Genomic DNA, 230,686 nt, shown 5'->3' on the forward strand with positions numbered 1-230,686 from the left:
TTCCTCCTCGTCCTGCTCGGCCTGCTGATCGCGCCGCCACTGGGCCGGTTGCACCTGCGCTTCAACCGGGCGCTGCTCGCCCCCACCCGCAACGCCCGACTCACCCTGCGCGTGGAACACCTCACCGAGACCAGGTCGGACGCGGTGGAGTCGCAGGCCGCCGAACTGCGCAGGATCGAGCGGGACCTGCACGACGGGGCGCAGGCCCGCCTCGTGTCGCTCGGCATGAAACTCGGCCTCGCCGACACCCAACTGGAGAGCAACCCCGCCCTGGTGCGCCAACTCCTCGCCGACGCCATGGAGTCCAGCAGTCAGGCACTGACCGAACTGCGCGACCTGGTGCGCGGCATCCACCCCCCGGTACTCGCCGAGCGCGGACTCGACGGGGCGGTCCGGGCGCTCGCCATGGCCCTGGCCATCCCCGTCGACGTCCACATCGACCTGCCCCGGCGCCCCCAGGCACCCATCGAGTCCGCGGCCTACTTCGTGATCGCGGAAGCCCTCGCCAACGTCACCAAGCACAGCGGCGCGAACTGCGCCAGCATCCGGCTCTGGCACGCCGACGGCACCCTCCGCGCCCAGGTCGGTGACAACGGACGCGGCGGCGCCCGGGCCGAGGGCGGCAGCGGCCTGCGGGGGCTCCAGCGCCGTCTGGCCGCCTTCGACGGAAGAATCGACATCAGCAGCCCGGTGGGCGGGCCGACCCTAGTGACGATGGAGCTCCCGTGCGCGTGGTGATCGCCGAAGACCTGGCACTCCTGCGGGAGGGGCTCGTCCAACTCCTCACCGCACACGACTTCGAGGTCGTCGAGGCGGTGGACAACGGGCCCGCGATGCTGCGCTCCCTGCTCGCCCACCGGCCCGACGTGGCCATCGTCGACGTGCGACTGCCCCCCACCTTCACGGACGAGGGACTCCAGGCCGCAGTCCAGGCCCGCGCCCAGGTGCCGGGACTGCCCATCCTGGTGCTGTCCCAACACGTCGAGCAGATGTACGCCCGCGAGCTGCTCTCCGACCAGAACGGCGGCGTCGGCTACCTGCTCAAGGACCGGGTCTTCGACGTGCGCCGCTTCGTCGACATGGTCAGGCAGGTGGCCTCCGGCGGGACCGTGATGGACCCCAAGGTCGTCTCCGAGCTGATGACCAGGCACGACACCGTGAACAGCCCGGTGCACAGCCTCACCGAACGGGAACGCGAAGCCCTCGGACTGATGGCCGAGGGCCGTTCCAACGCCGCGATCGCCGCCCGGATGTTCGTCTCCGAGAAGGCGGTCAGCAAGCACACCAACAACATCTTCGCGAAGCTGGGCCTCACCGCCTCGGGGGACGACAACCGCAGGGTCCTGGCGGTGCTCGCCTATCTGAACGCCGAGACCCGGCACCCGCCGGCGAAGTAGGAGCGGAGCACTCCATGAGCCATGCCTTAGCGTCCCACCAGCAGCACACCAGAGCCGGCCGGAAACAGTGGACGGGACTCGCCGTCCTCACCGTCGTGGTCCTGCTGGTCTCGCTCGACATGCAGGTCCTGTCCTACGCGCTGCCCTTCATCAGCGCCGAGTTGGAACCGAGCAGCGCGCAACTCCTCTGGATCGTCAACATCTACCCCTTCGTCCTCGCCGGGCTGCTGCTGACGATGGGGGCGCTCGGCGACCGGATCGGCCGCAAACGCCTGCTCATGGGCGGCGCCGTCGTCTTCGGCGCCGCCTCCCTGATGGCGAGCTTCGCCTCCAGCCCCACGATGCTGATCGCGGCCCGCGCCCTGCTCGGCCTCGGCGGCGCCACACTGATGCCCTCCACCCTCTCCCTCATCCGCACCATGTTCCGCGACGACGGACAGCGCAGGATCGCCATCGCCGTGTGGACCGGCGCGTTCGCCGCCGGCGCCCTGCTCGGCCCGCTCCTCGGCGGCGTGCTCCTCGAACACTTCCGGTGGGGCTCGGTCTTCCTGGTCAACCTGCCCGTCATCGCGCTGCTCCTGGTCCTCGGGTCACTGCTGCTGCCGGAGTCCAGAGCGACCGACCCCGCCCGGTTCGACCTGTTCAGCGCCGCCCTCTCCCTGGCCGCGGTCCTGCCCGCCGTCTACGGCATCCAACGGATCGCCGAGGACGGCGTCAGCCCCGCACCGATCGCCTCGCTGGTCGCGGGCCTCACCGTCGGCTGGTACTTCCTCCGGCGACAACGCACCCTCAGCGAACCCCTCCTCGACGTCCGGCTCTTCCACGACCGCGCGTTCAGCGCCGCCGTCGCGACCAGCGTGCTGGCTGTCTTCTCCCTGGTCGGCTCGGGCCTCTTCACCGCCCAGTACCTCCAGATGGTCCTCGGATTCGGCCCCTTGCAGGCCGGGCTGTGGGCACTGCCCGCCGCGGGCGCCGCCCTGCTGAGTTCCGGGCTCGCCCCCGTGCTGGTGCGGTTCGTACGCCCCGGAACGGTGGTCTCCTGCGGCCTGGTGGTCGCCGCCCTCGGATACCTGGTGCTCGCCCGGATGCACGTCGAGTCCGGAGTCGCGACGCTCGTGACCGGGACCGTCGTCATGGCGGCCGGCATCACCCTCGTCATGACCGTCACCTCCGACCTGGTGATCGCCACCGCCCCGCCGGACCGTGCCGGTTCCGTCTCCGGACTCTCCCAGACCGCCACCGAGTTCGGCGGTGCCTTCGGCGTCGCCATCCTCGGCAGCGTCGGCACCGCCGTGTACCGCGCCGACCTGACCGACCGGGTGCCGCAAGGACTGCCGCCGTCCGCGGTGCGGTCCGCGAAGGACACCCTCGGCGGCGCGGTGGAGGCGGCCGACCGGCTGCCCGGAGCCACCGGCGCCGAACTCCTCACCGTCGCGCGGGAGGCGTTCGCCGCCGGCCTGCGTGCCGCCTCCTGGACCGCGGCCGGCCTGCTGCTCCTCATGGCCGCGGTCTCGCTGGTCCTGCTGCGGCACGCCCGGGGAGCCGACGCGGACGCCGCCGGACCCGAGCCCGACCCGCCGGCCGATCGCTGCGGGTCCGCCACCGAGCCCGCCGGCACGGCTGCCGCGGCGGACGTGGACGAGGACACCCCGACGGTACCGGGACCGGCCTGAGCCCACCTCCGCGCCGCAGAACGCCGGAACCGGCCGCCGCCACGAGGCGAGCGGCCGGTTCCGGCGTTCTGCGGGTGCCGGGCCGGCGGCGTCAGTCGGCGTCCAACTCGCCGTCAAGGATGTCGAACAGCTCGTCGGCGGAGACCGACTCCAGCTCCGCCCGGTCGTCCTCGACGGTGCGCACGCCGGCCGACCCGGCCAGCTCGCCCCACTGCGCCGTCAAGGCCCGCAGCCGGGCGGCGACCCGGGTGTGCGCCGCCTCGTCGGGCGCCGTCCTCCGCATCGTCGCCTCCAGACCCGCGAGTTCGGCCTCCAGAGCGTCCAGCGGCGAGACCTCGACCTCGTCCCCGACCAGTTCGTCCCGCAGGTGACGGGCCGCGGCGAGCGGGGTCGGGTGGTCGTAGATCAGCGTGGACGGCAACCGCAAGCCGCTCGCCCCGCCCAACCTGTTGCGCAGTTCGAGCGCGGTCAGGGAGTCGAAACCCAGCTCCACGAACCCGCGCCCCGGATCCACGTCCTGGGCCCGGGCATGGCCCAACACCGCCGCCGTGTGATCGCGCACCAGGCCCAGCAGGGTGCGCACCTGCTCCTCGGACGTCCTACCCGCCAACGACCCCACGAGTTCGGCGCTCCGGTCCCCGCCGTCCGCACCCCCGTCGACTCCCTCCGCCGCGGCCCTGCGGACGGGTTGGCCGAGCAGCGAGCGCAGCATCGCCGGCACCCCGTCGCCGCCCGCCCCGGTCCCGGCCCGGGCGACATCGAGCGCCATGGGGAGGACCACCGCACGGCCCCGGCCGCCCCCGGCGAGTGCCGCGTCGAACCGGGCCAGGCCCTCGTCCTCCCGCAGCGCCCGCATCCCGGAGCGGCCCATCCGCCGCGCATCGACCTCGGAGAGCTGGTCACCCATCCCGGTGCCCGCGTTCCACAGGCCCCAGGCCAGCGAGAGCCCGGCCGCGCCCCGGGCCCGCCGGTGCTGGGCGAGGGCGTCCAGGAAGGCGTTGGCCGCCGCGTAGTTGGACTGCCCGGCGGCACCGAGGGTGCCTGCCGCCGACGAGAACACCACGAACGCGGCCAGCTCCGCGTCCGCCGTCAACCGGTGCAGGTTCAGCACCGCGTCGACCTTGGGACGGAACACGGTCTCGAACCGCTCGGGCGTCTGCGAGGCCAAGGTCGCGTCGTCGAGCACCCCCGCGGCGTGGACGACGGCGGTGAGCGGGTGCGCGGGGGAGATCCTGCCGAGGGCGTCCTTCAGTTCGCCCTCGTCGGCCGTGTCGCAGGCCACGACCTCGACGTCGGCACCCGACTCGGCGAGCTGCGAGACGAGTTCGTCGATCCCCTCGGCCGCCGGACCGCGCCGGCTGAGCAGCAGCAGATGCCGTATGCCGTGCTCCGTGACGAGGTGACGTGCGAGTACCCGGCCGAGGCCGCCGGTCCCACCGGTGACCACCACGGTCCCCTCGGGATCGAGCCCCACCCACCCGGACCCCGGGCCGGTGTCGTCGGCGCCGTCGTCGGCGGTCGTGACCCGCACGAGCCGCGGGGCCAGCGCGGTGCCCTCCCGAAGGGCGACCTCGGGTTCCCCACCGGTCACCGCCGCGGCGGAGGCCAGCGACCGCCAGGACTCCGGAGCACCGTCCACGTCGACCAGCGCCACCCGGCCGGGGTGCTCCTCGCGCACGGACCGCACGAGCCCCCACACGGCGGAGCCCGCGAGGTCGAGCACGTCCTCGACCCCGGCGTCGGGGAGGGCGGCGGAAACGGCCCGTCGGGTGACGACCACGACGCGCGTACGGGCGAACCGCCGGTCCGCGAGCCAGCGCTGGAGGAGCGACAACACCCGTCCGGTCGCCGTCCGCACCGCCGAAGCCGTCCCCGCGGACACGGGGCCCCGGGCGCTGCCCGCCGGCGCCTCCTCGGCACCCCGGTCGTCGTGCAGCACGACGACCTCCGGTATGTCGGACGGTAGTTGGGACTCGATGTCCAGCACCCAGGAGTCCACCGTGGTGTGCGCGCCGGAAGGCCGCACGGTGAGGACCTCCCCGGCCGCCGGGCCCACCGGAGCGAGCGGCACGGGCGTCCAGTCGACACCGAACAGCGGTCGCGGCCCGGCCTCGGGGTGCGGAAGCTGGTCGGCGGTGACGGCGCGCAGCACGAGCGACTCGACGGACACCACGGTCTCGCCCCGTGTGTCAGCGGCGAGGACGGACAGCGTGTTGTCGCCGGTACGGGTGAGCCGCACCCGAAGCCGTGTCGCCCCGGTCGCGTGCAGGGTCACGCCCCGCCACGCGAAGGGCAACAGCATGTCCCCTCGGTCGCTGTCGCTTCCGAAGTCCCCGAGGTCCGAGGCGTGGAGTGCGGCGTCGAGGAGGGCGGGGTGGATGGTGAAGGTGTGGGTGTGGGGGTGGGCTTCGGGTGGGAGGGTGATTTCGGCGTAGGTGTGGTGGTTGTCGTGCCAGGCGGTGGTGAGTCCTTGGAAGGTGGGGCCGTAGTGGTAGCCGTGTTGGGCGAGGGCTTGGTAGGTGTGGTGGAGGGGGATGGGTGTGGTGTGGGGTGGGGGCCAGGTGGTGAGGGTGTTGTCTTGGGCGGTGTCTTGGCTGGTGTCTTGGGCGGTGTCTTGGGTGGTGTTTGTGGTGTTTTGGGTGGTGTGGGTGGTGGTGGGGTGGGGGGTGAGGGTGCCTTGGGCGTGTTGGGTCCAGGGTTGGGGGTGGTGGGGGTTGTGGGGTCGGGTGTGGATGGTGAGGGTGCGGCGTTGTTGGTGGTCGGGGGTGTTGAGGGTGATGTGGAGGTCGAGGGTGTGGTGGGGTGGGAGGGTGAGGGGTGTTTGGAGGGTGAGTTCTTCGAGGTGGGGTGTGTGGGTGTGGTGTCCTGCGTGGAGGGCGAGTTCGAGGAGTGCGGTGCCGGGGAGGATGGTGGTGTTGTTGATTTGGTGGTGGGTGAGCCAGGGGTGGGTGTGGGGGTTGAGGGTTCCGGTGAGGGTGATTTCTTGGGTTTGGGGTCGGTGGATGATGGCGGTGAGGAAGGGGTGGTTGGTGGGGGTGAGGCCGGCGGTGGTGATGTCGGTGTGCGGGGTGGTGGCGTTGAGCCAGTAGTGCTGGTGTTGGAAGGGGTAGGTGGGGAGGTTTACGGGTCGGGTGTGGGGGGTGTGGGTGGTCCAGGTGATGGGGTGGCCGTGGGTCCAGAGGTGGGCGAGGGTGGTGAGGGTGTGGTGGGGTTCGGGTTTGTTGCGGTGGAGGAGGGCGTGGGCGTGGGTGTTGTCGGGGAGGAGTGGGGTGGTGAGGGCGGTGAGGGTGGTGTCGGGTCCGATTTCGAGGTAGCGGGTGACGCCGTCTTCGGTGAGGGTGTGGATGGCGTCGGTGAAGTGGACGGTTTCGTGGATGTGGGTGACCCAGTACTCCGGGCTGGCCAGTTCGGCGGGGTCGGCGTGGGTGCCGGTGACGGTGGACACGAAGGGGAGGGTGGGTTCGCTGTAGTCCAGGGTGCGGGCGAGTTGAGCGAACTCGTCGAGGACGGGGTTCATGAGAGGTGAGTGGAAGGCGTGGGACACCTTCAGGTAGGTCGCCTTACGGCCCCGGGCCTTGAGCGCGTCGACGACGGCGCCCACGGTGGCGGTGGTGCCGGAGACGACGAGGGAGTTCGGTCCGTTGATCGCGGCGATGGCCGCGTCCGTGGCCTCGCCGAGGAGGGCGCGGACTTCGTCTTCGGTGGCTTGGACGGCGGCCATGGTGCCGCCTTCGGGCAGGGCTTGCATCAGCCTGCCACGGGCCGCGACCAGCGCTGCTGCATCGGCGAGGGAGAACACCCCGGCCACGTGCGCGGCAGCGATCTCACCGATCGAATGCCCCGCCACCACATCCGGCCGCACCCCCCAGGACTCCACCAACCGGAACAACGCCACCTCAACGGCGAACAACGCCGGCTGCGCGAACTCCGTACGATCCAGCAAGGCAGCCTCCTCCGAACCCTCCGCCGCGAACATCACCTCGCGCAGCGGCTTCGGTAGCAACGCGTCGAGATGCCCGCACACCTCGTCCAACGCCCGCGCGAACACCGGGAACGCCTCCGCCAACCCACGTCCCATGCCCAGCCGTTGTGCTCCCTGGCCGGTGAAGAGGAACGCGAGGCGGCCTTCGCTGGTGGTGCGGTGGAACGTGTGGGGGGTGGTCCGGCCGACCGCGAGGGCGCGGAGACCTTCGAGGACGTCGTCAGGACGGGTCCCGGTGACCACGGCACGATGCTCGAACCCGGCCCGGGTCGTCGCCAAAGCCACCGCCACCTCCCCCAACCCCGGAGCATCCTCCGCCTCCAACACACCCACCAGCCCCAGCGCCTGGGCCCGCAACGCCTCGACCGACCGCGCACTCAACACCAGAGGCAACCACCCCGCCACCCCCACCGACGACGACCCAACCCCGCCACCGTCCCCAACCCCGTCTCCAGCCACCGGCTCCTCGGGAGCCTCCTCCAGGATCACGTGCGCGTTCGTCCCGCTGATGCCGAACGACGACACACCAGCCCGCCGAGGCCCCACGGCCTCCCAAGACCTGGACTCGGTCAACAACTCGACCCGCCCCGCCGACCAGTCCACCTTCGACGAGGGCTCGTCCACGTGCAGCGTCCTGGGCAGAACCCCGTGACGCATCGCCATCACCATCTTGATCACCCCCGCCACACCCGCCGCAGCCTGGGTGTGACCCAGATTCGACTTGACGGAACCGAGCCAGAGGGGATCGTCCCCCACACGATCCTGGCCGTAGGTCGCGAGGAGCGCCTGGGCCTCGATGGGGTCGCCGAGGACGGTGCCGGTGCCGTGGGCTTCGACGGCTTGGATGTCGGTGGGGGTGAGTCCTGAGGTGGTGAGTGCTTGGCGGATGACGCGTTGTTGGGAGGGGCCGTTGGGGGCGGTGAGGCCGTTGCTGGCGCCGTCCTGGTTCACCGCGGAGCCGCGTATCACTGCGAGCACCCGGTGTCCGTTGCGCCGGGCGTCCGACAACCGCTCCACCACCAGCACACCCACCCCCTCGGAGAGGCTGGTGCCGTCCGCCGCGCTCGCGAACGCCTTCGCCCTGCCGTCGTGGGAGAGGTTGTTGGCCCGGCTGAAGTCGATGAACGTCTCCGGCGTGAACATCACTGACACGCCGCCTGCGAGCGCCAGTTGGCACTCGCCGCCGCGCAGCGCCTGAACGGCCAAGTGGAGCGCGACCAGAGAGGAGGAGCAGGCGGTGTCCACGCTCACGGCGGGGCCTTCGAGGCCGAGGGTGTAGGAGACGCGGCCGGAGGCGATGCTGCCGAGGCTGCCGTTGCCGAGGTAGGTGTCGACGCCTTCGGGGAGGGGGGAGTTGCCGAGGCGGGAGGCGTAGTCGTGGTACATGATGCCGGTGAAGACGCCGGTGCGGCTGCCGCGCAGGGTGTGGGGGTCGATGCCTGCGCGTTCGAGTGCTTCCCAGGAGGTTTCCAGGAGGAGGCGTTGTTGGGGGTCGGTGGCGATGGCCTCGCGGGGGGAGATCCCGAAGAACTCGGCGTCGAACTCCGCCGCGTCGTGCAGGAAGCCACCCTCGGCGGTGTGGCTGGTGTTCGGCCGGCCCCCGGCGCCGTCGCAGATCTCCGCGATGTCCCAGCCGCGGTCCTCGGGGAACGCCGTGATCCCGTCGCGTCCCTCGACCAGCAGTTCCCACAGCCCCTCCGGGCTGGTGATGCCGCTGGGGAAGCGGCAGCCCATGCCGACGATCGCGATGGGCTCGTCGGCACTCGGGCCGGCCGGACCGGCCGGGGCGGTGTCCGCCGGTTCGTCTCCGCCGCCGAGTTCGGAGCCCAGGAACTGTGCCAGGGCGATCGGTGTCGGGTGGTCGAAGACCAGGGTGACCGGCAACCTGATGCCGACGGCCGTGCCCAGGCGGTTGCGCAGCGCCACGGAGGCGAGCGAGTCGAAGCCCAGGTCCTTGAAGGCGCGGTCCGGGGCGACCGCCGCCATCGCCTCGTGCCCGAGGATGCCGGCGACATGGGTGCGTACCAGGTCGACCAGGAAGCGGTGGCGTTCGGACCCCGGCATCCGGGCCAGTCGACGGGCGAGCGTGTCGGCGCCGTCGGCGGCGGCGGACGCCACCGCGCGGCGTGTCCTGGGTCGCACCAGGGCGCTGAGCAGGGGCGGCAGGGCGTCCTGGCGTCGGCGCAGCGCGTCGAGGTCGAGCCGGATCGGCAGCAGCACCGGGGCGCTGCCCGAGATCGCGCGGTCGAAGAGTGCCGCGCCCTCCCCGGCGGAAAGGGCCCGGACGCCAGAGCGTGCCATCCGCTCGACGTCCGAGTCGGTCAGATGGGTGGTCATGGCGGACTTCCGTGCCCACAGGCCCCAGGCGAGGGAGTGGGCGGGGAGGCCGTTCGCCGTGCGGTGGTGGGCGAGGGCGTCGAGGAAGGCGTTGGCGGCGGCGTAGTTGGCCTGTCCCGCTCCGTCCAGGGTGGCGGCGGCGCTGGAGTAGAGGATGAAGTGGGTGAGGTCGAGGTGGGTGGTGGCGTGGTGGAGGTGCCAGGCGGCGTCTGCTTTGGGGGTGAGGGTGGTGTGGAGGTGGGTGGGTGTTTGGTTGGTGAGGGTGGCGTCGTGGAGGGTACCTGCGGTGTGGATGATGCCTTTGAGGTGGGGGAGGTTGTTGATGAGTTGGGTGACGTGGGTGGGGTTGCCCATGTCGCAGGTGTGGAGGGTGATGTGGGCGCCGAGTTGGGTGAGGTGTTGGGTGAGTTGGGTGGCGTTGGGTGCGTGGGGTCCTTGGCGGCTGGCGAGGGCGAGGTGTTTGATGCCGTGTTGGGTGATGAGGTGTTCGGCGATGAGGGTGGCGAGTCCGCCGGTGCCGCCGGTGATGAGGAGGGTGTCCTGGGGGTCCCACGACTCGAACCCCGTCATCGGTGCGGGTTCCGGTGCCCAGCGGACGAGCCGGGGCACGTGCGCGAGGCCGTCGCGCAGCGCGAGTTCGGGTTCCCCGCTCGTCAGCGCCAGTGCGGCCAGCCGGCCGGCGGACTCGGGGGTGCCGTCCGTGTCGACGAGCACGAAGCAGTCCGGCAGCTCGGCCTGCGCCGAGCGCACCAGCCCCCACACCGACGCTCCGACCAGGTCCACCGGCATGCCGTCGGGGCCCGCGGCGCCCCGGGTGACCACGGCGAGCCGGGACGCCGCGGGGCGTTCCCCGGACGACCACTCCTGGAGCGCGGCCAGCACGGTGCCGAGCACCTCCCGCAGCAGTTGCGGCACCCGCTCGGCGTCCGTGACGTCGACCGGCGGAACCGGAAGCACCAGCAGCTCCGGGGCGGTGGCGTCGTCCGCCGGCTCGCCCGCGGGCAGCAGCGCGGTACGGGCGGCGGGGTCGGCGGCGCCGTGGCCGGGCAGCGGGGCCCAGGGCGTGTGGGCTGCCGGGGCGGCGGCGTCGGGCTTCGGCTGCCACTCGACGCGGAACAGCGAGTCGCGGTGCGGTGCGGGCTCGGCCGACAGTTCGTCGACCGCCACCGGGCGTAGGACCAGCGCGTCGACGGAGGCCACCGGTGCGCCCGCCGGGTCGGACAGGCTCAGGCTCACCGCGTCGTCCCCGGCGGGTGCGACCCGGACCCGTAGCGCCGCGGCGCCCACGGCCCGCAGGCTGACCCCGCTCCAGCTGAAGGGCAGCCGGATCAGTTCGGCGGCTCCGGGAGCGCCGGCGGTGTAGAAGGGGCCGAGGCCCGCCGCGTGCAGGGCCGCGTCGAGCAGCGCGGGGTGCAGACCGTACGCCGCGGCTTCGGCGCGGACGTCCTCGTCCAGGGCCACCTCGGCGAACACCTCGTCACCGCGCTGCCAGGCGGCGGTCAGGCCCTGGAAGACCGGGCCGTAGCCGTAGCCCTCGTCCGCCAGCCGCTCGTAGAGGTCGGTCACGTCGAGGGGCGTCGCGCCTTCCGGCGGCCAGGGGGACGGGGCGCTCTCCACGGGATCGGGGAGGGTCGACTCGGGAACCAGATGGCCGGTGGCGTGTCCGGTCCACCCGTTCCCGTCGTCCTCCTCCGGTTCTGCGTCGGCCGGGCGCGAGTGGATCGTCACCGGGCGGCGGCCGTCCCCGTCGGGCACGCCCACGAACACCTGGAGTTGCACGGCGCCCTTCGGCGGCAGTGACAGCGGCGCCGTCAGGGTGAGTTCGTCAACGCGTCCACAGCCGACCTGGTCACCGGCCCGGATGGCGAGTTCCACCAGCGCCGTCCCCGGCAGCAGCACCGCGCCGCCGGCCGTGTGGTCGGCCAACCACGGATGCGTGTCCAGTCCGATGCGGCCCGTCAACAGGGTGCCGTCGGCGTCGGCGAGACCGATCGCTGCGCTCAGTAGGGGGTGGTCGACGCCGTCGAGCCCGGCGGAGGCCACGTCGGAGCCGCCCGCGTCGGGGCGCGGCCAGTACGAGCGACGCTGGAACGGATAGGTGGGCAGGTCCACCCACGACGGATCGTCGGGGGCGAACGTCGTCTGCCAGTCCACGTCGACACCACGTGTCCACGCCTCCCCGAGCGAGAGGTGGAAGCGGCCCATTCCCCCCTCGTGCCTGCGCAGCGAGCCGATCGCGGAGACGGGGCGCCCGGCGGCCTCACCGGTCTCCTGGATGCCCACGGCCAACAGCGGGTGCGGGCTCGCCTCCACGAAGACGGTGTGCCCCTCCGTCAGCAGCGCCCGGGTGGTCTCCTCGAAGCGCACCGTCTGCCGGAGGTTGCGGTACCAGTACGCGGCGTCCAGTCCGCTGGTGTCGATGACGGAGGCGGTCACCGTCGAGTAGAACGGGATGTGCGAGGCACGCGGGGTGATGTCGGCCAGGAGGGCGAGCAACTCGTCCTCGATGGCCTCCACGTGGGCGGAGTGCGAGGCGTAGTCCACCGGTATCCTCCGGGCCCACACGTCGTCCGCCTGGAGCTCCGCGAGCAGTTCGTCGAGCGCGTCGGAGTCGCCGGAGACGGCCACCGAGCCGGAGCCGTTGATCGCCGCCACGGACAGCCGTCCGCCCCAACGGCGCAGCCGCTCCTCGACCCGCTCGGCGGGCGAGGACACCGACATCATGCCGCCGGGCCCCGTCAGGCGCCGCGCGATGGCCTGGCTGCGGAGGGTGACCACCCGGGCCGCGTCCTCCAGGGAGAGGGCGCCCGCGACGCAGGCCGCGGCGATCTCGCCCTGGGAGTGGCCGACGACCGCGGCGGGCCGCACCCCGTGCGACTGCCACAGCTCGGCCAGCGACACCATGACGGCGAACAGCACGGGCTGCACCACGTCGACGCGCTCCAGGGTGGGCGCGTCGGGATCGCCGCGCAGCACGGCCAGCAGATCCCAGTCGGTGAACGCGCCCAGCGCCCGCGCGCACTCCTGGAGGCGCTCGGCGAACACGGGGGCGGAGTCCAGGAGTTCCAGCGCCATTCCGGCCCACTGGGACCCCTGTCCGGGGAAGACGAAGGCCACCTTGGCCCGGGTCGCGGCCGTGCCGCCGACCAGGGTGTCGGGCGGGTCGCCGGCCGCGGTGGCCCGCAGCCCCGCGAGCAGGCCGTCGCGGTCGTCCGCGACCAGGACGGCACGGTGCTCCCACGCGGCACGGGTGGTGGCCAGGGAGTGGCCGAGGTCGGCGAGGCGGAGGCCGAGGTCGCCCGCGATCCGCTCGGCGAGCCGTCCCGCCTGGGCACGCAGCGCCGCCTCGCTCTTCGCCGTGAGGAGGAACGGGCGCGCCGTCGCCGTCTCGGGCTCGGTGGGCGCGGGCGCGCCGCCCCCCGGTGCCTGCTCGATGATCACGTGCGCGTTGGTACCGCTGAGCCCGAAGGACGAGACCGCGGCACGACGCGGACGGTCGCGCCGCCACGGCAGCGGTTCGGTGAGCAGCCGCACCGCGCCGTCTTCCCAGTCGATCTTGGTGGAGGGCGCGTCCACGTGCAGGGTCCTCGGCAGCACCCCGTGCCGTAGCGCCATCACCGACTTGATCACTCCGGCGACGCCGGCGGCGGCTTGGGTGTGGCCGATGTTCGACTTGACGGAGCCGAGCCAGAGGGGATCGTCCGCGGGGCGGTCGCGGCCGTAGGTGGCGAGGAGTGCCTGGGCCTCGATGGGGTCGCCGAGGACGGTGCCGGTGCCGTGTGCCTCCACCACGTCCACGTCTGCGGCGACCAGACCGGCGTCGGCGAGGGCCTGGCGGATCACCCGCTGCTGGGACGGGCCGTTGGGGGCGGTGAGGCCGTTGCTCGCGCCGTCCTGGTTCAGGGCCGAGCCCCGCACCACCGCGAGGACGTGGCGGCCGTTGCGCCGCGCGTCCGACAGCCTCTCCAGGACCAGCATGCCGACGCCCTCGCCCCACCCCGTACCGGCGGCGGCGTCGGCGAAGGACCGGCAGCGTCCGTCGAGCGCCAGCCCGCGCTGCCGGCTGAACTCCACGAACGTGCGGGCGGTGGACATCACGGTGACGCCGCCCGCGAGGGCGAGCCCGCACTCGCCCTTGCGCAGCGCCTGCACCGCCAGGTGGAGCGCCACCAGCGAGGAGGAGCACGCCGTGTCGACCGACAGCGAGGGTCCTTCGAGACCGAGGGTGTAGGAGACGCGGCCCGAGACGATGCTGCCGTCGGTCCCGGTGACCATGAAGCCCTCGGCGCCCTCCGGCACCGTGCCCACCCGCACCGGGTAGTCGGTGGCCATCACTCCCGCGTAGACCCCGGTCCTGGTGCCCGCGAGGGACCGCGGGTCGATGCCGGCCCGCTCGAACGCCTCCCAGGAGACCTCCAGGAGCAGCCGCTGCTGGGGGTCGGTGGCGGTGGCCTCGTGCGGGCTCATCCCGAAGAACGCCGCGTCGAACTCCGGCGCCCGGTGCAGGAACCCGCCCTGCCCGGTGTAGCTGGTGTGTGGACGGAAACCCTCCGGGTCGACCACCCCGTCGAGGTCCCAACCCCGGTTGTCGGGGAAGTCGGTGATGGCGTCGGTGCCCGAGTCGACGAGCGACCACAGGTCCTCCGGGGACTCCACGTCCCCCGGGAAACGGCAGCTCATGCCCACGATCGCCACGGGTTCGGCGGCGGCGGCCGTGGCCTCGTCATAGCGTCGGCGCAGCCGCTCGTTCTCCAGTAGCGATGTGCGCAGCGCATCGGCGATCTTCTGCACGGTCGTGCCGTTTGTGTCCACGGTCGTCACTCGCATTCCTGCTCGCTCTTATGACTGGAGTCGCCTTACGACGGGGCGGGGGCCCGGGGCCGGGCCCCCGCCGGGGTCACTCAGGCCGTTCTGCGTCACTGCGCTCGAACGCCTCGCGCACGAGGTCGTCGATGTCCATCGCCAGGATCGCGCCGCTCTGGTCGGCCCCGTGGCCGTGCCCCGCGACGGCGTCCGGACCGTCCGCCGCTGCGGGGGCGTCCGGGCCGCGGTCCTCGCCCGGTGCCGCGCCGCCCGCCGCGGGCCCGGCCGGAGCCAGGGCGAGCAGCGCGTCGAGCAACCCCGCTTCCCTGACCCGGTCCAAGGGGACGGAGGCGATGATCCGTCGGAGCGCGGCCTCGTCCGCCTCCGGCACGCCCCCGGCCCCGACGCTCGCGGTGATCTCCTCGATCGCGGGCCGCACCTCCTCCAACAGGTACTTCGCCAGGGCCTGGGGGGTCGGATAGTCGAAGATCAGGGTGGCGGACAGCCGCTGCCCAGTCGTCTTCTTCAGCCGGTTGCGCAGTTCCACCGCGGTCAGCGAGTCGAACCCGGAGTCCTGGAACGTCTTCCCCGGGTCGAGCGCGGAGGCGTCGGCGTGCCCGAGCACCGCGGCCACCTCGACGCAGATGACGTCCTCCAGCAGCCGCAGCTGCTCCTCCTCGCCCAGCGGCGCCAACCGTTGTTCGAGGGTCGCCGGGTCGACGGTGACGCCGTTCGGCGCCCCGGTGTGCGCGGTGGGCCTGGACGGGGTGGGCGGGGCCGTGAGCGGAAGGCCGTCGGTCAGGGGCGGAACGGGACGCCGAGGATTGATCCTGACGGGGAGGAGCACGGGACGGGCGGTGGCCAGGGCGGCGTCGAACAGCGCGAGGTTCTGTGCGGCGGTCAGGGGCAGCAGGTGCCCGTTGTTCAGCCGCTCCAGGTCGCTCCTGGTGAGGGCGGCGGCCATGCCCCGGCCGGTGTTCCACAGGCCCCAGGCGAGGGAGTGGGCGGGTTGGCCGTTGGTGGTGCGGTGGTGGGCGAGGGCGTCGAGGAAGGCGTTGGCGGCGGCGTAGTTGGCTTGGCCTGCGTTGTCGAGGGTGGAGGTGGCGCTGGAGTAGAGGATGAAGTGGGTGAGGTCGAGGTGGGTGGTGGCGTGGTGGAGGTGCCAGGCGGCGTCTGCTTTGGGGGTGAGGGTGGTGTGGAGGTGGGTGGGTGTTTGGTTGGTGAGGGTGGCGTCGTGGAGGGTGCCTGCGGTGTGGATGATGCCTTTGAGGTGGGGGAGGTTGTTGATGAGTTGGGTGACGTGGGTGGGGTTGCCCATGTCGCAGGTGTGGAGGGTGATGTGGGCGCCGAGTTGGGTGAGGTGTTGGGTGAGTTGGGTGGCGTTGGGTGCGTGGGGTCCTTGGCGGCTGGCGAGGGCGAGGTGTTTGATGCCGTGTTGGGTGATGAGGTGTTCGGCGATGAGGGTGGCGAGTCCGCCGGTGCCGCCGGTGATGAGGAGGGTGTCCTGGGGGTCCCACGACTCGAACCCCGTCACCCGGTTCTCGGGTACGGCGACCTCCGCCAGCCGCGCCGCGTACACGCCGTCCGACGTGACGGACACCCGCGGCTCACCACTGGCGACCGCCGCGGCGAGGTGCCGGAGCGAATCCGGCGCACCGTCCCAGTCCGCCAACACGAAGCAGCCGGGGTTCTCCTCCTGGGCCGCCCGGACCAGCCCCCCGACCGCCGCGTCGACCAGTCCGGCGGGGCCGCCGTCGCCGCGGGTCAGCACGACGAGCCGGGACGACGAGAGTCGTTCCTCGGCCAGCCACCGCTGGAGCGTGTCCAACACCTCGCCCAGGGCCGCGCGCAGCAGCCCGGGCAGCGTCTCCCGTCCGTCCGGGTCCGCCGCGTCGAACGCGGGAACCGGGCACGGCAGCACCACCACCGGCGGAACGGCGTCCCCGAGCGCGGCCAGGTCGCGGCAGGTCCTCAGGCCCGTCCAGGACCAGGTGTCCGCCTCCGGGCCGAGCACCACCCAGTCGCCGGGGACCTCCTCCGCGGTCACCGGCGTCGGGGCCGGCACCCACTCCACGTGGTAGAGCGATAGGGAACCGCCGCGCGCCGCCGTGATCTGCTCGGCCGACACCGGACGCGTCGCCATCGAACGCACGCTCGCCACCGGGGTGCCCGCCGGATCGGCCAGATCGAGCGAGACCGTCTCCGTGTCGCCGCCGACCGCCGAGAGCCTGACCCGCAAGGCGGTCGCCCCCGAGGCGTACAGCACGACGTCGCTCCACGCGAACGGCAGGTGCGTACCGCGCCCGGACTCTCCGGAACCGCCGCCCAACAGCTCGCTCGCGTGCAGGGCGGCGTCCAACAGCACCGGGTGGAGGCCGAAGCCGCCGGCGGTGCCGTGCGCCTCCTCGGGCAGGTGCACCTCGGCGAAGACCTCCTCGCCACGACGCCAGGCGGCGCGCAGGCCCCGGAAGGCCGGGCCGTAGTCGAGCCCACCGGTGGCCAGTTCCCCGTAGAGCCCGCGCACGTCGACGGAGGTCGCGCCCTCCGGCGGCCACACCGTGAGGTCGACCCCGGCGGTGGCCACTCCCGCGTCGGGGGCGAGGAAGCCACTGGCGTGCCTGGTCCAGGCGTCCGGCGGGGAGTCCAGGTCCCGCGAGTGCACGCCGACCGTACGCCGCCCCGCCGCATCCGGCTCGCCCACGGTCACCCGCAGGTCACGGGCGCCGTTCTCGGGGAGCACGAAGGGCGCTTCGAGGGTGAGTTCCTCCAGCAGTCCGCAGTTCACGTGGTCGCCCGCCCGCAAGGCGAGTTCGACGAGTGCGGCCCCCGGCAGGATCGCAGCCCCCATGACCACGTGGTCCGCCAGCCAGGCATGGGTGCGAAGGCCGACCCGCCCCGTCAGCACCACACCGCTCGACTCCGGCAGGGTGACCGCCGCACCGAGGAGCGGGTGCTCCGCCGCGATCAGGCCGGCGGTGGTGATGTCGGTGTGCGGGGTGGTGGCGTTGAGCCAGTAGTGCTGGTGTTGGAAGGGGTAGGTGGGGAGGTCTACGGGCCGGGTGTGGGCGTCGGGGGTGAGGGCGGTCCAGGTGATGGGGTGGCCGTGGGTCCAGAGGTGGGCAAGCGCGGTGAGGGCTTGTTGTGCTTCGGGTGTGGTGTGGCGGAGGAGGGGGATGCACCGGACGCCCTGGGCATCGGGGAGGGCATCGGCGGTGATGGCGGTGAGGACGGCGTCGGGTCCGACTTCCAGGAACCGGGTCACGCCGTCTCGGGCCAGGGTGTGGACGGCGTTGGTGAAGTGGACGGTTTCGTGGATGTGGGTGACCCAGTACTCCGGGCTGGCCAGTTCGGCGGGGTCGGCGTGCGTCCCGGTGACGGTGGAGACGAAGGGGAGGGTGGGTTGGTTGTAGTGGAGGGTGTGGGCGAGTTGGGTGAACTCGTCGAGGACGGGGTTCATGAGGGGTGAGTGGAAGGCGTGGGAGACCTTCAGGTAGGTCGCTTTACGGCCCTGGGCCTTGAGCGTGTCGACGACGGCGCCGATGGTGGTGGTGGTGCCGGAGACGACGAGGGAGTGGGGTCCGTTGATCGCGGCGATGGCCGCGTCCGTGGCCTCGCCGAGGAGGGCGCGGGCTTCGTCTTCGGTGGCTTGGAGGGCGGCCATGGTGCCGCCTTCGGGGAGGGCTTGCATCAGCCTGCCGCGGGCGGCGACCAGGGCTGCTGCGTCTGCGAGGGAGAACACGCCGGCCACGTGCGCGGCAGCGATCTCACCGATCGAATGCCCCGCCACCACGTCCGGCCGCACTCCCCAGGACTCCACCAGGCGGAACAGGGCCACCTCGATGGCGAACAACGCCGGCTGAGCGAACTCCGTACGATCCAGGAGCGCGGCCTCGTCCGAACCCTCCGCCGCGAACATCACCTCCCGCAACGGCCTCGACAACAACGGATCCACCACCCCACACACCTCGTCCAACGCGTCTGCGAACACCGGGAACGCCTCCGCCAACCCACGCCCCATGCCGGGTCGTTGTGCGCCTTGGCCGGTGAAGAGGAACGCGAGGCGGCCTTCGCTGGTGGTGTCGTGGATGGGGTGTTGGTTGGTGGTGATGGCTTTGAGGCCGGTGATGGTGTCGTGGTGGTGGGTGGTGATGATGGCCGCGCGGTGGTCGAGTTGGGCGCGTTGGGTGGTGAGTGCCGCGGCGAGGTCGTGGTGGTGGGGAGCGTTCTCTGATTCCAGGAGGTCCAGCAGGGCTTGTGCCTGTGCGGTGAGTGCCTGGGGGGAACGGGCGCTGAGGAGGAGGGGAACCGGCGCGGTCGAGGTGGGCCGGGGCACGTCCCCAGTCACTGGCTCCTCGGGAGCCTCCTCCAGGATCACGTGCGCGTTCGTCCCGCTGATGCCGAACGACGACACACCGGCCCGCCGAGGCCCCACGGCCTCCCAAGACCTGGACTCGGTCAACAACTCGACCCGTCCCGCCGACCAGTCGACCTTCGACGAGGGCTCGTCGACGTGCAGCGTCCTGGGCAGGACCCCGTGACGCATCGCCATCACCATCTTGATGACGCCTGCCACGCCGGCGGCGGCTTGGGTGTGGCCGATGTTGGATTTGATGGAGCCGAGCCAGAGGGGATCGTCTCCCACACGATCCTGGCCGTAGGTGGCGAGGAGTGCTTGGGCTTCGATGGGGTCGCCGAGGACGGTGCCGGTGCCGTGGGCTTCGACGGCTTGGATGTCGGTGGGGGTGAGTCCTGAGGTGGTGAGTGCTTGGCGGATGACGCGTTGTTGGGAGGGGCCGTTGGGGGCTGTGAGGCCGTTGCTGGCACCGTCCTGGTTCACCGCGGAGCCGCGTATCACTGCGAGCACCCGGTGTCCGTTGCGCCGGGCGTCCGACAACCGCTCCACCACCAGCACACCCACCCCCTCGCCCCAACCCGTACCGTCCGCCGCCTCCGCGAAGGAGCGGATGCGCCCGTCACTTGCGAGCCCGCGCTGCCGGCTGAAGTCGATGAAGGTGTCCGGCGTGGACATCACCGTCGCGCCGCCCGCGAGCGCCAGTTGGCACTCGCCGCCGCGCAGCGCCTGGATCGCCCAGTGCAGCGCCACCAGCGAGGAGGAGCACGCGGTGTCCACCGTGACCGCCGGGCCCTCCAGGCCGAGGGTGTAGGAGACGCGGCCGGAGGCGATGCTGCCGAGGCTGCCGTTGCCGAGGTAGGTGTCGACGCCTTCGGGGAGGGGGGAGTTGCCGAGGCGGGAGGCGTAGTCGTGGTACATGATGCCGGTGAAGACGCCGGTGCGGCTGCCGCGCAGGGTGTGGGGGTCGATGCCTGCGCGTTCGAGTGCTTCCCAGGAGGTTTCCAGGAGGAGGCGTTGTTGGGGGTCGGTGGCGATGGCCTCGCGGGGGGAGATCCCGAAGAACTCGGCGTCGAACTCCGCCGCGTCGTGCAGGAAGCCACCCTCGATCGCGTAGGTCTTCCCGGGCTTGCCCGGCTCGGGGTCGAAGATCTCCTCGACGTTCCAGCCGCGGTCGGTGGGGAACGCCGAGACGCCGTCCCGTCCGTTGGCCAACAACTCCCACAACTGTTCCGGGGTGTTGACGCCTCCGGGGAAGCGGCAGCTCATGCCGACGATCGCGATGGGCTCGTCGGGGACGCTGTCGGGCGCCACCACGGGGGCGGGTGCCGGGGCCGCGTCGCCGAAGAGCGTGTCGTCGAGGTGGTCGGCGAGTGCCTGGGGCGTCGGATAGTCGAAGACGAGCGTGGCCGGCAGCCGCAGCTCCGTCACCTGGTTCAGCCGGTTGCGCAACTCCACCGCCGACAGCGAGTCGAAACCGATCTCGGTGAACGCCCGTGCGGGGTCCACGGAGCTCGGGCCGTCGTGGTGCAGCACCCCGGCGATGTGCGTGCGGACCAGGTCCAACACCGCCCGTCCACGTTCCGCCGGGTCCAGTCCGCCCAGACGGGTCACCGCCTGCGGACCCGAGGGCGTCCGTGTCCCGATGTGCGCGGTGGGCCTGATCGGGGCGGCGGCCCGCAGGTTCGCGGTGAGCGGCTGGGCGGGGTGGCGGGGGTTGATCCCGACCGGGAGGAGCGCGGGGCGGCGCGAGGCGAGCGCCGCGTCGAACCGGGACAGGTTCTGCGCGGTGGTCAGATGGCGGAGCGGACCGCTGTCGAGACGGGCGAGGTCACCCGGGGTGAGTCGGGCGCCCATGCCCCGGTCCGTGTTCCACAGGCCCCAGGCGAGGGAGTGGGCGGGGAGGCCGTTCGCCGTGCGGTGGTGGGCGAGGGCGTCGAGGAAGGCGTTGGCGGCGGCGTAGTTGGCCTGTCCCGCTCCGTCCAGGGTGGCGGCGGCGCTGGAGTAGAGCACGAAGTGGGTGAGGTCCAGGCCGGCCGTCGCCTGGTGCAGGTACCAGGCGGCGTCGGCCTTGGGGGCGAGCACGGTGTCGAGGTGGGCGGTGGTCTGGTTGGCTAGCACGGCGTCCTCGACGACACCCGCCGTGTGGATGACGCCCCTGAGCTGAGGCAGCCCGCCCACCAACTCGGTGACCTGGGTCGGGTCGCTCACGTCGCAGGCGTGGACGGTGACGCGGGCACCCAGGTCGGTGAGGTGTCGGACGAGCCCGTCCGCATGGGGCGCGCTCGGGCCCCCACGGCTGGCGAGGGCGAGGCTCCGCACGCCGTGGTGGGTGACCAGGTGTTCCGCGGCGAGGGCGGCGAGTCCACCGGTGCCACCGGTGATGAGGAGGGTGTCCTCCGCTCCCCAGGCCCCGAAACCGGTCGTCGGAAAGCCGTCGGCGGGGTCGTCACCGGCGGTCACGCGTGCCAGCCGGGAGACCCGGAACGTGCCGCTCCGCAAAGCGAGTTCGGGCTCGACTGTCGAGAGCGCCGCCGTCAGAGCGGACGGTGCGCACGGCACGCCGTCCCAGTCCAGCAGAGTGAAGCGGTCGGGGTGTTCGGCCTGCGCCGAGCGCACCAGTCCCCACACCGCGGCACCCACCAGGTCGACGGACTCTCCGGAACCGTCCGGGTGATCGACCGCGCCCCGGGTGACCACCACGAGCCGGGACGAGGCGAACCGGTCCTCGACCAGCCACTGCTGGAGCACCTCCAGCACCCCGCCGGTGACCTCCCGGACCCGGCTCGGCACGTCGACGCCCCCGGTCCCCGGACGGCAGGTCAGCACGACGGTCTCCGGCACGGGTCCCGGGGCCTCGGCGAGGGCCCTCAGATCCGCGTGGACCACGGCGCCGGTCCACTCCTCCCACGGGCCGGCGTCGCATCCCAGCACTGCGCACTCACCGGCCGCCGAAGTCGTGCGGCCCGCGTCGACGGGAAGGGCGTCCCACTCCACCGCGTAGAGACGGGAGTCCTCGCCGGTTCCCGCCGCGGCGATCCTCGCGGCCGACACCGGACGCATGACCAACCGGTCTACCTCGGCCACGGGTTGACCCGCCGGGTCGCTCAGGAGCAGCCGTAGGCTGTCCTCCCCCGACCTGCTGATGCGCACGCGCAGGGTGGTCGCACCGGTCGCGTGGAGGGAGACACCGCTCCAGACGAACGGCAGTACGGTCCGTTCGTCCCGGGGGCCGACCTCGCCGAGGTCCGTGGCGTGCAGGGCCGCGTCGAGGAGCGCCGGGTGGAGTGCGAAGGCGACTGCCTCCTCGTGTGCCGGCGCGGGCAGTGACACCTCGGCGAAGACCTCGTGGCCCTGTCGCCACGCGGCCTTGAGCCCCTGGAAGACGGGCCCGTAGTCGTATCCCCGGGCGGCGAGTTCGGCGTAGGTGTCGTCGAGGGGGAGGGGCGTGGCGCCCGGAGGCGGCCAGGAGGTCGAGGCGAAGTCGGCGTTCGGTGCCGGGACCTCGGGCGCGAGCGTGCCCGTGGCGTGCAGGGTCCATTCGCCGTCGTCGGTGATGTCGCCGTGCGGTCGGGAGTGGATGGTGACCGAGCGGTCGGCGCGCGAGGTCTGGACCCTGAGGTCGGTGAACGCGTCGGGGCGCAGTGCGAGCGGGGCGTGGAGGGTGAGTTCCGCCAGGTGGGGGGCTCCGGTGTGGTGCCCGGCGTGCAGGGCCAGTTCCACGAAGGCGGTGCCGGGGAGCAGGGGAGTGCCCGTGATCGTGTGGTCGTCCAGCCAGGGGTGACTCCGGGTGCTGATGCGGCCGGTCAGGATGGTGGCGTCGCTCCCGGGAGCGTTGACCAGCGCGCCCAGCAGGGGGTGGTCGGCGGAGAGCTGCCCCAGCGCCGAGACGTCGGCGTCCTCGGCCCCCGCCAACCAGTACCGCTGTCGTTGGAAGGGGTAGGTGGGGAGGTTTACGGGTCGGGTGTGGGTGTGGGGGGTGTGGGTGGTCCAGGTGATGGGGTGGCCGTGGGTCCAGAGGTGGGCGAGGGTGGTGAGGGTGTGGTGGGGTTCGGGTTTGTTGCGGTGGAGGAGGGCGTGGGCGTGGGTGTTGTCGGGGAGGAGTGGGGTGGTGAGGGCGGTGAGGGTGGTGTCGGGTCCGATTTCGAGGTAGCGGGTGACGCCGTCTTCGGTGAGGGTGTGGATGGCGTTGGTGAAGTGGACGGTTTCGTGGATGTGGGTGACCCAGTACTCCGGGCTGGCCAGCACCGCAGGATCGGCGTGCGTCCCGGTGACGGTGGAGACGAAGGGGAGGGTGGGTTGGTTGTAGTCCAGGGTGCGGGCGAGTTGGGTGAACTCGTCGAGGACGGGGTTCATGAGGGGTGAGTGGAAGGCGTGGGAGACCTTCAGGTAGGTCGCCTTACGGCCCTGGGCCTTGAGCGTGTCGACGACGGCGCCGATCGCCGTGGTGGTGCCGGAGACGACCACGGAGTTTGGTCCGTTGATCGCGGCGATGGACGCATCATCGGCCTCGCTGAGGAGAGCCCGCACCTCGTCTTCGGTGGCCTGGACGGCGGCCATGGTCCCGCCTTCGGGCAGGGCTTGCATCAGCCTGCCGCGGGCGGCGACCAGTGCTGCTGCGTCGGCGAGGGAGAACACGCCGGCCACGTGCGCGGCAGCGATCTCACCGATCGAATGCCCCGCCACGACATCGGGACGCACTCCCCAGGACTCCACCAGGCGGAACAGGGCCACCTCGATGGCGAACAACGCCGGCTGAGCGAACTCCGTACGGTCCAGGAGCGAGGCTTCGTCGGACCCCTCCGCGGCGAACATCACCTCCCGCAAGGGGGGATCGAGCTGGAGGTCGAGGTGCCCGCACACCTCGTCCAGCGCCTCCGCGAACACCGGGAACGCCTCCGCCAACCCACGCCCCATGCCCAGCCGCTGCGCACCCTGCCCCGTGAACAGGAACGCGAGCCGGCCGCCGGACACCCGGCCCCGGACGTTGCCCGGCGCCTCGACTCCTTCGGCCAGGGCCCGCAGTCCCGCAAGGGCCTCCTCGCGCCCGACCGCCGGCACCACCGCGCGGTGGTCGAGCTCGGCCCGGGTGGTCGCGAGTGCCACGGCCACGTCCGCGAGGTCGGGGGCGTCGTCGGGCTCCAGGAGCTCCAACACGCCGCGCGCCTGCGCCTTCAGGGCCTCCTCGGTACGGGCGCTGAGCACCAGCGGCGGCGCGGTGGACCCGGCGTCCGGGCGTTGCGGGGCCTCTTCGCGGACGGGGGGCGGCTCCTCGATGATGACGTGGGCGTTCGTCCCGCTGATGCCGAAGGCGGAGACTCCCGCCCGACGCGGCCTGCCGTCCGGGGTGTCCCACGGCCTGGCTTCGGTGAGCAGTTCCACCCGTCCCGCCGACCAATCGACGTGCGGGCTCGGGGCGTTCACATGCAGGGTCCTGGGTAGCGTCCCGTGCCGCATGGCGAGCACCATCTTGATCACGCTGGCCGCGCCCCCGGCGGCCTGGGTGTGTCCCAGGTTGGACTTGGCCGAGCCGAGCCACAGCGGTCGGTCCTCGGGACGGTCCTGGCCGTAGGTGGCGAGGATGGCCTGTGCCTCGATCGGGTCACCGAGCTTGGTGCCGGTGCCGTGCGCGTCGACGGCGTCGACGTCGGCCGGGCGCAGTCCCGCGTCGGCGAGGGCCTGGAGGATCAGCCGCTGTTGGGAGGGGCCGTTGGGGGCGGTGAGGCCGTTGCTGGCACCGTCCTGGTTCACCGCGCTGCCGCGCACCACCGCGAGCACCGGGTGCCCGTTGCGCCGGGCGTCCGAGAGCCGTTCCATGACGAAGACACCGGCGCCCTCGGCGAAGCCGGTGCCGTCCGCGGCCTCGGAGAACGCCTTGCACCGGCCGTCCGGGGCGAGGCCGCGCTGCCTGCTGAACGCCGTGAACATGCCGGGGCTGCCCATCACGGCCACCCCGCCGACCAGGGCGAGCGTGCACTCGTCGTCGCGCAGCGCCCGCACCGCCAGGTGCAGGGAGACGATCGAGCCCGAGCAGGCGGTGTCCACCGTCACCGCCGGGCCTTCCAGGCCCAGGGCGTACGAGACGCGGCCGGACACCACGCTCGGCGCGTTGCCGGTCATCAGGTAGCCGTCGAGGCCGACCGGGGCCTGGTGGACGCGGGTGCCGTACTCGTGCACCTCGGCGCCGAAGAACACCGCGGTGCGGCTGCCGCGCAGCGAGGCCGGGTTGATGCCCGCGCGCTCCAGCGCTTCCCAGGAGGTCTCCAGGATCAGCCGCTGCTGCGGGTCCATCGCCAGCGCCTCACGCGGGCTGATCTTGAAGAAGTCGGCGTCGAACTCGGTCGCGCCGGCCAGGAATCCGCCCTTGTCGACGTACGACTTGCCCGGCCGGTCGGGATCGGGGTCGAACATGCCGGGGATGTCCCAGCCGCGGTCGGTGGGGAAGTCGCCGAGGACTTCCCGGCCCTCGGCCATCACCTCCCAGAACGACTCGGGCGAGTCGATGCCGCCGGGGTAGTGGCAACCGATGCCCACGATGGCGATCGGCTCGTCGTCGTCGCGGACCGTCCGCGGAACGGTGATCGCGACCGGCTCGGGTGCGATGCCGAGGGCCCGGCCGCGCACGAAGCGGCTCAACTCGACCGGGGTGGGGTGGTCGTAGACCACGGTGATCGGCAGGGCGACGCCGGTGGCGGCGACGAGACGGGCGTGCAGGTCCACCGACGACATCGAGTCGAAGCCCAGTTCGAGGAACGGGCTGGCGGTGTCGATCGAGTCCGCGGTGTCGGGACGGGCCCGACGCAGGGCCGCGACGGTCTGCTCGTGCACGATCTCCAGGACCGCGCGCTCCTGTTCGACGGGGGTCAGCCCGGTGAGCCGCTCGGCCAGGACGGACCCTGAGGTCCCGGACGTCCTCGGCTCGCCACCGGACTCGGAAGGAACGTTCTCGGACTCGGTCATTCGGTGCACTCCAAAGGGAATTCCGGGCGAGGAACACGGCAGCAACGGTCGGACGGGGACCCGGCGGTCCCGCGGGCGGAGTCAGGACGGCGGGGGCTCCCCGGACAGCGGCGGCCGGTCGTGGCCGCGCTGGACGTAGGAGAGGGCTTCGAGCAGCTCGGACGAGGTGACGGGGCGGACGCCGGGGCTGCTCGCGGAGCCCGCGATGGGCAGCGAACCGGTGTCGGCCCAGCGCAGCCAGCCGTCCCCGTCGATGTAGCTGCGGCAGCGGCCCGCGTTGTCCGGGTGCAGGCAGTAGGGGATGTCCAGGTAGCCGCGCTTGAACGCGAGCAGCAGTGCGCGGCCCAGGTCGGGGTGGCTGTTCAGTACCGCGTCGACGAGCGCGTGCGCCTCGGCGTACGTCTGCGAGTCCCGGGCCGCCCCGTCGGCCGGGGAGGTCACGGTGGACGCGGGGGTGCCGGCGCGGGCCACCCGGTCGGCGTGTTCGAGCGCCTGGACGTTCTCCGCGATCGTGGGGATGCGGCGGGACTCCACGACGGTCTTCACGATCAGCCGTTCGGAGCCGGTGTCCACCGCCAGTTCAGCGGCCTGCCCGAGCAGCCGGAGGCAGCCCTCGGCAGTGGTGGGGTAGACGCCCATGTATGCGTAGATCACCACGTGCCAGTCGGCGTCCGGCAACAACTCCGCGCACAGTCTGCGCAGCGCGAACACCGCCTCGCGGTCCTGTGCGCCGTTGGTCTGCTGTGCGTAGCTGACGGAGATGTCGTCGATGCCGAGGCGGTGGAAGAACAGCGCTTCGAGGACGCTGACGGCGACCAGCATGCTGGGCGGGCACAGTTGGCCCAGCATGCAGCCGCCGAAGGTCTCCAGATGCGGTCGGACGCCACCCGCCCGGGATTCCGCGAGCAGGGCGGTGCTCCGTTCCCAGGCGCGCATCGACTCGTCGAGGGGCGTGCGTCCGTAGGGCAGGCAGTACGACACCGGGCCGCCCTCGGAGGCGCTCAGCCCGGCCCGCAGCAGGGCGACGAAGATGTCGAACGGCGCCGCGGAGCCGTGCCGCACCTGGACGGGGAAGTCGTCCGCGTGGATGCCGTGCAGCAGCGATCGGGTGGTGTCCACGTCATGGTTGACGAGGGGGAAGCCGTTGATGCCGATGCCCTCCCGCAACGCCGTCTCCACTGCGGCGAGGTCCCCCACCCGGGTGTAGCTGTCCAGCGTGAGCGTGCCCACGGTGGTGGCCTCCGCGTCCCGGGTGGCGAGCAGGCCCGCGCGCATCGTCCCGGTGTCGCCGAAGCCCATGCGGGGCTGTACGACGAGACGCCCGGCCCGCCGTGCCCGGCGCACGAACGCGCCGAAGTCCCCCACCGGCGGACCGGCTCCGCCGGCGGGCGCGGTGGCGACGGGCGGCCGGACCGCCCCGGCCCGGTCGCCCGGACCGGGACGGACGGCCGGTGGGGCCGCCCCGTCCGACCCTGTGGTGAAACGATCACTCACGACAGTTCTCTCCGGGGTGCGCGCTCGATGAAGCGCCGGAAGGCGGCGATCTCCTGCGCGCCGTCCTCGAAGACGCTGTCGAAGCCCGCGGCGATCAGCTCCGCCGCGTGCCCGCCGTCCTCGCCGCCCGTGATGCCGAGCTTTCCGCCGATCACCGTCGGCAGGGTCGTGAGCCGGTCCTCTGCGCGCAGCTTGCCGATGAGGCGCAGACCGTCCTGGTAGCCGTGCCCGTTGACGCTGCTGAGCACGAGCATGGTGGGCGGACGCTCCAGGCACTCCCGGATCAGCAGGTCGTCGGGTACGCACGGGCCCAGGTTGACCACGTCGTAACCGTGCTCCTCGATGAGCAGTTGCAGGAAGACCAGGTTCCAGGTGTGCGAGTCGGACGCCAGAGAGCTCACCAGGACGGTCTTCCCGCGGCGCGCGGTCCGGGCGGCGTCCCGGACGCCCGGGGCGCCCGCCTCCCGGTCCGCTCGCGCCAGCCCCCGTGCGGAAGGTGTCATGCCGGCCCTCCACCGACCGGCTGCCGGTCGCCGGAGGGAGCCACCTCGACCCTGCGGTGTTCGATCCGGGTCGCCGACACCACCGCGCCCCCGCGCACCAGTACCTCGGCGGGTGCCGGACGCCCCAGGAACATCAGCAGGCTCGCGGTGGGTCCGTACGCGCCCGCGTTGGGGATCGTGAGGAGGTCGCCGACGCGCACGTCCGGCAGGTCCACCTGCCGTCCCAGCACGTCGCCCGGGGTGCACAGCGGTCCCACCAGGCTGGCGCTCAGACCCGTGCCGTCCGCGATCCGCGCGGCCTGCTCCGGCCCCTCCGGCTGCACCGCGACCGGCAGCAGCCGGCCCAGCCCCGACATGCCGCCGAAGGTGTTGATCCCGGCGTCCAGGATGACGAACGTACGGCCGCGGCTCTCCTTGACGTTGACGACCCGGGTCAGCAGCGACCCGCTGTCGCCCACCAGATAGCGGCCGGACTCGCACGCGAAGCGCACCGAGCCCTCCCGCCACCGCGGGAACGTCTCGTCGAGCGCCTCCTCCAGCCGCTCGCGCAGCTTCTCGTAGACCGGCCGTTCACCGGGCACCGCGTAGGGTGCCGCGAACCCGCCGCCGATGTCCACGAACCGCAGCGGCAGCCCGTGCTCGCGCTCCAGGCGCGCCGCCACCGACAGGGTGTTGCGGAACTCCTCGACCAGACTGTCCTCGTCCGAGGCGTTGCTCAGCGGAAAGAAGTGCGCGCCCACCAGCCGGGTGCCCGCCACCGCCCGCAACCGGGGCAGCACCTCGCCCAGGGTCTCCGCGTCGATGCCGAACTGCGAGGGCCGGCCCGTCATCCTGATGCTGGTGGCGGCGCTGGCCGAGGCGCTGTTGATCCGCAACAGGCAGTCGGCCTCGGTGCCCCGCGCCACCGCCGCCGCGCCCACGTGCTCCAGATCGGTCGGGGACTCCACGGAGAACAGGCCCACCCCGGCGGCGAGGGCCTCGTGCAGTTCGCCGTCGGTCTTGCCGGGCCCCGTGTACAGGATGCCGGCCGGATCGAAACCGGCCTCCAGGGCCGCCGCCAGCTCGCCCAGCGAGCTGATCTCGGCGCGGCACGTGCGCCCGTCGCCTTCGGCGAGCACCCGCAGGACCTCCGGGTGCGGGTTGGCCTTGACGGCGCTGAAGAGGCTGAACGGTTCGGGCAGCGCGTCCAGCAGGTCCTGTCGCGCCGCCGCGACCCGGTCCAGGTCGTACACGTACAGCGGGGTCCCGTACCGCTCGGCCAGTTCGGTGTACCGGGTCACTTCTCGCTCCCGTCGAGCAACTCGGCGAGCTGCTTCTTCTCGCTCTTGCCGTGCAGGGTCAGGGGGAACTCGGCGAGCACGCGGCAGACGGCGGGGACCTTCTGCGGTTCGAGGCGGGCCGCCAACTCCCGCAGCACCACGGCCGGGGCCAGCTCCGACTCCACGAACAACGCCAGATCGTGCTTCTCGGTGGGCGGCAGCGCCGCGGCCTGCCGCACCCCGGGAACGTCCATCGCGGCCGACTCGATCTCGATGGTGCTCATCCGGATGCCCTTGCGCTTGAACATGTCGTCGCGCCGGCCCTGGAAGTACAGGTAGCCGTCCTCGTCGAGGCGGCCGTAGTCACCGGTGTGCAGTCGGTGCTCGCCAAAGGGCCCGTGGCGGCGGAAGGTGCGGGCGCTGACCTCGGGGTTGCGCCAGTAGCCGGGCATCACGTGCGGTCCGACCACGACGATCTCCCCGGACTCTCCCACGGGCACCGGCTCCCCGTCCTCGCCCAGGACCAGCACCCGGGTGCCGGGCAGCGGCAGGCCCACCGAGTCGGGCCGCTCCCGGTCCTCCTCCGGCGGCATGATGCTGACCCGCTTGCACTCGGTCTGACCGAACTGCCGCACCACGCGGACCCCGGGGAAGGCCGCGCGCAGCGTGTCGATCGTCGACTGGGGCAGGGCGGCGCCGGTGTTGGTGAACATCCGCACCCGCGGCGCGGGCCCCTCCAGACGCCGGGTCAACGTGGCGATCATGGTGGCGAGCGAGGGCACGATGGGGACGATCGTCGCCCCGCTGTCCCGGACGGCGCTCAGCAGCCACAGGTCCGACTCGCCGTCAGCCAACCTGATCTCGCTCCGGCCCACCGCGCACATCAGGACCTTGTACAGCCCGTAGTCCCAGGACATCGGGAAGCGGCAGAACACCACGTCGTCGGAGCGGTAGCCGAGCACCTCGACCATGGCGCGGGTGGCGAAGGTGATCTGCGCGTGCGGGCAGACCACCGCCTTCGGCGCCGCGGTGCTGCCGGAGGTGTAGACGAGGACCGCGGGCGCGTCGGGCCTCACGTCGACGGCCGCATCGGGACGCGGGCCCCGCGCGGCGATCTTCTCCACCTCGCTCCACATCCCGCCGAACGGATGCACCGGCACCTCAGCGATGCCGTCGAACGCCCCCTGCCGCCCCTCGGCGCAGACGACGAGCGCCGGCTCCGCGTTCTCCAGTACCGAACGCAGGTGGAACGGCTTCATGTTCGGGTTGAGCGGCACGAACACGACACCGCGTCGGGACGCCCCGTAGAACAGGGCGGTGAGTTCCCGGTTGGTCGGTAGCTGCACGACCAACCGGTCACCCGGACCGAGGCCCCGCGCCGCGAGCCAGTCGGCGAAGGCGCGGCTGTACTCGTCCAGGCGGGTGTAGCTCCATCGTCCGTCGGCGTCGCTGACCGCCGCCGAGGAGGGCGCGGACGCCACCGCCTCGTCCAGCAGGTGGTGGACCAGGCCGCCGTGAATGTGGCCGGGCACGGGGTCCCCGTGCACCGCGCCGGAGGTGCTGTCCAACGCTCGTCTCCTGTCGAATCGTCGAGGTGCGGATGTCGCCGGAGCCGCCGGCGACGCCGGCGGTCTTCGGCGCTGCTCCTACGGGCGGGCACCCAGCCGCTCGGCGGCGCGCGCCCGCAACGCGCCGCGGTCGGTCTTCCGGTTGGAGTTGAGCGGGAACGCCTCCACGTGCCAGTAGTGGCGTGGCGTCATCCCCGTCGGCAGGATCCGGTGGAGCTGCCGGGCGAAGGTCGCGGTGGACACCTCGCGCCCGGTGTAGAACACGACGAGTTCGGTGCCGGCCGCGCCGACCACGTCCACGGTGACCGCCTCCGTCACGCCCTCGCAGCCGCGCAGCGCGTGGTCGACCTCCGACAGCTCGACCCGCCAACCGGCGATCTGCACCTGGGAGTCGAGCCGCCCCAGATAGGCGAGCCCGCCGCCGTCGTCGATCCGGCGGACCCGGTCACCGGTGCGGTACCAGGTGCGGTCCCCGTACGTCAGGAAGCGGCCCGCGTCGTCCGCGGCGTCCAGATAGCCGCGCGTCATCTGGGGCCCCGTCACGCACAGTTCGCCCTCGTCCGCCGAGGGACGGCCGTCCGCGTCGAGCAGGAGGTGTTCGTGTCCCCCGTTGACCCGACCGATCGGCACCACGCCGTTCACCGCGATCCGCTCCGAGCGGTCCCCCGCCCAGCGGTGCGCGGCGATCGTGATGGTCAGCTCGGTGGGGCCGTACAGGTTCTCCAGCTCCCCGTTCGGGGCGGCCGTCCGCCAGTCCCGCGCGTCCCGACAGGTCAGCGCCTCACCGGCGAAGAAGCTCCAGCGCAGCCGGGACAGCGCACCCGGCCCCAGCCCGCCGAGGCGGCGTACCAGCGGGATCGCGCTGGGCGTGGAGAACCACACCGTCATCCGGTGCTCCGCCACGAACGCAGGCAACTCCCGGTACGCGCCCGGCGGCACCCACAGCGCGGTCGCTCCGGCACCCCAGGCGCAGAACAGGTCGAACAGGGCGCAGTCGAAGTTGAGGTCGAAGGTCTGCGAGAAGACGTCGTCCGGGGTGAAGTCGTACCGCTCGTCCTGGAGGCGGAAGTAGTGCGCCGCGCTGCCGTGGCTGATCGGCACTCCCTTGGGCCGCCCCGTGGAGCCCGAGGTGAACAGCACGTACGCGGTGTCCGCGGCCCGCACCGGGCGCGGGGCGACGAGGGCCTCCGCCGCCGCGGGCACGATCCGTTCGAGGCCCGGAAGCGCGCCGGGCGGGCAGCCGGGCGCCAGGACGGGGATCGGTGCGCCGGGACCGTCCGGGTCGAGCCACCGCTCGCCGTCCGGGCCCGGCGCCGTCAACTCGGGCAGCTGGGCCCATCCCGCAGCGTCGGCGACCACCGCGGACACCCCCGCCGAGCGGAGCATGCGCCGGGTGCGTGCCGGGGGGAACCCCGGTTGCAGCGGTACCACCGCGGCGCCCGCGTACAGGCCGGCGAGGATGCCGACGTACGCGTCGGTCCCCTTCTCCGCCAGCACGGCCACGGTGCCGGGCGGCTTGCGCACCGCCCGGAGCAGCGCACCGGCCCAGACGAGCGCCCGCTCGTGCGCCTGCTCGTAGGTGATCGACCGCGTGCCGACCCGTACCGCCTCGTTCCGCGGCGCGAGGTCGACTCCGCGCAGAAAGCGCTCGTGCAGCGCCAACTCCCCGGCTGGGGCCACCGCTCCTCCTCCGATGCTCACGCTCGTCGCTCCCGACCCGGCGAGACGCGGACTCAGCCGACCCGCTCCGCGACGAGCCCGGACAGCACCTTCCACAGCAGGGAGGGCGTCTGGAACGTCTCCTTGCCGAGCGCGTCGTCGTAGAAGCGCACGTCGTACTCGGTCTCCAGGGCCGCCAGCAACTCGACCGTGCCGAGCGAGTCGAGCCCCAGGTCACGCAAGGTGGCGTCCTCGGTGAGGGGCTCGTCGGCGCCGATGAACGGCAGGAATCCGCGCAGCAGAACCTCGAACTTGTCGTCCCACATGGTGATGTTCCCTTCGGGAGAATGAGCAGGGGATGAGGTGTCAGGAGCCGGGGGAGCGGGGACGGTCCGCCCCCGCTCGGCGTCGATCAGACGCGGGCGGGCCGCGGCCTCGGCTGGAGCGCGAAGCGCGGGGTGACCGACACGACCTCGAAGTTGTCCGTCGTGCGCCGCACCCGGCCGAAGAGGGTGTCCTGGCCCGCCACGCACACGGTGCCGACCCCGGCGCCGCGCAGCGCGTCGACGACCGCGGGCCACCGCATCGGACGCACACAGCTGTCCAGCAGCATGGTGCGCACCCCCTCTCCGGTGGTGATCAGCGAACCGTCCTGGTCCGCGACCAGCGGGAGGCGCGGCGCGGCGTAGTCGAGCGGCCCGAACACCTCCTCCTCGGCGCGCTCGCGCAACCGTCCGAAGAGGGAGCAGTGCATGGGGGGCCGCATCGAGTACAGCGACAGTCCGCCCAGGGAGCGGATCCGGGGCTCCAGCCAGGCGAGGTTCCGCTCGCGCAGCGTCAGCATGTGGAAGTCGTCGTCGATGTAGCAGGAGACCTCGTACTCCTCCCCGCGCTCGTCGAGCTCCGCGAACACCTCGCGCAGCTTCTCCTCGGGCACCCGGACGAACGAGTGGGTGACCAGGTCCTGGAACTCGGTACGGAAGTAGTCGTCCAACAGCCGCGCGAACCGCGCCGTCGCCAGGACCGCCTCGGGAAGGGCCAGTGCGCCGCAGTACGCCGCCGCGGGCTTCTCGCCGAAGCTGGGCCCGGCGCACAAGGTCGCCTCGACCCCCAGCGCGTGTTCCGCCCACTGCGCCAGCGCCAGGGAGTTCAGCATGAAGGCGACCTGGGCGTACTCGCTGTAGTCGCCCCCGGTCTGCCGGTAGCGGTCGACGAGCGAGTACCCCAGCACCCGGTCGGCCTCGGCGACCAGCCTCCGCGCGAAGGGGTTGATGACCATGAACCTGCCGACTTCGGAGAAGGGGGTCGGCCCCATTCCGGGGAAGATCATCGCTGTACCGGTCCGGGCATCGGTGGTCATGGCTCGGTCCCTTCGAGACAGGGGGGCGTACGAGTGGTGACGGGGGCGGTCAGTGCACGAGGGGCGGCGTACGCCTGCCGGTGCGTGCTTCCGGTCCCGCGCAGAGCGGCGGGCCGGACGTGAAGGGTGCCTACTCCTCCGGGGCGAGCAGGACGCCGGTGGCGGACTCGTGCACCGTGATCGCGGACACCGGACAGGTCTCCGCGGCGTCGATCGTCGCCTCGTCCGGCTCGACGTTCGAGGCCCGCGGCCAGGACTTCCCCGCCCTCAACTCGAAGAGGGCCGGTGCGTAGTTGGCGCACACCGAGGCGCCGATGCAGACCGTCCTGTCGACGGCGACGGTCCAGTCGGTCACCACACCACCCGCAGGCTCTTCGGGCCGCGCACCAGCATCCCCTGCTTCCACACGACCCCGTCCGGGCCGTCAACGAAGTCCAGGTTCGGGAAGCGTTCGACGAGCACGCTCAGCACGCTCTGGAGCTCCATGCGGGCCAGCTGCGCCCCCAGACAGTGGTGCGGGCCGTGACCGAAGCCGATGTGCGGGTTGTGAGCACGGGTCAGGTCCAGCGCGTCCGGATTCTCGAAGACGTCGGCGTCCCGGTTGGCGGAGGCCACCGCACCCAGCACCGGCTCGCCCTTCCGCACCGTGACGTCCCCGAACTGCACGTCCTCCAGGGCGTACCTGGCGAACATCGCCGAGTAGTTCAGCGGAATCCAGCGCACCAGCTCCTCCACCGCCTGTGGAACCAACTGCGGGTTCTCGCACAGCAGTTCCCACTGGTCGCGGTGGGTCAGCAGGGCGTAGAGGAAGTTGGGGATCTGCGAGGCGGTGGTCTCGGTGCCGGTGATGAGCAGCCCGCCGGTCACGTTCATGACCAGCTCCTGCTCGCTGAGCCGGTCGCCGTCCTCGTCGCGGGTCTTCACCAGCGCACCGAGGAGGTCGTCGGTGGGCGCGCGCCGGCGCTCCGCGATCAACGAACCTATGTAGGCGAACAACTCCTTGGCGTTGCTCTCGATCTCCTCGTACGGCAGCGCCGTGGTGGACACCATCGCCTCTGACCAGCCGCGCAGCTTCGCACGGTCCGCCTCCGGCACGCCCAGCATCTCCGAGATCACGGTCACCGGCACGGTGATCGCGAAGTCGTCCACCATCTCGAACGGACCGCCCCGCTCGGCCATGGTGTCGGCCAGGCCCTCCACGATCCGCCGGGTGTCGGAGCGCATCAGCTCCACCCGGCGGGCCGTGAACGCCTTGGCGACCAGCTTCCGCAACCGGGCGTGGTCCGGCGCGTCCATCCCGACGAGGCCGTCGTCCAGGTTCTCGGTGGAGTGCGTGCGCGGCTGGTCCCGGGTCCTGGCCATGGCCCGACTGAAACGCGGGTCGGCCAGCACCGTGCGCACGTCGTGGTAGCGCGTGGCCAACCAGGCGGGTTCACCGATCGGGAGCTGCACGCGGCTCATCGGCTCCTCCGCACGCAGTGCGGCGTACATCGGGTCGAGTTCGAGTCGGTTCGGTTCGCTGAACGGATATGCGCGAACCTCATGGGCAGCGGTCATCCGCGCGCCCCTTCCTTCAGATCAACGAGTTCTCTGGATTTCGACGTTCCGTATTTCCTGGAGGAACTCGCTCAGCACCGCGAGGAAGCGTTCCGGTTCTTCCAGGTGCGGCATGTGGCTTGAATCCTCGAAAACTTCCCAACGAACATCCGCGATTCCGTCGAAATACGGTTGCACGGTGGTCGGGGTGGCCTCGTCATGACGCCCGCTCAGAAGTAGCGTCGGAACGTCGACGTCAGGTATCGCGTCTTCGACGGACCAGTCCTTCAGGCTTCCGACGACATGGAATTCGTTGGGCCCGTTCATCGTGTGGTAGACGGTCGGGTCGTCGTTGATCTCCATGAACGTGGCCAGGTAGTCCCGCGGCCACGGAAGGACGCGGCACACGTGCCGGTCGTAGAAGACCCGCATAGCCGCGAAGTACTCCGGGGTGTCCGTGGTGCCCGCGGCCTCGTGCCGGGACAGCGTCGCCTGCACGTCCGACGGCAACCGCGCCTTCAGGACCTTCATCTCGCTGAGCCACAACGGCATCGACGCCGGCGCGTTGGCGATCACCAGGGCCCGCAGCCCCGCTGGCCGGTCCCCGGCGTGGGACGCGGCCAGCATCCCGCCCCAGGAGTGCCCGAACAGGACGTAGTCGTCACGGATGCCCAGGTGGCCGAGCAGGTTGTCCAGCTCGTCCCGGAAGAGTTCCACGGTCCAGAAGTCCGTCCCCCGGTCCGGGAGCCTGGTCGAGCCGCCGTTGCCCAACTGGTCGTAGTGGACGACCGGCCAGCCGGCGTCCGCGAGCGCCGTCATGCTCAGCAGGTAGTCGTGCGTGCTGCCGGGGCCCCCGTGCAGGACGACCACCGGCGGCAGCCCGCAGCGCAGGTCGCCGGTCACGCGGTACCAGGTTCCGTAATCGCCGAAAGGGGCAGTTCCCTTGACGGACGGTCTCGACGCCATGTTCCCCCACCCCGGATGATTGTTTCGCAGTCTCAACGTAGGGAACGCCGGAGCGGAACCGGTAGTCGGGAAGACCCCTAGCAGCCCCTACGAGCCCTTAGGGGACGTAGTTCCACACCCCACCACTGAGCGTGGTTCGTCATGAGCGGAGAACGCCCCGGTACCCCCTCGCCCATCCGGTAGGGGCCTGTGTAGGGGCCGCTGACCGACGGCGTTCGTAGGGGTGACTAGGGGGAGCGACGGGTGGTAGGCGAATTGAGGGACCCGTAGCGTTCGGATGGACAATCCGAACGGGTTCAGGGGGTTCCTGGGTGGAAAGCGAGAAGAGGCTTCTCGACTACCTCAAGCGGGCGACGGCTGACCTTCGGGAAGCGCGTCGCCAGTTGCGTGAGGTCGAGCGCAGGGGCCGGGAACCCATCGCGATCGTCGGCATGAGCTGCCGCTACCCCGGCGGTGTCGACTCGCCCCGCGAACTGTGGCGACTGTTGGCGGCGGAACGGGACGGCATCGGTGAATTCCCCGCCGAACGAGGGTGGGACATCGAGCAGTTGTACGACCCGGACCCCGACCGGCCGGGAAAGACCTATGCCCGAGAAGGCGGATTCCTCCGCGACGCCACCGGGTTCGACGCCGAGTTCTTCGGCATCGGCCCCCGCGAGGCCCTTGCCATGGACCCGCAACAGCGCCAGCTCCTGGAGGCGTCCTGGGAGGCGCTGGAGGGCGCGGGCATCGACCCGCACACCCTGCGCGGCAGCCGCACCGGCGTCTTCGCCGGAGTGATGTACCACGACTACGCCTCCCGCTTGACCACCATCCCGGACGAGGTGGACGGCTACATCGGCAACGGCAACTCCGGCAGCGTCGTCTCCGGCCGCGTCTCCTACGTCCTCGGCCTCGAAGGTCCGGCGGTCACGGTGGACACCGCGTGCTCCTCGTCGCTGGTGGCGCTGCACTGGGCGATCCAGGCGCTACGGGGCGGCGAATGCACCCTCGCTCTCGCGGGCGGCGTCACCGTCATGTCCACGCCGGACACCTTCACCGAGTTCAGCAGGCAGCGCGGGCTCGCCGCGGACGGCCGGTGCAAGGCGTTCGCGGAGGCGGCGGACGGTACGGGTTGGGGCGAGGGGGTGGGTGTGCTGGTGGTGGAGCGGTTGTCGGACGCCCGGCGCAACGGACACCGGGTGCTCGCGGTGGTGCGCGGCTCCGCGGTGAACCAGGACGGCGCCAGCAGCAGTCTCACCGCCCCCAACGGCCCCTCCCAACAGCGCGTCATCCGCGCTGCGTTGACGGACGCCGGTCTTCGGCCCGCCGATGTGGACGTGGTGGAGGCGCACGGCACCGGCACCGTCCTCGGCGACCCCATCGAAGCCCAGGCGCTCCTCGCGACCTACGGCCAGGATCGTGTGGGAGACGATCCCCTCTGGCTCGGTTCCGTCAAGTCGAATCTGGGTCACACCCAGGCTGCGGCGGGCGTGGCGGGGGTGATCAAGATGGTGATGGCGATGCGTCACGGGGTCCTGCCCAGGACGCTGCACGTGGACGAGCCCTCGTCGAAGGTGGACTGGTCGGCGGGGCGGGTCGAGTTGTTGACGCGGGCGCGGGTTTGGCGGAGTGAGCAGCCTCGGCGGGCTGGTGTGTCGTCGTTCGGTATCAGCGGGACGAATGCGCACGTGATCCTGGAGGAGGCTCCCGAGGAGCCGGTGGCGGGGGACGGGGTTGGGGTCGGGGTTGGGTTGTCGTCGGTGGGGGTGGTGGGGTGGTTGCCTCTGGTGTTGAGTGCGCGGTCGGTCGAGGCGTTGCGGGCCCAGGCGCTGGGGCTGGTGGGTGTGTTGGAGGCGGAGGATGCTCCGGGGTTGGGGGAGGTGGCGGTGGCTTTGGCGACGACCCGGGCCGGGTTCGAGCATCGTGCCGTGGTCACCGGGACCCGTCCTGACGACGTCCTCGAAGGTCTCCGCGCCCTCGCGGTCGGCCGGACCACCCCCCACACGTTCCACCGCACCACCAGCGAAGGCCGCCTCGCGTTCCTCTTCACCGGCCAGGGAGCACAACGGCTGGGCATGGGACACGAACTCGCCCAGACCTTCCCGGTGTTCGCAGACGCGTTGGACGAGGTGTGCGGGGTGGTGGATCCGTTGTTGTCGAGGCCGTTGCGGGAGGTGATGTTCGCCGCCGAGGGGTCCGACGAAGCCGCGCTCCTGGACCGTACGGAGTTCGCGCAGCCGGCGTTGTTCGCCATCGAAGTGGCCCTGTTCCGCCTAGTGGAATCCTGGGGAGTGCGGCCGGACGTGGTGGCGGGGCATTCGATCGGTGAGATCGCTGCCGCGCACGTGGCCGGCGTGTTCTCCCTCGCCGACGCAGCAGCCCTGGTCGCGGCCCGCGGCCGGCTGATGCAAGCCCTCCCCGAAGGCGGCACCATGGCCGCCCTCCAAGCCACCGAAGACGAAGTCCGCGCCCTCCTCGGCGAAGCCACGGACGCGGCCATCGCCGCGATCAACGGACCCCACTCCCTCGTCGTCTCCGGCACCACCACCACCATCGGCGCCGTCGTCGACACGCTCAAGGCACAGGGCCGTAAAGCGACCTACCTGAAGGTCTCCCACGCCTTCCACTCACCCCTCATGAACCCCGTCCTCGACGAGTTCACCCAACTCGCCCGCACCCTGGACTACAGCGAACCCACCCTCCCCTTCGTCTCCACCGTCACCGGCACCCACGCCGACCCCGCCGAACTGGCCAGCCCGGAGTACTGGGTCACCCACATCCACGAAACCGTCCACTTCACCGACGCCATCCACACCCTCACCGAAGACGGCGTCACCCGCTACCTCGAAATCGGACCCGACACCACCCTCACCGCCCTCACCACCCCACTCCTCCCCGACAACACCCACGCCCACGCCCTCCTCCACCGCAACAAACCCGAACCCCACCACACCCTCACCACCCTCGCCCACCTCTGGACCCACGGCCACCCCATCACCTGGACCCCCCACACCCCCCACACCCACACCCGACCCGTAGACCTCCCCACCTACCCCTTCCAACACCAGCACTACTGGCTCAACGCCACCACCCCGCACACCGACATCACCACCGCCGGCCTCACCCCCACCAACCACCCCTTCCTCACCGCCATCATCCACCGACCCCAAACCCAAGAAATCACCCTCACCGGAACCCTCAACCCCCACACCCACCCCTGGCTCACCCACCACCAAATCAACAACACCACCATCCTCCCCGGCACCGCACTCCTCGAACTCGCCCTCCACGCAGGACACCACACCCACACACCCCACCTCGAAGAACTCACCCTCCAAACACCCCTCACCCTCCCACCCCACCACACCCTCGACCTCCACATCACCCTCAACACCCCCGACCACCAACAACGCCGCACCCTCACCATCCACACCCGACCCCACAACCCCCACCACCCCCAACCCTGGACCCAACACGCCCAAGGCACCCTCACCCCCCACCCCACCACCACCCACACCACCCAAAACACCACAAACACCACAAACACCACCCAAGACACCAGCCAAGACACCGCCCAAGACAACACCCTCACCACCTGGCCCCCACCCCACACCACACCCATCCCCCTCCACCACACCTACCAAGCCCTCGCCCAACACGGCTACCACTACGGCCCCACCTTCCAAGGACTCACCACCGCCTGGCACGACAACCACCACACCTACGCCGAAATCACCCTCCCACCCGAAGCCCACCCCCACACCCACACCTTCACCATCCACCCCGCCCTCCTCGACGCCGCACTCCACGCCAACCTCTTCCACGAGAGGGACAGCCAGGCGGACGCCTCGGGCCCGCGGCTGCCCTTCGCCTGGAGCGGGGTGACCGTGCACGCGACGGGTGCGACGGCGCTGCGGGTACGGGTGACCTCGCACGGGAGTGACGAGGCGTCGGTGCTCGCCACGGACGCGACCGGAGCTCCGGTCATCTCCATCCGTTCGCTGGCCGCGCGTGCGGTCAGCGCCGAGCAGTTGGCGGCGGCGGACCGCTCCGGCGACGAGGCCGGCGCGCTGCTGCGACCCGTGTGGAACGAGCGTGCCGAAGGGGCCGCGGCCGGGTCCCCGGCGGGTGACTGGGCGGTGGTCGGAGTCGCCGCCGACGAGTCGATCGCCGCGGCGTTCGGCTCCGACGTGCCGGTCTTCGCCGACTTCGACTCGCTCCGGGCCGCCCCGGGTCCCGCGCCGGAGACCGTGGTCCTCGTCTGCGCCGCCGACCCGGCGGACGACCGGGAGGGCGGCGGGACCCTAGGCCGGATGCGCACCGCCACCACGCGCGTGCTGGAAGCCGTGCAGGGCTGGTTGGCGGACCCGGGGTTCGCGGACTCCCGCCTCGTCGTCCTCACCAAGGGGGTCACCGGTCCCGAGCCCGTGCGCGGTGCCGGCGTGGACCTGGTCCACGCCCCGCTCGCGGGTCTGGTGCGCTCGGCGCAGGCCGAACGGCCCGAGGCCCGGCTCCTCCTCCTGGACTGGGACGGCTCCGCCTCGTCGTACGAGCGACTGGCCGGGGCCGCCACCGCCGAGGGCACCGAACTCGCACTGCGTGAGGGCGGTCTGTGGGAGCCCCGGCTCGTCAGGGAACAGCGGGGTGCCGCCGGCTCGGCGTCCGCAACGGGCCTGGACCCGGAGGGCACCGTGCTCATCACGGGAGGCACGGGTGGCCTGGGTGCCGCCGTCGCCCGGCACCTGGTCGATCGCCACGGTGTCCGCCGTCTGTTGCTGGTGAGCCGTAGGGGTGGGAACGCGCCGGGGGCGGAGGAGCTCCGTGCCGAACTCGGCGCGTCGGGTGCGGAAGCCCGTGTCGTCGCCTGTGACGTGGCGGACCGCGCGGCGCTGGAGAAGTTGCTGGGTGAGGTGCCGGCCGCGCATCCGCTCACCGCGGTCGTCCACACGGCCGGTGTCGCCGACAACGGTCTGATCGAGACGCAGACCGCGCAGAGCCTCGACGCGGTCCTGCGTCCCAAGGCCGACGCCGCCTGGCACCTGCACGAACTGACGCAGCATCAGGAACTCGCGGCGTTCGTGTTGTTCTCCTCGACCGCCGGGCTCTTCGTGGGCGCGGGACAGGCCAACTACGCTGCTTCCAACGTCTTCCTCGACGCCCTCGCACGGCACCGGGTGGCCGAGGGGCTACCGGGTCTCTCGCTGGCCTGGGGCCTGTGGTCCGAGACCTCGGGCATGGGCGGCGAGCTGGTCGAGGCCGATCTGGAGCGGATGCGACGCATGGGCCTGCGCCCGCTCGACACCGGTGCGGCGCTCGACCTGTTGGACGCCTCGCTGGCGCTGGACGGTCCGGTCCTGGTGCCGGTCGGCGTGGAGACCTCGGTGATCGGTTCGCCTGACGGGGGGTCGGTGCCCGCGCTGCTGCGGACGCTGGTGCGCACGCCGATGCGGCGGGCCTCCTCCGCGGTGGCCCAGGCCCCCGCTGCGGCCGAGGCGCTCTCCGAGCGGTTGTCCGTGCTGGACGACGCCGATCGCAATCTGCACCTCCTCGATCTGGTGCGGGAGAACGCGGCTGCGGTGCTCGGTCATTACAGCGGTGAACTCCTCGATCCGGAAAGGCCGTTCAAGGACGTCGGATTCGACTCGCTGGCCGCGGTGGACCTGCGCAACCTGCTCAACGTGGCCACCGGCCTCAGGTTGCCCGCCACCTTGGTCTTCGACTTCCCCACCCCGGCCTCACTCGCCGCCCACCTGGCCGGCGAACTGGTTCCCACGCTCTCCTCGGGACAGTCGCTGGGCGCGGAGATCGACCGCTTGGAGTCGGCGTTGCTGGCCTCGCCGCTGAGTGACGGCGGGCCCGAGGACGGCTACACCGAGGTGACCGGCAGGCTGGAGACCCTGTTGCGCACGTGGCGGGACCGACACGGCTCGGTGCTCGGGACCGGAGTCCGTACCGACTTCGAGTCGGCCACCGACGACGAACTGTTCGCCGCGCTCGACGGTGAGGTCGGACTGCCGTAGCGGAACGCGGGCGGTGGCGGAACCGACCGCCACCTGCCCCGTCCCTCCCCGCCCCGCGGCCCCGCGCCCGTTCCCGGACGCTCGCCCTCCGGCGCGCCCCCATGGCCCCCTCCTGACCGCCCGCCCGCATCCTCTCCGGCTCCGACTGACCCCAGATTGGTTCAGACACCGATGGCGAATGACCAGAAACTGCGTGAGTACCTGCGGCGCGCGACGGCGGAGCTGCACGAGACCCGCCGTCGGCTGCGCGAGGTCGAGGACGGTAGGCACGAGCCGATCGCCATCGTCGCGATGGGCTGCCGGTACCCGGGCGGGGTGACCTCTCCCGAGGACCTGTGGCGCGTCGTGGACGAGGGGGTCGACGTCGTCGGGCAGTTCCCCACCGACCGGGGCTGGGACATGGACGTCCTCTACGACCCGGAGCCCGGACGTCCGGGGCGCAGCTACGTCCGTGAGGGCGGATTCCTCCACGACGCGGGCGACTTCGATCCGGTGTTCTTCGGGCTGAGCCCCAGGGAGGCTCCGGAGACCGACCCTCAGCAGCGGCTGCTCCTCGAAACCACCTGGGAGACCTTCGAACGCGCGGGCATCGACCCGGGCTCGCTCAAGGGCAGCCGGACCGGGGTGTTCGCCGGGCTGATGTACCACGACTACGCCGGCGGCAGCGCCGCCGGCAGCCTGGTGTCGGGGCGGATCGCCTACACCTTCGGCTTCGAGGGACCGGCGGTGACGGTGGACACGGCGTGCTCCTCCTCGCTGGTGGCGCTGCACCTCGCCGCCCAGGCCCTGCGGGGCGGCGAGTGCTCGCTGGCGCTCGCGGGCGGCGTCACCGTGATGGCGGGCCCCGGCATGTTCGTCGAGTTCAGCGAGCAGCGCGGGCTCGCCGCGGACGGCCGCTGCAAGTCCTTCGCCGGGGCCGCGGACGGAGCGGGCTGGTCGGAGGGCGTGGGCGTGCTGTTGCTGGAGCGGCTGTCGGACGCCCGGCGCAACGGGCACCCGGTGCTCGCGGTGATACGGGGCAGTGCGGTGAACCAGGACGGTGCCAGCAACGGCCTCACCGCCCCCAACGGCCCCTCCCAACAACGCGTCATCCGCCAGGCGTTGCGGGACGCCCAGCTCACGGCCAGGGACGTGGACGTGGTGGAGGCGCACGGCACCGGCACCGTCCTCGGCGACCCCATCGAGGCCCAGGCGCTCCTCGCCACCTACGGCCGCGACCGCCCCGCGGACGATCCCCTCTGGCTCGGCTCCGTCAAGTCGAACATGGGGCACGCACAGGCTGCCGCCGGAGTCGGCGGTGTCATCAAGATGGTCGAGGCCATCAGGCACCGCAGGCTCCCGCGCACCCTGCACGTGGACGAGCCGACGCCACAGGTCGACTGGAGCGCGGGCAACGTCCGGTTGCTGACCGAAGCGGTCGCCTGGGAGAGCGACGCGCCCCGCAGGGCCGGCGTCTCCGCCTTCGGGCTGAGCGGCACCAACGCGCACGTCATCATCGAGGAGGCGGCCGCGGGGGAGGCGCCCTCCGACCCCCCGCCCGTTGCCGAGCCGGGCCCGTTGCCCCACCTGCTCTCCGCCCGCGACGAACGGTCGCTGCGTGCCGCCGCGGCCCGACTGCGCACCCGGCTCACCGCCGACCCGGACGTCTCCACGGCCGACGTCGCCTTCTCCCTGGCCACCACGCGGGCCTCCTTCGACCGGCGGGCCGCCGTCGTCGCGGACGACCGGGAGGGGCTGCTGCGCCGCCTCGACGCGCTGGCCGCAGGCGAGGAGGACGCCGGGGTCGTCCGGGGCACGCCCCGGGGGCCCGGGGGACGCACGGCCTTCATGTTCACCGGCCAGGGTGCCCAGCGACTGGGCATGGGACGGGAACTGTACGCGTCCCAACCCGCGTTCGCCGCCGCGTTCGACGCCGTCACCGCCGAACTCGATCCCAGACTCGACACCCCCGTCCGCGAGGTGATGTGGGCGGCCGACTCCGAGCACAACACGGCCGAGCTGCACCTCACCGGCCGTGCCCAGGCAGCGCTGTTCGCCGTCGAGGTCGCCCTCTTCCGCGTGTTGGAAGGCTGGGGCGTCCACCCCGACCTGCTGATCGGCCACTCCGTCGGGGAGATCGCCGCAGCCCACGTCGCCGGGGTGTTCACCCTGGCCGACGCCTGCACCCTGGTGGCCGCCCGCGGACGGCTCATGCAGGAACTGCCCGCCGGCGGCGCCATGGTGGCCGTCGAGGCGACCGAGGAGGCCGTCCTCCCGCTCCTGGACGAACGGGTCGGTGTGGCCGCCGTCAACGGGCCCTCGGCCGTGGTCCTCTCCGGCGACGCGGACACGGTCCTCGACATCGCCGACCGGTTGCGCGAGCGGGGCGCCAGGACCTCCCGGCTGCACGTCAGCCACGCCTTCCACTCCCCGAGCATGGAACCGATGCTCGGAGACTTCCGCAAGGTCGTCGAGGCGATCCCGATGAACGTCCCCCGGCTGCCGATCGTCTCCAACCTCACCGGGAAGCTCGCCGGAGAGCACGAACTGACGACCGTCGACTACTGGGTGCGGCACGTACGGGAGACGGTCCGTTTCGCCGACGGCGTCGCCACCCTCCTGGAGAACGGCGTCCGCACCTTCGTCGAACTCGGCCCCGGCGCCCACCTCACGACCCTCGCCCGACAGTGCGCAGCCCCCGACGAGGGCCTCGTCTTCGTCCCCCTGCTGCGTGCCGACCGCCCGGAGCGGGAGACCTTGTTCACCTCCCTCGCCGAACTCCACGCACACGGCGAACGGATCGCCTGGCCGCGGGTCGCCGAAGGCTGGGGCGGTCGTCGGGTGGACCTCCCCACCTACCCCTTCCAGCGGCAGCGCTACTGGTGGGAGGGGGACTCCGCCGCCTCCGCCACCGCAGGCGGCGGGGGACCGGGCGGCGCGGGCGACGCCGCGTTCTGGGACGCTGTGGCACACGCCGACACCGGTGTCCTCGCCGACGCGTTGCGCGCCGAGGGCGCTCGACGCGACTCGCTGGACGCCGTGCTCCCCCTGCTCGCGGCCTGGCGCAGCCGGCGCGTGGCCGAATCCACCGCCGACGCCTGGAGCTACCGCGTCGACTGGCAGCACCTCGGCGAGCCCGCCGCCGACCCGGCCGCCGCCGGCACCTGGCTCGTCGTCACCCCCGACGAACCCGCCGCCGACCGTTGGGCCACCGCGCTCGGCGAGGCCCTGGGCTCCCTCGGCGCGACGGCGCGCACGGTCACCGTGGACGCCGACGAACTGGCCCGCCTCGACGCGGTCGGGGACCCGACCGGCACCGACGCCGCCCGGCGTGCGCTCGGTGACCGGCTGCGCGCCGCGCACGACGACGGCGAGCCGGCGCGCGCCGTGCTCTCCCTGCTCGCCCTCACCACCGGTGCGCACGGCCTCGCCGCCACCGTCTCCCTGGCCCGGGCACTGGGCGACACCGACATCGACACCCCCCTGTGGTGCCTGACCAGCGGTGCCGTCGCGGTCAGCGGCGCCGAAGAACTGCCCCACCCGGAGCAGGCCCAGGTGTGGGGCCTCGGCCGGGTCATCGCGCTGGAACACCCGCAGCGCTGGGGCGGCCTGGTCGACCTGCCGCCCACGCCCGACGAGCGCTCCACGAGGCGCCTGGTCTCCACCGTCGCCGCGGGCACCGGGGCCGAGCCCGAGGACCAGGTGGCGGTGCGCCCCGCCGGCGTCTTCGGACGCCGCCTCGTCCACGTCCCCGCCGACACCACCCTCGCCGGCGCCGGCGCCGGCTGGAACCCGCACGGCACCGCCCTGGTCACCGGCGGCACCGGCGCCCTCGGCGCGCACGTCGCCCGCTGGCTCGCCCGGCGCGGCGCCGAACACCTCGTCCTCACCAGCCGCCGCGGCCCCGCGGCCCCCGGCGCCGAGGAACTGACCGCCGAACTCACCGCACTCGGCGCCCGGGTCACCATCGCCGCCTGCGACGTCGCCGACCGCGCCCAGCTCGCGACGCTCCTCGACAGCCTGCCCGCACAGCACCCGCTCACCGCCGTCATCCACACGGCGGGCGTCCTGGACGACTGCGTGCTGGATTCCCTCACCCCCGACCGGCTCGACGGCGTCCGCCGACCGAAGGCGGAGGCCGCCCGCCACCTGCACGAACTCACCGCGGACCGGGACCTGACCGCCTTCGTCACCTTCTCCTCCGTCGCCGGCCTGCTCGGCAGCGCGGGGCAGGGCGGCTACGCCGCCGCCAACGCCTACCTCGACGCCCTCGCCCAGCACCGCAGGGCCCTCGGCCTCGCCGCCACCTCGGTGGCTTGGGGCCCCTGGGACGGCGGCGGCATGGCGGGCGAGGAGGCGTCCCAGGAACGCTCCTGGTGGCGCGGCCTCGCCCCGATGGACCCCGAGGCGTGCCTCACCGCGCTCCAACGGGCCCTGGACGGCCCGTCGTCCTGCGTCGGGGTGCTCGACGCCGACTGGCCGAGCCTCGCGGCGGGCTTCACGGCGACCCGGCCGAGCGCGCTCATCGGAAGCCTCCCCGAGGTCCGCGCCCTCGCCGCCACGGGTGCCGGTGCCGACCCGGCCGGTCCCGCCGAAGCCGCCCCCGACCTGGTCGTCAGGCTCGCGGCGCTGCCCGAGGGCGAGCAACGACGCGAGGTGCTCGACCTGGTGCGCCGACAGGTCGCACTGGTCCTGGCCTACGACGACTCCGCCGCGGTGCAGTCGAGCCGCGCCTTCAACGAACTCGGGTTCGACTCGCTCACCTCGGTCGAGTTCCGCAACCGCCTGGGCACCGTGACCGGACTGAAGCTCCCGGCCACCCTGCTCTTCGACTACGCCAACCCGGAAGTGCTGGCCGACCACCTGCACGGCGCGTTGTGCCCGAGCGGGGCGGCCGTGACCGTGCCCGTACTGGCCGAGCTGGAACGCATCGAGTCCGTGGCCGCGGCCCTCTCCCCGGAGGAGATCGAACGCAGCCGCATCAGCCACCGGCTCCGGGCCCTGGTCGCAGACCTCGACGCCCGGGCCGCCGACGGCGCCGGACCGGGTGACCCCGGGTCCACGGCAGGCCCCACGGTCGTCGAGCGCCTCGACACCGCGACGGCCGAGGACGTCTTCGACTTCCTCGACAAGGAACTCGGGCTCTCCTGAGCCGTAGTCCAGCACCCAGCCCACACCACTCTCTTCCCGAACCTCCCGCGCAGGCTGCTCCCGGGAGATGACCGACGGCGAGGCCCCGATGGCGAACGTGAACGAAGCGAAGCTCCTCGACTACCTGAAGCGGACCACCGCGGACCTGCATGCCACGAAGCAGCAGCTCCGGGAGATGGAGGAGGCGGGCCAAGAGCCCATCGCCATCGTCGCGATGAGCTGCCGGCTCCCCGGCGGCGTACGGAGCCCCGAGGACCTGTGGCGGATGCTGGCCTCGGGCGGTGACGCCATCGGGGACTTCCCCGAGGACCGGGGCTGGGAGACCGAGAACGCCGCCGGCGGCTCCGGCGAGACCGACTACGCCCACAAGGGCGGATTCCTCTACGACGCGGGCCACTTCGACCCGGCCTTCTTCGGCATCTCGCCCCGTGAGGCGCTCGCCATGGACCCCCAGCAGCGCCTCCTGCTGGAGACCGCCTGGGAAGCCTTCGAGCGCGGTGGCATCGCACCGGACTCGCTGCGCGGAGGCCGCGTCGGCGTCTTCGCCGGCACCAACGGGCAGACCTACTTCGAACTGAAGCTCCCCGAGGAAGCCGAGGCGTACCTGTCCACGGGCAGCAATGCGGCCGTGCTCTCCGGTCGCGTCTCCTACACCCTGGGCCTCGAAGGCCCCGCGGTGACGGTGGACACCGCGTGCTCCTCGTCGTTGGTGGCGCTCCACCTCGCCATCCAGTCCCTGCGCAAGGGCGAGTGCGCCCTCGCGCTCGCCGGCGGCGCGACCGTGATGGCCACCCCCGACCCCTACATCGCCTTCAGCAAGCAGCGCGGGCTCGCCGCGGACGGCCGGTGCAAGGCGTTCGCGGAGGCGGCGGACGGCACCGGATGGTCCGAAGGCGTCGGCCTGCTGCTGGTGGAGCGGTTGTCGGACGCCCGGCGCAACGGGCACCCGGTGCTCGCGGTGGTGCGCGGCTCCGCGGTGAACCAGGACGGCGCCAGCAACGGCCTCACCGCCCCCAACGGCCCCTCCCAACAACGCGTCATCTGGGACGCCCTGGCCAGCGCGCGGCTCTCCGCGGACCAGGTCGACGCGGTCGAGGCGCACGGCACTGGCACCGTCCTCGGCGACCCCATCGAGGCCCAGGCGCTCCTCGCCACCTACGGTCGCGACCGGGCCGCCGACAAGCCCCTGTGGCTCGGCTCCGTCAAGTCGAACCTGGGCCACACCCAGGCCGCGGCGGGGGTGGCGGGCATCATCAAGATGGTCATGGCCATGCGCCACGGAACCCTGCCCAGGACCCTCCACGTCGACGAACCGTCCACCAAGGTCGACTGGACCTCCGGCCACGTCCGGCTGCTGACCGAAGCCGTCGAATGGGACGGCGCCGCACCGCGCCGGGCAGGCGTGTCCTCCTTCGGCATCAGCGGCACCAACGCCCACGTCATCCTCGAACAGGCCCCCGAGGAGGAGCGCGCCCCGGAGGAGGCCGTCGAGCAACCGGGGCGCTCCCTCCCCGCGCTCTGCCCCGTGTCCGCCGCGAGCCCGGCAGCGCTGCGCGCACAGGCCGCGCAACTGGTGGAACTGCTGGAAGGCGCGGACGCTCCGCCTCTCAGCGACATCGCAGCGGCGCTCGCCACCACGCGCGCCCAATTGGAGCGGCGCGCCGTGGTCGTGGGCACCGGACGCGATGACCTGCTCGCGGGACTGCGGGCGGTTGCCGATGGGGAGAAGGCCCCCCACGTCGTGGAGGCCGCGGTGACGGACGGCCGCCTCGCGTTCCTGTTCACGGGGCAGGGTGCGCAGCGGCTGGGCATGGGGCGTGGGTTGGCGGAGGCGTTCCCGGTGTTCGCGGGGGCGTTGGACGAGGTGTGTGGGGTGGTGGATCCGTTGTTGTCGAGGCCGTTGCGGGAGGTGATGTTCGCGGCGGAGGGTTCGGAGGAGGCTGTCCTGCTGGATCGTACGGAGTTCGCGCAGCCGGCGTTGTTCGCCATCGAGGTGGCGTTGTTCCGCCTGGTGGAGTCCTGGGGGGTGCGGCCGGATGTGGTGGCGGGGCATTCGATCGGTGAGATCGCTGCCGCGCACGTGGTCGGGGTGTTCTCCCTGGCCGACGCAGCAGCGCTGGTCGCGGCCCGTGGCAGGCTGATGCAAGCCCTGCCCGAAGGCGGCACCATGGCCGCCGTCCAAGCCACCGAAGACGAGGTGCGGACCCTCCTCGGCGAGGCCACGGACGCGGCCATCGCCGCGATTAACGGGCCGAACTCTGTCGTGGTCTCCGGCGCCACCGCCACCGTGGGCACCATCGTGGACGCGTTCAAGGCCCGGGGTCGTAAGGCGACCTACCTGAAGGTGTCCCACGCCTTCCACTCACCCCTCATGAACCCCATCCTCGACGAGTTCACCCAACTCGCCCACACCCTGGACTACAACGAACCCACCCTCCCCTTCGTGTCCACCGTCACCGGGACGCACGCTGATCCCGCCGAACTGGCCAGCCCGGAGTACTGGGTCACCCACATCCACGAAACCGTCCACTTCACTGACGCCGTCCACACCCTCATCGAAGACGGTGTCACCCGCTACCTGGAAATCGGACCCGACACCACCCTCACCGCCCTCACCACCCCACTCCTCCCCGACAACACCCACGCCCACGCCCTCCTCCACCGCAACAAACCCGAACCCCACCACACCCTCACCACCCTCGCCCACCTCTGGACCCACGGCCACCCCATCACCTGGACCGCACTCACCCCCCACACCCACACCCGGCCCGTAGACCTCCCCACCTACCCCTTCCAACACCAGCACTACTGGGTCAAGAACGTCGCGGAGACCGGCAACATCGCGTCGGCCGGACTGGACTCCGCCGACCACCCGTTGCTGGGCGCCGCGATGATGCTCGCGGACTCGGACGGCGCGCTGTTCACCGGACGCCTCTCCGCGGCCAGCCACACCTGGCTCGCCGATCGGGTGGCAGCCGGGACCGTGGTGTTCCCCGAGACCGCTTTCGTGGAGTTGGCCGTCCGTGCGGGTGACCAGGTCGGGTGCGGGGTGGTGGAGGAGCTGACGCTTGAGGCGCCGTTGGCGCTGCCCGAGCGCGGCGGCGTACAGGTGCAGGTCACTGTGGGGGCGCCGGCGGGCCGCGCGGGAACCCGTCCGGTGCGGGTCTACTCGCGTGCCGAGGACAGTGTGGGGGACGCCCCCTGGACGCTGCACGCCCTCGGTGAGCTCGGTACCGGCGGGCGCGCCGTGGCGGACGAGTCCGACCTCGGAGCCTGGCCTCCTGCCGGGGCGATCCCCGTGTCGGTCGAGGACCTGCACGAACGGTACGCGGAGACGGGGCTGACGTACGGCACCGTCTTCCAGGGGCTCCGCGCCGTCTGGCGCCTCGATGACGAGCTGTTCGCCGAGGTCGCCCTGCCCGAGCAGGCGGCGAAGGACGCCGAGCGGTTCGGCTTGCACCCTGCGGCGTTGGACGCCGCGGTCCGAAGCCTGGCGCTGCTCGACTCCGCGGCGGAGGCCGGGCGCCCCGCGCGTCCGCGGTTGAACGCCGAGTGGCGCGGGGTCACCCTGCACGCCACCGGTGCGTCCTCGTTGAGGGTGCGGCTCTCACCGCTCGGCGGTGACAGCTTCACCGTGCACGTCGCCGATGCCATGGGCGAGCCCGTCGCCTCGGTGGAGTCGCTGACCGTGCGTCCCACCACGGCCGCCGAACTCGCCGGCGGCAGCGGCCTGAGCTACCCGGAGTCGTTGTATCGGGTGGAGTGGGTGGTGGCGGGTGGTTCTGGTGTGGGTTCTGTGGGTTCTGTTGATGTGGTGGATTTTGATGATGTGGTGTCGGGTGTGGTGGTGGGTGTGCCTGGGGTGGTGGTGTTGCGGGCGTTTGGTGGTGGTGTGGGTGGTGTGGTTGAGGGTGTTTCGGGGTTGTTGGAGCGGGTGTTGTTGGGGGTTCAGTGGTGGTTGGGGGAGGAGCGGTTTGGTGGTTCGAGGTTGGTGGTGTTGACGTGTGGTGGGGTGTCGGTTGGTGGGGTTGGTGTGGGTGATTTGGGTGGGGCGTCGGTGGGGGGTTTGGTGAGGTCGGCGGAGGCGGAGCATCCGGGGCGGTTTGTGTTGGTGGATGTTGAGGTGGGTGTGGAGGGTTTGTCGTCTGGGGTGTTGGGGCGGGTGTTGGGTGTGGGTGAGTCGCAGGTGGTGGTGCGTGGTGGTGAGGTGTTGGTGCCGCGTTTGGTGCGGGCGGGTGTGTCTGTGGCGGCTGGGGTTGAGGCTGCGGTTGGCACTGGCACTGGCACTGGTGCTGGTGCTGGTGCTGGTGCTGGTGCTGGTGCTGGTGTCGGTGGTGTGGGTGGGGGGACGGTGTTGGTGACGGGTGGTACGGGTGGTTTGGGTGTGGTGTTGGCGCGGCATTTGGTGTCGGTGTGTGGGGTGCGGCGGTTGGTGTTGGTGAGTCGGGGTGGTGGTGTGGGTGTGGAGGGTTTGGTGGAGTCGTTGGTGGGGTTGGGGGCGGTGTCGGTGGAGGTGGTGGCGTGTGATGTGGCGGATCGGGGGGCGTTGGCTGGGGTGTTGGCGGGGATTCCTGAGGAGTTTCCGTTGGTGGGTGTGGTGCATGCGGCGGGTGTGTTGGATGACGGGTTGGTGGGGTCGTTGTCGGTGGAGCGGTTGGGTGGGGTGTTGCGGCCGAAGGTGTTGGGTGGGTGGAATTTGCATGAGTTGACGTGTGGGTTGGGGTTGGAGTTTTTTGTGGTGTTTTCTTCTGCTGCTGGTGTGTTGGGTGTGCCGGGTCAGGGGGCGTATGCGGCGGGGAATGCGTTTTTGGATGGGTTGGTGGAGTGGCGGGTTGCGGGTGGGTTGTCGGGTGTGTCGTTGGCGTGGGGTGTGTGGGGGGATGAGGGTGTGGGGGGTATGGGTGGTGGGTTGTCGGAGGGTGATCGGTTGAGGATGGCGCGGGGTGGGGTGTTGCCGTTGTCGGTGGGGGAGGGTTTGCGGTTGTTTGATGTGGGGGTGCGTGCGGGGTCGGCGTTGGTGCCGGTGCGGTTGGACCTCGACGCACTACGCGCACAGGGCACACAGCTCTCACCCCTCTTCCACCACCTCACCGGCCGCCCGGCCCGTCGTCGGGCCGCTTCTCGTACGACGGTCGCCGCCGCGAGTTCCCTCGGCGAACGGCTCGCGGTGCTCCCCGCGTCCGAGCGTCACGAAGTCGTCCTCGACCTGGTGCGGGGACAGGTGGCAGCGGTGCTCGGGCACGCGACCTCCGAGGCCATCGCCCCGGACCGGGCCTTCGGCGACCTCGGCTTCGACTCCCTCACCGCGGTCGAACTCCGCAACGGGCTGAACGAGACGACGGGCCTGCGGTTGCCGGCCACCCTCGTCTTCGACTACCCGACCGCCGGCGACCTCGCCGACTTCCTGCTGGCCGAGGTCTCCGGGGAGATGTCTGCGGCCGTCGTCCTCCCGTCCACCGGCCTCGTCGCCGACGACCCGATCGTCATCGTCGGCATGTCCTGCCGCTTCCCCGGAGGCGTCGAGTCCCCGGAAGACCTGTGGCGACTGGTCGCGGACGGGGACGAGGCCATCACCGACCTGCCCGGCAACCGCGGCTGGAACCTCGACCGGCTCTACGACCCCACCGGGACCCGCCCGGACACCACCTACGTCGACAAGGGCGGGTTCCTCCACGACGCGCCCGACTTCGATGCCGACTTCTTCGGCATCAGCCCCAACGAAGCACTGATCACCGACCCCCAGCAGCGCCTGCTCCTGGAGACCTCCTGGGAGGCGTTCGAGCGCGCGGGCATCGACCCGGCCACCCTCAAGGGCAGCGCCACCGGCGTCTTCGCCGGGGTCGTCTATCACGACTACTCGGGCAGCAGCAGTTCCGGCAGCATCGTCTCCGGCCGGGTCGCCTACACCTACGGTCTCGAAGGCCCGGCGGTCACCGTGGACACCGCCTGCTCTTCGTCCCTGGTCGCGCTGCACCTCGCCGTGCAGGCCCTCCGCAGCGGCGAGTGCGACCTCGCGCTCGCGGGCGGTGTGACCATCATGGCCTCGCCCGCCGCCTTCGTGGAGTTCAGCCGTCAGCGCGGACTGTCCCGTGACGGTCGTTGCAAGGCGTTCGCCGCCGGCGCGGACGGTACGGGTTGGGGCGAGGGGGTGGGCGTGCTGGTGGTGGAGCGGCTCTCGGACGCCCGGCGCAACGGGCACCGGGTGCTCGCGGTGGTGCGGGGCTCCGCGGTGAACCAGGACGGTGCCAGCAACGGCCTCACCGCCCCCAACGGCCCCGCCCAACAGCGGGTGATCCGCCAGGCACTCGCCAACTCCCGACTGGCCCCCGCCGACATCGACGTCGTGGAGGCACACGGCACCGGCACCGTCCTCGGCGACCCCATCGAGGCCCAGGCACTCCTCGCCACCTACGGCCAGGACCGCCCCGACGACGCGCCCCTCTGGCTCGGCTCCGTCAAGTCCAACATCGGCCACACCCAGGGCGCGGCGGGGGTGGCGGGCATCATCAAGATGGTCATGGCCATGCGCCACGGGACCCTGCCCCGGACCCTCCACGTCGACGAACCGTCCACGCACATCGACTGGGCCTCGGGTGCCGTGCGACTGCTGACCGAAGAGGTCCCCTGGGAGGCCGGCAGACCGCGCCGGGCAGGCGTCTCCTCCTTCGGCATCAGCGGGACCAACGCCCACGTCATCATCGAGCAGGCGGCCCCCGACCACGGGCACGAGCGGATCGCCTCCTCGGACGAGGCGCCCGCGTCCGGCGCGTTGGTGCCCTGGGTCGTCTCCGGCCGGGGCGAGGACGGACTGCGGGCCCAGGCCGCACGCCTCGCCGCGTACGTCGCTGACCACGGCGAGCTGAGCCCGACCGACGTCGGCTGGTCCCTGACCACCAGGCGTGGCGCGCTGGAGCGGCGGGCCACCGTGCTCGGTGCCGACACCGCCGAACTGCTGGCCGGCCTCAGGTCCCTCGCCGACGGCACCCTCGCCGACGCCGTCCGCACCAGCGGCAGGACCGCGTTCCTGTTCACCGGTCAGGGCGCCCAGCGTCCGCGCATGGGACGGGAGCTGTACGAAACCTATCCCGCCTACCGTCGGGCCTGGGACGAGATCCGTGAGCAACTCGACACCCTGCTCGAACGCTCCCTCGACGACGTCCTGTTCGCCGAGGAGGGCTCGGAGGAAGCCGCGCTCCTCGACCGGACCGAGTACGCCCAGCCCGGCCTGTTCGCGATCGAGGTGAGCCTGTACCGACTGCTGGAATCGTGGGGGACCCTGCCCGACGTCGTCATGGGCCACTCGATCGGTGAGATCGCCGCCGCGCACGTCGCAGGCGTCCTCTCGCTGGCGGACGCCTGCGCCCTGGTCGCAGCGCGCGGCAGGCTCATGCAGGCGCTCCCCGAGGGCGGTGCCATGGTCGCCGTCCGGGCGAGCGAGGACGAGGTGTCGCCCCTCCTCGCCGAGGAACCGGACGTCGACCTCGCGGCCGTCAACGGCCCCGGGGCCGTGGTCCTCTCGGGCTCCGAAGCGGCGGTGACCCGGATCGCCGATCGCCTCGCTGCCGAGGGGCGCAAGACGTCCCGCCTCAAGGTGTCGCACGCATTCCACTCGGGGCTGATGGAGCCCATGCTGGACGACTTCCGGCGGGTGCTCGAAGGACTGTCGTTCGGTGAACCGAGGCTGGCCGTCATCTCCACCGTGACCGGGGAGAGCGCGACCGACGAGGACCTGCGCACCGTGGAGTACTGGCTGCGACACGTCAGCGCGGCAGTGCGCTTCGGCGACGGCGTGCGCACCGCGGTGGAACGCGGTGTGACCCGGTTCCTGGAAGTCGGCCCGGACGGCGTGCTGACGGGGCTCGCGCAGACCTGCCTGGAGGAGACCGAGGGCGCCGAGCGGCCCGAACGCCTGGCCCGCTTCCTGTGCGTGCCCCTGTTGCGCAAGGGCCGCCCGGAGGCTCGGAGCCTGCTGACGGGACTCGGCCGACACCACGCCTCGGGCGGCGAGGTCGCCTGGCCCGCCGTGTTCGAGGGCACCGGGGCCCGACCCGTCGAGTTGCCCACCTACGCCTTCCAGCGCCGGAGCTTCTGGGAACAGGAGCCGGACGGCCAGGGCGACCCGGAGTCCATCGGCCTCGGTGCCGTCGACCACCCGCTCCTCGGCGCGGCCGTCGCGCTCGCCGACTCGCGCGGCCACGTCTTCACCGGACGTCTCTCCGCGCAGACCCAGTCCTGGCTCGCCGACCACGTCGTCGGCGGTGCGATCTTCTTCCCCGGCACCGGTTTCGTGGAGTTGGCCGTCCGTGCCGGTGACCAGGTCGGGTGCGGGGTGGTGGAGGAGCTGACGCTTGAGGCGCCGTTGGTGCTGCCCGAGCGCGGCGGCGTACAGGTGCAGATCGTGGTGGGCGCCCCCGAGGCCGACTCCCGGCGCCGTTCGGTGCGGGTGTACTCGCGCAGCGAGGACGCCGCCGGTGAGGAGTCCTGGACACGGCACGGCTCGGGCACCCTGGTCGCCGCGGCGCGCGGGGCTTCGGCCGCCTTCGACCTCGGAGTCTGGCCCCCTGCGGGGGCGGAACCCGTCACCGTCGAGGGCGTCTACGAGCGGTACGCGGAGGGCGGCCTGTCGTACGGCCCCGTGTTCCGGGGGCTCCGCGGTGCCTGGCGACGGGGCGAGGAGGTGTTCGCCGAGGTCGCCCTGCCCGACGGGGTCGCGGTCGACGGGTTCGGCGTGCATCCGGCGGTGCTGGACGCGGCGCTGCACGCCGTGGGCCTGACCGGGGCCGGGGAACGGGCGGCCCTGCCGTTCGCCTGGTCGGGGGTGGAACTCTTCGCCACGGGCGCCACCGCCCTACGGGTGCGGGTGCGCCCGCTGGCCTCCGGCGCGGGTACCGCCGTGTCGCTCGACGTGGCGGACGCCGCCGGGCGGGCCGTCGTCTCCGTGGACCGGCTCGATGTGCGTCCGATCTCCGAGGAACAGCTCACCCTGGCCCGCACCGAGTACCCGGAGTCGTTGTATCGGGTGGAGTGGGTGGTGGCGGGTGGTTCTGGTGTGGGTGGTGTGGGTTCTGTGGGTGTTGTTGATGTGGTGGATTTTGATGATGTGGTGTCGGGTGTGGTGGTGGGTGTGCCTGGGGTGGTGGTGTTGCGGGCGTTTGGTGGTGGTGTGGGTGGTGTGGTTGAGGGTGTTTCGGGGTTGTTGGAGCGGGTGTTGTTGGGGGTTCAGTGGTGGTTGGGGGAGGAGCGGTTTGGTGGTTCGAGGTTGGTGGTGTTGACGTGTGGTGGGGTGTCGGTTGGTGGGGTTGGTGTGGGTGATTTGGGTGGGGCGTCGGTGGGGGGTTTGGTGAGGTCGGCGGAGGCGGAGCATCCGGGGCGGTTTGTGTTGGTGGATGTTGAGGTGGGTGTGGAGGGTTTGTCGTCTGGGGTGTTGGGGCGGGTGTTGGGTGTGGGTGAGTCGCAGGTGGTGGTGCGTGGTGGTGAGGTGTTGGTGCCGCGTTTGGTGCGGGCGGGTGTGTCTGTGGCGGCTGGGGTTGAGGCTGCGGTTGGCACTGGTGCTGGTGCTGGTGCTGGTGCTGGTGCTGGTGCTGGTGCTGGTGTTGGTGTCGGTGGTGTGGGTGGGGGGACGGTGTTGGTGACGGGTGGTACGGGTGGTTTGGGTGTGGTGTTGGCGCGGCATTTGGTGTCGGTGTGTGGGGTGCGGCGGTTGGTGTTGGTGAGTCGGGGTGGTGGTGTGGGTGTGGAGGGTTTGGTGGAGTCGTTGGTGGGGTTGGGGGCGGTGTCGGTGGAGGTGGTGGCGTGTGATGTGGCGGATCGGGGGGCGTTGGCTGGGGTGTTGGCGGGGATTCCTGAGGAGTTTCCGTTGGTGGGTGTGGTGCATGCGGCGGGTGTGTTGGATGACGGGTTGGTGGGGTCGTTGTCGGTGGAGCGGTTGGGTGGGGTGTTGCGGCCGAAGGTGTTGGGTGGGTGGAATTTGCATGAGTTGACGTGTGGGTTGGGGTTGGAGTTTTTTGTGGTGTTTTCTTCTGCTGCTGGTGTGTTGGGTGTGCCGGGTCAGGGGGCGTATGCGGCGGGGAATGCGTTTTTGGATGGGTTGGTGGAGTGGCGGGTTGCGGGTGGGTTGTCGGGTGTGTCGTTGGCGTGGGGTGTGTGGGGGGATGAGGGTGTGGGGGGTATGGGTGGTGGGTTGTCGGAGGGTGATCGGTTGAGGATGGCGCGGGGTGGGGTGTTGCCGTTGTCGGTGGGGGAGGGTTTGCGGTTGTTTGATGTGGGGGTGCGTGCGGGGTCGGCGTTGGTGCCGGTGCGGTTGGACCTCGACGCACTACGCGCACAGGGCACACAACTGCCCCCGCTCTTCCACCACCTCGTTCCCGCCGCGCGCCGTACCGCCGCAGTCGGTGACGGAACCACCGCCGACTCCCTGCACCGCAAGCTCTCCGCCCTCTCCCCGGCGGAGCGCGAGCGGACGCTGCTGAACGTGGTGCGGGGCGGAATCGCCGAGGTGCTGGGCCACGCCAACCCCGCGTCCATCGCCCCCGACCGCGCCTTCAGCGACCTCGGCTTCGACTCCCTCACCGCGGTCGAACTCCGCAACGGGCTGAACGAGACGACGGGCCTGCGGTTGCCGGCCACCCTCGTCTTCGACTACCCGACCGCCGGCGACCTCGCCGACTTCCTCCTCGACGAACTGCTCGGCACCCTCGACACCGCCACCGCCGAGGTGGTGAGGAACGAGGGGCCGGCGAGCGACGACCCGATCGTCATCGTCGGCATGTCCTGCCGCTACCCCGGAGGCATCACGTCCCCGGAGGACCTGTGGGGCCTGGTCTCCGACGGCAGGGACGCGGTCTCCGCGTTCCCCGAGGACCGCGGCTGGGACACCCGTGCGATCTACGACCCGAAGGGTGAGCGTCCGGACACCACCTACGTCGACAAGGGCGGGTTCCTCCACGACGCCGCCGACTTCGACGCCGACTTCTTCCGCATCAGCCCGAACGAGGCGCTGAGCACCGACCCCCAGCAGCGTCTGTTGCTGGAAGCGTCCTGGGAGGCGTTCGAGCGCGCGGGCATCGACCCGGCCACCCTCAAGGGCAGCGCTACCGGCGTCTTCGCGGGGCTGATGTACCACGACTATCCGACGAGCCACAGCGCGGGCAGCATCGTCTCCGGTCGCATCGCCTACACCTACGGTCTGGAAGGCCCGGCGGTCACCGTGGACACCGCCTGCTCCTCGTCCCTGGTCGCGCTGCACCTCGCGGGGCAGGCACTACGTAGCGGAGAGTGCACGCTCGCCCTGGTCGGCGGCGTGACGGTGATGTCCACGCCCGCCACCTTCCTGGAGTTCAGCAGGCAGCGGGGGCTCGCGGCGGACGGCCGCTGCAAGTCCTTCGCGGAGGCGGCGGACGGCACCGGTTGGTCCGAGGGGGTGGGTGTGCTGGTGGTGGAGCGGTTGTCGGACGCCCGGCGCAACGGTCACCGGGTGCTCGCGGTGGTGCGGGGCTCCGCGGTGAACCAGGACGGTGCCAGCAACGGCCTCACCGCCCCCAACGGCCCCTCCCAACAGCGCGTCATCCGGGCGGCGTTGGCGGACGCCCGTCTGTCGACCGACGAGATCGACGCCGTGGAGGCGCACGGCACCGGTACGGTCCTCGGCGACCCCATCGAGGCCCAGGCGGTCCTGGCCACCTACGGCCGCGACCGCGCCGCGGGGCAGCCGCTCTGGCTCGGCTCCATCAAGTCGAACCTGGGTCACACCCAGGCCGCGGCGGGGGTGGCGGGGATCATCAAGATGGTGATGGCGATGCGTCACGGGGTCCTGCCCAGGACGCTGCACGTGGACGAGCCCTCGTCGAAGGTGGACTGGTCTGCGGGACGGGTCGAGTTGTTGACCGAGTCCAGGTCTTGGGAGGCCGTGGGGCCTCGGCGGGCTGGTGTGTCGTCGTTCGGCATCAGCGGGACGAACGCGCACGTGATCCTGGAGGAGGCTCCCGAGGAGCCGGTGGTCGAGGACGTGCCCCGGCCCACCTCGACCGCGCCGGTTCCCCTCCTCCTCAGCGCCCGTTCCCCCCAGGCACTCACCGCACAGGCACAAGCCCTGCTGGACCTCCTGGAATCAGAGAACGCTCCCCACCACCACGACCTCGCCGCGGCACTCACCACCCAACGCGCCCAACTCGACCACCGCGCGGCCATCATCACCGCCCACCACCACGACACCATCACCGGCCTCAAAGCCATCACCACCAACCAACACCCCATCCACGACACCACCAGCGAAGGCCGCCTCGCGTTCCTCTTCACCGGCCAAGGCGCACAACGACCCGGCATGGGACACGAACTCGCCCAGACCTTCCCGGTGTTCGCAGACGCGTTGGACGAGGTGTGCGGGGTGGTGGATCCGTTGTTGTCGAGGCCGTTGCGGGAGGTGATGTTCGCCGCCGAGGGGTCCGACGAAGCCGCGCTCCTGGACCGTACGGAGTTCGCTCAGCCGGCGTTGTTCGCCATCGAGGTGGCCCTGTTCCGCCTGGTGGAGTCCTGGGGAGTGCGGCCGGACGTGGTGGCGGGGCATTCGATCGGTGAGATCGCTGCCGCGCACGTGGCCGGCGTGTTCTCCCTCGCCGACGCAGCAGCCCTGGTCGCCGCCCGCGGCAGGCTGATGCAAGCCCTCCCCGAAGGCGGCACCATGGCCGCCCTCCAAGCCACCGAAGACGAAGTCCGCGCCCTCCTCGGCGAAGCCACGGACGCGGCCATCGCCGCGATCAACGGACCCCACTCCCTCGTCGTCTCCGGCACCACCACCACCATCGGCGCCGTCGTCGACACGCTCAAGGCACAGGGCCGTAAAGCGACCTACCTGAAGGTCTCCCACGCCTTCCACTCACCCCTCATGAACCCCGTCCTCGACGAGTTCACCCAACTCGCCCGCACCCTGGACTACAGCGAACCCACCCTCCCCTTCGTCTCCACCGTCACCGGCACCCACGCCGACCCCGCCGAACTGGCCAGCCCGGAGCACTGGGTCACCCACATCCACGAAACCGTCCACTTCACCGACGCCATCCACACCCTCACCGAAGACGGCGTCACCCGCTACCTCGAAATCGGACCCGACACCACCCTCACCGCCCTCACCACCCCACTCCTCCCCGACAACACCCACGCCCACGCCCTCCTCCACCGCAACAAACCCGAACCCCACCACACCCTCACCACCCTCGCCCACCTCTGGACCCACGGCCACCCCATCACCTGGACCACCCACACCCCCCACACCCACACCCGACCCGTAAACCTCCCCACCTACCCCTTCCAACGACAGCGGTACTGGATCGACGGCTACTCCCCGTTCGGTGCGGCCGCGGGCGGTGGTGATCATCCGTTGCTCGGGGCGGCCGTGGTGCTCGCCGAGGCGGACGGTCTGCTCCTCAGCGGTCGGCTCTCCACTCGGGCCCAGCCCTGGTTGGTCGACCACGCGGTCGGCGACACGGTGCTGTTCCCCGGCACCGGCTTCGTGGAAATGGCCCTGGCTGCCGGCGACCGGGCAGGGTGCCCGGTGCTCACGGAGATGACGCTGGAAGTGCCGCTCGTGCTTCCGGAGCGGGGTGCCGTCCACACCCAGCTCGTGGTGCAGGCGCCGGACGGTTCGGGCCGCCGCGCCTTCAGCATCCACTCGCGCGGGGAGGGAGCCGTGGACGAGGCGCCGTGGGTGCGGCACGCGTCGGGCACGCTCGCGGCAACGGCGTCCGCCGGCGGCGGTACGGAGTTCGCGGTCTGGCCTCCGGCCGGTGCGGTGCCCGTGCCGGTCGAGGGGGTGTACGAGCGGTTCGCGGACGGCGGTCTGTCGTACGGACCTGCGTTCCGCGGTCTGTGGAGCGCGTGGCGGCTCGATGACGACGTGTTCGCCGAGGTCGCCCTGCCGGACGGGGTGCCGGTGGACGGGTTCGGTGTGCACCCTGCGGTGCTGGACGCGGCACTGCACGCCATCGGGCTGACCGCCGCGGGGGAACGGGCCGGGCTGCCGTTCGCCTGGTCGGGGGTCGAGCTGTTCGCCACCGGCGCCACGGTGCTGCGGGTGCGGGTGCGTCCGCTGGGCGCCGGGGCGGTGTCGCTCGCGGCGACGGACGCCGCAGGCCAGATGGTGGCATCGGTGGAGCGCCTGGACGTGCGGCCGATGTCCGAAGAACAACTGGCGGGAGCACGGACCGAGTTCATCGACTCGCTGTACCGCGTGGACTGGGTCGGGCTACCCACTGCCCCGGTCCGGGCCGACAGCGGGAAGTGGGCGGTCGTCGGCACCGCTGCCGCCGCGTGGTCGGAGGCACTGGCCACGGTGGTGGGGAGCGCCACGGTGGTGCCGGAGATCGGGGACGCGGGAGACGCCGGCATCGTCGTGCTGCCGGTCGTGGCCGACGCCGCCGCGCCCGGGGGCGCCGACACGGTCGCGTCCGTGCACGGGTTGACGCACCGGACGCTCGCCGACCTCCAGACCTGGCTGACGGACGACCGGTTCGCCGAGTCCACGCTGGTGGTGGTGACCCGGGGCGCGGTTCCCACCGTCGACGGGGAGGTCGCCGACCTCGCGGGCGCCACGGTGAGCGGACTGGTGCGCTCCGCGCAGATGGAGAACCCTGGCCGGATCGTGCTGATCGACCTGGACGGCGCGGACGCCTCGCTCACCGCGCTGCCCGGGGCGGTCGGCTCGGGGGAACCCCAGCTGTCCGTGCGTGAGGGCAGGCTGACGGTGCCGAGGCTGGCGCGGGTCCGCGCCGTCGTCCCGGCGGTCGGCCCGGCGAAGGCGTGGGACGCCGACGGCACCGTCCTCGTGACCGGCGCCACCGGTGCCCTGGGTGCCCTGGTCGCGCGGCACCTGGTCGTCGAGCACGGGGTCGGCCGCTTGCTGCTGACCAGCCGGCGGGGACAGGACGCGCCGGGTGCCGCCGCGCTGGGCGCGGAGTTGACCGAGTGCGGCGTGCACGTCACGTTCGCCGCCTGCGACACGGCGGACCGGCCCCGGCTGGCCGAGCTGCTGGCCACCGTTCCCGCCGAGCACCCGCTCACCGCGGTCGTGCACGTCGCGGGGGCGCTCGACGACGGCGTGATCGACTCGCTGACCCCGGAGCGCGTGGACAGGGTCCTCAGGCCCAAGGTCGACGCCGCCTGGCACCTGCACGAGCTGACGCGTGACCTCGACCTGTCGGCCTTCGTGCTCTTCTCCTCCATAGCCGGTGCGCTCGGGGTTCCCGGACAGGGCAACTACGCGGCTGCCAACTCCTTCCTCGACGCCCTGGCCCAGCACCGACGCTTCCGAGGTCTGCCGGCGACCTCCCTGGCCTGGGGCCTGTGGGCGGACGACGGGGGCATGGCCGGCGGGTTGAGCGGCGCCGACACCCAGCGCATGGCGCGCTCCGGCGCGGGCGCGCTCACCGCGGAGCAGGGCCTTGCGCTCCTCGACGCGGCCGTCCTCGGTACGGAGCGCAGCGGCGCCCCCGACGACGCGCTCCTCGTTCCGGTCGCGTTGGACGTACGGGCCATGGCGCAGGGCGGTGAAGGCGAACTGCCGGCCCTCTTCCGCGGCCTGGTCCGGCCGGCGCCCGGGCGCCGCGTCACCCAGGCCGCCACGGGGGCGCCCGCCGCTGCCCACGACCTGCGCGCCCGGCTCGCCGGAGCACCCGCCGAGGAACAGCGCGAACTGCTGGTCGAGGTGGTGCGCGAGCAGGTCGTGGCGGTGCTCGGCCACGTCGGAGCCGAGGCCGTCGACGTCGACCGGTCCTTCAACGAGCTGGGCTTCGACTCGCTGACCGCCGTGGAGTTCCGCAACGGCCTGGGCACGGCCACCGGCCTGCGCCTGCCGGCCGCGCTCATCTTCGACCACCCGAGCGCCAGGGCCGTGGCAGGACACCTGTGGGAGGAACTCGGGCTCGGGGACCGAGGCGCTGAAGCGGGCGGTTCGACCGAGGCCCTGGTCCGCAGTGCCCTCGCGGCCATTCCGCTCTCCCGACTGCGGGAGGCGGGCCTGATGGAGAGCCTGCTCGAACTCGCGGGGATCGAGTCCGCCGCTGAGGACGGCGGAAGCACGGAACCCGGCGACGCCACCACCGCCTCTATCGACGCCATGGACGCCGACGCCCTGATCAGCATGGCCCTCGCGGACGCCGGAGCCGACGACGCGGCAGACGACCACGGATATGACGGCCGGGACGAGTTCGACGTCAACGACACGACGTGGGAGAAGTGACACCGCGATGACCGAGACCACCAGTGGTTCAGGCCGGGCCGCTCGGCCCCCCGCGCCCGCCGGCGCGAAACTCGTCGACGCGCTTCGGGCATCGGTCAAGGAAACCGAGCGGCTGCGCGAACAGAACCGGAAGTTGACCGCCGCCGCACGGGAGCCCCTCGCCGTCGTCGGGATGGCGTGCCGCTACCCCGGCGGGGTCCGCTCGCCCGAGGACCTGTGGCGGTTGGTCTCCGAAGGGGGCGATGCCGTCACCGGGTTCCCCACCGACCGGGGTTGGGACCTCGACGCCCTCTACCACCCCGACCCCGAGCACGACGGCACCTCGTACTCCCGTCGTGGTGGGTTCCTCCACGACGCGGGGGACTTCGACCCCGTCTTCTTCGGAGTGGCGCCACGGGAGGCCGGGGCGATCGACCCCCAGCAACGGCTGCTGCTGGAGGTCGCCTGGGAGGCGTTGGAGCATGCCCGGCTGGTCCCGGGGGCGCTACGCGGCAGCCCCACCGGTGTCTTCGCCGGAGTGATGTACCACGACTACGTCAACAGCTACGGCAGCGGGAGCGTGGTCCCCGGGCGGGTCGCGTACACCTTCGGCTTCGAAGGACCTGCGGTCGCGGTGGACACGGCGTGCTCCTCCTCGCTGGTGGCGCTCCACCTGGCCGCCCAGGCCCTGCGGGGCGGCGAGTGCTCGCTCGCACTCGTCGCGGGCGTCACCGTGATGTCCACGCCGGGAACGTTCCTCGACTTCAGCAGGCAGCGGGGGCTCGCCACGGACGGTCGGTGCAAGTCCTTCGCGGAGGCGGCGGACGGCACCGGATTCGCCGAGGGGGTGGGTGTGCTGGTGGTGGAGCGGTTGTCGGACGCCCGGCGCAACGGTCACCGGGTGCTCGCGGTGGTGCGGGGCTCCGCGGTGAACCAGGACGGTGCCAGCAACGGCCTCACCGCCCCCAACGGCCCCGCCCAACAACGCGTCATCCGGGCCGCGTTGGCGAACGCCCGGCTCTCGGCCGACCAGGTGGACGTGGTGGAGGCGCACGGCACCGGCACCGTCCTCGGCGACCCCATCGAGGCCCAGGCACTCCTCGCCACCTACGGCCGCGACCGCCCCGCGGACGATCCCCTCTGGCTCGGCTCCGTCAAGTCGAACATCGGCCACACCCAAGCCGCGGCGGGGGTGGCGGGGGTCATCAAGATGGTCATGGCGATGCGCCGGGGGGTGCTCCCCAAGACGCTGCACGTGGACCGACCTTCCTCGAAGGTGGACTGGTCGGCGGGGCGGGTCCAGCTGTTGGAGGAACCCAGGCCCTGGGACGCCACCAGGCCGCGCCGTGCCGCGGTCTCCTCCTTCGGCATCAGCGGCACCAACGCGCATGTCATCCTCGAACAGGCCCCGGGAGCCGTGGGCGCCCAGAACCAGGGCCCCGCGCGGGGGGCGGCCCCCGCACCGGTGCTCTGGCCGATCTCCGGCGCTGACCCCCAAGCCCTGCGCGACCAGGCATCCGCCCTGCTCCGCCTCCTGGAAGACCCCGAAGCCCCGTCGCCCGTCGACATCGGCCACTCCCTCGCGACCACCCGCGCCCACCTGGTCCACCGGGCCGCCGTCGTCGCCCTCGACGCCGCCGACCTCACCACCGCCCTCACCGCCCTCGTCGAGGACGCCCCCGCTCCCCATCTCGCCCGCGCCACCGCCCACCCGAGCGGAAGGACCGCGTTCCTGTTCACGGGGCAGGGTGCGCAGCGGCTGGGCATGGGGCGTGGGTTGGTGGAGGCGTTCCCGGTGTTCGCAGACGCGTTGGACGAGGTGTGCGGGCACCTCGACGCATCGCTACCGAAGCCGCTGCGGGAGGTGATGTTCGCCGCGGAGGGTTCGGAGGAGGCCGCCCTGCTGGATCGTACGGAGTTCGCGCAGCCGGCGTTGTTCGCGATCGAGGTGGCGTTGTTCCGCCTGGTGGAGTCCTGGGGAGTGCGGCCGGACGTGGTGGCGGGGCATTCGATCGGTGAGATCGCTGCCGCGCACGTGGCCGGCGTGTTCTCCCTGGCCGACGCAGCCGCTCTGGTCGCGGCCCGCGGCAGGCTGATGCAAGCCCTGCCCGAAGGCGGCACCATGGCCGCCCTCCAAGCCACCGAAGACGAAGTCCGCGCCCTCCTCGGCGAGGCCACGGACGCGGCCATCGCCGCGATCAACGGACCGAACTCCCTCGTCGTCTCCGGCACCACCGCCACCGTGGGCACCATCGTCGACACGCTCAAGGCCCAGGGCCGTAAGGCGACCTACCTGAAGGTGTCCCACGCCTTCCACTCACCTCTCATGAACCCCGTCCTCGACGAGTTCGCTCAACTCGCCCGCACCCTGGACTACAGCGAACCCACCCTCCCCTTCGTGTCCACCGTGACCGGCACCCACGCCGACCCCGCCGAACTGGCCAGCCCGGAGTACTGGGTCACCCATATCCACCAAACCGTCCACTTCACCGACGCCGTCCACACCCTCGCGGCGCGGGGCGTCACCCGGTACGTCGAGTTCGGGCCCGACGCGGTGCTCTCCGCACTCGTCCGGCCGGCCCTGGGCCCCGAGGGCGCCGAACGGATCACCGTGGTGCCCCTGATGCGCGGACGGCGGGACGAATCCACCGCCCTCCTCACCGGAGTGGGGCTGCTGTACGCGGCCGGTGCGGGGGTGGACTGGTCGGCCCTGTACGGGGGCGCCGCCCGCGCGGTCGACCTGCCGACGTATCCCTTCCAGCACCGTCGCTACTGGATCACGTCGCCCGCGCTCTTCGGCGGGGTCATGGCGGACGGGACGGAGCCGGCGGGAGCCGACGGGAGTCAGGACGACGGGGCGGGCGACGGGCTCCGCGCCCGGCTCCACGAACTCGGCCAGCCGGAGCGGGAGAAGCTGCTGACCGAGGTCGTGCTGGAGCACACGGCCGTGGTGCTCGGCCGTGACTCCGCCGGTGAGCTCGATCCGGAACGCGATTTCCTCGACGTGGGTGTGGACTCGCTCTCCGCGACGGAACTGCGCGGGCACCTCCGGCGTGCCACCGGTCTCGAACTCCCCGCCTCCGCCGTCTTCGACCTCGGTACGCCGGCCCGTCTAGCCGCGTACCTGGTCACCGCCCCGCCGGCCGGTGGCGACGCCGACCGGGTCTCCGCCACCCCGGCCGTCGTCGAGTCGAGCGGTACGCCGGAGACGGTCAGCGAACTGTTCCGTGCCGCCGTGCGCGACGGCAGGATGGTTGAGGGAACGGCCCTGCTGGGGGCCGTGGCGGAGCTGCGCCCCTCCTTCGGGTCCGCCGTCCGGCTCGGAGACCGCTGCCCACCGGTGCGCCTGGCCACGGGCCCCGCGGGACCCCTGCTGATCTGCTTCCCGTCGCCGATGGCGCTCGCCGGTGCCCAGCAGTACGCCCGGCTGGCGGCCGGCTTCCGGGACGTGCGGGAGGTCCACGTCGTCACCCCGCCCGGCTTCGTGGACGGGGAACCGCTGCCGGATTCCGTGGACGCGGTCGTCGACCACTTCGCCCGGAGCGTGCGGGAGTTGGCGGGTGACCGGTCGTTCGCACTGGTCGGGTACTCCTCCGGCGGTCAGTTCGCGCACGCGACCGCCACCCGTCTGGAACGCGAGGGGTCGACACCCGCCGGGATCGTGCTGCTCGACACGTACCTTCCCCTCGACGGGAGCGACGGGCCGTCCACCGGCGCCACCGACGGGCTGTGGGCGAGCATGCTCGACGGAATGATGGCGCGGGAGAAACACTTCGGGACGTTCTCCACGACCAGGTTGTCGGCCATGGGCCGGTACAGCGCCCTGATGAGGCGGTGCGTGCCGGAAGAGGTCGCGGCGCCGGTCCTGTTCATCAGGCCGGCGGAGTCCTTCCTCGACGGGCTCGCCGGTGGTGACGGGCGAGGGGGCCCCGGTGACCCCGCGGCCGGCACCGGAGTCGACGACGGAGGTTGGCGTTCCTCCTGGCCGGCTCCGCACACCCTGCGCGAGGTCCCCGGCAACCACTTCACGCTGTTGGAGGAGTCGGCCCGGTCCACCGCCGAGGCCGTCGAGACGTGGATGCGCTCCCTCGGGGTGAACAACACGCCCTGACCGGAAGCCCCGCGCCCCTGCGGGAAAGGTCGTCCGAAATGCAGGCCCCGGTGTCGCATACTCGCGCACCGGGGCCTCGCGCATGCCCGCCGGAATTCGGTCACATGGTCCAATGGGTGTGGCGTGAAATCGGCAATGCGAACCCTTAGGGGGCACAGGGGCTTTGTCATGTCGATGGCGATCGTTTACAGTGGGCGGGATCGGTTGGGGGAACGTCTCCCGTTTCATGGCAGTCTTGCATTTGTCCGTTCAATATGGGTCGCATCGCCGATCGCTTGGTTCTTCAGCGTGATGAATGTGCACGGAATAATTTGGCGGATTCGATTCGGTCGGAACCTTCAGTGGGGTCGGTCGGGTCGGACGGCCGTACTCGTACAGCGCCTTGCGCGTGATGTGCCCGGCGCCCGGACACAGGATGCGATCCCTCTTGCGTGAGCTGTCGGCCTTCCAGAAAAGCCGTGAACCGGCGTCCGTCCGTCAGCACTCGCGGACGTCGGCGCCCCGGAGGGGTCGGGCGGCATCGTCCCTCCTCCTCGCTGACGAGCGCCCCGCGACGCGCTACCGCATCGTCGTCCTCAACGCACCGGCCGAGTCGCAGACCCGCTCGGTGCTGCCGATCGTGCGGGAACTGCGACGCCGCGGCCATCGGATGACCTACGTCACCACCCGGGAGTTCGCCCCGTCCGCCGCCGCCACCGGCGTCGACGTCCTCGTTCACGACTCCTGTCCCACCCTCGGGGTGGACGCGAACCCCGAGGACTGCGGCCCGGCCGACGCCCGGTCGGTCGCGGACGCCCTCGACTGGGCCGAGGAGGTCGATGCCGCCTTCCGTGACGACGACCCGCCCGACCTGGTGCTCTACGAGACGTCGGTGCACGCCACCGCCCGATTCCTGACCTGCCGTTGGAGCAGGCCCGCGGTCCAGATACTGCCGTCGTTCGCGCAACGGGCCCAGGATGCCGCCGAGCCCGGGGCCTCCCCGGAGTCCACGGATGTCGACGACGGCTCCTGCGCCAGCAGACTGCCCGGCCACATCAGGGAGCGCCTCTACCGTTTCCTCACTCCGGGAGGAATGGCGGGCGGGGCGCCGAGCAACTTCTACACGAAACCCGAGCCCCTTTCGATTGCTTTGCTGCCCAGGGAATTCCAGACGGACGGGGAGCTCTTTGACGGCAGCGTCGCGTTCGTCGGAACCTGTACGCCCGAGTGCGGGGTGATCGACCAGTGGATTCCGCCGTCCACCGACCTTCCCGTGGTGTTCCTCGCACTCGACCCCGAACTCATCGAGGGGGGACGTGAATCCCTCCGGGCCTGTGTGTCCGCCCTTGCCGAGAAGTCGCTCCATGTGGTGGTGCTCACACCGAACGGCGCATCGGAAAGCCTTTTCGCGGCCGACGGCCCGCCCCTCAACGTCGAACTCCACGACCACGTGCCGTGGGCCACGGTGTTGCGTCGGGCGGCCGTGTTCGTCTGCCACTCGGACCTGCACAGCGTGATGGAGTCCCTCTACTTCAACACCGCACTGGTCGCCGTGCCGACGTCGCACCGGCAGCGTGCGGTGGCGGACCGGGTCGTCGAGTTGGACCTGGGCGCGAGGGTGTCCCCGGACCGCGCCGCACTCGGCACGCTCGCCGACGTGGTCACCGCCCTGGTGGCCGATCCCGGGATCGCCCGGTCCGTGCGGGAGGGACAGCGCTGGGCGCGCAACGCGGGAGGTGCGTTGCGCGCCGCTGACGAGATCGAGCGCTTCCTGGAGTGGAGCTACGAGCCGTAGGCCCCGTCGGGGCGGGCGCCGGGGGTCAGGCGGACTCGGCTCCGGCCGGGACGATGTTGAGTCGCAGCGCCAGGTCGCCCCTCCGGCTGACGTTCAACTTGCGGTAGACCCGTGTCAGGTGTTGCTCCACGGTGCTGGTCGTGATGTAGAGCTTGCGCCCTATCGCCCGGTTGGTCGCCCCCACGGCGGCGAGTTCGGCGACCCGTCGCTCCGCGTCCGTCAGCAGTTCGGCGCCGTCCGGTCCCTCCTCGACCGGAACCGGTTCGGGTTCCGGCGGATGCACCGGGCCCGGCACCGCTGAGGGCTGTTCCCACTCCGTGGCCACACGGCACGACCGCAGCATCCCGGCGGCCCGGTCGGCCATCGTCCGGGCCTGCGCCGGATCACCCGACTCCCGGTAGGCGTCGGCGAGGTCGGCCATCGTCCGGGCCAACTCGAACCTTCCGACGTCCGGATGGAGCAGCCGGACCGCCTGGTGGAGGAGGGCCGGGCGGTCCGACGGGTCCGAGGCCGCGGCCAGGACGCGCAACGAGGCGCCCCGCGCACGGGGAAGGTTGTTGCCGGGATGTCTCAACTGCTCCTCCACGAGGAGCCGGGCTCTGCCGCCGTGACCGAGCGCCAACAGCGCCTCGGCCGCGCCCCCGCGCCACGGGACGAGCGACGGCAGGTCGATGCCCCACTCCTCCATCAGGCGCCCGCAGCTCTCGAAGTCGGCCAGGGCCGCGCCGGGCCTGTTCCGCGACAGGTGGAACTGCCCGCGTGCGTGGAGGTAGTGCAGTCCGTACCGCGAGTCGAAGAGCACGTCCGGCACGGGCAGCCGCACGTACTGCGCCGCCTGCTCGTACTGCCCCAGGTGGGTGTGGGCCAGGATCAGGGTCGCCAGCGGACTGCCGAGCGCCACGCCCCAGCCGGTGGGGGAGAGGTGGGCCAGGGCCGCCTCCCCGTGCCGGACGGCCGTCGTCATGTCTCCCTGGCGCAGTGCGGCCTCCGCGCGCACCGCCGCGAACACGGCCTGCCAGCACGTGGCACCGTGCTGCGCCGCGACCTTCAGCAACTCCTCCGACCAGGCGGCCGCCTTGTCGGGGTGGTCCGCGCAGAGCAGCGCGAGCAGCGCCGCGTGCAGGGACTCGAAGGTGCCGTCACCCAGCCCGACGCTGTGCAGGACGCCTTCGGTGATCGTCAGCGTGTCGTCGTCGGGGCCCTGGGCGAGGAGCCTGGCCAACTCGTTGATCGACTTCCGCCCGGACGAGCGCACCGGTCTGACGCAGGCCCGCGACCCCAGGACCGGCGTCCCGCCCGCCCGCTGCCTGCCCTCGACCCACGTCCCGGGCACCGGGGCGGCTTCCGCGGCGGCGACCAGCGAGGGGTGCGTGTACCCGACCCAGCGGTTGAAGGTCGACAGCTCCTCCGAGGGGAAGCCGTGGCTTCTGGCCTCGTCCTCCTCCCACAGGGTCAGCGACTCGCGTGCCTCGGCGTACCGTCCGTGCCACAGCAGACTGCGGATCAGCAGGGCGGAGTCCTGTCCCGACAGGTGCCCGCGCCGCATCGCGTCCTTGAGCCACGGGGTGTGCCGCATCGCGCGCAGCGGGGAGGTCCGCCAGTCGAGGCGCATGCGGTCCGCGATGAGCGCGCCGAGCTGACGACCGTCCGTGCCGTACGTCAGGGCCAGCTTGAGGTACTCGCCCGCCGTCTCGGCCCGGCCCGCCGCCAACTCGGTGCGGGCCGCCTCCCTCAGGACGTTGATCATCCAGCCTTCGGGCGCCCTGTTCGCGGCGACGAGCTGCTCGGCGACCACCACGGGCGGTGAGCCCTCGTTCTGGAGCACGGTGGCGACCCGCAGGTGGAGTTCGTGCCGACGGTCCGGGGGAACCTGCTCCAGGACCGCGGTGCGGGCGGCGGGGTGGCGGAACCTGCCGGAACGCAGCACACCCGTGGCGGTGAGCGTGGCGATGGCGTGCTCGACGGTGGCGGTGTTCCTCCCGAGGATGTGGGCGATGGACGCCGGGGACGTGCCCTCGGCCTCCATCGCGGCCACCGTGCAGGCGACTTCGAGGACCGCGGGGCCGGCCAGGAACAGGCAGCCGGTCAACGCGTTGCGGAACGCCTCGTCGGGGACGGCCGGTTCGCTCCGGTGGAAGCCGGTGAGGGTGCGGTGGGCCGCCTCGTGGTCGTCCAGCAGCGCGGAGAGGAAGAGCGGACTGCCCCCCGACGCCTCGTGGTACGCATCGGTGAGCTCCATCGCCCTGGCCGGGCCGAGCCTGGCCCTGATCATGGCGTGCGTGCTCACCCGGGTGAACATCTCCAGGCGGATCTTGTGGCAGTTCGGCTGCCGGAACAACTCGGCGTGGAAGACCGGGTGGGGCGAGCGGATCGTGGGCGCCTCGGCGAGCAGGAGGAGCGTCCGCGACGCCTTCGTCCTGCGTTGCAGGAACAACAGCATCTGGAGGGACGGGCCGTCCGCGAACTGGAGGTCGTCGATGCTCATGACGACGGGCCCGCGCCTGCCCAGTTCCAGCAGGATGGACCGGAGTCCGTGGGCCACCGCGATGCTCGGTTGGTTCGCCAGGATCGGGTCACGAACCCGACTCGTGGACAGTTCCTCCGTCAGCAACTCGCCGACCCGGTGCCTGAACTCCCGCGGTAGCGCCTCGCTCCGGAAGAGCTGATCCATCACACCCAACGGAATTGAGCGTTCCGCCGGAGAGGCCACCGCGGTGAGCACCGTCGCGTGGTGTTCCTCCGCCCGTTTGCAGAACGTCTGCATCAATCGGGTCTTTCCGCTGCCGGTGGGTCCGGTCATCAGTGCAATACTGCTTCGTCCTTCCGCAGCGTCCTTCAACAGATCGGCTAAGATGCTCAGTTCGTGCTCACGATCGACGAGCTGAACCGATGGCCGTGTTTCCATACCGTCCCCCGTGTACGTATACATACGCGCCGGCCACCGTGAAGATAGCAAAGGAGAGGCCGAGGTTGCCTTGAGCACATGACTAAGGCTTCGCCAAGACGGTTGATGGCTGATTCACGATCATGCGAGCCCCTCCCTCGGCCGCGCTGGCCCCCTCGACCGACCGGACGACTCCCCCTCGGGCGCGGTCGACGTCCCCCGGTGCCCGGCGCGGGCGGGCCTCCCGCGCGGGGAGGTCGAGGAGGTGGAGGGGAAGGGGCGGTCCCCCGGCCCGAGCGAGGCGTAAAGGTGCCTGCCCGGCGGTCTTTCGGCAGCAGACGTGCGGGAGATGCTCCCGGCGGCGAAGCCTTTCGCTTTCGCTCTGTTGAGGACCGGAGGGGATCGTTGTGTGGCTCTGGATGTCGACTGATGAGGTGCCGGCAGCCGACCGGGTGGACTGGTACCACGACGTGGTGTCCCGCACGGTGGCTCCCCACCGCTTGCTGGTGGCGGACCGGGCGACGTTCCGTGCGCGGGCCGGGGTGCTGGGGCTCGGGCGGATCGAACTGTCGAAGCACGTCCACGCGGACCACCGGGCCTGGCGCACCCGGCGGATGATCCGCCAGAGCGATCCGGAGCACTACGTCCTGGCGCTGATCACGCACGGGGCGAAGGGGTTCTCCCAAGCCCGCAACGACACCAGGGTCGAGGCGGGGGACATGGTCTTCTTCGACACCTCGCACCCCTACACCGCCGGCAACCCCGGCACCGATCCGGTGATGTCGCTGCTGCACATACCGCGCGACCTGATCAGACTGCCCGCCGACCGGCTCGACGCCGCGCTCGGCAGCCGCATCTGCGCCCGTCGGGGGATCGGCGCGGTCCTGCGGCGGTTCCTCGCCTCGCTGGAGGCCCTCGACTCCGAGTGCACCCCGCAGGAGCTGGCGTTGCTGGAGAGGCCGCTGCTCGACCTCGCCTCCGGGCTCCTCGCCCAACAGCTCGACGCCTTCGAGGCGCTTCCCGCGCGGACCCGCAACCAGGTGCTGCTGGAGCGGATCGACTCCTTCATCGACCGCCACCTCCCCCACTCCGACCTCACCCCCCGGGCCATCGCCGCCCATCACCACATCTCGCTCCGCATGCTCCACCACCTCTTCCGGGACTGCGGCGAGACCGTGGCCGCCTCGATACGCCGGCGGCGCCTGGAGCGCGCCCACGCCGATCTGGCCGACCCCGCCCAGGACCACCGCTCCGTCCGCGCGGTCGCCGAACGCTGGGGCTTCACGAGCCCCGCCGTCTTCAGTCGGACCTTCCGTGACGTCTACGGGCTGTCGCCCCGCGAACTCCGCACGTCCCGCTCCGGTCGGGTCGCACGCAACGTCAAGGAGCCCAGCACCCCACGTCAACTCGCGGGACTTTCGGGGCTCTAGCGTGTGATCACGGGGTTCGGGAGCGCTCCCGCCCCTCCGGGTTTCCCCCTCTCCTTCCTTTCGGCCGTGTCGTCAAACGATCGGAGCTTTGACGTGCCCATGCCCTCAATGCGTTCCCTGTCCTCCTTGCGTTCGGTGCTCGCAGCCGCCACGCTGGGCGGCCTCCTCCTCGGAGGTCTCGCCCCGGCCCACGCCGCACCCGACCGGGGGCCCGCCGCCGCGGCGGCCACCGCCACCGCGTCGAGCGTCGGCGGGGCGATCAGCCGCACCGAGATACTCCAGCGCGCCCAGTACTGGGTGGACCAGCGGGTCCCGTACAGCCAGACCGCCTACCACCGCGACCCGCAGGGCCGCACCTACCGGACGGACTGCTCGGGCCTGGTGTCCATGGCCTGGCACCTGCCCACCAGCGCGGTCACCTCGACGCTTCCCAACTACTCCTCCAAGTTGGCCGGTCTGGACAGCCTCCAGCCCGGCGACGCGCTGAACGACGTCAGCTCCCACGTGATGCTCTTCGTCGGCTGGACCGACAGCACCCGCACCAGCGCCAAGATCATCGAGCACGCCAGGCCCGACACCGTCGCCCGCCCCATGACGTACTCGCGGAGCTACCTCGTCCAGAAGGGCTTCGAGCCCTACCGCTACAACAAGGTCACCGACAGTCCGGTGACCGTGCCGGACAAGGGGATGACGCACGTCACCGGAGTCGGCGACCTGACCGGCGACGGCATCAGCGACGTCATCGCGGTCCAGACGTCCAACGGCGACCTCTACCGCTACTCCGGACCGAACTACACCGGCGGCACCGCCCGCACGAAGATCGGCCACGGGTGGGACTCGATCAGCGACATCGTGGGGACGGGCGATCTGACCGGTGACGGTGTCGCGGACATCATCGCGGTGGACGCCTCCAGCGGTGATCTGTATCGGTATGCGGGTCCGGGTTATGCGGGTGGTGGTCGGGTGAAGATCGGGGTGAATTGGGACGCGATGACGAATGTGACGCCGGTGGGGGATCTGACGGGTGACGGTCAGCCGGATGTGATCGCGGTGGAGAAGGCGACGGGTGATCTGTACCGGTACGCGGGTCCGAACTTCGCGGGGGGTGCGGCGCGGACGAAGATCGGCAACGGCTGGAACATGTACTCCACGGTCGTGGGGACGGGTGACCTGACCGGCGACGGGGTCGCCGACCTCGTGGCCGTCCACGCCACCAACGGGAACCTGTACCGGTACTCGGGTCCGAACTACAACGGTGGCACCCGGGTCCAGATCGGCAACGGTTGGCAGACCATGACCAACCTGACCGGCGTCGGCGACATCACCGGCGACAACGTCCCCGACCTCCTCGCCGTCAACGCCGCCTCCCAGAAGCTGTACCGCTACTCGGGGCCGGGCTTCGCCGGCAGCAGCGCGGTGCAGATCGGCGTCAAGTGGTAGCACGCCCGATGTCGGCGGCGCCGAGCAGGCGCCGCCGACGCGAGTGCCCCGCCCCTCACCCGTCTTCGAACCGAGGTGCCCGCATGTCCGCACGCCCGCGCACGAAGTCCCTCCTGTCATCGCTGGTCGCCGCCCCGCTCGCCGCCCTGCTGCTGCCCCTGACGTCCGCCCATCCCGCCGCGGCGGCGTCCGTCGCCACCTGGGACAAGGTCGCGCAGTGCGAGTCCGGCGGGAACTGGAGCATCAACACCGGCAACGGCTACTACGGAGGACTCCAGTTCTCCAAGTCCACCTGGAACGCCTTCGGAGGGAACCAGTACTCCGCCTACGCACACCAGGCGACCAAGGAGCAGCAGATCCGCATCGCCGAGAAGGTCCTCGCCACCCAGGGCGAGGGCGCCTGGCCCACGTGCGGCCCCCGGGCAGGGCTCGGCAGCGACGACGCCGACCCGTACCCCGCCGAACCCCCGCGGCCGCAGTCCAAGATGGCGCACCTCACGCCGGTCGGGGACCTGACCGGCGACGGCCGGCCCGACATCGTCGCCGTGGAGAAGGCCACCGGCGACCTCTTCCGCTACGCGGGACCGAGCTTCACCGGCGGTGCCGCGCGCCAGAAGCTGGGCTACGGCTGGAACGGCATGAGCGACATCGTGGGGACGGGCGATCTGACCGGTGACGGTGTCGCGGACATCATCGCGGTGGACGCCTCCAGCGGTGATCTGTATCGGTATGCGGGTCCGGGTTATGCGGGTGGTGGTCGGGTGAAGATCGGGGTGAATTGGGACGCGATGACGAATGTGACGCCGGTGGGGGATCTGACGGGTGACGGTCAGCCGGATGTGATCGCGGTGGAGAAGGCGACGGGTGATCTGTACCGGTACGCGGGTCCGAACTTCGCGGGGGGTGCGGCGCGGACGAAGATCGGCAACGGCTGGAACATGTACTCCACGGTCGTGGGGACGGGTGACCTGACCGGCGACGGCGTCGCGGACCTCGTGGCCGTGCACACCCTCAACGGGAACCTGTACCGGTACTCGGGTCCGAACTACAACGGTGGCACCCGGGTCCAGATCGGCAACGGTTGGCAGACCATGACCAACCTGACCGGCGTCGGCGACATCACCGGCGACAACGTCCCCGACCTCCTCGCCGTCGACCCGACGACCGACCGCCTCTACCGCTACTCGGGGCCCGGCTTCACGGGAGGCAGCCGCGTCCAGATCGGCGTGAACTGGTAGTTCCTGTCCGTCCCTTGACCTCTCCGGAGCAGCCATGAGACGCATCGCCTCCCGCTGGGCGGGGCTGGTTCCCCTCGCCCTCGCCGGTTCCCTCCTCCTCGCCCCCGCCGCCCGGGCGGACAGCGTGGCCGGCCCCGACGCCCCACCGGTCCGCTTCGTCAGCTACAACATCTGCGGCAACATGTGCACCGATGCCAAGGGCTACGACAACCAGCGCCGCATCGACACCGTGGTCGCCGAGGCATCGGGCGCCACCTGGAACGCCGACCAGCTCCACCTCCAGGAAGTGTGCCGGCCCCAGTACGACGCGATCCGCACCCGGCTCCAGTCCAAGGGGTTCCACGGACTCTTCACCACGACCCTCTCGGGACGTGCGAACGTGTGCGGTGGCGCCGACTACGGCGTGGCGATCCTCGTCAAGGGGAGCATCACCGAGACCCGCGAACTCGACCTGACCGTCGGCGGCGAGACGGAGCCGATCAAGGTTCCCTGCGTCAAGTCCTACACCCAGAGCCGGGCCAACTGGGCCTGCTCGGTCCACCTCTACTGGAGCGACGCCGTCCTGCGCGAGCGGGAGGCAGCCCTGCTCGCCGCCCAGGCCCGGCAGTGGATCGACGCCGGAACGCCCGTCGTCCTCGGCGGTGACTTCAACGGTTCGCCACGCTCCAAGATGGCCTCCTCCTTCTACGAGCCCGGCATCAACGACGGCGGGCAGGGCGACTTCGTCGAAGCCGACGAGACCGACCGCGACCACTTCGTCGCCGACCCCTGCCGCACCGACGGCCGTGCCCGCTGCCGCAGCGGCGAACCGACCCTGAACTCCACCAAGATCGACTACCTGTTCCTCTCCGCCCGCCACTTCAAGGGAGCCAAGGCGGAAGTCCTGCCGCAGGACCCCCGGGTCTCCGACCACCGACTGGTCCGGGGCGCCGCGCACTGGTCGGACTGCGGGCCGGCCACCGACGGCGGAGCGGTCCTCCGCCGGGACGCCACCGGAGCACTGTTCCGCTACGAGGGCCGCGCGGACGGCTCGATCGCGGGCGCCTGCAAGACCGGCACGGGCTGGAGCAGCATGCGGACCGTGACCCAGGACGGCACCTCCCTGCTCGCCGTCGACGCCGGCGGAGTCCTCTGGCGCTACCCGGCCGATCCGGTCACCGGCACCTACTCGGGCTCCACCCGGGTGCGGGTGGGCGACGGTTGGCAGCCCGCGGACGTCCTGCTGGCCCCGGGTGACTTCACCGGTGACCGCAGGGCCGATCTGGTCGGTCGGGACGCGGTGGGTGACCTGTGGTTGTACCGGGGTGACGGTCAGGGTGGCTACGGTCCCCGGACCAAGATCGGCCACGGCTGGGACGCCTACACCGCCCTCCTCGCCCCGGGTGACTTCACCGGTGACCGCAGGGCCGATCTGGTCGGTCGGGACGCGGCGGGTGACCTGTGGTTGTACCGGGGTGACGGTCAGGGTGGCTACGGTCCCCGGACCAAGATCGGCCACGGCTGGCAGACCTACACCGCCCTCCTCGCCCCGGGTGATCTGAACCGCGACGGCAGGGCCGATCTCGTCGGTCGGGACGCGGCGGGTGATCTGTGGTCGTACCGGGGTGACGGTCGGGGCGGGTACGCTCCCCGGACCAAGATCGGCAACGGCTATCCCGCCGGGGAACTGCTCTTCTGACGGAACGGCGCGCCTTAGTCCCGGGCCGGCGACACGGCGCGGGACGAAGGCGCGCCCGGGGCCCGCAGGGGGGAACGCGCCGCCCTCACGGGCCCGGGCGCGCCCTCACCGTCCGAGCGCGTGAGCCTGACGGCCCCGTGGGGGAGGAGGCCCGACCGTACGCCCGGACCTCACCGGTAGTACACGGCCGTCCGCTTGCCGTCGACCTCGTGGATCTGGACCGGGGTGTCGAAGACCTCGGTGAGCACCTCGGCGCGCATCATCGCGTCGACGGTGTCGGAGGCGGCGATGCGGCCGTCGCGCAGGGCGATGATCCGGTCGGAGTAGGTGGCGGCGAAGTTGATGTCGTGCACGATCAGGACGACCGTCTTGCCGAGTTCGTCGGCGGCCCGGCGCAACTGGCCCATCATCCGCACGGAGTGCTTCATGTCCAGGTTGTTGAGGGGCTCGTCCAGCAGCACGTAACGGGTGTCCTGGGCCAGCACCATGGCGACGTAGGCGCGCTGGCGCTGGCCGCCGGAGAGCTGGTCCAGGTAGCGGTGCTGGAGGTCGCCGAGGTGGAGGAAGTCGAGCGCCTCCTCGACCTTCGCCACGCACTCGGGGGTGAGCCGGCCGCGGCTGTGCGGGAAGCGGCCGAAGGAGACCAGTTCGCGCACCGTCACCCGGGCGGTGAAGTGGTTCTCCTGCCGCAGGATGGACAGGGTGCGGGCCACCTCGGGCGACTTGGCCCGGTGGATGTCGAGGCCGTCCACGGTGACCGTGCCCGAGGTGGGCTCGGTGAGCCGGCCGATGATGGTCAGCAGGGTGGACTTCCCGGCGCCGTTGGGGCCGACCAGAGAGGTCACGCCGCCCGCGGGGATCTGCCCGGAGACGGGGCCGAGCACGGTGTCGTCGCCGTAGCTCTTGCGGATGTCGGTGAACTCGATCACAGGGTGCCCTTCCTGAGCAGGTGGACGAGGAAGATCGCCCCGCCGAGGAACTCGATGACGACGGTGAGCATGCCGGAGGCGTAGAAGACGTGCTCCATCACGAACTGGCCGCCGGCCAGGGTGATCAGCCCGATGAGGAAGGCCATCGGCAGCACGACCACGTGCCGGTGGGTGCCGGCGAACTGGTAGGCGAGCATCGCGGTGACGAACCCGAAGAAGGTCATGGGGCCGGCGAGCGCGGTCGACATGGCGATGAGCACCGAGATCAGCAGCAGCATCACCATCAGCTCGCGCTTGTGGGCGATGCCCAGGTTGGTGGCGGCGTCCCGGCCCAGCAGCAGGGTGTCCAGCCGGTAGCGGCGCTGCCAGATCACCACGCCGACGACCAGGCAGACCGCGCCGGCCAGCGGCAGGTGCTCCGCCTCGGCGGCGCTGAGCCGTCCGAACAGCCGCGCCGACAGCACGTCGTACTCGGCGGGGGAGAGCAGCCGTTGCAGGAAGTCCGACAGGCTGCGGAAGGCGAGCCCGAGCACCACGCCGACCAGCAGCAGCACGTGGAGGCTGCCGCGGCGCCCGGAGAACAGCCAGCCGAACAGCACCATGGTGAAGCCGACCATCAGCAGGGTCTGGGTGATCAGCTTGGGCGTGCCGTCGGTGGCGGCGAGCACGCTGCCGCCGAAGACGGAGACCAACAGCGTCTGCATCAGGATGTAGACGGAGTCGAAGCCCATGATCGACGGGGTGAGCAGTCGGTTGTGGGTGATGGTCTGGAACACCACCGTCGCCATGGCCTGGGCGAACGCGATCACGACCATGGTGCCGAACATGGTCAGCCGCCGCTCGAAGGCGAACTCGAAGGAGCCTTCGATGAACAGGAAGAGGAAGGCGCCGATGCAGACGGCGGCGATGGCGGCGGCCACCGCGAGCCGGCCGGCCACGGGCAGTCCGCGGCGGCCGCCCTTCGGGCGTCCGGCGGGTGCGGCGTCCGGCGCCGGGGGAGCGGTCGTCACTCGGGTCTCAGACATGGGCCTTCCCTCGCTGGCGCAGGATCATCGCGACGAACACCAGCGCACCGACCGCACCCAGGACCACCGTCGCCGGGATCTCCAGCGGGAAGACGACGAGCCGGCCGACCAGGTCGCAGGCGATCATCAGGGCGATGCTGCTGAGCACCACCCAGGGCAGGTTCTTGCGGACGTCGTCGCCGCGCGCCATGGAGACCAGGTTGGGCACGATCAGCCCGAGGAAGGGGATGAAGCCGACCACGACGGTGGTCACGCCGGTGGCCAGGGCGACCATGGTGAGTCCGACGAAGAGGATGCGCCGGTAGGGCAGTCCGAGGCTGACGGCGGTGTCGCGGCCGAGTCCGGCGATGGTGAAGCGGTCGGCGGCGAGGTACAGGCCGACGACGATGGCCCCCACCACCCACAACGGTTCGTAGGTGCCGCGCACCACGGAGCTGAACCCGCCCGAGCGCCAGGTGGCGAGCATCTGCAACAGGTTGGTGGAGGAGGCGATGTACAGGGTCACCGCACTGACCAGCGCGCCCAGCATGATGCCCACGATCGGCACGATGACCTGCGACTTGAGCGCGATCCGGCCGAGCACGAACAGGAAGACCAGCGCGCCGACGAAGGCGAAGGCGCTGGCGGCGCCCATCTTCACCAACGGCGGTGCGGCCGGGGCGAGGAGGGTGAGCAGCAGCACGCCGAGGGACGCCCACTCGCTGGTGCCGGTGGTGGTCGGTTCGACGAACCGGTTCTGCACCAGCATCTGCATGATCACGCCGGAGACCGCCATCGCGGCGGCGGCGAGGACCAGGGCGAGCGTGCGGGGCACCCGGGAGATCAGGAACATCCGCCGGGCCTCGGGATCGGTGAACAGCGCGTGCAGGTCGATGTCGTACCCGCCGACGAACAGCGAGACGGTGACCAGGACGAGCACGCCGAGGGCGGCGAGCGGCAGGGCGAGTCGGCGCATGGGGCTTCCGGGGCGAAGGAGGACGACGCGGACCCCGCCACCGGCGGGGCCGCGTCGACGGTCAGGTGGTCAGCCGGCCGCGGTGAACGCGGTCGCCACCTGGTTGAAGGCGTCGGTGTACGCCTGGGCGCCCTCGGTGACGTAGAAGTCGCTGGCGAGGTAGATGACCTGGTCCTGCTTGCGGAAGGTGGTCTTGTCCCACGCCTCCATGCCGTCCACGATCTTCTTCGCGGCGACGGCCTCGGAGCCGTCCTCGGTGCCCACGGCGGCGTCCCGGTCCAGCATGATCACCCAGTCCGGGTTCAGCTTGGCGACGGTCTCTGGGGCGAGGCCCGAGTCGTTGTGCACGGAGGTGCTGTCCTCGCCCTCGGCGCTGAGCACGTTCTTCAGGTTCAGCGGCTGGGAGAGCCGGCCGATGCGGCTGGCACCGTTGTCGATCTTGCCGGCGCTGGCGACGGCGAGGAAGACGCTCTCGCCCTTGGTGGCCGCGGCGGCGTCCTTCTCGGCCTTGTCGAGGGCGCCGACGATCTCCTTGGCCTTGGCCTCCTGGTCGAAGATCTTGCCGAGCTCCTGGGTCTGCGTCTTCAGCGCGTTGACGTATCCGTCCTTGGCCTCGTCGGAGGGGGAGACGTCCACCGTCGTGGCGATCTTGGCCAGCTTGTCGTGGTGGTCGCTGAAGCGGTAGCCGCCGATGATCACGTCCGGCTCGGCGGCGTTGAGGGCCTCGAACTTGGGCTCGCGGTGGGTGCCGACGTCCTTGATGGAGGAGTCGTTCTGCCAGTCCTCGAAGCCCTCCTTGGGCAGCAGCGCCTTGGGTACCGCGACGGGCTTCACGCCGAACGCCTTGAGCGTCGCGAAGGAGGTGTTGTCGAGCGCGGCGACCTTGGCGGGCTTCACGGGGACGTCGAGGTCGCCCTTGGCGGTGGCGACGGTGACGGTCGCCTCGCTCTTGGCCTTGCCCGAGTCCTTCTTCTCTTCGGATTCTCCGCAGGCGCTCAGCACCAACCCCGCGCACAGGACCGAACTGGTCACGAGGGTGGTCTTACGGAAACGGCTGATGGAACGCACGGCGGGTGACTCCTGGGACGGGCGGAACAGCCGGCCATGCATGGCCATGCGGCTGCGTGAACGTGTAACCATGCTTAGCCTAACCTAAGTATTGGCTGATAATCACCGCCGGGTGGCGATATGTGTCTCCACCCTGATGAAGGTGCGGGACCGGCCGGTGGGTGGTTCCGGCCGGGGGCGGTGTCAGGAGGTGTGGATGGTGATCGCCCCTCCCGGACAGAGGAGGGCGGCCTCGCGGGCCTGCGCGTGGTGGCGCGGGTGCGGGGCGGGGGCAGCAGGACGACGACGCCGTCCGTGCCGCGCTGGTCGAACAGCTCCGGGGCGACCAGCACGCACTGGCCGCCGCCAGCCCGCCGCACGAACCGTGTCGCGGCCACTGCTCGTGCCGTGCGGTCCGAGCGGCCCACGGCCAGCACCCCGCCCTCGGTGGGGCGCGGCAGCGTGGGGGGCGCCCATGCCGGCGGGGGTGACGACGGCCGGGCTGACGTACGCCGCGCAGGCGGTGACCCTGCCGTGACGGTCGGTGGCTCCCAACTCGGCCCGGGCCCAACGACCTTGGTGGTGAGCGGCGTTTTCCCCCCGCCCGCCCATGGTAGTAGTTGCTTGTACCCGGACCGAAGGAGAAGGCGTGGGGCTGGACGCGACCGGCGGAATGCTGCCCGAGGAGTTCTTCACCCCCGGAAGCTCCTCCTTCATCCGATTCCTGACGGCCCACCGGCCGGACCTCCTGATCACCGAATCCCTGCCACCGGAGGTACGGGTCGCCGAGGACGGAATTCCCCACGGCACCACCGTTCTCGCGCTCACCTACCGGGACGGCGTGCTGATAGCCGGTGACCGGCGGGCCACGATGGGAAACCTCATCGCCCAGCGCGACCTGGAGAAGGTGCATCCCACCGACGACCACACCGTGGTCGCCTTCGCGGGAACCGTCGGGCTCGCCGTGGACATGGTGAAGCTCTATCAGGTGGAGCTGACGCATTTCGAGAAGGTGGAGGGCACCTCCATGACGCTCAATGCGAAGGCGAACCGGCTGGCCGGCATGGTCCGGCAGAACCTCGGCCAGGCGATGCAGGGAATGGTCGTGGTGCCGATGCTCGTCGGCTACGACACCGACGCACCCGACGGTCCCCGGGGCCGGATCTTCAGTTTCGACGTCACCGGGGGCCCGTACGAGAAGCGGGACTTCCACGCCGAGGGCTCCGGCTCCCCTTTCGCCCGGGGCGCGCTGAAGAAGCTCTTCCGAGCGGACATGCCCCGCCGTGAGGCCGCGCTCGCGGCCCTGCATGCGCTCTACGACGCGGCGGACGACGACTCGGCCACCGGCGGTCCCGACCTGGGCCGTCGCATCTTTCCCACCGTCTCCGTCATCACCGGGGACGGGTACGAACGGCTCTCCGAGGCGGAGACCGAGGAACTGAGCCGGGAGATGGTCGAGCAGCGCCACCGCCGGCCGGACGGACCGACCGCCGCGCCGTAGCGCGCGGAGCACCGGTGCCCGCGGGGCGGGCGCCGCCGACCTCGTCAAGGTCGCCCTCGCCCTGCGCGACGGAGTCCTCCCGGCCACGCTGCACCACAACGAACCCGCCCCCGGGGGGGGGCGCCTCCCTCCTGCTGCTGGGCGCGGACTCCGCCGAAGAACTCGCCGTCCGGGCCGCCGCCGTGCGCGCCGAGGTGGAGGCGGGCGCGGAGACGGAACTACCGGCCGGGGAGCCCTCCGGGGCACTGCCGCTCGTCCCGCTTCCGCTGCGACGGGACCTCGCGAAGTTCGACCTGGAGATCACGATGGCCGACGTCTCGGACGCCGTGGTCGGCCAGGCCCAGTACAGGCCGTCCTCGGCGGAAAGGGAGACTGCGACGACCTTGCTGGAGCGCTTCCGCTCCTCGCTCCTGCTGGTTCGGCCCGGGCGCCGCTCCCGGCGGCCCGTGCCGTGGACGTCACCGCGTTCCCCTCACGGCCGCCACACGTCCGAACCGGACGCCGCGCGGGTCGCACGAGGGCCGGCAGGTCGTCTCCGGGGTGCCGTCAGACGCGGACCCGGGAGCCCGACGCCCCCGTTCCGGCGGCGCTGACGCCCCCGGGGGTGCCCTCGTCGACGAGGGAGCGGACCCGCTCCCCGGCCTCCGCGACGCGCCGGACGGCGGCGGACCGTGCGGGGACCGCAGCGTCCTCCTCCCGGTCCGGGAGGGCCGCCCGGGCTCCGGGGGCCGTTCGCTCCGCAGCCGGTGCGGGGGCGGCGGGGGGACCGTCCGCGGTCAGCGGGGCGTGCCAGTATCCGACGGGGAGCCCCGTGGCGAGCGTCAGCACACCGGTCACCGCCAGGCGCCGCCACCGTCGGAAGCGGCGGGGCGGGCCGGGGCGCCGTAGGGACGGGGGGCAGGGAACGAAGGGCAACGAAGCCTCTCTCTCCATCCGGGTCCGGCGGGGTGGGACGCTCCCCTCGGCACGGGCGGCCCGCGGGTCCACGTCGAGTCGAGTCCACCACCGGCCCCGCCGCCCCACCAGGCAGGATGACCGGCACGATTGCGGTGCGCGATACTTCTGCCGGACCACCACGCCCGAGCCGGGCACACAGCGGGGGGAGTTCGGGGACATGAGCCGCCCGACCACCGGGGACTTCGGGCAGCGCCTGCGCGAACTGAGGGCGCGCGCCGGCCTCAGCCAGGAACGGCTCGCCCACCAGGCGGGGCTGAGCGTGCGCGCCCTCGCCGACCTGGAACGCGGCCGCACCACGGGGCCGCAGCGTCGGACCGTCGAACTGGTCACCCGCGCACTGGGGTTGGGCGCCGACGAGGCCGCCGACCTGGAAGCCGCCGCTGCCGCCGGACGACCCCGCTCCGCCCCCGGGCCCGCCACGCCCGGGCCGCTGCTCTCCCTGCCCAGGGACACCCACGACTTCACCGCCCGCGGCCACCACCTGACGGATCTGCGGGCCCTGGCCACCGCCGCCGACCCCGCGTATCCGCCCGTCGCCGTCGTCGCGGGCCAACCCGGCCTCGGCAAGACCGCGTTCGCCACCCGCGCGGCGCACCTCCTCGCTCCCCTCTTCCCCGACGGGCGGCTCTGGCTCGACCTGCGCGGCATGGACGCGGAACCCGTCCGCCCGGGCGACGCCCTGGCCCGGCTGCTGCGCGCCCTCGGGGTCGCCGACCGTTCCCAGCCCCGCGAACCGGAGGAACGGGCCGAGCTGTTCCGCTCGCTCGCCGCGGGCCGGCGCCTGCTCGTGGTCCTGGACAACGCCGTCGACGAGCAACAGGTGCGCCCCCTGCTCCCCGGTTCCGGAACCTGCTTCACCGTCGTCACCAGCCGCAACTGCCTCAGCGGCCTCGAAGGGGTGCACCGCGTCGACCTGCCGCTGCTGCGCCGGGAGGAGGCGGTGGAACTCCTGACCCGCATCCTCGGCCCCGAGCGCGTCGAACGGGAGGCGCAGGCCGCCCGGGACCTCGCCGACCTGTGCGGGCACCTGCCGCTGGCCCTCCGCATCGCCGGCCAGCGGCTGGCCGCCCGGCCCCACGAGTCCCTCACCAAGCTCGCCGACCGACTCCGTCGTCAGGAACGCAGACTCGACACCCTCCGCGCCGGCGACCTGCAAGTCCGGGCCGTCTTCGCCCTCTCCTACCACCAACTCGACCCGGTCGCCCGCCTGCTGCTGCGGCGCTGCGCGCTCGCCGCCGGCCCCGACGTCAGCCCCGCGACCGCCGCCCTCCTCGCCGGAGTCCCGCTCGACGACGCGGAACTCCACCTGGAGGCGCTCGCCGACCGCGGACTGCTCCAGACCGCGCCCACGGTCGAGCGGTACCGTTTCCACGACCTCCTGAAGCTGTTCGCCGCCGAACGGACCGCGGCCGAGGACGACCCGGCCACCCGGGACGCCGCGCTGGACCGGACCGCCCGTTGGACGCTGGCCCGGGCCACCGCCGCGGCCCTCCACTTCGACGCCGAACGGCACGCCACCGGAGACCCCGACCCCGCCACCGCCCCGGTCGGCCGCGAGGAGGCCCGCGCGTGGCTGGAAGCGGAACGGGCCCAGTGGCTCGCCGCCCTGCAACGCGCCCGCACCACCGGCGACCACCGGCAGGTCCTCGACGCCGCCGAGGCCATGCACTGGTTCTCCGACCTGACCAAGCACTGGCACCAGTGGGTCGAGGTCTTCGGCCGTGCCGTCGACGCGGCCCGCGCCCTGGAGAGCCGCCAGGAGGAGGCGACCCACCTCAACTACCTCGCCTGGGCCCACAACACCTGCGCCCACGACGCCCGTGCCGCCCTCGACACCGCCCGCTCCGCGCTCGCCGTGGCCCGTGAGTGCGACGACCTCTACCAGACGGGCTGGGCCCTCGTGTACGGCGCCTCCGCCCTGCGCCGCATGGACCGCAACGGCGAGGCCGTGACCTGGCTCCGCGAATCCGTCGACTGCCTCCGCCGCGACCCCTCGTCCCGGGGCCGCCTCGCCGAACTGACGGCCCTCAACGCCCTCGGCATCACCCTGCGCGAACGCGGCCGGGCCGACCAGGCCCTGGACATCCACCGGCGCGGCGTGGACATCTGCACCCGGGGCATCCCGGGACAGGACCCGCACCTCCTCGCCCTCTACCGGGGCGTCACCCTCCAGCACGTCGGCAACGACTACGCCGCCCTCGACCGCTGGCCCGAGGCCGAAGCCCCGCTGCGCCAGTGCCTGGCCATCTTCGAGGAAGCGGACATGCCGGCCTGGAGCGGGCCCGCCGGGCTCGACCTCGGGCGGGTGCTGCGCCGCCTCGACCGCGGCGAGGAGGCCCGGGCCGTGCTGACCTCCGCCCTGGACATCCTCAGCGCGCACCACCACCCCCGGCAGGCCGAAGCCGCCGCCGAGTTGGACGCCTTCGACAGCACCCCCCGCTGACTCCCGTCCCGTCCGTGCGGATCCCGTCCACCGTTGCCGGGTCACTGTGGCGAAGTGCGCTTTTGCCGGCGCGTGGTGACGGGGAGCCTTGGCGGGGGAATGCGGTACGGGTGGCCGGCGGCATAGCCTCGGGCCGTGTGTGACGCGCCCCGGGGACACATGTCGCGCCGCACGCACGGCAGCCCCACCCGTCCCGAACGGAAGGACTTCCATGAGCACGGGCACCCTGCTCGCCATCAGCGATCTGCACGTCGTCTACCAGGAGAACCGCGAACTGACCGAGGCGCTACGACCACGGTCCGACGAGGACTGGCTGATCGTCGCCGGCGACATCGGCGAGAAGTACGCCGACATCGCCTGGACGATCGAGCTGCTGAGCCGCCGGTTCGCCAAGGTCATCTGGGCCCCGGGGAACCACGAACTGTGGACGCACCCGTCCGACCCGGTCCAGCTCCGCGGCCAGGCCCGCTACGACCGCCTGGTGGACCTGTGCCGGGAACACGGCGTGCTCACCCCCGAGTGCACCTACCCGGTGTGGCACGGCGAGACCGGGCCCGTCACCATCGCCCCCCTGTTCCTGCTGTACGACTACTCGTTCCTCGCCCCCGGGGCCACCACCCCCGAGGAGTCGCTGCGCATCGCCCACGAGACCGGCGTGGTCTGCTCCGACGAGGTGTTCCTCCACCCCGACCCCCACCCGGACCGGGCCAGTTGGTGCCGGGCCCGGGTGGAGCTGACCCGGGGCCGTCTGGAGGCCGTGCCGGCCGACCACTCGACCGTGCTGGTCAACCACTACCCGCTGGTGCGCGACCCCACCCGGGTGCTGCACTACCCCGAGTTCGCCCAGTGGTGCGGCACCACCCTGACCGCCGACTGGCACCGGCGGTACCGTGCGGTGGAGATGGTCTACGGGCACCTGCACATCCCCCGGGTGACCTGGCACGACGGGGTGCGGTTCACCGAGGTCTCGGTCGGCTACCCGCGCGAGTGGCGCGGCCGGGCCCAACCCCCCGGCCTGCGCCAGATCCTCCCCGCCCCCGCCCGTGCGGAGGCCAGCCGGTGATCGGGGAACTGCTGCCGCCGTCCGTCGCCACCGCCTGGCGGACCGACGACACCGAGCCGGTCACCCTGTTCCCCGAGGAGGAGGCCTTCATCGCCCGGGCGGTCGACAAGCGCAGACGGGAGTTCTCCACCGTACGGCTGTGCGCCCGGGACGCCCTGTCCCGGCTCGGCCTGCCCAAAACGCCCCTGGTGCCGGGCCGGCGCGGTGCGCCGGCCTGGCCCGAAGGCGTGGTCGGGACCATGACCCACTGCGCCGGGTACCGGGCCGCCGCCCTGGCCCGGGCCACCGAGGTGGTGTCCCTCGGAGCGGACGCCGAACCCGTCGGTCCGCTCCCCGACGGGGTGCTCGACGTGGTGTCGCTGCCCGAGGAGCGCCACCACCTCGCCGCACTCGACGCGTCCCACCCCGATGTGCCCTGGGACCGGGTGCTGTTCAGCGCCAAGGAGAGCGTGTTCAAGACCTGGTACCCGCTGACCCGCAAGGAACTCGACTTCACCGAGGCCGAGGTGCGGTTCGCGCCGGAGTCGGGTGCCTTCACCGCCCGTCTGCTCGTTGCGGGCCCCGTGGTGGGGGAGCGGCGACTGGAGGAGTTCACGGGCCGCTGGCTGGTGCGCGGGGGACTGGTGCTCACCGGGATCGTCGTGCTGCCGGACGGGGCGTGACGCCGTGGGGCGGGCCGCGCACGCGACCCGCCCCGCCTCCCCGGCCCCGCCGCCGCACGGCTTCCGCGGGCGCGGGCGTCGGACTCACCCGTCCGGGGCCGCCGGGTCGGGGGTGACGGGCGGCGGCGTCCAACGGTCCAGCCGCCGGGCGGCGGAGGTGACCCCGTACTCGCCCTTCAACTGCTCCGGGATGGCGTACTGCATCACCCGCCCGCGGGTCAGCGAACTCAGCTCGAAGACCGTGGTGTGGTGACCGAGGCGGTCCAGTGCCCAGGTGGCCAGGGGGGAGCGGTCCTCCAGCGTCTCCAGGACGCCCAGCAGAGCGGGCGCGGACCGCACCGCCGTGTCCCACACCGGCGAACGCGGCACCTCCAGCCAGTCCGCCACGGTCTCCCCGACCAGGAAGCGGACCATCGCCGGGACGACCGGGTCGAACAGGGTGCCGGGCACCACCTCCTCGTACAGGTCGATGAGTTGACGGGTGAGCTTCGCCCCCTCCGGTGACGGACCCATGTGACGACTCATGTAGAGGTCGGAGAAGAGCCGCGCCCGGTGCAGGTCCCCCGGCATGTGCGCCAGGTCGATCCCCAGCATCGCCCCGACCACCCGCCAGGCGTAGAAGTAGGCGTCCGCGCCCTCGTTGGACAGGTGGACACCGAGCCGGTGGAGCGCGTCCAGCACCTGGATGGAGAACATCATCTGCCCGCCGATCATGTCCTCCTGGCAGATCGGCACCCCCGCCCGGGCCACGTCCCAGCGGTCACCCCGACTCAGGTGGTACCGGATCGACGCGTGCAGCAGACGGACCTTCTGCGCGGCCGGAATGAAGCGGCTCCCCGCTTCGAAGGCGTCCGGCTGCATCAGGTAGACGGTGAACTGGCCGGTCTCCGCCATCCGCCGCGAGGGATACTCCAGGGAGTGCGTCGCGCTCAGCAGCTTGGCCACGCGCGGCACCGCGTAGCAGCTCGGCATCGCCGCGAAGGACAACGCCGTCGACACGTGGACGTTGTTGTCGATGAAGAACAGCCGGGCCCGCTCCATCTCCCCCCAGTCGACCCAGGACGGCGGCATCGCCGTCGCCTCCAGGTAGTCCCGGGCCACTGCGGGCAGACCGTCCGGAAGGTCCTGCCCCGCGGTGGTGAACCAGCGCATCAACGTGTTGAAGGCGCCCGTCTCGCCGCGGGCGAACAACTCCTCGACCGTGGCGTCCGCCAGTTCGTCCCCCACCGACCGCAACGCGTCCAGCGAGGCTTCGGTGTACGCGGGGGCGGCGTCCGCCGCGGCCCCCCGGTCTTCACGGGCGCTGTCCATGTGTCGTCTCCCCGGACGGTCGGCGGCCCGGACGGGCCGGATGCGGTGCGCGGTGACGCGCGGTCGTGGCGGGTCGGCACCCCTCAGGACGCCCGGGCCAGGCAGTGGCCCGCCAACGCGTCCAGGGCCTCGGCGCAGTGCGGCGCCAGCAACCCGGTGCGCCGGGCGGCGGCCACCGCCTCGGCCGCCGTCGCGGCCCGCGCCGAGATCAACGCCTCGACCCCGCGCCGCGCCCCGGTCCGCTCGGCGATCTCGCGGTACCGGGCCAACTCGTCCGGCCCCAGGGCCCCGCCACCGGCCAGCAGGACCCCGAGCTCCCGTCGTTCCGCGTCCGTCGCCCCGCGCCGCATCAACGTCGACAGCACCGTCGGCTTCGCCCCGCGCAGGTCGTCGAGGTTGGACTTCCCGGTGGTCCCGGGGCACCCGAAGACGCCCAGCAGGTCGTCCCGCAACTGGAACGCCTCGCCCAGCGGCAGCCCGTAGCGGCTGAACGCCGACACCAGCTCCGGCGGCGCCCCGCCGAGCACGCCCCCGAGGTGCAGCGGGTGCTCCACGGTGTACTTCGCGGTCTTGTAGCGCACGATCTGCAAGGACCGCGCGCAGTCGTCCCCGTCTCCGGCGCGGACCGGGTCGCCGTCCGCGCCGGTGCGCAACACCTCCAGGCACTCCCCGGCCACCAACTCGCGGGCCAGCGTCGCCCACAGGGGGCGGGCCCGCGCCAGATAGGCGCCCGGCAGTCCGCACGCGCCGAACAGCTGGGCGGACCAGGCGATCAGCAGATCGCCCGCCAGGAGCGCCAGCGCCCGTCCGGCGGCGGCCCGGCCGGTGCGCCGGGCACGGACCCCGGCGCGCGGGGCCAGGGCCCGGTGCGCAGTGGGCAGCCCGTGCCGCACCGCACTGCGGTCGATCAGGTCGTCGTGGACGACGGCCGCCGCGTGCACCAACTCCACGGCGGCGGCGGCCCGTACGATTCCGTCGCCGTCCGGTCGCCCGGCCGCCCGCCAACCCCAGTAGTAGAACGCGGCCCGCAGCCGTTTGCCCCGGCCCACGATCGCCCGGAGCTGCTCCCCGAGGGGTTCGAGTTCCGGGTCCACCGCCACCAGCAGGGCCGTCTCGTGCCGGGCGAACTCCTCCAGGGCGGCGTCGACCCGGACCTTGAGCGCCCCCAGGTCGGACGTCGGGGAAACCGGTCCGTGGCGTCCGGCCGCCGCCGGGTCGGTCGCGGTGGTGGCGCCCGCCGTCACCGGGGCCGCCGTTCGGATCCGTCCGCCGTCCGCCCGGCGCCGTCACCGGCCGGGCCCCGGTCGAGCCGCCCCTCGCGCTCCAGTCGGGTGCGGGCCCGTTGGGCCAGGAGCTCCAGGTGCGGGGGAGCGGACACCGCGCGCACCGGATCGAAGCCGCTGGTGCGACCCCGTGCCACCAGGTCCCGCCGCAGGTCCTGTGCCAAGGCCCCCAGATCGGAGCGGGTCAACAACGACCTGACCTGCCGTACGGTCTCCTCGGCCCGTTCCAGTACCAGGTCCACCGCGCCGGCCACCAACAGGACCGCCTCGTCGGCCCGGCGCGCTCGCCGGTCGGCCGCGTCCGACCCGCCCGCACCCGTTGTGGCCCTGCCGTCCTGCGTCATCGCTCAACACCCTCGCGTCTACGGGTCCGCACGCCGTTGCCGCCCCGCCGTGCCCTCCGGTTCCGGGATGCCCACCGGTGGGACGGTCACGCCGGAAGTCCTCCGATCGCGTGACGGTGCGAGGGACGTCCGCTGGTGGAGCGCGTCCTCTGCTAAGGGGAGTCGCCCCCCTCGTCCCCGCGCAGGGCGGCCAGCCGCTCCCGCACCGCGTCGGCCTCCGGGTCCCACAGCTCCTCGAACATCGTGGCGGCCCGCTCCCAGACCTCCTCGGCCCTGGTGGAACGCCCGGTGACCACCAGGGTGTCGCCCAGCCTCACCAGGGTCTCGGCCTCGTGGTAGCGGTCGGCCGAGGACCGGAACAGGTCGACGGCCTCCTCGTAGCAGGCGACGGCCCGGTCGTAGCGGGCCAGGTGGTGGTGGGCGAATCCCAGACTGTCCAGGGTGGCGGCCTGACCGTTGCGGTCACCGGCCTGCCGCTGCCGGTCCAGCGCGCGGGTGCAGTGGTCGATCGCGGCCCGGTAGTCGCCCTGCGCCGCGTGCAGCCACCCCATCGCGTTGAGGGTGCGGGCCTCGCCGTCCCGGTTGCCGCTGAGCCCGTACAGGCGCAGTGCCTCGCGTCCGTGGGCCAGGGCCTCCGACAACCGGCCGCCCATGTAGCAGAGTTCGACGTAGTTGTGCAGCGTCTGGGCCCGCCCGGTGGTCTCGCCCAACCGCTCGTACAGTTCCAGGGCCCGCCGCAGCGACTGCTCGGCGGTGTCGAGGGAACCGAGCCGGGCGTCGGCCCGGGCGAGCAGCCGACGGGCCATGGCCTCGCCCACCCGGTCCTCGGACCGCTCGGCGGCGGCCAGCGCCGTCTGCTGGACCGTGCGCTGGTCCTGCCACAGCCCGAGCGGAGCCAGGTAGGCGGTGAGCGCCCAGGCGAGCTGCCAGCTGTACGTCTCGAAGCCGCACGCCGCGGCCTGCGTCACCGTCCGCAGCAGCACCCGGCGCTCGGCCGCGAACCACGCGAGGGCGGTGTCGGCGTCCCGGGCGCGGTCGCCGTCGTTCGACGGCAGCGCGGGAACGGGCACGACGGCCGGCCACTGCGGCTGCACCAGCACGGCCGCGGCGTGCGCACGGTGCAGACAGTGGTCGTAGAACCGTTCCCGGGCCCGGAGCACCTCGGGGGGTGGTTCCTCGGCCCGGACCAGGGCCGCCGCGTAGGTGCGCAGCAGGTCGTGGAAGAGGTAGCGGCCGGGGAGGTGCTCGGTGAGCAGGTGCAGCCGGGTCAGCTCCCGCAGGAGGGGTCTGACGGAGCGCGTCGGGGCGCCGGCCAGCGCGGCTGCCGCGGCCAGGGTCAGATCGGGTCCCGGGTGCAGCCCGAGCAGCCGGAACAGCCGGGCCGCCGCTTCGGAGAGTGCCAGATAGGACCAGGCCAGCACCCGCTGCGCGTCACTGTCCTCCAGCACGTCCAACAGGGCGTCGGTGGGGCGGAGTTCCGCGGCGAAGGCGTGCAGGGGGAACGAGGGGTGGTCGGCCACCCGGGCGGCCACGACGGCGAGCGCGAGGGGCAGCCGCCCGGTCAGGGCCACGATGTCCGCGGCGGCGTCCGGTTCGGCCGCCACCCGCGGGCCCAGCCGGCGGGCCAGCATGAGGGCCGACTCCTCGGTGCTCAGCACTTCGAGGGTCAGTGCGCGCGCCCCCTCGGAGGCCACCAGCCCCTGGAGCCGGTTGCGGCTGGTGACGACCACCACGCTCTCCCCGGCGCCGGGCAGCAGCGGCCGCACGTGGGCGGAGTCCCGGGCGTTGTCCAGCACCACCAGCATCCGGCGGGAGGCCAGGAGGCTGCGGTACAGGCCCGCCCTGGCCTGCGTTCCGGACGGCACCCGGGCCTGCGGCACGCCCAGGGCCTGGACGAAGCCCTGGAGGGCGTCGGCGGCGGACACCGCTCCGCTCTCGTCGAACCCCCGGAGGTCCACGTGGAGTTGCCCGTCCGGGAACCGGTCGGCGACCCGATGGGCCCAGTGCAGGGCGAGGGTCGTCTTGCCGACGCCGGCCATCCCCGAGACGGCGGTGATCACGACGCCCGGGGCCTGGCCGTCGACGCGGTCCAGTCCGGCGTCGAGTGCGGCCAGGGCGTCCTTGCGGCCGACGAAGTCGGCTGTGGAGAGCGGGAGTTGTCGGGGCCTGGGCGGCTGCGGCGGGGAGTCCCCGCCGGCCGTGGTCGCCCGCTGCCGCAGGACGTCCTCGTGGACCCGGGCGAGTTCGGGTCCGGGCTCCAGGCCGGTCTCCCGGACCAGTGCGTCGCGCACCGTGCGGTACGCCTCCAGTGCTCCCCGCACGTCGCCCACCCGGTGCAGGCCGAGCACCAGATGGGCCCAGGCCCGTTGCCGCAGCGGATGGAGCGCCACCAGCCTGCGCATCCGCAGCACCGCCTGGGAGGGGTCCCCCTCCGCGAGGAGCGCCTGGGCGTGCTCCTCCTCGGTGTGGCACCGGCTCTCCTCCAGGCCCCTGGCCCAGGCGGCCAGGACGTCCGGCAGCACGAGTCCTTCCAGGACCCGGCCGCGCCACATCGCGAGCGCCCGGGCCAACTCCTCGCGGGCCAGCGCGGAATCGCCGGCGGCCAGGGCGCGCCGGCCGCGGTGGGCGGCCTCGTCGAAGCGTTCCACGTCCGTGCCCCCCGGGGGGACCCGGAGCAGATAGCCGCCCCGGGTGGTCGGCATCCCCTCCCAGGGCCCGTCCCCGCCCAGGGCGCCGCGCAACCCCCCTGCGTAGGTGCGCAGGTTGGCGGCGGCGGACGCCGGCGGGTCCTCGCCCCACAGCGCGGTCACCAGGACGCCGGTCGGCACCGTCTCCGAGGGGCGGCTGAGCAGGGTGGCCAGCAGCAGGCGCTGTTTGATCGAGCCGAGGGCGAGGCGTCGTCCGTCGAGGGTGACCTCCAGGGGTCCGAGGAGAGCGAAGTGCACCGTCACCACCAAGTCGCGAGAGCGGGGCCACGACAGGGGCCGTACGACGCCGAGTTGTGCCCTTGTCGTGCGCGCATTGTGCGCAGGTCAGCCTAACCTTCCGGCTGTTGTGGACAACCTCTCGGCAAGGAGTATGTGATGCGCAAGTCCCGAATGGCCGTGCAGGCGGCGGTGACCGCGGTGGGCCTCGTCGGTTCGCTGGCGGTTTCGGCGTCGCCCGCGGCGGCGGCCACCACCGCCCCGTCCTGCATCAGTCGGATGGTCACCGCGACCACCGACGGCTTCGACGTCCTGCTCACCAACAGGTGCTCCGGCACCCGTTCGGTGAAGGTGGTGGTCTCCCTGGCCCCCGACAGCCCCTGTTACCGGCTGGCGCGCGGTGCGAACACGCTGTACGTCTACTCCGGGATCTTCGGGAACTACGAGCGCACGGTCAACTGCTGACGTCCGGCCGGCCCCTCGGTCGCCGGGGTGCCTGACGGCTCCGAGGGCTCGCTCCCGGGACGGACCGTGACGCGCGCCACGGTCCGCCCCGGGAACCGCGGGGCCCGTCCGCGCGACCGCTGTCAGCGGCACGGCGGGCGGGGAGAGGCGGTCGGGACGTGGGCGCAGGCGGTACGGGACGGACGGCGGACGGCGGCGGGCGGGCGGTGACGGCGCTGCTGACCGCGGCGATGGCGCTGTCCATGCTGCAACTGTTCCTGTTGGGCGCGCTGGGGCCCCGGCTGGTCGAGGAACTCGACCTGTCCGTGGCGGTGTTGGGGTTCACCACGACACTGGGCTTCGGGGTGGCCGCGCTGCTGTCGCCGACGAGCGGTCGGCTGGTGGACCGGATCGGGCCGCGCCGGGCGTTGGTGGCCTCCGCGCTGGTCACCGCCGTCGCCCTGGCGCTGATCGCGATGGCACCGGGGGCGGGGCTGCTGCTGGGTGCCGTGGCGCTCGGCGGGCTGCCGCAGGCCCTGGCCAACCCGGCCACCAACAAGGCCGTCCTCGCGCTCGTCGCTCCCGCCCGGCGGGCGGGCGTCACCGGGGTCAAGCAGTCGGGCGTTCAACTCGGCGCGTTCGCAGCCGGGTTGCCCTTGGCCGTGCTGGCCTCGTCGGTGGGGTGGCGGGGCGCGGTGTGGACGGCCGCGGCGGTGGCCGTCCTGGTGGCCGGCTGGGCCGCCCGGACCCTCCCGTCCGACCCTCCGCCGCCCGCTGCTGCCGGGGGTCCGGGGCGCCCGCGCGGACACGTGGCGCACCTCGCGGTCTTCTCCGTCTTCCTGGGGTGCGGGATCGCCTCGGTCAACACCTACGTGACGCTCTTCGGCGACCACCGCCTGCACCTGGGGCCGACGGCCGCCGCGACGCTGGTCGCCGTCCTCGGGGCGGCGGGGATCGCGGGGCGGGTGGGTTGGTCGAGGGCCGCGCGGCCCGGGCGGGCGCCCTGGCTGCCGGGGGGCCTGGCGGTGGGGGCGGTCGCCGCGGCCCTGTTGCTCGTGGCGTCGGTGCGGGTCGAGTGGCTGGTGTGGCCGGCCGTGGTCGCGGTGGGGGTGTTCGCCGTCTCCGGCAATGCGGTGTCCATGGTGCTGGTGGTGCAGCGGGCGGTGCCGGGGCGGGCCGGACAGGACTCGGCGTGGGTGGCCGCGGGGTTCTTCGCCGGCTTCGCGCTCGGCCCGCCGCTCGTGGGCGCGCTGGCCGAACGGGGCCGTTACGGGGCCGGTTGGGCGGTGGTGGCGGTCGAGTTCGCGGTGGCCGCCGCGGTGGCGTACGCCTGGGCGGTGCGCGACCGGCGCACCGCGCGGACGTCCGGGTGAGCGCCGCGGCGCGGGCCGACCGGGCCCTGACGGCGGTCCTGGAGCGGGTGGCCGGCACCCGGGCGGAGGTGGGCGAGCGGTTCCCGCTGTACGCCGACCCGGAGACCGGGCGGTGGACGACGACCCGCCGCGGCTCGTGGACCGGGGGCTTCTGGGCCGGGCTGCTGTGGCTGCGGGCCCGGTGGACGGGGGCTGCCGAGGACCGGGCGGCGGCCTCGGCCGCCGTGCACCGGCTCGCCCCCTGGGTGTCCGCCGACACGGCGACCCGTGGTCTCGTCCTCTGGTACGGCACCGCCCTCGCCGGGGCGGACCCGGGGGCGGCGGCGCTGCGCGAACGGGCGGCGCGGGCCTGCCTGGAGGCGTGGGACCCGGTGCTCGGGACCGTGCCCTGGGGCGCGGCCCTGGGCGGGGAGCGGGCACTGGCGAGGGTCGACGGGGTCCCCGGCACGGTGCCCCTGCTGGCTGCGGCGGGCCCGGCCGGCAGCCGGGCGGCGGGGGCGCATCTCCACCGTCACCTCGACCTCTGTCTCGGCGATGCGGGGGCACCCCTGGTGCCGGCCTGGCGGCACACCGCCGCCGGATGGCGCCCGGAGGGCGCACCGGCGCCGGGCTGGAGCCGGGGCCGGGCCTGGCTGTTGCTGGCGGTCGCCGATGCCCTCGCCCGTCCGGAGGTCGAGCGGTGGCGGCCCGAGGTGCTGGCCTCGGCGGCGGACCGGTTGACGGCCGGGCCCGGGCCGCTCGTGCCGCCGGCGGACGAGGGGCGGCCCGCGGGCCCGCTGGACACCTCCGCCGCGGCGATCACCGCGGTGGCGCTGCTCAAGCTCGCCCGGCGGCCGGGGCCCGGTGCGCGGCGGCACGAGCGGCGGGCCGGCGCCGTCCTGGACCGGTTGGTGTCCGCGCACCTGAGCGGGGCGGCCGACGGCCGGCCGGCCGGGATGCTGCTGGACGGCTGCTACGACCTGGAGCGAGGTACTGCGATGCGGCACGAACTGGTGTGGGGCGACTTCTTCCTGGCGCTCGGGTTGGCGGTCCGGGCGGGACTGGTCGACCCCGGGGAGGCGTAGCCCCTATTTCGTCACCTTGACGAGAATGATCGGAACCCTTTAGTGTCGAGGAGACGAAAAGGGGTCCCCATGGCCGACATCACCAGGCGCCTCGGCTGGCGCCACCTGCGCTCCGCTCCCACCACGCACATCCGTCACCACCGGAGCGGGCGCCTGGTCCACGACGGACCCGGACTCGGCTTCTGGTACCGGCCGCTCACCGCGGCGCTCTCCGAGATCCCCGTCGACGACCGGGAGGAGTCCATGGCCTTCCACGCCCGCACCGCCGACTTCCAGGACGTCACCGTGCAGGCGACCGTCACCTACCGGATCGGCGACCCCGCCCTCGCCGCCGAACGGCTCGACTTCTCCATCGACCCCGACACCGGCGTCTGGCGCGGCTCGCCCCTGGAACAACTCTCCACCCTGCTCTCCGAAACGGCCCAACAGCACGCGCTCGCCGTGCTGGCCCGCACCCCCCTCGCCGACGCCCTCACGGACGGTGTGGCCGCGGTGCGGGACCGGGTGACCGCCGGCCTGGGCGGCGAACCCCGGCTCGCCGCCACCGGACTGCACGTGGTCGGAGTGCGGGTGGTCGCCGTCCGCCCCGAACCCGAGGTCGAACGCGCCCTGCGCACCCCCACCCGTGAACGCGTCCAGCAGGAAGCCGACCGGGCCACCTACGAACGCCGCGCGGTCGCCGTCGAACGCGAACGCGCCATCGCCGAGAACGAGTTGGCCAGCAAGATCGAACTCGCCCGACAGGAGGAACGCCTGGTCGAACAGCGCGGCGCCAACGCCCGCCGGGAGGCCGAGGAACGGGCCGCCGCCGACGCGATCCGCGCCGAGGCCGAGGCCGCCCGCACCGTCCGACTGGCCAAGGCGCAGGCCGAGGCGGCCCGGGAGGCCGGCGAGGCCCGGGCCCGGGCGGAGGCCGCCTGGCTCAAGGTGCACGCCGAGACGGACCCCACGACCCTGCACGCCCTCACCGCGGCCCGACTCGCCGAGAACCTGCCGCGCATCGACCACCTGACCGTCTCCCCGGACGTGCTCACCGGCCTGCTGGAACGCCTGGGCCGCCCGCCCGCCGACCCGCGCCCCGCACCCGCCCCGGGCGGCGCGGAATGAGCCTGGCCCCACGGGCCGTCCTGGTCCACCGCACCACCGAGTACGAGGAACTGCTCGCCCGGCACGGCACCCCCGGACAGGCGGCCTTCTTCCTCACCTCGCGCGGCCGCGACCTCGAACCGGTCGCCGCCCGCCACGCCCGGGCCCGCCGCACCCTCGCCGCGGTCGAGGCGGCCGTCCCCCTCCACTGGCGCCGGGCCCGGGTCGAACGCGGCGACCTCGACCGGTTCCTCTTCGGCCCGGAGGACGTCGTGGTGGTGGTCGGCGCGGACGGACTCGTCGCCAACACCGCCAAGTACCTCGGCGGACAGCCCGTGGTGGGGGTGGACCCCGAACCGGGACGCGGACTCGGCGTCCTGGTGCGCCACCGCCCCGCCGACACGGCGAAGCTGCTCGCCGCGGCCGTCCGTCCCGGCGCCGCCTTCGACGAACTGACCATGGTGGAGGCGGTCGCCGACGACACCCAGCGCATCCGCGCCCTCAACGAGGTCTACCTGGGCGCCCCGGGCCACCAGACCGCCCGCTACCGACTGGCCACCGGCACCCGCCCCGAGCGCCCCGCGCACGAGGAGGCCCAGGCGTCCTCCGGGGTCCTCGTGGGCACCGGCACCGGAGCCACCGGCTGGCTGCGCTCCCTGTGGCGGGAACGCTCCGGCCCGCCCGCCCTGCCCGCCCCCGCCGACCCCCGACTCCTCTGGTTCGTCCGCGAGGCGTGGCCCTCGCCCACCACCGGCACCACCCTCGTCCAGGGCGCCCTCACCACCGGAGAACACCTGCACCTGATGGTCGAGTCGGACCGGCTCGTCGCCTTCGGCGACGGGGTCGAGAGCGACGCCCTCGAACTGACCTGGGGCCAGACGGTCCGGGTGGGCCTGGCGGACCTGCGGTTGCGGCTCCTCGTCTAACCCCGGCTGCCGGGGACCGCCGGCGCCCCCTCGTACCCGCGCAGCACCCGGCGCGCCACCGAGGTGACGTGCAGCTCGTCGGGGCCGTCGAGCACCCGGGCCGCCCGCCCGGTGCGCAGCAACGCGGGCAGGGCCGTGTCCGGCCCCAACCCGGCCGCTCCGTACACCTGCACCGCCGCATCGGCCACCCGGTGCAGGGTCCGCGCCGCCGCCACCTTCGCCAAGCCGACCTCGGTGCGCGCGTCCCGGCCCGCCTCGACCAGCGCCACCGCCTCGTACACCAACGGCCTGGTGGTCCGCAGCGCCAACAGCGACTCGAACACGTGCTGCTGGACGAGTTGGTGATCGGCCAGCCGGCCCCGGGAACCCGTGCGGGACACCGCCCGCCGGCACAACAGGTCGAAGGCGCGTCGGGCCTGCCCCAGCCAGCGCAGACAGCGCAGGGTCCGCCCGAGCTGGAGCCGCTCCCCGGCAACCTCCAGACCCCGCCCCGGCTCCCCGACCAGATGGTCGGCCGGCACCACGACCCCGTCCAGCGCGATCTCGCCCTGACCCGCGGCGCCCAGCACCCCCAGCTCCCGCACCACCCGGAAGCCGGGCGAGCCGGTGGGCACCAGCAGCAGCGACAGCCCGTCCCGGTCGCCGGGAGCCCCGTGGGTGCGGGCGAGCACCGTCACCAGGTCCGCGCCCACCACCCCGGACACGAACCACTTGCGCCCGCTCACCCGCCACCCCCCGTCCGCCTGCCGCACCGCACGGGTCGCGGTGCCGTACGGATCGGTGCCCGGCACGTCCGGCTCCGTCATCGCGTACGCGGCGTGCACCTCCCCGGCCACCAGAGGCCCCAGGTACCGTTCGCGGACCGCGCGCGGAGCGTGCCGGCCCAGCATCCGCACGTCCAGCAGGGTGGCGGAACCCAGGGCCGCCGGACCGTGGTCACTGGCGCCCTCCGCCTCCGCCAGCTCCGCGTACGCGCCGAACGACAGCCCGCCGCCCCCCAGTTCCGCCGGCAACGGCAAGGCCCACAGCCCCGCCTCCCGCGCCGCGCCGCGCAGCCGGGCCAACGCCTCGGCCGCGGCCGGACCGCCGGCGTCCAGCAGCGGCTCCTGCGGCACCACCCGCCCGCGCACGAAGCGCTCGACCTCCCCCCGCAACCGCTCCGCCCCCGACTCCTCCGGATCGCCCGTGCGTGTCATCTCTCTCCTCCGCCCCCGGGAACTCGGGGGAACACCCGTCCGACTGCCTCTCGGTGGAACGGGTCGGGCGCGAGCCCCTTCCGGTTCCCCGCGGGCGACGTTTCCCACGGCGTCCCCGCGCGACCGACCACGGTCCCGGCCCCGGCCGGGTCCGGAGAGGAGTTCCCGATGACGCCACGCGTCGCCACCCCGGCGACCCGCCCCCTGGACGCGCTCCGCTTCACGACCGGTGGGCCCCCGCAGCTCACCGCCCTCGTCACCGACCACCTGCGCCTGCTCGGCGCCCGCCCCGAGCCCGTCCCCGCGCCCCCCGGGGCCGAGGGCCGCGTGCACCTCTCGGGCGACGGAGTAACGCCCGTGGACGCCCGCATCCGGTGGGCGCCGCCGGGCGGCGAACTCGTCGACGAGGCCACCGTGCAGGCCGCCACCGGAGTGATGGCCGTGCACGGCCGTCGCCACGGCACCCCGCGCGGCCTCGCCGTCGACTGGGTGTCCACCACCACCGGCGTCCTCACCGTGCAGGGGCTGCTGGCGGCGCTCCTCGCCCGGGCCCGGGGCGGCACCGTCGAACGGGTCACCACCCGCGCCGACCACGCCGCACTGCTCACCGTCTCCCAGTACCTCGCCGCCGCCGGCGCCACCGAGGCGGAAGCCGTCGAACCGGCGCCCGGCGGCCCCCCGTTCACCTCCGCGGACGGCGTCCTCTTCGAACTGGAGACCCTCGACCCCGGCGACTGGGCCGCGTTCTGGCGGGCCCTGGACGCCCCCGCCGACGCGATCCGCACCGGCTGGCTCCCCTTCCAGTTCCGCTACGCCACCGGCTGCGCCCCCTTCCCGCCCGCCCTCCACCGCACGACCCGGGCCCACGGCTTCGCCGCCGTCCGGCGGGCCGCCGCCACCACCGGCGTCGACGTGTGCCGGCTGCACACCCTCGCCGAACGCGCCGCGGAGCACGACGGCGCCGCCCCCTGGGCCCTCACCCCGCTGGACGCCGGACGGCCGCACCCCCTCGCCCGGCCCGCCCCCGCCGCGGCACCGGAGCGGCCACTGGCCGGGCTGACCGTGCTGGAGGCCGGCCGCCGCATCCAGGCCCCGCTGGCCGCACACCTGTTGGGCCTGCTGGGCGCGGACGTCGTCCGCATCGAGCCACCGGGCGGCGACCCGCTGCGCGGCATGCCCCCCACCTGCGCGGGCACCTCGGCCCGCTGGCTCGCCCTCAACCGCGGCAAGCGGGCCGTCCGGATCGACATCAAGGACCCCGCCGACCGGGCGCGGCTGTGCGAACTGGCCGCCGGGGCCGATGTGTTCCTCCACAACTGGGCCCCAGGCAAGGCCGCCCAGCTGGGCCTGGACGCGCCCGACCTCGCCCGGGTCAACCCGGCCCTGGTGTACGCCTACACCGGCGGCTGGGCGGACCGCCTCGCCGACGCCCCGATGGGCACCGACTTCATGGTCCAGGCCCGCACCGGGGTCGGCGAGGCGGCCCGCCCCGCGGACGAACCCCCGGCGCCCAGCCTGCTGACCCTGCTGGACGTCCTCGGGGGACTCCTCGGCGCCGAAGCCGTCCTCGCCGGCCTCCTGCTGCGGGAACGCTCCGGGCACGGGGTGCGCGTGGACTCCTCCCTCCTCGGCGCCGCCGACACCCTGACCGCCCCCGCCCTGCGCCGGGTCGCCGCCGGCGAGGCCCCCCGGAGCCCCGCGGGCTTCCGCCGTCCCCTGCGCACCGCGGACGGCTGGGTGGCCCCCGCCGACGCGGGCGCCGCCGCCGCGGCCCGCCACGACCTGGGCCGGCTCACCACCGAGGCGGCCCTGGCCCGCCTGCACGCCCACGGCCTGGGCGCGACCCGGGTCACCACCGACCTCACCGACCCGGCCCACGACCCCCGCCTGCCCGGCGCGATCAGCCGGGACGCCCACGGCGCCCCCACCGTCGTCGCACCCTGGAGCTTCGCATGAGCCTCGACCTGACCGACCTGCTGCCCGCCGCCCTCCGCCGCTCCTGGGCAGCCGACGGCTCCACCCCCGACCTCGACCTGTACGGCCTCTACCGGGCCCGGACGATCGCCGACCCCCACCGCACGGCCGTCATCGACGCCAAGGGGCCGCTCTGCTACACCGCACTGGACCGCAGGGCCCGCGCGCTGGCCGCCGGACTCAGACACCTCGGCATCGCACCGGGCGAGGTGGTCGGCGTCCAACTCCCCGCCCGGCGCAGCGCGGTCGTCGTCGACCTGGCGCTGGCCGCGCTCGGCGCGGTGGCCCTGCCCTTCCCGGTGGGCCGGGGCGGCCGTGAGGCCGAGTCCCTGTTGCGGCGCTCCCGCGCCGTCGCCGTCATCGCGACGACCCAGCACCGGGGCGCCCGGCACGCCGAGGAACTGCGGGACCTCGCGCCCCGGCTGCCGGAGTTGCGCCAGGTCATCGCCGAGGGCGTGCGGACGCCACCCGAGGGCACGCTGGCGCTGTCGCAGCTGATGCGCACCGACGCCACCGACTTCGTCCCCCACCGCTCCGACCCGGACGCCGCGGCCCGCATCCTGGTCTCCTCCGGGTCCGAGGCCGAACCCAAGATGGTCGCCTACTCCGCCAACGCCCTCGCCGGCGGGCGCGGCAACTTCCTCGCCTCCCTCATCCCGGACGGCACCCCGCCGCGCTGCCTCTTCCTGGTCCCGCTGGCCTCCGCCTTCGGCTCCAACGCCACCGCCGTCACCCTGGCCCGGCACGGCGGCACCCTGGTCCTGCTGGACCACTTCACCCCCGCCGCGGCCCTCGCGGCGATCCGGGACCACCGGCCGACCCACGTGTTCGGCGTGCCCACCGCGGTACGGATGATGCTCGACCACCTCGCCGGCGAACTGGCCGGGACGGGCGGGGACGGGCACCGGCTGCCGCCGCCCACGGCGCTGGTCCTCGGCGGCGCCCCCCTGGACGGGGCCACCGCCACCGCCGCGGCCGAGGCGTTCGGCTGTCCGGTCGTCAACCTGTACGGTTCCGCGGACGGCGTCAACTGCCACACCGGTCTGGAGCACCGCACCCCGCCCACCGCCGCCACCGGGGTGGTCGCGGGCCGTCCCGACCCGCGGGTGGCCGACATCCGGATCGTCGACCCGCAGACCCACGAGCCGCTGCCCGCTGGCCGGACCGGGGAGATCGTGGCCCGCGGACCGATGACCCCGCTCCGCTACGTCGGAGCGCCCGAACTCGACGCCCGCTACCGCACCGCCGAGGGCTGGGTGCGCACCGGTGACCTCGGCTTCCTGGACGAGGAGGGCCTGCTGCACCTCGTCGGGCGGCTCAAGGACGTCGTCATCCGAGGTGGCGCCAACATCAGCCCCGCCGAGGTGGAACGCGAGCTGCGCGGCCACCCGCAGGTGCGCGACCTGGTGTGCGTGGGCGTCCCCGACCCCCTGATGGGGGAGCGGCTCGCGGTGTGCGTGGTCCCCGCGCCCGGCCCGGCGCCCACCCTCGACTCGCTCGGCCGGCACCTCGCCGGGCGGGGCGTCGACCGGCCCAAGCACCCCGAGCGGCTGCTGCTGGTCGACGAACTGCCCCTGACCCCGGCCGGGAAGGTCGACCGCGCGGCCCTGCGCGCCCTCCTGGCGTCCGGCACGTCGGCGGAGGAGCAGCCGGACCCGGTGTCCGCCTGACGGCACCGCCCCCGGTCGCGGAGGGTGCGGCCGGGGGCGGGACGGGGCGGGGTCAGGAGGCGGTCATGGCCTTGCTCAGGGCGGTCGCGGCGTCCTCGTACACCGCCAGCAGGTCGAGGTCCCGGTCGGGGTAGTTGACGACGTCCACCTGCCGGGCGTCCGTGCCGGGCAGCACCTCGCCGGTGGTCATGTGCGCGTTGTCGAGGACGAGGGCCGGCTCGTGGGCCGACAGTCGGGAGAGCTGCTCGGGCGTCACCGCCTCGGGCCCGAAGGCGCCGACGGTACGGGCTCCCGCGAGCTTCGCCGCCCAGGTGGTGAACACCTGGCTGACCACCTCCGGCCGCTTCCCGTCCGGCCAGTCGGCCTTGAGCTCCTTCTCCAGCCGCGCGTAGTGGGCGTCGAACCGCTTCCGCCAGTCGGCGGCGGCGTCCTCGGTGCCGAAGAGCGCGGCCAGCCGCTTCACCTCGGCCCGCACCTTCGCGGCGTCGTTGTCCAGGCCGACCTCGACCAGCTCGGCCTGCGACCCGGCCGCGTCCTTGATCTGCTCCGCGTACGGCTCGAAGGGCGCGTACAGCACGAAGTCCGCCGCCGCCACGGTCGTCAGGTCGGAGGGCTTGGGCTCGTAGTCGGGTGCGTGCCCCGTCGACGGGGGGACGAGCACCTTGACGTCCTTGGCCCCCGCAGCCCGGGCGAAGGCGCCCTCCCAGGTGGTGGTGGCCACCACCGTCACCGTTCCCGGATCGCCCTCGCCCGCGGTCTCCTCCCGGCCGCATCCGCCGAGCGCGAGGGCGGCCGTGCTCAGTGCGAGGAGTGCGGTGAGCGCGCGACGGGCCCGCCGGGGGCGGGGGACTGCGGGGACTGCGGGGGGACGGACGCCGATGCGCGCCATGAGCGGGTGCTCCGTTCGGGGAGGAGGTGGACGGCGAGGACGACGGCCCCCGCGGTCAGGACGAGGACCGGGCCGGGCGGCCAGTCCAGCCGGAGGGCCACGAGGAACCCCGTGGCGTTGACGGCGACGCCGATGCCCACCGCCCAGCACACGATGGAGCGCAGCGAGGTGCCCAGCCGACGGGCGGCCAGCGCGGGCAGCAGGGTCAGCGCGTCGACCAGCAGGGCGCCGGTGAGCGTGATCGCCCCGGCGACGGACACCGCTACCAGCATCAGCAGCGCCAGGGTCAGCGCCCCCACGGGGACGCCGGAGCACTGCGCCAGCTCGCGGTCGTGCAGCAGCAGCGCCAGGTCGCGCCGGCGCCACCAGAACAGGGCGGGCACCACCACCGCGAGCGCCCCCAGCACGACCAGGTCGACCGTGCCCACCGAGAGGATCGAACCCCACAACAGGGCGAAGGCGCCCGAGGCGTTGACCCCGGAGACTGCGAGCAGCAGCAGGGCCGCCGCGATCGCCAGGCTCATCAGCAGCCCCATCGCACCGGACAGCCCGCTCGGGGTGCGGGCGAGCGGTGCGACCCCGGCCCCGGACAGGGCGCAGGCGACCAGGGCGCAGCCCATCGGGTCCAGTCCGGTGGCGAGGCCCACGGCGATGCCCAGCAGGGCGACGTGCATCATCGCGAACCGCACCGGCATGATGTCGAGCCCGACGATGACCACGCCGATCACCGGCAGGCCCACCGCGGCCAACAGCAGGGCGAATCCGGCCCGTTGCACGGGAACGAGTTGGAGCAGGGCGCCCACGTCGGCCGCGAGGTTCACCGCACCTCCCGCAGCTGTCCGGCCGCCATCTCCAGCACCCGGTCGCAGCGGGCCGCGAGGGAGCGGTCGTGGGTGACCACGACCAGGGTCACCGGCAGGGTGGTGAGCACCTCGGCGGCGTCCTCCTGACCGGCGAAGTCGAGGGCGGCGGTGGGCTCGTCGGCGAGCAGCACCCGGGCGCCCGCCGCGACGCATCCGATGGCGCGGGCCAGGTACATCCGCTGCAACTGGCCGCCGGACAGGGTGTGCAGGGGCCGTCCGGTCAGCGATCCGACCCCGAGCCGGCGGGCGCCCTCCGCGGCCTCGGAGGGCGCCTCGCTGCTCGCGAGGAGTTCCTCGCCGAGCAGGGGGAAGCGGCCGGCGGCGGGCTTCTGCGGGATCCAGGCACAACTGCGGCGTCGCCAGGCCCAGTCGGAGGCGGTCCGCGCGTCCCGGCCGCCCACGGTGACGCTGCCGGTCATCTGACGGTGCAGTCCGAGCACGGCCCGCAGCAGGGTCGTCTTGCCCGATCCGTTGGTTCCGGTCAGGGCGACCCGTTCGCCCGCCCCGATCTCCAGATCGACGTCCGTCACCACGGCCACGCGCCCGTGGCGGCACGTCACCTTCCGCATCCGCAGTTCGAGTCCCCGCACCGACCGTCCTTCCGCTCGCCCCCGGTCCGGGCGGCCGGGGCGCAGACCGCATCTCCAGGGGAAGTGGTCGGGCGGCGGGCCGGGTTGGTTCCCGGGTCCTTCGCGGCGGCTCCGGTGCGTTCCCGGGAGGGGCCGGCCGACGGCGTGCTCAGTGGCCGGTGTGCGGGGCGGGGTGTCCGGGCGGGTGCTCCGCTCCGGGGTCGGTGCCCTCGACGGGGGAGGGGCCGTCGGTGCCGGTGCGGGCGGGGTGGACCGAGGGGCCCACCGGGTCCACGGCGGAGCCGATCGCCCGGCCGGCGGAGAACACCGCACCGAGCAGCAGCAGGAAGGCCAGGACCGTGCGGTACGGGGCCCGGCGCGGGGCGTCCGAGGGACGGGGCTCTGGCATCGCCGCTCCTGGAGGGGGAAGAGGGGAAGGGAAAGAAGTGCAGCCGCGTCGAGCGGAAGGCGGTGGCGCGGGGCGGCCCGTCCATGGTGGCACCGCCGCGGTGGTGGTGAGGGGGGCCGTCCGTCCCCCGTCGATGTGAGGAATGTCGCCCACCGGGCAGGGGAACCCACCGGAGCCGTCCCGCGACCTGATGGTGGGAGCCGTTGCGGTCGAACCGTCCGCCCCGCTCGGTACCGGCCCCCCCCGGGCGGTGGTGACGCGGCGTGCACCCGTCGGTGGACCGCCCCGTGAAGTTCCCTCATGGGGCACACTCTTCCGGCCGACTTGTCCAAACGTTTTCGGCCATCAGTGGTCTGTACCCCTGACGTCGCCGGAGCGTTCGGATGTCGGACGACTTCCCATGAGGGGAATGTGTCCCTCCGGTTCTTTCCGGGCGAACTGGCCGAATGGTGTCGCTCTCCGCCGCGGGCGCCCCGAATCCTTCGCGGATTCTTCACCACGGCGATCATCCCGATGGCGGTCCCGGGTGCCGGCGAGGTGTGCCGGAAGGTGGCCGGACATGGCAGCCCGTCCGCATATGACGCTCTGTCATGTTGCGTCGAACGCTTCGGATATGGAGAAATGGAGCGGCTCTCTTGCTTGGCGGAAAGGGGTGTTGGAGGCACGTGTGAGTCGACGCCTGTGCGCGTTGCTGACGCCCCGTCATATCCCTTTAGGGAGGGGCGAATCACCCGGTGCGACAGTGACCGGTCCGGCACGGAAAGTGGTGTGCAGGACGTGCTGGCACTTGCGTACGGGATGTGCCTCGCTGATACAGTGTGTGATCTTCACAGTGGGCTGACGGTGCATCAGAAGCACCAAGGGGGAGTCAGCCGAACGGGCCCCGTCCCGGAGAAACGTTCTCCGGCCCGGACGGCGCACCCCGTGACCTCGGGTCACGGCTGCGCCCCGGCTGGAGGAAAGCGACCGTTTCCACCGGAATGCCACTCGAAGAGAGTCTCATGACGTCATTTGTGCAGGACCCTTTCTTCTGGGTCCTGATCGCCGTGGTAGTGGCCGCCTCGGGCGGAGTGCTGCGCGCACGGCAAACCAACATCGGTCTGCGCAGACGCAACGCGAACCTCGCCGCGGAGAACGAGGCGCTGCTCCACCAGCGCAACGAACTCGGCGCGGCGCACAGCGGCCTGCGCAACCAACACATCAACGAACTCGCGGAGGTCCGCAAGGACGCGGAGGAGGAGACCAAAGCGGTGCTGAAGGCGGCGATGCGCACCCTTCAGAGCCTCGCCGACGAGCAGCAGATCGTCATCGACAAGGTCCAGAAGAAGTACGGCGACGACGGGTCGATGCTCGCCGACCTCATGGCCATCGACCACACCAACAACCAGTTCGGCCGCCGGGCCCAGGGCATCGCCGTCCTGTGCGGCGGTTGGCTAGGACGGCGCGAGACGGTCGCCTCCGTCTACGACGTCGCCCGCAGCGCCCAGGGCCGCATCCGCCAGTTCGACCGCGTCCAGATCCACGCCCAGGCCAACTTCTCCGTGGTCAGCAAGGTGGTCGAACCAGTGGCGGTGGTCCTCGCCGAACTGCTCGCCAACGCCACCAACTACTCCGCCCCCGGCACCCCCGTCGAGATCAACATCCAGGCCGTGCCCAAGGGCGTGTGCCTCATCGTCGACGACGCCGGCCTCGGCATGGGGCAGGAGGAGAAGGACCGGGCGTCCGCCCTGCTCTCCCCGCGGGAACCCATCCACATCTCCGGCCTCGGCAACCCGCCCCAGTTCGGCTTCGCGGTCTCCGGCATGCTGGCCGCCCGCTACGGGTTCAAGGTCTCCGTCGACTCCGTCTCCCCCTACGGGGGCGTCCGGGCCGTGATCCTGCTCCCGGACGAACTCCTCACCAGCGACGTGCCGGCCACCGTCACGGACGCCGACCTCACCGGCCAGAGCAGCGTTCCCGTCATCCGCCAACACCGGTCGACGGGTGAGGGCAGGGCCGCACAGCCCACCCCGCTCTTCGCCGCCGTTCCCAGCGCCGAACCCGGTTCCACCGTCCGCGGCACCACCGCGGGCGGCCTGCCCAAGCGCCGCCGCCAACGCCCCGTCGCCGTGGTGCCGGAACCGGTCGAAGCCCCCGAACCGCCGCGGAGCCAGGAAGAGACGGCCTCCCTGCTGGGCGCGTTCCAGCGCGGCACCCGATCCGGACGCGACATGACGACCACGGAAGGACCCGACCACCAGTGAACCCCGATCTGTCGTGGGTGCTCAACGACGTGCTCCAGGTGCGCGGGGCACGGCACGCGATCCTCGTCTCGGCCGACGGCCTCCTGCTGGAGCACTCCAGCGCCATCGGACGCGACGACGCCGAGACCGTCGCCGCCGCCATGAGTTCGATGCAATCGCTGAGCCGGGCCGTCGCGCCGTTCATCGGCAGCCGCACCACCGGCCGCTGGCGTCAGACGCTGCTGGAGTACGAGGACGGCTGGATCTTCCTCATCGCCGCCGGCAGCGGTGCCTACCTCGCCGCCGCGACCTCCTCCGACGTGGACATGGAGGCCATGTCCTTCCGGATGCAGCAGCAGGTCGGCGCCCTCGGCAAGGCCATGACCTCGCCGCCGCGCCAGAACGCCGGCAGCGACATATGACCGCGCCCGGCGAAGAACAGTCGGTCACCAGCGGGTTCGTCCGCTCCTACGTGATCACCGGCGGGCGCAACCTGCCCGCCGCGGACCACCTGTCCCTGGTGACCCTCGTGACGATCGCCCCCGACCGCATGCCCCCCGCCCGCCCAAGCCCCGAGGTCAGCGCCATCTGGGGCCTGTGCGCGGGCGGTTACCTCTCGGTGGCCGAGGTCGCCGGACGACTCGCCCTCCCCGTCGGCGTGGTCAGGCTACTGCTGACCGACCTGTCGGAGCAGGGACACTTAATCTGCCGCGCGGCACCCCCCGCCGCCAAGCTCGTCGACCGGAAGATCCTCGAAGAGGTGCTGCATGGGCTCCAACGCCGGTTCGGCTGACACCGTCTACCTACCGGAAGCGGTCCTCACGACCGCGAAGATCCTCGTCGTCGGCCACTTCGCCGTGGGCAAGACGACCTTCATCGGCACCCTGTCGGAGATCACTCCGCTGCGGACCGAGGAGAAGATGACACAGGCGTCGACGCACGTCGACGACCTGCGCGGGGTCACGGGCAAGGAGACCACCACCGTCGCCCTGGACTTCGGGCGACTCACCCTGAGCGACGAACTCGTGCTGTACCTCTTCGGCACGCCCGGCCAACAGCGGTTCATGCAGCTGTGGGAGGACATGGCCAGGGGCGCGCTCGGAGCACTGCTCCTGGTCGACCCCCAACGGCTCAACGAGTCGTTCCCCGTCATCGACCTGATCGAGAAGTACGGCCTCGAGTACGCCATCGCGGTCAACAGCTTCGAACAGGCAGACCAGCACGCCGAGGAGGAACTGCGCGAAGCGCTGGACCTCCTGCCGCACACCCCGGTCGTGTTCTGTGACGCACGCGACCAGACGTCGTCGGCCCAGGCGCTGATCACGCTCGTCAAGCACCTGCTCGCGCGCGTGAACTGACCCACCCCCTCAGTCACCCACCTCCCGGGGCCCCACCGGGCCCCGGGATCATCCCGAGGACTTACGCATGGACGCACAGACCGGGTCCGCCCCGCTCCCTCCCCCCGGGTGCCCGATGCACCAGCAGTCGCCGACCCAGCTGTACGGCCCCGACTTCGCCGCCGACCCCTACGCGACCTACGACCGACTCCGCGCCCACGGTCCCACGGCCCCCGTCGAACTGGCCCCCGGCGTCGAGGCCACCCTGGTCACCCAGCACGAAGCGGCCCTGCGCGTGCTCCAGAACCCGGCGCTCTTCGTCCGCGACTCCCGACGGTGGAAGGCCCTCAACGAGGGACGCGTGTCCTTCGACAGCCCCGTGCTGCCGATGATGTACTACCGCCCCAACTGCCTCTTCTCCGACGGCGCCGAACACCTGCGCTTCCGCAAGGCCGTCACCGACAGCCTCGGCAAGGTCAACACCAGCCGGCTCGCCCGGGACGCCGAACAGATCGCCGACTACCTCATCGACCAGTTCGGCGAACGCGGCAGCGCCGACCTGCTCAAGGACTACGCCAAGCTGCTGCCGATGCTGCTGTTCAACCAGATGTTCGGCTGCCCCGCCGACATCGGCGACCGCGTCACCCGCGGCGTCGCCGGCATCTTCGACGGCCACGGCGACGCCGCGCGGGCCAACGAGGAACTCACCACCGCCCTCCTGGAACTGGTCGCCCACAAGCGCCGCCACCCCGGCGAGGACGTCACCACCTGGCTCGTCCAACACTCCGCCGGGCTCAGCGACGAGGAACTCAAGGACCAACTCGTCGTCATCATGTCCGCCGGCATCGAACCCCAGAGCAGCCTCGTCTGCAGCGCGCTCCTGCTCCTCCTCGACGGCCGGACCCACGGCCGCGGCGCGGGCATGCTCGTCGAGGACGCCCTGGACAACGTCCTGTGGAACAGTCCGCCCGTCGCCAACTTCGCCATCCACTACCCGGTGCAGGACATCCGCCTCGACGACGTGACCCTGCCCGCCAACAGCCCCGTCGCCATCAGCTTCGCCGCCGCCAACACCGACCCCCAGCTCACCGACGCGCGGCTCACCCTCAGCAAGGGCGCCCACCTCGCCTACGGCGCCGGCCCCCACAGCTGCCCGGCCAAGTCCATGTCCCGGGTGATCGCCCTCACCGCCATCGAGCGCCTCCTCAACGCCCTGCCCGACCTGACCCTCGCCCTGCCGGAGGAGAAGCTGGAGTGGCGCCCCGGCCCCTTCCACCGGTCGGTCACCTCGCTGCCCGTGCACTTCAGCCCGGTGGCCCCCCGCCGGCTCCCGCCCCGCCCCCCGACCGCCCCGCAGGCCCGCTCCGCCGACCCCGTCCCGTCCACCCCGTCGACGCGCACGGATGCCCACCGCAAGCAGAAGGGCTGGTGGAGCTCCTTCCTGGACGTCTTCCGGGTGTAGGCACCGGCCCGGGCAGGACCCGACACCGCCCCGCCCGGCACACCGGTACCCCCACCCCGGCCGGGGCCTCCCCGAGACCCCGGCCGCACGGAACGCGGTGTCAGCGGCGACCGGTAGATTCCTCACCGTGCCCACTCCACCCGCCGCCGGACCGGCCGGCTCCCGCGAGACCCCCGTCGAGGAGGTCCCGCCCGCGAACCGGCCGTCGCCCGCCCACCTCGTCCGCGCGTTCCACGAGGCGTGCGGGCTCGACGCCCGCGACACCCCCCACGAGGTCCCGCCCGCACTCGCCGCCCACCGCCAGGACCTCCTGGCGGAAGAGGTCGACGAAGTCGCGGAAGTCGCCGTCTCGGGCCCCCTCGACCGGTTCGCCCACGAACTCGCCGACGTGGTCTACGTCGCCTACGGGACGGCCCTCGTCCACGGCATCGACCTGGACCGGGTGATCGCCGAGATCCACCGGGCCAACATGAGCAAGATCGGACCCGATGGAGTCCCCCGGGTCCGCGCGGACGGCAAGGTGCTCAAGGGCGACCACTACCGGGCGCCCGACGTGGCGGCCGTCCTCCGCTCCCAGGGCTGGCGCGGCCAGTCCCCGACCCCCGACTGACCGACCGTCCGACATCGGGTTTCCGCCGTTCCCGCCCGGACCGCCCGTGTCGGTGTTGGGCCGATCGGGTGACTTGGCGTAAGAATGGTCCGGTGGGGAAGAACAGTACGAACCAGGACGGGGTGGGCCGTTGAACAGCCACGACGTCACCGACGAACAGTGGGCGGGACTGGCCCAGGTGGTCCCGCTGCGGGGCCGCGACGAATGGCCCTCGTGGACCGGCCACCCGGCCGAACCACTACCCGACGACGAACCCCGGCGCCGCTTCGTGGTGTTGCGCGTCAACGTGTTCTCCGACGCCCGCGACGTCGCCGAGACCCTCATGTCCGGCATCCCCGTCCTCCTGGACCTCACCGGCGCCGAGTCCGACACCGCCAAACGCGTGCTGGACTTCAGCAGCGGAGTCGTCTTCGGCCTGGGCAGCGGCATGCACCGCGTCGACCGGAACGTCTTCCTGCTCGCCCCGGCCGGCACGGAGATCCAAGGACTCGTCGCCGGCGCCACTTTTCCCTAGGCCCCTTCTTCCGGGTCCGGCCGGCCCGGGGAGCGGGAACCGGTGCCGCGGATCGCAAGGCGGCGGAGGAAACCCACGCGGTGCAGCACCTCCCCGCGGAGCGCGGGGAGACACCCGAGCCCGGCGGGGTCCCGACCGAGGGCCCGGACCGCCTCCGCCGCCCGTCCGTCCCGTGGTGCCGGTGGCCCACCCCCACGGGACGGGCCGCCGGCACCACGGACTCCCGACCGCCGCGGAGCCCGCCCCGTTCCCCCGATCGTGGGAAGGCCGCCCGGGCGGAACGGTTCGGCGCGCAGCACGGTCCCTAGCGTCCTGCTCCATGACAGTGCTCACCCCGGGCCTGACCCGACCCGGCGCCCCGACCGTCCGGCCGGCCCTCACCGAACTCCGGCTCACCGCACGCACCTTCCACCTCGGAACCACCCTCGAACCGGGCCCGCTCACCCTGCTCACCGGCCCCAGCGGCAGCGGTCGCACCAGCATCCTGCGCGCCTACGAGGCACTGGCCCGCCTCGCAGCCGGCGCCACCCTGGAGGAAGCCCTCCCCGACCCCGCCGCCTGGACACCCGAACGGTCCGCCCCCGACCCCGAAGGCCGCCGCGGCTTCCGCATCGGCTGCACCACCACCGGCCCCACCGGCCCGATCCACCTCGACCTCGCCGTCCAGACCCACCCCGAACTCCGCATCGTCGGCGAACGACTGACCACCGACGACGGCACCGAACTCTTCACGAGCGCGCTGCGCGACCCCACCCGGTCCACCGTCCAGGCGGCCTGGCACACCGCCGGCCTGGCCCCCGTCACCCGCGCCCCCCTCCCCGGCGACCGCCTCGGCACCGCCCTGCTCCCCCTGCGCGTCGCCGGCAAGACCGCCGGCCAGCGCCAGGTACTGGCGGGTGCCGAACAGGTCGTCGTCGCGCTCCGCTCCGTCTTCGCCTGCGACCCCCGTCCCGAACGGATGCGTGCCCCGACCGCGACCGGCACCCCCCACGACACCGGACGCCTCCTACCCCACTGCGGCAACCTCGCCAGCGTGCTGCGCCGCACCCGCACCGAATGCTCCAGGCGCCACGCCCGCCTGGTGGCCGCCGTCCGAGCCGGCTGCACCGGCCCCGTCGTCGACCTGCGCACCGAGGACCTCCCGGACGGCAGGACCCACGCGGTCCTCGACCGCGGTGACGGGCACCACACCCCGCTGCCCCGGTTGGGCGACGGCGAACTGCGCTACCTCGCCCTGGCCCTCGTCCTGCTCACCGGGCCCGGCGTGCTCGACGTCGACCCCGTCACCGAGATCCCCTCCGCCTACCAGTGCCTCACCGTCCTCGCCGACGACCTCGACCGCTCGATGGACGCGCGACAGGTGCGCGAACTCGCCCGACTCGCGGCCGAGATGTGCGAACGCGGACACGTCCGACTGCTGGGATCGGTCCGCGACACCGCACCGGTGCGCGAGGGCGTGACCGGCGAAGCCCTCACGGTGGTAGACCTTGACCGATGAGCCCCTCGAACGCCCCGGCCCCGCCCGGCACCCCGCAACCACCCCGCCGACCGACCGAGGAAACGGACCCCGCGCCGACCGTCGCCCAACTGCGGGACCGACTGGTCGAATTCGCCAGGGTCCGTGACTGGGGGCGCTACCACAACCCGAAGAACCTGGCCATGGCGCTGAGCGTGGAAGCGTCCGAACTGGTCGAGATCTTCCAGTGGCTGACGCCCGAGGAGTCCGCCCGGATCACCGCCGACCCCGAGCGGGCCCAACACGTCCGCGAGGAGGTCGCGGACGTCCTCGCCTATCTGCTCCAGTTCTGCGCGACCCTCGACATCGATCCGCTGACCGCACTGGCCGACAAGATCGACCGCAACGAGAAGAGGTTCCCCCCGCCGGACACCCCCGCCACCGCCGGCCGATGACCGCGAACGGCCCCGGGAGGGCGCTCCGGGCGATCACCCCGCCCGGAGCGCCCTCCCGGGGCTCCCACCCGGACCGCCCTCCGGGCCGGCGGAGCCCGCGGGCGACACCCCCGCCCCCTGACGTGCGGCGCGACCGCTTCGAGCGGGAGGCGTGCCGTATGTCCCACGAACGACCGGATCCCCTGATCAGTCACTCTCCGGAGTGGCGCTCTTTTCCACAACCGTCTTGTTCCCCACAGATTTCCGGCATCCACTAGCTTTCCGTCTCGCGACAACTCACTCTGGGTAATGAAACAGCAGGGTGTGGTCGGACGCTCACTCCCGGCGTCCACGGAGACGGGGGTACGGATGGACGCGGTAAGGCTCATCGGAATCAACAGGAAGCTGCTGGCAGCCAGCGACGACCCGCGCGGGGTCATGGCCGAGTCCTGGCAGGCCCAGGCCCTCGCCCAGGTGATGGGGAGCCGACTCGCCGTCACCGGCCCGATGGAACTACGGGGCGAGGCGCTGCGGCTGAGCGAACTCGGCGGCCGGGGCAGCGGGGCGCTCCACTACCCGGCCCTGGGCGCCGACGGCATACGGGCCGCCCGACTCACGGGCATCAGCGACCCGCACGCAGCCCTGCTCGACCTGGGCAGCCTGCTGGGCGAGGTCGGCATCGCCCTGGTCGGCATCGCCAGCACCGCCGAGGACCAGGGGGCCTACTGGCAGTGCATGGAAGCCATCGACGCGATCGACGAGTGCCGGGACCGCGTGGTGGAGATGCTCCGTCGCCTCCTCGCACTCTCCCACCCCCTCCCGGAAGGCGAACCGTGAGCGATCCGTGACACACCAGCCCCGTGGCAGGGCCGTTGGTCGAGCCGTCGAGCCGTCGAGCCGTCGAGCCGTCGAGCCGTCGAGCCGTCGAGCCGTCGAGCCTCGCGGCAGTGGGGGAGGGGGAGGGGAGGGGGAGGGGCCCCACCAGAGACGAACCGCCCCCTAGCCAACCGGCCGCCCCCCGGCGCCGGTTCTCTCCCGGAGGGCGGCTGCCAGGCGGTCCCGGGCCTCGGTCTGGGTCGCGATCCGTTCGTTGAGGACCGTCAGTCGTTCCTGCGTGACCCGCAGGCCGTCCTCGGAGGGCGGCCCCGCGCTGACGTCGCCGTCCAGGCAGGGCAGGAAGGCCCGCACGTCGTCGAGGGTGAGTCCGGAGGCCAGGAGGAAGCGGATGTTGCGGACCCGCACCACTGCCTGTTCGTCGTAGGTGCGGTAGCCGTTGGGGGCGCGTTCGGAGGAGAGCAGTCCGGCCTGCTCGTAGTGTCGCAGCGCACGGGCGGTCGTTCCGGTGGCCGAGGCCAGTTCGCCTATCCGCACCCGCTCCACCCCCGGGGCCGTTTCTATCACGCCACGACCGCGCCTCCGTCGACGGGGAGCACGACTCCGGTGATGAACGAGGCGGCTGGTGCGGCGAGTCGGGTGATGGCCCAGGCCACTTCCTCGGGCCGGCCGATGCGGCCCGGCGGGGTGTGCGCCAGTTGCCACTTCCGCACCTCGGCGGTCTGCGCCGGCGGTCGACGGAGACGGTCACCGGCGCGTTCGGGAACCGTCCGGGTCGCGCCGCGCGGCAGCGGTCCGCCCGCTCAGGAGGCGCCGGACGCCACCTGCGGCATGACGGCGGAGGCGATCAGCTCCAGGTGGTCGAGGTCGTCCAGGTCCAGCATCTGGAGGTACACGCGCTGGGAGCCCACGGCGGCGTACCGGCCCAGCTTCTCGACCACCTCCGCGGGCGATCCCGCGAGACCGTTCTCCTTCAGTTCGTCCACCTCGCGGCCGATGGTCGCCGCCCGGCGGGCCACCTCCTGGTCGGTGCGGCCGACGCAGGCCACGAGCGCGTTGGAGTACACGAGGTCGGACGGGTGCCGTCCGCGTTCCTCGGCCGCCGCCCGCACCCGGCCGAACTGGCGCTCGGTGTCGGCGATCGAGGCGAAGGGGATGTTGAACTCGTCGGCGTACCGTGCGGCCAGGGCGGGGGTGCGCTTGGCGCCGTGGCCGCCGATCAGGATGGGCAGCGGGGACTGGGCGGGCTTGGGCAGCGCGGGCGAGTCCTTGAGTTGGTAGTGCGTCCCCTCGAAGCTGAAGCGCTCGCCGACGGGGGTCCTCCACAGCCCGGTCACGACGGCGAGCTGTTCCTCCAGTCGGCCGAACTTCTCCTTGGGGAACGGGATGCCGTACGCGGTGTGCTCCTCCTCGTACCAGCCGGACCCGAGGCCCAGTTCGATCCGGCCGCCGGACATCCGGTCGACCTGGGCGACCTGGATCGCGAGGACGCCCGGCAGCCGGAACGTGCCCGCCGTCATCAGGGTGCCGAGCCTGATCCGGCTGGTGTCGCGGGCGAGCCCGGCGAGGGTGATCCAGGCGTCGGTGGGTCCCGGCAGCCCGTCCACGGAGCCCATGTGGAGGTAGTGGTCGGAGCGGAAGAACGCGCCGTAGCCCAGGTCCTCGGCGGCCCGGGCGATCCGGAGGAGGGTGTCGTAGGTGGCGCCCTGCTGGGGTTCGGTGAAGATGCGGAGATCCATGCGTCCCATCATGCCCGGTACGCCGCGGGCCGCCGTGGTGCACCCGCTGCGGGGGCACGGCCGGTCGCGGCGGCGACGTGGGTCGGGTGCCGGGGCGGGTGCGGAGCGCCCTGCTCCGCACCCGCCCCGGCGGACGGTCGGTCCGGTCCGCGGGTCACAGCCGTGGGTCGACCGGCTCCGACTCCAGGGCCAGCACCGCGAACACCGTCTCGTGCACCCGCCACAGCGGCTCCCCCTCGGCCAGCCGCTCCAGGGACTCCAGTCCGAGGGCGTACTCGCGCAGGGCCAGTGACCGCTTGTGCCCCAGGTGCCGCGAGCGCAGGCGCTCCAGGTGGTCGGGGCGCGCGTACTCGGGTCCGTAGACGATCCGCAGGTACTCCCGGCCCCGGCACTTGATGCCGGGCTGCACCAGTCGGTTCCGCCCGTCCCGGGCCAGGGCCTGGAGCGGCTTGACGACCATGCCCTCGCCGCCCGCCCCGGTCAGCTCCTGCCACCACCGGACGCCGGCCTCGACGGACTCCTCGTCGCCGGTGTCGACGACGAGCCGCCCGGTCGGGATGAGCAGCGCGGTCGGGTCGTGGGCCACGAGCCGGTCGATCAGGGCCAACTGTTCGTCGTGGGGGAGCCCGGCCAGGGACCTGCCCCGGGCGGCCAGCACCTGGAAGGGGGCCAGCCGCACGCCGTCCAGTCCCTCGGTGGTCCAGCAGTAGCGGCGGTACGCCTCGGTGAAGGCGGCGGTGTCGACGGCGCGTTCCCGTTGCCGTGCCAGCAGCCCGTCGACGGGTACGCCGCGTGCCGCGGCCCGCGTCAGGGCCGTGACCGCTGCGGGCAGCGCACTGCCCGCAGCGGCGCCCACGGCCGCGTACTGGCTGCGCAGCAGGCCGCCCGCCTTCAGTGACCAGGGCATCAGCTCCGCGTCCAGGAGCAGCCAGTCGGTGTCGAGTTCCTCCCACAGCCCGGCCGCACGGACCGCGGTCCGCACCCGGTCCAGGATCTCTTCGGTGACCGCGGAGTCGTCGAAGAACGGGCGCCCGGTGCGGGTGTACAGGGAACCGGTGGGGCCGTCGACGCCGAACCGTTCCCGGGCCGCGTGTGCGTCCCGGCACACCAGGACGACGGCCCGCGAGCCCATGTGCTTCTCCTCGCACAGGACCCGGGCGACCCCGTCCGCGGCGTACTGGGCGAACGCCTCCGCCGGGTGCTCCAGGTGGCCGTCCCGGCGCGAGGTCGCGGTGGGCGCCATCGTCGGCGGCAGGTAGGGCACCAGCCGCGGGTCGATCGCGAAGCGGCTCATCACCTCCAGGGCGGCGGCCGCGTTCTCCTCGCGGACCGCCACCCGGCCGCCGTGCCGGGTCTCCACGGTGCGCCGGCCGTGGACGTCCGCCAGGTCCGGGGGGCGCTCGTCGGTGCGGCCCGGCTCTTCGCTCAGCAGCGGGCGCACCGGCTCGTACCAGACGCGTTCGGCGGGCACGTCGACGAGTTCGCGTTCGGGGTAGCGCAGTGCGGTCAGCTTGCCGCCGAACACGCAACCGGTGTCCAGGCAGAGGGTGTTGTTGATCCAGCGGGCTTCGGGGACCGGGGTGTGGCCGTAGACGACGGCGGCCCTGCCGCGGTAGTCGTCCGCCCAGGGGTAGCGCACCGGCAGCCCGAACTCGTCGGTCTCGCCGGTGGTGTCGCCGTACAGGGCGTGCGAGCGGACCCGGCCGGAGGTGCGGCCGTGGTACTTCTCCGGCAGACCCGCGTGGGAGACGACGAGCTTGCCGCCGTCCAGCACGTAGTGGCTGACCAGCCCGTCCACGAAGGCGGCGACCTCGGCGCGGAACTCCTCGCTCTGGGCTTCCAGTTGGGCCACGGTCTCGGCGAGTCCGTGGGTGATCTGGACCTTGCGTCCCTTCAGCCAGCGGCCGAGCTTGTTCTCGTGGTTGCCGGGCACGCAGAGGGCGTCGCCGGACGCGACCATGTCCATGACCCGGCGCAGTACGGCCGGGCTGTCCGGTCCGCGGTCGACGAGGTCGCCCACGAAGACGGCGGTCCGGCCTTCGGGGTGGCTGCCGTCGACGTAGCCGAGCTCTTCCAGCAGGGTTTCCAGTTCGCGGTGGCAGCCGTGGACGTCGCCGATGAGGTCGAACGGGCCGCTGAGGTGGCTGAGGTCGTTGTACCGCTTCTCGGTGACGATCCGCGCCGAGTCGATCGCCTCCACTCCGCGCAGCAGGTGGACCTTGCGGAAGCCCTCGCGTTCCAGTCCGCGCAGCGAACGGCGCAGTTCCCGCTGGTGGCGGCTGATGACCCGGGGGTGCATGTCGGCGCGGTCCGCCCGGGTGGCGTTGCGCCGGGCGCACTCGGCCTCGGGCACGTCCAGCACGATGGCGATGGGGAGCACGTCGTGTTCGCGGGCCAGTCGGACGAGCTGGGCCCGCGCCCCGGACTGGACGTTCGTCGCGTCGACGACGGTGCGCCGGCCGGCGGCGAGGCGCTTGCCGGCGATGTAGTGCAGGAGGTCGAAGGCGTCACCGGAGGCCGACTGGTCGTTCTCGTCGTCGGCGACCAGTCCCCGGCAGAAGTCGCTGGAGACGATCTCGGTGGGGCGGAAGTGCCGGCGGGCGAAGGTCGACTTCCCGGAGCCGGTGGCGCCGATCAGGACGACCAGCGACAGGTCGGTGACGCCCAGGTCTCGTGTGCCGCCGGAGGCGGTGGGTTCGGTGGTGCTCATGCCGCGGTGTCCTCCTTCGGGTCGTGGTCGCGGTGGGCGGACGGGGCGTTGCCGGGTTCCCGGTGGAACAGGGCGAGTTGGGTGGGCGCGCCCACCTCGGGGTCCTGCGGGCCCACCGGGCGCAGTTCGACCGCGTACCCGTACCGTGCGGCCACCCGTTCGGCCCAGGCGCGGAACTCGTCCCGCCGCCATTCGAAGCGGTGGTCGCCGTGGCGGGGCTGCCCGGCGGGCAGCCACTCCCAGCGCACGTTGTACTCCACGTTCGGGGTGGTCACGATGACCGTCGCGGGTCGGGCGGCACCGAACACGGAGTACTCCAGGGCGGGTAGCCGGGCCGCGTCCACGTGCTCGACGACTTCGCAGAGCACGGCCGCGTCGTAGCCCGCGAGACGGCGGTCGGTGTACATCAGGGAGCCCTGGAGGAGCGTGACCCGGGCGGCCTGTCGTTCGCCCATCCGGTCCAGGCGCAGCCGACGGGCCGCGATGGCGAGCGCCCGGGCCGACACGTCGACCCCGACGACCTCGGTGAACCGGGCGTGGCCCAGGAGGTCCTTCACCAACTGGCCCTGGCCGCAGCCCAGGTCGAGGATCCGGGCCGCGCCGCTCTCGTCCAGTGCGGTGAGGATCGCCGTGCGGCGGGCCACCGCGAGGGGGACCGGCTTCTCTTCGGTGTCGGCCGCCTCGTCGACGGCGTTGTCGAAGGTCTCGACGTCGGTGTCGTCGCTCTGGGCGAGTCGTTCCAGGGCGAGTCGTTCGAGCGCGGTGCGGGCCAGTGCCCACCGGCGGTTGAGGAAGCGTCCGGTGATGAGCTTCTGCTCCGGGTGGGTGGCGAGCCATCCCTCGCCGGCCCGCAGCAACTTGTCCACCTCGTCCTCGGAGACCCAGTAGTGCTTGGCGGCGTCGAGCACCGGCATCAGCACGTACAGCTGGCGCAGGGCCTCGCCGAGGGTGTGGGCCTCGCTCTCCAGGGCGAGCCGGACGTAGCGCGAGGCGCCCCACGCGGGGAACCGTTCGTCCAGGGGGACCGGGGTGGCCGTGACCGTCCAGCCGAGTGGCTCGAACATCCGGTGCACCAGCTCGGGGCCGCCCCGCGCGGACAGGGAGGGGACCTCGATCCGTAGCGGCAGCGGCTGGGCGGCCCGCTCGGGCAGGGCAGTGCACCGCCCCTTCAGCGCACTGGAGAACACCCGGCCGAGGGCGACGGCCAGCAGCGAGGAGGCCGCGTACGGGCGGTCGTTCACGTACTGGGCGAGGGAGGCGTCGGGCGTCTTGCGGTCCTTGCCCTTGGACGCGCGGACCAGGCCCACCGGGTCGACCTCCAGGAGCAGCGCGGCGGTGCACCGTTGCTCGGTCGCTTCCGGGTAGAAGACGTGCGCCGTGCCGTGGGTCGACGAGGCGCGGAACGTCTGGCTGCGGTCGGGGTGCTTGTGCAGCAGGTACCCCAGGTCCGTGGCGGGACGCCCGGGGCTGCCGATCGTGGTGATGGTGAGGAACACCCTTTCGAGTATGGCGGTGGTCCGGGTCGGCGGGCGAGCGGGTTTCCCGCGGCGCCCGGAGCCGGGGGCGTTCCGCGGGTCAGGGCCGCTACCCGTGCGGGCGCACCACAGGAAGATCACCTGAGTGCCCCAGCGGTACCGGTGCTGACCTGCGGTGTTGTCGTCCGCCACCCGGGGCGGTCGGGCGGGTGCCGGTGGCTCCGCCGGGCCAGTGGGGATGCGTCCCGATTCGACGGGCCGTCAGATGAGGGGGCGACGGCACCGGCTCTCGTCAGCGCGCGGGCAAGGTTCCGCGTGCGGCCGGTGCCTGACGGAGGATCACATGAACGCTCGACGCATGCTCGCCTCGGCCGGGGCGGCCGCGGCGACGGTAGCCCTCGCGGCACCGCTGGCCCTCGCGGCCGGCGCCCCGGCCGGCGGCGCGCCGGAACCACGGCCCGGTGCCCATACCCTGTCGTTCTCGCCCGACCCGGTGCGGGCCGGACACACCACCACCGCGCGCACCTTCTCCTGCGGGAACAGCACCAGCGCCACGGTCAACGCCGAGTCCCTGGGGGTGCGGCACGTCCGGCTCACCCGCGACGGCCGCACCGGCGGCGACGACCGGGGCACCCAGTTCGGCCGGGACGAGCTGAGCGGCCGCATCGACGTGCCGCAGCACGCCCGCCCCGGCCGGCACGAGGTCCACGGCACCTGCGACAACGGGGCCCACCTGGCCGGGGTGCTGGAGGTGGTGCCCGCCGGCGGTGCGCACGGCGGGTTCGGCGGCGACCGTGACGACGCCCTCGCCACGGCGGCGGGCGGCGTCCTGATCGCGGGGGCCGCGGTCGGCGGCGCCTTCCTGTTCCGGGCCCGGCGCCGCGCCCTCTGACGAAGGACCGCACCGGGGAATCCGGCCGGGGCCGCCCACCGCCCCGGCCGGCCCGGTGGCACACACCACGGAGGCCCGGGAGCCCGGGCGGTCGGAAGGAGACCCGGCATGGACGCGTACCGACACCCCGGGGGAGCGGCGGCCCGGCACTCCGTCGAGGGTGCGGCCCTCCTGGCCGCGCTCGACGCGCACCGCAGGGCCGTGCGCACCGAACGGGCCCGGCGGTACCGGGTCGGCTGGTCGTCGCTGGCGCTCGCCGTCCTCGTCGGGGTCCGGCTGGTGCAGGGCGACCCGGTGCCCGGGCCGCCGCAACCCTCGCCCGCCGCGGCGGTCCGCCCGGCGCCGGCCGCCTCCGGACCCGCGGCCTCCACCGGCCCCGCACCGCTCGCCGTCGCCCGCCCGGACGCCGTCCGGATTCCCGCGATCGGCGTGGACGCCCCGCTCCGGGCCGTGGGCTACGACCCCCGGGGGCAGCTGGACGCCCCGCCGCCCACCGAACCGGGCACGGCCGGCTGGTTCAGCGCCGGGCCCAGCCCGGGCGAGCGCGGCGCCGCGGTGCTCACCGGCCACGTCGACACCCGCACCGGGCCCGCGGTCTTCTACTCGCTGGGCTCGCTCGTCCACGGCGACACCGTCGAGGTCACCCGCGGCGACGGGCGCACCGCGGTGTTCACCGTCGACGGGGTGGAGGTGCTGCCCCGCGAGGGCTTCCCCGCGGAACGGGTCTACGGCGACACCGGCCGCCCCGAGCTGCGCCTGCTCACCTGCGGCGGCATCTTCGAGGAGGCGACCGGCTACGACGCGAACGTGGTCGTCTTCGCCCACCTCACCGGCGTGCGCTGACCGCCGCCGGGCTCCCCGCCGGACGCCCGCCGGCCCCGTCCGCCCGCCGGCCGGAGCGTGCCGCCGGGGCCCCGCGTGCCGGGCGTCGTGTCGGGGCGGGATTCGGGGAAGGTAGAAGCCATGGGATTCCACGTCGACTCCGAGACCGGACGGTTGCGCCGCGTCATACTGCACCGGCCCGACCTGGAGCTGAAGCGGCTCACCCCCCGCAACAAGGACGCCCTGCTCTTCGACGACGTGCTGTGGGTGCGCCGGGCCCGTCAGGAGCACGACGGCTTCGCGGACGTCCTGCGCGACCGGGGCGTGGTCGTGCACCTCTTCGGCGAACTGCTCGCCGAGGTGCTGGAGGTGCCCGAGGCCCGGGCGCTCGTCCTGGACCGGGTCTTCGACGAGAAGGAGTACGGTCCGCTGGCCACCGGACACCTGCGGGCCGCGTTCGCCGCGCTGCCCGCGCCGCAGCTCTGCGAGGCGCTGGTGGGCGGCATGACCAAACGCGAGTTCCTGGACGGCCACCCGGAGCCGACCTCGGTCCGCTTCCACGCCATGGAACTGGACGGCTTCCTGCTCGATCCGCTGCCCAACCACCTGTTCACCCGCGACACCTCCGCCTGGATCTACGACGGGGTCTCCATCAACGCGATGCGCTGGCCGGCCCGGCGCCGCGAGACGGTGCACTTCGAGGCGATCTACCGCCACCATCCGCTGTTCGCGGCCGGGCCCGCGGGCCCGTTCCACCTCTGGTCCGAGGGACAGGCCGACTACCCGTCCACCATCGAGGGCGGCGACGTCCTGGTCATCGGCAACGGGGCGGTCCTCATCGGGATGAGCGAGCGCACCACGCCCCAGGCGGTGGAGATGCTGGCGCACAAGTTGTTCGCGGCGGGTTCGGCCCGCACCATCGTGGCCCTCGACATGCCCAAGCGGCGGGCGTTCATGCACCTCGACACGGTGATGACGATGGTCGACGGGGACACCTTCACCCAGTACGCGGGGCTCGGCATGCTGCGCTCGTACACCATCGAGCCCGGGACGGACGGCAGCGAACTGAAGGTCACCGACCACCCGCCGGAGCAGATGCACCGGGCGATCGCGGCGGCCCTCGGGTTGAGCGAGATCCGGGTGCTCACCGCCACCCAGGACGTGCGGGCCGCCGAGCGGGAGCAGTGGGACGACGGGTGCAACGTCCTCGCGGTGGAACCGGGCGTGGTCGTCGCCTACGAGCGCAACGCCACCACCAACACCCATCTGCGCCGGCAGGGCATCGAGGTGATCGAGATCCCGGGCAGCGAGCTGGGCCGGGGCCGGGGCGGCCCCCGGTGCATGAGCTGCCCGCTGGAGCGTGCGGCGGTGTCCGGGGGCTGACGGGGCGGGCCGGTGGGGCCGGCGTGACCGGATCGACCCCCTTGCATATAAATGCTGGTAGTCGTATATAGTTCCAGTTCCTGTTCCTGCCCGACGCCTCGCCCTGGGAGCCCCGCATGGTGACTGTCCCGACCGGTTTCACCGGCCGCCACTTCCTGAAGGAACTGGACTTCACCGCCGACGAGTTCACGGCCCTGATCACCCTGGCCGCCGAGTTGAAGGCGGCCAAGAAGGCCGGCACCGAGACACCGCTGCTGCGGGGCCGGAACATCGCGCTCATCTTCGAGAAGACCTCCACCCGCACCCGGTGCGCCTTCGAGGTCGCCGCCGCCGACCAGGGAGCCAGCACCACCTACCTGGACCCGTCCGGTTCGCAGATGGGGCACAAGGAGTCCGTCAAGGACACCGCCCGGGTGCTCGGCCGGATGTACGACGGGATCGAGTACCGCGGCGACAGCCAGTCCGCCGTGGAGGAGCTCGCCGCCCACGCCGGGGTCCCGGTCTACAACGGACTGACCGACGACTGGCACCCCACCCAGATGCTCGCGGACGCGCTGACCGTCACCGAGCACTGCACCAAGCCGCTGGACCGGGTCGCCTTCGCCTACCTCGGCGACGCCCGGTTCAACATGGGCAACTCCTACCTGATCACCGGTGCCCTGCTCGGCATGGACGTCCGGATCGTCGCGCCCGAGGCGTACTGGCCCGCCCCGGAGGTCGTGGCGCGCGCCCGCGCGCTCGCCGAGGGCAGCGGGGCGCGGCTCACCCTGACCGCGGACGTCGCCGAGGGCGTGCGCGGCGCGGACTTCGTCGCCACCGACGTCTGGGTGTCCATGGGGGAGCCCAAGGAGGTCTGGGGCGAGCGGATCGCCGCCCTCGGCCCGTACGCCGTCACCATGGACGTGCTCCGCGCCACCGGCAACCCCGACGTGCGGTTCCTGCACTGCCTGCCGGCCTTCCACGACCTGGGCACCAAGGTCGGCCGGGAGCTGTACGAGACGTACGGTCGGGACTCGCTGGAGGTCACCGACGAGGTCTTCGAGTCCCCGTACTCCGTCGTCTTCGACGAGGCGGAGAACCGGCTGCACACCATCAAGGCGGTCCTCGTCGCCACCCTCGCGGGGCCTTCCGCCGGCTGACGCGCCGGCTCCCCGCCGCCCCGGGGCGGCGGGGACCCGGTCCGGCGCGGCGGTCAGGAAACGGGCAGGCCGAGGTCCGCGGTCACCGCGCTGACCCGGGTGAAGACCGAGTCCGGGTGGTCGCCGTCGCAGTACTTGTTGCCGGTCGAGGTGATGCCGATCACCTTGCCCCCGGCGACCAGCGGGCCGCCCGAGTCGCCCCGGCAGATGCTGTCCTTCGTGCCGGCCGGCGGAGCCCCGCAGACCGTCCCGGCCCGGGTGTGGGTCGCGTCGGTGAACGGCTCGCAGGTGCGCAGGGCGGCGATGGTGAGGGTGGCCTCCTTCAGCCGGGTCGCCGGGGTGTCCCGGGCGGTCAGCCCCCACCCCACGGCCTTCGCGGTCTTGCCCAGGGCGTACTTGGCGTTGTCCCGGGGGCCCGCGACGGGCAGCGGCGCGTAGGGCATCCGGGCGGACAGCGTCAGCACCGCCGCGTCGTTGCGGAGGAAGCCGTCGTACCGCGAGTGCAGCCGGACGTCGGTCACCGAGCGCACCGTGCCGTTGGTGGCTGCCAGGGTCGTGCGCCCGCCGACGACCTTCAACTTCAGCGCCGCGTCCGCTTCGCGGACGCAGTGCGCGGCGGTGAGCACCTTGGTGGGCGCCACCAGGGTGCCCCCGCAGACGTGCTCGCCGCCCGCGGTCCGCAACTGCATCATGTACGGGTGCGCGCCGGTGGTGGTGTTCTTCCCGCCGTGGATGGCGACGGCGGGCGAGGCCACCGCCGTGAGCGTGGCCACGGCGAGTGCGGACGCGACGAGCGCACCGCCGGTGCGCTGGGCGAAGCTGGACATGTGATCCCCTTCGGGCAGGGACCGCGGGGCTGGCCCCCGCGGTCCGTACCCAGCAGGACGTCATGATCCACAGGCGCGTTCCCCCGACCGTGCCGCGGTTGCGCAGGGGCTGACGGCCCGACGGCCGGTGCGGGCGCCCGCGGGAGGGCCTCAGCGGGCGTGCCGGGGCCCGGGCACCGCGGAGAGGGTGAACCACACGGCCTTGCCGGACTCGGTGGTGCGGTGTCCGCAGGCCGAGCTGAGCGCGCGGATCAGCAGCAGCCCGCGCCCGTCCTCCCGCCAGGGGTCCGGGGGGTCGAGGGCGGGACGGGTCAGGCCGCCCGGCGGGCAGGGGTCCGGATCGTGCACCTCCACCTGGCACCCGCCCGGCAGCAGGGCGACGACCAGTTGGATGGGCTCGTCCCCGGCGGTGTGCTCGACGGCGTTCGCCACCAGCTCCGCGGTCAACAGCTCCGCGGTGTCGCAGTCGGCGGTGTCCCGGACCTCGGCGGCGTCGGTGAGCGCGGTCCGGACGAGGGCACGGGCCACCGGCACCGCCGCGGTGGAGTGCGGCAGCGCGATGCGCCAGGAGGCGGAGGCGGATGACTCGTGCAAGGCGATCCGTTCGGGGCAGCGCAGATGGTCCGGCCGTCAACTTCCTGCATGGTACGGGGTCGCCTTCGCCCGCCGAACGGCGGGCGCGGTCGACGCCGCGCGGACCCGCCGGCGGGGGACGGACGGGCCGGAACGGGGCGGGGGAGGAAACGCGCCCCGTGCTCCGTCGGGGGCGTCGGCACGGGGCGGGCCGTGCGGGGCGGGCCGTGCGGCGGCGGGGCCGTCGCACGCGGAGGGCCCGGCTTCCGCCCCGCTCGGCTGCGGGACGGAAGCGGCGTGCTGGACGGGGGTGCGGCGACGTCGTCGGCCCGGTACGGCGTCGCCCGGTGGTGCGGGGGTGAGGCTTCGGGGGGCGGGCCGGTCAGTGCGGTCTGAGCGCGGGGGTCAGCAGACCTGTTCGGGCGGCGAGGACGCCGGCCTGGAAGCGGGACCGGGCGCCCAACTCGTTCATGAGCGTCGCGACGTGCCGCCGGTAGGTGCGCACGGACATTCCGGTGGCCTTGGCCGCCGCGTCGTCCGTGAACCCCTTGCTCATCAGGTCGAGGACCCGCACGAGGTTCCGGTGACGCGCCGCGTCGGCGGTGGTGTCCAGGAAGGCGGGGTGCGACTCCACCGGTTGCTCACCGACCGTCATGAGGTGGTGGAAGGCGTTCGCGACGGTGGAGTCGTGGATGACGATGCCGCCCGGCGTCCGCGGGTTCTCCGCGGTGCTGTGCCGGAACACGGTCATCTCGGTGTCGATCACGGCGATGCTGTAGTGCGAACCGCCGGCGATGATGGCCTGGGGGCGCATGGCCTTCAACTGCTGGAAGATTCTGTTGTCCTCCAGGTCTTCTTGACGGCATATCAGTTTCATCTGTACGCCGTGGTCGACGAGTTCGGTGACGGCCCGTCTGATGATGCGCAGACGTTTGGCCGTGCTTTCGTCGGAGGCCGAGGGCATGATGTCCCCCAGGCACCAGGTGACGCTCTCTTCCGCGGTGAGGACGAGTCGAGCCATCCACCGAATCGAGACCTCCGGGTCGGTCGCGTCCACCGACCCCGTGATGCGCCGGGTGCCGGGCGCCGGGATGTGCGGAACGGAATCCTGGCGCATCAGGTGTTCGACGACATTGTTTCCCCAAGGTGAGTTTCGAGTTGCGAATGCGTTGACCGACTCTTTGTGATCCTGTAGCAACTTGTCATTCCCCCGCTCTTCGCGCCGCGACCTCCGTGCGTTTTCGGACCCCGTGCCCGTATTCGCCCTGCCCCGTCGAAAAGGCGTTTCAGAGGTGCGGATCGGATGAGCTCTCAGATGCCGCTAATTGGCTTCGGATAGCGTGTGGAAGAAGTGCTTGCTGATGATTTTGAACCACTTGTGAGCGTAGCACGCAGGAAGAATGTCCCACCGTGGCCAGGGTGTGGTTGCAGCTTCAAGGAACTGTGCGTGATTGCCCTTGTGTTGATGTGGCGGTGCGTGATCGCAATTCCCCGGAAGCTTCCCGACCTGCGGGCGGAGCGACGCTTTCCGCTACCCTGAGCCGGGGCGCGGGCAGGTTGTTGTCGCCGGGGGCCGCGGCTCTTGCCGAAGGGGGTGGACCGATAGTGGCCTGACAGGTAGTTGTCAGAATTCATGCGAATCTTGAACGTCGCCTACCGCTCCGCTGACACTTGCTGCCAAGTAACGGCTTGTTCGGGTGATGTGAGGCCCGTTGTTGTCACTCTCGGGTGATCGGCCTCCCCGGACGACGTCGACGCCGCTGCGGGAGCGCGCCCAGGGCGCCCCCATCTGAGGAACGGAACTCGTGAGCGCAAGAGAACGGACCACCGACCGGCCGGCTGATCCGGCCCCCGCCTCCCCGACCCCACGGCAGTGGCTGGCCCTCTCCGTGCTGGTCCTCGCCCAACTCGCGGTGTGGCTCGACAACACCATCCTCAACGTCGCGCTCAAGACCCTGGCCGACCCGGACGAGGGCCTCGGAGCGACCCCCAACGAGCTCCAGTGGAGCATCAGTTCCTACACCCTCGTCTTCGCCGTGCTGCTCTTCACCGGCGGCGTGCTGGCCGACCGCTACGGGCAGCGCCGCATCCTGCTGGTCGGACTGGGCGTCTTCGGCGTCTGCTCCGCCTGGGCCGCCTGGGCGGGCTCGCCGGGCGAACTGATCCTCGCCCGGGCCGTCATGGGCGTCGGCAGCGCGCTGATCATGCCCGCGACGCTCTCGCTGATCGCCGAGGTGTTCGACCCCCGACACCGCGCCAAGGCGATCGCGATCTGGTCCGGGTGCAGCGGGTTGGCCATCGCGGCCGGTCCCCTGCTCAGCGGTGCCCTGCTGGAACACTTCTGGTGGGGGTCGGTCTTCCTGGTCAACGTGCCCCTGGTGCTGGTCTCGGTGGTCGGCGGGTACCTCCTGCTGCCCGTCGCCCGTTCGCTCACCCGGCGGCGCTTCGACCCGGTGGGCGTCCTGCTGTCCACGGTGGGCGTGCTGGCCGTCGTCTACGGGATCATCGAGGGCGGCCACCGCAACGCGTGGGTGGCCTGGGACGTCCTCGGACTCATCGCCCTGGGCCTGCTGCTCCTGGCCGCCTTCGTGGTGGTGGAGCTGCGCATCCCCCACCCGAGCTTCGACATCCGGCTGTTCCGCAACCGGAGGTTCACCGGGGCGAGCGTGGCGGTCATGCTCACCTTCTTCGGGCTGACCGGCTCCCAGTACTACGCCACCTTCTACCTCCAGGGGCCGCGCGGCCAGACCCCGTTCGAGGCGGGCATGACCCTCGCTCCGGTGGCGCTCGGCGTCCTGCTCGGCGCGCCCGTCTCGGCGGTCCTGGTCAAGCGTTGGGGGGCCCGCCTGGTGGTCGCCGGGGGCATGTTGATCGCCGCCGCGACCTTCTTCGGCTACGTCCTCTTCGACAACGACACCCCGTTGCCCTGGTTCTGGCTGCTGCTGGTGGTCCAGGGGCTCGGGCTGGGCGCCAGCGTCGCCCCCACCACCGAGGTGATCATCGCGGCGCTCCCCGCGGACCGCACCGGCGTGGGCTCCGCGGTCAACAACTCGATGCGCCAGATCGGCGGCGTGCTCGGGGTGGCGGTGCTGGGGACCGTGCTCGTCAGCGTCTACCGGGACGAGATGACGCCCACCCTCTCCGGACTGCCCAAGCGGGTGGTCGAGCAGGCGGAGAACTCCCCGGAGGGCGCGCGGTACGTGGCCGACCAGGAGGGCCTGCCCCACCTGGTCCAGGCAGCCGACGACAGCTTCCTCCAGGCCATGCACATCACCACGGTGATCGGCGGTGCGATGGCGGTGGCCGGGGCGGTGATCATCCTGATCACCTTCGTCGGCAACCTCTCCCGGACCCCCGCCCCCGAAGGCGAGGAGGCCGCCCCGGGCCCGGCGGACCGGACCGCGCCCCCCGCCGCGGACGCCCGAGAAGCCCGCTGACCCCGCACCCCGCGCCGTACGCCCCCGGACCGCACCAGCGGCCGGGGGCGTACGCATGTCGCGGGTCAACCAGTCATGAGGCACGTCGTGGTGACGGACGGTCGGGCAGAGGGAGCGGACATGCCGCTGCCGCCCGCCGTCCCGCCCGGTGCCGGTGCGGGGGAGCGCGGACGGACGGCCTGGCGAGGGGCCGCCCTGCGCGTTCCCGTGGCACCAAACGGTCGGCGGTTGCGCCGTGGACTGGCAGCTTCTGCTGCGTTTCCATCGCTCACGGCCGTTCGTGAACCGGGTGCGGCAGCTAGAGGTCATCCGCCTTGATGGGATTCCCGCCCGGTCCTAGCGTGGGGCGCGCTGGAAGGGAATTCCGGGAAGCGAAGGCGGGAAACTATGAGCACTGTGGTGGACGAGCGTCAGGCGAAGATCCGCGACATTGTCTGCGACATCCTCGAACTGGAACCGGAAGAGGTGACCCAGGAAAGCCTCTTCAAGGAGGACCACAACGCGGACTCGCTGCGTGCGATCGAAATCCTGGCCTCCTTGGAGAAGGCATTCAACATCGTCATCGACCAGTCCGAACTGGGTCGCATGGTGAATCTGAACGGAGTCTACGAGGTCGTTTCCGAAGCCGCCGGCTGGTAGTCGGAGAATCGGGGAGACCATGCTCCAGGAATCGGCCCGCAGGGTCGTCATCACCGGGCTCGGAACGGTGTCGAGCATCGGTATCGGAACTCAGGAGTTCCTGACCGGCCTGCGTGCCGGACGTAGTGCGGCGCGACCCATCACGGCCTTCGACACCACCGGGTTCGCGTACTCCATCGGCTGCGAGATCGAGGACTTCGACTCCGGCCGGTGGATACGTCGGCTCGACCCCGAGAGCCTGGGGCGGGCCAGCCAGTTCTCCGTCTCGGCGGCCCGGATGGCCGTTGCCGACGCGGGGCTGGACGAGGCCGAACTCCGCCGGCACCGCTGCCTGACCTCGATCGGCACCACCGACGGGGAATCCCGCGACCTCGACCAACTCGTCGAGTCCGAGGTCAGGCACGGCCCCGAGGCGATGGACGCCGGGGTGGCCCGACGCGTGCCGGCGGGCCGGCTGTCCGGCGCGGTCGCACAGGAGTTGGGGCTCTCCCGGGTGGAGGCCGTCACCCTGCCGACCGCGTGCGCCGCCGGCAACTACGCCATCGGCTACGGCTACGACGCGATCCGCAGCGGGGACGTCACCTACGCCCTGTGCGGCGGCGCGGACTCGCTCTGCCGGAAGACCTTCACCGGGTTCTACCGGCTGGGCACCATCGCCCCGGAGCGCTGCCAGCCGTTCGACCTGAACCGCAAGGGCATCCTCACCGGCGAGGGCGCCGGCGTCCTGCTGATGGAGAGCCTGGAGTCCGCCCTGGCGCGCGGTGCCCGGATCTACGCCGAGGTGCTCGGCTACGGCCTGAACTGCGACGCCCACCACCCGGTGGCGCCCAACCAGGACAGCGTCGCCCGGTGCATGCAACTCGCCCTGGACGACGCCGGGGTCAAGTCGTCCGAGGTCGACTTCATCTCCGCGCACGGCACCGGCACCCGGGCCAACGACGTGACCGAGGCCGCCGCCATCCGCCAGGTCTTCGGGCCGCGTCCGCCGCGCACCGTCTCGATCAAGTCGATGATCGGGCACAGCATGGGCGCCGCCAGCGCCCTGGCCTCCATCGCCTGTGCGCTCTCCCTCACCGAGGGGTTCATCCCGCCGACCATCAACCACGTGGAGACGGACCCGGAGTGCGCCGTGGACTGCGTGCCCAACCAGGCGGTCGAGGCCGACCTCCGGGTGGTGCAGAACAACGGACTCGCCTTCGGCGGCAACAACTCCGTCGTGATCTACGGCAGGTACGAGGGCACGTGATGCGGCTCCGCCTGACGTGCCCGGGAGGGGCGTGATGAGCGTGTTGGTGACCGGAGCCGGTGCGAAGGCCAGCATCGGCGACGACGTGAACGAGGTCTTCGAGTCCCTGTGCGCGGGCCGGAGCGGGCTGGCCGAACTCCGCGGCTTCGACGCCGCGCAGTACCGCACCCGGCACGCCTACGAGATCGACGACCGGCCCCCGGGCCGCCCGGACCGGCCCTACCGGGCGACCGACTGGCTGCTCGCGGCGGTCGCCGAGGCCACCCGTCAGGCGGGCCTCGGCGAAGACCTCCACGACGTGCCGGTACTCGTCGGCACCGGACTGCGGGAACTGCGCTCGGCGGAGCTGGCCTGGCGCGACGGCGCCGGGTTCGACGTCGACCGGCTGCACTTCGGCACGGCACTGCGCGAGCGGTTCGGCGCGGTGCAGAGCCACACCTTCTCCAACGCCTGTTCCGCCTCGCTGCACGCCCTCGCCCTGGGCGCGGACCTGATCGAGGCCGGCGAGAGCGACACGGTGGTGGTGGCCGGCGTCGACACCCTGACCGAGAGCATGTACGGACTGCTGGACCGGGTGCACATGGACCCGCCGCAGCGCGTCCAGCCCTTCGACCGGGCGCGCAAGGGCGTGCTGATGGGGGAGGGCGCGGTCGCGGTGGTGCTCCGCCGCGAGGACGGCCCGGTGGCTGGCGCCCTCGGCCGACTCCGGTCGGTCGGCATGAACTGCGACGCGCACCACGTCACCGCCCCCGACCCGACCGGCATCACCGCGGCCGTCCGGGAGGCCCACGACCGGGCCGGGGTGAAGCCCTCCGACATCGACCTGGTGATGCTGCACGGCACCGGCACCCTGCTGAACGACGAGGCGGAGGCCGCGGCCGTCGCGACGGTCTACGGCGAGGACGTCACCGGCCCGCTGATGACCGCGCTGAAGTCCATGACCGGGCACACCTCCGGCGGCTCCGGGCTGCTCAGCCTGGTCGTGGCCCTCCGGGCCATGGCCACCGGACGCGTCCCGGCGACCCTCGGCCTGGACGAACCGGTCCGGGAGGCCGCCCGGTTCCGCTTCGTCCGCGACCGCGAACGCCGGGCACCGGACCTGACGCTCGCCCAGGTGGACGCCTTCGGGTTCGGCGGGGTCAACACGGTGGCCGTCGTCGAACGCATCCAGAAGGGCGGGAACCGAGCATGAGCATCCTCCGCGTGGGCATCACCGGGATCGGCTCGGCCCTGCCGGGCGTGGACACCCCCGCCGACCTGTTGCGGGCCACCGCCGACGGCGGCCCCGTCGTCCCGGCCGACCGCATCGGACGCAAGGGGCTGCGCTACAAGGACCGCGCCACCCAACTCGCCCTGGTCGCCGTCCGCGACGCGCTGCGGGACTCCCGGCTGGTTCCCGCGGACGGCGAAGGGTGCGCGTGGGGCGCCTCCACCGCCGTGGTCGCCAGCTCCAACTTCGGCAACCTCGACACCGTCTGCCGCACGGCCGCGGAGATCGCGACCGACTCGGTGGAGGGCATCAGCCCGATGGGGCTGCCCAACGCCTCCAGCAACGTGGTGGCCTCCTCGATCGCCATCCGGTTCGGGCTCCGCGGCCCCAATCTGATGGTGTGCAACGGCGCCACCAGCGGGCTGGACGCCCTCGGGTGGGCGGTCCGGCTGATCCGGGCCGGTCGCGCCGAACGCGCGGTGGTCGTCGGGGTCGAGACGCACAACGAGGTCACCGAGGCGTTGACCGGCCACCCGGCCACGACCGCGCTGGACGGCGCGGTGGCCCTGGTGCTGGAGGGCGTGCCCGCGGCGCACCGGCGCGGGGTGCCCCCCGTCGCCGAGGTGGGCGACCAGGCCCGCCGGGGCTCGGTGGACGCCTGCGTCGCCGCGCTGCTGGGGGCGCCAGGCCCGGTGCCGGGCGCGTGGCTCACCTCCGAGGGCCTGGACCCCGACCGGCCGGTGCCCGGGACCGAGGGGATGCCCCGGCACGCGCTGGACGCCGTCCTGGGCCACGCCTCCGGCGCCCTGGGCGTCGCCCAGGGCGCCGCGGCGGTCGGCCTGCTGACCGGGGCCGGGCCCGGCGCCGTCCTGCTCACCAACGGCGACGACGGCTGCGACGCGGTCGCGGGGCTGGTGCTGCGCCGGGCGGGGGAGGCCGGCTGATGAACGGTGTCCGGGGGCTCGCCGTCCAGCCCGAGACCCCCGTCCTGGTCTCCCGGGTCCGGGCGGGGGCGGGCGGCGACGGCCCGCGCCTGTTGCTGCTGCACGGGTTGGCTGCCGGCTCCGACACCTGGGACCGGCTGCTGCCCCTGCTCGACCCGGAGTGCGAGGTGTGGACGGCGGAACTGCCCTGGCGGGGCTCCGGGACGCCCGAGTGGTGGCGCACCCCGCCCGCCCGCTGGGTCCGGGAGGCCGTCGACGCGGTGCCCGGCGGCCCCACCGTCCTCGTCGCCCACTCCTTCGGCGCCGGGGCGGCGCTGAGCTGGCTCGACACCGCCGTCACCGGTGCGCCGGAAGCCGGCACCGGACGGTGGGCGCCCGGTCCGACCGGTCCCGGCGCGCTGCGCGGCGTCGTGCTCGCCGCGCCGTTCTACCGGGCCCGGGCCGCCGACTTCGACTGGGCGGCGCTCTCCTACCACCTCAACCGCTTCGAGGCGATCCTCGAAGAAGGCGTCCGGGTCCGCTCCGCGGGGCGACTCGCCGCCGACATCCGGCAACGGATGGCCGTCAAAGTCAGGGACCGGGTCGGCTGCCACGGGTGGATGCGGTTCTTCGACACCTACCTGTCCACGCCCGACCTGCGGACCCCGGCGATGCACCTGCCGTTCCTCCTGGTCAGCGGCAGCGAGGACATCGCGGCCCGGACGGACGACGCCCGCGCACTGACCGCCAGGCTGCCCGACGCCGCCCTCCACGTCCTGGACGGCGTCGGCCACTTCTCCATGGTCGAACGGCCCGGGACCTTCGCGTCCCTCGTCAACGGACTCGTCCGCGACCTCCACGACCTCACGGCCCGGAAACGGCCGGGCCCCGTTCCCTCACCTGGAGCACCCTGATGACCGAAACGCTCGACCCCACCGTGGCCGCCGCCACCAAGGCCCTGCTGAACGCCACCACCACCGTGTCCGTTCGGCCCCGCTACGAGGGCTCCAACATCTGCACCTGGATCGGCTTCAAGCACGTCAACTACCTGGTCGAGGAAGCCGTCCTGGACCACTTCCGCAGTGCCGGGCTGTCCTCCCGCTCGCTGTACGAGGAGTTCGGACTCGGACTCGACGTCGTCGACCTGGACACCCGCATCCTGCACGCCTTCCACCTGGACGACACCGCAGAGGCGCAGGTCGCCCCCGACACCGGGGACGGGGCCGCCACCCTCGGCTTCCGGGTGACGCTCACCATCGAGCGGGACGGCGCCCCGGTCAAGGCCGTCACCTCCAAGGTCAGGGTCTCGCTGCGGCCCGACGGCTACCTCCAGAGCGCCGAGCAGCCGCCCGCCGAACTCGCCCCCTTCGTGGTGGAGCGGCTGGGCGCCCACCTCGGCGGAACCGCCGCGGAGACCACCGCCCACGGGACCGCCGTCGAGCCCGCCGACACCACCGCGCTCGGCCGGGGCCGGGGCACCGGGGGGAGCACCGACCCGGTGCTGGACCTGCTGACCCGGGACGCCAACGCCTTCGGCTGGAAGTGGCGCATCCCCTACCCCTACTGCCACTTCACGGAGCGCCTCCAGATGTCCGGCTACCTGCGGCAGATGGAGGAGGTCGTCGACCTCTTCCTCGCCGACCGGGGCATCTCCATCCGCACCCTCCTGGACGACCGCCGCTGGATCCCGGTCGTTCCGCACTCCCGCATCCAGATCCTCGACGAGGCGCTGATGGAGGAGGACCTCTACACCGTCTACACGGTGGAGGACGTCTTCAAGGACCTCACCTACACCTCCCGGATGGACTGCTACGTCGTCCGGGACGGCGCCCTGGTGCAGACCGCCACCGGGCGGATCACCCACGGCTACGCGGTGATCGAGAACCGCCGCGACTGGTCCCTGGTCAACTTCGACGACCACGTCGTCCGCACCCTGAAGGGCGAGGCCGGCCCCGACGCGTCCGCCTGAGGCCGCCCGGGCGTCCGCCACCCACGCACTCCTCGGAGAGACCCATGGACGACGTACTCATCACCGGACTCGGTGTCCTCAGCTGCCTCGGCAGGGGAGTCGACGCCTTCCGGGACGGCATGGCCCGGGCCACCAGCGCGCCCCGACCCACGACGGACCCCGCCGCCCGCATGGCCGTCCCGCTGATGTACTCGGTGCCCGCCGACGACCTGCCCCCCGACCCCGGCACGCTGGACGGGCAGCAGCTGGGCGCCGGCTCGCGGTACGCCCTGGACGTCACCCGGCAGGCCCTGGCCGACGCCGGACTGACCGGCGACGGCTCCGCGACCCTGGACGCCGATCCCCGCCGGGTGGCCGTGGTCATCGGCACGGGCATGGGCGACGCCGGGCTCCACGAGGAGTGGCGGCTCGGGGCCCGCCCCCGGCACGACGCCTGGAGCCCGACCTTCTCGGTGGCCGCCGCCGTGGGCCGACTGGTCGGCGCGGAAGGCCCCAACACCAGCGTCAGCAACGCCTGCGCGGCCAGCGGCTTCGCGGTGTCGTTGGCCGCCGACCTCATCCGCTCCGGAGAGGCCGACGTGGTGGTGGCCGGCGGCGCCGAAGCCTACTCCCGGGTCGCCCTCGGCTGCTTCAACCGGCTGGGCGCGGTCGACCCGCTGCGCTGCCGCCCGTTCGACGCGGACCGGGCCGGCACCGTGTTCGGGGAAGGCGCCGCCGCGCTGGTGCTGGAGTCCGCGGCCCACGCCCGCCGCCGCTCTCCGCGACGGGCGTACGCCCGGCTGGCCGGGGCGGGATGGAGCTGCGACGCGCACCACACCACCGCCATCGAACCGGAGGGCACCCAGATCACCCGTGCCATGCGGCGCGCCGTGGCGGAGGCCGGCATCGAGGTCGGGGACCTCGGCTGCGTGGTGCCGCACGGCACCGGCACCCTGATCAACGACACGGTGGAGAGCCGAGCCCTGGCGGGACTGCTCGGCCCGCTCGCCGAGGAACGTCCGCTGTACAGCCTCAAGTCGCTGATCGGCCACACCGGCGGCGCCGCGGGAGCACTCGCCGCGCTCTCGGCGGCCCTCATCGTGCACCACCGGGAGGTGCCCCCGAACGTCGCCCGGGAGCACCCCGACCCCGAGTGCGGGGTGCTGCTCCCGGAGCGCACCGGCCCGCTGGAGGGCGGGTCGGTCCTGGTCAACGCCTACGCCTTCGGCGGCAACAACGTCTCCCTCGTCCTCCAGGAGGTGGCCGCGTGACCGGCTTCGACGCCACCGAGGTGGCGGTGACCGGCATCGGGGTGGTGACCCCGCGCGGCGGCGACGCCCGGGCCGCCGACGCGCCCCGCCCGAGCACCCCGGGCGACTGGTTCGACCACCGGGTCGAACTCGGTCGCCGCGGCTACAAGTACCTCCCCCCGGCGGCGCAGTACTACCTGGCCGCCGCCAACCGCGCGCTCGCGGCGGCCGGCGGCCCGGCTCTCCCACCGGAGGACCGCGGTGCCGCGGTCGGGACGAACAGCGCCGCCGAGGCGCTGCACACCGCGATGGACGAGACGATCGTCGGGGCCGGCGCGTCCGACCTCAGCCCGGCCACCGCGCCGTACTTCTCGATCAACCTGTTCGGCAGCCGGATGGCCATGGAGCACCGGCTCCAGGGTTTCAACCTGACCCTCACCACCCCGCGCGTCGCCGGTCTGGAGGCCGTCCAGACCGGGCTGCGCTCGGTACGGCTGGGCCGGGCCTCCTGGCTGCTGGCCGGCGCCACCGAAGAGGCCCTCGACCCCCGCGACCCGGGTGCCGACCGCTCCGAGGTCGGCGCGGTCGCCCTGGTGCTGGAGCGGACCGACCTGCTCCGGGCCCGGGGCGGCACGGCCCTGGGACACCTGGCCGTGCGCTCCTGCTACGTACCGCCCGACGCGGCCCCGGACGAGGCCCGGGCCCGGATCGGTCGGCTGCTCGACGACCGCCCCGCCGGGGTCGAGGGACCGGAACCCGGCTCCGTCACCGCGGTGCTGGACGGCTCGACCCTGGCCACGGCGGTGCACCGGGTCCTCGGCCCGGACGTCCGGCACGCCCCCGCCGGCTCCGGCGCCCTGGAGCCGCTGCTCCAGTCGGTGGGCACGCTCCACCGGCGACCGGACCGCCCCGGGGCGGTGGTCACGGCGTCCGCCCAGGGCAACGTGGCGGTCTGCTGGGTCCTCCCGGCCCGCGAGGACCTCACGGCGGCCGACCGGCCGACGCACGCCGGACCGACGGCCGCGGGCCCGGCCGGGTGAACCCGGTACCCGGCACGCCGGGCGAACGAGCGGCGGCGACGCCGTCCACGGCACCACGACACACGAGGAGTAGGGCAATGGCAACACCGCTCGCAGGATCCTGGGCGCTGGTGCTCGGCGTCTCCAGCGGCATGGGGCTCGCCGTGGCACGGCAGCTGGCCCACGAGGGCGTGCACGTGCTGGGGGTGCACTTCGACACCGCCAGCGGCCGGGAGAAGGCCGAGGCGGCCGCCGAGGAACTGCGTTCCCTGGGCGTCCGGGTGCACTTCCACAACGCCAACGCGGCCCGCGCCGCCACCCGTGCCGAACTGGTCCCCCTGTTCCGGGAACTGACCGGTGACCGGGGCATCCGCATCCTGGTCCACTCGCTGGCCTTCGGCACCCTGGTCCCCTTCATCGCCCGGGACGGCCGGCCCGGGCTGTCGGAACGGCAGATGACGATGACCCTCGACGTGATGGCGCACTCCCTCGTGTACTGGACCCAGGACCTCCACGCGGCCGGGCTGCTGCGCACCGGCGCCAAGGTCTACGCCATGACCAGCGCCGGCAACGCCAAGGTCACCACCACCTACGGCGCCGTGTCCGCGGCGAAGTGCGCCCTGGAGGCCCACGTCCGGCAACTGGCCGTCGAGTTGGCGCCCGGCGGGGTCGCCGTCAACGCCCTCCGGGCCGGGGTGACCGTCACCCCCTCGCTGGAACGCATCCCGGAGAGCGCCGAACTGGTCGAGCGCGCGACCCGCACCAACCCGCACGGGCGGCTCACCCGACCCGAGGACGTCGCCGAGGCGGTGGCCCTGCTCTCCCGCTCCGAGACCTCGTGGATCACCGGCAACGTCATCGGTGTCGACGGCGGGGAGGTCCTGACCGCCTGATGGAGAACGAACGGACCAAGGACACCGGCCGGAGGGGCCGCCCGCCCGGGACCGCCCGGCGGGCACTGACGGTGCCGTGGCGACTGCTACGGGCGGTCGGGCTCGGCGCCCGCCACGCACACCGGCTCTACCACCCCGAGAGCAGCAAGGTGGGACGCACCCCGGAGCACAAGAAGCTGCCGATGCGCCGGATGCAGGTGACCACCCGGATGGACCGGGTCACCCTGGAGGCGTGGGTGGTGCCCGGCACCGGCCCCCACACCGTGGTGGTCTGCCACGGCGTGGAACGGTCCAAGTCCAGCACCCTCGGCCACATCGCCCTCCTCCACTCGGCGGGCTACCACGTCGTCGCCTACGACATGCGCAACCACGGGGAGAGCACCGGCGACCGACGGCTGGGCCGGATGGCCCGGCGCTACACCAGCGACCTGCGCGACGTGCTCCGCCAGGTGGCCGACGACCCCGAACTGGGCCGGGGGAAGCTCGCCGTGCTGGGCTTCTCCTTCTCCGCCTGGCCCTCCCTGCGCGTGCTCACCGAGCCCGGCGCCCCGCCGGTGTGCGCCGTGGTCGCGGACAGCGGACCGCTGTACGACATCGGCGCCGGGCTGGCCAACTTCGCCACGCTGCGCCGGGCCGGCCTGCCCGCATGGGCGCGCGGCGGGCCCGCGTTCGCCTGCTACCGGCACGCCTTCCGCCTGGTGGCCCTGCGGATGCTGGCGCTCCGCCGCTGGCCCCCCGACCTCACCGGCGTGCCCACCCGGCTGATGTTCGTCGCCGGCGCGGCGGACCCGCTGGTCACCGAGGACCAGGTGCGCCGGGTCGCCGGCGCCCTGCCCGGGGCACGGCTGTGGGTCGCGCCGACCGCGATGCACATGAACGCCATCCGCTTCGACCGGCAGGAGTACGAGACGCAGGTGTTGACCTTCCTGTCCGATTCCTTCGCCGCACCGGACCGGCATCCGACCCCCGGCCCCGAGGAGGCCCGCAGCCGTGCCTGAACACCTCCTGATCGAGAGCGAGGGCCCCGCCTACGGGCCCGGCGCCGTCCGGTTCGTGACCGACGCCGCGCACCTGGCCCGCGCCGGCGACAGCACGTCCCTGCTCCTGGTGGACAACGCCGTGTTCGCCGCGGTCGCCGGAGCCTGCGCGGAGATCGCCGACTTCACCGGCGTGGGCGGGGAACTGCTCGTCGACGCGTACGCGGTCCACCAGCGCGCCCTGGCGCAGAAGGACCTGGTTCCCGAGGCGCGACTGGTGGAGATGGACGAGGTGGCCACCCGGCTGCTGGCCCCCGAGACCCGGGTGGTGTGGCACTGATGGCCTCGAAGATCGCCCGCAGCGACGTCCTGCTGGCCGTGTTCGGCGGCCCGCACCGGACGGAGCTGATGACCACCGGGTTCCGGATGACGCACGCCCTGCTCGGACGCGGCGCCACCGTGCAGATCTGGACCTGCGGGGACGCCACCGGGCTCACCCGCCTCGGCCTCGGCGACAGCAAACCCCGCAACGTCGTGGACTGGACCCGCGACTACCCCTCGACCACCGCCCTGGCCCGCGGGCTGCTCGCCGAGCACCCCGATCGACTGCGCTGGTACGTCTGCCGGTTCTGTTCCGACGAGCGGGGCATGACCGAGCAGATCCCCGAGGTGCGCAGGCGTCCCCCGTTCACCTTCTGGGAGCACGCCGTGGCGGCCGACAAGACCCTGACCCTGGGGGTGTGCTGACATGACGACCGCCACCCACCCCGCCCTGGTCATGATCGACCGCGCCTACCGCGGCTCGGTGGAGACCCAGTTCGCCGACGTCCTCTACTTCATCCGCGAACTCAACCGTCAGGTCGGCGGCCTGCACCTGGCGCTGCGCGGTGACGCCGTGACCTACGGGCTCGCGGCGCCCGACCACACGCCGTCGATACGGCTGGGCAGCCGCGAACTGGACACCCTGCCCGATCCGCGCCGCTCGATGCGCACCCTGCTGGAAGAGGGCACCGAGGTCTGGGTCGAGCAGGCCGACCTGACCCGGGCGGCCGGTCCGGACGCCGCGGACCGGCTGCTGCCCGGGGTGCGGCTCGCGGGGCCGGGCGAACTGGCGCGCAGCTGGTCCTCGTACACCCGGGTGTGGTTCATGTGACGCCGCCCGCCACGACCGAAGGAGCACAGACGATGACCACCCTTGCCGAGCGCGGACCGTTGATCTCCGCGTGGGCCGCCGTCTCGCCGTGGGGGCCGGACGCCACCGGGTTCCGCGCCGGGTCGCACGGGGCGCTCGACACCGAGGCGCCGGTCGACACCGACCGCTGGACCGTGCCGCAACGCACGGCCTGCCTGGTCCCGGACTTCGACACCCGGCGGAGCCTGGGCCGCAAGGGCACCCGCTCCATGGACCGGGCCACCGGGCTCGCCGTGACGGCGCTCGGCCAACTGGTCGGCGGCCAGGACCGGTTGCCAGGCATCGGACCGGACACCGGGCTGGCCCTGGGCACCAGCACCGGCAGCGCCCAGAGCATCATGGACTTCACCCGTGACTCGCTGGTGGGGGCGAAGCCGTTCTTCGTCGACCCCGCCCGCTTCCCCAACACCGTGATGAACTGCGCGGCCGGACAGTCCGCGATCTGGCACGGTCTGAAGGGGCCCAACACCACCATCGCCGGCGGTCGGGCCACCGGGCTGCTCGCCCTCCAGTACGCCCTGCGGCTGCACCGGGCCGAGCGGGCCTCCACCGTGCTGTGCGGCGCGGTCGAGGAGTACTCCACCGCCCGCGCCTGGTTGGACTGGCACGCCCGGGGCGGAGCCCCGGGCGACGCGCCGCTGGGCGAGGGCGCCGCGGTGTGGCTGGTGGAGAGCGCGGACACGGCCCGGGAGCACGGCCGGAACGGACTGGCCGCGGTCGAGGGGCTGGAGTTCGGGTTCGCCGCCGGCCCCGAGGACATCCGGACCGTGCTGGCCGAGTGCCTGCGGACCCTGCGGGAGCGCGGCGGCACCGGACCCGAGGACCTGTGGGCGGTCGCGACCTCCCAGGTGCCCGGACCCGAGGGCGAGGCCGAACGGGCGGCCCTGCACGAGGTGTGGGCGGACGCGACCCCCCGCACGCTCCCCTGCGCCGAACTGATCGGCGACACCTACGCGGCCTCGGCCGCGTTCCAGGTCACCACCGTGCTCGCCGAAGCCGAGCGGGACCCCTCCTCGGCGGGCCGCACCGCCCTGGTCACCTCCGTCGAGCAGGACGGCGTGGTCGCCGCCGGGCTCTTCCGGCTGCTGGGCGGTGCCGAGCGGTGACCGGCGCACCACCGACGGCACTGTTGTTCCCCGGACAGGGGGCCCAGCGCGCGGGGATGGGCGAGCCGTGGCGGGACGTCGACGCCTGGCGCCTCACCGCGGAGGTCTCCGCGCACACCGGGACCGATGTCGAGGAGTTGCTGCTCAAGGCCGACGACGCGACCCTGCGCGAGACCGACCTGGCGCAACTCGCGGTCTTCACCCTCTCCGTGGTGGTCCTGCACCACGTGCGGAGCCGGGAGGACCTCCCGGAGGTCGTCGCCCACGCCGGGCACAGCCTGGGGGAGTACGTGGCCCTGTACGCGGCGGGCGCGCTGACCCTGCCGGACGCCGCCCGGCTGGTCGCCGCCCGCGGCCGGGCCATGCGGGAGGCCGCCCGCCGCGACCCGGGCACCATGGCCGTCCTGGTGCGGGCCGACGCCGAGACCGCCCGCACGATGGTGGACACGGCCCGGGCGGCCGGGCACCGGGTGTGGGTGGCGAACCTCAACGCCCCCGGCCAGATCGTGGTGTCCGGCAGCCACGAGGGCGTCGAGCACGTCGCGTCCCTCGCCGGTGACCACGACGCCAAGGCGATCCGGGTGGCTGTGGGCGGCGCCTTCCACACCCCGCTGATGGCATCGGCGGGCGAGGAACTGTCCCGGGCCCTGCTGGCGGTGCCCTTCGCCGCCTCCCACGAGCCGGTGGTCGCCAACGTCGACGCCCGGGTCTACCGGGGCGGGGAGGCGGACTGGCCGGACCTGGAGGTGCGCCAACTCACCGGCCCCGTGCTGTGGGAACGCGGAGTGCGCACGCTCCACGACGCCTTGGGGTGCGTGCGTTTCCTGGAGTTGGGGCCGGGACGGACCCTGGCCGGAATGGTCCGGCGGACGCTGCCCGACGCGACGGTCGTCACCGTCAACACGCCCGTGGACCACCTCCGTTAGACCGAAGGACCCCGTTCCCGGCCCGCCGACCAGGCAGGCCGGACCGAACGGCCGGCACAGACGCAGATGCAGATGCAGTGCGGACGAGAAGAGAGGCACACCGATGTCCGAGAACACCCCGGTACTGGACCTTGAGGACCTGCGGCGGACCGTCGCCGACATCCTCGACGTGGAGGAGGAGGAACTCACCGACGACGCCCACTTCGTGGAGACGCTCGGCGTCGACTCGCTGATGGCGCTGGAGGTCATGGTCGTCCTGGAGAAGAAGTACGACGTCAAGCTCGGCGAGGACGAGCTCAAGGAGGTCACCACCCTCCAGCGGGCCTACGACCTGCTCGGCGGGAAGCTCGGGGTCGGCTGATGGCCGCCTGCACCCCCGTCGAGGGCGTCCCCGAGCCGCTGGACGCCTCCCCGGACGCCACCGTGGTCACGGTGGCGTCCGGGGAACGGGTCTTCGCCGGCCACTACCCCGGGTTCCCGATCTTCCCGGGCGTCTGCATCGTCGAGCACGTCCACCGCAGCGCGCTCGCCGCGCTGCCGGACCGGGCGGAGGGCGCCCCGGGAGCCTGGCGGCTGACCGTGGTGGAGAGCACCCGGTTCCTCTCCCCGGTCTTCCCCGGGGACACGATGACCATCCGACTGACCTGGTCCCGGAACGGGGACGCACGACGTTGCAAGGCCGTCGTCGCCTCGCAGCGCGGCACCGCCGCGCAGGTCAGACTGCGGTACGAGGCGGGGGCCGCCGTCCCGGCCGTCCCGACCGCGGGGACGGCCGGTTCCGATCCCGACACCGCGATGGGGACCGCCGCCATCAAGGAGGTGCTCCCGCACCGGTACCCGATGCTGCTGGTCGACCGGGTGCTGAGCCGGGCGGACGGCGCGCACCTGGTCGCGCAGAAGGCCGTGACCTGCAACGAGCCCTGGTACCAGGAGTTGCCCCCGGCGGCCACCGAGGACGACCACGCCTATCCGGAGGTCCTGCTGGTCGAGTCCTGGTGCCAGTCCGCCGGCATCCTGATCGCCGCCGAGCGCCCGAACCCGGACGTGCTCAGCGGCCAGGTGATGCTCTTCGGGAGCATCTCCGACATCCGGTTCGCCCGCCGCGTCCGTCCGGGCGAGGTGATGGAGCACCGGGTGCGGCTGTCCCGCGCCCTCTCCGACACCGTGGTCTTCGAGGGCGAGTGCGTGGTGGACGGCCGGGTGGTGGCCACCATCGGACGGGTCGTCATGGCGATGCGCCCGGCCTCCGAACTGACCGAACAGGCGCCCGTGCGCGCCGAAGAGAGCAGGTAGGGATCACATGTCCGACAGTTCGTCCCGCACCGCACTGATCACCGGCGGCTCCCGCGGCCTGGGCCGGGCCACCGCGCTGCGGCTCGCCGACGACGGCTACGACGTGGCCTTCTGCTACACCGCGAACGCGGAGGCCGCACGCGCCCTGGAGAAGGAGATCGCCGAACGCGGAGTACGAGTGCTGGCCCTCCGGGCCGACGTTTCCGACCCCGCTTCGGCCAAGTCCCTGGTCACCGCGGCCCAGGAGGAGTTCGGCGCGCTGGACGTGCTGGTCACCTCCGCCGGCATCGTCCGGGACAACCCGTTGCTGATGATGAAGGACGACGACTGGAACCGCGTCATCGACGTCAACCTCAACGGGACCTACTACGTGTGCCGTTATGCGATCTTCGAGATGATGAAGCGCAAGTCGGGGTGCATCGTCAACGTGTCCTCGGTGGCCGGCGTCCACGGAAACCCGACGCAGAGCAACTACTCGGCGTCCAAGGCCGGCATCATCGGCTTCACCAAGGCCGTGGCCAAGGAGGTCGGCCCCTACGGCATCCGCGCCAACGTGGTCGCCCCCGGATTCATCGAGACCGACATGACCGCGGGCCTCACCGCAAAGGTGCGCGAACAGGCCGTGGGGCAGATCCCGCTGCGGCGCCTCGGGCGCCCCGAGGAGGTCGCCGAGCTGATCTCGTACCTCACCCGCGCCACCTACGTGACCGGCTCGGTGTTCCAGATCGACGGCGGCATCGTCCTGTGAGCGGCGCGGCGGGCGGGCACCGACGGCGCGGGGCGAAGGCGCCGCGGTTCTACTTCTCGCTGCGCAGCCCGTACTCCTGGCTCGCCCACCACGACCTGCTGCGACACCATCCGGACGTGGCGGAACGGGTGGAGTGGCGCCCGTTCTGGGAACCGGACGAGCGGTCGCGGACCCTGCTGGCGGAGGCCGGGGGGGACTTCCCCTACGTGGCCATGTCCCGGGCCAAGCACCTCTACATCCTCCAGGACGTGCGTCGACTGGTGCGGGAACGCGGTCTGGAGTCGACCTGGCCCGTCGACCGCGACCCGCACTGGGAGGTTCCGCACCTCGCCTACCTGGCGGCGGCGGCCCTCGGACGGGGGCCGGAATTCATCCAACTCGCCTACCGCAAGAGGTGGATGGAAGGTCTCGACATCTGCGACTCGGATACGATCTCCGCTATGGCAAAGGAGTTGGGGGTGCCCGAGGGTCCGCTGGTGGCAGCGGTCGACGACCCCGGGGCGCGGCGCAACGGGGTGGCGGCACTCCTCGACGTGCACCGGGACGGCGTCTTCGGGGTCCCGTTCCTCGTCCACGGCTTCGACAAGTTCTGGGGGGTGGACCGACTGGAGGCGTTCGCCGCCTCGGTCCGCGGGAGCACGGCAACGGCACCCGCAGCACAGGACGTCGGGCGACCGGCCACGAGCCCGGGCGGGGACCAGGGGCACGCCGGCGGCTGCGGGTGACCGCTCCCCGGCCGCGCGCCCCGCGAACGGCGGGGCGCCCGGGCGGGCCGGGTCGCGCACCCGGCCCCCGAGGACGTCGTCCGAGCGTCGCACCCCCCGCGTAGCAGCGAGGAAGTCCACGTGGGTGAAGGAGAGAAACATGCCACGAGCCGTCGGTGAGAGCACGACCCGCTTCTCGCCCGTGACCCATGCCCTGTCGGCGCTCGCATCGCCGCTGGCACCGGTGTGCGGACTGGCGCTGGCCTATGCGCTCTTCCACCCGCCGCGGCGCAGACACCACAAACAGCCGGTGGACGTGGGACTGCCCGAACCCGAGGAACTGCGGGTCCCGGTCGGCGGCGGCAAGCACGTCCACGCCTGGCTCTGCCTCCAGGACCCCGAACGCGTCGTCGTGATCGGACACGGCATGGGGCTGAGCAAGTCGGCCACCCTCGGCCACGCCAAGTTCCTCCACGACGCCGGGTACACCGTCTGCCTCTTCGACCACCGCAACCACGGGAGCAGCAGCCAGGACCGCTCGGTCACCGGACTCAGCGACCGCTTCACCACCGATGTGCTGGCGACCGTGCGGCTGCTGCGCTCCCGGGAGGAACACCGGTCGGCGAAGGTGGCCGTGTACGGGTTCTCCTTCTCCACCTTCCCGATGTTCTACGCGCTGCGGGACCCCGACGTCGAGGTCGACGCGGTGATCTGCGACAGCGGTCCCGGCGAGGAACTCGGCCCGCTCTTCGCCAACTTCCTCGACGCCGGGGTCCTCCCGGTCCCCGCCCCGCTCCGCGCCAGGCCCGCCCGCTACCCGCTGGAGGCCACCCTGTGCCGCGCGGGCAAGGCCATGCTGCGCTCCCACTGGCCCCCGCCGGCCGCCGGCCGCTACGCCACCACTCCGCTGCTGTTCATCGCGGGCGAGGAGGACCGCATCCTGCCGGCCTCCTCGGTGGACGCCCTGGCCAGCCGCTACTCGCACGCCGAGGCGCACATCCTGCCCGGGGTCGGACACCTCCTCGGACTCAAGGAAGCCAGGGAACGGTACGTCGACACGGTGCTGGAGTTCCTCCGGCACGCCCTCAAGTGACGTGGTGGTGCACATGACGGGCATCCCCCGGGTCTGGGGCGCGCACGAGGCGGAGGTCCGCGCGTCCTACCCCTGCGACACCCTGTTGGTGGCGCCGCGGGAGCACTGGGTCCGCGCGGTGACCGTCCGGGCCGACCCCGCGACCGTCTTCCGGTGGCTGTGCCAGCTCAAGGTGGCCCCCTACAGCTACGACCTGCTGGACAACCTGGGCCGGCGCAGCCCGCGCCGACTCACCCCGGGCGCGGAGCGCCTGGAGGTCGGGCAACGCGTGATGACGATCTTCCGGCTGGTCGAGTTCGAGCCGGACCGGCACCTCACCGTGCTCCTCGACAAGGAGCGCGCCCTGAGGCTGTTCGGCGGCTTCGCCCTGACCTACCGGGTCACCGAGGAGTCCCCCGGGGTGACCCGGCTGGTGGCCAAGCTCGTGGTGGGCGACGACGACGGAGTGCTGCGCCGACTCCGCCGACCGCTGATGGCCTGGGGCGACCTGCTGATGATGCAGCGTCAACTCCACGTGCTGCGCAAGCTCGCCGAAGGGCGTTGAGGACGCCGGCCCGGACGACCGCGGCGGCGGACGGGTCGGAAGGTACGTCGGGGTCGCGGTCCGATCGACGGTCTGACCGGTCGTCGGCTCCGCTCGGGAGGGGAACGGGATGAACACGGCGGGACGGAAGCCATGGAGCGTCGGCAGCGTGGTGGCCCTGGCCGCGGGTCTGGTCTGCGCGGGCGTGCTCGGTTCGGGAATGCTCACCCTGCTGGAGCTGGCGGACGACGACGACTGCGAGGGGACCGGGAAGCGGCTGGAACGGATCGCGGGCCTCGACGTCCTCCACTCCCCGCCGGCCGGCGCCCGCCCCGCGAAGGGCTTCGAGGAGGCGGACACGGGCTGTCTCGACGACAGCGGCGACGAGTACCTGGGGTCCTTGCGCGCCTACGACTCGGAGCTCGACGAGGCGGCCGTGCTGAAGCACTACCGCGCGGTGGCGGAGGGCGGGGGCTGGAAGGAGCGGGAGGTGACGTACGGGACGGCCGAGTCCCCCGAGGACGTGGACGCCGTCAAGGCGTGCTTCACCAAGGACATGCCCGGTGGAGCGGCCAGGTTGAGCCTCCGGCACGACCCCTCCCGCACCTTCGAGGTGAACGTGGAGTCCGACCTGGACGGCAACGGGCTCGACTGCTGATCCGCCGCCCCCCACCCGACGGGTGCCTCGGCCGCGTGCGACGTCCTCCTCGAACGGCAGCCGCTAGCCTCGTCCTCTGATCGTCACTGGACGAACGTCCGAGGTGGAGGAAGAGGCATGACGGCAAAGGCACTTGAGGGGAAAGTCGCACTCGTCACCGGGGGCAGCCGAGGCATCGGCCGGGCCATCGCCGAACGCCTCGGCCGGGACGGCGCCGTCGTCGCGGTCGGCTACGCCCGGCAGGAGGGCGCGGCCGACGAGGTCGTCGCGCGGATCGAGGAGCGGGGCGGCACCGCCTTCGCCCTGCCCGCCCCGCTGGGCCGGCGCGGGGACGCCGCGGCACTCTGGGCCGCCTTCGACGAGCGGGTGAGCGCCCATGCGCCCGGCGGTGGGGTCGACGTCATCGTCAACAACGCCGGGATCGGCACCAGTTCGGACCTCGCCTCACTGACCGAGGACGAGTTCGACGAGGTCTTCGCGGTCAACGTCAGGGCTCCCTTCTTCATCGTGAAGGAGGGTCTCGGCCGTCTCCGCGACGGGGGGCGCGTGATCAACATATCCAGCGGCGTCGTCCGGATGGCCACGCCCGAGATCATGGCCTACGCCGCCACCAAGGGCGCGTTGGACAACTTCACCCTCGCCCTCGCCAAGGAGTTGGGGCCGCGGGGCATCACGGTGAACTCGGTCGCCCCGGGGGTCATCGACACGGACATCAACGCGAGTTGGCTGCGGGACCCCGAGGCGGCGAAGTGGGCGGCCGGCATCTCCGCACTGGGCCGGATCGGCCAGCCGGAGGACGTGGCCGGGGTGGTGGCCTTCCTCGCCTCCGACGACGCGCGCTGGGTGACCGGCCGGGTGGTCGACGTCACGGGGGGCTCCGCGCTGTAGACCGCCCGCCGCACGGACGACGCCGTGCGCAGACGGGCATGGCCTCCGCGCCGTGCCCGACCCCCTTCTCCGGAGGTCGGGCACGGCGCGGAGGCAGCCGGGGATCAGATGTCGCGGAAGAGACCAGGGAACGCGGTGACCTGCCGCGATGAGTGACTTGTGGTCGATGACCTGCACGAATGACTTTTCGGCTGTTTCACGCTCGTGCAGCTTGATGAGGCCGAAAGTCCCAGAAAAGTCCCAGGGAATCCCACTGCTGACGGGTGTCTTTCCGCTCTGTACGGGCGTATGGGCCGTCGAACGGTCAGCCAGCCCCGGACGTCCTACGGCGAGAGGCCAGTCGCGCGGGACCGGCGGGTGAAGGCTCATAAGCTGATCGAACGGCTCGTCGCCGAGGGCCGCGTTCGGATCACCGCCCCTGATGACGACGAGGTCGCGGAGTGGCGGTGCGTCGTCAACTATGCGAAACGGCACGGCCTGGGACCAGCGGGCAAGCGCATTGAAAAGGTTCCGTAGGATGGGCCGGGGCTGCTCCTGCGGAATGGCCTGCATCTCAACGCGCGGAGTCAACGGCCGAGGGAGGGCGGGGATCCAGTTCCCGTTCCCTCACGGCTGGGGAACCTCCGTCCGATCGTGACCGCGCTCAAAGACGACGAGAGCCGACTCTTCCTTTGTCCGCGCGAAGGCGGGGTGGACGTTGCTGTCGACGGCTTCGCATATATCGTCAACGGCAGATGGCAGTTCCCGGAGTCCACAGATCCGGAGCGTTCCGTGCAGGAGCCTCCCACGTCCCGTAGGGCTCGTCCCTCTTCTACAGCAACTCCCAGGGCCGCAAGGTTCTCGGACTTCGTCGCCGACACGGTCTCCTTCCACGAGCACACTGAAGGCGGCCACCTTCCCGTCTGGGTTGCCCTGCTGGTGCTACCCGGACCGCCGCGTGCGGTGGGTTTCAAGCCCGGTGAGTTGGAGGCCCGGTGTGTCGTAGGGCATCAACGAGCTCTGTTCGACCAACGGCACGATGACTGACCACAGTCCCTCGGCGGCGGGGGAGGGGTTACCGATGTGGCGTTCGGTCACGGCTGCTGCGGCCCCGCCAGCAGGTCGGCCAGTTGAATGGATGGATGGTCGGCGGAAGAGCCGCGAAGCATGGTGTGCACGGGGGCGCCCCTCTCGCGGGTCAGGAGAGTCATGCCTATCGGGCTGGTGGTGTACTGCAGCACTGTGCGAAAGACGTCGTCGGTAAATACGCGCTGTTCATCGGTGAGGACGCTGACGAGCCCGAGGCTGTGTCCCCATCGGCGGGCTGTCTGAGTCACCGCAGGGATGAGCATCTCCAGCGACGGGAACGGGGAGTCCTCCTGGTGGAGGGCGGCCGCGTACGGCCGGGTGGAGCGCACCTGGGCCAGCACCTCAGTTACGGGCCGCCGTGTCGAGGCACCCCATGCCTGTTCGACCACTGCGAAGAACGCCTCCAACGCGGCTTCCTCCCGTCCCAGGGCGCGCTGGGAAGCCAGGGCCACGAACGAGGACATCAGCGCATCGAACAGCGCCCCCGGAAGGGCACGCGGTCCCTGGAGCGCCAATGTCCGAGCCATGGCGCGCGCCTTGCCCTCCGCGTACAGGTTCCACCCTTCGGCGTGCGCCTTCTCCTCCAGCAGCAGATCGATCGCCTTCGCTGCCACGGCGTACTCCTTGTCGACCACGTAGACCGAGCAGCGTTCGTGCAGTGCACCGGCCGGGCCCCACAGATCCTTCAGCAGGGACCACCGCTCCTCGCGGTCCTTGAACAGGCGGAACTTCAGCTCCCCGGCCTGCTGGATCCGGGCCTGCTTACGCAGGGTGTTGATCAGTGGGGCCGCCTCGGCGTCGTCGATGGCGACGGACGCGAGGACAAGGAAACGGCGCTGCCGGCCGACGAGCTGCTCCCCATCCCATCCAGACTCGTCGCACGCAATCCAGCGCCCCTCGCCGGCGTCGTCCGAGGTCGGCTCATTCTGGTTGAGCTGTGCGTACTTCTCTCCGGTCAAGGCCATGACGCCATTGTCCATGCGGCAATGCGGTTACCGGACTGAAGAGCGCATGGGCCGCTCTTGCCCTGACCTCAGGAGACCGGCCTCGCTGATCACAGTTGATGATCTTCCCCGTCCGCTCAGCTGTCCCGGCATCGCTGAGCAGATCTGTCGCCCACCGCTTCCCAGCGTGACGGTGCTGGTCTCGGACAACAACGTGGCCGCACATACTTGATACGTGCCGGCCCGCATACTGAAGAGCGGGGCGGTTGCGAGCAGCAACTGCTTCTTCTCCGCTGCTTTGGTGTGGCGGGCACGGCGGCTGACGGGGGCGCTGGGGTGCGGGGTAGGGCGCCGATGCGTGGCGGGAAGCGTGCGGCTATGTCGTCCACGGCCACGGCGAGCGCGTTGGCCTCGGCGAGCGGCCTGGACGCGCTCCGGTAGGGAAGCGTTCTGGACTGTCTCGTCTGACCGGAGCCCCGGCCCCCTGTAGGGGCGGGGCTCTTCTCGTATGCTCCGGCACATGCGACGCACCTTCATACCGCTCGCCCTCGCTGCTCTCGCGCTCGCCGGCTGCACCACCGAGAAAGACAAGTCCGCGAGGTACTGGGACGGCTATCGGTTCGGCGAGCGGACGGCGACGGACTACACGAAGCGCGTCATCGACACCAACTTCACGTACTGCACGACCGGTGGGGAGGTGGCCGCCCGGCAGGACATGTGCACCCGCCCAGGCGGCCCCGACACTCGATACCCCGTCTCCGTGGGGCAGCGGGAGTGCGCAGACGCGCTGCCCGAGGGCTTAGAAGGGGATGAGCGTAAAGCCTGGAGCAAGGGCTGCACCACTGGCATGTCCCTCAGTGTGCCCGATGTCGTGACGTACGGGGCCGACCCTGGGAAGTGACCCTCAGGGCAGCCGGGTTTGCTGGCGGCGGCTGACGGACGGCTGCGGCAAGGCTTCTCCAGCAGGCTCCGTTCCCCAGGCGCTCTGGAGCCGGTCGCCCATTTCCTCCTTCAGCTCTTCCAGCCGCGCGTACAGCGCCTGCTCTTGCTTGGACAAGTTCCCGGTCTTCATCTTCGCCAACAGCTCGTCTGAGGCTTCCGACAGGACACGCAGACAGGTCTGGGCGGCATCGTCGAAACCGAGTTCGTACTCCTGGCGGTAGGCGGCGCGCGCGCTCTCCTTGACCGCGTCCCTTGCCATCAGGCCGAGCTCGCGCCGCATCCGCTTGCCTATCGACATGTTGTCTGTCGACATGCTGTCCCTTCCTCTGCTCTCGAATCCCATACCGAGCCCTTTGAAGGTACTGCCCGGCTGAGCCAGTTCGCGATCACACCCCCTTGCGCCTGGGCGCTGTGCCGCTCCTCCGCCGAGGTCGGTTTTCGGTGCCGACCCCGCCCCCTCGCGGCTGACGCAGAGATCGCGAACAGCAGCCTCTGAGACCCCTTCTGTTTGTGACGCACCGCTCCGCGTCGTGCGGTCTACAACCTGCGCCTCGCGCTCCGTTGCCGCCGCCGGGGGGAGTTGCCCTCGCGGTGTTGGCGCATACCGGTTTGCCGGATCTTCCCCGGGCTGGGAGCACGAAGAGCGTAGGATTCGGGAATTATTGATCAAGGGCTGTGCCGCCCGGGGGCTCCTTCCGGAGAAGAGGGTGTGCGGCCTCTGTCGGCGGGGGACTGTGTGTACTTGGCGCATCTGCAGGTCGAGAACTTCCGGGTCTTCGGACCCGCAGCGCAGGGCGAGGGCGAGCGGAATGATGCGCTCAGCCTGTCGTTCACGGCCGGGACGAATGTGCTCGTGGGGGAGAACGACAGCGGGAAGACGGCGATCATCGACGCGATCCGGCTGTGCCTGCAGTCCGCGGCATCGGATTACTACCGGGTCTCCCAGGACGACTTCCACCTCGGGAAGGACGGGAGGACGGAGACCTTCACCATCGGGTGCGCCTTCACTGACCTGTCGACCGAGGAGCAGGCTGTCTTCCTGGAACTGCTCACCCACGACCGCGACGGCACTGCCTGGTTGTGGGTCACGTTCAAGGCTCAGCGGATGGATCCGCTGCGCAACCGGGTCTCGGTCACCACCCGGACCGGGCCGGACGGCAACGGCCCCGCCCTGGACGGCGCTGCTCGCGAACTCCTGCGCGCCACCTATCTGCGCCCCCTTCGCGATGCGGAGGCGGAACTGCGCTCGGGCCGCGGGTCACGGCTGTCCCAGATCCTGGCCGGCTATCCGGCGATGAAGGACCAGGACGTCGACGACTTCGACCCGACCGGTGATGAACCCCCGTCGACCCTGCGGGGTATCCTGCGGCGGGCTGAGTGCGATATCCGCGACAACAAGGCTGTCGCGGAGGTGAGTGAGGACATCAACTCGGCCTACCTGCAGCGGTTCGCGATCGGTGACGACGTCCTGCGCGCCAAGATCAGCGTTGCCACAGACGCGACGCTGGTCCGTGCGCTGGAGCGACTGGAACTGAACCTCTTCACAGCATCCGACGACTGGACACGACGCGGACTCGGTTACAACAACGCCCTGTTCATGGCCGCGGAGCTCCTCCTGCTGGGCAAGAACGAACTGGCTCCCCTGCTGCTGATCGAGGAACCCGAGGCGCACCTCCATCCTCAGCTACAGACCCGGATCATGGACCTGATACGGGACAAGGCGCAGAAGCCGCAGGATGGTGACAGGGCACCTGTGCAGGTCATCCTCACCACCCACAGCCCCAACCTCGCCTCCTCGACGCCGGTCGAGTGCCTGACCTTGGTCGCCCGGGGACGTACGTTTCCGCTGCGGCGCGGTAGGACGCGCTTGACCGAGGAGGACTACGCGTTCCTGACCCGTTTCCTGGACGTCACCAAGGCGAACATGTTTTTCGCCCGGGGGCTGGCGATGGTCGAGGGAGACGCCGAGGCGATCTTCCTGCCCGCGCTCGCGGACGCCCTGGGCATGCCCTTCAACAAACACGGGATCAGCGTGGTCAACGTCGGCCACGTCGGCCTGTTCCGCTACAGCCGGGTCTTCCAGCGCGACGGTGAGCAGATCCCGGTCCGCGTGGCCTGTATCCGCGACCGTGATCTCGTGCCCGCCGGCACTCCCGAGGATATGAGGGGCAAGCTCGCGCGCTGGACGGATATGACGGAGGAGGAGATCTCCGCGTACGTCACGAAGCTCACCACCGGCGACGACGGGCCGGTGAAGACGTTCGTGTCCGACTGGTGGACGCTGGAGTACGACCTCGCGGTCACGTCCTGGACCATGGCCAGGCTGATGTACCGAGCGGTCAAGTTGGCATCCGTCGCAGCACGGTCCTGGCCGGACGCCGACAAGACGGAGAAAGCCATCGCACGGGCCGACCGGGTTGTCGACACGTGGATAGGGCAGGGCCTCTCCCTGGAAGAGGCCGCCCTGAAGATCTATCGGCCCCTCAAGCTGGACAACGTCAGCAAGCCGATCACCGCACAGTTCGCCGCCCAGCTGCTCGCCTCGACGCCGCTGGTTCGCAACGACGTCCCGCCCTACCTGCTCGATGCCTTCACGTACCTGTGCGGCGAGGAGGCCCCGTGAACCGCACCTACCTGCCCGATGCCTTCGCCACGGACAAGGTGGAGGCCATGGTGAAGCTCCTGGGGCTGGACCCGCTCGATGCCGAGCAGTGGGACTTCCTGCAGAGCGAGAGCACGCAGGACCTCCAGGCCGCCCCGGGGTCGGGCAAGACGACCTTGATCGGGCTCAAGCTCGCCCTGATGGCCGACGCTTGGACCTCCCCGACACGCGGGGTGTGCGTGCTGTCGCACACCAACACGGCCAAGAACGAGATTGCCGACCGGGTGGGCCTTCTCGCCGCAGGACGCAGCCTGCTGCGCTATCCGCACTTCATCGGCACCATCCAGTCCTTCGTGCATACCTTCCTCGCGCTGCCGGCCGTGCGGGACAGAAAAGTGGAGGTCCGGTCCATCGACGACGCGGCCTTCGAGACCGCAGCCCTCCGGCTCCTGCAGCGCCCCGAATACTCCACCCTACGCAACTATGTGGAACGCCAGCACCAGGGCACTGGCATCGTCACCGGGGCGACGTTCACCTACCGGGACGGCGAACTCGCGGTCACCGGAGCGGCCAGAGATGTGCCCTTCGGCGCTCAGTCATCTAGCGGCAAACAACTGGACCACCTCAAACGGACTCTGGCACGCCGGGGCGTCTTCCGCTTCCAGGACATGTACGCCATCGGCCAGGAGTATCTTGCCCGGCATCCGGGTATCGCTGCCGCGGTCACCACGCGCTTCCCGTTCATTCTCCTCGACGAAACGCAGGACACCAGCGCCACCCAGCACGAACTGCTGGACCTCGTGTTCGCTTCCTCATCCACCGTCGTGCAGCGGGTGGGTGATACCAACCAGGGCATCTATAACGACGCGGCCTCCACAGGAGGGCCCGCCTCCCTGTTCCCGTTGCCCGGGGCCCCGGAGCTGCCGGCCAGCCGGCGCTTCGGGCCGCAGATCGCGGCCGTGGCCAGCCGCCTGGCCGTCCGGCGGCCCCAGCAGGTCCGCGGAGTCGGCCCCGACGGCCAGGTGGCGGTTCTGCTGTTCGACGAGACCACGGTGTCCGACGTCGTACCGACCTTCGAGCGCATGGCCGCTGTGACCGTCCCCGAGGACGTCCTGGTGCGGCGTCCACCGCGTGTACTGGGTGCGCGACAGAACCCGAAAACGTCGCCCGTCTACCCGCAGTCGATCTCCTGCTACCTGCCCGGATACACCCCGACCAGCACCCCGACGGCTCACCGCACCCTGATCGGCGCGGCCCGCGCGGCAAGCGCCCGGTGGAAAACGGGCCCGGACAGCCACGAAGCAGCCACCGAGTTGTGGAACGCCGTGCGCGCGTCCGTCTCGTCGCCGACCGGCGACGGGCTCCCGGCCCTCGGCCGCCTGGAGAGGTCGATGGCGACGACCGGAGGCAGGGTGCGGATCCTGCTGCGTGAACTCCTCCTCAACGCACACGAGTTCGACGCGGCGAGCTGGGGAGAGGCCACCGAGCAGCTGGCCATCCAGCTGAAGCTTCTCGACGGCTGCCAACTACGCCAGGCTGTAATGGAATACATCCCCGCTGCTGCGGTAGGCGCGGCTCCCGGGCCCGCTCCCGCGGCCGTCCCCGCAGTACCGGCGGCGCGCGCCGTACCCGGGACCATCCAGAGCGCGAAGGGCGAGACCCATGCAGCGACACTGATCCTGGAGTGCCTGGAGAAGACAGGCAAGAAGTTCGACGTGACCGAGGCGCTGCGCATGATCGCCGAAAGGAGCGACCCGCTGCGGGAGCTGAAGAGCGTCCAGGCCGCCGTGCAGCTCGTCTTCGTCGGTGCGACACGCCCAACCCACCTTCTGGTGCTCGCCGCCCACCGCGACCGCAGCAAAAACTACGCGGACGCACTGACCGGCGCTGGCTGGGACATCCGGGACCTCACCGAGCACTGACGGCACCCGCCCCGCCGTCCTTCCCGGTGCGTGGATATCGTCTCTGCCGCTTCACGCCGGTTCGGGGCGTGAGGGAATGGTTCGTGAACGGCTGCGAATGTCCGCCCGGAGGCGGCCGGCTTGGAGGCTGGACGAGCGGCCTGCGAATGATCACGGGGGAGGAATTGCGTACGGACGGCTGCCTCCGAGGGAGAGCGCGTCATGCACGACGAGGACGGCAAACGGCTCGCTGCCGGAAGAGACCCAAGAGAAGTCGAAGAGCTGGGGCCTGAGTTCGGAGAGTTCGCGGGTGGCTGCCTGTTCATCTCTCACATCAACAACGTCTCAGGTGGGAAGGGAAATGGCCTCGTTGAATGGGGCGGAGGGGCCTGGCACGCGATCTCCGAGGATGCAAGCGCGAGTCGGGTGAACGGCAGGAGGAGCGGTTCAGAACCCATCGGATGTCCGACGTCAGGTAGTCGCCGGAGGTGTGATCGGGTCTTCCCCGTCCGAGGACGACACCTCTACCTCGGGCGCATGGGCACTGGCGCATGGGCACTGCTGCCCCTCCGCCGTTGCGGGGAGGGCACAGGTTCGCGGATGGCAGGGCGCAGCTGGTCGCTTCGCTCGCAACCAGTGACGCCGTTCGCAGCGGCGAAGCCGCATAATCTTATAAAGATGGACCCTTGTTTGAGGTAGGATCTCCACCAGTCAACTGCCGTGTATCGGAGGTCCTCTTGCCGCTCTCCCTGTCGATGTCCCCCTTGGAGCCCGACGACGTTCAGGCTCAGCTTGGCGGAATGGGGACAAGGTTGGAGTACCTGCACGATGTTCTGCGCGCGGGCGAGGCGGCGCGGCGAACCGCAGTCCCCAACGACCCGACGGGAACTGGCGGGCGGAGGGCCTACGAGGCCCACGTCCGCACCATTCGGGAGCTGCATATCGAGCGCGAGGGGTGGGCGCGGCTCGTGCACGGCCGCTTGGAACTGGTCTGCAACGCTGATCGGTCGATGGCGATGGGCGTCATGGCCGGTGACGCGGCCACCGGTCAGGCGAGCCTGTTCCCGAAGAACGGGCGCCGTAGGGGCGCTGCCACCGGACAGGTCACTCAAGCCAACGAGGGCGAGGGGGCGGCACACGTCCAGACCGCTCTGTTCGTGGCGGGCGCAGGGCCCAAGGGCGTGTCGCTCAGCGAGGAGGAAGCAGCCGCGCTGAAGACGTGGTTTCTTCTGTCGTACCGCACGAAGGTCGGGGACGCGGTACGCGTCGACTGCGAGCTGTCGCGGCCTAAGAGGTTTGTGGACGGATTCGTGGTCGAATGGGGAAGCCGGATTCCGCTTCCAGCGCTCACGATGGACGGAATCGAACCTTTGAACGATGATGGACCTGGGGAGATCGACATCCCTGTCGATTTTCACTGAGTCCGATGGTGGGGGCGTCGGAGTCCGCCGCCCCCACCAGGCACCAACGATAGCTGAGGCAGCCCCCACATGGTGACCCCGTCCCGCATCGCACTGGCACGCAAGCGCAGAGGGATGACCCTCGCCCAGTTGTCGGACCGGTCTAGCATCTCGCTGCAAAGCCTGTCGAACTACGAAACGGGGCGAACCGTTCCGCGCTCCACCACCCTGAACAAGCTGGCTAGCGCCCTGGACTTCCCCGTAGCCTTCTTCCAAGGGCCGCCACTGGAGGAACTCCCCGCCGATGGTATCTCGTGGCGGGCACGCAGCAAGACCTCACCACGAGTGCTGGATGCCGCTCGAGCCGCAGGAACGCTCGGTGCGACGCTTTACGCCTGGATCGCTGAGAGCTTCCGACTTCCAATGGTGGACGTGCCATCCCTGGGCAGGCCGGATCCGGAAACGGCCGCCGCGATGGTCCGCACCCGCTGGGAACTTGGGGAAGCGCCGGCACCCAATATGGTGCACCTCCTGGAAGCCCATGGAGTGCGCGTGTTCTCCCTGGACCCCGATCACGCCGAGGTCGACGCGTTCGCCGTCTGGCGTGAAGGCGTGCCCTTCGTATTCCTCAACACCCTGAAATCGGCCGAACGAGGCCGCTTCGACGCCGCTCACGAACTCGGGCACCTCGTGATGCATGGGAGCGAGCACGCCTGCTCGGGTCCCGAAGCCGAACGCCAGGCGAACGCCTTCGCATCCGCGTTCCTCATGCCCAGGGCAAGCGTCCTGGGCCACATGCCGTCGGGCGCCCACGTCGACCAGATCATCCGCGGCAAGCGGATCTGGAAGGTCTCCGCTATGGCCCTGACGTACCGCCTGCACGATTTGGGCCTGCTCACGGACTGGCAGTACAGGTCCACTTGCGCGGAACTGAGCCGCTTGGGATACCGTTCCGCCGAACCCGAGGGCATGGGGGAGCGGGAAACATCGCAGGTGCTGACCAAGGTGTTCGCGGCGCTGCGCACAAAGGGTGTGAAGCCTTCTGCCGTAGCCGCGGAATTGGGGCTGACTAGCGAGGAGATGAACAGGCTTCTGTTCGGCCTCACGCTCACAACCGTTGTCGGCGGTGGACAGCAAACCGCACCCACTACCACGCGACACCTGTCCGCAGTCAGCTCACCTCCTTCTGTAGCCGCTAGTTTGCCGTCAAATCCCGCACGCGCGTTCGCTAGGCCCTGAGCTCGCCGCTTGAATGGGGCAGCTCTCTGCTTAGGTTGGGGCTTGGAAGCACCGAGGCCCCATCTTGTCCGGTGCTGATTGCGTTCCCTGTGCCGTCTGCTCTACCTCCGTAAGTTCAGCGAGGGGCGTCTGTTATGTTCCGGTCGAATCTCTCGGCCACCTGGAGTTGTAACTCTTCGCGGAAACGCTGCCGTTCGGCTGTCGGGCCGCCTCCTTGTGCATACCGCATGCTCCGGTGATACCGCACGGGCAACCAGCCGTCAGCCCCTACGGCTCCATGAGTTCAATCTCATTAACAACGAAGAGCTTGTATCACGATCTTGTTGAAGTGTGCTGATTGGCCGTGACCGGTGTGACGATTTGGCCGTTCGTGCCGGTGTGAGTACTCGGCCGTAGATCATGGACGACGACTTGTGGGCGCTGATCGAGCAGCTCCTGCCGCCCTGGCCGGAACGGCCTCCAGGGCCTCGGCCAGTGCCGGGCCGGCTCTGTCTGTAGGGCATCCCGTTCGTCCTCTACAACGACGTAGCCTGGCAACTCCTGCCCCTGGAGCTGGGCTTCGGCTCGGGGCAGACGTGCCGGCGCCGACTGGACCGGTGACAGAAGAGAGGAGTCTTCGACCGGCTGCACCGGATCCTGCTCGGCTGAACGCAGCCGGCGAACTCGACTCGTCGCGGGCATGCGTGGACGGCTCCCACATCCGCGCGAAAAAGGAGACCCGACACCGGTCTGTCGCTGGTCGACCGGCGCAAGACCGGCAGCAAGCACCACTTGATCTGCGACGGCCACGGCACCCCACTCAAGGTCACCACCGCGGCGAACGTCAACGACGTCACCCAAACCCTCGCTCTGGTCGACGGCATCCCACCCGTCGCGGGCCGCCCCGGCCGTCCTTGCCGCCGACCAGACGCCCTGCTCGGCGACAAGTGTTACGACTCCAACCCGAACCGGAACGCGTTGCACGAGCGCCGGATCCTGCCTGTCATCTCGCGCAAGGGATTACCTAACATCAAGAGCAGCGGCAAGCTCCGCTACGTTGTGGAGCAGACCTCTGCCCTGCTCCGCAACTTCAAACGCATCGCCGCCCAATGGCAACGACGCACCGGACTCCACGACGCCTTCGTCTCCCTCGCCTGCAGCCTCATCCGCTACCGACGCCTCGAGAAGACCCACTCATAATCAGGCTACGAGCGTTAAGCTGATCAAATGGCGGATAACCTGCTCATCCATGGTGGCAACGAGAACGCACTTCGTACACTGAAGGCCACCGGCCAGTATCGAGGCAGGGTCAAGGCGGCATATATGCGACCGCCGTGGGATGCACAGTGGGGGTTCGAGAACGACGAGGCTCCTGGCCGTGCTACCTGGCTCGGCATGATGCAGGTACATCTGCGTCTGGTGCGCGACCTGCTTTCTCCTGACGGCTCTGTGTGGGTACACGTGGACGATCAACAGTTCGCTGACTGCCGCGTGCTCATGGACAAGGTCTACGGCCGATCGAACTTCCTATCTACAGTCGTCGTTCAGAAGCCTCCAAGGAATCATTCCCCACACTTCAGGGGCAGTCACGACTACCTACTTGTCTTCGCTAATAATGCCTCGGCGTGGCGGCCGAACCCTCTCCCTCGTACAGTCGAATCAGAGTCGAGGTTCCAAAACCCTGACAACGATCCCCGCGGGCCGTGGAGAACGGTTGACCTGTCCTACCCCGGGTCGCGTGAGGAGTTGCGCTACGAAGTGGTAGGTCCGTCCGGAACCGCTGTACAACCACCTGACCGCCGGTCTTGGCGTCTCACGCAGCAGGAATTCCAAAAACTTGATCTCGATGCGCGTATCGCATGGTCGGCCGCCGGTCGCCCAAAGCTGAAGCTCCATCTATCGGAGGCGCCGGACAGGCCGCCCAACACGCTATGGAGTTCGGCTGATGTGGGGACAAGCTCTCAAGCGCGCCAGCACCTAATCGGACTGCTCGATGAAGTGCACCGGTCGACTCCGTCGCCGGAACAACTACTGAAGCGTATCCTCACGATCGCGACCAGACCCGGTGACCTGGTATTCGACTATTTCGGCGACTCAGGAACGGCCGCTGCAGTCGCGCACAAAACGAACCGCTGCTGGCTCGCTATTGACGGCGAGTTGAACGTTGTGCGTGACCGTCTGGACAAAGTAATCAGCGGTAGCGATCCAGGCGGAATCACACACGAGGTGAACTGGACGGGTGGTGGGCACTATGACGTAATGACGGCGACGGGATCCCATGGAGAATCCGGACCCCTTGAGTTGCAGGCCGATGAGGATGTGCGGATCCAGGTTGTCACGTACCGCAAGGACGGAAACATCGCTCCCGCATTGGACTCGACCGAGAAGTACCACCGATCCGCTCAGCTAGAGGTCATCAGGCAACGCCGCGAACTACTGCAGAAGCTTCGCGAGGCCGTCAGTGAAAGAAGTACGCTGGAATCTGTAGTTCAACGGCTAATCGAATCCAATCACTGGATCTTCGGGGGCGAATACACAGGAATCTCGACGCGACGTGACCTGTTCCCTCGTGACCAGCACGACATTCTTCTCGTGCGAGCTGACCAAAGCGTTCATGTCGTGGAACTCAAGAGGCCCGGAGTCCCGCTCGTCAGAAGATACCGCGGTAGTTTGATCATGTCGAACGAGGTGCACGAGGCGGTGAGTCAATGCAAGAACTACATTCAGAAAATGGATGACTCGGGAGCAACCCTACAAACGATTTACCGCACCGAAGATTCCCTTGAATACGATTTTCTTCGTGCGCGGGGAACTGTTGTGATCGGGAATCCCGATCTCGTGGAGGTGCCTGGCGTCACTCGGCAGATGGTCACTCATGCCATCCGTTCTTACAATGCGGACCAGGGCCGGGTGCAAGTTTTGACCTACATGAATCTGATCGAAAGAGCGGAAGAGGCACTCCGCTTCGACGAGAATGACCTCGAAAATCCTGGTATCGGGGGCGAACTTTGACGAGTACGCTTTAATCCAGGCGGACAACTCTATTAGCTCGTAGCCTGATTATGAGTGGGTCTTCTCGAGGCGTCGGTAGCGGATGAGGCTGCAGGCGAGGGAGACGAAGGCGTCGTGGAGTCCGGTGCGTCGTTGCCATTGGGCGGCGATGCGTTTGAAGTTGCGGAGCAGGGCAGAGGTCTGCTCCACAACGTAGCGGAGCTTGCCGCTGCTCTTGATGTTAGGTAATCCCTTGCGCGAGATGACAGGCAGGATCCGGCGCTCGTGCAACGCGTTCCGGTTCGGGTTGGAGTCGTAACACTTGTCGCCGAGCAGGGCGTCTGGTCGGCGGCAAGGACGGCCGGGGCGGCCCGCGACGGGTGGGATGCCGTCGACCAGAGCGAGGGTTTGGGTGACGTCGTTGACGTTCGCCGCGGTGGTGACCTTGAGTGGGGTGCCGTGGCCGTCGCAGATCAAGTGGTGCTTGCTGCCGGTCTGGCGCCGGTCGACCAGCGACAGACCGGTGTCGGGTCTCCTTTTTCGCGCGGATGTGGGAGCCGTCCACGCATGCCCGCGACGAGTCGAGTTCGCCGGCTGCGTTCAGCCGAGCAGGATCCGGTGCAGCCGGTCGAAGACTCCTCTCTTCTGTCACCGGTCCAGTCGGCGCCGGCACGTCTGCCCCGAGCCGAAGCCCAGCTCCAGGGGCAGGAGTTGCCAGGCTACGTCGTTGTAGAGGACGAACGGGATGCCCTACAGACAGAGCCGGCCCGGCACTGGCCGAGGCCCTGGAGGCCGTTCCGGCCAGGGCGGCAGGAGCTGCTCGATCAGCGCCCACAAGTCGTCGTCCATGATCCACGGCCGAGTACTCACACCGGCACGAACGGCCAAATCGTCACACCGGTCACGGCCAATCAGCACACTTCAACAAGATCGTGAGAGGCCGTATCTCAACCGAACGTGATCGGTTGATTTCTGCTGGTCAGGCATGGTCTAGCTCGGGGTGAGGGAGGCATGTCGCGTCTTGTGTTCGCTTCATGGGCGAGGGGTGCGCGGTGGCGTCGGTGCTGGGAATGCTGGAGGAGCGGGAGGCGGCTGCCCGGGTGCGGGTGGAGGGGCTGCGGGAGGAAGTCGCGCGGTTGGCTGAGGTGTTGGAGGCCGCGGAGATCGAGCTGGACCGGCGGGTGATCGCGCGGGAGGAGCTGGTCGAGGCCCTGGCCGTGTCCGCCGCCGAGACGACTGCCGTGACCGAGGCGAAGCAGGAAGCGGTGTCCTCACCGGTGCCGGGGTCGGTGGTGCCGCCCTGGCGGGACGGGTTGTCGGTGGCCGTGCTCGCGCCCGACTACCGGCGGATTCTGGGCGTGCTGGAGGAGCGGCGGTCCGCGGGCAAGGGACCGGTGAAGGCCAAGGAGATCGCGGCGGAGCTGGGCCTTGGGGCGGCGCCGGGGAAGGTCGAGGGGGTGCGGTCGAAGGCCAGGCGCCTGGCGGAACGTGGGTGGCTCCTCTTGGAGGCGTCGGGGATGTTCAGTGCCGGCCGGCGGCCTGTGGCCGTGCCAGACGCCGGCTCATCCGCGTGATCATCGACCACCGGATCACGGCCTCACTGCTGGCCGGCAACGTCTCGTAGTCCCGGGCCAGTCGACGGGAGTTCATCAACCACGCGAACGTGCGTTCTGCCACCCAGCGTCTGGGCAGCACCACGAACCCCGTCATGTCGTCGGTGCGCTTGACGATCTCCAGGGTCAGGGCGAGTTTGTCCCGGCACCAGTCGACCAGGCCTCCGGTGTAGCCGCCGTCGGCCCAGACGAGGGTGATGTCGCGGTGCAGGCGGCGCAGGCGGGTCAGCAGTCCTGCCGCGGCGTCCCGGTCTCCGATGTTCGCGGCGGTGACCGCGACGACCAGGAGCATGCCGAGGGTGTCGGTCACGATGTGGCGCTTGCGGCCCGGCACCTTCTTTCCGCCGTCGTAGCCGCGTGAGGCGGCCGGTACTGTCGCGGCGGCCCGCACCGACTGGGCGTCGATGATCCCTGCCGTGGGCTCGGCCTCGCGGCCTTCGCGTTCACGGACCTTCCCGCGCAGCCGGTCGTGGAACTCGGTGATCAGCCCGTGCTCGCGCCAGCGGCGGAAGAAGGCGTAGACCCGGCCCCAGGCGGGGAAGTCCGCGGGCATCGCCCGCCAGGAGATCCCGCCCGCGACCAGGTAGCGGATTGCGTCCAGCAGCTGGCGGTGGCAGTAACCCTCGGGGCGTCCACCCCGCCCGTTCAGCCAGGCCGGGACCGGCAGCAACGGCCGCACGGCCGCCCACTCCGCGTCCGTCATGTCCGACGGATACCGCCGCACCCGGTCGGGATGGTCCGCCGCGTTGCCGTACACGTGCGCGAGGCAATCACACGATGGTGCGGCCGAGTTGAACTGGACGGGCTCGGACACGTAGAACAAGGACACCAGGGCCTCCCGGTACTGCTCGATCAGATTCGCATCCCCGAGCTACCGAGAGGCCCTGTCTTCATGCGCGTACAACGGGAAGATCACCCGGGTGGGAAGCCTGTTCGAACCGCGCGTTCCATGATCGGTTGAGATACGGCTTCTGATACAAGCTTGAAGGAGTGAGTGCTTAGAAGACACCTGCTCTGTTCCGGTGCTTCCGCTCGTTCAGGGCTGACTACTCGACTTGCTGGCCTCTGTGATTCCGGCGCCAGCATGGTGGTTCGCCGATGGCAGACACATTGACCCGGGAAAGGACTGGAACCGTGCGGTGAAGCAAGCGAACCTAGATCAGCTCGCGGAAGAGTGCGCGAGAGCGGCGCAAGATAGCACGGGATCGCCGGTTACCCAAACCGGCGATTCTTCGGAGTATTGATGGTGTTCGGTCGCCGTGCGATTCGCCTGGGATGGCCGGACTGCCGTGTCTATCCATGCCTCACCCTCAAGGAGTTCTTCCATGACCGCAGTCGTCAATGAACAAACGTCTTATCTGTCCGATCGCCAGTGCTTCGCGATCCTGGACCGGGCCAGCGAAGATCCGCAGAACGGCCTCGCCCTGCGAGCCTTCCTGGCTTCCATCGCTCTCGCGGCTCTGCGCCCGGAGGAGGCCCGGGTGCTGCGCGTGCGAGACGTGGAACTCGTGGACGACGGCACCGGTTGGCTCATGGTCCACCCTCAGGCACAACAGCGCCTCGAGAAGGACCCGGACAGCGCCGGTACCGTACGGCGTGTTCCCGTCTGCCGCGCGTTGGCGGCGATCCTGCAGGAGGAGACCACCCGGCGCGATCTCCGCCCTGATGACGCGATATTTGTCCTCGACAACGGACGACCGCTGACCGCCCAGGTCTACCGAAAGACCTGGCAGCAGGCGCGAGCAGCAGCCCTGCAAGCACATGAACTGAACTCGCCGCCCGGTAGGCATGTCTCGGCTCTCCGTGACGCGCGCATCGCGGCGTGGCTGAAGAACGGCGACCAGACGGCGGGTCACATCCTTGCGGTGGCCGAATGCGCCGGAATGAGCGCTCCTCGCCTCGCCGAACGCTTCGCGAACTGCCTTCGCAAGCCGACCCGGGACGAAATCCCTTGGGACCGACTCGAAGCCGCCTTGGCCCTTCCTGAGCCGAGCCAGCCGACTTCGACCGCACGGCGTCCGTAGCGGCACACCGGGTCTCGGCTTGTCCGCGATTCTTCCCTGCCTCACGACAGGCAACGGCTGGGCGAACCAATGGTTTCCGCCCAGCCGGGCTCGCCTCTCCCGTCCCTCACAGAGAACCCCAGATGCCTGCACGACCCTTGCCTGCTCCCACTGCTTCCCCCACGGCGGTACGCGCGGCCTTCCTGACCGTGAAGGACGCCGCCGATTACCTGGGCCTCTCACCCCACACCCTCTACGTCTGGCGCCACCGCCGTCAGGGACCGCCGAGCTTCCGCATGGGCCCCCGCGGTCGCGTCATGTACCGAGTGGAAGCCCTCGACGCCTGGGTCCGCGAACAGGAGCAGGCCGACTCCCGCTCCAACCCCGCCCTCAACCCGCTCAGCGTCCGGCCGCAGGAGCGTCCCGCCCGCTTTACCACCGCCTGACACGGCCTCCTGCGACGCAGAACGCCGTCAGCCTCATCACAAAGGAGTTCCACCTGGCCGGCTACATAGAAGACCGATGGCTGAAGAAGCGCCCGAACCCGAGAACCGGCAAACGCGACCGCACCGCCATGTACGGCAAGTGCACCCGCTACCGAGTCAAGGGCATCCCCGGCGTCAAGGACCGTTCCTTCGACGCACTTCAGGACGCCAAGACCTGGCTCGCCCAGGCCCAGACAGATGCACGCCGAGGCGAGTTCGTCGATCCCCGCGACGGAGCAATCTCCCTCAAGGACTACATCGCGACCCACTGGTGGCCAACCCAGAGCGGTGACCCGTCCACGATCGAGCGGATTGAGCAGAGGGTGCGCCGCCACATCGTGCCCCACCTGGGTGCTCAGCCGCTCAACGCCATCGGCACGGAAGCCCTGCGGCACTGGAAGAAGCGGCTTGAGAAGGACCTCGGTCCTACCTCGATCCGTCTGGTCTGGGCGACGCTCTCCAGCGTCCTCCAGGCTGCGGTCGAGGACCGTCGCCTGGGACGCAACCCATGCCGGTCCAGCACGGTCGGGCCTCCGCCCGCGGCCCCTGGCAGGGTTGAGGCGTGGCCGCCCGAACGGGTCCTGGCGGTACGGGAGGCCCTACCGGACCGGTACCGGATCCTCCTCGTGATCGGAGCAGGTCTCGGACTCCGCCAAGGGGAAGCGCTCGGACTCTCAGCGGACGACATCGACTTCGAGAAGCAAGTCGTCCACGTCCGGCGGCAGATCAAGATGGTGCGAGCGAAACTGTGCTTCGCGCATCCGAAGGGCCGCAAGGTCCGGGACGTGCCGCTGCCGGCCAGCGTGGCCCGGGCCATCCGGCAGCACATGGAGCAGTTCGCGCCGGTGCCGGTCACGCTGCCCTGGGACGACCCGACTCCGGCCGAGACGCCGGTGGAGGCCAAGCACCGACGGCCCAGGACCTACAGCCTCCTCGTGACGGGACGCGAGCGGAAGGCCATCAACCGGAACTACTTCAACTCCTACGTGTGGAAGCCCGCTCTGGCCACGGCAGGTGTGATCGCCGCGCTGGACGAGGGCAGCGCAGACGGTGCCCGTGTGTGGGAACCGTCCCGGGAGCACGGCTTCCACGCCCTGCGCCACTTCTTCGCCTCCGAGGAACTGGAGGCCGGCGAATCGGTCGTCTCCCTGGCACGCTGGCTGGGGCACTCCGACCCCGGGTTCACGCTGCGGAAGTACTCCCACTTCCTGCCCCGCGCCGGCGCACGAGGCAGCGCCGCCATCGACGCGATCTTCGCGTAGCCGCGACCGGCCCGCTGGGCCCGTGGAGTGTGGCTCGTAGCCCGCCGCAGGCCCAAAGTCCCAGAGAAGTCCCAGACATGCCGCCGCACCCCTCCCTGGCCCGCTAAATGGCAGATCAGATGGGGTGCGGCGGCATCGTCGTGTCAAATGTCGCGGAAGGTCTCGATCTGCGCGCCGACCGAGTTCAGCCGCTCCGCCAACTCCTCGTAGCCGCGGTTGATGACGTACACGTTCCGCAGCACGGACGTGCCCTCCGCGGCCATCATCGCCAGGAGGACCACGACCGCCGGGCGCAGCGCGGGCGGGCACATCATCTCGGCGGCGCGCCAACGGGTCGGGCCCTCCACCAGGACCCGGTGCGGGTCGAGGAGTTGCAGCCGGCCGCCGAGGCGGTTGAGGTCGGTGAGGTAGATCGCCCGGTTGTCGTAGACCCAGTCGTGGATCAGCGTCTGGCCCTGCGCGGTCGCCGCGATGGCCGCGAAGAAGGGGACGTTGTCGATGTTCAGGCCCGGGAACGGCATCGGGTGGATCTTGTCGATGGGCGCCTCCAGCTTGGAGGGGCGCACCGTGAGGTCGACCAGCCGGGTGCGGGCGTTGTCGGCGACGTACTCGGCCGAGCGGTCGTGGTCGAGGCCCATCTCCTCCAGGACCGCCAGCTCGATCTCCAGGAACTCGATGGGCACCCGGCGGATCGTCAGCTCGGACTCGGTGACCACGGCGGCGGCCAGCAGACTCATCGCCTCGACCGGGTCCTCGGAGGGGGAGTAGTCCACGTCGACGTCGATGGTGGGCACGCCGTGCACGGTCAGCGTCGTGGTGCCGATGCCGTCGACCCGGACGCCCAGCGCCTCCAGGAAGAAGCACAGGTCCTGCACCATGTAGTTGGACGAGGCGTTGCGGATGACCGTGGTGCCGTCGTGCCGGGCGGCGGCGAGCAGGGCGTTCTCGGTCACCGTGTCGCCCCGCTCGGTCAGCACGATGGGGCGGTCCAGGGTCACCCCGCGCTCGACCTCGGCGTGGTAGAGGCCCTCGGTCGCGGTGATGTCCAGCCCGAACCGGCGCAGGGCGATCATGTGCGGCTCGATGGTGCGGGTGCCGAGGTCGCAGCCGCCCGCGTAGGGCAGCTTGAAGTGGTCCACGCGGTGCAGCAGCGGACCGAGGAACATGATGATGGACCGGGTGCGGCGGGCCGCCTCCGCGTCGATCGCCGCCATGTCGAGTTCGGCGGGCGGCACGATCTCCAGGTCGACGCCGTCGTTGATCCAACGGGTGCGCACCCCGATGGAGTTGAGGACCTCCAGCAGACGGAAGACCTCCTCGATGCGGGCGACCCGGCGCAATACGGTGCGCCCCTTGTTGAGCAGGGTCGCGCAGAGCAGCGCCACACAGGCGTTCTTGCTCGTCTTGACGTCGATGGAGCCGGACAGGCGGCGCCCGCCCACCACCCGCAGGTGCATGGGGCCGGCGTAGCCGAGGGACACGATCTCGCTGTCGAGGGCCTCGCCGATGCGCGCGATCATCTCAAGGCTGATGTTCTGGTTTCCGCGCTCAATACGGTTGACGGCGCTCTGGCTGGTTCCGAGCGCCTCGGCCAGCTGACTCTGGGTCCAGCCGCGATGCTGCCGTGCGTCACGGATGAGCTTGCCGATGCGTACGAGGTAGTCGTCTGCCATGTGCCGCAGGCTATCTCAGATATGAGATGAAGTTACCCTCGGGGTGCGCCATTGGAGTTGGCGGGTGACCCGGCCGGGTGACGGGGCCACCCGAGCGGCCCGGCGTCCCGGGGTCGGTGCGGAGCCGCGGCCAGGGACCGGACACCGCTTCGATGTTCGCCCCGCCCCCGCGCCGCCGGCAACCGCACCCGGGCCCGTTCGGGTGGGCGGCCGGTTCGGGCGGTACCGACGGGCGCGGTCCGCCGCGCGTTCCCATGGGTGCGCGGCGGACGGCTCCGCGGGGGTCGTCGCTGCGGCCCGCCGGGCGGGTGCGTCGCCCCGCGGCGGCTGACCGGCCGTCCGGGGCCGTCCGCCGGTCGTTCAGCCGGCGAGGACCTCCGCCACCGCGAGGCGGGCGGCGCGGTTGGTGCGCGGGGCGAGCGGCGCGAGTCGGGCGACGGTGTGCTCCAGCCAGCCCGGGTTGCCGAGCCAGGCGGCGTGTCCGGCCTCGACGGTCTGCCGGAGCAGTTCGCCGACGAGCAGCACCTCGCTCACCGGGTAGTCGCGGTCGTGGTGGCTGAACCGCCCCACCCAGTTCTCGTCGGGCTGGCGCAGCGTCGCCCGCAGGCAGGAGTCCTGCGGGGCGGCCTCGGGGCCGGGGTGGCCGGTCGGTGCCGGGGAGCCCGGCCACCGGGTCGAGGTGACCAGGGTGTCGAGGTTCAGGAACCGGTCCCACGCAACCAACTGCTCGGGGGCTCCGGCCGCGCGGTGGGCCACCCCCTCGGCGCGGAACTCCAGGAAGGCCCCGCCCGCCCGGGCGACGTCCCCGACGACCCAGCCCGCCCCGTTTTCCCCCGGATGTCCGACGCGCTCCAGCGGCCCCAGACGCGCTTGCATGATCCCCCCTGGTGTTGGTGCTTGGCAGGACTTTATCCGGCTGTGGGACCCCCGGACGCCACACCGGCCTCCGGTCGTCGACGAAGGGTCCGCCGGGTGGGGGCGCGGCCCCGCCCGGAACCCCCGCCCCGGGGCCCCGGGGGCCGTCTGACCAGCGCCGTCGACCGCCTCCTCGGTGCGCTCGGCCGGTTTCGGCCAGGGTGGAGGGGGCGGGTCCGGGGCGCTTCCGGCCATGCCACGGGGTGGTGCGGCGCGCGCTGCCGTGCCGCGGGGGGCCGCGCCGTGGTGCGCGGGCGGCGGAACGGGTGCATCGGAGCGCGGAGGGGAGACCGGGCGGCCCCTGGGCATGACCGAAAGGCCGCGATGTACTAGGGTTATCTCGACATCGAGATATCTGCCTAGGCGTACCGCAGCCGCCACCTCGGTAAGGTGAACCTAACTTAGCCTTACCTTAGCGGATCGGCGAGAGCCCGTGGCGGCAGGATTGCGATTGCGGTAGTACGCGCAATGAAGAAGGAGACTGTCGTGTCGGCGAACAGCTTCGACGCCCGCGCCACGCTGAGCGTGGGTGACGAGTCGTACGAGATCTTCAGGCTGGACAAGGTCGAGGGCTCCGCCCGTCTTCCCTACAGCCTCAAGGTGCTGCTGGAGAACCTGCTCCGCACCGAGGACGGCGCCAACATCACGGCCGACCACATCCGTGCGCTCGGCAACTGGGACTCGCAGGCGCAGCCCAGCCAGGAGATCCAGTTCACGCCGGCCCGCGTGATCATGCAGGACTTCACCGGCGTGCCCTGCGTGGTGGACCTCGCCACCATGCGCGAGGCCGTGAAGGAGCTGGGCGGCGACCCGGCGAAGATCAACCCGCTCGCCCCGGCCGAGCTGGTCATCGACCACTCCGTCATCGCGGACCGCTTCGGCACCAACGACGCGTTCGCCCAGAACGTGGAGCTGGAGTACGGCCGCAACCGCGAGCGCTACCAGTTCCTGCGCTGGGGCCAGACCGCCTTCGACGAGTTCAAGGTCGTCCCGCCCGGCACCGGCATCGTCCATCAGGTGAACATCGAGCACCTGGCCCGCACCGTCATGGTGCGGAACGGGCAGGCGTACCCCGACACCCTGGTCGGCACCGACTCGCACACCACCATGGTCAACGGCCTCGGCGTGCTGGGCTGGGGCGTCGGCGGCATCGAGGCCGAGGCCGCGATGCTGGGCCAGCCGGTCTCCATGCTCATCCCGCGCGTCGTCGGCTTCAAGCTGACCGGTGAACTGACCCCCGGCACCACCGCCACCGACCTGGTGCTCACCATCACCGAGATGCTCCGCAAGCACGGGGTGGTCGGCAAGTTCGTCGAGTTCTACGGTGAGGGCGTCGCCGCCACCTCGCTCGCCAACCGCGCCACCATCGGCAACATGTCGCCCGAGTTCGGCTCCACCGCCGCGATCTTCCCGATCGACGGCGAGACCCTGAACTACCTGCGTCTGACCGGCCGCAGCGACCAGCAGGTCGCCCTGGTCGAGGCGTACGCCAAGGAGCAGGGCCTCTGGCTGGACCCGGCCGCCGAGCCCGACTTCTCCGAGAAGCTGGAGCTGGACCTCTCCACGGTCGTCCCCTCCATCGCCGGCCCCAAGCGTCCGCAGGACCGCATCGTCCTCGCCAACGCCGCCGAGCAGTTCGCGCTGGACGTCCGCAACTACGTCTCCGACGACGAGGAGGCGGGCAAGGAGTCCTTCCCCGCGTCCGACGCCCCGGCCTCCGCCAACGGCGTGCCGAGCCGCCCGACCCAGGTCACGGCCCCCGACGGCACCACCTACGAGATCGACCACGGCGCCGTCACCGTCGCCGCGATCACCTCCTGCACCAACACCTCGAACCCGTACGTCATGGTCGCCGCCGCGCTGGTGGCCAAGAAGGCGGTCGAGAAGGGCCTCACCCGCAAGCCGTGGGTGAAGACCACCCTCGCCCCGGGCTCCAAGGTCGTCACCGACTACTTCGACAAGGCCGGGCTCACCCCCTACCTCGACAAGGTCGGCTTCAACCTGGTCGGCTACGGCTGCACCACCTGCATCGGCAACTCCGGCCCGCTGCCGGACGAGGTCTCCAAGGCCGTCAACGAGCACGACCTGGCCGTCACCTCGGTGCTCTCCGGCAACCGCAACTTCGAGGGCCGGATCAACCCGGACGTCAAGATGAACTACCTGGCGTCCCCGCCGCTGGTCGTGGCCTACGCCATCGCCGGCTCCATGAAGGTCGACATCACCAAGGACGCCCTGGGCATCGACCAGGACGGCAAGCCGGTCTACCTCCAGGACATCTGGCCCACCGAGGCCGAGGTGAACGACGTCGTCGCCAACTCCATCGGCGAGGACATGTTCAACAAGTCCTACAGCGACGTCTTCGCGGGCGACGCCCAGTGGCAGGCGCTGCCGATCCCGACCGGCAAGACCTTCGAGTGGGACGCCGAGTCCACCTACGTCCGCAAGCCCCCGTACTTCGAGGGCATGACGATGGAGACCGTCCCGGTCACCGACATCGCCGGCGCCCGGGTGCTGGCCAAGCTCGGCGACTCGGTCACCACCGACCACATCTCCCCGGCCGGCGCCATCAAGGCCGACACCCCGGCCGGCAAGTACCTCACGGAGCACGGCGTGCAGCGCCGCGACTTCAACAGCTACGGCTCGCGCCGCGGCAACCACGAGGTCATGATCCGCGGCACCTTCGCCAACATCCGCCTGCGCAACCAGATCGCGCCGGGCACCGAGGGCGGCTACACCCGCGACTTCACCCGGGCCGACGCCCCGGTGTCGTTCATCTACGACGCCTCCCGCAACTACATCGACCAGGGCATCCCGCTGGTCGTCCTCGCGGGCAAGGAGTACGGTTCCGGCTCGTCCCGCGACTGGGCCGCCAAGGGCACCGCGCTGCTCGGCGTCAAGGCCGTCATCGCCGAGTCCTACGAGCGCATCCACCGCTCGAACCTCATCGGCATGGGCGTGCTGCCGCTCCAGTTCCCCGAGGGCGGCACGGCCGAGTCGCTGGGCCTCACCGGCGAGGAGACCTTCTCCTTCACCGGCGTCACCGAGCTGAACGAGGGCACCACCCCGCGTACCGTCAAGGTCACCACCGACACGGGCGTGGAGTTCGACGCGGTCGTCCGCATCGACACCCCGGGCGAGGCCGACTACTACCGCAACGGCGGCATCATGCAGTACGTACTCCGCCAGCTCGTCGGTTCCTGACCTGATGTGAACGAGCGCTCCGCCCCCGCTCCTCGCGGGGAGCGGGGCGCTCGCGCTCGACGGGACGGACGACGCGCCTGCGCGTCCTTCGACGAGGAAGAGCCCCGCACCTGGTACCGGGTGCGGGGTCTTTCCGTCCCGGGGCTGCGCGGCCTGGCCACCGGATGCGCAGGAGGCCGGGGGTGTGGGCGGCGCCGTTCTGGTGGAGCGCCGGGACCGGGTGGAGGTTGCGGCTCTGTCCAGGGTGTCGGTCGGGGTCGTGGACAACTGGTGGGCGAGGTGGCAGGCGGTGGCCGGGCGGCGCCGCGGTCGCGTCCGCGGGGCCGACGTGTGGGTGAGCATCAGGTGTCGTTGGGAGGCTGAGCAGGCCGTCCTTGACCGCCCCCCGTCCGATCCGGGGCTTGACGGGCTGTCGAACAGGATCCGGAAGTGTTCGCGTCTGACGGCAGGAGGCGTGGCCGGCGGGGCGAGGACCAGGGCGAAGGCGGAGAACGGTGAGTCGAAGACGGCGATCGCGTCCGTCTGTCCGCTGTGTGGACAGATCCTGTTGCAGGATTCGGATGTGTGATTCTCTGTCGGTATGACCTCGTTCGTGACCCGCCGCCATGTCGACCACGGGCGCGTGACCACGATGGTTTGTCCCGCCGTGAGCTGACGGTTCGCTCCGGCCCCGACGCGACCGGTCGCCTTGCCGTTCCACCCCGTCCGCATGCCGGAGCGCCCCAGCCCGCGTGCACGCACCGGCGCGCGCCCTTTGCACCAGGGAGAATCATGAGCCAGCCCGTCGACTCCGTCACCGCGGGGCGCACCTCCGACGAGGGCCCCGCTGTGGCTGCCGCCCCCGCCTGGTCCTTCGAGACCCAGCAAGTCCACGCCGGAGCCGTTCCGGACCCCGCCACCGGTGCGCGTGCGGTGCCCGTCTACCAGACCAGCTCCTTCGTGTTCCGCGACACGCAACACGCCGCCGACCTGTTCTCCCTCGCGGAGCCGGGCAACATCTACACCCGCATCCACAACCCCACCACGGATGTGCTGGAGCAGCGCATAGCCGCTCTGGAAGGCGGTGTCGCAGCGGTGGCGGTGGCCTCCGGGCAGGCCGCGGAGACCCTGGCCGTTCTCACCCTCGCGGGGGCGGGCGACCACATCGTCTCCAGCACCTCGCTGTACGGGGGCACCTACAACCTCTTCCGGCACACCCTGCGCCGCTTCGGCATCGAGGTCTCCTTCGTGGACGACCCGGACGACGTCGACGCCTGGCGCGCCGCGGTCCGTCCCCGCACCAAGGCGTTCTTCGCCGAGACCCTGGGCAACCCGCGCGGCAACGTCCTCGACGTCCGTGCCGTCGCCGACGTCGCCCACGAGGCGGGCGTCCCGCTGATCGTCGACAACACGGTGCCCACCCCGTACCTGGTGCGGCCCGTGCAGCACGGCGCCGACATCGTCGTGCACTCCGCCACCAAGTTCCTCGGCGGACACGGCACCACCATCGGCGGCGTCGTCGTCGACGGCGGAACCTTCGACTTCGGTGCCAACGCCGAGCGCTTCCCCGACTTCAACGAGCCCGACCCCAGCTACCACGGCCTGCGGTACTGGCCCGCGCTCGGCCCGAGCGCCTTCGCGATCAAGCTGCGCGTCCAACTGCTGCGCGACATCGGTCCCGCCCTGTCCCCGCACTCGGCCTTCCTGCTGCTCCAGGGCGTGGAGACGTTGTCGCTCCGGATGGAGCGCCACTCCGCCAACGCGCAGGCCCTCGCCGAGTGGCTGGAGGGCCGCGACGAGGTCGCCGCCGTCCACTATCCGGGACTGCCGTCCAACCGCTGGTACGAGGCCGGTCAGCGCTATCTGCCCCAGGGTGCCGGAGCGGTGCTCACCTTCGAGCTGAAGGACGGCGTCGAGGCGGGCAAGCGCTTCGTGGACGGTGTCGAACTGTTCAGCCACCTGGCCAACATCGGCGATGTGCGCAGCCTGATCATCCACCCGGCTTCCACCACCCACAGCCAGCTCGACGAGGAGCAGCTCGCCGCCACCGGCACCACGCCCGGACTGGTGCGGCTCTCCGTCGGCATCGAGAACCTGGCCGACCTCAAGGCGGACCTGGAGGCCGGCTTCCGTGCGGTGAAGGGCGCGCCCTGAACACCGTGACCACCTCCGAGATCCCCCTTCCGCAGGCCACCGGAGCCTGGCGGGAGGGGGATCCTCCCGGGCAGCGCCGTTGGCACGCCCTCCCGGAACCGCTGGCCCTGGAGTCGGGCGGGCGGCTCCCCGGCGTGCGGATCGCCTACGAGACCTGGGGCCGCCCGGCTCCGGACGGCTCCAACGCCGTCCTGGTGCTCCACGCACTCACCGGCGACAGTCACGTCTCCGGTCCCGCCGGCCCCGGCCATCCCCAGCCCGGCTGGTGGGCCGGGCTGGTCGGTCCCTCCCTCGCGTTGGACACCGACCGCTGGTTCGTCGTCGCGCCGAACGTGCTCGGCGGTTGCCAGGGCACCACCGGCCCGGCCTCCGTGCGCCCCGACGGCCGTTCCTGGGGGAGCGCGTTCCCCCGGCTCACCCAACGTGACCAGGTCGCCGCCGAGGCGCAGCTCGCCGACGCCCTCGGCGTCGACCGCTGGGCCATGGTGGTCGGCGGGTCGATGGGCGGGATGCGTGCCCTGGAATGGGCGGTGTCGTATCCGGAGCGCGTGGGGCGCCTGTTGTTGCTCGCCACCACGGCTGCGGCGAGTGCCGAGCAGATCGCCTGGGCCGGCGTCCAACTGCACGCCATCCGCGCGGACCCCCAGTGGCGCGGTGGCGACTACCACGACGCGGGCCCGGGGCGCGGCCCGCACGCGGGACTGGGCGTCGCCCGCCGCCTCGCCCACGTCACCTACCGCAGCGAAGCGGAGTTGCAGGACCGGTTCGGTCGTGCGTTCCAGGGCGATGAGGACCCCGGACGAGGGGGGCGCTACCAGGTCGAGTCCTATCTGGACCACCACGCCGCCAAACTCGTCCGCCGCTTCGACGCGGGGAGCTACGTCACCCTGACCGAGGCCATGAACGGTCACGACATCGGCCGGGGCCGCGGCGGAACGGCCGCCGCCCTGCGGCGGGTCACCGCCCGGACACTGGTCGCCGGGGTCGATTCCGACCGGCTGTACCCGCTGTACCAACAGGGGGAACTGGCGGACGGCATCCCCGGCGCCGACCGCCTCCGGGTGATCGAATCGCCCTACGGCCACGACGGGTTCCTCGTCGAGACGGACCAGGTCGCCTCGCTGGTGCGGGGCTTGCTGGAGGCATCCGGGTAACGCCCCCACGCGGAAGACGTGTCCACGCCCACGAGCGCGTGCTCCCTCGCGGGTGATCTCCTGCCCGCCCACCGCGCGCGATGAGCGGCCCCGCCGCGGGCGGGTTCCTCCCGGCCCGCCCCGCGCACGACGTCGCAGGCGGGGGCGCCAACCGCCGCGGGATCTCAGTCGGTCGCCAGGGCGTCGGACGGCAGGCCGAGTTCCGTCTCCGCCACGGTGCGGGCCAGGTGCGCGATCGGGTCGGTGCGGGCGCCGGCGCTGGTGTTGATGTAGACGCTGGTCCCGTCGATCGCGACGAGGATGCGCACGGCCGACGCCCATGGGTCCGCACAGCGGAAGAGCTGCGCCGCCGTCCCCGCTGCTATGAGCTGTTCGATGCGGCGGCACCAGAGCAGTTCCTGTTCGATGACGTGGTCGCGGAGTGACGGACGGTAGCGCGAGAGGTGCCGCGCATTCATCCAGAGCTTGCTGACGTTGTCGAATTCGGTGCCGGCGATCAGGGCGAAGAAGCGCCGCAGCGCGCTCAGCGGGGTCCCGTGCTCGGGGCCCTCGGGGGCCTGGGGGAGGAGGGCGTCCAGTTCGGCTCTGGCCGCGCTGGTGAACGCCTCCGCCACCAGGATGTCGGCGGCGGGGAAGTAGTGGCTGACCAGCCCGGGCTGGACCCCGAGTTCGTCGGCGATCCGCCGCAGGGTGATGCACTCCAGCCCCTCGGCGAGGCCGACCAGCGCGGCGGCGCGGACGATCTCCTGTCGCCGCTCGGTGGGTGTCTTGCGAGTTCGGGTGCCGGAATCCCTTGACGTCATGGAGCGAATGCTATTGAGTGAGTGACCAATCAGCAATTGGCCAGGTGACCAATAGCGAAGTGGCTGCCCAGACCGCAGCCCGGCACGGCCCGTCCCCGGCACCCGGGGCGTGACCGTCCGCCCCTCGAACCGGGACCCGGACGCACCGTGTCGGCCCTCGATCTCGCGACGCGGGGACACCCCGCGCGCAGACCGGCGCACAGCACCTGTACAGGAGACCAACGTGCACGACACCCGCACCGATGCCGGCGAACTCGCCGAGTACGGATACCAGCAAGAGCTGAAACGCACCCTGTCCGCATGGGCCGTGTTCGCGATCGGATTCGCGACGATCTCGCCCGTCGTCGGGGTCTACGCCGTCGTCCAGCTCGGGTTCGTCTTCGCGGGCCCCGCGTGGATCTGGGCGGTCGTCGTGGCCTTCCTCGGCCAGTTGCTGGTCGCACTGGTCTACGCCGAGCTGTCCTCCCAGTTCCCGATCACGGGCGGGGTCTACCAGTGGGTGCGCAGGTTGGGCGGGCCCCGGCTCGGCTGGCTGGTCGGCTGGATCTACCTGGCCTCCGCCGTGGCCTCCCTGACCACCGTGGCCTACCTGGGGGCCGGCTGGCTGCACATGCTCTTCGCCGACGGCACCCTGTCGGCCGCCACCCATGTGCTCCTGGGCGTGGTGTTCGTCGCGGTGGCCCTCGGGATCAACCTGCTCGGCGTCAACCCGGTGAAGCACTTCCTCAACGCCGGCATCATCGCCGAGGGTGTCGCCTCGATCGCCGTGAGCGTGTTCCTGCTGCTCTTCGTGCACAACAACGGCTTCGGCATCCTCTTCGAGACGCTCGGGGCGGAGTCGGTCTCCGGCGGCTCGGCCATGGCGGGCTTCCTGACCGCCCTGGCAGTCGCGGGCTGGGCGTTCCTCGGTTTCGACGCGACCACCCAGGTGGCCGAGGAGACCGAACAGCCGCGACGCAGCGTCCCCAGGGCGTTGCTGCGCGCCTACCTCTTCGTCGCCCTCACGGTCCTGCTGACCGGCCTCGCCGTGACGCTCGCGCTGCGCAAGCCCGAGGACGCGGTCTCCGGCGCCCTCGCGGACCCGGTCTTCACCGCCGTCACCGAGGGGCTCGGCGGGTGGAGCGAGAAGCCCTTCATCCTGCTGGTCCTGATCGCGTTCATTGCCTGCGCCATCTCGATCCAGACCTACATCGGCCGTGCGGTCTTCTCCTTCGCCCGCGACCGTCAGTTGCCCTTCTCCGCGAAGCTCGCCACCGTGGGACCACGCCAGATCCCCTACGTCTCGCTGATCGCCACGGCCGTACTCGCCAGCCTCGGACTCCTCCTCGGGCTGAACGGCAACGCTGCCGCGACGCTGATCGCCTTCGGCTCCGGCGGCTTCTACTTCATCTTCCTCAGCGTCGCGGTCGTGGCGCTCGTCGCCCGGCTGACCGGGCGCTGGAACCCCGGCGCCGGCCGGTTCAGGCTGGGACGGGTCGGCTTGGCCGTCAACGTGCTCGCCGTCGTGTGGCTGCTCTTCGAAGCCGTCAACATCGCCTGGCCCCGGGTCGAGCTCGCCCCGGCGGACGGTAGCTGGGTCCAGGTCTGGGCCGTGATCCTGGTCTTCTCCGTCCTCTTCGCCGCCGGGCTGCTCTACGTCCTGATCGCCAAGCCCCACACCAAGCTCCCCGCCGCCGCGGCCTCCCCGTCCACCACCCCGACCCCGGAAGAAGTGCAGGCGTCCTGATGTCATCGAAGAACTCCCCCGCCATCGTCTTCGATCCCGCCGAGGGACTGGGCCGACGTGAGGTGTCCGTCCGGTCCGCCGGGCCGGGCGAGGTCGAGATCGAGGTACGCGCGGCCGGCGTGTGCCACTCCGACCTGCACGTGGTCACGGGCGACTGGCCGAGCGACCGCCCGCTCGTCCTCGGTCACGAGGCAGCCGGGGTGGTGACCGCGGTCGGGCCCGGCGTCACCGCCCTGGAGGCCGGTGACCACGTCGTCCTCTCCTGGTTCGCGCCGTGCCGCCGCTGCCGCAGGTGCGTCGCCGGGCAGGCATGGCTGTGCACCGGCACCAAGGCCGTGTCCAACACCCACCCCGACGGCACGACCCCGTTCGCGGACGAGCGGGGCGAGCCGGTGTGGCCCTACCTCGGGCTGGGCGCCTTCACCCGGCGGATGGTCGTGCCGGAGGTCGCCGCGGTGAAGGTCCCCGACGAGCTCCCCTTCGGCATCGGCGCGCTCCTCGGCTGCTCCGTCACGACCGGCGTCGGCGCCGTGGTGAACACCGCGGGCGTCCGGGCCGGCGAGTCCGCCGTGGTCATCGGCACGGGCGGCGTCGGGCTCTCCGTCGTGATGGGCCTGCGTCTGGTCGGAGCCGACCCCGTCATCGCCGTCGACCTCTCGGCCGAGCGGCTCGCCACGGCTCGCCGGTTCGGCGCCACCCATACCCTCGACGGTGCCGGGACCGATGTGGCGGCCTGGTGCCAGCAGGAGTTCGGCGGGGTCGACTACGCCTTCGAGGCGATCGGCAACCCCCGGGTCATCGGCACGCTCCCGGCGATGCTCACCTCGGGCGGCGCCGCGGTGCTGGTGGGCATGGCGGCGACCGGTGCGACGGCGTCGTTCAACCCCTTCGACCTCGCTGACCAGGGCAAGAGTATCCTCGGTTGCAACTACGGCTCCAGCATCGGTGAGATCGACATCCCGAAACTGGCCCGTCTCTACCTGGCAGGCCGGTTGCCCTTGGACGACCTGGTCGGCCGCACCCGGCCGCTGCACGAAGCGGCGGAGGCCTTCGACGACCTCCGGTCGAACACCGGCGTCCGAACGATCCTCGAACCGTGACGTCCCCACGCCCGACGCGGCCCGGCACCCGCACTCACCGGGGCGACGGAGGCCGCGCCCGTCTTCCCCACCAGCTCCAGGAGGCATGATGTACGCCGTCACCGACCCGACCACCGGCGAGGTCACCGCTACCTACCCGACCGCCACGGACGCCGAGGTGGCGGCGGCCGTGGACGCCGCCCACGCGGCCACCGCCTGGGGGCGCACCGGCTCCGTGGCCGAGCGCGCGGCACTGGTGCGACGCCTCGGCGACCTGCACGCCGAGCACCGGGGCGAGCTGGCCGCGAGCATCGTCCGGGAGATGGGCAAACCGCTCGCGGAGGCGGAGGGCGAGATCGACTTCTGCACCGAGATCTACCACTACTACGCCGACCACGCCGAGGAGTTCCTCGCCGACGAACCGCTGGACGTCCTTTCCGGTCCCGGGACCGCCGTGCTCCGGCGCAGCCCGGTGGGCGTGCTCCTCGGCATCATGCCGTGGAACTTCCCGGCCTACCAGGTCGCCCGCTTCGCAGCCCCGAACCTGGCGCTCGGCAACACCATCGTGCTCAAGCACGCGCCGCAGTGCCCGGCCACCGCGGCGCTGCTGGAGGCGCTGTTCACCGAGGCCGGTTTCCCGACCGGGGCCTACGTCAACGTGTACGCCACCAACGAACAGATCGCCGAGGTCATCGCCGACCCCCGCGTCCAGGGGGTCTCCCTCACCGGGTCGGAACGGGCCGGCGCGGCCGTCGCGGAGATCGCCGGGCGGCACCTCAAGAAGGTCGTCCTCGAACTCGGCGGCTCCGACCCCTTCGTCGTCCTGTCCACCGACGACCTCGACGCCGTCGTCGAGTCCGCCGTCGCCGCCCGCCTCGACAACACCGGGCAGGCGTGCAACGCCGCCAAGCGGTTCGTGGTCCTCGACCACCTCCACGACGCCTTCGTCGAGCGGTTCACCGCCAGGCTGCTCGCCAGTGAGACCGGTGCGCCGCTGTCCTCGGCCGCCGCGGCCGAGAACCTGGGGCGACAGGTCGACGCGGCGGTGGCCCAGGGAGCCACCCTGCACAGCGCCGGGCAGCGGCACGGCGCCCACTTCCCTGCCGGAGTCCTGACCGGCCTCACCACCGAACACCCCGCGGCCCGGGAGGAACTGTTCGGGCCCGTGGCGATGGTCTTCGCCGCCGTCGACGAAGAGGACGCCGTGCGGATCGCCAACGACACCCCCTACGGCCTGGGCTCGTACCTCTTCACCACCGACCCGACGCAGGCCGCACGGGTCGCCGACCGGATCGAGGCCGGCATGGTCTTCGTCAACGGCGTCGGCGCCGAGGGGGCCGAACTGCCCTTCGGCGGCGTCAAGCGCTCCGGGTTCGGGCGGGAACTCGGGCGGCCCGGGATCGACGAGTTCGTCAACAAGAAGCTCATCCGGACCGTGGCCTGACGGCCCGCAGTCGGCGCGCCCCCGGGCGGCGCCGGGGCGAGGCGCGGTCCCGCACGGGCTGCACCGCCGCCGAGCCGCTCTACCTCGAACTCCTCATCCCGTGAAAGGAGTTGATGGGCCGTCATGAAGGTCACCTGACGGGCGGGCGCCTGCTGGGCACGGCAGGCGTCGACGTCACCCTCCCGCCGCCAGCGGCACCCCGCCGGTCATGCCCCGCGGCCGGCTCAGCCGAGCACCTCGACCTCGGCCAGGGTCACCGGCCCGTCGAACACCAGCCGGTAGCGGGGGTGCGTCGTCCCGGCCGCGGACCGGGGCACCGAGAAGGCCCTCAGCTGCCGGTCCCAGCGGAACTCCTCGCCGGCCCGGCGGTCCAGGGCCCGCCACCCGCCCTCCACCGCGCCTTCGAGGACCCAGCCGGTGGGCGCCCGGGTCCGGTCCGCCGAGGTCAGGGTGTACTGCACCGGCCGGCCGTCCCGGCCGGCCGCCACCTCCACCGAGGTGACCTCCGCCGAGGTGGCGGACGTGTCGTCCACCAGCGGTCCGTCTCCCGTGAGCAGGTCCGTGCGGGGCGCGGGCGGCCGGTCGTCCCCCGTGACGGACGAGGGGGCGGCCCCCTCCCCGGTGCCCCAGGAGGACGGCTCCGGGCCCATCGTGAACTCCACCTCCCCGCCCCCGGCCAGCAGCGCGTGCGGCAGTGCCGTGGAGTGCCAGGGCCGGCCGTTCACGGTCAGGCCCTGCACGTACACGTTCCGGGCGTTGTTGGCCGGCGCCCGCACCACCAGCGTGCGGCCGTTGTCCATGCGCACGGTTGCCCGGGTGAACAGCGGCGAGCCCACCGCGTACTCACCGCTGCCCGGGGCCAGCGGGTAGAACCCCAGGGCGGAGAACAGGTACCAGGCCGACTGCTCGCCGTTGTCCTCGTCCCCGTGGTAGCCCTGCCCGATCGACGACCCCGTGTAGAGCCGGGCCAGCACCTCGCGCACCGTCCGCTGGGTCTTCCACGGCTGCCCGGCCGCGTCGTACAGGTACGCCATGTGGTGCGCGACCTGGTTGGAGTGCCCGTACTGGCCCATCCGCACGTCCCGCGCCTCGGTCATCTCGTGGATGACCCGGCCGTAGGAGCCGGGGAAGCGGGCCGTCTCCGGCTCCGTGAAGTAGGCGTCCAGCCTGGCGGCGAGCGCCTTCCGGCCGCCGTGCAGGTTGGCCAGCCCCCGGGTGTCGTGCGGCACGGAGAAGGCGTACCCCCAGCCGTTGGTCTCCGTGTAGTCGTGGCCCCACACCCGCGGGTCGTACCGTTCCGGCGGGAGCCGCCAGCCGCCCTGCTCGTCCCGGCCCTGGAAGAAGCCGGTCCGGGCGTCGAAGAGGTGGACGTAGCCGCGGGCGCGGTCGAGGAAGTAGGCGGCCTCCTCCCGGTAGCGCTCCCTCCCGGTGCGCCGGTGCAGGTCCTCGGCCATCCGTGCGATCCCGTGGTCGTTGAGGTACCCCTCCATCGCCCAGGACAGGCCCTCCCGGGTCGCGGTGCTGGTGTAGCCGAGGAACGGGGAGGTGGCCAGGCCCTTGCGGCCGACGCCCGGCGCGGTCGGCACCACGGTGGCGTTCTTCAGCGCGGCCTCGTACGCCCGTTCCGCGTCGAACCGCACCCCCTTGAGGTGGGCGTCCGCGAAGGCCACGTCCGAGGAGGTGCCCGTCATCAGGTCCGCGTACCCCGGCGCGGACCAGCGCGAGGTCCACCCCCCGTCCCGGTACTGCTGCACGAACCCCTCGACCAACTCCCCGGCGTGGCGCGGGGTGAGGAAGGCGTAGGCGGGCCAGGCGGTCCGGTAGGTGTCCCAGAAGCCGTTGTTGACGTAGGGCTTTCCGGCCAGCACCCGGGCGCCGGTGCGGGTCGGGGTGTCGGGTCCGGCCCGGGGGGAGAAGGGGGAGGCGTAGGCGTGCGCGTCGCCGACCTCCTCGAAGCCCGCGTTGGGGTAGAGGTACAGCCGGTACAGGTGGGAGTACAGGGTGGTCAGTTGCTCCGGACTCGCCCCCTCCACCGCCACCCGCCCCAGCAGGGCGTCCCACCGGCGCTGTGCGGCCTCCCGCACGCTCTCGAAGGAGGCGCCCGCCGGGATCTCCCGGCGCAGGTTCTCCCGGGCCTGGTCCACCGAGATCAGCGAGGTCGCCAGGCGGAGCGTGACGGTGCGCTCCGGGCCCGCGTCGAGGCGCACGTATCCCGCGACCTCGCCGCCGGTGTCGCTCGCCAGCGGCCCGGCCGCGCGCACCGGCCGGTCGAACACCCCGTACACGAACATCCGGGTCGCCCCGGTCGAGGACCCCGAACGCACGTCGGAGTAGCCGGTGACGGTGGACCGTTCGGCGTCCAGGGTGAGGCCGCCGCGGTCCGTGACGTTGTCGAACAGCACGCTGGCGTCGTCGCCCGGGTAGGTGAAGCGCATCATCGCCGCGCGGTCGGTCGGGGTCATCTCGGCCCGCAGCCCGTTCTCGAAGGTGACCGCGTAGTGGTGCGGGCGGGCCGTCTCGTTGCGGTGCCGGAAGGCCAGGGCCCGGGCCGTCCGGCCCGCGTCCGGGGTGCCCGCCGCGGTCGAGGGCATCAGCTGGAAGGTCTGCCGGTCGCCGATCCAGGGGGACGGCTCGTGGCTCGCCGCGAACGCCTGGAGCCGCGGCAGGTTGGCCGCGTCGTTGCGCCGTGAGTACTCGTACAGCCAGCTCAGCGAGGACGCGTCGGTGACCGGGGTCCAGAGGGTGAAGCCGTGCGGCACCGCGGTCGCCGGGAAGGTGTTGCCGCGGGAGTAGGCCCGACTGGACTGGGTCCCCCGCACGGTGGACACGTGCTCGGACGGTCGGGCGTCCGGTGGGACGGCGGCGGCGGGAGCCGTGCGCAGCACCAGGTCGTCCACCCAGCCCTCGAACGGCCCGGTGCCCCGCGGCGCTTCGTAGGCGAGGAGGATCCGGTCCACCGTCCGGCCGCGTGCCACCTCACCGATCCGGGCGACCACGTCGTTCCACTGGTTGACGTACAGCACCTTCGCCGCGCCCTGCCCCTGCGCGTCCAGCGGGAAGCCGTACCGGTCCCGCACCCCGGTCCGGCTGAGGTACGTCCCGTCGGTGAAGGCGAGGTCCACCGCGACGCCGGTGGCGCGGTAGTCGAGCGGGGTCCCGGGCATCGCGGGGAAGATCCGGTACGCGAGTTCGGTGTCGGGGCCGACCGGCACGTCCACGTCGAACACCCGCAGGGCGGCGCGGCCCCGGCCGTCGGCTCGGTGGTCGCCCGTGTAGCGCAGCGCGCGGACGCCGGTGAACCCGGCGTCCTGGCGGGCCGCGGGGGCGTGGGACGGCCCCGGGTGGATCTCCGCGGCCAGGGTGGCGCCGGAGGTCAACTGCCCTTCGTGCGCCGGCTCGTCCGGCGCGGGTTCCCCCGGCTCGAAGGAGGTGGCGAACGCGGTGGGCACGGCGTCCGGGGCCGCGGTCGCCGGCTCCGGTGCGGCACCGCCCGCGAGGACCAGCACCCACGCCAGGGCGGCGACGGCCAGGACGGTTCGACGAGGGCCAGGCCGGAGGGAATGCCGCATTCCCCGCTCCTCCCAAAGAGGCGGACAACGTTGTCCATTGCTGGATGCAAGGAACAGTACTGCGGCAAACGGCCCGTACCGGTGCGCGTGTTGTCCGTGGTGTGGCGGGGCGGAAGCGCTCGATCCCGGTGGGTGGGAGGGTATTTCATAAGGTCATCGGATGTGCGGAGGTGAATTCATCCCATGTCGGGCACATGGGTGATGGGTGTGCGTACCGCCTGGATATCCGGGAGGTCTCAACTCGGGAAAGACTGCCACTCAAACTCGCATTCGATCTTGCCCGGGTGTCCTCAAATGGACTATACCTGTGCGCGTCCGCAGCGGTTTCGAGCCGCGGACCGACCGGGGGGGACGGGGACGGCGGGGCAGTGGCGTCTGGGGGATGCCGGTTTCGCCTATTTCCACCGATCCCGTGGTTTTGTGTTCGACCCCAGCTTCATCACACCGCGGTGCCGGGGAGGGTCCGGTTCACCGCCTGAGTCCTGGAGAAGGCGAGGACTTGAGCATGGGATCTTCCGTCCAGAACGAGCAGATCGGTCTCGGCCGCCGCGATCTGATCAAGCGGTCCGCCGCACTCGGCGTGATCGCCGTCCCGACCATGAGTTTCCTCTCCGCGTGTGCGAGCGGTGACGGCGGGGGCGGTGACAGCAAGGTCGAGAAGGGCGAGAAGACGGCGGAGAACCCGCTGGCCGTCAACGAGACGGCGCAGCTGGAATTCGTCCTCTTCGATGGTGGTTTCGGCAAGGAGTACGCCGAGGACGCCAACAAGCTCTACGAGAAGAAGTACCCCAAGGCGCCGAAGGTCAAGTTCCTCCCGACGCAGAAGATCCAGTCCACGCTCCAGCCCCGGTTCAACCAGGGCAACCCGCCGGACCTCATCGACAACTCCGGCGCCGAGCAGATGGACATGGGCGTCCTCGCCGGCAAGAACCAGCTCCTCGACCTGACCCCGCTGCTGGACGCCCCCTCGATCGACGACCCGAACAAGAAGGTCCGCGACACCCTGCGCCCCGGCATCGTCGAGATGGGGCAGTTCGACGGCAAGGAGGTCTGGATCCTCTACTACACGTACACCGTGTACGGGGTCTGGTACTCGCAGAAGGCCCTGGACTCCCTGGAGGTCGAGTACCCGCAGACCTGGGACCAGATGCTGGAGGTCTGCAAGAAGGCCAAGAGCAAGGGCATCGCGCCCTGGACGTACGCGGGCAAGCACCCGTACTACCTGCCCTTCTCGCTCTACCCGATGATCGGCAAGCGCGGCGGCGCCGACGTCCTCGACGCGATCGACAACCTGGAGCCCAACGCCTGGAAGCACCCGGCGGTCAAGGAGTGCTTCGAGCTGTACTACGAGCTCTTCCGCAAGGGCTACATCCTCAAGGGCACGCCCGGCATGGACCACATCCAGTCGCAGACCGCCTGGACCCAGGGCAAGGCCCTCTTCATCCCGAACGGTTCCTGGGTGGAGAACGAGGCGGCGAAGACCATGCCGGCCGACTTCAACCTGACCGTCTCCGCCCCGACCGGCATCGACAGCTCCGACAAGCTGCCGTTCGGCACCATGTGGGCCTCCGGCGGCGAACCCTTCATCGTCCCCAAGCTGGCGAAGAACGCCGAGGGCGGCATGGAGTTGCTCCGCATCATGCTGAGCGAGGAGTCCTCCAGGAACTTCACCAGCAAGGTGAAGTCCCTGAGCGCGTTCAACGGCGGCACCGACGGCATCGACCTGAGCCCCGGTCTGAAGTCCGGCGTGGCGGCACTGGAACTGGCCGGCAAGAACGTCCTCAACCCGCGTCTCCAGGACTGGTACGTGCAGCTCCAGAAGGAGAAGATCGGCGGCGGCGGTCTCGGCGAGATGATGGCCGGACGGCTCACCCCGACCGAGGCGATCAAGAAGATCCAGGGCTTCGCCGACGAGGCGGCCAAGGACGACTCGATCAAGCACTACAAGCACCAGTAAGCCATGGGTCACCAGCGGCGGCACCCGCTACAAGATCGGGGTCGGTAGCAATGCAACACGGTAAGTACCGGTTCATCGTGGGATTCCTCGTGATCCCCATGACGTTGTACGCACTCTTCGTCATCTGGCCGTTCATCCAGTCCATCTACTACTCGTTCACGGACTGGACCGGTCTGAGTCCGGACTTCAAGATGGTCGGCTTCGACAACTACACCAGGATGTTCGACGACGATATCTTCTGGAAATCGTTGCAGCACAGTCTGTTGTTCGCGTTGTTGCTGCCGCTGGTGACGCTCAGCATGGCGCTGTTCTTCGCCTTTATGATCAATGTGGGCGGGCGGCGCCGAAAGGGCGGCCCGGTGGTCAGCGGTGTACGCGGGTCGGGTTTCTACAAGATCGTGTACTTCTTCCCGCAGGTCCTCTCCATCGCGATCGTGGCCCTGCTGTTCCAATTCGCCTACAACCCCGAGAGCGGCGCGATCAATTCCCTCCTCAGGGGCATCGGGTACGACCCGGAACAACCCGTCGTGTGGCTGGGCGATCCGGACCTCGCGCTGTGGTGCGTGATGGCGGTCCTCGTCTGGTCCACGGTCGGCTTCTTCGTGGTCCTCTTCTCCGCCGGCATGGCGTCGATTCCCTCGGAGCTGTACGAGGCGGCCCTGCTCGACGGGGCCAGTCGCTTCACCACCTTCTTCCGGGTCACCCTCCCCCTGCTGTGGGACACGGTCCAGTCCGGCTGGGTCTACATCGGCATCCTGGCGCTGGGCGCCGAGTCCTTCGCCGTCGTCCAGATCATGACGATCGGCCCCGGCGGGCCCGACTACTCCACCACCGTCATGGTGCTGTACGTGTACCAGAAGGCGTTCCGTGACGGTCAGGCCGCCTACGCAACCACCATCGGTGTCGCCCTGCTCGTCGTGACGCTGGCCTTCGCCGCCATCGTGATGAAGCTGGGCCGGCGCGAGCGGCTGGAGTTCTGATGAAGACCACCGAGACCCCCACCACCGCCGTCCCCGCGCCCCGGTCCGGCCGGCCGAGCGCACCGCGCCCCGCTCCGCGGGAGAAGACCGAGGGACAGGTCCTCAACGTCTTCTCGCACGGCATCCTGATCGTCTGGGCGATCCTGGTCGTCATGCCGCTCCTGTGGGCGGTCATGACCTCCTTCAAGGACGACAAGTCCATCTTCAACTCGCCCTGGTCGCTTCCGGACAAGCTGCACTGGGAGAACTGGTCGCGGGCCTGGACCGAGGCCAACATGGCCGATTACTTCCTCAACACCATCCTCGTGGTGGGCGGGTCGTTGATCGGCACTCTGGTCCTCGGCTCGATGACGGCCTACGTCCTGGCGCGCTTCGAGTTCCCGGGCAACCGCTTCCTGTACTACCTGTTCGTCGGCGGCATGAGCTTCCCCGTGATGCTCGCCCTGGTGCCCCTGTTCTACGTCGTGAACAACATGGGGCTGCTGAACACCGTCCACGGCCTGATCCTGGTGTACATCGCCTATTCGCTGCCGTTCACGGTGTTCTTCCTGACCGCGTTCTTCCGCACCCTGCCGGGTTCGGTCGCGGAGGCCGCGTTCGTCGACGGCGCCTCGCACACCAGGACGTTCTTCCAGATCATGCTGCCGATGGCCAAGCCCGGTCTGATCAGCGTCGGCATCTTCAACTTCCTGGGGCAGTGGAACCAGTACATGCTGCCCACGGTGCTCAACACCGAGCCCGACAAGCGGGTGCTCACCCAGGGCCTGGTGCAACTCGCGGTCAGCCAGGGGTACAAGGGCGACTGGTCCGGCCTCTTCGCCGGCCTGGTGATGGCGATGCTGCCGGTGCTCGCCGCCTACGTCGTCTTCCAGCGGCAGGTGGTCGCCGGACTCACCGCGGGCGCGCTCAAGTAGCACCCGTCCGCCGTCCGCACGGGCGGGGGGCCCGGGGTTCTCCCCGGGCCCCCCGCCCGTTCCGGCGTCCGGCTACGGGGCGGCCGAACCCGCCGGGCCGCAGGTCGCGAGCTGCGCCTCCCAGGCGAGCCGGGCGGCCAGCGTGCGGTTGGGGGTGCCCAAGCGGTCCAGGATGGTCTGCACGTGGTCCTTGACCGTCGCGGTGCCCACGGCGAGGGCGTCGGCGATCTCGGGGTTGGTCAGACCCTCGCTCATCAGCGTCAGCACCTCCTGCTGTCGGGGCGTCAGCTTCTCGCGGACCTCCTGGAGCGCGCGGTTGCCGTGCTCCCGGGCCCCGCCGCGCAGGTACCCGGTGACGACCGTCCGGGCCAACTGCGCGGGCAGCGACCAGCCGCCGGCGGCGACGGTGCGCACGGCGTGCGCGAGCGTGGCGGCCCCGCCGTCGCGGTCGGCGATGCCGAGCGCCCCGGCCTCCAGCAGCCCGTGCAGCGAGATCCGCTCCTGCGCGGGGATCAGCAGCAGGACGGGCGGCGTGCCCATCCGGCGCAGCCGCCCCAGTGCACCGAGCAACTGTTCGTGCCCGCGCACCGTGCCCAGCAGGACGACCTGCGGGCGGGCGTGGCGCAATTGCGCCGCCGCCTCATGGAGCTTTCCCGAGACGGCGACCTGGATGTCCGTTTCCTTGTTTAAAACGGCTTCGATGCCTGCTCGGTACACTTCGCTGTCGTCAAACAGCCCGATGTCGATCACGGCCCCCCCGGGTCTCATGAGCGCATGTGCCCTACGTAAGAATGTGGTCACGTATACGTCTACACCACTGGTGGGCCGTTACGCCCCATCCGATGGGGGGTAACTCCGCCCGTCGTCCCTCCGAACGGCGGATGACGTGGGGCGTGTTTGCGCCACACCCCCCGTCCGGCCCCGTCGCACGGCCCCGGCCCCCGCCTCCGGTCGGCCTCGTCCCGGGGGGCCGGCGGCCGCGGTCGGCCACGACGGACTTGACCCGGCCCGCCCGGTCGACGGAGCTTTGGTGTGCACCACCTGCACCCACGACGGGCCCAGGGGGCGATCCGAACCGGGCGGACCTTCCGCCCGTCGCACCGAAGGGAGGGCCCGTGGCACAGACTCCGGGATCGCAGTCCTCGCTGCACCGGGCCAACCGCGAGCGCGTGATACGGGCCGTGCGCAGGGCCGGCTCGCTCACCCAGGCGGAGATCGCCCGCACCACCGGACTGTCGGCGGCGACCGTCTCCAACATCGTCCGCGAACTCAGGGAACGGGGCACCGTCCAGGTGACCCCCACCTCCGCGGGCGGTCGGCGGGCCCGTAGCGTCTCGCTCAGCGGCGACGCCGGCATCGTCGTCGGCATCGGGATCGGCCGCACCCGGCTCCGGGTCGCCCTCGGCAACCAGGCCCACCAGGTGCTCGACGAGGAGAGCGAGCCGCTGCCCCCGGCCGGCTCCGCCGCCCGCGCCCTGGACCGGGCGCGGGACCTGGTCGACCGGCTCCTGGAACGCACCGGGGTGGACCGCGCCAAGGTCGGCGGGGCGGGACTGGGGGTGCCCGCCCCCGTGGAGAGCGCCCCCGGCGCCCGGGGGAGCGCCGCCCCGCCCGGCTCGGCCGGGGCGCGGACCGCGGAGGAACTGGGCGAACGCCTCGGACTCCCGGTCCGCCTCGACAACGACGCCAACCTCGGCGCCCTCGGCGAGCTCGTCTGGGGCGGCGGACGCGGGGTGCGCGACCTCGCCTACGTCAAGGTCGCCGACGGGGTGGGCGCCGGCCTGGTGATCGACGGCCGGCTCCACCGCGGGCCGGGCGGCACCGCCGGGGAGCTGGGTCACCTCACCCTCGACGAGTCCGGACCGGTCTGCCGCTGCGGCAACCGCGGCTGCCTGGAGACCTTCACCGCCGACCGCTACGTCCTCCCGCTGCTGCACGCCAGCCACGGGGGCGACCTCACCATGGCGGAGGTGGTGCGCCTGGCCCGGGCCGGCGACCCGGGCTGCCGTCGGGTGGTCACGGACGTCGGACGGTACGTCGGTCGCGGCGTCGCCGGCCTGTGCAACCTGCTCAACCCCAGCCGGATCGTCCTCGGCGGCGATCTCGCCGAGGCCGGGGAACTGCTGGTCGGCCCGGTGCGGGAGGCCGTGGAACGGTACGCCCTGCCGTGCGTCGCCGCCCAGCTCACCGTGGTCCCCAGCGCCCTCGGCGACCGGGCCGAAGTGCTCGGCGCCCTAGCCCTCGCCCTCGACGCCCTGGGCGACGCGACCCTCGCGGACGCGTCCGTTCCGGTGAACCGCTAGCCCCGCGCCGCGGGCACCGGGCGCGCACCCGGCACCCCGGTCCACCCCGCCGGTTTACTGCTCACGTCACACCGACCGGGGGACGCGGGGCGGCCCCGTGCCCGGACCGGCGGTCCCGGAGGTGCCCTCGTGAGCGTGCCTACCCGCCGCACCGCGGTGGCCCTCGCCGTCACGGCCCTGGCCGGCCCGCTCGCCGGCTGCGGCGAGGCCCGGCAGGTCGCCGCCCGGGCCCAGCGCCGGCCCGCCCGCGGCGACGCCCTGCGGATCGGCCTGCTGCTGCCCGAGAACCAGACGGCCCGGTACGAGCGCTTCGACCGCCCCCTCATCGAGCGCCGCGTCGCCGACCTCACCGGGGGCCGGGCCCGGGTCGTCTACGCCAACGCGAAGCAGGACGCGGCGCTCCAGAACCAGCAGATCGAGACCATGCTCACCCACCGGGTGCACGTGCTGGTCCTCGACGCCGTCGACGCCCGGGCGGTCGCCGGCGCGGTCCGCCGGGCCAAGGACGCCGGAGTCCCCGTCCTCGCCTACGACCGGCTCGCCGAGGGGCCCGTCGCCGCCTACACCTCCTTCGACAACGAGGAGGTGGGCCGGGTGCAGGGCGAGGCCCTGCTGCGGGCCCTCGGCGACCGGGCCCGCACCGGTCGGATCGTCATGCTGAACGGCTCCGTCACCGACCCCAACGCCGCCGTCTACAAGCGCGGCGCCCACCGCGCCCTCGACGGCAGGGTCAGCATCGGCCGCGAGTTCGACGTCCAGGAGTGGAAGCCGGAGCACGCCCACTCCCACATGCGCAGCGCGCTCACCGCCCTCGGCAAGGACCGCGTCGTCGGCGTCTACTGCGCCAACGACGGCATGGCCGGCGGCGTCGTCCAGGCGCTCAAGGGCGCCGGGGTGTCCCCGCTGCCCCCGGTCACCGGCCAGGACGCCGAACTCGCCGCGGTCCAGCGCATCGTGGCCGGCGAGCAGTACATGAGCGTCTACAAGCCCTACGCCCGCGCGGCCCGGGCCGCCGCCGACCTGGCGGTCGCGCTGGCCCGGGGCGAGCCGGTCACCGCACCGGCCGCCGTCGACAGCGCCACCGCGCGCGGGGTGCCCGCCGTCCTGGTCCCCGTCGTCGCCCTCACCCGCGACCGCCTCGCGGACACCGTCCTGAAGGACGGCCTCCACTCCCGCGACGAGGTCTGCACCGCCCGGTACGCGGCCGCCTGCGACCGGCTCGACCTGCCCGGCTGACCCGGCCGCGGCGAAGGAGGTGGTTCCCGTGTCCCCTGCGCCGGTGCTGGCGCTGCGCGCGGTCGGCAAGCGGTTCGGCGCCCTGCGGGCCCTGGTCGACGTCGACCTGGAGGTGCACGCCGGCGAAGTGGTCGCCCTGGTCGGCGACAACGGCGCCGGGAAGTCCACCCTGGTCAAGGTGATCGCCGGGGTCCACCGGGTGGACGGCGGCACCCTCCTGTGGGACGGCCGACCGGTCCGTCCCGGCGGCCCGCACGAGACCCGCGAGCTGGGCATCGCCACCGTCTACCAGGACCTCGCGCTCTGCGACAACCTCGATGTCGTCGGCAACCTGTTCCTCGGTCGGGAGCCGCGCCGGCGCGGGGCCCGCCCGGTGCTCGACGAGGTGGGCATGGAACGCGCGGCCCGGGACCTGCTGGCCTCGCTCTCCGTCCGGCTGCCGAACCTGCGGTCACCGGTCGCCGCCCTCTCCGGCGGTCAGCGCCAGACCGTCGCCATCGCCCGGGCCCTGCTCGGCGAGCCCCGCCTGGTCCTGCTGGACGAACCCACCGCCGCGCTCGGCGTGGAACAGACCGCCCAGGTCCTCGACCTGATCGAGCGGCTCCGCGCCCGGGGACTCGCGGTCGTGCTGGTCAGCCACGACATGGCCGGGGTGCGGGCGGTCGCCGACCGGGTGGTGGTGCTCCGCCTCGGCCGCACCAACGGCGTCTTCCCCGCCACCGCTCCCCAGGAGGAGATCATCGCCGCGCTCACCGGTGCCACCGACAACGCCGTCACCCGGCGTGCCGCCCGCGACCGCGGGGCGGTGCGATGAGCGCCGAAGCCCCCGAGCCCGGCCCCGTCGTCCCGGGCACCGGCCTCGCCGAACGCCCCGCCCCACCGGCCGGCCCCGCGGACCCGCTCCCGCCGGAGCCGGCGCGCGGGCCCGCCGGGTGGCTCGCCGCGCTGCGCGGGCGGCTGGGCTCCGGGGAACTCGGCTCGCTGCCCGTGGTCGTCGGCCTGCTCCTCATCGCCGCCGTCTTCCAGTCCCTGAACCCCGCGTTCCTGTCCGCCGAGAACCTCTCCCACATCGCCGTCGACATCGCCGGCCCCGGGCTGATCGCCGTCGGAGTGGTCTTCGTGCTGCTGCTGGGCGAGATCGACCTGTCGGTCGGTTCGGTCAGCGGGCTCGCCGGCGCCGCCTTCGCCGTCCTGAACGTCACCCACGGGGTGCCCGAGGCCCCGGCGCTGGTCCTGGCCGTCCTCACCGGCACCGCCGCCGGCCTGGTCCACGGCTTCTTCTTCGCCAGGATCGGGGTGCCCGCGTTCGTGGTCACCATGGCCGGGCTGCTGGCCTGGAACGGCCTGATGCTCCAACTGCTCGGCACCAGCGGCACGATCAACCTGGACGACACCGGCCCCCTCGCCCAGCTCACCCGGTACCACTTCACGGACGTCGCCGCCGCCTACGGCCTGGCCGCCGTCGTCGCCGCCGGATACCTCCTGGTGTCCCTGCTCGGGCTGCGGGCCCGCCGGGCCGCGGGACTGCCGCACGGTTCGCCCGCCGCCGCGGCGGCGCGCACGGCCGTCCTCGCGGTGGTCGGCTACGCCGTGGCCCATGTGCTCAACCAGTACCTGGGACTGCCGTTGGCACTGGTGATCCTGCTCGGTGTGGTGGTTCTCACGGACCTGCTCCTGCGGCGGACCGTCTTCGGCCGCCGGGTCCTCGCCCTCGGCGGCAGCGTGGAGGCGGCCCGCCGGGCCGGTGTCGACGTCGCCGGGGTCCGGATCGCGGTGTTCGCCGTCGCGGGCACCCTGGCCGCCCTGGGCGGGCTGCTGATCGCCTCCGAGATCGCCGCGGCGAACCAGGGCGCCGGCTCCGGCGACCTGCTGATGACCTGCATCGCCGCCGCCGTGATCGGTGGCACCAGTCTGTTCGGCGGCCGGGGCCGCACCTGGTCCGCCCTGCTCGGGGTACTGGTGATCGTCTCGATCCAGAAGGGCCTCCAGTTGGAGTCCCTCGCCGAACCCGTCAAGTACATGATCACCGGCGGGGTGCTCCTCGCGGCCGTGGTGATCGACTCGGCCTCCCGCCGCACCCGCCGCGCGGCCGGCAGAGGATAGCCGATCGGCCGCCGCGGACGGGGGTCTCCCGGCGAACCGGGAGGCCCTTCGGTGGTCATCCGGCGCAAGAACATTAGACTCGACGGACCCGGCGAATAGGTCGAAGAGCTCTCAAGCAAGGAGGCACGGGTGCCGCTGCTGACCCGCATCACGGGACCGCGCGATCTGGACCGGCTCAGCCCGCAGGAGCTGACTGAGCTGGCCGGAGAGATCCGGACCTTCCTGGTGGACGCCGTGTCGAAGACCGGCGGCCACCTCGGCCCCAACCTCGGCGTGGTCGAACTGACCATCGCCCTGCACCGCGTCTTCGACTCCCCGAAGGACCGCGTCCTGTTCGACACCGGCCACCAGAGCTACGTGCACAAGCTCCTCACCGGCCGGCACGACTTCTCCGGGCTCCGCACCAAGGGCGGCCTGTCCGGCTACCCCTCCCGTGCCGAGTCCGAGCACGACGTCATCGAGAACAGCCACGCCTCCACCGTGCTCGGCTGGGCGGACGGCCTCGCCAAGGCCAACCAGGTGCTGGGCAAGGACGACCACACCGTGGCCGTCATCGGGGACGGCGCCCTCACCGGAGGGATGGCCTGGGAGGCGCTGAACAACATCGCCGCGGCCAAGGACCGTCCGCTGGTCATCGTGGTGAACGACAACGAGCGCTCCTACGACCCCACCATCGGCGGCCTCGCCGACCACCTGGCGACCCTGCGCACCACGGACGGCTACGAGCGCTTCCTCGCCCGCGGCAAGGAACTCCTGGAGCGCACCCCGGTCGTCGGCCGCCCGCTGTACGGCACCCTGCACGGCGCCAAGAAGGGCCTCAAGGACTTCATCGCCCCGCAGGGCATGTTCGAGGACCTGGGCCTGAAGTACCTCGGTCCCATCGACGGCCACGACATCGAGGCCCTGGAGTCCGCGCTGTCCCGCGCGAAACGGTTCGCCGGCCCCGTGATCGTGCACTGCCTCACCGAGAAGGGCCGCGGCTACCAGCCCGCCGAGCAGGACGAGGCCGACCGCTTCCACGGCATCGGCCCCATCCACCCCGACACCGGGCTGCCCATCGCCGAGGGCGGCATGGACTGGACGTCCGTCTTCGGCGAGGAGATGGTCAAGCTCGGCCACGAACGCCCCGACATCGTCGCCATCACCGCCGCGATGCTCCAGCCGGTCGGTCTGAAGGGCTTCGCGGACGCCTTCCCCGACCGGGTGTACGACGTCGGCATCGCCGAGCAGCACGCCGCGGTCTCCGCCGCCGGCCTCGCCACCGGCGGGCTGCACCCCGTCTTCGCGGTGTACGCGACCTTCCTCAACCGGGCCTTCGACCAGCTCCTGATGGACGTCGCCCTCCACAAGTGCGGCGTCACCTTCGTCCTCGACCGGGCCGGCGTCACCGGCTCGGACGGCGCCTCCCACAACGGGATGTGGGACATGTCGATCCTCCAGTGCGTCCCGGACGTGCGGATCGCCGCGCCCCGCGACGCCGACCAGGTCCGGCTCCAGCTCCGCGAGGCCGTCGAGGTGACCGACGCCCCGACCGTGGTCCGCTACTCCAAGGGCGCCGTCGGCCCGGCCGTCCCCGCCCTGCGCACCGTCGGCGGCATGGACGTGCTGCGCGAGCCTGGCAGCGACCGCCCGGACGTGCTGCTGGTCTCGGTGGGCGCGCTCGCCCCGATGTGCCTGGAGATCGCCGGCCTCCTCGACAAGCAGGGGATCTCCACCACCGTGGTCGACCCCCGCTGGGTCAAGCCCGTCGACGGGGCCATGGCCCCGCTCGCAGCCCGGCACCGGGTGGTCGTCACGGTGGAGGACAACTCGCGCGCCGGCGGCGTCGGCTCGGCCGTCGCCCAGCACCTGCGGGACGCGGGCGTCGACCTCCCGCTGCGCGACTTCGGCATCCCGCCGCGCTTCCTCGACCACGCCTCCCGCAAGGAGGTGATGGCCGAGATCGGGCTGACCGCGCCGGACATCGCCCGTCAGGTCACCGGCCTCGTCGCGCGGCTCGACGGCCGCTACGACGAGAACCCGGCCGCGCCCGTCGCGGAGCCCGCCCGCGACTGAGCACCGCGGGGTCCCGTCCCGGAGCGGCACCGCTCCGGGACGGGACCCGTCGCACCCGGCGGGCACCCGCACGGGTGATCGCCCGCGCGCCGCGGCCACCGCACCGACCGCCTCTCGATACATGTCGGAGACGACACAGATCGAGAGGCACGCCGATGCGCAGCACCCTCTTCCGGACCAAGGACGTCGAACAGTCCATCCGTGACACCGAGGCGCCGGAGCACGCACTGCGGAAGTCGCTCTCCGCCCTGGACCTCACCGTGTTCGGCGTCGGCGTGGTCATCGGCACCGGCATCTTCGTCCTCACCGGGAAGATCGCCAAGGAGACCGCGGGCCCCGCGGTGGCGCTCAGCTTCGTGGTCGCGGGCGCCGTCTGCGCCCTGGCCGCGCTGTGCTACGCCGAGTTCGCGTCCACCCTCCCGGTCGCCGGATCGGCGTACACCTTCTCCTACGCGTCGCTGGGGGAGTTCCCGGCCTGGATCATCGGCTGGGACCTGATCCTGGAACTGGCGCTGGGGTGCGCCGTGGTCGCGGTCGGCTGGTCCGGGTACATCCGCTCGCTCCTGGACACCGCGGGCCTGCACCTGCCGCGCGGGCTGTCCGGCACCCACGAGGGGGCGTTCGGCTTCGACCTGCTGGCCTGCCTCCTGGTCCTGGTGCTCACCGGGGTCCTGGTCGCCGGCATCAAGCTGTCGTCCCGGGTCACCAACGCGATCGTCGCCGTGAAGGTCTCCGTCGTCCTGCTGGTCATCGTGGTCGGCGCCTTCTTCGTCACCGGAGCCAACTACGACCCCTTCGTCCCGCCCGCCGAGCCGACGACGGGAAGCTCCGACCTCACCGCACCGCTGGTCCAGCTGATCTTCGGCTACACCCCGTCGAACTTCGGCGTGCTGGGCATCTTCACCGCCGCGGCCGTGGTCTTCTTCGCCTTCATCGGCTTCGACATCGTCGCCACCGCGGCCGAGGAGACCCGCAACCCCCAACGGGACCTGCCCCGCGGCGTCCTGGGCTCCCTGGTGATCTGCACCCTGCTGTACGTCGCCGTGTCGGTGGTGGTCACCGGGATGCAGAAGTACACCGACCTCACCGTGGACGCGCCCCTCGCCGACGCCTTCAAGGCAGTCGGACACCCCTTCTGGGCGGGGCTGATCAGCTTCGGCGCGGCGGTCGGCCTGACCTCGGTCTGCATGATCCTGCTGCTGGGCCAGACCCGGGTCTTCTTCGCGATGAGCCGGGACGGCCTGCTCCCGCGGACCTTCTCCCGGGTGCACCCCCGGTTCGGCACCCCGTACCGCTCCACGGTGCTGCTCGGCGGGGTGGTGGCGGTCGTCGCGGGGTTCACCTCCATCGACGAGCTCGCCGAACTCGTCAACATCGGCACGCTGTTCGCCTTCGTCGTGGTCGCCGCGGGCGTCGTGCTCCTCCGCCGTCAACGACCCGACCTGCACCGGGCGTTCCGCACCCCGCTGGTGCCCTACCTCCCCGCCCTGTCGGTCCTGGCCTCCCTGTGGTTGATGCTCAACCTGCCCGCGGAGACCTGGCTCAGGTTCGGCCTGTGGATGGTCGTCGGCACCGTCCTCTACTTCCTCTACGGTCGCCGGCACAGCCGCCTCGGCCAGGAACCGACCGGCCGGTCCTAAGCGGTGCCGCCCTTCCGGTTCCCCCGGCCGAACTGACCCGCCACCAACAGGACGGGCAGGGCGAGGTACAGCTTCACGTTCCCCCCCTCGGCGGAGCCGGGTCCACCCCGACCCCGGTGCGATCATGGCAGCCCGCTCCCGGCGCGTCCAACGTCCCGGGAGGAGGTGGCCGAACACGTGACCGGAAGGAGTGCCACGCACATGACGAGGCTGGTGATCGTCGACGGTGCGAACGTCGTCGGCTCGGTGCCGGACGGCTGGTGGAAGGACCGGCGGGGCGCCGCCGAGCGGCTGCGCGACCGGCTGGCCGCCCTCGCCGACGAGGGCACCCCGGCGCTGCCCGGGCCCTGGGACGTGGTGCTGGTGGTGGAGGGCGCCGCCCGCGGGACCGTTGCCGTCCCCGGGGTCCGGGTCGAGGAGGCTCCGGGCAGCGGTGACGACCGGATCGTGGAGTTGGCCGCCGCGGCGGCGGGGGAGTGCACGGTGGTGACCGCCGACCGGGCGCTCCGGGAACGGGTGGCCGCCGAGGGGGCCGGCACGGTCGGCCCGCGCACCGTGTACGGCTGAGCCGGGTGGTGCGGCGCCCGCCGCACCACCCGCCCGGGGGCGTCAGACCGGGACGCTCGCCAGGCCCGGGGCCAGGAAGCGGCGGCCGTTGACCCGCTCGCTGATGCCCTCGCGGTCCAGGTAGGGAGTGATGCCGCCCAGGTGGAAGGGCCAGCCCGCGCCGGTGATCAGGCACAGGTCGACGTCCTGCGCCTCGGCGACGACGCCCTCGTCCAGCAGCAGCCCGATCTCCTCGGCGACCGCGTCGAGCACCCGGGCCCGGGCCTGCTCCTCGGTGAGCACCGTGTCGCCCTGCACCAGCAGCGCCGCCACCTCGGGGTCCAGTTCCGGGCGGCCGGAGTCGTACGCGTAGAAGCCCCGCTTGCCGGCCCGCACCACCGCGGCCAGGTTGGGGGAGACCCGGAAGCGGTCCGGGAACGCCCGGTGGAGCGTCTCGGAGACGTGCAGCCCGATCGCCGGTCCCACCAGTTCCAGCAGCACCAGCGGCGACATCGGCAGGCCCAGCGGCTGCACGGCCCGCTCCGCCACCTCGACCGGGGTGCCCTCGTCGATGACGTTCTGCACCTCGCCCATGAAGCGGGTCAGGATGCGGTTCACCACGAACGCCGGCGCGTCCTTCACCAGCACCGCGGTCTTCTTCAGCTGCTTGGCCACCGCGAAGGCGGTCGCCAGTGCGGCGTCGTCGGTCCGCTCGCCGCGCACGACCTCCAGCAGCGGCAGCACCGCGACCGGGTTGAAGAAGTGGAAGCCGACGACCCGCTCCGGGTGCTTCAGCTCGGCGGCCATCTCGGTGACCGACAGCGAAGAGGTGTTCGTCGCCAGGATCGCGTGCGCCGGGACCACCGCCTCCACCTCGGCGAACACCCGCTGCTTGACCTCGATCTCCTCGAACACCGCCTCGATCACGAAGTCCGTGTCGGCGAAGCCCTCCGCCTTGTCGAGGACCCCGGTGACCAGGCCCTTCAGCCGGTTCGCCCGGTCCTGGTCGATCCGCCCCTTCCCCAACAGCTTCTCGATCTCGGCGTGCACGTAGCCCACGCCCTTGTCGACCCGCTCCTGGTCGACGTCGGTGAGCACCACCGGCACTTCGAGCCGGCGCACGAACAGCAGCGCGAGCTGCGAGGCCATCAGCCCCGCCCCCACCACACCGACCTTGGTGACCGGCCGGGCGAGGCCCTTGTCCGGGGCGCCCACCGGCCGCTTGGCACGCCGCTGCACCAGGTCGAAGGCGTAGAGCCCGGCCCGCAGCTCCCCGCCCATGACCAGGTCGGCGAGTGCGGTGTCCTCGGCGTCGAACACGGCCTGGAGGTCCCCGGACCGGGCGGCGGCGATCAGGTCCAGTGCCCGGTAGGCGGCCGGGGCGGCGCCGTGCACCTTGGCGTCGGCGAGGGCCCGGCCCCGGGCCACGGCCCGGTCCCACGCCTCGCCGCGGTCCACCTCGGCCCGCTGCACGGTCCGTTCGCCGCGGAGCACCTCGGCGGTCCAGACGAGCGACCGCTCCAGGAAGTCGGCGCCGTCGAACAGCGCGTCGGCGATGCCCAGCTCGAAGACCTGGGCGCCCTTCAACTGCCGGTTCTGGTTGAGCGCGTTCTCGATGATCACCGTCACCGCGCGGTCCGCGCCGACCAGGTTCGGCAGCAGGGCGCAGCCGCCCCAACCGGGGACCAGCCCGAGGAACACCTCGGGCAGCGAGAAGGCGGGCACCGCCCGGGAGACGGTCCGGTAGGTGCAGTGCAGCCCGACCTCGACGCCGCCGCCCATCGCCGCGCCGTTGTAGTACGCGAACGTCGGCACGCCCAGGTCGGCGAGCCGCTTGAACACCTCGTGGCCGCCCGTGCCGACGGCGAGCGCGTCCTGGTGCCGCCCCAGCAGCCCGACGCCCTTCAGATCGGCGCCGACCGCGAAGACGAACGGCTTGCCGGTGAGGCCGGCGCCGACGATCGTGCCGGCCGCGGCCTCCTCCTGCACCCGGTCGAGGGCGGCGTCCAGGTTCGCCAGGGACCGCGGGCCGAAGGTGGTCGGCTTGGTGTGGTCGAGGCCGTTGTCCAGGGTGATCAGCGCGAACCGTCCGGCACCCTTCGGCAGCTCCAGATGGCGTACGTGCGCCTCGGTGACGACCTCGCCGGGGTACAACTCGGCGGCGCTCGCCAGGAGTTCGGCAGTGGTGCTCACTTGGTGCCTCCGTCGAAGTGGGGGTTCTCCCAGATGACCGTGGCGCCCATGCCGAGGCCGACGCACATGGTGGTGATGCCGTAGCGCACTTCGGGCCGCTCCTCGAAGCGGCGCGCCAGCTGGGTCATCAGGCGCACCCCGGAGGAGGCCAGCGGGTGGCCGTAGGCGATGGCGCCGCCGTACGGGTTGACCCGGGGGTCGTCGTCGGCGATGCCGTAGTGGTCGAGGAAGGCGAGCACCTGCACGGCGAACGCCTCGTTGATCTCGAACAGCCCGATGTCGGAGATCGACAGTCCGGCCTTGGCGAGGGCCTTGTGGGTCGCGGGCACCGGCCCGTACCCCATCAACTCGGGCTCCACGCCCGCGAACGCGTACGACACCAGCCGCATCCGCACCGGCAGCCCCTGCTCCCGGGCGAATTCCTCGGCGGCGATCAGCGAGGCGGTCGCCCCGTCGTTCAGCCCGGCGGCGTTGCCGGCGGTGACCCGGCCGTGCGGCCGGAACGGGGTCCGGAGCCCGGCGAGCATCTCCAGGGTGGTGCCCGGGCGCATCGGCTCGTCCTGCGTCGCGAGCCCCCAGCCGGTCTCCCCGGCGGCGGGGTCGGTGCGGCGGACCGAGATCGGCACCAGGTCCTGCTGGACGGTGCCGTCGGCGTACGCCTTGGCCGCCTTCTCCTGGGACCGCACCGCGTACGCGTCGGCCCGCTCCCGGGTGAGGTGCGGGAAGCGGTCGTGCAGGTTCTCCGCGGTCATGCCCATGAACAGGGCGGACTCGTCCACCAGCTTCTCGCTGACGAACCGCGGGTGCAGGTCGGCGCCCTCGCCCATGGGATGGCGGCCCATGTGCTCCACGCCGCCGGCGACGACGACGTCGTAGGCCCCGAAGGCGATGGACCCGGCGGTCGTGGTGACGGCGGTCAGCGCGCCCGCGCACATCCGGTCGATCGAGTACCCGGGCACGGTCCGGGGCAGCCCGGCGAGGATGCCCGCGGTGCGCCCCAGGGTCAGCCCCTGGTCGCCGATCTGGGTGGTGGCGGCGATCGCCACCTCGTCGATCCGTGCCGGGTCCAGGCCGGGGTTGCGGCGCAGCAGTTCCCGGATCGACTTCACCACGAGGTCGTCGGCCCGGGTCTCGTGGTAGATGCCCTTCGGGCCCGCCTTGCCGAACGGGGTGCGGACGCCGTCGACGAAGACGACGTCCCTGACGGTACGAGGCACGGTGGCTCTCCTCCAGACGCGAACGGGCACGACGCGGCCCACCCCGCCGAAGGCACCGGTGCACCGCGGTACCACTCATGCTACTTGCGAGTAACCAGCCTGCCCAGTCCCCTACGCCCACTCGGGTGCGGCTCCGCCCCGGAACGCGACGGAGGGGGGAGCCCGCCCGGGCTCCCCCCTCCGTGTCCGTCACTCCTCGGCGGCCGTGTGCAGCGCCGTCACCAGCAGCGGCGTCACCTGTTCGACCTGCCAGGCGCGGGCCCCGTGGGCGGTCAGCGCCGCGCCCACCGACTCCGCGGTCACCACCGCAGGCGGCTCCCAGCACACCCGCCGCACCGTGTCGGGTGCGATCAGGTTCTCCGCGGGCATGGCCAGCTCCTCGGCGAGCCGGGACACCGCGGCCCGCGCCGCGGAGAGCCGGGCCGCCGCCACGGGGTCCTTGTCGGCCCAGGCCCGGGGCGGCGGCGGGCCCGTCACCGTCTGCCCGGGCTGCGGCAGCTCCGCCTCGGGCAGTGCCCGGGCGCGGTCGATGGCCTCCTGCCACTGCTCCAGCCGGCCCCGTCCGGTCCGCCCGCCGAAGCCGGGCAGCGCGCCCAGCGCCCGGGCGTTCGCGGGCAGCGCCAGCGCGGCCTCCACGATGGCGGCGTCACCCAGCACCTTGCCGGGCGAGACGTCCCGGCGGCGCGCGATCCGGTCCCGGGTCTCCCACAGCTCCCGGACCACGGCCATCTGCCGGCGGCGCCGGATCTTGTGCATCCCGGAGGTCCGGCGCCACGGGTCCTTGCGCGGGGGCGGGGGCGGCGCGGCGGCGATCGCCGCGAACTCCTGCCGGGCCCAGTCGAGCTTGCCCTGCCGCTCCAGCTCCTTCTCCAGGGCGTCCCGCAGGTCGACCAGGAGTTCCACGTCGAGCGCCGCGTACCGCAGCCAGGGATCGGGCAGCGGGCGGGTGGACCAGTCGACGGCCGAGTGCCCCTTCTCCAGCACGTACCCGAGGACGTTCTCGACCATCGCTCCGAGCCCCACCCGGGGGAAGCCGGCGAGCCGTCCGGCCAGCTCGGTGTCGAACAGCGAGGTCGGCAGCATGCCTATCTCGCGCAGACAGGGCAGGTCCTGGGTCGCCGCGTGCAGCACCCACTCGGTGTCTTCGAGGGCCCGTCCGAGCGAGGAGAGGTCGGGGCAGGCGACGGGGTCGATCAGTGCCGTTCCGGCGCCCTGGCGGCGCAGCTGGACGAGGTAGGCGCGCTGTCCGTAGCGGTAGCCGGAGGCGCGTTCGGCGTCCACCGCCACGGGGCCGCTGCCCCCGGCGAAGGCGGACACCACCTCGGCCAGGGCGTCCGCGTCGGCGACGACCGGGGGGATGCCCTCGCGGGGCTCCAGCAGGGCGACCGGGTCGCGCTCCGGAGTGACGCCGGTGACGTCGTCGTCCGGAGGGGCGCCCCCGGTGGTTCGCAGTGAGATGGCTGCTGCGGTCTCTTGGGCGTCTGTCACCTGTCAAGGGTACTTGCGAAAACACCGCGTCCGCCGACGGAACGTTCCGTCGACGGACGCGGGGGTGAGGGGTTCCGGTCAGTGGATGATGCCGGTGCGCAGGGCCACGGCCACCATGCCGGCGCGGTCGCCGGTGCCCAGTTTGCGGGCGATGCGGGCGAGGTGGCTCTTCACGGTGAGCGCGGAGAGCCCCATCGACACGCCGATGGCCTTGTTGGACTGGCCCTCGGCCACCAGGCGCAGGACCTCGACCTCGCGCCCGGACAGTTCCCGGTACCCGCCGGGGTGGCTGGGGGCGCCCGGGGGGCGGCGGTGCATCCGGGCGGCTCCGATGGGGGCGGCCCCCGGCCGGGTGGGTAGCCCGAGGTTGGTGCGGGTGCCGGTGACGACGTAGCCCTTCACTCCGCCGGCGAGGGCGTTGCGGACGGCGCCGATGTCGTCGGCGGCCGAGAGGGCGAGGCCGTTGGGCCACCCCGCGGCCCGGGTTTCGGACAGCAGCGTCAGTCCGCTGCCGTCGGGGAGGTGGACGTCGGCGACGCAGATGTCGCGGGGGTTGCCGACGCGCGGGCGGGCTTCCGCGATGGACGAGGCCTCGATGACGTCGCGCACCCCGAGGGCCCACAGGTGGCGAGTGACGGTGGAGCGGACCCGCGGGTCCGCCACGACCACCATGGCGGTCGGCTTGTTCGGGCGATAGGCGACCAGGCTTGCGGGCTGCTCAAGGAGAACGGACACGGGGCCCTCCTGGGGTGGCGGGACGGGCCGGCGTTGGGGATGGAGCCGGGATGAACCGTCGCTTTCAAGGTCACAGACCTCTTCGGCACCAAACCCGGTCGCCTTTAGGGAAAGATCACGAATTCGTGAGAACAAATCGTGCAATTCGGACGCTTGGTCGATCGTTGCGGGCGACTGTTCGCCCACTGCCGCCCTCGTTCGCCCGGGAGTCGTGCCCCCGGCCGCGCACCCCCTGCCTGCGCCCCTCGGGCCCCCACCCGCGCACGCCCGCCGTGAGCGGGCGCGCCGTGAGCGCGCCCCGCTCTCAGAACGTCCGGGGCCCGCGGCGCTGCGGCAGCGTGACCACGGAGGCGTCGGACGAGGGGGCCGGGGGCAGCCCCGCGACCTGCGCCAGCAGATCGCACCACGCGGCCAGGTGGGCGGCGGCGTCCGGCACCCCCCGGGCGTCCTCCTCGGGCGTCCACGAGGCCCGGATCTCGATCTGCGAGGCCGGCGGGCGCGGTGCCAGCCCCCCGAAGTAGTGCGAGCCCGCGCGGGTCACCGTGCCGCTCGGCTCCCCGTACCCGAGGCCCCGCCCGTCCAGGGCGCCGGTCAGCCACGACCAGCACACCTCGGGCAGCAGCGGGTCCGCCGCCATCTCCGCCTCCAGCTCCGCCCGCACCAGGGTCACCAGGCGGAAGGTGCCCCGCCACCCGTCGTGCCCCGCCGGATCGTGCAGCAGCACCAGCCGCCCGTCCGCCAGGTCCTCGTCGCCGTCGACGACCGCCGCCTCCAGCGCGTACGCGTACGGGGCGAGCCGCCGCGGCGGCGGAACCGGGTCGATCTCCACCTCGGCCCGCCCCCGGGCCCCACGCAGCGCGTCGACCGCCGCACGGAAGGCCGGCGGACCGCCGTCCGTCGGCTTCTCGTGCGGTGCCCCCCCGCCGTTGTCCGGTCCGTCAGCGCCGTCCGACAGTCGTTCCTGAGCCGCAGCCATGCCGGGAAGGTTAAGGGGAACCCGCCCGCGGTGCGGGGAGGGACACCCGTCGGCACGAGGGCTGTCCGGATCGCGCCCCCGGCCGCATGGGAGACTTTGACCCGTGAGCGCCAACGAGATCCCCACGGACCGGTCGACCCCCGCCCGCCCGGACGTCCAGCAGTCCGCCTTCCTGAGGGCGTGCCGCCGCGAACCGGTACCGCACACGCCGGTCTGGTTCATGCGCCAGGCGGGCCGCTCCCTGCCCGAGTACCGCAAGGTCCGCGAGGGCATCGCCATGCTCGACTCGTGCATGCAGCCGGATCTCGTCACCGAGATCACCCTCCAGCCGGTCCGCCGGCACCACGTCGACGCGGCGATCTTCTTCAGCGACATCGTGGTCCCGCTGAAGGCCATCGGCATCGACCTCGACATCAAGCCCGGCGTCGGCCCGGTCATCGAGCGTCCGATCCGCTCCCGCGCCGACCTCGACCGGCTGCGCGAGCTGACCCCCGAGGACGTCCCGTACGTCACCGAGGCCATCGGACTGCTCACCGCCGAACTCGGCGCCACCCCGCTGATCGGCTTCGCGGGCGCCCCGTTCACCCTGGCCAGCTACCTCGTGGAGGGCGGCCCGTCCCGCAACCACGAGCACACCAAGGCGCTGATGTACGGCGACCCGCAGCTCTGGGCCGACCTGCTGGACCGGCTCGCCGCCATCACCTCGGCCTTCCTCAAGGTCCAGATCGAGGCCGGCGCCAGCGCCGTACAGCTCTTCGACTCCTGGGTCGGTGCGCTCGCCCCCGTCGACTACCGCCGTTCGGTGCTCCCCGCCTCCCGCAAGGTCTTCGCCTCCGTCGCCGGGTACGGCGTGCCCCGCATCCACTTCGGAGTGGGCACCGGGGAACTCCTCCACGACCTCGGCGAGGCCGGCGCCGACGTGGTCGGCGTCGACTGGCGGGTGCCGTTGGACGAGGCCGCCCGCCGGGTCGGCCCCGGCAAGGCGCTCCAGGGCAACCTGGACCCGGCCGTGCTCTTCGCCGGTGCCGAGGCGGTCGCCGCCAAGACCGGCGAGGTGCTGGAAGCCGCCCGCGGCCTGGAGGGCCACGTCTTCAACCTCGGCCACGGGGTGCTGCCCGACACCGACCCCGACGCGCTCACCCGGCTGGTGGCGGACGTCCACGAGCGCACCGCCCGCTGACGCGCCGACCGGCGGCCCCCTGCGGGGCCGCCGGCCCCGCTACCAGCCGGCTTCCCGGACCGCCCGGACCGCCTTGCGCGCGGCGACCAGCACCGGGTCCCACACCGGGGAGAAGGGCGGCGCGTAGCCGAGGTCGAGGTGCGTCATCTGCTCCACGGTCATGCCCGCGGTCAGCGCCACCGCTGCGATGTCCACCCGCTTCGCCGCGCTCTCCCGGCCCACGATCTGCACGCCCAGCAGCCGCCCGGTGCGGTGCTCGGCCAGCATCTTCACCGTCATCGACTGCGCGTTCGGGTAGTACCCGGCGCGGCTCGTCGACTCGATGGTCGCCGTCACGTAGCGCAGCCCCACGGCCCGGGCGTCCTTCTCCCGCAGCCCGGTCCGGGCGATCTCCAGGTCGCAGACCTTGGACACCGCCGTCCCCACCACCCCGGGGAAGGTGGCGTACCCGCCGCCGACGTTGGTCCCGACGATCTGCCCGTGCTTGTTGGCGTGCGTGCCCAGCGGGACGTACCGGTCCCGCCCGGACACCAGGTCCAGGACCTCCACGCAGTCCCCGCCGGCCCAGATCGCGTCCTGGCCGCGCACCCGCATCCCCAGGTCCGTCAGCAGTCCGCCGTGCTCGCCCAGCGGCAACCCGGCCGCCCGCGCCAACGCCGTCTCCGGCCGTACCCCGAGACCCAGGATCACCACGTCGGCAGGGAACTCCCCCGTGGTGGTGGTCACCGCCCGCACCCGACCGTCGTCCCCGGTGCGGACCCCGGTGACCTCGGTGTCGTTGACCATGGTGATGCCCAGCCAGCTCATCGCGTCGTGCACCAACCGGCCCATGTCCGGGTCGAGCGTCGACATCGGCTCCCGGCCGCGGTTGACCACCGTGACCTCGTACCCCCGGTTGATCATCGCCTCGGCCATCTCGACGCCGATGTACCCGGCGCCGACCACCACCGCCCGGCGTCCGGGGGTGCGCTCCAGGGTGTCCAGCAGCGCCTGCCCGTCGTCCAGGGTCTGCACCCCGTGCACCCCGGGCGCGTCCAACCCCGGCAGCGACGGACGCACCGGGCGGGCACCGGTGGCGATCACCAGCTTGTCGTAGGGCGTCCACTCCTCGGCCCCGGAATCCAGGTCACGACTGCGCACCCGACGCCGCTCGGGGTCGATCTCCACCACCTCGGTACGGGTCCGCAGGTCGATCGCCCGCTCCCGGTGCTCCTCGGGGGTCCGCGCGATCAGATGGTCCCGCTCCGGCACCTGGCCGCCGACCCAGTACGGAATGCCGCAGGCGGAGTAGGACGTGAAGTGCCCCCGCTCGAACGCCGTGATCTGCAACTCCGCCGGGCCCCGCAGCCGGCGCGCCTGCGATGCGGCGGACATGCCCGCCGCATCGCCGCCGACGACGACCAGCCGCTCCCTCGAATCGTTCATGCGCTCCACGCTACGCGGACGGGGTGCGCCTGCCCCCCTCGGGCGCCTGCGGCGGCCCGGTCGGGCGGTCACCCGCCGGGGACCGCTGCGCCACCGGCACGCCCGTCGCGGTCACCGCGACGGGCCCCGCGCCCACGGCGGTCGCCCGGGCCGCACGCCGCTGCCGCCAGGGCCGCAGCAGCCGCCGCCACCCCGCCGCCAGCACGGCGCCCAGCACCAGGAACGGCAGGGCGGCACCGAGCGCGACCGTCACCCACCGCAGCATCGCCAGGAAGGCGCCCCAGCCGTCGCCCACCGCGTCCACGAACCCTCCGTCCCCGTCGTCCTCCCGTCCCGCGCCCTCGGTGAGCGACAGGGTGACGGTGGCCAGGGCGACCCGGCCCTTCAGGGACTCCTGCTGGGCCAGCAGCGACTCCAACTCCGCCTGACGGCTGCTCAACTCGCCCTCCAGCGCCACCACGTCGCTGATCCTCGTGGCCTGATCCATCAGTTCGCGCAGCCGTGCCACGCTCGCCCGCTGGTTCTTCAGCCGGGTCTCCACGTCGACGACCTTCTCGGTGACGTCCTGCGCGGAGGTGTTCCGGCTCAGGACGGTGCCGGTGTTCCCGAGCCGCTCCAGCACCTGTGCGTAGCGGTCCTGGGGGACCCGCAGGACCACCTCGGAGTGCTCGCGCCCCTCGTCGTCGCGTTCCGTGGACTCCTCGCCGACCATGCCGCCGACCGACTCGGCCGCGGCCCGGGCCGTCGCCAGCGCCCGGGACACGTCCTCGACCCGCACGCTCAGCTCCGCCGTCCGGATGACCTTCCGCTCGGCCAGCTGACCCGGCTTCAGGGGCTCCGCCCCCGAGGCACGGTCCGCCACCTCCGGGCTCCCCTCCGCCGCCTCGGCCCGGGCCCCGCCCCCCTCGGGGACGTACGGCTTGGACTGGGCCATCGAGTCCGCGGTCGAGGTCCCGTCCGAGCCCGAGCAGCCGGCGAGCACCAGAGCGGCGGCGAGCACCGCCCCGGACACCCGCCACCCCGCGGGGCCACCGGACCGCCGCCGTACCGAACGTCGCTGCACACGCATTCTGGGTCTCCCCCCGGAACACCTCGGACCACCGGCCCCTGACACTGCTTCGACGGCCCGGGCCCCCGCCACGACGTCGCGGGCGCGTCGCGAACGCATCACGGTTCGGCATCGCCGCCCGCCGTCCGGTCCCGGGTCCGCGGGACCAAGGGCCCTGCGAACCCCCCACCGCCCTCTGACAGAGTGGAGCCATGCGCGCAGAGCACACCCCCCCGGGCGGGGCCCGTAGTTTCGTCGTGATCGGCGGGGGCATCGCCGGCCTCACCGCCGCCCTCCACCTCCTGACGGCGGGCGACGGCGCGGTCGGCGTCACCGTGCTGGAGGCGTCCGACCGGTTCGGCGGCAAGCTGCTGCCGGGCGAGGTCGCCGGTGCCCGCGTCGACCTCGGGGCCGAGTCACTGCTCGCCCGCCGCCCCGAAGCCCTCGACCTGGCCCGCGAGGTCGGCCTGGGCGACCGGCTGGTGCCCCCGGCCACCACCTCCGCCTCGGTGTGGACCCGCGGCGCGCTGCGCCCCATGCCCAAGGGCCACGTCATGGGCGTCCCCGCGGCCCCCGAACTCCTCGCCGGCATCCTGTCGCCCGAAGGACTGGAGCGCGCGAGGGCCGAGGACACTCTGCCCCCGGTCGACCCCGCCGAACTCGACGAGGACGTCGCGGTGGGCGCGTACGTCGCCGCCCGGTTGGGCCGCGAGGTCGTCGACCGGCTGGTGGAGCCCCTGCTCGGCGGGGTCTACGCGGGCGACGCCTACCGGCTCTCGCTGCGCTCGACCATGCCCCAGCTCCACGAGGCCGCCCGCACCCGTCCGACGCTCACCGCCGCCGCGCGCGCGATCCAGCAGCGGGCCGCCGAGAACGCCGCGCCCGGCCCCGTCTTCATGGGCGTCGAGGGCGGGGTGGGCACCCTCCCGGCGGCCGTGGCCGACGCCGTCCGGGCCCGCGGCGGCACCCTGCTGCCGGCCACCGCGGCCACCGCCCTGCGCCGCACCCCGGACGGCCGCTGGGAAGTCACCGCCGGCGAACGCACCCTGACCGCCGACGGGGTGGTCCTCGCCGCGCCCGCCCCGGCCGCCGCCCGCTTGCTCGCCGCCGAATCCCCGGCCGCCGCGGCCGATGTGGCGGCCGTCGAGTACGCCTCGATGGCCCTGGTCACCCTCGCCTACCGCCGCGCCGACGCCACGCTGCCCGCGGGCAGCGGCTTCCTGGTGCCGCCGATCGACGGACACACCGTCAAGGCGTCCACCTTCGCCTCCCAGAAGTGGGGCTGGATCGCCGCCGAGACCCCCGGACTGCTGCTGGTGCGAGCCTCGGTGGGCCGGCACGGCGACACCGCCGACCTGGCCAAGGACGACGACCACCTGGTCGCCGTGGCCCGCCGCGACCTGGACGCCGCCGTCGGACTGACCGCGCGCCCGGTCGACACCCGGGTCACCCGCTGGCACGACGGCATCCCGCAGTACCCGGTCGGCCACCACGCCCGGGTGGCCCGCATCCGCGCCCGGCTGGGCGCGCTGCCCGGTCTCGCCGTCTGCGGCGCCGCCTACGACGGTGTCGGCATCCCCGCGTGCGTGGCCGGCGGCCGGGCCGCGGCCGACCTGCTCCTCGGTGCTCCGGACCGGACGGAACACCTGATGAGGAACCCGGTGCCGAGCCGCCACGGCGGCGCAGGAGAATGAAGGACATGAGCGACGACGCCCCCGCAAGGATTCCCCACCGCGGCAAGCTGGCCAAGGACCTCAACGAGGTCATCCGCTACACGCTGTGGTCAGTCTTCACCCTCCGTGACCTCCTCCCGGAGGACCGCTCCGGGTACGCCGACGAGGTGGAGGAGCTGTTCGAGCAGCTCGCCGCCAAGGACGTCGTGATCCGGGGCACCTACGACCTGTCGGGGCTGCGCGCCGACGCCGACCTGATGATCTGGTGGCACGCCGAGACCCCCGACGCCCTCCAGGAGGCGTACAACCTCTTCCGCCGGACCCGTCTCGGCCGCGCCCTCGCGCCCACCTGGTCCAACATGGCGCTGCACCGGCCCGCCGAGTTCAACCGGTCGCACATCCCCGCGTTCCTCGCCGACGAGACCGCGCGCGACTACGTGAGCGTGTACCCGTTCGTCCGTTCCTACGAGTGGTACCTGCTGCCGGACGAGGAGCGTCGCAAGATGCTCGCCGACCACGGCAAGATGGCGCGCGGCTACCCGGACGTCCGGGCCAACACCGTGGCCTCCTTCTCGCTGGGCGACTACGAGTGGATCCTCGCCTTCGAGGCGGACGAGCTCCACCGGATCGTGGACCTGATGCGGCACCTGCGTGCCTCCGAGGCCCGGATGCACGTCCGCGAGGAGGTGCCCTTCTACACCGGGCGCCGGCGCAGCGTGGCCGAACTGGTCGCCTCGCTGGCCTGACCTCCGCACCGTTCAGCGCGGGCCCGCCCGGTGCGCCGGGGCGGGCCCGCGCGTCGCGGTGCGCAGCGCCAGCGGGCGGGGCTCCGGGTGCGCCGCGCACTCCGCGTCCGCCGCGGGCAGCGTCCCGTCCAGGAGGTAGGCGTCCAGATGGGCGCCCACGCAGTCGTTCGGGCCGCCGCCGAGCCCGTGCTGGCCGGCGCCCCGCTCGGTCACCAGCCGCGAGCCGCCGAGCGCGGCGTGCAGCTCCCGGGCCCCCCGGTAGGGGGCGATCGCGTCCCGTTCGGCGGCCAGCACCAGGGTCGGCGCGAGCACCTCGGCGTCCGCCCCGACCACCGGGGGCTCCTGCCGGGGAGCCGGCCAGTACGCGCACGGCAGCACCGCCCACGCCTCCTCCCAGGTGCCGAAGGGCGCGGCCTCGGCCGCCGCGGTGTGGTCCGCGTCCCAGACCGTGAAGTCCGTCGGCCAGGGCGCGTCGTTGCAGGCGGTGGCGGTCCGCACGGCGTACGCGTTCTCCTCCTCCGCCGCCGCGTCCGGCACCGGTGCGGCCTGGGCGACCAGCAGCTCGGGGCGCCCCTCGTGGAAGGCGTCCAGGGCCGCCGCCAACAGCGGCCAGTGGTCGTCGTAGGCCACCGCCCGCAGGAACGCCCGGTGCAACTGGCCCGGCCCGACCCGGTCGCCCGCGGGTTCCGCGGCGACGGCCGCCCGCACCTCCTCGTAGGAGCGCCGCACCGAGGCGGTGGAGCCGCCCAGTCCGTAGGTGTCGTCGTGGCGGGCGACCCAGGCGAGGAAGTCCGTCCACCGGCGCTCGACCGCCGCCGCCCGGTCGAGGTGCTGGGGGTAGCCGATCCGCTCCGGGCGCGGGTCGAGGGCCGAGTCCAGGACCATCCGCCGCACCCGTGCCGGGAACAGCGTCGCGTACACCGCGCCGAGGTACGTCGCGGAGCCCACCCCCATGAACGTCAGCCGCTCCTCGCCGAGCGCGGCCCGCAGGACGTCGAGGTCCCGGGCGCCGTTCGCGGTGGTGTGGTGCGCCAGCGCGTCCCCGGCGCGGCGGGCGCAGCCCCGCGCGTAGGAGGCGGCTTCGGCGGCGCGTTCCTTCTTGTACGAGGTCGAGGGCCGTGCCGGGGAGGGGGTGGGCGCCTTGACGAAGTGCCGGGGTTCCTGGCAGGAGAGCGGGGCGGAGCGGTCGGTGCCGCGCGGGGCGTAGCCCACCAGGTCGTAGGCGCCGGCGATGCGGCGCCAGGTCGGCAGCTCACCGACCAGCGGGAAGTACCGGCTCCCCGCGCCCCCGCCCGGATGGAAGACCAACGGACCCTGGTGCGCCACCCGTTCCCCCGCCGCGTCGGTGCCCAGTGCCGGCAGCCGGCTCACGGTGAGGGTCAACCGACGGTCGTCCGGGTGCGCGTAGTCCAGCGGGACCTCGACGGTGCCGCACTCGACGGGCGCGGGCAGGTCCTCCTGCTCGGCGCACGGGCCGAAGCGGACGCCGTGCGCCGCCGCCCGGGCGGCGGCGACCCGCACTCCGGCCGTCTCGGCGACGGGCCCGGCGGGTTGCCCGGCCGCGGCGGCCGGGCCGGGCGCCGTCGGGACGGCCCACACCAGAGCGAGGACCAGGGCGGTGGTCCGGTGGGCGGTTGCTCTCATGGTGCTCCTGCCCTGCGCGCCCTGCTCGGGCACCCCACGACGATCCGACGCAAGGGATGATCGGGGTGAGGGCGAGGGGTGTAAAGCACCGGGGGGCCGATGTCGGGGAATGCCCCCGAGGGGCACACCGCCGGCTCATCGACCGCGTCGGGCGGGTCCCCGTTCCGGGTCGTCCCGGTCCCCCCGGCCGCCGCGGTCGCCGGGCCGGGCGCCGGGGCCGTGCTCCCGGTGGGCCGTCCGGTCCCGGTGGGCGAACGCCGTCACCAGCCCCGGATCGCCGGCCGCGGCCACCCCGGCCACCGCCACCGCGGTCAGATAGGTCCGGTCGTCGCCGTCCGGCCGTGCCGACAGGGCGCACAGCAACCGCCGGCCCGGCCCCGACGCCCACCCGGTGTAGGGGCGACCCTCGACCCGGGCGATCAACAGGCAACTCACCGTCAGCACCAGCGGCAGGGCGAACCAGGCGACGGCGGAGGACGAACCGCCCGCGTCCGGCGGCGTGGTGAACAGCGCCACCCCGCCGAGGCCGAGGACCACCAGGAGCGCGCCCCGTACCTGTCGGAGCGCGCTCCGGACCGTCCTGCGGGTCCCTTCCGGCACGGCGAGCCCCGCCGCCACCAGACGGTCGGCGAGCGCCTGCACCGGCGCGCCGCCCGCGGTCGCCGCCCGCACCGGAGCGATCCGGGACTGTCCCCCGCTGCCGATCGCCCGGAGCACCGCACGTTCCAGGGCGTCCCGGCCGTGCGGGTCCACCACGGTCACCCAGCCGGTGTGGGCCAGCAGCAGGCGCCGTTGGCGCGCCATCGACACCATCGTCACCTCGGCGACGCGCACCGGACCGCCCGACAGGTAGGCCGCCTCGTAGACGGTCAGCCGGTGTCCGTGGGTCGCGGGCGCGCCCGCGACCGCCGCGTGGACGGCCGCCCGGCAGAGGCGGGCGCAGGAGGTGCCGGCCACCGCACAGGCCGACAGGAGCAGGAGCCACAACATGGCGGTGTTCTATGCGACCCGTCCGGGGGGTCGCCATTGCTTATCCGCCATGTGGAACGGGAGTTGCCGTGTCGTGGTGTTCCCGGGGCCTGCGGTGGCTTCCGGGGCGGAATGCGCCGTTCCCGCGGTCCGCGGACCATGGTCCCCCCGGGTGGTCCGGGTACGCCGCGGGTACCTCGTTCCCTCCGCCAGACGACGTACCGGAGCCACTCCTTCCGGCCGAATGCCCCTGGACGCCCGCTCAGACCCTCGTCTCGGGGGACCGCAGGGCGCGGGCGACCCGGAACGCGCGCACCACCCTGTTCCACGGGGAGCCGGTCGGCGGCCGGGCGCCGGCCCGGTCCACCCACCACTGCGTCAACTCCCGCCGGGTGCGCGGATCGTGGGGCCGCCGGTGGCGCAACAGGTGGGCGGCGAAGCCCAGGGCGTCGTGCCGGTACCCGGCGGTCATCGGCCGTCGGTGCGCGTACGCGAGGAACTCCGTGCGGTACGAGCCGCCCAGGATCACCGGAAGCTCGGGGGCGACCTTGGCGACCACGCCCACCCGCTTCGCCAGCAAGGCCCGGCCCTGCACGGCGAGTCGGGCCCGGTCGAAGCCCTCGGGCACCGGGGTCCCGGCCACCAGCGCGGACAGCAGCGCCGTCTGGGCCAGGGCCACCCGCTGCCGGGCGCCCCGCGAGCCGGACGCATCGGTGTCCGCCGGCCCCTCGGACCGCTCGGGCCGCTCGTCCCGCCGGACCCGGACCGGTGCGGCGGCCGGTCGGCGGGAGGCGGGCCGGGCCCGGTCCACCGCGGCCCCGATCGCGGCCACCTCCCGCTCCAGCTCCTCCGGCGACGGGAAGTCCTCGTCCCGCTCCAGCAGCACGCCCGGCGGCTGCACCCGGGACGCGAGGTCGGTGAGCACGTCCAGCACCGTCTGCGGCACCGGATGCGCATGGCTGTCGTGCCACACGCCGTCCCGCTCGACCCCGCCCGCCACGTGGACGTACGCGATGGCCTCCACCGGCAGCTCGTCCAGTGCCCGGGACGGGTCCTCGCCCCGGTTGACGTGGTTGGTGTGCAGATTGGCCACGTCGATCAACAGCCGCACCCCGGTGCGGTCCACCAACTCGTACAGGAACTGGCCCTCGGTCATCTCCTCGTCGGGCCAGGAGATCAGGGCGGCGATGTTCTCGACGGCCAGTGGGACCGGCAGGGCGTCCTGGGCGATGCGCACGTTCTCGCAGAGCACGTCGAGGGCGTCCCGGGTGCGGGGGACCGGCAGCAGGTGGCCGGCCTCCAGCACCGGGGACGCGGTGAACCGGCCGCCGGCGCGGACGAAGGCGATGTGCTCGGTGACCAGCGGGGAGCCGAGGTCCTCGGCGCGGGCCGCGAGGGCGGCCAACCGCCCCGCATCGGGCCGCTCCGCGCCGCCGAGCCCCAGGGACACCCCGTGCGGAACGACCGTGACGCCCCGTTCGCGCAACCGCACCAGGGACTCCGGCAGATGCCCCGGGCAGAGGTTCTCGGCGACGGCTTCGACCCAGTCGATGCCGGGCATCCGCTCGATGGCGTCCGCGATCTCGGGACGCCAACCGATGCCGGTGCCCAGTCTGATCGCCCTCGGTGCCGCCGTGCGGAGCACACACGTGCTCGTCATGGTCCCCTCCTTCGTGCGCCGCGCCGTCTCGGTGGTGCCGCGGCCGTCCCGCCCCCGTTGCGCCGCCTCGTCCCGGTGGACGCCCGGGTGGACGGCACGGTGATGTGCCGGGAGGCGCGCGCGTCGTGGGAATCATCGCCCCGGGGCGCGCGGCCCAACCCGTGGGGAAGATGTTCAGAGCTAGTTCTGAGGTTCCGCCCGGTCCGTGTTGACCACTCCGGGCACCGTCGCGGAGGGGCGCGAGGTGGTCGAGATGTCCCCGTCCGCGGTGACCGCGGGCGCGGGCGGGACGGGGCCGTCGGGCGGCGGGGGGCCGGTGGGGCTCGCCGTGGCGGTGGCCGCCCCGTTGGCGATCGCGTCGAAGTCGACCATCCCGGTGTTCTCCAGCACGGTGATGTGGTCCAGCACCGTCTGGTTGGCGTCGGTGGCGAGTTGCCGCACCAGGGTGTTCCGGGTGGTGTCGCGGACCTGGGCGATCAGTGCGAACACCTTGCCGTGCGCCACCCGCAACAGGTTCGCGAAGTCCTTCTGGTACTGGACGCCGGTGGCGTCGGTGAGCTGCTGCAACCACGCCCGCTGCTGCTCCGTGGGCTGGTTGGGCAGTTCCATGCCGAGCTGGGCGGCGACCTCCCGCACCCGCCGGTCGAGGTCGGTGTGGCCCACGACGAGGTGGTCCCCGGCGGTGCGGATCGCCTCGGTGGGGGCGCGTTCCACGGCCTGCTGGCCGGCCGGGAGTTCCCACAGCCCGGCGAGCCGGACCCGGACGACGAAGTCCCGGTCGGCGGCGGACAACGGGCCCCACCGGGTGGGCACGGTGCCCGCGGCGAGGTTCGCCCGGGGTGTCCCCGCGCGATCGGCGTACGACCACACCGGGAAGGCCAGCGCGACCAGGGTGGCGGTCAGCGCGCCGATGATCAGGGTCGTGCCGTTGATGCGCCGCAGCACTAGGAGCCTCCCGGGCGTGGTGCCCCCGTGCCCTCGCAGCACGGGGTACCCGCATCCAACCGCCGACCCGGCGGGTATTCCAAGCGGGCCGCGGGACGGTGACGGACGACCGGGTGCCCGGTGCCCGCCACAACGGGGCCGCCGGGCTCACCGGGACAGACAGACCCGGAGGTCGAGGAGCGGCGGGAGGGCACCGATCAGACAGGGCACCGGCGGCGGGGTGACGCCCGTCCGCGGCGGGGCGGGCGTGCTCGGGGAAGGGCTCGGGCCGGGGGAGGGGACGGTGCCGCCCGTGCTGCCGGGTCCGCCGTCCGACCCGCCGGCACCGCCCGATCCGGGCCCCGTGCCGCCGGCGGTGCCGGTGGGCGTTCCGCCCGGCCGCTCCGTCGGTCGGCCGGGGTCACCGCTGCCGTTCGACCCGGTGCCCGCCCCGGAGCCACCGCCCGTCGGGGCTGCGCCCCCGCTCGTGGTGGTGCCGGTCGTGCCGAGGTGCCCGCCGTTCCCGGCCGTCGCCGTGGCCTCCGGGGCGGCCGGGCGCGCGGCGCGGTCCGTCGGTCGCGGTGCCCGTGGCGCCGGGGTGCCGACCCCGTCGAGCGCGGCCGGGGTGCCCGCGGCGTCGCCGCCGTGCGTCCCGGTGCGGTCCGCTCCGCCGTGGCCGCCGTCGTCCACCGCGCCCTCGGCGCCGGCGGTGGCGCGGTGGTCGGCGCGTTCGGGCGCGCCGGTGCCGTCCGACGCCCCGGGGGCCGGGGTCCCACCCGCCCCCCGGTGGTCGGCGCGGGCCTGCGCCCCGCCGCCGGCACGGTCGCCGGCCCAGGGCGCGGTGAGGGCGAGGGCCGCACCCGCTGCCACCACCAGGGCGCCGACCAGGGCCGGGGTCCGCCGGGCCCGACCTGCGGACCGGCGCGGCCCCGGGACGCCGAGGTGCGTCCGCCGCAGCACCCGCGCCTGTTGCCACAAGGTCAGCAACACCAGGCCCAAGGCCCCCAGGACCGCCATGATCAGGACGTCCACCATCCGCCAAACCCCCACGTTCCACGCCCCGCGCCCGCCCTGGTCCGGCGGTGCGCTCCTTGCCCACCCGACGATGGCGTGCGGGGGCCGCCGCCGCGGCTCCGGTGACATATCGTCACCAAGGCGTTACGTTGTGCGTCGGACGGGTGTGCGAGGGGAGTGGGGGAGACGGGGCCGGGTCAGTCGCGGAAGCTCCGGTGCCCGTCGACGACCACCGTCTCCCCGGGGGCGATCTCGGTGAAACCGGCGTCCCGCACCACCGGCGTCCCCCCGGCGAGGAGCTGCGGCCAGCGCCCGGGGTCGGCGGTCCGCACCGACAACGGGAACCCGGCCGCCCGCCACGCCGCGCGTTCCGTGTCCGACTGGTCCCACCACGCCAACTGGGCGCCGTGACCCGCCTGGGCCATCGCCTTGCCCGCCGTCATGGTGGCCGAGGGGCTCAGCCAGAGCACGGGGCCGCCCGGTTCCGGCGCTCCCGGGGGGTGCGGGTCGATCAGCTCGGTGCCCGAGACCTGGAGCCGGGCCAGGTCCTTGGGCCAGCCATCCAGCGGGATCGGCGGAAACACCCTGACCTGCGCGGACTTCCCGGTCACCGTGATGCCGGGCAGCGCCTCGGCCCGGCGCCACTCGGCGCCCCGGGCACGTCGCACCACCTTGCGGATGCGGGCGTCCTCCCACTGCCGCACCGCCTCCGCCCACGGCCCGTCCCCCGCCGCCCGCGGGTCGCTCAACAGGACGAGCACCGCCCGGGCCGCCGTCTCCAGGGCGTCCGTGCGCTCCGGGGGCTCGGTGCGTTCCAGCCGCACCACCATCGGCAGCACGAACTGCGGCGCCTCGTCGCGCGGATCCGGCCCCTCCGGCACGTGGCCCTGCCCCTCGGACACGGCTTCTTCGCTGCTCATCCGTCCAGTCTGCCAGCTGCCGCGGAACACCTCCCGGACCGCGCCGGCGCCGGCCGGGGCGGCCTGGGGCATGATCTCCCCCATGCGCGCACCCCTCCCGTTACGGTTCCGACGTCCCGCCCACCGACCCCCGCCCGGCATCCGCTTGACCGGGGTCGGCCGACGGTACGGCCGGCGGAGCCGCTGGGTGCTGCGCGGCGTCGACCTGACCCTGCCGCCCGGTGCGCTGGTCCGGGTCCACGGGGTCAACGGCAGCGGGAAGTCGACCCTGCTGCGGCTGGTCGCCGGGCTCGACGCGCCCACCGAGGGGCGGGTCACCGGGCGTCCGCACACCGCGTACGTCCCCGAACGCTTCCCGCCCCGCCTCCCCTTCACCGCCCTGGGCTACCTCGTCCACCTGGGGCGGGTGCACGGGCTGGACCGGTCGGCCGCCGAGCGGGCCGCCCGCCACTGGCTGGAACGCCTCGGTGCCGGGCCCCACGCCACGGCGCCCCTGTCCAGCCTGTCCAAGGGCACCTGTCAGAAGGTGGCCCTGGCGCAGGCGTTGCTCGCACCGCCCGGCCTGCTGGTCCTGGACGAGGCGTGGAGCGGTCTGGACCCGGACGCCCACGCCGAACTGAACGCCGCCGTGGCGGAGCGCGTCGAGGCCGGTGCCACCGTGGTGTTCGTCGACCACCGGCGGACGAACCTCGCCGGCCGGGCGGACCTGCTGGTCACCGTCGAGAAGGGGAGGGCCTCCGCCACGGCGGAGAAGACCGGTCGCACCGGGCCGTCGGGCGGGGCGCGACCCGAACCGCGGACCGTGATCGTGGCCGAGGGGCCGGCCGGGGCCGAGCCGCCGCCGCTACCCGCCGGCGTCCGCGCCGCGCGCACGCCGGCGGGCACCGTGCGCTTCACCACCGACCGTTCCTCGTCCGACGAGGTGCTGCGCGCCCTGCTCACCGCCCCCCGTCCCTGGCACGTGGTCACCGTCCACCGGGCGGGGGCGCTCCCCGCCGCCCGTGGGCCCGGGCGCGAGGACGATGCGGTGGACGCTCCCCGCGGCGGCGGGGAGGTCCGTCCGTGATCGCGCTGGTGCGCTACCACACGGCCCTGTTGCTGCGCTCCCAGCGCTGGTTGGCGCCGCTGGTCCTCTACGCGGGCGTGCTGGTGGTCGGCATCCGGTCCGGTGAGCCGCTCCTGGGATCGCTGGGCCTGGTGGCCGCGGCACTGGTGCCCGTCACCGCCTGGCTGGTGCGGATCGGCGTCGGCAACGAGCCGCCCGAGGCCCGGGGCTGCGCCGCGGCGCCGCACGGTCCGCCGCGTGCCCATCTGGCCGCCCTGCTGGCCGCGTCGGGGGCGGCCGGGGCCGTCGGGCTCACCGCCGTCGTGGTGGTGACCGCCGTGGGCGGGGCCGTGAACGACACCGGCACCCGCGAACTTTCCCGGCCGGCCGCGGGCGCCTGCGGGCTGCTCGCCGCGCTGACCTGCGTGCTGCTGGGCGCGGCGGTGGGCGCGCTCACCACCCGGCCGGTGCTGCGGTCACGGGGGTGGGGGCTCCTGGTGATGCTGCTGGGGCTCGTCGCGGTGCTGATCGCGGCCGGTTCACCGGTCAGGACGGTGCTCACGGCGCTGACCGAGGGCTCCCGGGAGGGGACGGTTCCGTTGCTGCTGGCTCCCACGGCGACCGCGGTGCTGGTCGCCGCCGGGGCGTCGGCCCTGGTCTGCGCGCTCAGCGCCCGGGGACGGTGACCGGGCCCCGGGCCGGTCAGCCCGAGCAGGCGGAGCGCTGGGCCTCCAGCCACTCGCACCGCGGGCAGAGGGTGATCCCGCGGTGCGATTCCGGGTGCTCGGTGGCGTCCCGGCACAGCACGCACTCGGCGAACGGTCCCTGGACTCCGGTCGCTGTGGTGGTGGGGGAGGCGGCTCGACCGGGTCGGTCCGCACGGTACTCGTCCATGCCTCCAGGGTAGGGGGTCAGCGCCCGGCCACGGGCCCGCCGGCGGCGGCCGGGTGCTGCCCGATCAGTTCGGACACCTTCACGAACCGGTACCCGCGCCCGCGCAGTTCGGGGACGACGTCCCGGACGACCCGCTCGGTCGTGGGGGCGGCGCTGCGCGTGCAGTGCAGCACGACCACCGAGCCGGGCCGCACCCCGTCCAGCACCTGGTGGGCCACCGCGCCCGCGTCGGTGGCGAAGGCGTCACCGCTCACCACGTCCCACTGCACGGCCGTCGCTCCGGTCGGGGCGAGCGCCCGGAGCGCACGCTCGTCGTGGCACCCGCCGGGGAAGCGGAAGTACGGCACCTGGTTGCGCACGCCCACCGCGTCGAAGGCGCGGGTGGCCCGTTCGGCGTCGGACCGCATCCGTTCGGGTGCCACGGTCGGCAGTCCGTAGCAGTCGGCGGTGAACGCGTGGTGGCTGTAGGAGTGGTTGGCGACCTCGAACAGCGGGTCGCGGCCGATGGACCGCGCCTGGTCCGGGTACTGCTCGGCCCACCGCCCGGTCATGAACACCGTGGCGGGCACCTTCAGTTCCCGGAGGGCGGCGATCAGCTCCGGGTTGTCGAACCGTTCCCCGGCCGCGGCCCGGGCGCCCTGGTCGGCGGTCATGTCGGCGTCGAAGGTCAGCGCCACGGTCCGGCCGGCGTCCCGTCGCCCGTGGGTGAGGACGGGGGTCAGACCGCCGGGTCCGGGTGCCATCACCGGCGGCCCCGGGGGCGGGTCCGGCGCGGGGGAGACGGTGGTGGACGGGCGTCGGGCGCCCGGAGCGGCCTCCGTGCCGCAGCCGGTGAGCACGGAGCCGGCGCAGAGGGCGAGGACGAGGATTCTCCGCACAGAAAAGATCATTTTCTGAACGTATCGTCACATGAGCGCACTTTCCGTGGTGACGGGGAGCGGGGCGGACGAGGCCCGGGAACGTCACCCGCTTGCCCTCCCGGGGGCCGGCGGCGGGGTTCAGTCGCTGTCCAGGCCGTCGACGAGCCGGTTGAGGAACCGGGTGAAGGTGGCCTCGGGGGTGAGGGGGCGCCCGGGGGCGGTGAGGGCCGCGGCGAGTTCCGGGTGGTGGCCGTCCGCGGCGACCGCGGCCAGGTAGCGCGACTCGGCCGCCACGCGCTCCGGGTGAGCTCGTAGCCGACGTGGCTCGCCACGAACGCGGTGAGCTGGGAGAAGACCTCCAGCTTGGCGGTGCCCTCCAGTCCGGTGGGGCGCAGGACGGTGAGCACGTGCTCCAGGAAGGCCAGGGTGCGGGGGCCCGGAGTGCGGTGCGCGAACAGGACCGCGGGCAGCCAGGGGTGGCGCAGCATGTGGGCGCGCTGGGCCCGGGCAACGGCCTTCAGGTCGGCGCGCCAGTCGCCGGTGGGCGGCGCCGCGGGCAGTTCGCCGCTGACCTGGTCGACCATCAGTTCCAGCAGGGTCTCCTTGTCGGGGGCGTAGCTGTAGAGCGACATGACGCCGGCGCCGACCGCGGCGGCCACCCGCCGCATGGTGACCGCCTCCAGTCCCTCCGCGTCCGCCAGGGCCACCGCCGCCGGGGGAGCCCACCCCCGCTACGGCCGGGGCACCGGCGACGGGACGCCCGCGTTGGACGCCACCTCGCACACTCCGGTGCACATCACCCTGCACACCGATTCGGTGCCGACCCTGCCCCACGGCTCCGAGCCCGGGCGCCCGCCGGGTCCGGGACCGGTGAGGGCACGGGGCGCCTGCCGCGCCCCGTGCCCCCGGCTCAGGTCCTGCTCTGCACCGGAGTCACGGTCACCTGGTCCGCGCCGCTGCCGCCGTGCCGCGCGGCCCAGTTCTCCAGCGCGGTCCGGCAGGCGTGGTCCAGGTGGTGCAGCCCCGAGAGGTCAAGTTCCACCGGACGGGTGTGCGGCAGTGCCTCCAGGGTGTCGAGGATGCGGGGCAGGCGCAGGAAGGTCGCATTGCCCGACAGCGCCGCGCGCACCGGCCCGGCACCGGAGTCCTGCACCTCCAGACGCACGTGCGAAGCCTCCCAGGCGGTCTTGACGACGGCCATCGCCAGCCCGATGAGGACGCCCTCGAACATGCTGATGGCCACGATGGACACGGCGGTGACCCCGAGGATCACCACCTCGCCGCGGTGGTCGCGCCAGAGCGGGGGGAGCGCGCGGAACGGGATGAGCTTGAAGCCCGCGTGCACCAGGACGCCGGCCAGCGCCGGCAGCGGGATCACGGCCAGCGCCGCCGGGAAGAGGGCGGCGAACAGCAACAGCCAGACGCCGTGGAGGATCCGGGACGCCTTGGTCCTGGCTCCCGCCTGGACGTTGGCCGAACTGCGCACGATGACCGCTGTCATCGGCAGCGCACCGAGCAGACCGCAGACGGTGTTGCCGGCTCCCTGGGCCATCAACTCCTTGTCGTAGTCGGTGCGTCGACCGTCGTGCATGCGGTCCACCGCGGCGGCGCTGAACAGCGACTCCGCCGAGGCGATCAGGGTGAAGGCGAGGATCGTGCCCAGGATGCTGACGTTCGCCAGGGTGCCGAAGTCATCGGGCTCGGGCAGCCGCACGGCGTCCAGCAACCCGGTGACCTCGACCTTCGCCACCGGCAGCGAGAAGGTCGCCGACACCACGATGGCCAGGGCCACCGCGGCCAGCGGCGCCGGGACGAACCGGGCCGCGTGTGGGATGCGCCGCCACAGCACCAGGACGGCGATGGTGCCCGCCCCGAGCAGCAGCGAGGCCCGGGCCGCGGTGGAGCCGAAGGAGTCGGCCAACATGCCGGGCAGGCCGGCGATCTTGTCGAGTCCGTCGGCGGGACCGTCGGTGCCGGTCATCGCGTACAACTGACCGGCGATCAGGACGAGACCGATGCCGGCGAGCATCCCCTCGACCACCGACACGGAGATGGCGCGGAACCAACGGCCCCAGCGCAGTGCGCCCATGAGGAGTTGGAGCGCTCCGGTCACCAGGACGATGACGCCCAGAGCGGCGAGCCCGTAGGCGCGCACGGCTTCCAGGACGAGCACCGTGAGTCCGGCGGCAGGACCGGACACCTGGAGGCTGCTGCCGGGCAGGGCCCCGGCGATCAATCCGCCCACGATGCCCGTGACCAGGCCGAGTTCGGCCGGGACGCCGGAGGCGACGGCGACGCCCACACACAGGGGGAGGGCGACGAGGAAGACGACCACGGAGGCCGTGAAGTCCTGTCGCAGCGTGGGGAGTCGGAAGGGGGAGCGGGAAGGGGGAACGGAGTCCGCCGGGGGACCGGAGTCGCCGGAGGGATCGGCCGAGCCCGGGGGGCCGGCGGAGACGGGACGCTTGGTGCGCCCATTGAGGGTGTTCATACGGATGCCTCCTGCGCGCTGCGGGGCGCGCGTGTTACGTGTGGGGGAAACGGGGGGCAGGCGTGTGTAGGCGGATCGGGCAGGAAGGACCGACCGGGCTCCGCGTGGGCTGAAGTATGAGGGCCCGCGGCGGGACCGGGCACGGCCCGATGGCGGCCCGGCGGGGAGCTGGGCGGTGCGGTGGAACCCGCTGAAGCCGTTGGTGCTGCCTGATCCAGCCGACGACCGGCTCGGGGACGTCGGTGTTTCCGTCCCCGGCATTGAGTCTTTCGGGTGAACCGGCGTGACGCCGGCTGTTGCGGGAAGCCCTCAGCAGCGGAAGACCTGGAGGGCCACGGTGCGTTCGGCCGGTCTGAGCCGGGCCGAGGGCCAACCGGTCCCGGGGCCGTCCGCGGCGGGCGGGGGGCACGCGACGGCGACGGCGCCGAGCGGGTCCGGGAGCAGCGGTTGCTGCGGAGCGTGTTCCTCGCAGCGGTAGCGGTCGCGTGCCCGGAGCACCTGGATGCGCTCTTCGACGGGCTTGCGGTGGCGCAGGTGGTCGTGGGTGGGGACCGGCTCGGCCGCGCGGGCGGTCCGTTCCCCTGGTGCGGGGGGCGGGAGGGAGGGGAAGGCCAGGGTGCCGAGGGCGGCCGTGGTGGCGGCGACGGGGCTCGCGGGCGGGCCCGTGCCCGTTCCGGTCGGCGGGGACAGGGCCCGCTCGGGAACGTGTGCGGTTGCCAAGGGCGAAGCGGGGATGAACAGGTGGAGGGCGAACAGCAGTACGGCGAGGGCGTAGGAGTGCACACGGGTCCGGATGCCGTCGTCCATGCGTTCACCTCCCTGTTGCTCGTGTCCGTTGCTCCCAGAGGGTCGACGGAGTGGTGCTCCGAAGCGGCTGTGATGTCGGTCGACCGTCCGTCGGCATCAACGTCCGAAGTCGGTCGTCACGTTCCCCAAGGCAATCTCCACGGTAACGGCCCGACCTGCTTATGTGGTTGCGATGACGTTGCGTGCGAGTGATCGACCGGAAATGATCATGTGAAGGCGGAAGATGACCGAAATTCCGGGGGTGTGGGGAGGTCTCCGCTGCTTCCGAATGCTCCTCTGCGCCCCTGCGGGGGTGTGGAGGGCGTGAAGAAACCCCACCGGGGCTTCCCGATGGGGTTCGTTCGACTCCGTTCGCCCGTACGGGTGTCAGTCCCCGACGAGGGTGCGGGAGTCGCGCGCCAGTGCGGTCAGTCGGGAGATCGCCCGGAAGTACTTCTTGCGGTAGCCGCCGTTCAGCATCTCCTCGCCGAACAGCCGGTCGAAGGGGACGCCGGAGGCGACCACCGGTATCTCGCGGTCGTACAGCCGGTCCGCCAGCACCACCAGTCGCAGGGCGGTGGACTGGTCGGGCACCGCCTCGACGCCCGTCAGACAGACCGCCGCGAGGTCGTCCGTCAGTGCTCCGTACCGGCTCGGGTGCACCCGGGCGAGGTGCTCCAGGAGGTGCGGGAAGTCGTCCAGCGAGGCGCCGGGCGTGGCGTAGGCGACCTTGGCGACCTGTTCGTCCGAGTACGGCGGCGGGGCCTCGGGCAGCCCGCGGTGACGGTAGTCCTCGCCGTCGATGCGCAGCGGACGGAACTTCGCGGACAGCCCCTGGATCTCGCGGAGGAAGTCCGCCGCGGCGAACCGGCCCTCGCCCAGCTTGCCCGGCAGGGTGTTCGAGGTGGCGGCGAGCGCGACCCCCTCGTCCACCAGCTTCCCCAGCAGACTGGAGACCAGGACGGTGTCCCCCGGGTCGTCGAGTTCGAACTCGTCGATGCACAGCAGCCGGTGGCCGCCGAGGGTACGGACGGTCTGCTGGAAGCCGAGGGCGCCCACCAGGTTCGTCAGCTCCACGAAGGTCCCGAAGGCCTTCTGCGCGGGCGCCGCCGGGGTGGCGTGCCACAGCGAGGCCAACAGGTGCGTCTTGCCGACGCCGTAGCCGCCGTCCAGGTAGACCCCGCGCGGCCCCGCGGGGGCGGCGGGCTTGGCCCGCCCGCCGAACCAGCGCCGGCGGCCGGCCCCGGTGGCGTGCGCTCCGCCCAGCCCGGCGGCGAAGTCGCCGAGCACCTTCACCGCCTCGCGCTGGCTCGGCTGGTTCGGGTCCGGCAGGTAGGTGTCGAAGCGGACCGCGTCGAAGCGCGGCGGCGGCACCAGCTCGGCGACCAGGCGCTCCGCGGGCACCTGCGGCTCGCGGGTGCAGAGGGACGAGGGGGCCGCGTCGACGAGGGGGCCGGAGCCCGCGGCGGCGGTGGAGGACGACACGATTCCCCACTCTAAGCGCCGTGCGAGACTGCACGACATGCGACGGCTGTTCCCTGTGACCGACCAGACATCCGGACCCCGGTCCGGCCCGACGGCCCCGGGGGCGGCAGGGCCGGCCGCGGGCACCGTCCCCGCGGACGGCGAGTGGAGCCTCGACGAGCTGGCGGACGCCTACGCCTACCCCAAGGGCCCCGCGGTGTGGCTGCGCGCCAACATGGTCTCCACCCTGGACGGCGCTGCCCAGCACGACGGCCGTTCGGAGTCCCTCTCCAGCGCGGCCGACATGCGGGTCTTCGGCGTGCTCCGGGGGCTCGCCGATGCCGTGGTGGTCGGCGCCGAAACGGTACGCCGGGAGGGCTACCGGCCGGCGCGGGCCCGCGAGGCGTTCGCCGCCCGCCGGGCCGCCGCCGGGCAGGGGCCGGCCCCCGCCGTCGTCGTGGTGAGCGCCGGTCTCGACCTGGACCTCGCGCTGCCGCTCTTCGCCGAGCCCCTGGTGCCCACCCTCCTGGTGACCGGGGCGGGCGCGCCCGCCGAGCGGCTGGCCGCCGCCCGCGCGGCCGGCGTCGAGGTGGTCCTGGCCGGCGAGGGCGCCGCGGTGGAGCCGGCCCGTGCGGTGCGCGTCCTGGCCGATCGGGGGCTGTGCCGGCTGCTGACCGAGGGCGGACCCCGGTTGTTGGGGCAGTTCGTCGCGGACGGGGTGCTGGACGAACTCTGTCTGACGCTGGCGCCGATGCTCACCGCCGGTTCGGCGCAGCGGATCACCAAGGGGCCGTCCCGGGCCGTTCCGGACCGGTTCGTCCTGGCCTCGCTCCTGGAGGAGGCCGGCTTCTTGTTCGCCCGGTACCACCGGGGCGGACATTCGGCGGAATGATCTGTTCCGCTTAGCCTTCTGCGGGCAGACTTACTCCGCAGCCCCCGTGCGAACGCGGGGCAGGATGGTTTCCGCAGGGGGCCTCGGACGGCCCACCGGATGGAGAAGGGCGCCCGACGTGTTCACGAGCGTACTGATGATCGAGAAGGCCCTCACGTCCGTCGACGTGGAGTTCGTCACCACCTTGCACGGCGACGAGGGAGCCGTCTTCCACGTACTGCTCCAACCCCGCGGCGACCAGGCGGACCGGTTGCTGCGGGCCATCGACGACGTGGCCATGGGCGAACTGGAGGACGCCGCCCGGGAAGGGGACGTCCCCGAGGGGACGGAGGCCGAGGGGCCCGCCCGGCAGGCCCTGGAGGTCTCGTTGGCGGCGCTGCGCGCCGCCGGCTCCCGCGCGGAGGGCAAGCTGGTCGAGGACCACCCGCTGGACGCGTTGAAGGCCCTGGTGGACGACGTGGGCGCGGACGAGGTCATCGTGCTGACCGACCCCCACTACGTGGAGGAGTTCTTCCACCGGGACTGGGCCTCGCGGGCCCGGCACAAGGTGGGCGTCCCGGTGCTGAAGCTGTTCTCCCACAGCAAGGCATAGGCTTGGGGCCCCGGGCCGTCAGCCAGTGCGCCCGGAGGTCGCCGGGCACCGTCCTCGTCGTGTGCGGTGGCCGTCCGTACCGAAACGACCACGCCGCGGCGCGCCGCGGCACAGGGAGAGACACGCATGGCACCCGGCCTTCCCCCCGCCATGGATCGACCGCACTTCATCGGCATCGGCGGCGCCGGGATGTCGGGCATCGCCAAGATCCTCGCCCAACGCGGCGCCAAGGTCGCCGGCAGCGACGCCAAGGACTCCCCGACCGCCGAGGCGCTGCGCGCCCACGGCGCCACGGTGCACGTCGGCCACGCCGCCGAGCACCTCGCCGACGACGCCAGCTGCGTGGTCGTCTCCTCGGCGATCCGCCCCGACAACCCCGAGCTGGCCAAGGCCGCCGCCCTCGGCGTCCCGGTGGTGCACCGCGCCGACGCCCTCGCCGCCCTGATGGACGGTCTGCGCCCGCTCGCCGTCGCGGGCACCCACGGCAAGACCACCACCACCTCGATGCTGGCGGTCGCCCTGACGACGCTGGACCTGGAACCGTCCTACGCCATCGGCGGCGACCTCGACGCACCCGGCTCCAACGCCGCCCACGGCGCCGGCGAGGTCTTCGTGGCGGAGGCCGACGAGAGCGACCGCAGCTTCCACAAGTACGCCCCCGAGGTCGCCATCGTCCTCAACGTCGAACTCGACCACCACGCCAACTACGCGTCGATGGACGAGATCCACGAGTCGTTCGAGACCTTCGCCGGCCGGATCGTCCCCGGCGGCACCCTGGTCGTCTCCGCGGACAACGAGGGCGCCCGGGAACTCGCCCGCCGCCTGACCGACGTCCGCGTGGTGACCTACGGCGAGGCCGAGGACGCCGACGTCCGGGTGCTGTCCGTCCTCGCGCAGGGCCTGGCCAGCGAGGTCACCGTCCGGCTCGACGGCGAGGAGCTGACCTTCCGGGTCTCGGTGCCCGGGCGCCACTACGCGCACAACGCCGTGGCCGCCCTGGCCGCCGGGGCGGCCCTCGGCATCCCCGCCGCCGACCTGGCCCGGGCGCTGGGCGCGTACACCGGGGTCAAGCGGCGCCTCCAGCTCAAGGGGGAGCGGGCCGGGGTGCAGGTCATCGACTCCTACGCGCACCACCCGACCGAGATGGCCGCCGACCTGGAGGCCATGCGCGCCGCCGGGGACGCCCGCATCCTGGTGCTGTTCCAGCCGCACCTGTTCTCCCGCACCCGGGAACTCGGCAAGGAGATGGGCGAGGCCCTGGCCCTCGCCGACGCCTCCGTGGTGCTGGACATCTACCCCGCGCGCGAGGACCCCGTCCCCGGGGTCACCAGCGCCCTGGTCGTCGAGGCCGCCCGGGCCGCGGGCGCGGACGTGCGGGCCGTGCACGACAAGGCCGCCGCCCCCGGGATCGTCGCGGGAATGGCGGCCCCGGGCGACCTCGTTCTCACCATGGGAGCGGGCGACGTCACCGACCTCGGCCCGCTGGTCCTGGACCGACTCGCCCAGTAGCGGTGCATCCGAGGCGCCCGGCAACGGAAGTGAGGAGACGACCCATGGCGTACGACATCGAGAAGTCGGACGAGCAGTGGCGGGCGGAGTTGACGCCGGCGGAGTACGCCGTCCTGCGCCGGGCGGGCACGGAGCCCGCGTTCACCGGGGAGTACACCGACACCACCGCGGAGGGCGTGTACGCCTGTCGCGCCTGCGGCGCCGAGCTGTTCACCTCCGCCACCAAGTTCGCCTCCCACTGCGGGTGGCCGTCCTTCTTCGACCCGAAGGACAGCGACGCCGTGGAACTGGTGGAGGACCGTTCCCACGGCATGGTGCGCACCGAGGTGCGGTGCCGTCGCTGCGGCTCCCACCTCGGGCACGTGTTCGCGGGGGAGGGGTACCCCACCCCGACCGACCAGCGCTACTGCATCAACAGCGTCTCGCTGCGGCTGACGCCTACCGGGGGCGACGACCCGGCCTGAGCCGCTCCCGCCGCCGTGCGCCCCGCCGACACCCGTCGGCGGGGCGCACCCGTCTGCCCGTCGTCGTCCCGGGCGCTCACCCGCGACCGAGCGGGTTCGACGGACGCCCTGCCGCCGTTTCACCCGATGGAGTGATCATGCAATGAGGTGCGGATGCGTTGATCGGATCGGGGTAATGCGGGGCCATGAACCAGCCCTTTCGCCTACCGACGTTCTACATGCCGTACCCGGCGCGCCTGAACCCCCACCTGGAGGAGGCGCGCGCC

At 72.3% G+C, this 230,686-nt stretch carries 157 protein-coding genes and 4 pseudogenes (2 of these 161 cut by a window edge); 98 read left to right on the forward strand and 63 right to left on the reverse strand.

The features are described from left to right. The 3 genes in view from ACSMX9_RS23845 to ACSMX9_RS23855 are tightly spaced (at most 14 nt apart) and all read left to right on the forward strand, a layout consistent with a single transcriptional unit that may run on beyond the window. Window positions 1-738, forward strand: partial view of a sensor histidine kinase gene (locus tag ACSMX9_RS23845; protein ID WP_445396798.1) — the 3' portion only. 549 nt of this gene lie to the left of the window's left edge; 738 of the gene's 1,287 nt are visible here — the last part of the coding sequence; its start codon lies beyond the left edge, outside the window; the stop codon is at window positions 736-738. Beyond that, on the forward strand, window positions 726-1,397 hold the full coding sequence (locus ACSMX9_RS23850) for a response regulator transcription factor (RefSeq protein ID WP_445396800.1): 672 nt from the start codon (window positions 726-728) through the stop codon (window positions 1,395-1,397). Before ACSMX9_RS23845 ends, ACSMX9_RS23850 begins: the two co-directional genes overlap by 13 nt. A 14-nt stretch (window positions 1,398-1,411) precedes the next feature. Further along, on the forward strand, window positions 1,412-3,070 hold the full coding sequence (locus tag ACSMX9_RS23855) for an MFS transporter (protein WP_445396802.1): 1,659 nt from the start codon (window positions 1,412-1,414) through the stop codon (window positions 3,068-3,070). Window positions 3,071-3,161: 91 nt separating this feature from the next. On the opposite strand, the gene ACSMX9_RS23860 is transcribed toward ACSMX9_RS23855, so the two are convergent. The 12 genes from ACSMX9_RS23860 to ACSMX9_RS23915 all read right to left on the reverse strand — a co-directional run bounded on the left by ACSMX9_RS23860 (window position 3,162) and on the right by ACSMX9_RS23915 (window position 35,848). After that, window positions 3,162-14,210, reverse strand: a complete 11,049-nt coding sequence (locus ACSMX9_RS23860; protein ID WP_445396804.1) for an SDR family NAD(P)-dependent oxidoreductase — start codon at window positions 14,208-14,210, stop codon at window positions 3,162-3,164. Between the two features lie 76 nt (window positions 14,211-14,286). Beyond that, entirely contained in the window at window positions 14,287-25,503 is an 11,217-nt protein-coding gene (locus ACSMX9_RS23865) for a type I polyketide synthase (protein ID WP_445396806.1), read from the reverse strand. An 81-nt stretch (window positions 25,504-25,584) separates the two neighbouring features. After that, complete coding sequence (locus tag ACSMX9_RS23870) at window positions 25,585-26,868, reverse strand: methylaspartate mutase (RefSeq protein WP_445403078.1); 1,284 nt, start codon at window positions 26,866-26,868, stop codon at window positions 25,585-25,587. Between the two features lie 125 nt (window positions 26,869-26,993). After that, window positions 26,994-27,500: a cobalamin B12-binding domain-containing protein gene (locus tag ACSMX9_RS23875; protein WP_445396808.1), complete on the reverse strand. Its 507-nt coding sequence runs from the start codon at window positions 27,498-27,500 to the stop codon at window positions 26,994-26,996. Further along, on the reverse strand, window positions 27,497-28,780 hold the full coding sequence (locus tag ACSMX9_RS23880) for a type III PLP-dependent enzyme (protein WP_445396810.1): 1,284 nt from the start codon (window positions 28,778-28,780) through the stop codon (window positions 27,497-27,499). The genes ACSMX9_RS23875 and ACSMX9_RS23880 overlap by 4 nt, the downstream gene beginning before the upstream one ends. Continuing rightward, on the reverse strand, window positions 28,777-30,306 hold the full coding sequence (locus ACSMX9_RS23885) for an AMP-binding protein (protein ID WP_445403079.1): 1,530 nt from the start codon (window positions 30,304-30,306) through the stop codon (window positions 28,777-28,779). Before ACSMX9_RS23885 ends, ACSMX9_RS23880 begins: the two co-directional genes overlap by 4 nt. A 99-nt stretch (window positions 30,307-30,405) precedes the next feature. Next, a complete protein-coding gene (locus tag ACSMX9_RS23890; protein WP_445396812.1) occupies window positions 30,406-32,007 on the reverse strand; it encodes an AMP-binding protein in 1,602 nt (533 codons plus the stop codon). 53 nt (window positions 32,008-32,060) lie between these two features. Next, window positions 32,061-32,312, reverse strand: a complete 252-nt coding sequence (locus ACSMX9_RS23895; RefSeq protein WP_445396814.1) for a phosphopantetheine-binding protein — start codon at window positions 32,310-32,312, stop codon at window positions 32,061-32,063. 86 nt (window positions 32,313-32,398) lie between these two features. Next, entirely contained in the window at window positions 32,399-33,346 is a 948-nt protein-coding gene (locus ACSMX9_RS23900; protein ID WP_445396816.1) for an ACP S-malonyltransferase, read from the reverse strand. Window positions 33,347-33,476: 130 nt separating this feature from the next. Then, window positions 33,477-33,701, reverse strand: coding sequence for a ferredoxin (locus tag ACSMX9_RS23905; RefSeq protein ID WP_445396818.1), 225 nt, complete (start codon window positions 33,699-33,701; stop codon window positions 33,477-33,479). Next, complete coding sequence (locus ACSMX9_RS23910; protein WP_445396820.1) at window positions 33,698-34,903, reverse strand: cytochrome P450; 1,206 nt, start codon at window positions 34,901-34,903, stop codon at window positions 33,698-33,700. The genes ACSMX9_RS23905 and ACSMX9_RS23910 overlap by 4 nt, the downstream gene beginning before the upstream one ends. Before the next feature lie 21 nt (window positions 34,904-34,924). Further along, a complete protein-coding gene (locus tag ACSMX9_RS23915) occupies window positions 34,925-35,848 on the reverse strand; it encodes a proline iminopeptidase-family hydrolase (protein ID WP_445396822.1) in 924 nt (307 codons plus the stop codon). Window positions 35,849-36,132: 284 nt separating this feature from the next. Between ACSMX9_RS23915 and ACSMX9_RS23920 the strand changes: the two genes are divergently transcribed. The 5 genes from ACSMX9_RS23920 to ACSMX9_RS23940 all read left to right on the forward strand — a co-directional run bounded on the left by ACSMX9_RS23920 (window position 36,133) and on the right by ACSMX9_RS23940 (window position 69,072). After that, window positions 36,133-41,850 (forward strand): SDR family NAD(P)-dependent oxidoreductase, encoded by a 5,718-nt coding sequence (locus ACSMX9_RS23920; RefSeq protein ID WP_445403080.1) that lies wholly within the window; start codon window positions 36,133-36,135, stop codon window positions 41,848-41,850. A 171-nt stretch (window positions 41,851-42,021) separates the two neighbouring features. Further along, complete coding sequence (locus tag ACSMX9_RS23925; RefSeq protein WP_445396824.1) at window positions 42,022-46,980, forward strand: type I polyketide synthase; 4,959 nt, start codon at window positions 42,022-42,024, stop codon at window positions 46,978-46,980. A gap of 88 nt (window positions 46,981-47,068) precedes the next feature. After that, window positions 47,069-63,208, forward strand: a complete 16,140-nt coding sequence (locus ACSMX9_RS23930; RefSeq protein ID WP_445403081.1) for a type I polyketide synthase — start codon at window positions 47,069-47,071, stop codon at window positions 63,206-63,208. After that, on the forward strand, window positions 63,159-67,298 hold the full coding sequence (locus ACSMX9_RS23935; RefSeq protein ID WP_445396826.1) for a type I polyketide synthase: 4,140 nt from the start codon (window positions 63,159-63,161) through the stop codon (window positions 67,296-67,298). Before ACSMX9_RS23930 ends, ACSMX9_RS23935 begins: the two co-directional genes overlap by 50 nt. Window positions 67,299-67,725: 427 nt before the next feature. After that, window positions 67,726-69,072, forward strand: a complete 1,347-nt coding sequence (locus ACSMX9_RS23940) for a hypothetical protein (protein ID WP_445396828.1) — start codon at window positions 67,726-67,728, stop codon at window positions 69,070-69,072. Window positions 69,073-69,097: 25 nt separating this feature from the next. Here the strand turns inward: ACSMX9_RS23940 and ACSMX9_RS23945 are convergent, their stop codons facing one another. Next, entirely contained in the window at window positions 69,098-72,001 is a 2,904-nt protein-coding gene (locus ACSMX9_RS23945; protein ID WP_445396829.1) for a helix-turn-helix transcriptional regulator, read from the reverse strand. A 374-nt stretch (window positions 72,002-72,375) separates the two neighbouring features. Here ACSMX9_RS23945 and ACSMX9_RS23950 point away from each other — a divergent pair, with 374 nt between their 5' ends. The 4 genes from ACSMX9_RS23950 to ACSMX9_RS23965 all read left to right on the forward strand — a co-directional run bounded on the left by ACSMX9_RS23950 (window position 72,376) and on the right by ACSMX9_RS23965 (window position 77,742). After that, on the forward strand, window positions 72,376-73,386 hold the full coding sequence (locus tag ACSMX9_RS23950; RefSeq protein WP_445396831.1) for an AraC-like ligand-binding domain-containing protein: 1,011 nt from the start codon (window positions 72,376-72,378) through the stop codon (window positions 73,384-73,386). 99 nt (window positions 73,387-73,485) lie between these two features. Continuing rightward, complete coding sequence (locus tag ACSMX9_RS23955; protein ID WP_445403082.1) at window positions 73,486-74,826, forward strand: FG-GAP repeat domain-containing protein; 1,341 nt, start codon at window positions 73,486-73,488, stop codon at window positions 74,824-74,826. 83 nt (window positions 74,827-74,909) lie between these two features. Beyond that, the gene (locus ACSMX9_RS23960) at window positions 74,910-76,064 is read left to right on the forward strand and encodes a transglycosylase family protein (RefSeq protein ID WP_445396833.1); all 1,155 of its coding nucleotides are present in this window, start codon (window positions 74,910-74,912) and stop codon (window positions 76,062-76,064) included. Between the two features lie 34 nt (window positions 76,065-76,098). Then, a complete protein-coding gene (locus tag ACSMX9_RS23965; RefSeq protein ID WP_445396835.1) occupies window positions 76,099-77,742 on the forward strand; it encodes an FG-GAP-like repeat-containing protein in 1,644 nt (547 codons plus the stop codon). Window positions 77,743-77,912: 170 nt separating this feature from the next. Here the strand turns inward: ACSMX9_RS23965 and ACSMX9_RS23970 are convergent, their stop codons facing one another. From ACSMX9_RS23970 to ACSMX9_RS23985, 4 genes are all read right to left on the reverse strand, one after another. Further along, a complete protein-coding gene (locus ACSMX9_RS23970) occupies window positions 77,913-78,671 on the reverse strand; it encodes an iron ABC transporter ATP-binding protein (RefSeq protein ID WP_351246103.1) in 759 nt (252 codons plus the stop codon). Further along, window positions 78,668-79,696 (reverse strand): iron chelate uptake ABC transporter family permease subunit, encoded by a 1,029-nt coding sequence (locus ACSMX9_RS23975; RefSeq protein ID WP_351246105.1) that lies wholly within the window; start codon window positions 79,694-79,696, stop codon window positions 78,668-78,670. The genes ACSMX9_RS23970 and ACSMX9_RS23975 overlap by 4 nt, the downstream gene beginning before the upstream one ends. Beyond that, window positions 79,689-80,651: an ABC transporter permease gene (locus ACSMX9_RS23980; RefSeq protein ID WP_445396837.1), complete on the reverse strand. Its 963-nt coding sequence runs from the start codon at window positions 80,649-80,651 to the stop codon at window positions 79,689-79,691. Before ACSMX9_RS23980 ends, ACSMX9_RS23975 begins: the two co-directional genes overlap by 8 nt. A 69-nt stretch (window positions 80,652-80,720) precedes the next feature. Further along, window positions 80,721-81,683: an ABC transporter substrate-binding protein gene (locus tag ACSMX9_RS23985; protein WP_445396839.1), complete on the reverse strand. Its 963-nt coding sequence runs from the start codon at window positions 81,681-81,683 to the stop codon at window positions 80,721-80,723. A gap of 688 nt (window positions 81,684-82,371) precedes the next feature. On the opposite strand from ACSMX9_RS23985, the gene prcB reads away from it, so the two are divergent. After that, window positions 82,372-83,199: a proteasome subunit beta gene (gene prcB, locus ACSMX9_RS23990; RefSeq protein ID WP_445403083.1), complete on the forward strand. Its 828-nt coding sequence runs from the start codon at window positions 82,372-82,374 to the stop codon at window positions 83,197-83,199. Window positions 83,200-83,745: 546 nt separating this feature from the next. Here the strand turns inward: prcB and ACSMX9_RS23995 are convergent. Then, a complete protein-coding gene (locus ACSMX9_RS23995; RefSeq protein WP_445396841.1) occupies window positions 83,746-84,036 on the reverse strand; it encodes a hypothetical protein in 291 nt (96 codons plus the stop codon). A 277-nt stretch (window positions 84,037-84,313) separates the two neighbouring features. On the opposite strand from ACSMX9_RS23995, the gene ACSMX9_RS24000 reads away from it, so the two are divergent. The 3 genes from ACSMX9_RS24000 (at window position 84,314) to ACSMX9_RS24010 (ending at window position 88,324) form a co-directional block, all read left to right on the forward strand. Continuing rightward, a complete protein-coding gene (locus ACSMX9_RS24000; RefSeq protein ID WP_445396843.1) occupies window positions 84,314-86,599 on the forward strand; it encodes an ATP-binding protein in 2,286 nt (761 codons plus the stop codon). A 211-nt stretch (window positions 86,600-86,810) separates the two neighbouring features. Then, window positions 86,811-87,662 (forward strand): metallophosphoesterase family protein, encoded by an 852-nt coding sequence (locus ACSMX9_RS24005; protein ID WP_445396845.1) that lies wholly within the window; start codon window positions 86,811-86,813, stop codon window positions 87,660-87,662. After that, window positions 87,659-88,324: a 4'-phosphopantetheinyl transferase family protein gene (locus ACSMX9_RS24010; protein WP_445396847.1), complete on the forward strand. Its 666-nt coding sequence runs from the start codon at window positions 87,659-87,661 to the stop codon at window positions 88,322-88,324. Before ACSMX9_RS24005 ends, ACSMX9_RS24010 begins: the two co-directional genes overlap by 4 nt. 84 nt (window positions 88,325-88,408) lie before the next feature. Here the strand turns inward: ACSMX9_RS24010 and ACSMX9_RS24015 are convergent, their stop codons facing one another. The 4 genes from ACSMX9_RS24015 to ACSMX9_RS24030 all read right to left on the reverse strand — a co-directional run bounded on the left by ACSMX9_RS24015 (window position 88,409) and on the right by ACSMX9_RS24030 (window position 94,207). Beyond that, window positions 88,409-89,635 (reverse strand): oxygenase MpaB family protein, encoded by a 1,227-nt coding sequence (locus ACSMX9_RS24015; RefSeq protein WP_445396849.1) that lies wholly within the window; start codon window positions 89,633-89,635, stop codon window positions 88,409-88,411. Between the two features lie 83 nt (window positions 89,636-89,718). After that, window positions 89,719-90,804, reverse strand: a complete 1,086-nt coding sequence (locus tag ACSMX9_RS24020) for a polyprenyl synthetase family protein (RefSeq protein ID WP_445403084.1) — start codon at window positions 90,802-90,804, stop codon at window positions 89,719-89,721. A gap of 71 nt (window positions 90,805-90,875) precedes the next feature. Next, on the reverse strand, window positions 90,876-91,262 hold the full coding sequence (locus tag ACSMX9_RS24025; RefSeq protein WP_445396851.1) for a hypothetical protein: 387 nt from the start codon (window positions 91,260-91,262) through the stop codon (window positions 90,876-90,878). Between the two features lie 152 nt (window positions 91,263-91,414). Continuing rightward, on the reverse strand, window positions 91,415-94,207 hold the full coding sequence (locus tag ACSMX9_RS24030) for a BTAD domain-containing putative transcriptional regulator (protein ID WP_445396853.1): 2,793 nt from the start codon (window positions 94,205-94,207) through the stop codon (window positions 91,415-91,417). A gap of 138 nt (window positions 94,208-94,345) precedes the next feature. Between ACSMX9_RS24030 and ACSMX9_RS24035 the strand changes: the two genes are divergently transcribed. The 5 genes from ACSMX9_RS24035 to ACSMX9_RS24055 all read left to right on the forward strand — a co-directional run bounded on the left by ACSMX9_RS24035 (window position 94,346) and on the right by ACSMX9_RS24055 (window position 99,079). Beyond that, window positions 94,346-94,651 (forward strand): beta-Ig-H3/fasciclin, encoded by a 306-nt coding sequence (locus ACSMX9_RS24035; protein ID WP_445396855.1) that lies wholly within the window; start codon window positions 94,346-94,348, stop codon window positions 94,649-94,651. Between the two features lie 158 nt (window positions 94,652-94,809). Next, window positions 94,810-96,003 (forward strand): MFS transporter, encoded by a 1,194-nt coding sequence (locus ACSMX9_RS24040; RefSeq protein WP_445396856.1) that lies wholly within the window; start codon window positions 94,810-94,812, stop codon window positions 96,001-96,003. Beyond that, entirely contained in the window at window positions 96,000-97,067 is a 1,068-nt protein-coding gene (locus ACSMX9_RS24045) for a sugar ABC transporter permease (protein ID WP_445396858.1), read from the forward strand. Before ACSMX9_RS24040 ends, ACSMX9_RS24045 begins: the two co-directional genes overlap by 4 nt. Before the next feature lie 69 nt (window positions 97,068-97,136). After that, window positions 97,137-98,174: an SPFH domain-containing protein gene (locus ACSMX9_RS24050; protein ID WP_445396860.1), complete on the forward strand. Its 1,038-nt coding sequence runs from the start codon at window positions 97,137-97,139 to the stop codon at window positions 98,172-98,174. Beyond that, the gene (locus ACSMX9_RS24055; RefSeq protein WP_445396862.1) at window positions 98,171-99,079 is read left to right on the forward strand and encodes a hypothetical protein; all 909 of its coding nucleotides are present in this window, start codon (window positions 98,171-98,173) and stop codon (window positions 99,077-99,079) included. Before ACSMX9_RS24050 ends, ACSMX9_RS24055 begins: the two co-directional genes overlap by 4 nt. Here the strand turns inward: ACSMX9_RS24055 and ACSMX9_RS24060 are convergent. Beyond that, window positions 99,076-100,275 carry an acyl-CoA dehydrogenase family protein gene (locus ACSMX9_RS24060; protein WP_445396864.1) on the reverse strand — a complete coding sequence of 400 codons (1,200 nt, stop codon included), beginning with the start codon at window positions 100,273-100,275 and terminating at the stop codon, window positions 99,076-99,078. The two genes, ACSMX9_RS24055 and ACSMX9_RS24060, sit on opposite strands and share 4 nt — an antisense overlap. Before the next feature lie 168 nt (window positions 100,276-100,443). Here ACSMX9_RS24060 and ACSMX9_RS24065 point away from each other — a divergent pair, with 168 nt between their 5' ends. After that, window positions 100,444-102,231 (forward strand): CoA transferase, encoded by a 1,788-nt coding sequence (locus tag ACSMX9_RS24065; protein WP_445396866.1) that lies wholly within the window; start codon window positions 100,444-100,446, stop codon window positions 102,229-102,231. Further along, complete coding sequence (locus ACSMX9_RS24070; protein WP_445396868.1) at window positions 102,228-103,919, forward strand: class I adenylate-forming enzyme family protein; 1,692 nt, start codon at window positions 102,228-102,230, stop codon at window positions 103,917-103,919. Before ACSMX9_RS24065 ends, ACSMX9_RS24070 begins: the two co-directional genes overlap by 4 nt. A 52-nt stretch (window positions 103,920-103,971) precedes the next feature. Here ACSMX9_RS24070 and ACSMX9_RS24075 read toward each other — a convergent pair whose 3' ends face one another. The 4 genes from ACSMX9_RS24075 to ACSMX9_RS24090 form a co-directional block, all read right to left on the reverse strand. After that, window positions 103,972-104,808: a metal ABC transporter solute-binding protein, Zn/Mn family gene (locus tag ACSMX9_RS24075; RefSeq protein WP_445396870.1), complete on the reverse strand. Its 837-nt coding sequence runs from the start codon at window positions 104,806-104,808 to the stop codon at window positions 103,972-103,974. Continuing rightward, the gene (locus ACSMX9_RS24080) at window positions 104,718-105,629 is read right to left on the reverse strand and encodes a metal ABC transporter permease (protein ID WP_445396872.1); all 912 of its coding nucleotides are present in this window, start codon (window positions 105,627-105,629) and stop codon (window positions 104,718-104,720) included. Before ACSMX9_RS24080 ends, ACSMX9_RS24075 begins: the two co-directional genes overlap by 91 nt. Beyond that, window positions 105,626-106,261, reverse strand: coding sequence for a metal ABC transporter ATP-binding protein (locus tag ACSMX9_RS24085; RefSeq protein WP_445396874.1), 636 nt, complete (start codon window positions 106,259-106,261; stop codon window positions 105,626-105,628). Before ACSMX9_RS24085 ends, ACSMX9_RS24080 begins: the two co-directional genes overlap by 4 nt. Before the next feature lie 148 nt (window positions 106,262-106,409). Next, entirely contained in the window at window positions 106,410-106,649 is a 240-nt protein-coding gene (locus tag ACSMX9_RS24090) for a hypothetical protein (protein WP_445396876.1), read from the reverse strand. Window positions 106,650-107,650: 1,001 nt separating this feature from the next. On the opposite strand from ACSMX9_RS24090, the gene ACSMX9_RS24095 reads away from it, so the two are divergent. The 10 genes from ACSMX9_RS24095 to ACSMX9_RS24140 all read left to right on the forward strand — a co-directional run bounded on the left by ACSMX9_RS24095 (window position 107,651) and on the right by ACSMX9_RS24140 (window position 115,521). Further along, window positions 107,651-108,892, forward strand: a complete 1,242-nt coding sequence (locus ACSMX9_RS24095; RefSeq protein WP_351246159.1) for an ATP-binding protein — start codon at window positions 107,651-107,653, stop codon at window positions 108,890-108,892. Further along, on the forward strand, window positions 108,889-109,293 hold the full coding sequence (locus ACSMX9_RS24100; RefSeq protein WP_351246160.1) for a roadblock/LC7 domain-containing protein: 405 nt from the start codon (window positions 108,889-108,891) through the stop codon (window positions 109,291-109,293). The genes ACSMX9_RS24095 and ACSMX9_RS24100 overlap by 4 nt, the downstream gene beginning before the upstream one ends. After that, window positions 109,290-109,664 (forward strand): DUF742 domain-containing protein, encoded by a 375-nt coding sequence (locus ACSMX9_RS24105; RefSeq protein ID WP_445396878.1) that lies wholly within the window; start codon window positions 109,290-109,292, stop codon window positions 109,662-109,664. Before ACSMX9_RS24100 ends, ACSMX9_RS24105 begins: the two co-directional genes overlap by 4 nt. Continuing rightward, window positions 109,639-110,229 (forward strand): GTP-binding protein, encoded by a 591-nt coding sequence (locus ACSMX9_RS24110; RefSeq protein ID WP_351246163.1) that lies wholly within the window; start codon window positions 109,639-109,641, stop codon window positions 110,227-110,229. Before ACSMX9_RS24105 ends, ACSMX9_RS24110 begins: the two co-directional genes overlap by 26 nt. Before the next feature lie 67 nt (window positions 110,230-110,296). Beyond that, window positions 110,297-111,670: a cytochrome P450 gene (locus ACSMX9_RS24115; RefSeq protein WP_445396880.1), complete on the forward strand. Its 1,374-nt coding sequence runs from the start codon at window positions 110,297-110,299 to the stop codon at window positions 111,668-111,670. 127 nt (window positions 111,671-111,797) lie between these two features. Continuing rightward, the gene (locus tag ACSMX9_RS24120) at window positions 111,798-112,280 is read left to right on the forward strand and encodes a MazG nucleotide pyrophosphohydrolase domain-containing protein (RefSeq protein ID WP_445396882.1); all 483 of its coding nucleotides are present in this window, start codon (window positions 111,798-111,800) and stop codon (window positions 112,278-112,280) included. A 130-nt stretch (window positions 112,281-112,410) separates the two neighbouring features. Next, entirely contained in the window at window positions 112,411-112,794 is a 384-nt protein-coding gene (locus ACSMX9_RS24125) for a cell division protein SepF (protein WP_351246169.1), read from the forward strand. A gap of 319 nt (window positions 112,795-113,113) precedes the next feature. Then, entirely contained in the window at window positions 113,114-114,292 is a 1,179-nt protein-coding gene (locus ACSMX9_RS24130) for an AAA family ATPase (RefSeq protein ID WP_445396884.1), read from the forward strand. After that, complete coding sequence (locus ACSMX9_RS24135; protein WP_445396886.1) at window positions 114,289-114,705, forward strand: nucleotide pyrophosphohydrolase; 417 nt, start codon at window positions 114,289-114,291, stop codon at window positions 114,703-114,705. The genes ACSMX9_RS24130 and ACSMX9_RS24135 overlap by 4 nt, the downstream gene beginning before the upstream one ends. 348 nt (window positions 114,706-115,053) lie before the next feature. Next, window positions 115,054-115,521: a DUF6099 family protein gene (locus ACSMX9_RS24140; RefSeq protein WP_351246173.1), complete on the forward strand. Its 468-nt coding sequence runs from the start codon at window positions 115,054-115,056 to the stop codon at window positions 115,519-115,521. A gap of 162 nt (window positions 115,522-115,683) precedes the next feature. On the opposite strand, the gene ACSMX9_RS24145 is transcribed toward ACSMX9_RS24140, so the two are convergent. From ACSMX9_RS24145 to ACSMX9_RS24165, 5 genes and pseudogenes are all read right to left on the reverse strand, one after another. After that, a complete protein-coding gene (locus tag ACSMX9_RS24145) occupies window positions 115,684-116,055 on the reverse strand; it encodes a MerR family transcriptional regulator (RefSeq protein ID WP_445403085.1) in 372 nt (123 codons plus the stop codon). A 26-nt stretch (window positions 116,056-116,081) separates the two neighbouring features. After that, window positions 116,082-116,249: pseudogene (locus ACSMX9_RS24150) on the reverse strand (SDR family oxidoreductase); the annotation flags it as partial. Window positions 116,250-116,321: 72 nt separating this feature from the next. Next, window positions 116,322-117,257 carry an LLM class F420-dependent oxidoreductase gene (locus ACSMX9_RS24155; protein WP_445396888.1) on the reverse strand — a complete coding sequence of 312 codons (936 nt, stop codon included), beginning with the start codon at window positions 117,255-117,257 and terminating at the stop codon, window positions 116,322-116,324. Between the two features lie 154 nt (window positions 117,258-117,411). Then, window positions 117,412-119,967 carry a polynucleotide kinase-phosphatase gene (locus ACSMX9_RS24160; RefSeq protein WP_445396890.1) on the reverse strand — a complete coding sequence of 852 codons (2,556 nt, stop codon included), beginning with the start codon at window positions 119,965-119,967 and terminating at the stop codon, window positions 117,412-117,414. Next, window positions 119,964-121,463, reverse strand: a complete 1,500-nt coding sequence (locus ACSMX9_RS24165) for a 3' terminal RNA ribose 2'-O-methyltransferase Hen1 (RefSeq protein ID WP_445396892.1) — start codon at window positions 121,461-121,463, stop codon at window positions 119,964-119,966. The genes ACSMX9_RS24160 and ACSMX9_RS24165 overlap by 4 nt, the downstream gene beginning before the upstream one ends. Before the next feature lie 322 nt (window positions 121,464-121,785). Between ACSMX9_RS24165 and ACSMX9_RS24170 the strand changes: the two genes are divergently transcribed. The 4 genes from ACSMX9_RS24170 (at window position 121,786) to argF (ending at window position 125,678) form a co-directional block, all read left to right on the forward strand. Beyond that, the gene (locus ACSMX9_RS24170; RefSeq protein ID WP_445396894.1) at window positions 121,786-122,334 is read left to right on the forward strand and encodes a hypothetical protein; all 549 of its coding nucleotides are present in this window, start codon (window positions 121,786-121,788) and stop codon (window positions 122,332-122,334) included. A gap of 108 nt (window positions 122,335-122,442) precedes the next feature. Continuing rightward, window positions 122,443-123,177 carry a class F sortase gene (locus ACSMX9_RS24175; RefSeq protein ID WP_445396895.1) on the forward strand — a complete coding sequence of 245 codons (735 nt, stop codon included), beginning with the start codon at window positions 122,443-122,445 and terminating at the stop codon, window positions 123,175-123,177. A gap of 120 nt (window positions 123,178-123,297) precedes the next feature. Beyond that, window positions 123,298-124,539, forward strand: coding sequence for an arginine deiminase (locus ACSMX9_RS24180; protein WP_445396897.1), 1,242 nt, complete (start codon window positions 123,298-123,300; stop codon window positions 124,537-124,539). A gap of 116 nt (window positions 124,540-124,655) precedes the next feature. Continuing rightward, complete coding sequence (gene argF / locus ACSMX9_RS24185; RefSeq protein ID WP_445396899.1) at window positions 124,656-125,678, forward strand: ornithine carbamoyltransferase; 1,023 nt, start codon at window positions 124,656-124,658, stop codon at window positions 125,676-125,678. A gap of 53 nt (window positions 125,679-125,731) precedes the next feature. On the opposite strand, the gene ACSMX9_RS24190 is transcribed toward argF, so the two are convergent. From ACSMX9_RS24190 to ACSMX9_RS24200, 3 genes are all read right to left on the reverse strand, one after another. Then, window positions 125,732-126,505 (reverse strand): S1 family peptidase, encoded by a 774-nt coding sequence (locus tag ACSMX9_RS24190; protein ID WP_445396901.1) that lies wholly within the window; start codon window positions 126,503-126,505, stop codon window positions 125,732-125,734. Between the two features lie 150 nt (window positions 126,506-126,655). After that, complete coding sequence (locus tag ACSMX9_RS24195) at window positions 126,656-127,099, reverse strand: ATP-binding protein (RefSeq protein WP_445396903.1); 444 nt, start codon at window positions 127,097-127,099, stop codon at window positions 126,656-126,658. Between the two features lie 361 nt (window positions 127,100-127,460). Continuing rightward, complete coding sequence (locus tag ACSMX9_RS24200) at window positions 127,461-128,099, reverse strand: hypothetical protein (protein WP_445396905.1); 639 nt, start codon at window positions 128,097-128,099, stop codon at window positions 127,461-127,463. 784 nt (window positions 128,100-128,883) lie between these two features. On the opposite strand from ACSMX9_RS24200, the gene ACSMX9_RS24205 reads away from it, so the two are divergent. From ACSMX9_RS24205 to ACSMX9_RS24320, 24 genes are all read left to right on the forward strand, one after another. Beyond that, the gene (locus ACSMX9_RS24205) at window positions 128,884-130,515 is read left to right on the forward strand and encodes an MFS transporter (RefSeq protein ID WP_445396907.1); all 1,632 of its coding nucleotides are present in this window, start codon (window positions 128,884-128,886) and stop codon (window positions 130,513-130,515) included. A 387-nt stretch (window positions 130,516-130,902) separates the two neighbouring features. Next, entirely contained in the window at window positions 130,903-131,154 is a 252-nt protein-coding gene (locus ACSMX9_RS24210; protein WP_351246199.1) for an acyl carrier protein, read from the forward strand. A gap of 19 nt (window positions 131,155-131,173) precedes the next feature. Next, window positions 131,174-132,400: a beta-ketoacyl-[acyl-carrier-protein] synthase family protein gene (locus tag ACSMX9_RS24215; RefSeq protein ID WP_445396909.1), complete on the forward strand. Its 1,227-nt coding sequence runs from the start codon at window positions 131,174-131,176 to the stop codon at window positions 132,398-132,400. Between the two features lie 34 nt (window positions 132,401-132,434). After that, entirely contained in the window at window positions 132,435-133,592 is a 1,158-nt protein-coding gene (locus ACSMX9_RS24220) for a beta-ketoacyl synthase N-terminal-like domain-containing protein (RefSeq protein WP_445396911.1), read from the forward strand. Next, window positions 133,589-134,554, forward strand: a complete 966-nt coding sequence (locus ACSMX9_RS24225) for a beta-ketoacyl synthase N-terminal-like domain-containing protein (RefSeq protein WP_445396913.1) — start codon at window positions 133,589-133,591, stop codon at window positions 134,552-134,554. The genes ACSMX9_RS24220 and ACSMX9_RS24225 overlap by 4 nt, the downstream gene beginning before the upstream one ends. Further along, the gene (locus ACSMX9_RS24230; RefSeq protein WP_445396915.1) at window positions 134,554-135,447 is read left to right on the forward strand and encodes an alpha/beta fold hydrolase; all 894 of its coding nucleotides are present in this window, start codon (window positions 134,554-134,556) and stop codon (window positions 135,445-135,447) included. Before ACSMX9_RS24225 ends, ACSMX9_RS24230 begins: the two co-directional genes overlap by 1 nt. Then, window positions 135,447-136,502: a hypothetical protein gene (locus ACSMX9_RS24235; protein WP_445396917.1), complete on the forward strand. Its 1,056-nt coding sequence runs from the start codon at window positions 135,447-135,449 to the stop codon at window positions 136,500-136,502. The genes ACSMX9_RS24230 and ACSMX9_RS24235 overlap by 1 nt, the downstream gene beginning before the upstream one ends. 44 nt (window positions 136,503-136,546) lie before the next feature. Continuing rightward, entirely contained in the window at window positions 136,547-137,752 is a 1,206-nt protein-coding gene (locus ACSMX9_RS24240; protein ID WP_445396919.1) for a beta-ketoacyl-[acyl-carrier-protein] synthase family protein, read from the forward strand. Continuing rightward, complete coding sequence (locus tag ACSMX9_RS24245) at window positions 137,749-138,771, forward strand: beta-ketoacyl synthase N-terminal-like domain-containing protein (protein WP_445396921.1); 1,023 nt, start codon at window positions 137,749-137,751, stop codon at window positions 138,769-138,771. Before ACSMX9_RS24240 ends, ACSMX9_RS24245 begins: the two co-directional genes overlap by 4 nt. Before the next feature lie 77 nt (window positions 138,772-138,848). Further along, window positions 138,849-139,643 carry an SDR family oxidoreductase gene (locus ACSMX9_RS24250; RefSeq protein WP_445396923.1) on the forward strand — a complete coding sequence of 265 codons (795 nt, stop codon included), beginning with the start codon at window positions 138,849-138,851 and terminating at the stop codon, window positions 139,641-139,643. Beyond that, window positions 139,643-140,641: an alpha/beta hydrolase gene (locus ACSMX9_RS24255; protein WP_445396925.1), complete on the forward strand. Its 999-nt coding sequence runs from the start codon at window positions 139,643-139,645 to the stop codon at window positions 140,639-140,641. Before ACSMX9_RS24250 ends, ACSMX9_RS24255 begins: the two co-directional genes overlap by 1 nt. Next, a complete protein-coding gene (locus ACSMX9_RS24260; protein WP_445396927.1) occupies window positions 140,634-140,960 on the forward strand; it encodes a hypothetical protein in 327 nt (108 codons plus the stop codon). The genes ACSMX9_RS24255 and ACSMX9_RS24260 overlap by 8 nt, the downstream gene beginning before the upstream one ends. Further along, window positions 140,960-141,367: a hypothetical protein gene (locus tag ACSMX9_RS24265; protein WP_445396929.1), complete on the forward strand. Its 408-nt coding sequence runs from the start codon at window positions 140,960-140,962 to the stop codon at window positions 141,365-141,367. Before ACSMX9_RS24260 ends, ACSMX9_RS24265 begins: the two co-directional genes overlap by 1 nt. Window position 141,368: 1 nt before the next feature. Continuing rightward, the gene (locus ACSMX9_RS24270) at window positions 141,369-141,773 is read left to right on the forward strand and encodes a hypothetical protein (protein WP_445396931.1); all 405 of its coding nucleotides are present in this window, start codon (window positions 141,369-141,371) and stop codon (window positions 141,771-141,773) included. Between the two features lie 32 nt (window positions 141,774-141,805). Beyond that, the gene (locus tag ACSMX9_RS24275; protein WP_445396933.1) at window positions 141,806-142,918 is read left to right on the forward strand and encodes a beta-ketoacyl synthase N-terminal-like domain-containing protein; all 1,113 of its coding nucleotides are present in this window, start codon (window positions 141,806-141,808) and stop codon (window positions 142,916-142,918) included. After that, window positions 142,915-143,844, forward strand: a complete 930-nt coding sequence (locus ACSMX9_RS24280) for an ACP S-malonyltransferase (RefSeq protein WP_445396935.1) — start codon at window positions 142,915-142,917, stop codon at window positions 143,842-143,844. Before ACSMX9_RS24275 ends, ACSMX9_RS24280 begins: the two co-directional genes overlap by 4 nt. Window positions 143,845-143,947: 103 nt before the next feature. Beyond that, window positions 143,948-144,205, forward strand: a complete 258-nt coding sequence (locus ACSMX9_RS24285; protein WP_351246229.1) for an acyl carrier protein — start codon at window positions 143,948-143,950, stop codon at window positions 144,203-144,205. Further along, window positions 144,205-145,137 (forward strand): 3-hydroxyacyl-ACP dehydratase FabZ family protein, encoded by a 933-nt coding sequence (locus ACSMX9_RS24290; RefSeq protein ID WP_445396937.1) that lies wholly within the window; start codon window positions 144,205-144,207, stop codon window positions 145,135-145,137. The genes ACSMX9_RS24285 and ACSMX9_RS24290 overlap by 1 nt, the downstream gene beginning before the upstream one ends. 7 nt (window positions 145,138-145,144) lie before the next feature. Continuing rightward, window positions 145,145-145,885: a 3-oxoacyl-[acyl-carrier-protein] reductase gene (fabG, locus tag ACSMX9_RS24295; RefSeq protein ID WP_445396939.1), complete on the forward strand. Its 741-nt coding sequence runs from the start codon at window positions 145,145-145,147 to the stop codon at window positions 145,883-145,885. Continuing rightward, window positions 145,882-146,610 carry a 2-hydroxychromene-2-carboxylate isomerase gene (locus ACSMX9_RS24300; protein WP_445396941.1) on the forward strand — a complete coding sequence of 243 codons (729 nt, stop codon included), beginning with the start codon at window positions 145,882-145,884 and terminating at the stop codon, window positions 146,608-146,610. Before fabG ends, ACSMX9_RS24300 begins: the two co-directional genes overlap by 4 nt. Window positions 146,611-146,749: 139 nt before the next feature. Then, window positions 146,750-147,682, forward strand: a complete 933-nt coding sequence (locus tag ACSMX9_RS24305; protein ID WP_445396943.1) for an alpha/beta hydrolase — start codon at window positions 146,750-146,752, stop codon at window positions 147,680-147,682. A 13-nt stretch (window positions 147,683-147,695) separates the two neighbouring features. Beyond that, window positions 147,696-148,226: a hypothetical protein gene (locus ACSMX9_RS24310; protein WP_445396944.1), complete on the forward strand. Its 531-nt coding sequence runs from the start codon at window positions 147,696-147,698 to the stop codon at window positions 148,224-148,226. A 109-nt stretch (window positions 148,227-148,335) separates the two neighbouring features. Further along, window positions 148,336-148,863, forward strand: coding sequence for a hypothetical protein (locus ACSMX9_RS24315; protein ID WP_445396946.1), 528 nt, complete (start codon window positions 148,336-148,338; stop codon window positions 148,861-148,863). A 117-nt stretch (window positions 148,864-148,980) separates the two neighbouring features. Beyond that, window positions 148,981-149,751 carry an SDR family oxidoreductase gene (locus ACSMX9_RS24320; protein WP_445396948.1) on the forward strand — a complete coding sequence of 257 codons (771 nt, stop codon included), beginning with the start codon at window positions 148,981-148,983 and terminating at the stop codon, window positions 149,749-149,751. Window positions 149,752-150,824: 1,073 nt separating this feature from the next. On the opposite strand, the gene ACSMX9_RS24325 is transcribed toward ACSMX9_RS24320, so the two are convergent. After that, window positions 150,825-151,784, reverse strand: coding sequence for a hypothetical protein (locus ACSMX9_RS24325; protein ID WP_445396950.1), 960 nt, complete (start codon window positions 151,782-151,784; stop codon window positions 150,825-150,827). 499 nt (window positions 151,785-152,283) lie between these two features. Here ACSMX9_RS24325 and ACSMX9_RS24330 point away from each other — a divergent pair, with 499 nt between their 5' ends. Beyond that, window positions 152,284-152,664 carry a hypothetical protein gene (locus tag ACSMX9_RS24330; protein ID WP_445396952.1) on the forward strand — a complete coding sequence of 127 codons (381 nt, stop codon included), beginning with the start codon at window positions 152,284-152,286 and terminating at the stop codon, window positions 152,662-152,664. Window positions 152,665-152,667: 3 nt separating this feature from the next. Here ACSMX9_RS24330 and ACSMX9_RS24335 read toward each other — a convergent pair whose 3' ends face one another. Then, window positions 152,668-153,018, reverse strand: a complete 351-nt coding sequence (locus tag ACSMX9_RS24335) for a hypothetical protein (RefSeq protein ID WP_404056182.1) — start codon at window positions 153,016-153,018, stop codon at window positions 152,668-152,670. A gap of 429 nt (window positions 153,019-153,447) precedes the next feature. Between ACSMX9_RS24335 and ACSMX9_RS24340 the strand changes: the two genes are divergently transcribed. The 6 genes and pseudogenes from ACSMX9_RS24340 (at window position 153,448) to ACSMX9_RS24365 (ending at window position 162,838) form a co-directional block, all read left to right on the forward strand. Continuing rightward, window positions 153,448-155,328, forward strand: coding sequence for an ATP-dependent nuclease (locus tag ACSMX9_RS24340; RefSeq protein ID WP_445396954.1), 1,881 nt, complete (start codon window positions 153,448-153,450; stop codon window positions 155,326-155,328). Beyond that, window positions 155,325-157,229 (forward strand): UvrD-helicase domain-containing protein, encoded by a 1,905-nt coding sequence (locus tag ACSMX9_RS24345; RefSeq protein ID WP_445396956.1) that lies wholly within the window; start codon window positions 155,325-155,327, stop codon window positions 157,227-157,229. Before ACSMX9_RS24340 ends, ACSMX9_RS24345 begins: the two co-directional genes overlap by 4 nt. A 791-nt stretch (window positions 157,230-158,020) precedes the next feature. After that, entirely contained in the window at window positions 158,021-158,629 is a 609-nt protein-coding gene (locus tag ACSMX9_RS24350; protein WP_445396958.1) for a hypothetical protein, read from the forward strand. A gap of 69 nt (window positions 158,630-158,698) precedes the next feature. After that, entirely contained in the window at window positions 158,699-159,847 is a 1,149-nt protein-coding gene (locus tag ACSMX9_RS24355) for a helix-turn-helix domain-containing protein (RefSeq protein ID WP_445396960.1), read from the forward strand. A 399-nt stretch (window positions 159,848-160,246) separates the two neighbouring features. Continuing rightward, a pseudogene (locus tag ACSMX9_RS24360) lies at window positions 160,247-161,026 on the forward strand (IS5 family transposase). Window positions 161,027-161,053: 27 nt separating this feature from the next. Continuing rightward, entirely contained in the window at window positions 161,054-162,838 is a 1,785-nt protein-coding gene (locus ACSMX9_RS24365) for a Shedu anti-phage system protein SduA domain-containing protein (protein WP_445396962.1), read from the forward strand. Window positions 162,839-162,886: 48 nt separating this feature from the next. Here the strand turns inward: ACSMX9_RS24365 and ACSMX9_RS24370 are convergent. Further along, a pseudogene (locus tag ACSMX9_RS24370) lies at window positions 162,887-163,666 on the reverse strand (IS5 family transposase). A 185-nt stretch (window positions 163,667-163,851) separates the two neighbouring features. On the opposite strand from ACSMX9_RS24370, the gene ACSMX9_RS24375 reads away from it, so the two are divergent. After that, a complete protein-coding gene (locus ACSMX9_RS24375) occupies window positions 163,852-164,391 on the forward strand; it encodes a hypothetical protein (protein ID WP_445396964.1) in 540 nt (179 codons plus the stop codon). Here the strand turns inward: ACSMX9_RS24375 and ACSMX9_RS24380 are convergent. Continuing rightward, a complete protein-coding gene (locus tag ACSMX9_RS24380; RefSeq protein WP_445402961.1) occupies window positions 164,339-165,133 on the reverse strand; it encodes an IS5 family transposase in 795 nt (264 codons plus the stop codon). The two genes, ACSMX9_RS24375 and ACSMX9_RS24380, sit on opposite strands and share 53 nt — an antisense overlap. A gap of 622 nt (window positions 165,134-165,755) precedes the next feature. On the opposite strand from ACSMX9_RS24380, the gene ACSMX9_RS24385 reads away from it, so the two are divergent. The 3 genes from ACSMX9_RS24385 (at window position 165,756) to ACSMX9_RS24395 (ending at window position 168,180) form a co-directional block, all read left to right on the forward strand. Beyond that, window positions 165,756-166,454, forward strand: coding sequence for a hypothetical protein (locus ACSMX9_RS24385; RefSeq protein WP_445396966.1), 699 nt, complete (start codon window positions 165,756-165,758; stop codon window positions 166,452-166,454). 122 nt (window positions 166,455-166,576) lie between these two features. Beyond that, window positions 166,577-166,879 (forward strand): helix-turn-helix transcriptional regulator, encoded by a 303-nt coding sequence (locus ACSMX9_RS24390; RefSeq protein ID WP_445396968.1) that lies wholly within the window; start codon window positions 166,577-166,579, stop codon window positions 166,877-166,879. A gap of 128 nt (window positions 166,880-167,007) precedes the next feature. Beyond that, window positions 167,008-168,180 (forward strand): tyrosine-type recombinase/integrase, encoded by a 1,173-nt coding sequence (locus tag ACSMX9_RS24395; RefSeq protein WP_445396970.1) that lies wholly within the window; start codon window positions 167,008-167,010, stop codon window positions 168,178-168,180. 143 nt (window positions 168,181-168,323) lie between these two features. Here ACSMX9_RS24395 and ACSMX9_RS24400 read toward each other — a convergent pair whose 3' ends face one another. Both ACSMX9_RS24400 and ACSMX9_RS24405 read right to left on the reverse strand, forming a co-directional pair. Next, complete coding sequence (locus ACSMX9_RS24400) at window positions 168,324-169,853, reverse strand: helix-turn-helix domain-containing protein (RefSeq protein WP_351239635.1); 1,530 nt, start codon at window positions 169,851-169,853, stop codon at window positions 168,324-168,326. A gap of 360 nt (window positions 169,854-170,213) precedes the next feature. Beyond that, window positions 170,214-170,729: a hypothetical protein gene (locus ACSMX9_RS24405; protein ID WP_445396972.1), complete on the reverse strand. Its 516-nt coding sequence runs from the start codon at window positions 170,727-170,729 to the stop codon at window positions 170,214-170,216. A 525-nt stretch (window positions 170,730-171,254) separates the two neighbouring features. On the opposite strand from ACSMX9_RS24405, the gene acnA reads away from it, so the two are divergent. From acnA to metX, 3 genes are all read left to right on the forward strand, one after another. Beyond that, entirely contained in the window at window positions 171,255-173,969 is a 2,715-nt protein-coding gene (gene acnA / locus ACSMX9_RS24410) for an aconitate hydratase AcnA (RefSeq protein ID WP_445396974.1), read from the forward strand. Between the two features lie 771 nt (window positions 173,970-174,740). Next, window positions 174,741-176,102: a bifunctional o-acetylhomoserine/o-acetylserine sulfhydrylase gene (locus ACSMX9_RS24415; RefSeq protein WP_445396976.1), complete on the forward strand. Its 1,362-nt coding sequence runs from the start codon at window positions 174,741-174,743 to the stop codon at window positions 176,100-176,102. Next, a complete protein-coding gene (metX, locus tag ACSMX9_RS24420; protein WP_445403086.1) occupies window positions 176,099-177,256 on the forward strand; it encodes a homoserine O-acetyltransferase MetX in 1,158 nt (385 codons plus the stop codon). The genes ACSMX9_RS24415 and metX overlap by 4 nt, the downstream gene beginning before the upstream one ends. A 164-nt stretch (window positions 177,257-177,420) precedes the next feature. On the opposite strand, the gene ACSMX9_RS24425 is transcribed toward metX, so the two are convergent. Next, window positions 177,421-178,059, reverse strand: coding sequence for a TetR/AcrR family transcriptional regulator (locus ACSMX9_RS24425; RefSeq protein ID WP_445396978.1), 639 nt, complete (start codon window positions 178,057-178,059; stop codon window positions 177,421-177,423). A gap of 223 nt (window positions 178,060-178,282) precedes the next feature. Here ACSMX9_RS24425 and ACSMX9_RS24430 point away from each other — a divergent pair, with 223 nt between their 5' ends. The 3 genes from ACSMX9_RS24430 (at window position 178,283) to ACSMX9_RS24440 (ending at window position 182,308) form a co-directional block, all read left to right on the forward strand. Next, on the forward strand, window positions 178,283-179,785 hold the full coding sequence (locus ACSMX9_RS24430; protein ID WP_445396980.1) for an APC family permease: 1,503 nt from the start codon (window positions 178,283-178,285) through the stop codon (window positions 179,783-179,785). Further along, complete coding sequence (locus ACSMX9_RS24435; RefSeq protein WP_445396982.1) at window positions 179,785-180,885, forward strand: alcohol dehydrogenase catalytic domain-containing protein; 1,101 nt, start codon at window positions 179,785-179,787, stop codon at window positions 180,883-180,885. The genes ACSMX9_RS24430 and ACSMX9_RS24435 overlap by 1 nt, the downstream gene beginning before the upstream one ends. An 85-nt stretch (window positions 180,886-180,970) precedes the next feature. Then, window positions 180,971-182,308, forward strand: a complete 1,338-nt coding sequence (locus tag ACSMX9_RS24440) for an NAD-dependent succinate-semialdehyde dehydrogenase (protein WP_445396984.1) — start codon at window positions 180,971-180,973, stop codon at window positions 182,306-182,308. Between the two features lie 224 nt (window positions 182,309-182,532). Here ACSMX9_RS24440 and ACSMX9_RS24445 read toward each other — a convergent pair whose 3' ends face one another. After that, entirely contained in the window at window positions 182,533-185,877 is a 3,345-nt protein-coding gene (locus tag ACSMX9_RS24445; RefSeq protein ID WP_445396986.1) for a GH92 family glycosyl hydrolase, read from the reverse strand. 505 nt (window positions 185,878-186,382) lie between these two features. Here ACSMX9_RS24445 and ngcE point away from each other — a divergent pair. Genes ngcE through ACSMX9_RS24460 form a run of 3 tightly spaced genes read left to right on the forward strand, consistent with a single transcriptional unit; the run spans window position 186,383 to window position 189,728 of the window. Continuing rightward, complete coding sequence (ngcE, locus tag ACSMX9_RS24450; RefSeq protein ID WP_445396988.1) at window positions 186,383-187,834, forward strand: N-acetylglucosamine/diacetylchitobiose ABC transporter substrate-binding protein; 1,452 nt, start codon at window positions 186,383-186,385, stop codon at window positions 187,832-187,834. 50 nt (window positions 187,835-187,884) lie between these two features. Next, window positions 187,885-188,814: a carbohydrate ABC transporter permease gene (locus tag ACSMX9_RS24455; RefSeq protein ID WP_351239617.1), complete on the forward strand. Its 930-nt coding sequence runs from the start codon at window positions 187,885-187,887 to the stop codon at window positions 188,812-188,814. Beyond that, window positions 188,814-189,728 carry a carbohydrate ABC transporter permease gene (locus ACSMX9_RS24460; RefSeq protein ID WP_445396990.1) on the forward strand — a complete coding sequence of 305 codons (915 nt, stop codon included), beginning with the start codon at window positions 188,814-188,816 and terminating at the stop codon, window positions 189,726-189,728. The genes ACSMX9_RS24455 and ACSMX9_RS24460 overlap by 1 nt, the downstream gene beginning before the upstream one ends. A gap of 72 nt (window positions 189,729-189,800) precedes the next feature. Here the strand turns inward: ACSMX9_RS24460 and ACSMX9_RS24465 are convergent, their stop codons facing one another. Beyond that, window positions 189,801-190,445 carry a response regulator transcription factor gene (locus tag ACSMX9_RS24465; RefSeq protein WP_445396992.1) on the reverse strand — a complete coding sequence of 215 codons (645 nt, stop codon included), beginning with the start codon at window positions 190,443-190,445 and terminating at the stop codon, window positions 189,801-189,803. Window positions 190,446-190,843: 398 nt separating this feature from the next. Between ACSMX9_RS24465 and ACSMX9_RS24470 the strand changes: the two genes are divergently transcribed. The 7 genes from ACSMX9_RS24470 to ACSMX9_RS24500 all read left to right on the forward strand — a co-directional run bounded on the left by ACSMX9_RS24470 (window position 190,844) and on the right by ACSMX9_RS24500 (window position 199,632). Next, complete coding sequence (locus ACSMX9_RS24470) at window positions 190,844-192,031, forward strand: ROK family transcriptional regulator (protein WP_445396994.1); 1,188 nt, start codon at window positions 190,844-190,846, stop codon at window positions 192,029-192,031. A gap of 129 nt (window positions 192,032-192,160) precedes the next feature. Further along, window positions 192,161-193,267 (forward strand): substrate-binding domain-containing protein, encoded by a 1,107-nt coding sequence (locus tag ACSMX9_RS24475; protein ID WP_445396996.1) that lies wholly within the window; start codon window positions 192,161-192,163, stop codon window positions 193,265-193,267. Between the two features lie 19 nt (window positions 193,268-193,286). Beyond that, window positions 193,287-194,081 (forward strand): ATP-binding cassette domain-containing protein, encoded by a 795-nt coding sequence (locus ACSMX9_RS24480; protein ID WP_445396998.1) that lies wholly within the window; start codon window positions 193,287-193,289, stop codon window positions 194,079-194,081. After that, entirely contained in the window at window positions 194,078-195,370 is a 1,293-nt protein-coding gene (locus ACSMX9_RS24485; RefSeq protein WP_445396999.1) for a sugar ABC transporter permease, read from the forward strand. The genes ACSMX9_RS24480 and ACSMX9_RS24485 overlap by 4 nt, the downstream gene beginning before the upstream one ends. A gap of 129 nt (window positions 195,371-195,499) precedes the next feature. Beyond that, window positions 195,500-197,425: a 1-deoxy-D-xylulose-5-phosphate synthase gene (dxs, locus tag ACSMX9_RS24490; protein WP_351239603.1), complete on the forward strand. Its 1,926-nt coding sequence runs from the start codon at window positions 195,500-195,502 to the stop codon at window positions 197,423-197,425. Between the two features lie 155 nt (window positions 197,426-197,580). Next, complete coding sequence (locus ACSMX9_RS24495) at window positions 197,581-199,065, forward strand: amino acid permease (protein ID WP_445397001.1); 1,485 nt, start codon at window positions 197,581-197,583, stop codon at window positions 199,063-199,065. A 201-nt stretch (window positions 199,066-199,266) separates the two neighbouring features. Then, window positions 199,267-199,632 (forward strand): NTP pyrophosphohydrolase, encoded by a 366-nt coding sequence (locus ACSMX9_RS24500; RefSeq protein WP_445397003.1) that lies wholly within the window; start codon window positions 199,267-199,269, stop codon window positions 199,630-199,632. A 42-nt stretch (window positions 199,633-199,674) separates the two neighbouring features. Here ACSMX9_RS24500 and ACSMX9_RS24505 read toward each other — a convergent pair whose 3' ends face one another. From ACSMX9_RS24505 to ACSMX9_RS24525, 5 genes are all read right to left on the reverse strand, one after another. After that, window positions 199,675-201,804, reverse strand: a complete 2,130-nt coding sequence (locus ACSMX9_RS24505; protein ID WP_445397005.1) for a 3-hydroxyacyl-CoA dehydrogenase NAD-binding domain-containing protein — start codon at window positions 201,802-201,804, stop codon at window positions 199,675-199,677. Beyond that, window positions 201,801-203,021 carry a thiolase family protein gene (locus ACSMX9_RS24510; RefSeq protein WP_445397007.1) on the reverse strand — a complete coding sequence of 407 codons (1,221 nt, stop codon included), beginning with the start codon at window positions 203,019-203,021 and terminating at the stop codon, window positions 201,801-201,803. Before ACSMX9_RS24510 ends, ACSMX9_RS24505 begins: the two co-directional genes overlap by 4 nt. 189 nt (window positions 203,022-203,210) lie before the next feature. Beyond that, a complete protein-coding gene (locus ACSMX9_RS24515; RefSeq protein ID WP_445397009.1) occupies window positions 203,211-204,509 on the reverse strand; it encodes an HRDC domain-containing protein in 1,299 nt (432 codons plus the stop codon). A gap of 78 nt (window positions 204,510-204,587) precedes the next feature. Beyond that, complete coding sequence (locus tag ACSMX9_RS24520; protein WP_366113165.1) at window positions 204,588-205,244, reverse strand: response regulator transcription factor; 657 nt, start codon at window positions 205,242-205,244, stop codon at window positions 204,588-204,590. A 304-nt stretch (window positions 205,245-205,548) separates the two neighbouring features. Further along, the gene (locus ACSMX9_RS24525) at window positions 205,549-206,220 is read right to left on the reverse strand and encodes a DUF3000 domain-containing protein (protein WP_445397011.1); all 672 of its coding nucleotides are present in this window, start codon (window positions 206,218-206,220) and stop codon (window positions 205,549-205,551) included. A 103-nt stretch (window positions 206,221-206,323) separates the two neighbouring features. Between ACSMX9_RS24525 and hemE the strand changes: the two genes are divergently transcribed. Continuing rightward, window positions 206,324-207,400: a uroporphyrinogen decarboxylase gene (gene hemE / locus ACSMX9_RS24530; RefSeq protein ID WP_445397013.1), complete on the forward strand. Its 1,077-nt coding sequence runs from the start codon at window positions 206,324-206,326 to the stop codon at window positions 207,398-207,400. 39 nt (window positions 207,401-207,439) lie between these two features. Here hemE and ACSMX9_RS24535 read toward each other — a convergent pair whose 3' ends face one another. Together ACSMX9_RS24535 and ACSMX9_RS24540 are read right to left on the reverse strand one after the other, a co-directional pair. Then, window positions 207,440-208,825: an FAD-dependent oxidoreductase gene (locus ACSMX9_RS24535; protein ID WP_445397015.1), complete on the reverse strand. Its 1,386-nt coding sequence runs from the start codon at window positions 208,823-208,825 to the stop codon at window positions 207,440-207,442. A 10-nt stretch (window positions 208,826-208,835) separates the two neighbouring features. Next, window positions 208,836-209,894 (reverse strand): DUF4349 domain-containing protein, encoded by a 1,059-nt coding sequence (locus tag ACSMX9_RS24540; RefSeq protein ID WP_445397017.1) that lies wholly within the window; start codon window positions 209,892-209,894, stop codon window positions 208,836-208,838. A 191-nt stretch (window positions 209,895-210,085) separates the two neighbouring features. Between ACSMX9_RS24540 and hemG the strand changes: the two genes are divergently transcribed. Next, window positions 210,086-211,567: a protoporphyrinogen oxidase gene (gene hemG, locus ACSMX9_RS24545; RefSeq protein WP_445397019.1), complete on the forward strand. Its 1,482-nt coding sequence runs from the start codon at window positions 210,086-210,088 to the stop codon at window positions 211,565-211,567. Window positions 211,568-211,572: 5 nt separating this feature from the next. Continuing rightward, a complete protein-coding gene (gene hemQ, locus ACSMX9_RS24550; RefSeq protein ID WP_351239577.1) occupies window positions 211,573-212,292 on the forward strand; it encodes a hydrogen peroxide-dependent heme synthase in 720 nt (239 codons plus the stop codon). Between the two features lie 12 nt (window positions 212,293-212,304). Here hemQ and ACSMX9_RS24555 read toward each other — a convergent pair whose 3' ends face one another. The 6 genes from ACSMX9_RS24555 to ACSMX9_RS24580 all read right to left on the reverse strand — a co-directional run bounded on the left by ACSMX9_RS24555 (window position 212,305) and on the right by ACSMX9_RS24580 (window position 219,423). Further along, the gene (locus ACSMX9_RS24555) at window positions 212,305-213,936 is read right to left on the reverse strand and encodes an alpha/beta hydrolase (protein ID WP_445397021.1); all 1,632 of its coding nucleotides are present in this window, start codon (window positions 213,934-213,936) and stop codon (window positions 212,305-212,307) included. 135 nt (window positions 213,937-214,071) lie between these two features. Then, a complete protein-coding gene (locus tag ACSMX9_RS24560) occupies window positions 214,072-214,926 on the reverse strand; it encodes a TIGR04222 domain-containing membrane protein (protein ID WP_445397023.1) in 855 nt (284 codons plus the stop codon). 241 nt (window positions 214,927-215,167) lie between these two features. Further along, window positions 215,168-216,565, reverse strand: coding sequence for a multinuclear nonheme iron-dependent oxidase (locus ACSMX9_RS24565; RefSeq protein WP_445397025.1), 1,398 nt, complete (start codon window positions 216,563-216,565; stop codon window positions 215,168-215,170). Between the two features lie 180 nt (window positions 216,566-216,745). Next, window positions 216,746-217,507 (reverse strand): DUF4142 domain-containing protein, encoded by a 762-nt coding sequence (locus ACSMX9_RS24570; protein ID WP_445403087.1) that lies wholly within the window; start codon window positions 217,505-217,507, stop codon window positions 216,746-216,748. A gap of 150 nt (window positions 217,508-217,657) precedes the next feature. Beyond that, window positions 217,658-218,524 (reverse strand): hypothetical protein, encoded by an 867-nt coding sequence (locus tag ACSMX9_RS24575; protein WP_445397027.1) that lies wholly within the window; start codon window positions 218,522-218,524, stop codon window positions 217,658-217,660. A gap of 176 nt (window positions 218,525-218,700) precedes the next feature. After that, window positions 218,701-219,423 carry a peptidyl-tRNA hydrolase gene (locus tag ACSMX9_RS24580; RefSeq protein ID WP_445403088.1) on the reverse strand — a complete coding sequence of 241 codons (723 nt, stop codon included), beginning with the start codon at window positions 219,421-219,423 and terminating at the stop codon, window positions 218,701-218,703. A gap of 82 nt (window positions 219,424-219,505) precedes the next feature. Here ACSMX9_RS24580 and ACSMX9_RS24585 point away from each other — a divergent pair, with 82 nt between their 5' ends. Together ACSMX9_RS24585 and ACSMX9_RS24590 are read left to right on the forward strand one after the other, a co-directional pair. Further along, the gene (locus tag ACSMX9_RS24585; protein ID WP_445397029.1) at window positions 219,506-220,489 is read left to right on the forward strand and encodes an ATP-binding cassette domain-containing protein; all 984 of its coding nucleotides are present in this window, start codon (window positions 219,506-219,508) and stop codon (window positions 220,487-220,489) included. Beyond that, on the forward strand, window positions 220,486-221,154 hold the full coding sequence (locus tag ACSMX9_RS24590; RefSeq protein ID WP_445397031.1) for an ABC transporter: 669 nt from the start codon (window positions 220,486-220,488) through the stop codon (window positions 221,152-221,154). Before ACSMX9_RS24585 ends, ACSMX9_RS24590 begins: the two co-directional genes overlap by 4 nt. A gap of 16 nt (window positions 221,155-221,170) precedes the next feature. Here the strand turns inward: ACSMX9_RS24590 and ACSMX9_RS24595 are convergent, their stop codons facing one another. The 6 genes and pseudogenes from ACSMX9_RS24595 to zapE all read right to left on the reverse strand — a co-directional run bounded on the left by ACSMX9_RS24595 (window position 221,171) and on the right by zapE (window position 226,984). Beyond that, a complete protein-coding gene (locus ACSMX9_RS24595; RefSeq protein ID WP_445397033.1) occupies window positions 221,171-221,362 on the reverse strand; it encodes a hypothetical protein in 192 nt (63 codons plus the stop codon). Window positions 221,363-221,379: 17 nt separating this feature from the next. Further along, window positions 221,380-222,252 (reverse strand): polysaccharide deacetylase family protein, encoded by an 873-nt coding sequence (locus ACSMX9_RS24600; protein ID WP_445397035.1) that lies wholly within the window; start codon window positions 222,250-222,252, stop codon window positions 221,380-221,382. Window positions 222,253-222,360: 108 nt separating this feature from the next. Beyond that, window positions 222,361-222,935: pseudogene (locus tag ACSMX9_RS24605) on the reverse strand (TetR/AcrR family transcriptional regulator); the annotation flags it as partial. 197 nt (window positions 222,936-223,132) lie between these two features. Further along, window positions 223,133-224,713: a SulP family inorganic anion transporter gene (locus tag ACSMX9_RS24610; RefSeq protein WP_445397037.1), complete on the reverse strand. Its 1,581-nt coding sequence runs from the start codon at window positions 224,711-224,713 to the stop codon at window positions 223,133-223,135. A gap of 309 nt (window positions 224,714-225,022) precedes the next feature. Continuing rightward, window positions 225,023-225,520, reverse strand: coding sequence for a hypothetical protein (locus ACSMX9_RS24615; protein ID WP_445397039.1), 498 nt, complete (start codon window positions 225,518-225,520; stop codon window positions 225,023-225,025). Window positions 225,521-225,886: 366 nt separating this feature from the next. Then, window positions 225,887-226,984 (reverse strand): cell division protein ZapE, encoded by a 1,098-nt coding sequence (gene zapE, locus ACSMX9_RS24620; protein ID WP_445397041.1) that lies wholly within the window; start codon window positions 226,982-226,984, stop codon window positions 225,887-225,889. Window positions 226,985-227,021: 37 nt separating this feature from the next. Between zapE and ACSMX9_RS24625 the strand changes: the two genes are divergently transcribed. From ACSMX9_RS24625 to ACSMX9_RS24645, 5 genes are all read left to right on the forward strand, one after another. Next, window positions 227,022-227,855 carry a pyrimidine reductase family protein gene (locus ACSMX9_RS24625; protein WP_445397043.1) on the forward strand — a complete coding sequence of 278 codons (834 nt, stop codon included), beginning with the start codon at window positions 227,022-227,024 and terminating at the stop codon, window positions 227,853-227,855. Window positions 227,856-227,991: 136 nt separating this feature from the next. Beyond that, window positions 227,992-228,447: an indole-3-glycerol phosphate synthase gene (locus ACSMX9_RS24630; protein ID WP_366113281.1), complete on the forward strand. Its 456-nt coding sequence runs from the start codon at window positions 227,992-227,994 to the stop codon at window positions 228,445-228,447. A gap of 126 nt (window positions 228,448-228,573) precedes the next feature. Next, window positions 228,574-229,956, forward strand: a complete 1,383-nt coding sequence (gene murC, locus ACSMX9_RS24635; protein WP_445397045.1) for a UDP-N-acetylmuramate--L-alanine ligase — start codon at window positions 228,574-228,576, stop codon at window positions 229,954-229,956. Window positions 229,957-230,000: 44 nt separating this feature from the next. Continuing rightward, a complete protein-coding gene (msrB, locus tag ACSMX9_RS24640) occupies window positions 230,001-230,420 on the forward strand; it encodes a peptide-methionine (R)-S-oxide reductase MsrB (protein ID WP_445397047.1) in 420 nt (139 codons plus the stop codon). A gap of 185 nt (window positions 230,421-230,605) precedes the next feature. Next, window positions 230,606-230,686, forward strand: the 5' portion of a protein-coding gene (locus ACSMX9_RS24645) for a terpene synthase family protein (RefSeq protein ID WP_445397049.1). The gene runs 2,148 nt beyond the window's last position; the window shows 81 of its 2,229 coding nt (coding positions 1-81); its start codon is at window positions 230,606-230,608; its stop codon lies beyond the right edge, outside the window.

This window comes from Streptomyces sp. LE64 (assembly GCF_052606915.1).

What these genes read in the sequence shown, in the direction of transcription:
- ACSMX9_RS24250 (WP_445396923.1), top strand. Translation starts at nt 138,849, where the DNA reads ATGGCAACACCGCTCGCAGGATCCTGGGCGCTGGTGCTCGGCGTCTCC.
- ACSMX9_RS24525 (WP_445397011.1), bottom strand. Translation starts at nt 206,220, where the DNA reads ATGGCTGCGGCTCAGGAACGACTGTCGGACGGCGCTGACGGACCGGAC.
- ACSMX9_RS24310 (WP_445396944.1), top strand. Translation starts at nt 147,696, where the DNA reads ATGACGGGCATCCCCCGGGTCTGGGGCGCGCACGAGGCGGAGGTCCGC.
- murC (WP_445397045.1), top strand. Translation starts at nt 228,574, where the DNA reads ATGGCACCCGGCCTTCCCCCCGCCATGGATCGACCGCACTTCATCGGC.
- ACSMX9_RS24405 (WP_445396972.1), bottom strand. Translation starts at nt 170,729, where the DNA reads ATGCAAGCGCGTCTGGGGCCGCTGGAGCGCGTCGGACATCCGGGGGAA.
- ACSMX9_RS24445 (WP_445396986.1), bottom strand. Translation starts at nt 185,877, where the DNA reads ATGCGGCATTCCCTCCGGCCTGGCCCTCGTCGAACCGTCCTGGCCGTC.
- ACSMX9_RS24630 (WP_366113281.1), top strand. Translation starts at nt 227,992, where the DNA reads ATGATCGAGAAGGCCCTCACGTCCGTCGACGTGGAGTTCGTCACCACC.
- prcB (WP_445403083.1), top strand. Translation starts at nt 82,372, where the DNA reads ATGCTGCCCGAGGAGTTCTTCACCCCCGGAAGCTCCTCCTTCATCCGA.
- ACSMX9_RS23975 (WP_351246105.1), bottom strand. Translation starts at nt 79,696, where the DNA reads ATGTCTGAGACCCGAGTGACGACCGCTCCCCCGGCGCCGGACGCCGCA.
- ACSMX9_RS24270 (WP_445396931.1), top strand. Translation starts at nt 141,369, where the DNA reads ATGACGACCGCCACCCACCCCGCCCTGGTCATGATCGACCGCGCCTAC.
- ACSMX9_RS24025 (WP_445396851.1), bottom strand. Translation starts at nt 91,262, where the DNA reads ATGACGCAGGACGGCAGGGCCACAACGGGTGCGGGCGGGTCGGACGCG.
- ACSMX9_RS24495 (WP_445397001.1), top strand. Translation starts at nt 197,581, where the DNA reads ATGCGCAGCACCCTCTTCCGGACCAAGGACGTCGAACAGTCCATCCGT.
- ACSMX9_RS24355 (WP_445396960.1), top strand. Translation starts at nt 158,699, where the DNA reads ATGGTGACCCCGTCCCGCATCGCACTGGCACGCAAGCGCAGAGGGATG.
- ACSMX9_RS24625 (WP_445397043.1), top strand. Translation starts at nt 227,022, where the DNA reads ATGCGACGGCTGTTCCCTGTGACCGACCAGACATCCGGACCCCGGTCC.
- ACSMX9_RS24335 (WP_404056182.1), bottom strand. Translation starts at nt 153,018, where the DNA reads ATGTCGACAGACAACATGTCGATAGGCAAGCGGATGCGGCGCGAGCTC.
- ACSMX9_RS24400 (WP_351239635.1), bottom strand. Translation starts at nt 169,853, where the DNA reads ATGGCAGACGACTACCTCGTACGCATCGGCAAGCTCATCCGTGACGCA.
- ACSMX9_RS24380 (WP_445402961.1), bottom strand. Translation starts at nt 165,133, where the DNA reads ATGACGGACGCGGAGTGGGCGGCCGTGCGGCCGTTGCTGCCGGTCCCG.
- ACSMX9_RS23935 (WP_445396826.1), top strand. Translation starts at nt 63,159, where the DNA reads ATGACGGCCGGGACGAGTTCGACGTCAACGACACGACGTGGGAGAAGT.
- ACSMX9_RS24455 (WP_351239617.1), top strand. Translation starts at nt 187,885, where the DNA reads ATGCAACACGGTAAGTACCGGTTCATCGTGGGATTCCTCGTGATCCCC.
- ACSMX9_RS24095 (WP_351246159.1), top strand. Translation starts at nt 107,651, where the DNA reads ATGACGTCATTTGTGCAGGACCCTTTCTTCTGGGTCCTGATCGCCGTG.
- ACSMX9_RS24485 (WP_445396999.1), top strand. Translation starts at nt 194,078, where the DNA reads ATGAGCGCCGAAGCCCCCGAGCCCGGCCCCGTCGTCCCGGGCACCGGC.
- ACSMX9_RS24135 (WP_445396886.1), top strand. Translation starts at nt 114,289, where the DNA reads ATGAGCCCCTCGAACGCCCCGGCCCCGCCCGGCACCCCGCAACCACCC.
- argF (WP_445396899.1), top strand. Translation starts at nt 124,656, where the DNA reads ATGGTGACTGTCCCGACCGGTTTCACCGGCCGCCACTTCCTGAAGGAA.
- ACSMX9_RS23960 (WP_445396833.1), top strand. Translation starts at nt 74,910, where the DNA reads ATGTCCGCACGCCCGCGCACGAAGTCCCTCCTGTCATCGCTGGTCGCC.
- ACSMX9_RS24415 (WP_445396976.1), top strand. Translation starts at nt 174,741, where the DNA reads ATGAGCCAGCCCGTCGACTCCGTCACCGCGGGGCGCACCTCCGACGAG.
- ACSMX9_RS23910 (WP_445396820.1), bottom strand. Translation starts at nt 34,903, where the DNA reads ATGACCGCTGCCCATGAGGTTCGCGCATATCCGTTCAGCGAACCGAAC.
- ACSMX9_RS24130 (WP_445396884.1), top strand. Translation starts at nt 113,114, where the DNA reads ATGACAGTGCTCACCCCGGGCCTGACCCGACCCGGCGCCCCGACCGTC.
- ACSMX9_RS24325 (WP_445396950.1), bottom strand. Translation starts at nt 151,784, where the DNA reads ATGGCCTTGACCGGAGAGAAGTACGCACAGCTCAACCAGAATGAGCCG.
- ACSMX9_RS23915 (WP_445396822.1), bottom strand. Translation starts at nt 35,848, where the DNA reads ATGGCGTCGAGACCGTCCGTCAAGGGAACTGCCCCTTTCGGCGATTAC.
- ACSMX9_RS24060 (WP_445396864.1), bottom strand. Translation starts at nt 100,275, where the DNA reads ATGACACGCACGGGCGATCCGGAGGAGTCGGGGGCGGAGCGGTTGCGG.
- ACSMX9_RS24110 (WP_351246163.1), top strand. Translation starts at nt 109,639, where the DNA reads ATGGGCTCCAACGCCGGTTCGGCTGACACCGTCTACCTACCGGAAGCG.
- ACSMX9_RS24235 (WP_445396917.1), top strand. Translation starts at nt 135,447, where the DNA reads ATGACCGAAACGCTCGACCCCACCGTGGCCGCCGCCACCAAGGCCCTG.
- ACSMX9_RS23925 (WP_445396824.1), top strand. Translation starts at nt 42,022, where the DNA reads ATGGCGAATGACCAGAAACTGCGTGAGTACCTGCGGCGCGCGACGGCG.
- ACSMX9_RS24540 (WP_445397017.1), bottom strand. Translation starts at nt 209,894, where the DNA reads ATGCGTGTGCAGCGACGTTCGGTACGGCGGCGGTCCGGTGGCCCCGCG.
- ACSMX9_RS24595 (WP_445397033.1), bottom strand. Translation starts at nt 221,362, where the DNA reads ATGGACGAGTACCGTGCGGACCGACCCGGTCGAGCCGCCTCCCCCACC.
- ACSMX9_RS24070 (WP_445396868.1), top strand. Translation starts at nt 102,228, where the DNA reads ATGAGCCTCGACCTGACCGACCTGCTGCCCGCCGCCCTCCGCCGCTCC.
- ACSMX9_RS24580 (WP_445403088.1), bottom strand. Translation starts at nt 219,423, where the DNA reads ATGAGCAGCGAAGAAGCCGTGTCCGAGGGGCAGGGCCACGTGCCGGAG.
- hemQ (WP_351239577.1), top strand. Translation starts at nt 211,573, where the DNA reads ATGAGCGACGACGCCCCCGCAAGGATTCCCCACCGCGGCAAGCTGGCC.
- ACSMX9_RS24330 (WP_445396952.1), top strand. Translation starts at nt 152,284, where the DNA reads ATGCGACGCACCTTCATACCGCTCGCCCTCGCTGCTCTCGCGCTCGCC.
- ACSMX9_RS24320 (WP_445396948.1), top strand. Translation starts at nt 148,981, where the DNA reads ATGACGGCAAAGGCACTTGAGGGGAAAGTCGCACTCGTCACCGGGGGC.
- ngcE (WP_445396988.1), top strand. Translation starts at nt 186,383, where the DNA reads ATGGGATCTTCCGTCCAGAACGAGCAGATCGGTCTCGGCCGCCGCGAT.
- ACSMX9_RS24500 (WP_445397003.1), top strand. Translation starts at nt 199,267, where the DNA reads ATGACGAGGCTGGTGATCGTCGACGGTGCGAACGTCGTCGGCTCGGTG.
- ACSMX9_RS23930 (WP_445403081.1), top strand. Translation starts at nt 47,069, where the DNA reads ATGGCGAACGTGAACGAAGCGAAGCTCCTCGACTACCTGAAGCGGACC.
- ACSMX9_RS24585 (WP_445397029.1), top strand. Translation starts at nt 219,506, where the DNA reads ATGCGCGCACCCCTCCCGTTACGGTTCCGACGTCCCGCCCACCGACCC.
- ACSMX9_RS24000 (WP_445396843.1), top strand. Translation starts at nt 84,314, where the DNA reads ATGAGCCGCCCGACCACCGGGGACTTCGGGCAGCGCCTGCGCGAACTG.
- ACSMX9_RS24240 (WP_445396919.1), top strand. Translation starts at nt 136,547, where the DNA reads ATGGACGACGTACTCATCACCGGACTCGGTGTCCTCAGCTGCCTCGGC.
- ACSMX9_RS24200 (WP_445396905.1), bottom strand. Translation starts at nt 128,099, where the DNA reads ATGGCTCGACTCGTCCTCACCGCGGAAGAGAGCGTCACCTGGTGCCTG.
- ACSMX9_RS23900 (WP_445396816.1), bottom strand. Translation starts at nt 33,346, where the DNA reads ATGACCACCGATGCCCGGACCGGTACAGCGATGATCTTCCCCGGAATG.
- ACSMX9_RS24175 (WP_445396895.1), top strand. Translation starts at nt 122,443, where the DNA reads ATGGACGCGTACCGACACCCCGGGGGAGCGGCGGCCCGGCACTCCGTC.
- ACSMX9_RS24365 (WP_445396962.1), top strand. Translation starts at nt 161,054, where the DNA reads ATGGCGGATAACCTGCTCATCCATGGTGGCAACGAGAACGCACTTCGT.
- ACSMX9_RS24055 (WP_445396862.1), top strand. Translation starts at nt 98,171, where the DNA reads ATGAGCCTGGCCCCACGGGCCGTCCTGGTCCACCGCACCACCGAGTAC.
- ACSMX9_RS24115 (WP_445396880.1), top strand. Translation starts at nt 110,297, where the DNA reads ATGGACGCACAGACCGGGTCCGCCCCGCTCCCTCCCCCCGGGTGCCCG.
- ACSMX9_RS24255 (WP_445396925.1), top strand. Translation starts at nt 139,643, where the DNA reads ATGGAGAACGAACGGACCAAGGACACCGGCCGGAGGGGCCGCCCGCCC.
- ACSMX9_RS24615 (WP_445397039.1), bottom strand. Translation starts at nt 225,520, where the DNA reads ATGGACGACGGCATCCGGACCCGTGTGCACTCCTACGCCCTCGCCGTA.
- ACSMX9_RS24275 (WP_445396933.1), top strand. Translation starts at nt 141,806, where the DNA reads ATGACCACCCTTGCCGAGCGCGGACCGTTGATCTCCGCGTGGGCCGCC.
- ACSMX9_RS23945 (WP_445396829.1), bottom strand. Translation starts at nt 72,001, where the DNA reads ATGTATACGTACACGGGGGACGGTATGGAAACACGGCCATCGGTTCAG.
- ACSMX9_RS24390 (WP_445396968.1), top strand. Translation starts at nt 166,577, where the DNA reads ATGCCTGCACGACCCTTGCCTGCTCCCACTGCTTCCCCCACGGCGGTA.
- ACSMX9_RS23855 (WP_445396802.1), top strand. Translation starts at nt 1,412, where the DNA reads ATGAGCCATGCCTTAGCGTCCCACCAGCAGCACACCAGAGCCGGCCGG.
- ACSMX9_RS24050 (WP_445396860.1), top strand. Translation starts at nt 97,137, where the DNA reads ATGGCCGACATCACCAGGCGCCTCGGCTGGCGCCACCTGCGCTCCGCT.
- ACSMX9_RS24305 (WP_445396943.1), top strand. Translation starts at nt 146,750, where the DNA reads ATGCCACGAGCCGTCGGTGAGAGCACGACCCGCTTCTCGCCCGTGACC.
- ACSMX9_RS24225 (WP_445396913.1), top strand. Translation starts at nt 133,589, where the DNA reads ATGAGCATCCTCCGCGTGGGCATCACCGGGATCGGCTCGGCCCTGCCG.
- ACSMX9_RS24315 (WP_445396946.1), top strand. Translation starts at nt 148,336, where the DNA reads ATGAACACGGCGGGACGGAAGCCATGGAGCGTCGGCAGCGTGGTGGCC.
- ACSMX9_RS24230 (WP_445396915.1), top strand. Translation starts at nt 134,554, where the DNA reads ATGAACGGTGTCCGGGGGCTCGCCGTCCAGCCCGAGACCCCCGTCCTG.
- ACSMX9_RS23895 (WP_445396814.1), bottom strand. Translation starts at nt 32,312, where the DNA reads ATGTGGGACGACAAGTTCGAGGTTCTGCTGCGCGGATTCCTGCCGTTC.
- ACSMX9_RS24210 (WP_351246199.1), top strand. Translation starts at nt 130,903, where the DNA reads ATGAGCACTGTGGTGGACGAGCGTCAGGCGAAGATCCGCGACATTGTC.
- ACSMX9_RS23955 (WP_445403082.1), top strand. Translation starts at nt 73,486, where the DNA reads ATGCCCTCAATGCGTTCCCTGTCCTCCTTGCGTTCGGTGCTCGCAGCC.
- ACSMX9_RS24215 (WP_445396909.1), top strand. Translation starts at nt 131,174, where the DNA reads ATGCTCCAGGAATCGGCCCGCAGGGTCGTCATCACCGGGCTCGGAACG.
- ACSMX9_RS23965 (WP_445396835.1), top strand. Translation starts at nt 76,099, where the DNA reads ATGAGACGCATCGCCTCCCGCTGGGCGGGGCTGGTTCCCCTCGCCCTC.
- ACSMX9_RS24035 (WP_445396855.1), top strand. Translation starts at nt 94,346, where the DNA reads ATGCGCAAGTCCCGAATGGCCGTGCAGGCGGCGGTGACCGCGGTGGGC.
- ACSMX9_RS24610 (WP_445397037.1), bottom strand. Translation starts at nt 224,713, where the DNA reads ATGAACACCCTCAATGGGCGCACCAAGCGTCCCGTCTCCGCCGGCCCC.
- ACSMX9_RS24190 (WP_445396901.1), bottom strand. Translation starts at nt 126,505, where the DNA reads ATGTCCAGCTTCGCCCAGCGCACCGGCGGTGCGCTCGTCGCGTCCGCA.
- ACSMX9_RS24290 (WP_445396937.1), top strand. Translation starts at nt 144,205, where the DNA reads ATGGCCGCCTGCACCCCCGTCGAGGGCGTCCCCGAGCCGCTGGACGCC.
- ACSMX9_RS24555 (WP_445397021.1), bottom strand. Translation starts at nt 213,936, where the DNA reads ATGAGAGCAACCGCCCACCGGACCACCGCCCTGGTCCTCGCTCTGGTG.
- ACSMX9_RS23865 (WP_445396806.1), bottom strand. Translation starts at nt 25,503, where the DNA reads ATGACCGAGTCCGAGAACGTTCCTTCCGAGTCCGGTGGCGAGCCGAGG.
- ACSMX9_RS24425 (WP_445396978.1), bottom strand. Translation starts at nt 178,059, where the DNA reads ATGACGTCAAGGGATTCCGGCACCCGAACTCGCAAGACACCCACCGAG.
- ACSMX9_RS24140 (WP_351246173.1), top strand. Translation starts at nt 115,054, where the DNA reads ATGGACGCGGTAAGGCTCATCGGAATCAACAGGAAGCTGCTGGCAGCC.
- ACSMX9_RS23980 (WP_445396837.1), bottom strand. Translation starts at nt 80,651, where the DNA reads ATGCGCCGACTCGCCCTGCCGCTCGCCGCCCTCGGCGTGCTCGTCCTG.
- ACSMX9_RS24440 (WP_445396984.1), top strand. Translation starts at nt 180,971, where the DNA reads ATGATGTACGCCGTCACCGACCCGACCACCGGCGAGGTCACCGCTACC.
- ACSMX9_RS23875 (WP_445396808.1), bottom strand. Translation starts at nt 27,500, where the DNA reads ATGACACCTTCCGCACGGGGGCTGGCGCGAGCGGACCGGGAGGCGGGC.
- ACSMX9_RS24285 (WP_351246229.1), top strand. Translation starts at nt 143,948, where the DNA reads ATGTCCGAGAACACCCCGGTACTGGACCTTGAGGACCTGCGGCGGACC.
- msrB (WP_445397047.1), top strand. Translation starts at nt 230,001, where the DNA reads ATGGCGTACGACATCGAGAAGTCGGACGAGCAGTGGCGGGCGGAGTTG.
- ACSMX9_RS24220 (WP_445396911.1), top strand. Translation starts at nt 132,435, where the DNA reads ATGAGCGTGTTGGTGACCGGAGCCGGTGCGAAGGCCAGCATCGGCGAC.
- ACSMX9_RS24565 (WP_445397025.1), bottom strand. Translation starts at nt 216,565, where the DNA reads ATGACGAGCACGTGTGTGCTCCGCACGGCGGCACCGAGGGCGATCAGA.
- ACSMX9_RS23950 (WP_445396831.1), top strand. Translation starts at nt 72,376, where the DNA reads ATGTCGACTGATGAGGTGCCGGCAGCCGACCGGGTGGACTGGTACCAC.
- ACSMX9_RS24435 (WP_445396982.1), top strand. Translation starts at nt 179,785, where the DNA reads ATGTCATCGAAGAACTCCCCCGCCATCGTCTTCGATCCCGCCGAGGGA.
- ACSMX9_RS24600 (WP_445397035.1), bottom strand. Translation starts at nt 222,252, where the DNA reads ATGATCTTTTCTGTGCGGAGAATCCTCGTCCTCGCCCTCTGCGCCGGC.
- ACSMX9_RS24385 (WP_445396966.1), top strand. Translation starts at nt 165,756, where the DNA reads ATGACCGCAGTCGTCAATGAACAAACGTCTTATCTGTCCGATCGCCAG.
- hemG (WP_445397019.1), top strand. Translation starts at nt 210,086, where the DNA reads ATGCGCGCAGAGCACACCCCCCCGGGCGGGGCCCGTAGTTTCGTCGTG.
- ACSMX9_RS24015 (WP_445396849.1), bottom strand. Translation starts at nt 89,635, where the DNA reads ATGGACAGCGCCCGTGAAGACCGGGGGGCCGCGGCGGACGCCGCCCCC.
- ACSMX9_RS24395 (WP_445396970.1), top strand. Translation starts at nt 167,008, where the DNA reads ATGTACGGCAAGTGCACCCGCTACCGAGTCAAGGGCATCCCCGGCGTC.
- ACSMX9_RS24180 (WP_445396897.1), top strand. Translation starts at nt 123,298, where the DNA reads ATGGGATTCCACGTCGACTCCGAGACCGGACGGTTGCGCCGCGTCATA.
- ACSMX9_RS24090 (WP_445396876.1), bottom strand. Translation starts at nt 106,649, where the DNA reads ATGCCAGAGCCCCGTCCCTCGGACGCCCCGCGCCGGGCCCCGTACCGC.
- ACSMX9_RS24155 (WP_445396888.1), bottom strand. Translation starts at nt 117,257, where the DNA reads ATGGATCTCCGCATCTTCACCGAACCCCAGCAGGGCGCCACCTACGAC.
- ACSMX9_RS24005 (WP_445396845.1), top strand. Translation starts at nt 86,811, where the DNA reads ATGAGCACGGGCACCCTGCTCGCCATCAGCGATCTGCACGTCGTCTAC.
- ACSMX9_RS24560 (WP_445397023.1), bottom strand. Translation starts at nt 214,926, where the DNA reads ATGTTGTGGCTCCTGCTCCTGTCGGCCTGTGCGGTGGCCGGCACCTCC.
- ACSMX9_RS24265 (WP_445396929.1), top strand. Translation starts at nt 140,960, where the DNA reads ATGGCCTCGAAGATCGCCCGCAGCGACGTCCTGCTGGCCGTGTTCGGC.
- ACSMX9_RS24535 (WP_445397015.1), bottom strand. Translation starts at nt 208,825, where the DNA reads ATGAACGATTCGAGGGAGCGGCTGGTCGTCGTCGGCGGCGATGCGGCG.
- fabG (WP_445396939.1), top strand. Translation starts at nt 145,145, where the DNA reads ATGTCCGACAGTTCGTCCCGCACCGCACTGATCACCGGCGGCTCCCGC.
- ACSMX9_RS24460 (WP_445396990.1), top strand. Translation starts at nt 188,814, where the DNA reads ATGAAGACCACCGAGACCCCCACCACCGCCGTCCCCGCGCCCCGGTCC.
- ACSMX9_RS24160 (WP_445396890.1), bottom strand. Translation starts at nt 119,967, where the DNA reads ATGAGCACCACCGAACCCACCGCCTCCGGCGGCACACGAGACCTGGGC.
- ACSMX9_RS24375 (WP_445396964.1), top strand. Translation starts at nt 163,852, where the DNA reads ATGGGCGAGGGGTGCGCGGTGGCGTCGGTGCTGGGAATGCTGGAGGAG.
- ACSMX9_RS24575 (WP_445397027.1), bottom strand. Translation starts at nt 218,524, where the DNA reads ATGGTGGACGTCCTGATCATGGCGGTCCTGGGGGCCTTGGGCCTGGTG.
- ACSMX9_RS24065 (WP_445396866.1), top strand. Translation starts at nt 100,444, where the DNA reads ATGACGCCACGCGTCGCCACCCCGGCGACCCGCCCCCTGGACGCGCTC.
- ACSMX9_RS24170 (WP_445396894.1), top strand. Translation starts at nt 121,786, where the DNA reads ATGAACGCTCGACGCATGCTCGCCTCGGCCGGGGCGGCCGCGGCGACG.
- ACSMX9_RS24075 (WP_445396870.1), bottom strand. Translation starts at nt 104,808, where the DNA reads ATGGCGCGCATCGGCGTCCGTCCCCCCGCAGTCCCCGCAGTCCCCCGC.
- ACSMX9_RS24105 (WP_445396878.1), top strand. Translation starts at nt 109,290, where the DNA reads ATGACCGCGCCCGGCGAAGAACAGTCGGTCACCAGCGGGTTCGTCCGC.